This is a genomic window from Kribbella sp. WER1 (assembly GCF_054189145.1).
Genome location: NZ_CM135186.1, coordinates 6,391,980 through 6,615,527 on the forward strand (window position 1 = coordinate 6,391,980; position 223,548 = coordinate 6,615,527).

General features: G+C 69.1%; 218 protein-coding genes and 1 tRNA gene (2 of these 219 running past the window's edge). 116 read left to right on the forward strand and 103 right to left on the reverse strand.

The genetic code is table 11. From position 1 onward, the window contains the following. The 5 genes from ACXJJ3_RS31265 to ACXJJ3_RS31285 form a co-directional block, all read right to left on the reverse strand. Positions 1–11: the start of a succinate dehydrogenase/fumarate reductase iron-sulfur subunit gene (locus ACXJJ3_RS31265; protein ID WP_458165442.1), read on the reverse strand. Its footprint begins 739 nt before the window's first position; the window shows 11 of its 750 coding nt (coding positions 1–11); the start codon lies at positions 9–11; its stop codon lies beyond the left edge, outside the window. Next, positions 8–1,885 (reverse strand): fumarate reductase/succinate dehydrogenase flavoprotein subunit, encoded by a 1,878-nt coding sequence (locus ACXJJ3_RS31270; protein ID WP_458165443.1) that lies wholly within the window; start codon positions 1,883–1,885, stop codon positions 8–10. Before ACXJJ3_RS31270 ends, ACXJJ3_RS31265 begins: the two co-directional genes overlap by 4 nt. Before the next feature lie 17 nt (positions 1,886–1,902). Further along, a complete protein-coding gene (locus tag ACXJJ3_RS31275; protein ID WP_458165444.1) occupies positions 1,903–2,703 on the reverse strand; it encodes a hypothetical protein in 801 nt (266 codons plus the stop codon). Next, a complete protein-coding gene (locus ACXJJ3_RS31280; RefSeq protein ID WP_344192953.1) occupies positions 2,703–2,990 on the reverse strand; it encodes a hypothetical protein in 288 nt (95 codons plus the stop codon). Before ACXJJ3_RS31280 ends, ACXJJ3_RS31275 begins: the two co-directional genes overlap by 1 nt. Before the next feature lie 107 nt (positions 2,991–3,097). After that, complete coding sequence (locus ACXJJ3_RS31285) at positions 3,098–3,724, reverse strand: hypothetical protein (protein WP_458165445.1); 627 nt, start codon at positions 3,722–3,724, stop codon at positions 3,098–3,100. 48 nt (positions 3,725–3,772) lie between these two features. Between ACXJJ3_RS31285 and ACXJJ3_RS31290 the strand changes: the two genes are divergently transcribed. From ACXJJ3_RS31290 to ACXJJ3_RS31310, 5 genes are all read left to right on the forward strand, one after another. Further along, positions 3,773–4,141 (forward strand): (deoxy)nucleoside triphosphate pyrophosphohydrolase, encoded by a 369-nt coding sequence (locus tag ACXJJ3_RS31290; RefSeq protein ID WP_458165446.1) that lies wholly within the window; start codon positions 3,773–3,775, stop codon positions 4,139–4,141. Positions 4,142–4,279: 138 nt separating this feature from the next. Continuing rightward, on the forward strand, positions 4,280–4,576 hold the full coding sequence (locus ACXJJ3_RS31295; RefSeq protein WP_458165447.1) for a response regulator transcription factor: 297 nt from the start codon (positions 4,280–4,282) through the stop codon (positions 4,574–4,576). 37 nt (positions 4,577–4,613) lie between these two features. Beyond that, positions 4,614–5,525 (forward strand): N-acetyl-1-D-myo-inositol-2-amino-2-deoxy-alpha-D-glucopyranoside deacetylase, encoded by a 912-nt coding sequence (gene mshB, locus ACXJJ3_RS31300; RefSeq protein ID WP_458165448.1) that lies wholly within the window; start codon positions 4,614–4,616, stop codon positions 5,523–5,525. A 72-nt stretch (positions 5,526–5,597) separates the two neighbouring features. Continuing rightward, entirely contained in the window at positions 5,598–6,116 is a 519-nt protein-coding gene (locus ACXJJ3_RS31305; RefSeq protein WP_458165449.1) for a flavin reductase family protein, read from the forward strand. Positions 6,117–6,228: 112 nt separating this feature from the next. Further along, positions 6,229–8,004: a VanW family protein gene (locus ACXJJ3_RS31310; RefSeq protein WP_458165450.1), complete on the forward strand. Its 1,776-nt coding sequence runs from the start codon at positions 6,229–6,231 to the stop codon at positions 8,002–8,004. On the opposite strand, the gene ACXJJ3_RS31315 is transcribed toward ACXJJ3_RS31310, so the two are convergent. Then, positions 8,001–8,438, reverse strand: a complete 438-nt coding sequence (locus ACXJJ3_RS31315; RefSeq protein WP_458165451.1) for a type II toxin-antitoxin system PemK/MazF family toxin — start codon at positions 8,436–8,438, stop codon at positions 8,001–8,003. The genes ACXJJ3_RS31310 and ACXJJ3_RS31315 overlap by 4 nt on opposite strands. A gap of 65 nt (positions 8,439–8,503) precedes the next feature. On the opposite strand from ACXJJ3_RS31315, the gene ACXJJ3_RS31320 reads away from it, so the two are divergent. After that, positions 8,504–9,868: an MFS transporter gene (locus tag ACXJJ3_RS31320; protein WP_458165452.1), complete on the forward strand. Its 1,365-nt coding sequence runs from the start codon at positions 8,504–8,506 to the stop codon at positions 9,866–9,868. Here the strand turns inward: ACXJJ3_RS31320 and ACXJJ3_RS31325 are convergent. Continuing rightward, positions 9,850–10,776 carry a GNAT family N-acetyltransferase gene (locus tag ACXJJ3_RS31325; protein WP_458165453.1) on the reverse strand — a complete coding sequence of 309 codons (927 nt, stop codon included), beginning with the start codon at positions 10,774–10,776 and terminating at the stop codon, positions 9,850–9,852. The genes ACXJJ3_RS31320 and ACXJJ3_RS31325 overlap by 19 nt on opposite strands. Positions 10,777–10,894: 118 nt before the next feature. On the opposite strand from ACXJJ3_RS31325, the gene fdxA reads away from it, so the two are divergent. Next, positions 10,895–11,221, forward strand: a complete 327-nt coding sequence (gene fdxA, locus ACXJJ3_RS31330) for a ferredoxin (RefSeq protein WP_012923087.1) — start codon at positions 10,895–10,897, stop codon at positions 11,219–11,221. A gap of 108 nt (positions 11,222–11,329) precedes the next feature. Here the strand turns inward: fdxA and ACXJJ3_RS31335 are convergent, their stop codons facing one another. Both ACXJJ3_RS31335 and dapD read right to left on the reverse strand, forming a co-directional pair. Next, the gene (locus ACXJJ3_RS31335; protein ID WP_458165454.1) at positions 11,330–12,307 is read right to left on the reverse strand and encodes a hypothetical protein; all 978 of its coding nucleotides are present in this window, start codon (positions 12,305–12,307) and stop codon (positions 11,330–11,332) included. A 100-nt stretch (positions 12,308–12,407) separates the two neighbouring features. Then, complete coding sequence (dapD, locus tag ACXJJ3_RS31340; protein ID WP_458165455.1) at positions 12,408–13,337, reverse strand: 2,3,4,5-tetrahydropyridine-2,6-dicarboxylate N-succinyltransferase; 930 nt, start codon at positions 13,335–13,337, stop codon at positions 12,408–12,410. Positions 13,338–13,390: 53 nt separating this feature from the next. Here dapD and ACXJJ3_RS31345 point away from each other — a divergent pair, with 53 nt between their 5' ends. Then, positions 13,391–14,221 carry a phosphotransferase gene (locus ACXJJ3_RS31345; RefSeq protein WP_458165456.1) on the forward strand — a complete coding sequence of 277 codons (831 nt, stop codon included), beginning with the start codon at positions 13,391–13,393 and terminating at the stop codon, positions 14,219–14,221. Then, positions 14,218–15,111: an NAD-dependent dehydratase gene (locus tag ACXJJ3_RS31350; RefSeq protein WP_458165457.1), complete on the forward strand. Its 894-nt coding sequence runs from the start codon at positions 14,218–14,220 to the stop codon at positions 15,109–15,111. The genes ACXJJ3_RS31345 and ACXJJ3_RS31350 overlap by 4 nt, the downstream gene beginning before the upstream one ends. Positions 15,112–15,184: 73 nt before the next feature. Here the strand turns inward: ACXJJ3_RS31350 and ACXJJ3_RS31355 are convergent, their stop codons facing one another. Next, positions 15,185–15,403: a hypothetical protein gene (locus ACXJJ3_RS31355; RefSeq protein WP_458165458.1), complete on the reverse strand. Its 219-nt coding sequence runs from the start codon at positions 15,401–15,403 to the stop codon at positions 15,185–15,187. 1 nt (position 15,404) lies between these two features. On the opposite strand from ACXJJ3_RS31355, the gene ACXJJ3_RS31360 reads away from it, so the two are divergent. Continuing rightward, complete coding sequence (locus tag ACXJJ3_RS31360) at positions 15,405–15,815, forward strand: hypothetical protein (protein WP_458165459.1); 411 nt, start codon at positions 15,405–15,407, stop codon at positions 15,813–15,815. 179 nt (positions 15,816–15,994) lie between these two features. Next, positions 15,995–19,075: a GH92 family glycosyl hydrolase gene (locus ACXJJ3_RS31365; protein ID WP_458165460.1), complete on the forward strand. Its 3,081-nt coding sequence runs from the start codon at positions 15,995–15,997 to the stop codon at positions 19,073–19,075. Positions 19,076–19,172: 97 nt separating this feature from the next. Here the strand turns inward: ACXJJ3_RS31365 and ACXJJ3_RS31370 are convergent, their stop codons facing one another. Further along, positions 19,173–21,071 (reverse strand): galactose-binding domain-containing protein, encoded by a 1,899-nt coding sequence (locus ACXJJ3_RS31370; RefSeq protein ID WP_458165461.1) that lies wholly within the window; start codon positions 21,069–21,071, stop codon positions 19,173–19,175. A gap of 107 nt (positions 21,072–21,178) precedes the next feature. On the opposite strand from ACXJJ3_RS31370, the gene ACXJJ3_RS31375 reads away from it, so the two are divergent. The 7 genes from ACXJJ3_RS31375 to ACXJJ3_RS31405 are packed head-to-tail and all read left to right on the forward strand — an operon-like array spanning position 21,179 to position 29,988. Beyond that, positions 21,179–22,390, forward strand: a complete 1,212-nt coding sequence (locus ACXJJ3_RS31375) for a DUF4185 domain-containing protein (protein ID WP_458165462.1) — start codon at positions 21,179–21,181, stop codon at positions 22,388–22,390. Continuing rightward, the gene (locus tag ACXJJ3_RS31380) at positions 22,390–25,392 is read left to right on the forward strand and encodes an alpha-mannosidase (RefSeq protein ID WP_458165463.1); all 3,003 of its coding nucleotides are present in this window, start codon (positions 22,390–22,392) and stop codon (positions 25,390–25,392) included. Before ACXJJ3_RS31375 ends, ACXJJ3_RS31380 begins: the two co-directional genes overlap by 1 nt. After that, positions 25,385–26,281 carry a carbohydrate ABC transporter permease gene (locus tag ACXJJ3_RS31385; RefSeq protein ID WP_458165464.1) on the forward strand — a complete coding sequence of 299 codons (897 nt, stop codon included), beginning with the start codon at positions 25,385–25,387 and terminating at the stop codon, positions 26,279–26,281. Before ACXJJ3_RS31380 ends, ACXJJ3_RS31385 begins: the two co-directional genes overlap by 8 nt. After that, positions 26,278–27,159 (forward strand): carbohydrate ABC transporter permease, encoded by an 882-nt coding sequence (locus tag ACXJJ3_RS31390; protein ID WP_458165465.1) that lies wholly within the window; start codon positions 26,278–26,280, stop codon positions 27,157–27,159. Before ACXJJ3_RS31385 ends, ACXJJ3_RS31390 begins: the two co-directional genes overlap by 4 nt. A gap of 11 nt (positions 27,160–27,170) precedes the next feature. Next, on the forward strand, positions 27,171–28,460 hold the full coding sequence (locus ACXJJ3_RS31395) for an ABC transporter substrate-binding protein (RefSeq protein WP_458165466.1): 1,290 nt from the start codon (positions 27,171–27,173) through the stop codon (positions 28,458–28,460). After that, positions 28,457–29,386, forward strand: coding sequence for a glycoside hydrolase family 130 protein (locus tag ACXJJ3_RS31400; RefSeq protein WP_458165467.1), 930 nt, complete (start codon positions 28,457–28,459; stop codon positions 29,384–29,386). The genes ACXJJ3_RS31395 and ACXJJ3_RS31400 overlap by 4 nt, the downstream gene beginning before the upstream one ends. Further along, positions 29,383–29,988 (forward strand): SGNH/GDSL hydrolase family protein, encoded by a 606-nt coding sequence (locus tag ACXJJ3_RS31405; protein ID WP_458165468.1) that lies wholly within the window; start codon positions 29,383–29,385, stop codon positions 29,986–29,988. The genes ACXJJ3_RS31400 and ACXJJ3_RS31405 overlap by 4 nt, the downstream gene beginning before the upstream one ends. Before the next feature lie 65 nt (positions 29,989–30,053). On the opposite strand, the gene ACXJJ3_RS31410 is transcribed toward ACXJJ3_RS31405, so the two are convergent. The 4 genes from ACXJJ3_RS31410 to ACXJJ3_RS31425 form a co-directional block, all read right to left on the reverse strand. After that, positions 30,054–31,058: a LacI family DNA-binding transcriptional regulator gene (locus tag ACXJJ3_RS31410; protein WP_458165469.1), complete on the reverse strand. Its 1,005-nt coding sequence runs from the start codon at positions 31,056–31,058 to the stop codon at positions 30,054–30,056. A 639-nt stretch (positions 31,059–31,697) separates the two neighbouring features. After that, positions 31,698–32,699 (reverse strand): LacI family DNA-binding transcriptional regulator, encoded by a 1,002-nt coding sequence (locus tag ACXJJ3_RS31415; RefSeq protein WP_458165470.1) that lies wholly within the window; start codon positions 32,697–32,699, stop codon positions 31,698–31,700. 123 nt (positions 32,700–32,822) lie between these two features. Continuing rightward, complete coding sequence (locus ACXJJ3_RS31420) at positions 32,823–33,773, reverse strand: ribokinase (RefSeq protein ID WP_458165471.1); 951 nt, start codon at positions 33,771–33,773, stop codon at positions 32,823–32,825. Further along, entirely contained in the window at positions 33,770–34,432 is a 663-nt protein-coding gene (locus ACXJJ3_RS31425; RefSeq protein ID WP_458165472.1) for a KpsF/GutQ family sugar-phosphate isomerase, read from the reverse strand. The genes ACXJJ3_RS31420 and ACXJJ3_RS31425 overlap by 4 nt, the downstream gene beginning before the upstream one ends. A 243-nt stretch (positions 34,433–34,675) precedes the next feature. On the opposite strand from ACXJJ3_RS31425, the gene ACXJJ3_RS31430 reads away from it, so the two are divergent. From ACXJJ3_RS31430 to ACXJJ3_RS31450, 5 genes are read left to right on the forward strand one after another with little or no spacing between them, the layout of a single operon-like run. Then, complete coding sequence (locus ACXJJ3_RS31430) at positions 34,676–36,034, forward strand: ABC transporter substrate-binding protein (RefSeq protein WP_458165473.1); 1,359 nt, start codon at positions 34,676–34,678, stop codon at positions 36,032–36,034. Next, positions 36,034–36,978 (forward strand): carbohydrate ABC transporter permease, encoded by a 945-nt coding sequence (locus tag ACXJJ3_RS31435; RefSeq protein WP_458165474.1) that lies wholly within the window; start codon positions 36,034–36,036, stop codon positions 36,976–36,978. The genes ACXJJ3_RS31430 and ACXJJ3_RS31435 overlap by 1 nt, the downstream gene beginning before the upstream one ends. 49 nt (positions 36,979–37,027) lie before the next feature. Continuing rightward, positions 37,028–37,792 (forward strand): carbohydrate ABC transporter permease, encoded by a 765-nt coding sequence (locus ACXJJ3_RS31440; RefSeq protein ID WP_458165475.1) that lies wholly within the window; start codon positions 37,028–37,030, stop codon positions 37,790–37,792. A gap of 13 nt (positions 37,793–37,805) precedes the next feature. Next, entirely contained in the window at positions 37,806–38,831 is a 1,026-nt protein-coding gene (locus ACXJJ3_RS31445) for a glycoside hydrolase family 172 protein (protein WP_458165476.1), read from the forward strand. A 3-nt stretch (positions 38,832–38,834) separates the two neighbouring features. Continuing rightward, a complete protein-coding gene (locus tag ACXJJ3_RS31450; protein WP_458165477.1) occupies positions 38,835–40,859 on the forward strand; it encodes a DUF4185 domain-containing protein in 2,025 nt (674 codons plus the stop codon). A gap of 63 nt (positions 40,860–40,922) precedes the next feature. Here ACXJJ3_RS31450 and ACXJJ3_RS31455 read toward each other — a convergent pair whose 3' ends face one another. After that, positions 40,923–41,651 carry an SDR family oxidoreductase gene (locus ACXJJ3_RS31455; RefSeq protein ID WP_458165478.1) on the reverse strand — a complete coding sequence of 243 codons (729 nt, stop codon included), beginning with the start codon at positions 41,649–41,651 and terminating at the stop codon, positions 40,923–40,925. A 75-nt stretch (positions 41,652–41,726) separates the two neighbouring features. Between ACXJJ3_RS31455 and ACXJJ3_RS31460 the strand changes: the two genes are divergently transcribed. Then, positions 41,727–42,104, forward strand: a complete 378-nt coding sequence (locus ACXJJ3_RS31460; RefSeq protein WP_458165479.1) for a MerR family transcriptional regulator — start codon at positions 41,727–41,729, stop codon at positions 42,102–42,104. 22 nt (positions 42,105–42,126) lie between these two features. Here the strand turns inward: ACXJJ3_RS31460 and ACXJJ3_RS31465 are convergent, their stop codons facing one another. The 4 genes from ACXJJ3_RS31465 to ACXJJ3_RS31480 are packed head-to-tail and all read right to left on the reverse strand — an operon-like array spanning position 42,127 to position 43,890. Next, positions 42,127–42,378 (reverse strand): GNAT family N-acetyltransferase, encoded by a 252-nt coding sequence (locus tag ACXJJ3_RS31465; protein WP_458171969.1) that lies wholly within the window; start codon positions 42,376–42,378, stop codon positions 42,127–42,129. After that, a complete protein-coding gene (locus ACXJJ3_RS31470) occupies positions 42,306–42,584 on the reverse strand; it encodes a hypothetical protein (protein ID WP_458165480.1) in 279 nt (92 codons plus the stop codon). Before ACXJJ3_RS31470 ends, ACXJJ3_RS31465 begins: the two co-directional genes overlap by 73 nt. Further along, entirely contained in the window at positions 42,584–43,249 is a 666-nt protein-coding gene (locus tag ACXJJ3_RS31475; RefSeq protein WP_458165481.1) for a maleylpyruvate isomerase family mycothiol-dependent enzyme, read from the reverse strand. Before ACXJJ3_RS31475 ends, ACXJJ3_RS31470 begins: the two co-directional genes overlap by 1 nt. Next, positions 43,240–43,890, reverse strand: coding sequence for a pyridoxine/pyridoxamine 5'-phosphate oxidase (locus ACXJJ3_RS31480; RefSeq protein WP_458165482.1), 651 nt, complete (start codon positions 43,888–43,890; stop codon positions 43,240–43,242). The genes ACXJJ3_RS31475 and ACXJJ3_RS31480 overlap by 10 nt, the downstream gene beginning before the upstream one ends. 63 nt (positions 43,891–43,953) lie before the next feature. Here ACXJJ3_RS31480 and ACXJJ3_RS31485 point away from each other — a divergent pair, with 63 nt between their 5' ends. The 6 genes from ACXJJ3_RS31485 to ACXJJ3_RS31510 all read left to right on the forward strand — a co-directional run bounded on the left by ACXJJ3_RS31485 (position 43,954) and on the right by ACXJJ3_RS31510 (position 49,679). Next, on the forward strand, positions 43,954–44,550 hold the full coding sequence (locus ACXJJ3_RS31485) for a CGNR zinc finger domain-containing protein (RefSeq protein WP_458165483.1): 597 nt from the start codon (positions 43,954–43,956) through the stop codon (positions 44,548–44,550). 10 nt (positions 44,551–44,560) lie between these two features. Beyond that, complete coding sequence (locus ACXJJ3_RS31490) at positions 44,561–45,247, forward strand: VOC family protein (protein WP_458165484.1); 687 nt, start codon at positions 44,561–44,563, stop codon at positions 45,245–45,247. Beyond that, on the forward strand, positions 45,244–46,311 hold the full coding sequence (gene dapE / locus ACXJJ3_RS31495) for a succinyl-diaminopimelate desuccinylase (RefSeq protein ID WP_458165485.1): 1,068 nt from the start codon (positions 45,244–45,246) through the stop codon (positions 46,309–46,311). Before ACXJJ3_RS31490 ends, dapE begins: the two co-directional genes overlap by 4 nt. Before the next feature lie 37 nt (positions 46,312–46,348). Next, the gene (locus ACXJJ3_RS31500) at positions 46,349–47,185 is read left to right on the forward strand and encodes an LOG family protein (protein ID WP_458165486.1); all 837 of its coding nucleotides are present in this window, start codon (positions 46,349–46,351) and stop codon (positions 47,183–47,185) included. Positions 47,186–47,239: 54 nt separating this feature from the next. Next, complete coding sequence (locus ACXJJ3_RS31505; RefSeq protein WP_458171970.1) at positions 47,240–48,886, forward strand: DivIVA domain-containing protein; 1,647 nt, start codon at positions 47,240–47,242, stop codon at positions 48,884–48,886. Positions 48,887–49,118: 232 nt separating this feature from the next. Beyond that, the gene (locus tag ACXJJ3_RS31510) at positions 49,119–49,679 is read left to right on the forward strand and encodes a DNA-3-methyladenine glycosylase I (protein WP_458165487.1); all 561 of its coding nucleotides are present in this window, start codon (positions 49,119–49,121) and stop codon (positions 49,677–49,679) included. A 192-nt stretch (positions 49,680–49,871) separates the two neighbouring features. Here the strand turns inward: ACXJJ3_RS31510 and ACXJJ3_RS31515 are convergent, their stop codons facing one another. Genes ACXJJ3_RS31515 through ACXJJ3_RS31525 form a run of 3 tightly spaced genes read right to left on the reverse strand, consistent with a single transcriptional unit; the run spans position 49,872 to position 53,640 of the window. Beyond that, entirely contained in the window at positions 49,872–51,953 is a 2,082-nt protein-coding gene (locus ACXJJ3_RS31515; protein ID WP_458165488.1) for an alpha/beta hydrolase-fold protein, read from the reverse strand. A gap of 44 nt (positions 51,954–51,997) precedes the next feature. Beyond that, the gene (locus tag ACXJJ3_RS31520) at positions 51,998–52,789 is read right to left on the reverse strand and encodes an enoyl-CoA hydratase/isomerase family protein (RefSeq protein WP_458165489.1); all 792 of its coding nucleotides are present in this window, start codon (positions 52,787–52,789) and stop codon (positions 51,998–52,000) included. Positions 52,790–52,809: 20 nt separating this feature from the next. After that, complete coding sequence (locus tag ACXJJ3_RS31525; RefSeq protein ID WP_458165490.1) at positions 52,810–53,640, reverse strand: PaaX family transcriptional regulator; 831 nt, start codon at positions 53,638–53,640, stop codon at positions 52,810–52,812. Positions 53,641–53,816: 176 nt separating this feature from the next. On the opposite strand from ACXJJ3_RS31525, the gene ACXJJ3_RS31530 reads away from it, so the two are divergent. The 3 genes from ACXJJ3_RS31530 (at position 53,817) to ACXJJ3_RS31540 (ending at position 56,735) form a co-directional block, all read left to right on the forward strand. Then, entirely contained in the window at positions 53,817–53,984 is a 168-nt protein-coding gene (locus ACXJJ3_RS31530) for a DUF3117 domain-containing protein (RefSeq protein WP_012923066.1), read from the forward strand. Positions 53,985–54,182: 198 nt separating this feature from the next. Next, positions 54,183–55,628, forward strand: a complete 1,446-nt coding sequence (locus ACXJJ3_RS31535; RefSeq protein WP_458165492.1) for a leucyl aminopeptidase family protein — start codon at positions 54,183–54,185, stop codon at positions 55,626–55,628. Positions 55,629–55,784: 156 nt separating this feature from the next. Continuing rightward, the gene (locus tag ACXJJ3_RS31540; protein WP_458165493.1) at positions 55,785–56,735 is read left to right on the forward strand and encodes a type IV toxin-antitoxin system AbiEi family antitoxin domain-containing protein; all 951 of its coding nucleotides are present in this window, start codon (positions 55,785–55,787) and stop codon (positions 56,733–56,735) included. A 121-nt stretch (positions 56,736–56,856) separates the two neighbouring features. Here ACXJJ3_RS31540 and ACXJJ3_RS31545 read toward each other — a convergent pair whose 3' ends face one another. Beyond that, entirely contained in the window at positions 56,857–57,852 is a 996-nt protein-coding gene (locus tag ACXJJ3_RS31545) for an alpha/beta hydrolase (protein WP_458165494.1), read from the reverse strand. A 72-nt stretch (positions 57,853–57,924) separates the two neighbouring features. On the opposite strand from ACXJJ3_RS31545, the gene ACXJJ3_RS31550 reads away from it, so the two are divergent. After that, positions 57,925–58,476 (forward strand): TetR family transcriptional regulator, encoded by a 552-nt coding sequence (locus ACXJJ3_RS31550; RefSeq protein ID WP_458165495.1) that lies wholly within the window; start codon positions 57,925–57,927, stop codon positions 58,474–58,476. Between the two features lie 53 nt (positions 58,477–58,529). On the opposite strand, the gene ACXJJ3_RS31555 is transcribed toward ACXJJ3_RS31550, so the two are convergent. Further along, positions 58,530–59,384: an oxidoreductase gene (locus ACXJJ3_RS31555; RefSeq protein ID WP_458165496.1), complete on the reverse strand. Its 855-nt coding sequence runs from the start codon at positions 59,382–59,384 to the stop codon at positions 58,530–58,532. A gap of 102 nt (positions 59,385–59,486) precedes the next feature. Between ACXJJ3_RS31555 and ACXJJ3_RS31560 the strand changes: the two genes are divergently transcribed. Then, positions 59,487–60,314, forward strand: a complete 828-nt coding sequence (locus ACXJJ3_RS31560; RefSeq protein WP_458165497.1) for a helix-turn-helix domain-containing protein — start codon at positions 59,487–59,489, stop codon at positions 60,312–60,314. On the opposite strand, the gene ACXJJ3_RS31565 is transcribed toward ACXJJ3_RS31560, so the two are convergent. Further along, complete coding sequence (locus tag ACXJJ3_RS31565) at positions 60,286–61,509, reverse strand: hypothetical protein (RefSeq protein ID WP_458165498.1); 1,224 nt, start codon at positions 61,507–61,509, stop codon at positions 60,286–60,288. The two genes, ACXJJ3_RS31560 and ACXJJ3_RS31565, sit on opposite strands and share 29 nt — an antisense overlap. 568 nt (positions 61,510–62,077) lie before the next feature. Here ACXJJ3_RS31565 and ACXJJ3_RS31570 point away from each other — a divergent pair. After that, positions 62,078–62,491, forward strand: coding sequence for a hypothetical protein (locus ACXJJ3_RS31570; protein WP_458165499.1), 414 nt, complete (start codon positions 62,078–62,080; stop codon positions 62,489–62,491). Here ACXJJ3_RS31570 and glgA read toward each other — a convergent pair. Both glgA and ACXJJ3_RS31580 read right to left on the reverse strand, forming a co-directional pair. Next, the gene (gene glgA / locus ACXJJ3_RS31575) at positions 62,464–63,627 is read right to left on the reverse strand and encodes a glycogen synthase (RefSeq protein ID WP_458165500.1); all 1,164 of its coding nucleotides are present in this window, start codon (positions 63,625–63,627) and stop codon (positions 62,464–62,466) included. The genes ACXJJ3_RS31570 and glgA overlap by 28 nt on opposite strands. Before the next feature lie 19 nt (positions 63,628–63,646). Continuing rightward, positions 63,647–64,195 (reverse strand): GNAT family N-acetyltransferase, encoded by a 549-nt coding sequence (locus tag ACXJJ3_RS31580; RefSeq protein WP_458165501.1) that lies wholly within the window; start codon positions 64,193–64,195, stop codon positions 63,647–63,649. A 64-nt stretch (positions 64,196–64,259) separates the two neighbouring features. Between ACXJJ3_RS31580 and glgC the strand changes: the two genes are divergently transcribed. The 8 genes from glgC (at position 64,260) to ACXJJ3_RS31620 (ending at position 72,351) form a co-directional block, all read left to right on the forward strand. After that, positions 64,260–65,519, forward strand: a complete 1,260-nt coding sequence (gene glgC, locus ACXJJ3_RS31585) for a glucose-1-phosphate adenylyltransferase (protein ID WP_458165502.1) — start codon at positions 64,260–64,262, stop codon at positions 65,517–65,519. Continuing rightward, positions 65,516–66,751, forward strand: coding sequence for a kynureninase (gene kynU, locus ACXJJ3_RS31590; RefSeq protein ID WP_458165503.1), 1,236 nt, complete (start codon positions 65,516–65,518; stop codon positions 66,749–66,751). Before glgC ends, kynU begins: the two co-directional genes overlap by 4 nt. Then, entirely contained in the window at positions 66,748–68,049 is a 1,302-nt protein-coding gene (locus ACXJJ3_RS31595; protein ID WP_458165504.1) for an FAD-dependent oxidoreductase, read from the forward strand. The genes kynU and ACXJJ3_RS31595 overlap by 4 nt, the downstream gene beginning before the upstream one ends. Before the next feature lie 139 nt (positions 68,050–68,188). Next, positions 68,189–69,691, forward strand: coding sequence for a 2-hydroxymuconic semialdehyde dehydrogenase (locus ACXJJ3_RS31600; RefSeq protein WP_458165505.1), 1,503 nt, complete (start codon positions 68,189–68,191; stop codon positions 69,689–69,691). Then, positions 69,688–70,122 (forward strand): RidA family protein, encoded by a 435-nt coding sequence (locus ACXJJ3_RS31605; protein ID WP_458165506.1) that lies wholly within the window; start codon positions 69,688–69,690, stop codon positions 70,120–70,122. Before ACXJJ3_RS31600 ends, ACXJJ3_RS31605 begins: the two co-directional genes overlap by 4 nt. Positions 70,123–70,125: 3 nt before the next feature. Next, positions 70,126–70,641, forward strand: coding sequence for a 3-hydroxyanthranilate 3,4-dioxygenase (locus ACXJJ3_RS31610; protein ID WP_458165507.1), 516 nt, complete (start codon positions 70,126–70,128; stop codon positions 70,639–70,641). After that, positions 70,638–71,636: an amidohydrolase family protein gene (locus tag ACXJJ3_RS31615; RefSeq protein ID WP_458165508.1), complete on the forward strand. Its 999-nt coding sequence runs from the start codon at positions 70,638–70,640 to the stop codon at positions 71,634–71,636. The genes ACXJJ3_RS31610 and ACXJJ3_RS31615 overlap by 4 nt, the downstream gene beginning before the upstream one ends. Then, the gene (locus tag ACXJJ3_RS31620; protein WP_458165509.1) at positions 71,629–72,351 is read left to right on the forward strand and encodes an alpha/beta hydrolase family protein; all 723 of its coding nucleotides are present in this window, start codon (positions 71,629–71,631) and stop codon (positions 72,349–72,351) included. Before ACXJJ3_RS31615 ends, ACXJJ3_RS31620 begins: the two co-directional genes overlap by 8 nt. A gap of 3 nt (positions 72,352–72,354) precedes the next feature. On the opposite strand, the gene ACXJJ3_RS31625 is transcribed toward ACXJJ3_RS31620, so the two are convergent. Together ACXJJ3_RS31625 and ACXJJ3_RS31630 are read right to left on the reverse strand one after the other, a co-directional pair. Next, positions 72,355–73,044, reverse strand: a complete 690-nt coding sequence (locus ACXJJ3_RS31625) for an O-methyltransferase (protein WP_458165510.1) — start codon at positions 73,042–73,044, stop codon at positions 72,355–72,357. Positions 73,045–73,195: 151 nt separating this feature from the next. After that, positions 73,196–73,978, reverse strand: a complete 783-nt coding sequence (locus ACXJJ3_RS31630; RefSeq protein WP_325040459.1) for a DeoR/GlpR family DNA-binding transcription regulator — start codon at positions 73,976–73,978, stop codon at positions 73,196–73,198. Between the two features lie 119 nt (positions 73,979–74,097). Here ACXJJ3_RS31630 and ACXJJ3_RS31635 point away from each other — a divergent pair, with 119 nt between their 5' ends. Further along, positions 74,098–74,970, forward strand: a complete 873-nt coding sequence (locus ACXJJ3_RS31635) for an SIS domain-containing protein (protein ID WP_458165511.1) — start codon at positions 74,098–74,100, stop codon at positions 74,968–74,970. Here ACXJJ3_RS31635 and ACXJJ3_RS31640 read toward each other — a convergent pair. Continuing rightward, entirely contained in the window at positions 74,961–75,977 is a 1,017-nt protein-coding gene (locus tag ACXJJ3_RS31640; protein ID WP_458165512.1) for a serine hydrolase domain-containing protein, read from the reverse strand. The genes ACXJJ3_RS31635 and ACXJJ3_RS31640 overlap by 10 nt on opposite strands. Beyond that, positions 75,974–77,185 carry an MFS transporter gene (locus ACXJJ3_RS31645; RefSeq protein WP_458165513.1) on the reverse strand — a complete coding sequence of 404 codons (1,212 nt, stop codon included), beginning with the start codon at positions 77,183–77,185 and terminating at the stop codon, positions 75,974–75,976. Before ACXJJ3_RS31645 ends, ACXJJ3_RS31640 begins: the two co-directional genes overlap by 4 nt. A 70-nt stretch (positions 77,186–77,255) precedes the next feature. On the opposite strand from ACXJJ3_RS31645, the gene ACXJJ3_RS31650 reads away from it, so the two are divergent. The 5 genes from ACXJJ3_RS31650 (at position 77,256) to ACXJJ3_RS31670 (ending at position 81,886) form a co-directional block, all read left to right on the forward strand. After that, complete coding sequence (locus ACXJJ3_RS31650) at positions 77,256–77,771, forward strand: CGNR zinc finger domain-containing protein (protein ID WP_458165514.1); 516 nt, start codon at positions 77,256–77,258, stop codon at positions 77,769–77,771. A 123-nt stretch (positions 77,772–77,894) separates the two neighbouring features. Next, the gene (locus tag ACXJJ3_RS31655; protein ID WP_458165515.1) at positions 77,895–79,268 is read left to right on the forward strand and encodes an extracellular solute-binding protein; all 1,374 of its coding nucleotides are present in this window, start codon (positions 77,895–77,897) and stop codon (positions 79,266–79,268) included. A 34-nt stretch (positions 79,269–79,302) separates the two neighbouring features. Further along, entirely contained in the window at positions 79,303–80,145 is an 843-nt protein-coding gene (locus ACXJJ3_RS31660; RefSeq protein WP_458165516.1) for a carbohydrate ABC transporter permease, read from the forward strand. Further along, positions 80,142–81,026, forward strand: a complete 885-nt coding sequence (locus ACXJJ3_RS31665) for a carbohydrate ABC transporter permease (RefSeq protein WP_458165517.1) — start codon at positions 80,142–80,144, stop codon at positions 81,024–81,026. The genes ACXJJ3_RS31660 and ACXJJ3_RS31665 overlap by 4 nt, the downstream gene beginning before the upstream one ends. Continuing rightward, on the forward strand, positions 81,023–81,886 hold the full coding sequence (locus tag ACXJJ3_RS31670; RefSeq protein WP_458165518.1) for an NAD-dependent epimerase/dehydratase family protein: 864 nt from the start codon (positions 81,023–81,025) through the stop codon (positions 81,884–81,886). The genes ACXJJ3_RS31665 and ACXJJ3_RS31670 overlap by 4 nt, the downstream gene beginning before the upstream one ends. Here the strand turns inward: ACXJJ3_RS31670 and ACXJJ3_RS31675 are convergent. Then, complete coding sequence (locus ACXJJ3_RS31675; protein ID WP_458165519.1) at positions 81,859–82,857, reverse strand: LacI family DNA-binding transcriptional regulator; 999 nt, start codon at positions 82,855–82,857, stop codon at positions 81,859–81,861. The two genes, ACXJJ3_RS31670 and ACXJJ3_RS31675, sit on opposite strands and share 28 nt — an antisense overlap. A gap of 115 nt (positions 82,858–82,972) precedes the next feature. On the opposite strand from ACXJJ3_RS31675, the gene ACXJJ3_RS31680 reads away from it, so the two are divergent. The 7 genes from ACXJJ3_RS31680 (at position 82,973) to ACXJJ3_RS31710 (ending at position 90,682) form a co-directional block, all read left to right on the forward strand. Then, positions 82,973–85,735, forward strand: a complete 2,763-nt coding sequence (locus ACXJJ3_RS31680) for a sugar-binding protein (protein ID WP_458165520.1) — start codon at positions 82,973–82,975, stop codon at positions 85,733–85,735. 121 nt (positions 85,736–85,856) lie between these two features. Next, positions 85,857–86,066, forward strand: coding sequence for a biotin/lipoyl-binding carrier protein (locus ACXJJ3_RS31685; protein ID WP_458165521.1), 210 nt, complete (start codon positions 85,857–85,859; stop codon positions 86,064–86,066). Between the two features lie 150 nt (positions 86,067–86,216). Beyond that, the gene (gene sigE / locus ACXJJ3_RS31690) at positions 86,217–86,882 is read left to right on the forward strand and encodes an RNA polymerase sigma factor SigE (RefSeq protein WP_458165522.1); all 666 of its coding nucleotides are present in this window, start codon (positions 86,217–86,219) and stop codon (positions 86,880–86,882) included. Further along, on the forward strand, positions 86,879–87,481 hold the full coding sequence (locus ACXJJ3_RS31695; RefSeq protein WP_458165523.1) for an anti-sigma factor family protein: 603 nt from the start codon (positions 86,879–86,881) through the stop codon (positions 87,479–87,481). Before sigE ends, ACXJJ3_RS31695 begins: the two co-directional genes overlap by 4 nt. A gap of 3 nt (positions 87,482–87,484) precedes the next feature. Next, positions 87,485–88,537 (forward strand): sigma-E factor regulatory protein RseB domain-containing protein, encoded by a 1,053-nt coding sequence (locus ACXJJ3_RS31700; RefSeq protein ID WP_458165524.1) that lies wholly within the window; start codon positions 87,485–87,487, stop codon positions 88,535–88,537. 235 nt (positions 88,538–88,772) lie between these two features. Next, positions 88,773–90,119 (forward strand): trypsin-like peptidase domain-containing protein, encoded by a 1,347-nt coding sequence (locus tag ACXJJ3_RS31705; protein WP_458165525.1) that lies wholly within the window; start codon positions 88,773–88,775, stop codon positions 90,117–90,119. Positions 90,120–90,343: 224 nt separating this feature from the next. Further along, on the forward strand, positions 90,344–90,682 hold the full coding sequence (locus ACXJJ3_RS31710) for a sec-independent translocase (RefSeq protein WP_458165526.1): 339 nt from the start codon (positions 90,344–90,346) through the stop codon (positions 90,680–90,682). On the opposite strand, the gene ACXJJ3_RS31715 is transcribed toward ACXJJ3_RS31710, so the two are convergent. Further along, positions 90,683–91,102: a hypothetical protein gene (locus tag ACXJJ3_RS31715; RefSeq protein WP_458165527.1), complete on the reverse strand. Its 420-nt coding sequence runs from the start codon at positions 91,100–91,102 to the stop codon at positions 90,683–90,685. An 89-nt stretch (positions 91,103–91,191) separates the two neighbouring features. On the opposite strand from ACXJJ3_RS31715, the gene ACXJJ3_RS31720 reads away from it, so the two are divergent. After that, complete coding sequence (locus ACXJJ3_RS31720) at positions 91,192–91,782, forward strand: TetR/AcrR family transcriptional regulator (RefSeq protein ID WP_458165528.1); 591 nt, start codon at positions 91,192–91,194, stop codon at positions 91,780–91,782. Here ACXJJ3_RS31720 and ACXJJ3_RS31725 read toward each other — a convergent pair. The 5 genes from ACXJJ3_RS31725 to ACXJJ3_RS31745 are packed head-to-tail and all read right to left on the reverse strand — an operon-like array spanning position 91,756 to position 96,246. After that, a complete protein-coding gene (locus ACXJJ3_RS31725; protein WP_458165529.1) occupies positions 91,756–92,901 on the reverse strand; it encodes an Mrp/NBP35 family ATP-binding protein in 1,146 nt (381 codons plus the stop codon). The genes ACXJJ3_RS31720 and ACXJJ3_RS31725 overlap by 27 nt on opposite strands. 58 nt (positions 92,902–92,959) lie before the next feature. Further along, positions 92,960–93,523, reverse strand: coding sequence for a PspA-associated protein PspAB (pspAB, locus tag ACXJJ3_RS31730; RefSeq protein ID WP_458165530.1), 564 nt, complete (start codon positions 93,521–93,523; stop codon positions 92,960–92,962). Positions 93,524–93,527: 4 nt separating this feature from the next. Continuing rightward, positions 93,528–94,427, reverse strand: coding sequence for a zinc metalloprotease HtpX (gene htpX, locus ACXJJ3_RS31735; RefSeq protein ID WP_458165531.1), 900 nt, complete (start codon positions 94,425–94,427; stop codon positions 93,528–93,530). A 42-nt stretch (positions 94,428–94,469) separates the two neighbouring features. Next, a complete protein-coding gene (locus ACXJJ3_RS31740; protein WP_458165532.1) occupies positions 94,470–94,982 on the reverse strand; it encodes a DUF1003 domain-containing protein in 513 nt (170 codons plus the stop codon). Beyond that, complete coding sequence (locus ACXJJ3_RS31745) at positions 94,972–96,246, reverse strand: magnesium transporter MgtE N-terminal domain-containing protein (RefSeq protein ID WP_458165533.1); 1,275 nt, start codon at positions 96,244–96,246, stop codon at positions 94,972–94,974. Before ACXJJ3_RS31745 ends, ACXJJ3_RS31740 begins: the two co-directional genes overlap by 11 nt. A gap of 88 nt (positions 96,247–96,334) precedes the next feature. Between ACXJJ3_RS31745 and ACXJJ3_RS31750 the strand changes: the two genes are divergently transcribed. Beyond that, positions 96,335–97,303, forward strand: a complete 969-nt coding sequence (locus ACXJJ3_RS31750) for a helix-turn-helix domain-containing protein (protein WP_458165534.1) — start codon at positions 96,335–96,337, stop codon at positions 97,301–97,303. 97 nt (positions 97,304–97,400) lie between these two features. Continuing rightward, positions 97,401–100,991, forward strand: coding sequence for a S8 family peptidase (locus tag ACXJJ3_RS31755; RefSeq protein WP_458165535.1), 3,591 nt, complete (start codon positions 97,401–97,403; stop codon positions 100,989–100,991). On the opposite strand, the gene ACXJJ3_RS31760 is transcribed toward ACXJJ3_RS31755, so the two are convergent. After that, on the reverse strand, positions 100,988–101,494 hold the full coding sequence (locus ACXJJ3_RS31760) for a hypothetical protein (RefSeq protein ID WP_458165536.1): 507 nt from the start codon (positions 101,492–101,494) through the stop codon (positions 100,988–100,990). The genes ACXJJ3_RS31755 and ACXJJ3_RS31760 overlap by 4 nt on opposite strands. A gap of 135 nt (positions 101,495–101,629) precedes the next feature. On the opposite strand from ACXJJ3_RS31760, the gene ACXJJ3_RS31765 reads away from it, so the two are divergent. Continuing rightward, a complete protein-coding gene (locus ACXJJ3_RS31765) occupies positions 101,630–102,583 on the forward strand; it encodes an HpcH/HpaI aldolase/citrate lyase family protein (RefSeq protein WP_458165537.1) in 954 nt (317 codons plus the stop codon). On the opposite strand, the gene ACXJJ3_RS31770 is transcribed toward ACXJJ3_RS31765, so the two are convergent. Continuing rightward, positions 102,580–103,179 (reverse strand): VOC family protein, encoded by a 600-nt coding sequence (locus ACXJJ3_RS31770; RefSeq protein ID WP_458165538.1) that lies wholly within the window; start codon positions 103,177–103,179, stop codon positions 102,580–102,582. The genes ACXJJ3_RS31765 and ACXJJ3_RS31770 overlap by 4 nt on opposite strands. A 40-nt stretch (positions 103,180–103,219) precedes the next feature. Next, positions 103,220–103,870, reverse strand: a complete 651-nt coding sequence (locus ACXJJ3_RS31775; protein WP_458165539.1) for a peptidylprolyl isomerase — start codon at positions 103,868–103,870, stop codon at positions 103,220–103,222. 118 nt (positions 103,871–103,988) lie between these two features. On the opposite strand from ACXJJ3_RS31775, the gene ACXJJ3_RS31780 reads away from it, so the two are divergent. Both ACXJJ3_RS31780 and ACXJJ3_RS31785 read left to right on the forward strand, forming a co-directional pair. Next, on the forward strand, positions 103,989–105,422 hold the full coding sequence (locus tag ACXJJ3_RS31780; RefSeq protein WP_458165540.1) for a serine/threonine-protein kinase: 1,434 nt from the start codon (positions 103,989–103,991) through the stop codon (positions 105,420–105,422). Positions 105,423–105,528: 106 nt separating this feature from the next. Further along, positions 105,529–106,719: an acyl-CoA dehydrogenase family protein gene (locus ACXJJ3_RS31785; protein ID WP_458165541.1), complete on the forward strand. Its 1,191-nt coding sequence runs from the start codon at positions 105,529–105,531 to the stop codon at positions 106,717–106,719. Positions 106,720–106,798: 79 nt separating this feature from the next. Here the strand turns inward: ACXJJ3_RS31785 and ACXJJ3_RS31790 are convergent, their stop codons facing one another. After that, the gene (locus ACXJJ3_RS31790) at positions 106,799–107,821 is read right to left on the reverse strand and encodes an ArsR/SmtB family transcription factor (RefSeq protein WP_458165542.1); all 1,023 of its coding nucleotides are present in this window, start codon (positions 107,819–107,821) and stop codon (positions 106,799–106,801) included. Positions 107,822–108,025: 204 nt separating this feature from the next. After that, positions 108,026–109,132, reverse strand: coding sequence for a magnesium and cobalt transport protein CorA (locus tag ACXJJ3_RS31795; protein ID WP_458165543.1), 1,107 nt, complete (start codon positions 109,130–109,132; stop codon positions 108,026–108,028). 76 nt (positions 109,133–109,208) lie between these two features. On the opposite strand from ACXJJ3_RS31795, the gene ACXJJ3_RS31800 reads away from it, so the two are divergent. Next, the gene (locus tag ACXJJ3_RS31800) at positions 109,209–109,736 is read left to right on the forward strand and encodes a general stress protein (RefSeq protein WP_458165544.1); all 528 of its coding nucleotides are present in this window, start codon (positions 109,209–109,211) and stop codon (positions 109,734–109,736) included. Positions 109,737–109,831: 95 nt separating this feature from the next. After that, positions 109,832–110,338: a MaoC family dehydratase gene (locus tag ACXJJ3_RS31805; RefSeq protein WP_458165545.1), complete on the forward strand. Its 507-nt coding sequence runs from the start codon at positions 109,832–109,834 to the stop codon at positions 110,336–110,338. Positions 110,339–110,498: 160 nt separating this feature from the next. On the opposite strand, the gene ACXJJ3_RS31810 is transcribed toward ACXJJ3_RS31805, so the two are convergent. The 5 genes from ACXJJ3_RS31810 to ACXJJ3_RS31830 form a co-directional block, all read right to left on the reverse strand. Beyond that, positions 110,499–110,789, reverse strand: coding sequence for an antibiotic biosynthesis monooxygenase (locus ACXJJ3_RS31810; protein ID WP_458165546.1), 291 nt, complete (start codon positions 110,787–110,789; stop codon positions 110,499–110,501). An 81-nt stretch (positions 110,790–110,870) separates the two neighbouring features. Continuing rightward, on the reverse strand, positions 110,871–112,166 hold the full coding sequence (locus ACXJJ3_RS31815) for an alpha-L-fucosidase (protein ID WP_458165547.1): 1,296 nt from the start codon (positions 112,164–112,166) through the stop codon (positions 110,871–110,873). 21 nt (positions 112,167–112,187) lie between these two features. Continuing rightward, positions 112,188–113,018 (reverse strand): carbohydrate ABC transporter permease, encoded by an 831-nt coding sequence (locus ACXJJ3_RS31820; RefSeq protein ID WP_458165548.1) that lies wholly within the window; start codon positions 113,016–113,018, stop codon positions 112,188–112,190. Beyond that, positions 113,008–113,940, reverse strand: a complete 933-nt coding sequence (locus ACXJJ3_RS31825) for a carbohydrate ABC transporter permease (RefSeq protein WP_458165549.1) — start codon at positions 113,938–113,940, stop codon at positions 113,008–113,010. Before ACXJJ3_RS31825 ends, ACXJJ3_RS31820 begins: the two co-directional genes overlap by 11 nt. Continuing rightward, complete coding sequence (locus ACXJJ3_RS31830) at positions 113,940–115,208, reverse strand: ABC transporter substrate-binding protein (RefSeq protein WP_458165550.1); 1,269 nt, start codon at positions 115,206–115,208, stop codon at positions 113,940–113,942. Before ACXJJ3_RS31830 ends, ACXJJ3_RS31825 begins: the two co-directional genes overlap by 1 nt. 178 nt (positions 115,209–115,386) lie before the next feature. Here ACXJJ3_RS31830 and ACXJJ3_RS31835 point away from each other — a divergent pair, with 178 nt between their 5' ends. Continuing rightward, positions 115,387–116,148, forward strand: coding sequence for a FadR/GntR family transcriptional regulator (locus tag ACXJJ3_RS31835; RefSeq protein WP_458165551.1), 762 nt, complete (start codon positions 115,387–115,389; stop codon positions 116,146–116,148). On the opposite strand, the gene ACXJJ3_RS31840 is transcribed toward ACXJJ3_RS31835, so the two are convergent. From ACXJJ3_RS31840 to ACXJJ3_RS31865, 6 genes are all read right to left on the reverse strand, one after another. Continuing rightward, a complete protein-coding gene (locus ACXJJ3_RS31840; RefSeq protein ID WP_458165552.1) occupies positions 116,042–116,947 on the reverse strand; it encodes a GH39 family glycosyl hydrolase in 906 nt (301 codons plus the stop codon). The genes ACXJJ3_RS31835 and ACXJJ3_RS31840 overlap by 107 nt on opposite strands. A 148-nt stretch (positions 116,948–117,095) precedes the next feature. Then, on the reverse strand, positions 117,096–118,652 hold the full coding sequence (locus ACXJJ3_RS31845) for a glucoamylase family protein (protein ID WP_458165553.1): 1,557 nt from the start codon (positions 118,650–118,652) through the stop codon (positions 117,096–117,098). 10 nt (positions 118,653–118,662) lie between these two features. Beyond that, complete coding sequence (locus tag ACXJJ3_RS31850) at positions 118,663–119,475, reverse strand: carbohydrate ABC transporter permease (RefSeq protein ID WP_458165554.1); 813 nt, start codon at positions 119,473–119,475, stop codon at positions 118,663–118,665. Then, the gene (locus tag ACXJJ3_RS31855) at positions 119,475–120,299 is read right to left on the reverse strand and encodes a carbohydrate ABC transporter permease (RefSeq protein WP_458165555.1); all 825 of its coding nucleotides are present in this window, start codon (positions 120,297–120,299) and stop codon (positions 119,475–119,477) included. Before ACXJJ3_RS31855 ends, ACXJJ3_RS31850 begins: the two co-directional genes overlap by 1 nt. A 380-nt stretch (positions 120,300–120,679) precedes the next feature. Beyond that, on the reverse strand, positions 120,680–121,978 hold the full coding sequence (locus tag ACXJJ3_RS31860; protein WP_458165556.1) for a sugar ABC transporter substrate-binding protein: 1,299 nt from the start codon (positions 121,976–121,978) through the stop codon (positions 120,680–120,682). Between the two features lie 19 nt (positions 121,979–121,997). Continuing rightward, positions 121,998–123,149 carry a LacI family DNA-binding transcriptional regulator gene (locus tag ACXJJ3_RS31865; RefSeq protein WP_458165557.1) on the reverse strand — a complete coding sequence of 384 codons (1,152 nt, stop codon included), beginning with the start codon at positions 123,147–123,149 and terminating at the stop codon, positions 121,998–122,000. A gap of 104 nt (positions 123,150–123,253) precedes the next feature. On the opposite strand from ACXJJ3_RS31865, the gene ACXJJ3_RS31870 reads away from it, so the two are divergent. Beyond that, positions 123,254–123,829, forward strand: a complete 576-nt coding sequence (locus tag ACXJJ3_RS31870) for a histidine phosphatase family protein (RefSeq protein ID WP_458165558.1) — start codon at positions 123,254–123,256, stop codon at positions 123,827–123,829. Positions 123,830–123,852: 23 nt separating this feature from the next. Here ACXJJ3_RS31870 and ACXJJ3_RS31875 read toward each other — a convergent pair whose 3' ends face one another. Together ACXJJ3_RS31875 and ACXJJ3_RS31880 are read right to left on the reverse strand one after the other, a co-directional pair. Beyond that, complete coding sequence (locus tag ACXJJ3_RS31875; protein ID WP_458165559.1) at positions 123,853–124,845, reverse strand: hypothetical protein; 993 nt, start codon at positions 124,843–124,845, stop codon at positions 123,853–123,855. 54 nt (positions 124,846–124,899) lie between these two features. Continuing rightward, positions 124,900–125,478, reverse strand: coding sequence for a TetR/AcrR family transcriptional regulator (locus ACXJJ3_RS31880; RefSeq protein ID WP_458165560.1), 579 nt, complete (start codon positions 125,476–125,478; stop codon positions 124,900–124,902). A gap of 92 nt (positions 125,479–125,570) precedes the next feature. Here ACXJJ3_RS31880 and ACXJJ3_RS31885 point away from each other — a divergent pair, with 92 nt between their 5' ends. Further along, complete coding sequence (locus tag ACXJJ3_RS31885; RefSeq protein ID WP_458165561.1) at positions 125,571–125,978, forward strand: DUF4267 domain-containing protein; 408 nt, start codon at positions 125,571–125,573, stop codon at positions 125,976–125,978. On the opposite strand, the gene ACXJJ3_RS31890 is transcribed toward ACXJJ3_RS31885, so the two are convergent. Further along, positions 125,942–126,703, reverse strand: a complete 762-nt coding sequence (locus tag ACXJJ3_RS31890; protein WP_458165562.1) for a GNAT family N-acetyltransferase — start codon at positions 126,701–126,703, stop codon at positions 125,942–125,944. The two genes, ACXJJ3_RS31885 and ACXJJ3_RS31890, sit on opposite strands and share 37 nt — an antisense overlap. 16 nt (positions 126,704–126,719) lie before the next feature. Continuing rightward, positions 126,720–127,529: an NAD(P)H-binding protein gene (locus ACXJJ3_RS31895; RefSeq protein WP_458165563.1), complete on the reverse strand. Its 810-nt coding sequence runs from the start codon at positions 127,527–127,529 to the stop codon at positions 126,720–126,722. Positions 127,530–127,616: 87 nt separating this feature from the next. Here ACXJJ3_RS31895 and ACXJJ3_RS31900 point away from each other — a divergent pair, with 87 nt between their 5' ends. Next, positions 127,617–128,429 (forward strand): helix-turn-helix domain-containing protein, encoded by an 813-nt coding sequence (locus ACXJJ3_RS31900; RefSeq protein ID WP_458165564.1) that lies wholly within the window; start codon positions 127,617–127,619, stop codon positions 128,427–128,429. Here ACXJJ3_RS31900 and ACXJJ3_RS31905 read toward each other — a convergent pair. Further along, the gene (locus ACXJJ3_RS31905) at positions 128,426–128,824 is read right to left on the reverse strand and encodes an NUDIX domain-containing protein (RefSeq protein WP_458165565.1); all 399 of its coding nucleotides are present in this window, start codon (positions 128,822–128,824) and stop codon (positions 128,426–128,428) included. The genes ACXJJ3_RS31900 and ACXJJ3_RS31905 overlap by 4 nt on opposite strands. A gap of 269 nt (positions 128,825–129,093) precedes the next feature. Between ACXJJ3_RS31905 and ACXJJ3_RS31910 the strand changes: the two genes are divergently transcribed. The 7 genes from ACXJJ3_RS31910 (at position 129,094) to ACXJJ3_RS31940 (ending at position 135,193) form a co-directional block, all read left to right on the forward strand. Next, positions 129,094–129,978: a PHP domain-containing protein gene (locus ACXJJ3_RS31910; protein WP_458165566.1), complete on the forward strand. Its 885-nt coding sequence runs from the start codon at positions 129,094–129,096 to the stop codon at positions 129,976–129,978. 8 nt (positions 129,979–129,986) lie between these two features. Continuing rightward, positions 129,987–130,592, forward strand: a complete 606-nt coding sequence (locus ACXJJ3_RS31915) for a MarC family protein (protein WP_209696011.1) — start codon at positions 129,987–129,989, stop codon at positions 130,590–130,592. A gap of 15 nt (positions 130,593–130,607) precedes the next feature. Next, the gene (locus tag ACXJJ3_RS31920; RefSeq protein ID WP_458165567.1) at positions 130,608–131,465 is read left to right on the forward strand and encodes a RecB family exonuclease; all 858 of its coding nucleotides are present in this window, start codon (positions 130,608–130,610) and stop codon (positions 131,463–131,465) included. A 91-nt stretch (positions 131,466–131,556) separates the two neighbouring features. Next, positions 131,557–132,396, forward strand: coding sequence for an alpha/beta hydrolase (locus tag ACXJJ3_RS31925; RefSeq protein ID WP_458165568.1), 840 nt, complete (start codon positions 131,557–131,559; stop codon positions 132,394–132,396). 237 nt (positions 132,397–132,633) lie between these two features. Then, positions 132,634–133,431 carry an ABC transporter permease gene (locus ACXJJ3_RS31930; RefSeq protein WP_458165569.1) on the forward strand — a complete coding sequence of 266 codons (798 nt, stop codon included), beginning with the start codon at positions 132,634–132,636 and terminating at the stop codon, positions 133,429–133,431. Continuing rightward, positions 133,424–134,239, forward strand: a complete 816-nt coding sequence (locus tag ACXJJ3_RS31935; protein ID WP_458165570.1) for an ABC transporter permease — start codon at positions 133,424–133,426, stop codon at positions 134,237–134,239. Before ACXJJ3_RS31930 ends, ACXJJ3_RS31935 begins: the two co-directional genes overlap by 8 nt. Before the next feature lie 3 nt (positions 134,240–134,242). Beyond that, positions 134,243–135,193, forward strand: a complete 951-nt coding sequence (locus ACXJJ3_RS31940) for an ABC transporter ATP-binding protein (RefSeq protein WP_458165571.1) — start codon at positions 134,243–134,245, stop codon at positions 135,191–135,193. Here the strand turns inward: ACXJJ3_RS31940 and ACXJJ3_RS31945 are convergent. The 4 genes from ACXJJ3_RS31945 to ACXJJ3_RS31960 form a co-directional block, all read right to left on the reverse strand. Further along, entirely contained in the window at positions 135,175–135,324 is a 150-nt protein-coding gene (locus ACXJJ3_RS31945; RefSeq protein WP_458165572.1) for a hypothetical protein, read from the reverse strand. The two genes, ACXJJ3_RS31940 and ACXJJ3_RS31945, sit on opposite strands and share 19 nt — an antisense overlap. A gap of 44 nt (positions 135,325–135,368) precedes the next feature. Next, entirely contained in the window at positions 135,369–135,539 is a 171-nt protein-coding gene (locus ACXJJ3_RS31950) for a hypothetical protein (protein WP_458165573.1), read from the reverse strand. A gap of 265 nt (positions 135,540–135,804) precedes the next feature. Continuing rightward, entirely contained in the window at positions 135,805–136,119 is a 315-nt protein-coding gene (locus ACXJJ3_RS31955; RefSeq protein ID WP_458165574.1) for a hypothetical protein, read from the reverse strand. Then, complete coding sequence (locus ACXJJ3_RS31960) at positions 136,116–136,943, reverse strand: hypothetical protein (protein WP_458165575.1); 828 nt, start codon at positions 136,941–136,943, stop codon at positions 136,116–136,118. Before ACXJJ3_RS31960 ends, ACXJJ3_RS31955 begins: the two co-directional genes overlap by 4 nt. A 702-nt stretch (positions 136,944–137,645) precedes the next feature. Between ACXJJ3_RS31960 and ACXJJ3_RS31965 the strand changes: the two genes are divergently transcribed. The 4 genes from ACXJJ3_RS31965 (at position 137,646) to ACXJJ3_RS31980 (ending at position 145,317) form a co-directional block, all read left to right on the forward strand. Beyond that, positions 137,646–138,308, forward strand: a complete 663-nt coding sequence (locus ACXJJ3_RS31965; RefSeq protein ID WP_458165576.1) for a hypothetical protein — start codon at positions 137,646–137,648, stop codon at positions 138,306–138,308. 92 nt (positions 138,309–138,400) lie between these two features. Next, the gene (locus ACXJJ3_RS31970) at positions 138,401–139,927 is read left to right on the forward strand and encodes a family 43 glycosylhydrolase (protein WP_458165577.1); all 1,527 of its coding nucleotides are present in this window, start codon (positions 138,401–138,403) and stop codon (positions 139,925–139,927) included. Beyond that, positions 139,924–142,044, forward strand: a complete 2,121-nt coding sequence (locus ACXJJ3_RS31975) for a hypothetical protein (RefSeq protein ID WP_458165578.1) — start codon at positions 139,924–139,926, stop codon at positions 142,042–142,044. The genes ACXJJ3_RS31970 and ACXJJ3_RS31975 overlap by 4 nt, the downstream gene beginning before the upstream one ends. A 24-nt stretch (positions 142,045–142,068) precedes the next feature. Continuing rightward, positions 142,069–145,317: a DUF2961 domain-containing protein gene (locus tag ACXJJ3_RS31980; RefSeq protein ID WP_458165579.1), complete on the forward strand. Its 3,249-nt coding sequence runs from the start codon at positions 142,069–142,071 to the stop codon at positions 145,315–145,317. Here ACXJJ3_RS31980 and ACXJJ3_RS31985 read toward each other — a convergent pair. Further along, complete coding sequence (locus tag ACXJJ3_RS31985) at positions 145,304–146,179, reverse strand: alpha/beta fold hydrolase (protein WP_458165580.1); 876 nt, start codon at positions 146,177–146,179, stop codon at positions 145,304–145,306. The genes ACXJJ3_RS31980 and ACXJJ3_RS31985 overlap by 14 nt on opposite strands. A 95-nt stretch (positions 146,180–146,274) precedes the next feature. On the opposite strand from ACXJJ3_RS31985, the gene ACXJJ3_RS31990 reads away from it, so the two are divergent. Beyond that, positions 146,275–147,027 (forward strand): ParA family protein, encoded by a 753-nt coding sequence (locus ACXJJ3_RS31990; RefSeq protein ID WP_458165581.1) that lies wholly within the window; start codon positions 146,275–146,277, stop codon positions 147,025–147,027. Here ACXJJ3_RS31990 and ACXJJ3_RS31995 read toward each other — a convergent pair. After that, positions 147,021–147,914, reverse strand: a complete 894-nt coding sequence (locus tag ACXJJ3_RS31995; protein ID WP_458165582.1) for a DUF4349 domain-containing protein — start codon at positions 147,912–147,914, stop codon at positions 147,021–147,023. The two genes, ACXJJ3_RS31990 and ACXJJ3_RS31995, sit on opposite strands and share 7 nt — an antisense overlap. 151 nt (positions 147,915–148,065) lie before the next feature. Next, positions 148,066–150,582: a DEAD/DEAH box helicase gene (locus tag ACXJJ3_RS32000; protein WP_458165583.1), complete on the reverse strand. Its 2,517-nt coding sequence runs from the start codon at positions 150,580–150,582 to the stop codon at positions 148,066–148,068. Positions 150,583–150,939: 357 nt separating this feature from the next. On the opposite strand from ACXJJ3_RS32000, the gene ACXJJ3_RS32005 reads away from it, so the two are divergent. Then, positions 150,940–151,620 (forward strand): ferritin-like fold-containing protein, encoded by a 681-nt coding sequence (locus ACXJJ3_RS32005; RefSeq protein WP_458165584.1) that lies wholly within the window; start codon positions 150,940–150,942, stop codon positions 151,618–151,620. 457 nt (positions 151,621–152,077) lie between these two features. Here the strand turns inward: ACXJJ3_RS32005 and ACXJJ3_RS32010 are convergent, their stop codons facing one another. The 5 genes from ACXJJ3_RS32010 to ligD all read right to left on the reverse strand — a co-directional run bounded on the left by ACXJJ3_RS32010 (position 152,078) and on the right by ligD (position 154,775). Beyond that, on the reverse strand, positions 152,078–152,353 hold the full coding sequence (locus ACXJJ3_RS32010; RefSeq protein ID WP_458165585.1) for a GlsB/YeaQ/YmgE family stress response membrane protein: 276 nt from the start codon (positions 152,351–152,353) through the stop codon (positions 152,078–152,080). A gap of 146 nt (positions 152,354–152,499) precedes the next feature. After that, positions 152,500–152,727: a DUF3107 domain-containing protein gene (locus ACXJJ3_RS32015; RefSeq protein ID WP_458165586.1), complete on the reverse strand. Its 228-nt coding sequence runs from the start codon at positions 152,725–152,727 to the stop codon at positions 152,500–152,502. A 117-nt stretch (positions 152,728–152,844) separates the two neighbouring features. Then, entirely contained in the window at positions 152,845–153,474 is a 630-nt protein-coding gene (locus tag ACXJJ3_RS32020; RefSeq protein WP_458165587.1) for a TetR/AcrR family transcriptional regulator, read from the reverse strand. Positions 153,475–153,632: 158 nt separating this feature from the next. Then, positions 153,633–153,827, reverse strand: a complete 195-nt coding sequence (locus ACXJJ3_RS32025; RefSeq protein ID WP_458165588.1) for a hypothetical protein — start codon at positions 153,825–153,827, stop codon at positions 153,633–153,635. A gap of 21 nt (positions 153,828–153,848) precedes the next feature. Further along, the gene (ligD, locus tag ACXJJ3_RS32030) at positions 153,849–154,775 is read right to left on the reverse strand and encodes a non-homologous end-joining DNA ligase (protein WP_458165589.1); all 927 of its coding nucleotides are present in this window, start codon (positions 154,773–154,775) and stop codon (positions 153,849–153,851) included. Between the two features lie 81 nt (positions 154,776–154,856). Here ligD and ACXJJ3_RS32035 point away from each other — a divergent pair, with 81 nt between their 5' ends. From ACXJJ3_RS32035 to moeZ, 3 genes are all read left to right on the forward strand, one after another. Then, positions 154,857–155,732, forward strand: coding sequence for an alpha/beta fold hydrolase (locus tag ACXJJ3_RS32035; RefSeq protein ID WP_458165590.1), 876 nt, complete (start codon positions 154,857–154,859; stop codon positions 155,730–155,732). Between the two features lie 177 nt (positions 155,733–155,909). Continuing rightward, the gene (locus ACXJJ3_RS32040; RefSeq protein WP_458165591.1) at positions 155,910–158,549 is read left to right on the forward strand and encodes a Calx-beta domain-containing protein; all 2,640 of its coding nucleotides are present in this window, start codon (positions 155,910–155,912) and stop codon (positions 158,547–158,549) included. Positions 158,550–158,669: 120 nt separating this feature from the next. Then, positions 158,670–159,860 carry an adenylyltransferase/sulfurtransferase MoeZ gene (moeZ, locus tag ACXJJ3_RS32045; protein ID WP_458165592.1) on the forward strand — a complete coding sequence of 397 codons (1,191 nt, stop codon included), beginning with the start codon at positions 158,670–158,672 and terminating at the stop codon, positions 159,858–159,860. 3 nt (positions 159,861–159,863) lie between these two features. Here the strand turns inward: moeZ and ACXJJ3_RS32050 are convergent, their stop codons facing one another. Continuing rightward, positions 159,864–160,643, reverse strand: a complete 780-nt coding sequence (locus ACXJJ3_RS32050) for a maleylpyruvate isomerase family mycothiol-dependent enzyme (RefSeq protein ID WP_458165593.1) — start codon at positions 160,641–160,643, stop codon at positions 159,864–159,866. Further along, the gene (locus ACXJJ3_RS32055; RefSeq protein WP_458165594.1) at positions 160,640–161,281 is read right to left on the reverse strand and encodes a TetR/AcrR family transcriptional regulator; all 642 of its coding nucleotides are present in this window, start codon (positions 161,279–161,281) and stop codon (positions 160,640–160,642) included. The genes ACXJJ3_RS32050 and ACXJJ3_RS32055 overlap by 4 nt, the downstream gene beginning before the upstream one ends. Positions 161,282–161,359: 78 nt before the next feature. On the opposite strand from ACXJJ3_RS32055, the gene ACXJJ3_RS32060 reads away from it, so the two are divergent. The 3 genes from ACXJJ3_RS32060 (at position 161,360) to ACXJJ3_RS32070 (ending at position 162,901) form a co-directional block, all read left to right on the forward strand. Beyond that, a complete protein-coding gene (locus tag ACXJJ3_RS32060) occupies positions 161,360–161,626 on the forward strand; it encodes a DUF2277 domain-containing protein (RefSeq protein ID WP_130439916.1) in 267 nt (88 codons plus the stop codon). 134 nt (positions 161,627–161,760) lie between these two features. Further along, complete coding sequence (locus tag ACXJJ3_RS32065) at positions 161,761–162,600, forward strand: TIGR03560 family F420-dependent LLM class oxidoreductase (protein WP_458165595.1); 840 nt, start codon at positions 161,761–161,763, stop codon at positions 162,598–162,600. A 10-nt stretch (positions 162,601–162,610) separates the two neighbouring features. Then, the gene (locus ACXJJ3_RS32070; protein WP_458165596.1) at positions 162,611–162,901 is read left to right on the forward strand and encodes an MGMT family protein; all 291 of its coding nucleotides are present in this window, start codon (positions 162,611–162,613) and stop codon (positions 162,899–162,901) included. A gap of 5 nt (positions 162,902–162,906) precedes the next feature. Here ACXJJ3_RS32070 and ACXJJ3_RS32075 read toward each other — a convergent pair whose 3' ends face one another. Continuing rightward, the gene (locus tag ACXJJ3_RS32075; protein ID WP_458165597.1) at positions 162,907–163,821 is read right to left on the reverse strand and encodes a hypothetical protein; all 915 of its coding nucleotides are present in this window, start codon (positions 163,819–163,821) and stop codon (positions 162,907–162,909) included. Between the two features lie 114 nt (positions 163,822–163,935). Here ACXJJ3_RS32075 and ACXJJ3_RS32080 point away from each other — a divergent pair, with 114 nt between their 5' ends. Next, entirely contained in the window at positions 163,936–167,154 is a 3,219-nt protein-coding gene (locus ACXJJ3_RS32080; protein ID WP_458165598.1) for an ATP-dependent helicase, read from the forward strand. After that, complete coding sequence (locus ACXJJ3_RS32085) at positions 167,154–170,378, forward strand: UvrD-helicase domain-containing protein (protein WP_458165599.1); 3,225 nt, start codon at positions 167,154–167,156, stop codon at positions 170,376–170,378. The genes ACXJJ3_RS32080 and ACXJJ3_RS32085 overlap by 1 nt, the downstream gene beginning before the upstream one ends. Here the strand turns inward: ACXJJ3_RS32085 and ACXJJ3_RS32090 are convergent. From ACXJJ3_RS32090 to ACXJJ3_RS32100, 3 genes are all read right to left on the reverse strand, one after another. Next, positions 170,375–170,920: a Uma2 family endonuclease gene (locus ACXJJ3_RS32090; RefSeq protein ID WP_458165600.1), complete on the reverse strand. Its 546-nt coding sequence runs from the start codon at positions 170,918–170,920 to the stop codon at positions 170,375–170,377. The genes ACXJJ3_RS32085 and ACXJJ3_RS32090 overlap by 4 nt on opposite strands. A gap of 346 nt (positions 170,921–171,266) precedes the next feature. Next, complete coding sequence (locus ACXJJ3_RS32095; RefSeq protein ID WP_458165601.1) at positions 171,267–172,955, reverse strand: IucA/IucC family protein; 1,689 nt, start codon at positions 172,953–172,955, stop codon at positions 171,267–171,269. Further along, complete coding sequence (locus ACXJJ3_RS32100) at positions 172,955–173,542, reverse strand: GNAT family N-acetyltransferase (protein ID WP_458165602.1); 588 nt, start codon at positions 173,540–173,542, stop codon at positions 172,955–172,957. Before ACXJJ3_RS32100 ends, ACXJJ3_RS32095 begins: the two co-directional genes overlap by 1 nt. A gap of 118 nt (positions 173,543–173,660) precedes the next feature. On the opposite strand from ACXJJ3_RS32100, the gene ACXJJ3_RS32105 reads away from it, so the two are divergent. Then, on the forward strand, positions 173,661–174,332 hold the full coding sequence (locus ACXJJ3_RS32105) for a GOLPH3/VPS74 family protein (RefSeq protein WP_458165603.1): 672 nt from the start codon (positions 173,661–173,663) through the stop codon (positions 174,330–174,332). Here the strand turns inward: ACXJJ3_RS32105 and ACXJJ3_RS32110 are convergent. The 3 genes from ACXJJ3_RS32110 to ACXJJ3_RS32120 are packed head-to-tail and all read right to left on the reverse strand — an operon-like array spanning position 174,318 to position 177,813. After that, positions 174,318–175,883, reverse strand: a complete 1,566-nt coding sequence (locus ACXJJ3_RS32110; RefSeq protein WP_458165604.1) for an AMP-binding protein — start codon at positions 175,881–175,883, stop codon at positions 174,318–174,320. The genes ACXJJ3_RS32105 and ACXJJ3_RS32110 overlap by 15 nt on opposite strands. Continuing rightward, positions 175,883–177,007, reverse strand: coding sequence for a DUF5938 domain-containing protein (locus ACXJJ3_RS32115; RefSeq protein WP_458165605.1), 1,125 nt, complete (start codon positions 177,005–177,007; stop codon positions 175,883–175,885). Before ACXJJ3_RS32115 ends, ACXJJ3_RS32110 begins: the two co-directional genes overlap by 1 nt. Beyond that, on the reverse strand, positions 177,007–177,813 hold the full coding sequence (locus ACXJJ3_RS32120; RefSeq protein WP_458165606.1) for an SDR family NAD(P)-dependent oxidoreductase: 807 nt from the start codon (positions 177,811–177,813) through the stop codon (positions 177,007–177,009). Before ACXJJ3_RS32120 ends, ACXJJ3_RS32115 begins: the two co-directional genes overlap by 1 nt. Before the next feature lie 163 nt (positions 177,814–177,976). Between ACXJJ3_RS32120 and ACXJJ3_RS32125 the strand changes: the two genes are divergently transcribed. Next, positions 177,977–178,603 (forward strand): TetR/AcrR family transcriptional regulator, encoded by a 627-nt coding sequence (locus ACXJJ3_RS32125; protein WP_458165607.1) that lies wholly within the window; start codon positions 177,977–177,979, stop codon positions 178,601–178,603. A 3-nt stretch (positions 178,604–178,606) separates the two neighbouring features. Here ACXJJ3_RS32125 and ACXJJ3_RS32130 read toward each other — a convergent pair whose 3' ends face one another. Together ACXJJ3_RS32130 and deoD are read right to left on the reverse strand one after the other, a co-directional pair. Beyond that, the gene (locus ACXJJ3_RS32130) at positions 178,607–178,984 is read right to left on the reverse strand and encodes a hypothetical protein (protein ID WP_458165608.1); all 378 of its coding nucleotides are present in this window, start codon (positions 178,982–178,984) and stop codon (positions 178,607–178,609) included. A 182-nt stretch (positions 178,985–179,166) separates the two neighbouring features. After that, entirely contained in the window at positions 179,167–179,880 is a 714-nt protein-coding gene (gene deoD / locus ACXJJ3_RS32135; RefSeq protein WP_458165609.1) for a purine-nucleoside phosphorylase, read from the reverse strand. 39 nt (positions 179,881–179,919) lie between these two features. Here deoD and nudC point away from each other — a divergent pair, with 39 nt between their 5' ends. Then, positions 179,920–180,834 carry an NAD(+) diphosphatase gene (gene nudC, locus ACXJJ3_RS32140; protein WP_458165610.1) on the forward strand — a complete coding sequence of 305 codons (915 nt, stop codon included), beginning with the start codon at positions 179,920–179,922 and terminating at the stop codon, positions 180,832–180,834. Here the strand turns inward: nudC and ACXJJ3_RS32145 are convergent, their stop codons facing one another. Further along, the gene (locus ACXJJ3_RS32145) at positions 180,835–183,192 is read right to left on the reverse strand and encodes a hypothetical protein (RefSeq protein ID WP_458165611.1); all 2,358 of its coding nucleotides are present in this window, start codon (positions 183,190–183,192) and stop codon (positions 180,835–180,837) included. A gap of 117 nt (positions 183,193–183,309) precedes the next feature. Beyond that, positions 183,310–183,549: a mycoredoxin gene (locus tag ACXJJ3_RS32150; RefSeq protein WP_458165612.1), complete on the reverse strand. Its 240-nt coding sequence runs from the start codon at positions 183,547–183,549 to the stop codon at positions 183,310–183,312. Positions 183,550–183,640: 91 nt separating this feature from the next. On the opposite strand from ACXJJ3_RS32150, the gene ACXJJ3_RS32155 reads away from it, so the two are divergent. The 3 genes from ACXJJ3_RS32155 to ACXJJ3_RS32165 all read left to right on the forward strand — a co-directional run bounded on the left by ACXJJ3_RS32155 (position 183,641) and on the right by ACXJJ3_RS32165 (position 186,748). After that, positions 183,641–185,758 (forward strand): ATP-dependent DNA helicase UvrD2, encoded by a 2,118-nt coding sequence (locus tag ACXJJ3_RS32155; RefSeq protein ID WP_458165613.1) that lies wholly within the window; start codon positions 183,641–183,643, stop codon positions 185,756–185,758. Positions 185,759–186,093: 335 nt separating this feature from the next. Next, positions 186,094–186,291 (forward strand): hypothetical protein, encoded by a 198-nt coding sequence (locus ACXJJ3_RS32160; protein ID WP_458165614.1) that lies wholly within the window; start codon positions 186,094–186,096, stop codon positions 186,289–186,291. 169 nt (positions 186,292–186,460) lie between these two features. After that, positions 186,461–186,748 carry a WhiB family transcriptional regulator gene (locus ACXJJ3_RS32165; protein ID WP_131285495.1) on the forward strand — a complete coding sequence of 96 codons (288 nt, stop codon included), beginning with the start codon at positions 186,461–186,463 and terminating at the stop codon, positions 186,746–186,748. A gap of 320 nt (positions 186,749–187,068) precedes the next feature. Here ACXJJ3_RS32165 and ACXJJ3_RS32170 read toward each other — a convergent pair whose 3' ends face one another. Further along, on the reverse strand, positions 187,069–187,590 hold the full coding sequence (locus tag ACXJJ3_RS32170; protein ID WP_458165615.1) for an NUDIX hydrolase: 522 nt from the start codon (positions 187,588–187,590) through the stop codon (positions 187,069–187,071). Positions 187,591–187,608: 18 nt separating this feature from the next. On the opposite strand from ACXJJ3_RS32170, the gene ACXJJ3_RS32175 reads away from it, so the two are divergent. Beyond that, positions 187,609–187,776 carry a hypothetical protein gene (locus ACXJJ3_RS32175; protein WP_458165616.1) on the forward strand — a complete coding sequence of 56 codons (168 nt, stop codon included), beginning with the start codon at positions 187,609–187,611 and terminating at the stop codon, positions 187,774–187,776. Here ACXJJ3_RS32175 and ACXJJ3_RS32180 read toward each other — a convergent pair. Continuing rightward, entirely contained in the window at positions 187,767–188,552 is a 786-nt protein-coding gene (locus ACXJJ3_RS32180) for a DUF899 domain-containing protein (protein ID WP_458165617.1), read from the reverse strand. The genes ACXJJ3_RS32175 and ACXJJ3_RS32180 overlap by 10 nt on opposite strands. Before the next feature lie 103 nt (positions 188,553–188,655). Between ACXJJ3_RS32180 and ACXJJ3_RS32185 the strand changes: the two genes are divergently transcribed. Next, positions 188,656–190,110, forward strand: a complete 1,455-nt coding sequence (locus ACXJJ3_RS32185; protein WP_458165618.1) for an MFS transporter — start codon at positions 188,656–188,658, stop codon at positions 190,108–190,110. Here ACXJJ3_RS32185 and ACXJJ3_RS32190 read toward each other — a convergent pair. Together ACXJJ3_RS32190 and ACXJJ3_RS32195 are read right to left on the reverse strand one after the other, a co-directional pair. Continuing rightward, positions 190,097–191,410, reverse strand: coding sequence for an ABC1 kinase family protein (locus ACXJJ3_RS32190; RefSeq protein WP_458165619.1), 1,314 nt, complete (start codon positions 191,408–191,410; stop codon positions 190,097–190,099). The two genes, ACXJJ3_RS32185 and ACXJJ3_RS32190, sit on opposite strands and share 14 nt — an antisense overlap. 94 nt (positions 191,411–191,504) lie before the next feature. After that, entirely contained in the window at positions 191,505–191,663 is a 159-nt protein-coding gene (locus ACXJJ3_RS32195; protein WP_012922897.1) for a DUF5679 domain-containing protein, read from the reverse strand. 523 nt (positions 191,664–192,186) lie between these two features. On the opposite strand from ACXJJ3_RS32195, the gene ACXJJ3_RS32200 reads away from it, so the two are divergent. The 3 genes from ACXJJ3_RS32200 (at position 192,187) to ACXJJ3_RS32210 (ending at position 195,806) form a co-directional block, all read left to right on the forward strand. After that, on the forward strand, positions 192,187–192,723 hold the full coding sequence (locus ACXJJ3_RS32200; RefSeq protein ID WP_458165620.1) for a YgjP-like metallopeptidase domain-containing protein: 537 nt from the start codon (positions 192,187–192,189) through the stop codon (positions 192,721–192,723). Positions 192,724–192,900: 177 nt separating this feature from the next. Then, complete coding sequence (locus ACXJJ3_RS32205; RefSeq protein ID WP_458165621.1) at positions 192,901–195,081, forward strand: MMPL family transporter; 2,181 nt, start codon at positions 192,901–192,903, stop codon at positions 195,079–195,081. 44 nt (positions 195,082–195,125) lie between these two features. Further along, positions 195,126–195,806, forward strand: a complete 681-nt coding sequence (locus ACXJJ3_RS32210; RefSeq protein ID WP_458165622.1) for a uridine kinase — start codon at positions 195,126–195,128, stop codon at positions 195,804–195,806. A gap of 35 nt (positions 195,807–195,841) precedes the next feature. Here ACXJJ3_RS32210 and ACXJJ3_RS32215 read toward each other — a convergent pair whose 3' ends face one another. Further along, entirely contained in the window at positions 195,842–196,438 is a 597-nt protein-coding gene (locus ACXJJ3_RS32215) for a CGNR zinc finger domain-containing protein (RefSeq protein WP_458165623.1), read from the reverse strand. Positions 196,439–196,515: 77 nt separating this feature from the next. Between ACXJJ3_RS32215 and ACXJJ3_RS32220 the strand changes: the two genes are divergently transcribed. Next, positions 196,516–197,685 carry an MFS transporter gene (locus ACXJJ3_RS32220; protein WP_458165624.1) on the forward strand — a complete coding sequence of 390 codons (1,170 nt, stop codon included), beginning with the start codon at positions 196,516–196,518 and terminating at the stop codon, positions 197,683–197,685. On the opposite strand, the gene ACXJJ3_RS32225 is transcribed toward ACXJJ3_RS32220, so the two are convergent. Beyond that, a complete protein-coding gene (locus tag ACXJJ3_RS32225) occupies positions 197,660–199,909 on the reverse strand; it encodes an FdhF/YdeP family oxidoreductase (protein ID WP_458165625.1) in 2,250 nt (749 codons plus the stop codon). The two genes, ACXJJ3_RS32220 and ACXJJ3_RS32225, sit on opposite strands and share 26 nt — an antisense overlap. A gap of 146 nt (positions 199,910–200,055) precedes the next feature. Here ACXJJ3_RS32225 and ACXJJ3_RS32230 point away from each other — a divergent pair, with 146 nt between their 5' ends. The 5 genes from ACXJJ3_RS32230 (at position 200,056) to ACXJJ3_RS32250 (ending at position 205,464) form a co-directional block, all read left to right on the forward strand. Then, positions 200,056–200,784 carry a 3-hydroxybutyrate dehydrogenase gene (locus ACXJJ3_RS32230; protein WP_458165626.1) on the forward strand — a complete coding sequence of 243 codons (729 nt, stop codon included), beginning with the start codon at positions 200,056–200,058 and terminating at the stop codon, positions 200,782–200,784. A gap of 15 nt (positions 200,785–200,799) precedes the next feature. Then, complete coding sequence (locus ACXJJ3_RS32235; RefSeq protein ID WP_458165627.1) at positions 200,800–202,101, forward strand: MFS transporter; 1,302 nt, start codon at positions 200,800–200,802, stop codon at positions 202,099–202,101. A gap of 4 nt (positions 202,102–202,105) precedes the next feature. Beyond that, the gene (locus ACXJJ3_RS32240; protein WP_458165628.1) at positions 202,106–203,872 is read left to right on the forward strand and encodes a helix-turn-helix domain-containing protein; all 1,767 of its coding nucleotides are present in this window, start codon (positions 202,106–202,108) and stop codon (positions 203,870–203,872) included. 96 nt (positions 203,873–203,968) lie between these two features. Continuing rightward, entirely contained in the window at positions 203,969–204,691 is a 723-nt protein-coding gene (locus tag ACXJJ3_RS32245; protein WP_458165629.1) for an AAA family ATPase, read from the forward strand. 116 nt (positions 204,692–204,807) lie between these two features. Further along, positions 204,808–205,464, forward strand: a complete 657-nt coding sequence (locus ACXJJ3_RS32250) for a response regulator (protein ID WP_458165630.1) — start codon at positions 204,808–204,810, stop codon at positions 205,462–205,464. A 7-nt stretch (positions 205,465–205,471) separates the two neighbouring features. Here the strand turns inward: ACXJJ3_RS32250 and ACXJJ3_RS32255 are convergent, their stop codons facing one another. Continuing rightward, entirely contained in the window at positions 205,472–206,380 is a 909-nt protein-coding gene (locus ACXJJ3_RS32255; RefSeq protein ID WP_458165631.1) for an NADP-dependent oxidoreductase, read from the reverse strand. A gap of 105 nt (positions 206,381–206,485) precedes the next feature. On the opposite strand from ACXJJ3_RS32255, the gene ACXJJ3_RS32260 reads away from it, so the two are divergent. Both ACXJJ3_RS32260 and ACXJJ3_RS32265 read left to right on the forward strand, forming a co-directional pair. Continuing rightward, positions 206,486–206,893, forward strand: a complete 408-nt coding sequence (locus ACXJJ3_RS32260) for a winged helix-turn-helix transcriptional regulator (protein WP_458165632.1) — start codon at positions 206,486–206,488, stop codon at positions 206,891–206,893. Continuing rightward, positions 206,890–207,525 (forward strand): DUF2064 domain-containing protein, encoded by a 636-nt coding sequence (locus ACXJJ3_RS32265; protein WP_458165633.1) that lies wholly within the window; start codon positions 206,890–206,892, stop codon positions 207,523–207,525. Before ACXJJ3_RS32260 ends, ACXJJ3_RS32265 begins: the two co-directional genes overlap by 4 nt. A gap of 255 nt (positions 207,526–207,780) precedes the next feature. Here ACXJJ3_RS32265 and ACXJJ3_RS32270 read toward each other — a convergent pair whose 3' ends face one another. Then, positions 207,781–208,314, reverse strand: a complete 534-nt coding sequence (locus tag ACXJJ3_RS32270) for an NUDIX hydrolase (protein WP_458165634.1) — start codon at positions 208,312–208,314, stop codon at positions 207,781–207,783. Positions 208,315–208,402: 88 nt separating this feature from the next. Continuing rightward, positions 208,403–209,701 carry a zinc-dependent metalloprotease gene (locus ACXJJ3_RS32275; protein ID WP_458165635.1) on the reverse strand — a complete coding sequence of 433 codons (1,299 nt, stop codon included), beginning with the start codon at positions 209,699–209,701 and terminating at the stop codon, positions 208,403–208,405. 304 nt (positions 209,702–210,005) lie between these two features. Here ACXJJ3_RS32275 and ACXJJ3_RS32280 point away from each other — a divergent pair, with 304 nt between their 5' ends. Genes ACXJJ3_RS32280 through ACXJJ3_RS32300 form a run of 5 tightly spaced genes read left to right on the forward strand, consistent with a single transcriptional unit; the run spans position 210,006 to position 215,401 of the window. Continuing rightward, a complete protein-coding gene (locus ACXJJ3_RS32280) occupies positions 210,006–210,431 on the forward strand; it encodes a molybdenum cofactor biosynthesis protein MoaE (protein WP_458165636.1) in 426 nt (141 codons plus the stop codon). Between the two features lie 30 nt (positions 210,432–210,461). Continuing rightward, the gene (locus ACXJJ3_RS32285) at positions 210,462–210,734 is read left to right on the forward strand and encodes a hypothetical protein (protein WP_458165637.1); all 273 of its coding nucleotides are present in this window, start codon (positions 210,462–210,464) and stop codon (positions 210,732–210,734) included. Then, complete coding sequence (locus ACXJJ3_RS32290; protein ID WP_458165638.1) at positions 210,731–211,765, forward strand: YlbL family protein; 1,035 nt, start codon at positions 210,731–210,733, stop codon at positions 211,763–211,765. Before ACXJJ3_RS32285 ends, ACXJJ3_RS32290 begins: the two co-directional genes overlap by 4 nt. A gap of 55 nt (positions 211,766–211,820) precedes the next feature. Then, on the forward strand, positions 211,821–212,432 hold the full coding sequence (locus ACXJJ3_RS32295) for a PPA1309 family protein (RefSeq protein WP_458165639.1): 612 nt from the start codon (positions 211,821–211,823) through the stop codon (positions 212,430–212,432). Further along, entirely contained in the window at positions 212,429–215,401 is a 2,973-nt protein-coding gene (locus ACXJJ3_RS32300) for a UPF0182 family membrane protein (RefSeq protein WP_458165640.1), read from the forward strand. The genes ACXJJ3_RS32295 and ACXJJ3_RS32300 overlap by 4 nt, the downstream gene beginning before the upstream one ends. An 86-nt stretch (positions 215,402–215,487) precedes the next feature. On the opposite strand, the gene ACXJJ3_RS32305 is transcribed toward ACXJJ3_RS32300, so the two are convergent. Further along, positions 215,488–216,048: a hypothetical protein gene (locus tag ACXJJ3_RS32305; protein WP_458165641.1), complete on the reverse strand. Its 561-nt coding sequence runs from the start codon at positions 216,046–216,048 to the stop codon at positions 215,488–215,490. Positions 216,049–216,169: 121 nt separating this feature from the next. Then, entirely contained in the window at positions 216,170–217,135 is a 966-nt protein-coding gene (locus ACXJJ3_RS32310; protein ID WP_458165642.1) for an N-acetyltransferase family protein, read from the reverse strand. A gap of 105 nt (positions 217,136–217,240) precedes the next feature. Here ACXJJ3_RS32310 and ACXJJ3_RS32315 point away from each other — a divergent pair. Next, positions 217,241–217,314: transfer RNA gene (locus ACXJJ3_RS32315), tRNA-Met, on the forward strand. A gap of 39 nt (positions 217,315–217,353) precedes the next feature. Here the strand turns inward: ACXJJ3_RS32315 and ACXJJ3_RS32320 are convergent. The 7 genes from ACXJJ3_RS32320 to ACXJJ3_RS32350 all read right to left on the reverse strand — a co-directional run bounded on the left by ACXJJ3_RS32320 (position 217,354) and on the right by ACXJJ3_RS32350 (position 223,249). After that, entirely contained in the window at positions 217,354–219,048 is a 1,695-nt protein-coding gene (locus ACXJJ3_RS32320) for a S53 family peptidase (protein WP_458165643.1), read from the reverse strand. A 93-nt stretch (positions 219,049–219,141) separates the two neighbouring features. Then, entirely contained in the window at positions 219,142–219,861 is a 720-nt protein-coding gene (locus tag ACXJJ3_RS32325; protein ID WP_458165644.1) for an endonuclease/exonuclease/phosphatase family protein, read from the reverse strand. After that, positions 219,858–220,181, reverse strand: coding sequence for a putative quinol monooxygenase (locus ACXJJ3_RS32330; protein WP_458165645.1), 324 nt, complete (start codon positions 220,179–220,181; stop codon positions 219,858–219,860). Before ACXJJ3_RS32330 ends, ACXJJ3_RS32325 begins: the two co-directional genes overlap by 4 nt. 49 nt (positions 220,182–220,230) lie before the next feature. Further along, positions 220,231–221,187, reverse strand: a complete 957-nt coding sequence (locus ACXJJ3_RS32335; protein ID WP_458165646.1) for a proline racemase family protein — start codon at positions 221,185–221,187, stop codon at positions 220,231–220,233. Positions 221,188–221,265: 78 nt separating this feature from the next. After that, the gene (locus tag ACXJJ3_RS32340; protein WP_458165647.1) at positions 221,266–221,463 is read right to left on the reverse strand and encodes a hypothetical protein; all 198 of its coding nucleotides are present in this window, start codon (positions 221,461–221,463) and stop codon (positions 221,266–221,268) included. Positions 221,464–221,679: 216 nt separating this feature from the next. Next, entirely contained in the window at positions 221,680–222,339 is a 660-nt protein-coding gene (locus ACXJJ3_RS32345) for an ABC transporter permease (protein ID WP_458165648.1), read from the reverse strand. A 10-nt stretch (positions 222,340–222,349) separates the two neighbouring features. After that, entirely contained in the window at positions 222,350–223,249 is a 900-nt protein-coding gene (locus tag ACXJJ3_RS32350) for an ATP-binding cassette domain-containing protein (RefSeq protein ID WP_458165649.1), read from the reverse strand. 82 nt (positions 223,250–223,331) lie between these two features. On the opposite strand from ACXJJ3_RS32350, the gene ACXJJ3_RS32355 reads away from it, so the two are divergent. Then, positions 223,332–223,548 carry the beginning of a TetR/AcrR family transcriptional regulator gene (locus ACXJJ3_RS32355; RefSeq protein WP_458165650.1) on the forward strand. 521 nt of this gene lie beyond the right edge of the window, so the window shows 217 of its 738 coding nt (coding positions 1–217); the start codon lies at positions 223,332–223,334; its stop codon lies beyond the right edge, outside the window.

Here is a 223,548-nt window from a genome sequence, read left to right on the forward strand (position 1 = left end):
TTGTAACTCATGCGGTCGGCAACTCCTCTTCGGTCAGGTACTTCTTCAGCTCGTCGACCTCGAACAGCTCGAGCAGGTCCTCCCGCATCGGGATCTGCTGCTCCTCGGTGACGTTCACCGAACCGTCCGCGTCGAGCTTGCAGACCAGCAGCTTCTTGCGCCACTCGGCGTTCATCGTCGGGAAGTCGTCGCGGGTGTGACCGCCGCGGGACTCCTGCCGCAGCAGCGCGGCGCCGGCGACGCACTCCGACACAGTCAGCATGTTCCGCAGGTCGAGCGCCAGGTGCCAGCCCGGGTTGAACTGCCGGTGGCCCTCGACGGTCATCTTCGCGATCCGGCCGCGGAACTCGGCCAGCCGGCCGAGCGCCTGCTCCATCTCGGCTTCCTTGCGGATGATGCCGACCAGGTCGTTCATCGACTGCTGCAGGTCCTGGTGGATCGAGTACGGGTTCTCGCCGCCCTCGAGCTCGAACGGCGCCAGCGCCTCGGTCGCGGCCGCGTCGATGTCGGCCTCGTCGATCTTCGGCCGTTCGGCCAGCGAGTCGACGTACGTCGAGGCGCCGAGGCCCGCGCGCCGCCCGAAGACCAGCAGGTCGGACAGCGAGTTGCCGCCGAGCCGGTTCGAGCCGTGCATGCCGCCGGCCACCTCACCGGCCGCGAACAGGCCCGGTACGACCGACGACGCGGTGTCCGGGTCGACCTCGACACCGCCCATCACGTAGTGACAGGTCGGGCCGACCTCCATCGGCTCCGCGGTGATGTCGACGTCGGCCAGCTCCTTGAACTGGTGGTGCATCGACGGCAGCCGCCGGGTGATCTCCTCGGCCGGGAGCCGGGTCGACACGTCCAGGAACACGCCGCCGTGTGGGGTACCGCGGCCGGCCTTGACCTCGGAGTTGATCGCCCGGGCGACCTCGTCACGGGGCAGCAGCTCCGGTGGGCGCCGGTTGTTGTCGGCGTCCTTGTACCAGCGGTCGGCCTCTTCCTCGGTGTCGGCGTACTGCTCCCGGAACACGTCCGGGACGTACTCGAACATGAAACGCTTGCCCTCGGAGTTCTTCAGCACGCCGCCGTCACCGCGGACCGACTCGGTGACCAGGATGCCCTTCACCGACGGCGGCCAGACCATGCCGGTGGGGTGGAACTGGATGAACTCCATGTTGATCAGCGTGGCGCCGGCCCGCATCGCGAGCGCGTGCCCGTCACCGGTGTACTCCCAGGAGTTCGAGGTGACCTTGAAGGACTTGCCGACGCCGCCGGTCGCCAGCACCACGGCCGGTGCCTCGAACAGGACGAACCGGCCGGACTCGCGCCAGTACCCGAAGGCGCCGGAGATCGCGTCACCGTCCTTGAGCAGCTCGGTGATCGTGCACTCGGCGTACACCTTGAGGTTCGCCTCGTAGTCGCCGGTGGCCTCGAAGTCCTCCTGCTGCAGCGAGACGATCTTCTGCTGCAGGGTGCGGATCAGCTCCAGGCCGGTCCGGTCGCCGACGTGCGCGAGCCGCGGGTACGTGTGGCCGCCGAAGTTCCGCTGGCTGATCTTGCCGTCCGGCGTGCGGTCGAACAGCGCGCCGTACGTCTCCAGCTCCCAGACCCGGTCCGGGGCCTCCTGCGCGTGCAGCTCGGCCATCCGCCAGTTGTTCAGGAACTTCCCGCCGCGCATCGTGTCGCGGTAGTGCGTCTGCCAGTTGTCGTTGGAGTTCGCGTTGCCCATCGCGGCCGCGCAACCACCCTCGGCCATCACCGTGTGCGCCTTGCCGAACAGCGACTTGCAGATGATCGCGGTCTTCTTGCCCTGCTCACGGGCCTCGATCGCCGCCCGCAGACCGGCGCCGCCGGCCCCGATCACGACGACGTCGTAGGAGTGTCGTTCCAGCTCAGTCATGGAAAGTCTTCAGATCCTCAGTTGATGAAGCGCAGGTCGGAGAACCATCCGGCGGAGACCGCCATGATGTAGAAGTCGGTCAGGATCACGGTGAACAGCGAGGTCATCGCGAAGGTGCCGTGCTTCGGGTTCAGCTTGGACACGAAGGTCCAGTACCGATAGCGCATCGGGTGCTTGGAGAAGTTCTTCAGCCGGCCGCCGACGATGTGCCGGCAGGCGTGACAGGACAGCGTGTACAGCCACAGGCAGACCAGGTTGACCCAGATGATCAGCGTGCCGAGGCCGATACCGAAGCCGCCGCCCTTGCCGTGGAAGGCCTGGACGCCGTCGTAGATGTTCAGCAGGCCGAACAGCAGCGCGCCGTAGAAGAAGTAGCGGTGCAGGTTCAGGGCGATCAGCGGGAACTTCCGCTCACCGGTGTACTTCTTGTGCGGCTCGGGCACCGCGCACGCGGCCGGCGCGAAGAACAGCGACCGGTAGCCAGCCTTGCGGTAGTAGTAGCAAGTACCGCGGAAGCCGGCCAGCACCACGAACGTGATCAGGCTGAACGGCAGGAAGCGCGGGAAGTTGCCGAACCAGGTGCCGAGATGGCTGGAGCCCTCGACACAGCTGCTGGTCACGCACGGCGAGTACAGCGGGGTGAGGTAGTGGTACGCATCGACCCAGTACCACTTGTTCATGAAGATCCGGACCGTCGCGTAGACGATGAAGAACAGCAGGATCACGCCGATGCGCAACGGCGCGAGCCACCACTTGTCAGATCTTGCGGTCTTGAGGCCTACTTGAGCGCGGCCCGGGGCGCTTACACCCGTCGCCATCAGGGGGCGTGCCTATCTGGGGCGCCGAAGCCTTCGTGCTCCGCGTCGGTCCACATGGACGCGTCATACTCCACGTCGGGAATCTCCTCGAGTTCCTCCGGAACTGGTCCGGGCCTGTGCCTGGGGTCGGGCGGGCCCAGCTCTGCGAGGTCGTCGCTCAGCCGGGCCACGTCGGACACCAGGCGGCGGATGCCGAGGGTGTCACCGTACTCCTGGCTGAGTCTGCCGACGGCGGCGTGCAGCCCTTCGAGTGCGCGGGCGACTGCGGCAACCTCGCTGTTGCTCATGCCGACTCCAGTAATGGTGATGTAGCTGTCAGTATGGGCACACTTTGCCCCTGCCGAGCGCCCAACGGAAGACCCCTCGGTACGGCGTGTTTCCAGTTAGGCTTACCTCAGTTGCGACCGGCCGTCGGGTGGAGTAATGGAGCGAATCCGGCCTGCAACACAAGAAGATTCGCGGGCGGCGTCAACGTCTCGACCTGATCAAGCCCGGCCGGCAGCACGGGCTCGCCGTACCCGTCCCACGCCCACGGCAACAATCGCCCGCCGAGCACCAACGCCGGTACGCCGTCGAGCCGCACGATCGCGCCGTCCGGCAGGTCGGAGACGTTCTGGACGGTCGTGAGCTGCCGCCTGGTCCGCGATTCGACCCGCTGGTGATGCAGTACGGCGTCCATCTCGATCGCGCGCGGGCGTTCGTCGAGGGAGTTGGCGGCGGCCCACGCGCCGGCGTACAGCAGGTAATCCCTGCGTCTGCAGTAGTGGCACGGCCGGTGGCCCGCGGCCAGCGCCACCGCTTCGTCGAAGAAGAACAGCGCGGTCCACCGCCCGGGTGGCATCGGGTCGCGCCGGATCCCCTTCCAGTCAAGGACGCAGCAGATCCACGCCTTCGAGCGCCAGCGGGTCGTGCCGAGTGTGCGGTCGGGGCGGTGGATGCTGCCGCGGTTGCCCATCAGCAGTCCGCGGCCGGGGTCGGCCACGATCTCCTGGGTGGGCAGAACCCTGTTCTGCAAGGGCATAACAGCATCGTGCCGCACGGGACCGACGTTTTCTGGCAGAGTCGCGACGTGAAGACGGTTGTAGGTGTAGCGGTGATCGACGGTGCGCGGGTGCTGGCGGCGTACCGGCCGGACCCGGACGGCGGGTGGGAGTTCCCGGGCGGGAAGGTGGAGCCGGGGGAGACCGACGAGCAGGCCGCGGTCCGCGAGATCCGGGAAGAACTGGACCTGGAGATCAAGGTCGGCGACGCGCTCGGGCCGGCGGTGAACATCTCGGCCGAGTACCAGCTGCACGTCTATCTCGCGACAGTGGTTTCCGGCGATCCGGTGCTGCGGGAACACTCGGAACTGCGGTGGTTCGCCGCCGCCGAGCTCGACGAGACGGGCTGGCTGGTCCCGGATCGGCCCTTCGTCCGGGAACTTCGTACCAGATTGTAAGTGGTACACATCACACTGCCGCCTGGCGTCGATTGCTCACGCTGCGGAACTGTATGGGTCGTTTGTATGGGTTGTACCTGGTGACCGATCCAGCTGCCGGACGAGAATCCTTGCCTGACGCTTGGGGAGGAGTGACGTATGTCGGTGTACCCGGCAGTCCCGGCGGTGCGACGAGAGGACGTGGCACCGGAGGTCGTGTGTGAGGTGTACGAGCTGGGTTCGCACCGGCGGCACCCTGCCGCGGTGCGGGAGCTGACCAGCCGCCAGGTGGCGATCGGCCGGATGATGTCGACCGGTGCCAAGGACGCGGCGATCGCCCGCGAGCTCGGTCTCTCGCTGCGCACGGTGCGCGCGGAGATCAGCGCGCTGATCAAGGGCCTGGGCGCGAAGTCCCGGTTCCAAGCGGGCTGTCTGCTGGTCCGTCGCTTCGGCTGACCGGAAAGTTGTCGACGGCCCGACGTAGGCTTTCGGCATGGTTGAGCTTGCTGAGCGCCGGCTGCTGCTGGTGCACGCCCACCCGGACGACGAAACCATCAACAACGGTGTGACGATGGCGCGCTATGTCGCCGAGGGAGCGCACGTCACGCTGATCACCTGCACCCTCGGCGAAGAGGGCGAAGTGCTCGTCCCCGAGCTCGCGCACCTGGCCGCCGACCAGGAGGACGGCCTCGGCCGGCACCGGATCGGCGAGCTGGCGAACGCGATGTCCGAGCTCGGCGTCACCGACCACCGATTCCTCGGCGAGGCCGGCAAGTACCGCGACACCGGCATGATCTACAACGACCAGGGCAACGCCGACGTCCCGCCGCAGACCCGCGACGACAGCTTCTGGCAGGCCGACCTGGTCGCCGCGGCGAACGACCTGGTCCCGGTGATCCGCGAGCTCCGGCCGCAGGTCCTGGTCACCTACGACCAGTGGGGAAACTACGGCCACCCGGACCACATCAAGGCGCACCGCGTCGCGATGTACGCCGCCCAGCTGGCCGCCGCCCGGTCGTACCGCGAGGACCTCGGCGCGGCCTGGGACATCCCGAAGATCTACTGGACCGCGATGGCCGAGACGCCGATGCGCGAGCAGCTGCGGGCGCTTCGCGACGCCGGCGACTCCACGACCTTCGGGGGCATGGACCCGGACGGCCCGCTGCCGCCGATGATCACCCCGGACCGGCTGATCGACGCCGTGATCGACGGCGAGGAGTACCTCGACCGGAAGATGAACGCGATGAAGGCGCACGCCACCCAGATCACCGTCGACGGCCCGTTCTTCGCGTTGTCCAACAACAACGGCAACCAGATCTGGGCCTCCGAGCCGTACCGGCTGGTCAAGGGCACCGCCGCTCCGGACGCGGACGGCCTCGAGCACGACCTGTTCGCCGGTCTGTAGACCACCTGCAGGGTGACGGTTTCCACACGCTCGGTCGAGGCACGCACGACGCAGGAGGCATAACCTGCTGACGTGTCCTCGACCGAGCCCAGTGGCGGTGTGCCGTCCGCGGAGTTCCGTGCTGCGCTCGGGCGGTTCGCGTCCGGGATCACGATCATGAGCACGTTGCAGGACGACGTCGCGCATGCGATGACCGCGAACGCGTTCACCTCGGTGTCACTGGATCCGCCACTCGTCCTGGTCTGTGTGGACAAGGGCGTCCGGATGCACGCCGCCGTTCTGGACTGCGGGTACTGGGCGATCTCGGTGCTGTCCGCGGCGCAGCGGATGGTCGCGGAGCGGTTCGCGCGGTCCGGGCGGGACCTGTACAGCCAGTTCGACGGGATCGCCACCACGCCCGGCCCGAAGACCGGGTGCCCGACCGTCGACGGTGCGCTGTCCTGGCTGGAGTGCCGGACGTGGGCGACGTACGACGGGGGAGACCACACGATCGTGGTGGGCGAGGTACTGAGCCTGGGCACCGGCGGGGCGGGCGATCCGGGAGCGCTGCTCTACGCGTCCGGTCACTACCGGGAACTGCCCGGAAACTGACCGTTGTCCCGGGGTAGCGCAGGGCTGCCCCGAGGGGTGGCCGGACCGCCGGCGTCCCGTAGGATGTGCGCTTGTGCCCTGACCATGCACTCGAGCAGGAGGACTCTTTCCGGTGGGGAGAAAGCAGCTCGCGGGGATCATCGCCGCCGCCGGGCTCGGTGTGATCGTCGTCGGGTACGGCGCCGCGTTCGCGTTCGCGGGGTCCAAGATTCCCGCCGACACGACCGTGCTCGGGATCCCGCTCGGAGGCCTGTCGAAGGACGCCGCCCAGGCGAAGCTGACCGACGGCCTGAAGGACAAGGTGGCAGCGCCGATCGCGCTGACCGCCGGCGGTTCGGCGTTCCAGGTGGTGCCGGCCGAGGCCGGGCTGTCCGTGGACGTCGGCAAGACCGTCGACGCGGCCGGTGCCGGCCGCAGCCTGGCGCCCGGCCGGATCTGGCGCGCGCTCAGCGGCGGTGACGCGGTCGACCCGGTGGTGACCAAGGACGACGCCAGGCTGAAGGCCGCCGTCGACAAGCTGGCCGGCCAGGTGAACCGCAAGGCCACCGAGGGCACGATCACGTTCAAGGGCACCCAGCCGGTCAAGCACGAGCCCGCCGAGGGCCTGGAGCTGGACACCGCGAAGGCGGCCGACGCGGTCGTCGCGGCGTACCCGACGGACGGCAAGGCCAAGGAGCTGCCGGTCAGTACGACCAAGCCGCAGGCCGCGTCCGAGGCGATCGACAAGGCCGTCAAGGAGTTCGCCGAGCCGGCCATGGCCGGTCCGGTGCGGCTGTCGGTCGGCTCGAAGTCCGTCGACCTGACGCCGGCCGAGCTGGCCCCGGCGCTGACCGTCAGCGTCCAGGAGGGCAAGGTCATTCCGACGCTGAACGCCAAGACCCTGGAGCCGCTGTTCCAGCAGCGCTTCAAGAGCCTGGAGACGCTGCCGAAGGACGCGACCGTGCAGATCTCCGGCGCCGGTCCGAAGGTGGTCCCGGCGGTCGACGGGATGGTCGTCGACCGGGCGAAGGTCGGCGCCGCGATCCTGTCGGTGCTGCCGAAGCCGACCGGCGAGCGGCGGGCCGTCGTACCGCTGATCGCGACCAAGGCGAAGTTCACCACCGAGCAGGCGGCCGCGCTCGGGATCACCCAGAAGATGGGCGAGTTCCAGACCCAGTTCCCGCACGCGCCGTACCGGAACGTGAACATCGGGACCGCGGCCGGCCGGATCAACGGCACGCTGCTGAAGCCGAACGAGATCTTCAGCCTGAACAAGATCGTCGGCGAGCGGACCAAGGAGAACGGGTTCACCGAGGGCACGATCATCAGCGGCGGGAAGTTCAAGGAGGACCTCGGCGGCGGGGTGTCGCAGTCCGCGACCACGACGTTCAACGCGGCCTTCTTCTCCGGGCTGAAGATCCTGGCCCACAAGGCGCACAGCGTCTACATCTCGCGGTACCCGGTCGGCCGGGAGGCGACCGTCGCGTGGCCGACGGTGGACCTGAAGTTCCAGAACGACTCCGGCCACGGCGTGCTGGTGCAGACGATCTTCAAGGCGTCCACGCCGGGCAACTCGGGCAGCATCAAGGTGATCATCTGGGGCACCAAGACCTGGGACATCACCGCCGGGCAGTCGGAGAAGAGCAACATCCGGCAGCCGAAGGTCGTCTACAACACCGCCGCGGACTGCAAGGCGCAGGCGCCGACGCCGGGCTTCGACATCACCGTGTACCGGTACTTCGCGAAGAACGGCGCCCGGCAGAAGACCGAGTCGTTCACGACGAAGTACAACGCGGCCGACGACATCCGTTGCGGGCCGGAGCCGGGCACGGTGACGCCGCCGCCGGGCACCACCTCACCGCCCCCGGGCGGCATCACTCCGCCGGGCCGAGGGCACAAGCCGAACTAACTGCGGTGCAGCTTGTGGAGCTCGGCCGCCACCTGGCCGAAGAGCTCCTCGGCGATGACCGCGCCCTCGCGCCGGACCTGTTGCGGGTCGATGCGCAGGACGCGGTCCAGCCGGACCTCGCTGTTGCGGTGTTCCTTGTCCCACGGGCCGCGGCCGATGTCCATCCAGACCCGGCCCCAGCGCGCCTCGTCGGCGGCGTCGCGGTCGTGGTCCTTGCTGGTCAGGATCAGCGCGAGCAGGTACGGCTGGTCCCAGCCGACGACCAGCACCGGCCGGTCCTTGCCGCGCGTGTGGTCCTCCTCGAACGGCACCCAGGTCCAGACGATCTCGCCCGGATCCGCCACCCCGTCGTCCGGATGCGGCGTGTACTCCACCCGCACCGTCCCCTCGAAGTCCCCGGCGTACTCCGGCCGCTCCACCACGTGATCCGCCATAGTCCGGGAGCCTAGGGCATGGCGGATCCCCTCACATCTCGGTGGGTTCACACCGTTCTACCGGCGTGCTCATCACCCGCAACCGGGGCGCGGTGCTCGCCGTGCTGCTCACCGGTCAGTTCATGGCCAACATCGACACCGCGGTGGCGAACATCGCCGGCCCGTCGATCGGGACCGACCTGCACGCCTCGGCGGGCGCGGTCGGACTGGTCGTCTCCGGGTACGTCGTCGCGTTCGCCGTCCTGCTCGTCACCGGCGCCCGGCTCGGTACGTCGCTCGGCTACCGCCGGACGTTCCTGCTCGGGCTGACCGTCTTCACCGCCGCGTCGCTCGCCTGCGGTCTCGCGCCCGGGATCGGCACGCTGGTCGGCGCACGCTTCGTCCAGGGCGCCGGGGCCGCGCTGATGGTTCCGCAGGTGCTCAGCGGCATCCAGTTGCACTTCCACGGCCGCGACCGGCTCAAGGCGCTCGGGTACTTCTCGGTCGCGCTGTCCGGCGGCGCCGTCGCAGGGCAGCTGCTCGGCGGCGTACTGATCGCGGCAGACCTGTTCGGGACCGGCTGGCGCCCGATCTTCCTGGTGAACGTGCCGATCGGCGTCGCGTTGATGCTGGCCGGACGCCGCCTGCTCCCACCCGATCCGCCTGGTCGGCGGGACCGTCTGGACCTGGGCGGCGTGCTTGTGCTGTGTACGGCGGTCCTGCTCGTCATCGTGCCGCTCTTGCTCGGGGCCGAGCGCGGCTGGCCCACCTGGTCGTGGCTGTGCCTCCTGCTCAGCGTTCCGGCGCTCCTGCTCTTCGAGTACGGCGAACGGCGTACGGCTGCTCGTGGTGGCCGGCCGCTCATCGCCCGCCCGGTACTCGGCAGCAGGTCCGTCCGGGCCGGGCTGCTCGCGCACGGGTGCACCAGCGGGTCGTACTTCGCCCTGCTGTTCATACTGGCCCTTTACCTGCAGGGCGGTCTGCACAAGGGTCCGGCGTACTCCGGGTTTGCCATGGTCGTGTGGGTGGCTGCTTTCGGGCTGGCGGGGCCTGTGCTGCCCAAACTGCGCAGGGGCGTGCAGTGGATGCCGGTTGTCGGCTGTTTGGTGCTGGCGGCGGGCTATGTGCTCGTGCTGGCGTATCTGGTGCTGGGCGGGCGGAGTGGGCCGTTGCTGTTCGTTCTGCTCGGTGTTGGCGGGTTGGGGCTTGGGATCAGCGCCAACACGTTGATCGGCGCGGTGACGTCCAGCCTGACGCCTGAGTACGCGGCTGATCTGTCCGGCGTGGTGGCGACGAACGCGCAGCTGTCCGGTGCGTTGGGCGTTGCTGTGGCAGGCTCTGTCTACACCGCGCTCTCTGCCGATCCCGGGAGGGCGTTGAGCGTCGTACTGGCCGGGTTTGCGGTGCTGGCGTTGGTCGGGGCCGCGGCTGCTCAGCGGTTGGTGAGGTAGCGGTAGCGGTATGCCTCTTGGTAGCCCAGGCGGGTGTAGGTGGCCATGGCGGGGGCGTTCTCGAGCAGGACTTCCAGATAGGTACGGCGGCCGCCTTCGGGGCCTGCCCAGCGCGCCAGGCCTTGGACAACGGCCGTACCGAGGCCCTGCCGCCGGAAACCGTCAGCCACCCGGATCGCGTCCACACCGAGCCAGTGGCCCGTCATGGACCCCCGTCCGACCGCTACCACCCGCCCGTCGAGCCACACCGACGCAAACACCGCCTTGGCCGCCCCTTCGAGTACCTGCGGTGCAACAGCCGGTACTGGGCCTTCGAAAGCAGCCGCGTACCACGCGTCGTCCGGCCGATCGGTCAGTTGTACGTCGTACGCGGGCGCTGCATTCACGTGGTCGAGGGTGGTGTGCATGACGAGTACGTCGGACTGCTCCGGGCGGGCGTCGACCCAGCCGAGGGCGCGGATCGCCTGGTCCTGGGGGCTACCTACGCGGATCTGCGCCTGTGGTGGGAGCTGACGGCTGGTGTAGAAGCCGATCGTTTGGTGGAGGGCTTCGGCGACCGGGATACCGGGGTCGCCGGTGGGGAGGAGGGAGTTGCCGCGGCCGGTCCAGCCGGCGGATGCTCGCAGCAACCAGTGGCCGATGGACGCGCGCTCGACCGCGGGCCGCCCCAACGCGGTCGTGAGGAACAGCTGTTCGACGTCGACCGGGCGGAGCGGCAGCTCCGGGATCCGTTTGGCGGCGGTGACGTCCGCGACCGGGATCTCGTACAGCGTGCTGTCCGCGTGCCGGACGGTGATCCGTTCCGGCGTACCGGCCTGGAGAACGCCGATCACGTCGGTCAGGCCGCCGGGGATCCGGTGCCGGACGACGACACGGTGGCCGATATCACGGGCGCCGAGGCCTGACACGATCCGGACTCCTGGCAGAGTGGGCGACGTATTACGGTGATACTAGAGAGACCTTGCACCACCGCATCGCAGCACCCCATGATCAGCGCTGCGCTTGCCTGCCATAGGAGGAGTAGCAGTGACCTACGTCATCGCGCAGCCGTGTGTTGACCTGAAGGACCTCGCGTGTGTCGAGGAATGCCCGGTGGACTGCATCTACGAGGGCAACCGGATGCTGTACATCCACCCCGACGAGTGCGTCGACTGCGGAGCCTGTGAGCCGGTCTGCCCGGTGGAGGCGATCTACTACGAGGACGACACTCCGGAGCAGTGGAAGGACTACTACACCGCGAACGTCGACTTCTTCAACGACCTGGGTTCGCCCGGCGGCGCGTCCAAGCTCGGCAAGATCGACAAGGACCACCCGTTCATCGCCGCGCTCCCGCCACAAGAGCACGACGAGTAGAACAAAAGCAGTTGTGAGGGAGATCGCCGCGCTCCCGCCACAAGAGCACGACGAGTAAAGAGATCTTCACAGAAAGTAGGGCGCTCCGAAGGGTGCCCTACTTTCTGTTTATTGGGCCAGGACGTCGACGTGGACGTGGTCCAGGTGTCTGAGGATTTTGGGGTCGCCGGAGCGTTCGGGTGGGGTGTAGGGGCGCCAGCCCGCGTCCGACTGCCCGCCGGCCGTCCAGATCTTGTCGCTGAAGATCACCGTCTGGATGTTCAGCAGCTTCGCGCGCGCCACCAGGTACTGCGCGATCGCCCACCCCTTGGTGGTGTGCGCCGCGGTGATCGGCCGGACGAACACGTCGATCGCCCGCCCGTCGTAGTGCGCCGACCCCTGCATGTGCCCGGTCCGCACCCCGCCGGCCTCGTACCCGCCGGTGGACAGCTTCCCGAAGGTTCGCGTCAGGTCTTTCAGCACCACGTCCGCCCGCGGCGTCAGCCCGTTCGCCCCCATCGTCTCCTGTGGTACGTCGGCACTGTTGACCGTGCAGCTGAACACGCTCTCCGACTGCCCGGTCAACGCCGACGCCAGCACCCGGGCGTCCGCCTCGTGGTCGGCGTACGCGTTCGGGAACGCGCTGCGCTGCACCTTGTCGGCGGCGACCGTGATCGCGAGGTTCTGGTAGTTCCTGATCTTCACCAGCGCGTCGTAGAATTTCCCGGTCGCATAGTACGGGTCCTGGACCTGCTTCGCCGTACCCCAGCCCTGTGACGGCCGCTGCTGGAACAGCCCGAGCGAGTCCCGGTCGCCGTGCGCGAGGTTCCGCAGGTTCGACTCCTGGTACGCCGTGGCCAGCGCGATCGTCGCCGCCCGGGGCGGCAGCCCGCGACGGACCGCGATCCCGGCGATGATCGCCGCGGACTCGGCCTGCTCGAAGTCGAGCACGACCTGCTGCCCGTTGACCGTCGCGGTGCACTGCTCGGGCGGCGGCAGGATGTTCGCGATGTGCTTCCCGCCGAGCCAGGCGATACCGGCCCCGATGGCGAGGCTGAGCACCCCGATCCCACCGAGGACCACGAGGGCACCACGCTTCACCGGCATACCGCTCCCAACGGACGAGGGCAGACGACAGTTTCGCGGGTCACGTAGTGATTGACGTGGTCAGCCTCACGGTGGTTGGCAAAGTCATCCTTTCGGACGATCATGCGTTGGCGTGCAGCGCCTCGTTCAGCGTGATGCCCTCGCCCTTGCGCGGCCGGGCCTCGACGGCACCGGAGACCGAGTTGCGGAGGAACAGCAGCCCGGGCTGACCGGACAGGTCGCGGGCCTTGACGACCGCGCCGTCGGGCAGCGTCACCTTGGTCCCGGCGGTGACGTACAGCCCCGCCTCGACCACGCAGTCGTCGCCGAGCGAGATGCCGGTGCCGCCGTTCGCGCCGAGCAGGCAGCGCTTGCCGATCGAGATCACCTGCTTGCCGCCGCCGGACAGCGTGCCCATGATCGACGCGCCGGCGCCGATGTCGCTGCCGTCGTCGACCACCACGCCGGCCACGATCCGGCCCTCGACCATCGACGTCCCGAGGGTGCCGGCGTTGAAGTTCACGAAGCCCTCGTGCATGACGGTGGTCCCGGAGGCAAGGTGTGCGCCGAGCCGGACCCGGTCCGCGTCGCCGATCCGGACGCCGGACGGCACCACGTAGTCGGTCATCCGCGGGAACTTGTCGACGCTGGTCACGCTCAGGTGCTGCCCGGCGGCGCGGGCGCGGAGCCGGACGTTCTCGATCTCGTCGACCGGGACCGGGCCGTGCGAGGTCCAGGCGTTGTTCGGGAGGGCGGCGAAGATGCCGTCCAGGTTGACGCCGTGCGGGCGGACCAGCCGGTGGCTGAGCAGGTGCAGCCGCAGGTACGCGTCCGCCGTACCGCTCGGGGCCTGGTCGAGGTCGAGCTCGGTGACGACCACCGTGCGGCGGACCCGTCGGAGGTCGTCGTTGCCCTCGGCGGCGACCAGCTCGGCCGGGGCTTTGGCGTCGTCCGGCCGGGAGCCGAGCGCGGGCGCCGGGTACCAGACGTCCAGCACGTCGCCGGCGGTCGTAACGGTGGCAAGGCCGAAGCCCCAGGCGTGGTTCGTCATGCGTACACCCTAAATCGGCAGCACCCTCCGCCGGAGCGTGGTCTACTTTTCGGATGCTTCCTGGATGGGTTCCGCGGGACGTGGTGCTGGCGGCGTTGGCGGCGCCGGCGGTGGACGTGGTGCATTCGGAGCTGCTGCGGCAGTGGGGATCGTCGGAAGTCCGGCGGCTGTCGTACGGGTTGCGCAGCGTGATCGTGAAGCACGGCACGGACACGCAGGCGGGCGAGGAAGCGGCCTACGAGCGGTACGTCGTCCCGCTCGGGCTGCCGGCGCCGGAGCTGCTGTACGGCGCGGACGGCGTGATCGTGCTGGCCGACGTCGGCCGGGTGACGCTGGAGCAGGAGCCGACCGCGGACGGGTTCGTCGCGGCGGCCGAGCTGGCGGCGCGGATCCACGGCGCGGCGGTGGACGGGACGAGCGCGTTCCCGGCGGTCCGGGTGAAGGAGCTGGCGGAGCGGATCGGGCGGATCGACTTCGACCTGGATCCGGTCGTCGAGGCGCTCGACCGGCTGCACCGGGAGGCGCCGCTGGGCGTGGTGCACGGCGACTTCGTCCCGAAGAACCTGGTCACCGACGGCACCGGCTGGACCGCGGTCGACTGGCCGTTGACGCACCTTGCCCCGCACCTGTCCGACCTGTACACGCTGATCCGGGACGCCGTTGCCCTCGGCTACGACCGCGGCCCGATCGTGGCCCGGTACGTCGAGGTCGCGGGCGCCGATCCGTTCCTGGTGGACCGGCAGCTGCTGGTCGGCGGCGCCTGTTTCTGCCTGCAGGCATTGACGTTCGTGATCGAGGAGGGCCTTCGAACGATCCCCGGCTCGGGGGATTGGATCGACCCGCTGCTCGCGGAGCTCGCCGACCTCGCCGGGCAGCTCTCGTGAGGCTGCTGGTCCTCGGTGGCACGAAGAACCTCGGCCGGCACGTCGTCGAGGCGGCGCTGCGGGACGACCACGAGGTGACGCTGTTCAACCGCGGCGTGACGAACCCGGAGCTGTTCCCGGAGGTACGCCGGATCACCGGCGATCGTGCCGCTCCGGACGCGCTGGCCGCGGGGGAGTGGGACGGCGTGATCGACATGTCCGGCTTCCTGGTCCGCGACGTGTCGCTGAGCGCCGCCGTACTGCGGGACCGCTGCGGGCACTATACGTACATGTCGTCGATCGCGGTGTACGCGAGCAAGACCGACGCCGGGATGACCGAATCCGCCCGCCTCCTCGACTGGCCGACCGGCGCGCCCGAGGACCACTTCACGATGGACCTCTACGGCCCGTCGAAGGTCCGCAACGAGTCGTTGCTCAGCGCCACCTTCGGCGACCGGACCGCGTCCGTCCGCTCGGGCTTCGTGACCGGCCCGTACAACCCGGACTTCGGCAACTGGGGCTGGGCCCTCGCCCACGGCGAACCGCTGGAATGCGCGGCCCGCCCCGACCAGCCGATCCAGTACCTCGACGCCCGCGACCTCGCCGCGTTCCTGCTGCACCTCACGGTGGACGGGCTGTCCGGCCCGTTCAACGCGGTCGGCCCCACGCAGACCCTGGCCGGCCTCGCGGAGACCTGGCGTTCCGTCGTACCGGACGCCGCACCCGTCGACTGGTCGCCGGCCGTCGACCGCTTCCACCTCCCACACGACGGCTCCAACGACGGCACCTTCCAGCTCTCGAACACCCGCGCACTGGAGCACGGCCTACGGCTCCGCCCCGACGCCGACGTCGCCCGCGACTACGTCGCCTGGGTAGGGAGCGGGAACATCCCGCCGGAACCGCCGCACTGACGGGGCAACCCGGGGCATCGTGGGGCAGATATCCACAGGCCCGCTCCGCGGCCGCCGTCCCACGAATTGGCACCTAGGGTGTCACCCCATGTACTTCGAACGACCACTCGTACGTGCGTACGTGGACGAGACCGGCGATCGCGGCTTGCCGGCGCGCGCGTCGCGGTACTTCGGCATGGTCGCGGTGGTCGTCGCGGACGAAGACGATCCGCTGCTCCGTCGTGTGATCGCCGACTGCCGCCGACGGCTGTCGGTTCCACCCAGCAAGCCGCTGCACTGGACTGCCGAACATCGTGCTGGTCGAGAAGGCGGCCGTTGTTCAGAGCTTCTCCGATCAGGTTGCTTTCTACAACTTCGTGGCGGGCATCCTGCTGCAGCAGGTCCTGGAGACGGCCGACGAATGGCCGGGCGGCCGGCGAGATCTCGTGATCAGCTTCGGACATGTTCGCGGCTTCGACCACGCCGAGACTTTGGCCTGGTTCGAGAAACTGCAGGCGCAGGACACGAGTGAGGTGTCCTGGGAGCTGCTGCGAGGCAAGCCCTCCTTCGTCGGCGCCGGGCAGCTCGACGGGTTGCAAGCGGCAGATCAGTACTGCGGCATGCTGCGGGCGGCTCTCGAGGCGGATGAGTACGGGGGTTTCGAGGCGTTTGTGCTGCCCGAAACGCCTGCGGCCTACAAGTGGTGGCCGCCAGATGGATCCTGAAACGACGAGGCCTTCGATGGACCGGAGCGCCGCACTTGATCAGGCGGGTCTGGCAGCAGACCTGGCGTTCTCTCCGCGGCCATCGAAGGCCTCGTAGCGACAACGATAGCAGCAGTCGCCTGGGTCCACGATGGAAACGTTCCGCCCGCGCCGCCGCATTGATTCGTAGGATTGCGGGCGTGGATATCGAGACTGGTGGTGGGCCGGGTGGGCCTACGAGTTCGCAGGGCGGGTTCAGCAGCGTCGATGGGACGCGGTACTCCGGTGTCGCCGGTGGCCGGCAGGAGGTGCAGCTGCCGTTCGACGGGCATACCGTCGCGGCCGGGGACCGGCTGCGGTACAAGGTGTATCCGGAGCTGGACGCGGCCCTGACCTACGCGGCGACGTACGTGGCGGTCGAGGTGGTGTTCGCGGACGGGACGCGGTACGCCGGGACCGACCAGTACGGGCAGCCCGCCGACGCCGCCGGGCAGGGCGCCGCGAAGATCCTGTATGCCGACCAGTGGAACGACGTCCAGGTTGATCTGACCGCCGCCGCCGGGCAGACGATCGCCCAACTGGTGCTGGTGGTCGACGCGCCGGGCGCGGGCGACTTCGCCGGCTGGATCGACGACGTCGAGGTCGGACCGGCCCCGGCCGAGCCGGACGGGTCGGACCTGGCGGCGTACGTCGACACCCGGCGCGGGACCAACGCCAGCCACGCCTTCTCGCGCGGCAACACGCTCCCGATCACCGCCTGGCCGAACGGGTTCAACTTCGTCACCCCGGTCACCGACGCGTCGACGTACCGCTGGCCGTACGAGTACCACCGCGCGAACAACGCCGACAACCGGCCGGAGCTGCAGGGCCTCACGTTCTCGCACCAGCCGAGCCCGTGGATGGGGGACCGCGACCAGCTGACGGTCATGCCGGTCGCGGCCGCCGAACCGCTCGGCGACCCGGCCGAGCGGGCCGTCGCGTTCAGCCACGACGACGAGCTCGCCCGGCCCGACCTGTACGCCGTCACGCTCGCGAACGGGCTCCGCGCTGAGCTCGCCCCGACCGACCACGGCGCGATCTTCCGGTTCACGTTCCCCGCGGACGCGGCCGGGCGGCACCTGGTGTTCGACACGATCGACGAGAACGGCGGTTTCGCGTTCGACGGGACCGCGGTCACCGGGTGGGTCGAGAACGGGTCGCAGCGGTCCGAGTCCGGAGTCACCCGGATGTTCTGCTACGGCGAGTTCTCCAGCGCGCCGATCGGGTCCGGCCCGGCGTCCGGCGGGCGGGACAACGCGCGCGCGGCGAGCTTCGACGTACCTGAGGTGACGCTGCGGATCGCGACCTCGTTCATCGGCGTGGACCAGGCGCGGCACAACCTGGAGCTCGAGCTCGCCGGGCGGTCGTTCGAGGAAATCCAGGGCGCCGCGAACGCGATCTGGAACGAGCGGCTGCAGGTCATCCGGCCCGAGGGCGCGACGCCGCCGCAGCTGCGGACCGTGTACGGGAACCTGTACCGGTTGAACCTCTACCCGAACTCGCAGTTCGAGAACGTCGCGACCGCGGAGAGCCCGGAGTACCGCTACGCCAGCCCCGTCCTGCCGGTCGAGGGCGAGGCGACGGAGCGCGAGACCAACGCGGCCGTGCGGTCCGGGAAGATGTATGTGAACAACGGCTTCTGGGACACGTACCGGACCGCGTGGCCCGCGTACGTGCTGTTCTACCCTGAGCTCGCCGCCGAGCTGGTGGACGGCTTCGTGCAGCAGTACCGCGACGGCGGGTGGATCGCTCGCTGGTCGTCGCCGGGGTACGCCGACTGCATGACCGGGACCAGCTCCGACGTGTCGTTCGCGGACGCGTACCTCAAGGGCGTCGCGTTGCCGGACCCGCTGGCGACGTACGACGCCGGGCTCCGGAACGCGACCGTCGCGCCGGAGGCGACCGAGGTCGGGCGGAAGGGCGTCGAGACCGGGTTCTTCGCCGGCTACGTGAGCACGGACACCGAGGAGAGCGTGTCGTGGTCGCTCGAGGCGTACCTGAACGACTTCGGGCTCGCGCAGATGGCGCTGCAGCTGGCGGACCAGTACCCCGAGCGGCGTGAGCAGCTGCTCGAAGAGGCGGAGTACCTGCGACGGCGGTCGCTGAACTACGTGCTGCTGTTCGACGACGCGGTGAACTTCTTCCAGGGGCGGCGCCCGGACGGGACGTTCGCGAAGACGCCGGCCGAGTTCGACCCCGAGGAGTGGGGCGGCGACTTCACCGAGACCGACGGCTGGAACTTCGCGTTCCACGTCGCGCACGACCCGCGCGGGCTGGCGAACCTGTACGGCGGTCCGCGCGGGCTGGAGGAGAAGCTCGACGCCTTCTTCGCGACGCCGGAGCTCGCCGTCAAGAAGGGCACGTACTCGATCGTCATCCACGAGATGGTCGAGGCGCAGGCCGTCCGGATGGGCCAGTTCGGCTTCTCGAACCAGCCGGCGCACCACATCGCGTGGATGTACAACTACGCCGGTACGCCGCACAAGACCCAGGCGATCGCCCGCGAGGTGCTCGACCGGCTGTACGTCGGCGAGCAGATCGGCCAGGGCTACCCGGGCGACGAGGACAACGGCGAGATGTCCGCGTGGTACCTGTTCGCGGCGCTCGGGCTGTATCCGCTGCGCGTCGGTGCCCCGGAGTACGCGATCGGGTCACCGCTGTTCCCGCGCGTCGTACTGTCGCCGCTGGGCGGTCGTCCGCTGACGATCACGGCGTCCGGGGTCGAAAGCCCTTATGTGCAAGACGTCCGGGTCGACGGAAAGCAGTTGCCCGTGGCATCCATCACCCACGCGGCGCTGACCTCGGCCGCGCAGCTCGACTTCACCCTGGGTGCCGAGCCGTCCGACTGGGCCACCCTCGACCTGCCGCCGGGCCTGACCACCGACGACCAGGTCGCCACCCCGCTGGTCGACCTGATCCCGGTGGACCCGGTCAGTCCGTTGTTCGACGACACGTCAGCCACCGAGTCCACCTTCGAGTCCGTCACCTGGTCACTGCCCGCTCCGGCGACCCCGACCCTCTACACGCTCACCTCCGGCGCCGGCGAGCCCCCCACCGACTGGCAACTCGAAGCCTCGACCGACGGCACCACGTGGACCGTCCTCGACACCCGCACCGATCAGTCCTTCCCCTGGCCCCGCCAGACCCGCCCGTTCACGATCCCGGCACCCACCGAATCCCAGCACTACCGCCTGACCTTCCCGACCCCCACAACCCTCGCCCAACTCGAGCTCCTCGCCTGACCCAGCGCTCGCCGAGTCGTGGGTTTCGGTCGTAAATCGGAGCCGGTACTCACGACTCGGCGGACGGGGCGCGAGCCTTTTGCCACGACTCGGTGGGTCAGGCCGGTGGGTGGAGGGTGAGAGATTTGAGGCGCGTGGTCTTGTCGGGGGTGGAGTCAGCTACGGGCTTGGTGATGAGCAGGCGGACGTAGCGCGCGGTGAACGTCGGCACCTCGCGGTCGGTGGTCGCGGTCGTGTTGGCGGTGACGGTGTCGCGGGTGGTCCACTGCTTGTTGTTGTCGCTGGACTGGAGCTGGAAGTCGCGCGTGTTCAGCTCCGCCTCGCCTGCGTGGGTGAGGGTGTAACGGCCGATCGTCCGGTCGGCGCCGAGATCCACGGACAGCCAGGCGTTGGGAGAGGGGTCGACCCACACGCCGGCCGTGGGGTCGGTGACGTAGTGGGCGGTGCTGTTCTCGGCGTTCGCCAGGACCGGGCAGTAGCGGGCCAGGTCCGGTACGCCGGTGGTGTCGGTGACCGCGGCGAACTCCAGCACCCGCACGGTGGTGTCGTCGGACTGCGTCGGGCGCTGGATCGTCAGCCGGAGGTAGCGCGCTGGGACAGGATGCGGGAAACGGCGGTCGGTCAGGTTGTGGATGTTGCCCGTGACAACGTCGACCGGGCGCCACGGCCCGGTCGCTCGCTGGGCGGCCTCGACAGTGAAATCCCTGGTGTTGAAGGCGGTCTGGCCAGTTTCGTATCCGTCATGCTTGACGCGATACCCCGAGACCGTTCGGAGCCCGCCCAGATCGAGCAGCTGATTGCCGGACGCCAGATCGGTGGTTGCTGTCGGCACCGACGGTTCGTCGGCGACGCGGTGCAGGTCCAGCCAGACGAAGCGTGGCCGGTAGATCTCGGTCGTCAGCGGATCGGCACCCAGCCGGTTCACGTTGTAGCTGATCAGCAACCGCCCCTGCTCCGACAGGCTCGGATGCGCCTTCGCGTTGTAGCAGTACGTCCCGCCCGCCGTCTGCGCCTCGTACACATAGGGCTCCGGGCAGTTGTAGAACCGCACACCCGGACCGAACGGCCCGATCGGCGACGACCCGATCGCGTACTCCAGCCCGGTCGAGTTCACGTTCCGCAGATACACGAGCAGGTACCGCCCGCCCGGGATCGGCGTCACGCTCAGCTCGGTCGACACGTCGGAATGCAGTACGGCGGCGTCCTGGACGCTGACCGTGATGTCCGGGCTCCACGACGTACCGCTCCAGAACCGCCAGGACGCGATGTCGGCGAACTGGTCACGGCGCACCCGCGCGCAGACCAGGTCCTTCTGCCCGCCGGCCAACGTGTTCCGGTACCCGTAGACGTACACGAATCCGTCCGGACCCGGCATGATCCCGACGCCGAACATCACGATGTACGTGCTGTCGCGGACCAGCAGCCCGACGTCCTCGGTACGCCGTACCGCTGTGTAGTCGGGAGTTCCGTCGACCAGCGGTACGGCGATCAGGTCGACGCGCGCCGCGTTCCAGTCGGCGTCCGGCGCGAACCCGGTGGCGTACAGCGTGTCGCCGATCGCGATCCCGTCGTTCATCCAGAACCCGTTGCCGAAGGCACCGTTGCCCGGGGCCACGAACGTCGTCCGCGCCGGGTCGGGCCGGTTGCCGTCGAGGACGGCCGAGGAGTTGTTGACGAAGCCGGTCTGCCGGTACGTCAGGGTGTCCGGGTCGACGGTCCCGATCCGGGTGTCGCTGAAGATGAACGCCGTCCGCGAGCCGGGCGTCGCGGAGCCGATGCCGTCGCGGCCGTCGAGCGGGACCGAGTAGATCCCGTCGGCGCCGATCCAGCCGGAGCGGCGGTCGAACAACTGGGTCCACTCGTCGGCGCGGGTGGCCCGGAGTGGTCGGTCGGTGGGGGAGGACCAGGAGGGCGCCGGCAGCGCGGCGGAGACGCCCAGGCCGGCGGCCAGAGCGGCATTGGTGCGCAGGAAGGTACGGCGGGAAACGGTGGTCACCGCACGCACCTTAGGAAGAAATGTCAACGTTGACAAGGCTATGTCAACGTTGACATCATCAAATCGCTTCGCACTTGTTGCTGTCACTCAGTGAGGGAGTACCAACCGTGCGTCAATCCCGCCTCCCCTTCGTCCTCGCGGCGCTGCTCGCCGCGACCGCCCTCTCCTCCCCGGCCGCAGCGTCCACCGCCTCGGCCGCCCCCGCCGCCCGGCACCGGGCCTCGAACCTGGTGGTCGAGAGCGCGACCGAGCTCGGCCCGATCATCCAGAACCCGCACAATGCCGCCCGCGACAACGGTCAGAGCGTCCGGTACGGCAACCAGTCGGTGTGGTTCTTCGACGACACGATGCTGAAGAACCCCGACGGCTTCCTGACCAGCACCGCCGCGACCACCAGCGACCTGGACGCGAGCGACAACATCACGCTGACTTCGGCGAACCCGCTCGACGAGCACTCGACCGGCGTACCGCCGGAGTTCGTCCCGTTCTCCGCCGCCGAGACCGCGTTCCAGCAGCAGCACGCGTCCGCGGACTGCACGAACTCCACCGACGAGTACTGTGGCACCGTCTTCGCGCACTGGCCCGGCCCGGCCGTGGTCGACCAGGCGCGGCACCGGATCCTGGTCTCGTACGGCAAGCTCTGCCGCGGCGGTCGGGTCGGCACCCCGTGCGAGTCCGGCTTCGTCGGTCAGGCGCAAGGCACCGGCCTCGTCTCGGTCGACATGAACACCAAGACGATCACCCGGCTCGCCGCGACCAACCGCCCCGCGGACATCCCGAGCCCGGAGGGCACCGACAACACGCTGTTCTTCCCGCCCGGCCAGGACTGGGGCGGTCAGGCGATGGTGCTGGCCGGCAACACGCTCTACGGGTACGGCAAGTGCACGCTGGACGGCTGCGCGGTCGCGAAGGTCCCGGTCGCGCAGGTCACCGACATCTCCCAGTGGCGCTTCTACACAGGGGCCGACGGCAACGGTAATCCGCAGTGGTCGACGGATCCGGGCAAGACCGTGCAGGTGAAGGCGAACGGCGCCGCCGGCTCGACGGTCTACTGGGACAGCGCGTTCGGCGCCTACGTCAACACGTTCATGCAGTTCCAGTCCCAGGACGTCCAGTACCAGACGGCGCCGAACCCGTGGGGCCCGTGGAGTACGCCGGCCAAGCTGTTCACCGCCGCGAAGACCAGCGGCATCGAGTACGCCGCGTTCGCGCACCCGGAGTACACCACCGCCGACGGCCTGACGAAGTACTACACGTACTACACCTCGTCGACCGGCGACCAGATGCTCGTCAAGGTCCGCTTCGCGAAGGGGTCGTGATGCATCAGCATCCACAACGTACGATCGACCGGGCCCGCCGGATGCTCGACGAGCGGGTCCGGCCCGCGGTCGAGCGCCGGACGGCGCCGTTGCAGCTCGCCGTCCGCCGGTTGCCGGGGGAGCCGGAGCCGTTCGAGCAGGCGACGGCCGGAGCGTTCGAGCCGTTCACCGCCGGGTCCACCTGGGGCCCGGCGTGGACGACCGCGTGGTTCCACCTGCGGGGCGACGTACCGTCCGGCTGGGACGCGGCGGTCGTCGTCGACCTCGGCTTCGACGGCGGCCCGGGCTTCCAGTCCGAAGGGCTCGTGTACCGCGCGGACGGCAGCATCATCAAGGGCGTCCATCCCCGCAGCCAGTATGTCCGGCTCGACCCGGGCGCGACGACGGTCGACCTGTACGTCGAGGCCGCCGCGAACCCGGATGTCGCCGCGAAAGCGTTCCGACCGACCGAGCTCGGCGACGGGCTCGACGTGGACGGCGAACCGCAGTACCGCTTCCGCCGGGCCGAGCTGGTCGCACTGGACGACGCCGTCGACGCGCTCGCGGTCGACCTCGACGTCCTGATCGGCTGGGCCGTCGAGTTGGCCGCGGACAACCCGCGGCGGTCGAAGATCCTGCGGGCGCTGGACCGCGCCTGCGACGTGATCGACCCGGAGCGGATCGACGAATGCGTCGAGGCCGCGCGGGCCGAGCTTGCGACGGTGCTCGCGCAGCCGGCGGCCGCGAGTACGCATCGGGTCGCCGCGGTCGGGCACGCGCACATCGACTCGGCCTGGTTGTGGCCGATGCGGGAGACCGTGCGCAAGTGCACGCGGACGTTCTCGAACGTGCTGGCGCTGATCGACGACTACCCGGAGCTGCGGTTCGCCTGTTCGCAGGCGCAGCAGTACGCGTGGATCGAGGAGCACCAGCCGAAGCTGTTCGCGCGGATCGCCGACGCTGTCGCGGCCGGGCAGTTCGTACCGGCCGGCGGGATGTGGGTCGAGTCCGACACGAACATGCCCGGCGGCGAGGCGCTCGTCCGGCAGTTCGTGCACGGCAAGCGGTACTTCGCGGACCGGTTCGGCGTCGAGCCGCGGGAGGTGTGGCTACCGGACTCGTTCGGGTACTCCGCCGCGCTGCCGCAGATCGCCGTACTGGCCGGGTTCCGCTGGTTCCTGACCCAGAAGCTCGCGTGGCATCCGACGAACCCGTTCCCGCATCACACGTTCTGGTGGGAGGGGATCGACGGCAGCCGGCTGTTCGCGCACCTGCCGCCGGTCGACACGTACCTGTCCGAGCTGTCCCCGGCCGAGCTGAACCACGCGACCCAGAACTTCCGCGACCACGCGGGTGCGACCACGTCGCTGGTCCCGTTCGGGCACGGCGACGGCGGCGGCGGGCCGACCGCGCTGATGATGGAGCGCGCCCGCCGGCAGGCCGACCTGGAGGGTGCGCCGCCGATCGAGCACCTGACGCCGACGGCATTCTTCGAGCGCGCCGAGGCGGAGTACCCGGACGCGCCGGTGTGGGTCGGCGAGCTGTACATGGAGGCCCACCGCGGGACGTACACGTCGCAGGCGGCGATGAAGCGCGGCAACCGGCGCAGCGAGCACCTGCTCCGCGAGGCCGAGCTGTGGTGTGCGACGGCAACGATCCGGACCGGGGCGGCGTACCCGTACGAGGCGCTGGACCGGATCTGGAAGACGGTGCTGCTGCACCAGTTCCACGACGTACTGCCCGGGTCGTCGATCGCATGGGTGCATCGGGAAGCGCGCGAGGCATACGAGCGGGTTCGCGTCGAGCTCGAGGAACTGATCGGAGTCGCGCTGATTGCACTGGCCGGTGCAGGCGATACTCCGATCCGGTTCAATGCGGTTCCCCTGGCGGTCGACGGCGTTCCGGCGCTCGGTGCATCCGACGGGCCTCAGCCGATCGGTTCGAGTGTCGCGGCGCGGTTCGACGGTGAGCAGTGGATCGTCGACAACGGCGTACTCACCGTCACCGTCGCCGCCGACGGGACGATCACCTCGCTCGTCGACACCCGGTACGACCGGGAACTCGTGGCCGAAGGCTCCCGGTTGAACGACCTGGTCCTGCACCACGACCTGCCGAACGCGTTCGACGCCTGGGACCTGGACTCGTTCTACAAGACCTCGGCCGCGCCGCTGCGGACCGTCGACTCGCTCCGCGTCACCGAACGCTCCGACGCGGTCGTGATCGAGGTACGGCGGTCGCACGGCGCGTCGACGTACGACCAGACGATCACGGTCCCGGCCGGCGCGGACCGGGTGGAGTTCGCGATCGACGTGGACTGGCACGAGCGCGAGAAGTTGCTGAAGGCAATGTTCGGGATGGACGTCCGGGCCGAGCAGTCGACCGCGGAGATCCAGTTCGGGCACCTGCGGCGGCCGACCCACGACAACACCACCTGGGACGAGGCGAAGTTCGAGGTGTGCGCGCACCGCTGGGTGCACGTCGGCGAGCCCGGCTTCGGCGTCGCGGTCGCCAACGACTCGACGTACGGTCACGACGTCCGTCGGCTGCCCGGGGCTGTCGGTGATCCGCGGGCCGGCCGGGCCGGGACCGGGATCGGATTGTCGTTGCTGCGGGCGCCGCGCTACCCGGACCCGGAGACCGACCAGGGCCGGCACCAGGCGCGGTACACGCTGGTCTCCGGCGCCGGCATCGACGACGCGGTCGAAGCCGGGCTGCGGCTCAACCTCCCGGTCCGCGAAGTCCGCGGTACGTCGGCGCCGGCGCCGCTCGTCGCGGTCGAGGGCGACGGGGTGGTGATCGAGACCGTCAAGCTCGCCGAGGACCGGTCCGGCGACGTGATCGTCCGGCTGTACGAGTCCCTCGGCGCGCGCACGACCGCGCGGCTGAGCTGGGACTTCGTTGCCGGCGGCGCCGAAATCGTCGACCTGCTCGAACGGCCGCTCGAAACCGTCGGCGAGCCGCGGTTCTCATTGCGGCCGTTCCAGATCCTGACCGTGCGCATCCGGGTGGCCGATGATGAGTAGACGACGCCGGGACACGATTCTCGGGTACCTGTTCATCTCGCCGGCGATCATCGGACTGCTGCTGTTCGTGGCGTATCCGATGGTGACGTCGCTGTACCACTCGTTCACCCAGTGGAACGGGCTGACCCCGGCCAAGTGGGTCGGGCAGCAGAACTACAAGTTCCTGTTCACCAGCGACCCGACGTTCTGGCCGTCGCTGAAGGTGACCGTGCTGTGGGTGGTCATCTCGGTGCCGGCCACGCTGATCGCCGGACTGGCGCTCGCGGTCGTGGTGAACCGCACGATCAAGGGCGTCAAGGTGTTCCGGACGATCTTCTACCTGCCGGTCGTCCTGCCCGCCGTCGCGGTGCTGACGTTGTGGAAGTACATCTACGACCCGACGTACGGGCTGGCCAACCAGTTGCTGAAGTTCCTGCACCTGCCGACCAGCCTCTGGCTCGGCGACGCGCACGTCGCGCTGCCGGCCATCCTGATCGTCGGCGTGTGGAGTGTCGGCGGCACGATGATGATCTTCCTGGCCGGCCTGCAGGCGGTCCCGGAGGAGATCCAGGAAGCGGCCAAGGTCGACGGCGCGAACGCGTTCCGGCGGTTCACCCGGATCACGCTGCCGATGATCGGGCCGATCATGATGCTCCAGCTGATGCTGGCGCTGAACGGAGCGTTCCAGACCTTCAACCAGGTCGCGATCCTGACCAAGGGCGGACCCGGGCACTCGACCAACCTGCTGATGTACAAGATCTACAACGACGGGTTCGCCGACTTCATCACCTCGCCGCAGCTCGGGTACGCGACCGCCGAGGTGTGGGTGCTGTTCGTGATCGTGATGCTGGTGACCGTCGTGATGCTGCGCCTCACCCGGAGCCGCGTGTACCAAGGAGAAGGCGCATGACCGCCGAAGCGCTCGTCCTGACCCGCCCGGCGACGCTGACCCAGCGGGTGCCGTTCATGCTCTCGCGGATCGCCTGGTACGCGTTGTGCGGGCTGCTCGCGGTCTCGATGCTGCTGCCGCTGGTGTGGATGATCAGCATCGCGCTGAAGGGCAACGGCGACATCAACCAGCTGCCGCCGGCGTTCCTGCCGCGGGAGTTCCGGGCCGCGAACTTCGTCGACGGTCCGGCCCAGATCGGGTTCTACCGGCTGCTGCTGAACACCGTGATCGTCACCGTGCTGTCCACGATCGGCGCGGTGGTCAGCTCGATGATCGTCGGGTACGGCATCTCCCGGATCGACTTCCCGGGCCGCCGGCTCTGGTTCGCGCTGATCTCCGGCAGCATCTTCGTCCCGGGCATCGTCGGGCTGATCCCGCTGCAGCACCTGTACATCAGCCTCGGCCTGATCGACACCTGGGTACCGCTGATCCTGCCGGCCTTCTTCGGCAGCCCGATCTTCGTGTTCCTGGCGCGGCAGTACTACCAGTCGATCCCGAAGTACCTGGACGAGTCGGCCACCATCGACGGCGCCGGGCACTGGATGATCTTCACCCGGATCATGATCCCGCTCACCAAACCGGTCTGGATCACGGTCGCGATCATGTCCTTCCAGCTCGCCTGGAACGACTACCTGAGCCCGTTGGTGTACCTGCAGGACGCGAAGAAGTTCACGCTGCCGCTCGGGATGGCCGCGTTCCTCTCCGACCAGGCGGGCTCGCAGTACAACTACTACATGGCGACGAACCTGCTGTTCGTCGTACCGCCGCTGGTGCTGTTCTTCCTCGCCCAGCGCTACTTCATGGAGGGCCTCGGCGCCCTCGGAACCATCGCGAAATGAGGAGATCGATCATGCCCACAGTCAGGGCGACAGCAGTACTGGTCGTCGCCGGGCTCGCGCTCGCCGGGTGCGGCGGCGGCTCCGGCGCCGGCTCCGGGAAGGACGGCGGGACCGTCAGCTACATGACCTGGGAATCCGTCCCCACCAACCAGGCGCTCGACAAGAGCATGGCCAAGCTGCAGGGCGTCACGGTCAAGCGCGAGGAGTCGCCGAACGCCGACTACGCGCAGAAGCTCGCCTCGCTGATCATGTCCAAGAAGGCGCCGGACTTCTTCTGGTGCTCGAACTCGCAGGAGCAGAACCTCGCGGCGGAGGGCCTGCTCTACGACTGGTCGTCGTACCTGAAGAAGGGCGACGGGCTGCAGGAGGACAAGTTCTCGCCCGGCTCGCTCGACCTGTGGCGCAACCCCGAGGGCAAGCTGTACGGGATCCCGACGCTCGCCAACACGTACGGCTTCTTCTACAACAAGGCCGACTTCGACAAGGCCAAGGTGAAGGTCCCGGCGATCGGCTGGACCTGGGACGAGCTGTACGCCGACATCGCCGCGCTGAAGAAGTCCGACGCCAAGTCCACGCCGCTGGTGACCGCGTGGCCGCTGCTGGAGAGCCCGCAGGGCGTCTCGGCATACTCCGTCGCGAACGGCGGCGCGCCGATCATCGAGAAACCGATCGGGTCCAAGCAGTTGCAGGCCGACGCGACGTTCCGGACCGGGGCCGAGCGGATGGCGAAGGCGATCAAGGCCGGCGAGATGACCGACCCGGACTACGACGGCACGAACGCGGTCGCGAAGTTCGCCAACGGTGGTATCCCGCTGATGTTCGGCGGTCAGTGGCTGCACCAGTCGATCACCCAGAACAAGCCGAAGTTCGAGTGGGGCTACGCGCCCTGGCCGGTCGGCACGGCGAAGTCGGTGCAGCCGATCGAGACCAACGGCGTCTGCTCGCCGGCCACGCTGAAGGACCCGGACACCACCTGGAAGGCGATCAGCTACATGGAGGTGACCGGCTTCAACGAGACCATGAAGGACCAGCCGATCGCGCCGATCGCGTACGAGCCCGGGTCGAAGGGGTACTACGAGTCGCTGCAGGCCGGTGACGCGGCGGCGAAGACGATCGCCGCGACCGCGACGTACGAGCTCGGGGTGAAGGACAAGTTCGTCACCCAGTTCCTCGACCCGTGGTCGACGCCGGCCGGGGACGTCGTCGGCACCACCTGGAACCCGGCGCTGGCCGGGAAGAAGGATGTTGCCGCGGGCATCGACGGAATGGTTGCCGGGATCAACAAGCTGGCGGCCAAGTGAGTACGCCGGCGGTCGACTACCCGTTCGGCCCGTTCGTGCCGCGGCCGGAGAACCCGATCCTGCGGCCGGGGCGGCACGACTGGGAATCGGCGAACGTGTACAACCCGGCGGCTCTCGTCGTGGACGGGCGGGTGGCGCTCGTGTACCGGGCGCACGCCGACGACATCGTGTCGCATCTCGGGCTCGCCTGGTCCGACGACGGGATCAGCTTCGAGACCGAGCCGGATCCGATCATGGTGCCGACCGAGGACTACGAGCGGTACGGGTGCGAGGACCCCCGGGTCGTTCTGGTTGGCGGCACCTACTACCTGACGTACACCGGGTGGGACCGGCACACGGCGCGGCTGTGCCTGGCGACGTCGACCGACCTGCATCAATGGGTGAAGCACGGGCCGATGTTCCCTGGAATCAACACGTTCGCCGGGGTGCGTGAGACGCCGGGGCCCGACTGGAGCAAGGGCGGGGTGATCCTGCCCGAGCCGGTCGACGGGCGGTACCTGATGTGGTTCGGCGAGGGGAACATCCACGTCGCCGAGTCCGACGATCTGCTGCACTGGAAGGCGGATCCGACGCCCGTACTGCGCCCGGAGCCCGGGACGTTCATGGGCGACCTGGTGGAGACCGGGCCGCAGCCGATCCTGACCCGGACCGGGCACGTGCTGCTGATGCACAACAGCGCGGTCGTCGAGCCGGGCGGCGGCGTGTACTACGCGTGCGGGCAGGTGCTGATCGATCCGCGGCGGCCCGGGACGGTGGTCGCGAAGCTGACCGAGCCGTGGCTGGAGCCGAGTACGTACGAGGACCAGAACGGGCTGGTGAGCAACGTGACGTTCGTCGAAGGGCTCGTGTTCCACCGCGGGACCTGGTTCGCCTACTACGGGCAGAGCGACACCACGATCGGTGTCGCGACGTACACGCCGTCATGAGCGGGCCACGGGTGATGTTCACCGGCGACTCGATCACCGACTGCCATCGCCGGGAGACCGACAATCCGCTCGGGTACGGGTACCCGCTGCTGGTCGCCGGCCAGTGGGGGCTGCGGCGGCGCGACGAGTCGCCGGAGTGGATGAACACCGGGATCTCTGGCGACACGCTCGCCGGGCTGGGCAGCCGCTGGCAGGCGGACGTGCTGGAGGCGCGGCCGGACGTGGTGTCGATCCTGATCGGGATCAACGACTGCGGGTACCGGTTCTCGTTCGGGCACGACGAGGTGCCGGCGGAGACGTTCCGTGCCGGGTACCGGCGGTTGCTGGAGCCGTTGGCCGACGTACAACTGGTGCTGCTCGAGCCCTTCCTGCTGCCGGTGAAGGAAGAGCAGTGGGCGTGGCGGCCTGACCTGGACGCGAAGATCCAGGTGGTGCGGGAGCTGGCCCGCGAGTTCGGAGCGCGGCTGGTGGCGGCGGACGGGCTCTTCGCGGAGCTTGCCGCGGGAAACAAGAACCCGGAGCACTGGCTGTTCGACGGCGTACACCCGACGCCGGCCGGCCACGCAGCCCTGGCAGACGCCTGGCTCCGCCAGCTCACCTGAGGCCGGACACTCGATGGGGTCGGACGACAAGCAATAGCCTGTCGTCCGACTCCGTCGGGTGTCTTCTAGTACGTCGGGTCGGCGTTGACGACCAGGCGGGCCGGGACCTCGAGGCGCTGAGGTGCGCGGGTCGGGTCGGCGAGGCGGTCGAAGAGGAGTTGCGCGCCGGCGCGGCCGACGTCGTACGGGTCGCTGTCGATGACGGCGACGCCGAACGCGGCGGCCAGCTCGAAGCGGTCGAAGCAGACCGTGTCGATCCGGCGGTGCGCGTACGCCTGCGATTGCAGCAGCCCCGTGCAGAGCCGGTTGTTGTCGACGAAGACGGCGTCCGGGGCGGCCTCCGGGAGCAGCTCGTCGGCGGCGCGGCGGGCGTCCTCCTCGCTCACCAGGTTGTCCCGGACCAGCGCCGGGTCCACGGCGATCCCGGCGGCGCCGAGCGCGGCGACGTACCCGGCCCAGCGTTCCTCGGCGCCACTGCCACTGCGCGGATGCCCGAGGTACGCGATCCGCCGCCGGCCCTTCGCGAGCAGGTGCTCGATGCCCGCGCGGGTGCTCGCCGCGTTCGTGGTGGTGACCGAGTCCATCGACTCACCGAGCCCCGGGGGAGGGGAGTCCACGAACACGATCGCCGACCCGAAGCGCGCCTCGTTCGCCAGGTACCCGAGGTCGTTGCCGACCGGCGCGATGATCAGCCCCGCGACCCGATGCGCGAAGAACGACCGGATCGCCCGGTGCTCCAGCTCCGGGTCGTTCTGCGCGTCCGCCGTCAGCACCAGGTAGCCGCGCTCCGACGCGACCGAATGGATCCCCCGCAACATCGGCGCGAAGAACGGGTTCGTACAGTCGCCGAGCGTCACCCCGATCGACGTCATCGCCTGATTCTTCCGCCGCAACCCCGCCGCCACGTCGTTCAGCTGCACCCCCAGCCGATCCGCCTCCGCCACAATCCGCTGCCGCGTCGACTCCCGCACCTTCGGATCCCCCCGCAGGGCCCGCGACACCGTCTTGATACTCACACCAGTAGTAGCCGCCACATCCTCGAGCCGCGGCCGCCGCGGAGTTTCGCTCATACCCGGCATTGTAATGTCAACGTTGACATAGCAGCTCCATCCGACGAACCAGATCCGCTAGCAGCGTACGACGCCGGTTGCCCATGCCCACGTATTTCGCACCGACGGCGACCACCTGCAGGCCCACCCTCCTCGCCTCCACGGCAATCCCATTCACCCCGAACGAACGCCAAACCGCCCGCCCCCCAACACCTCGCGGCCCGGCCGCAGCCGACGCTTCGCGGCCCCAGCCGCCGCCGAGCCTCGTGGCCCCCGCCGGACCCGACACCTTGCGGGCCCCCGCCGCGGACGCCTGGCGCCTCTCGCAGCATGCCCACCTAGCCCGTTCCCCGCCGAGTCGTGGCGATCGGTCCCCGCACTGTTCGTCGAGTCGTGGAACCCGGCTGCAGATCACCACCATCTCCCACGACTCGGCGGACGGTGCCACCTGTCTGTTCTCGTTCGTGTGGGGCGTGTGCTCGGCGCGAGTACCTCGCCGCCGGAGGCGGCTGATGGGTGAGCCGCCGCGGAGCGGTGACCGATGTGCGTGGGCGCGGGGTTTGGCGCGAGTGCCTCGGTCCGGTGGGGGCTTCTGTGCGCCCGCCGGAGGCGGCAACCAATCAGCCGCCGCGGAGCGGTGTCGTTTGCGGGGTGTTCGGGTTACTTCTTTTTGGGGGCTGAGGTGGAGCGGATGTGGAGTTCGGTGCGGAGGGTGACGGTGGAGGGTGGGCGGCCGGGGGCGGTGGTGCGGTCCTTGAGGAGCATGCCGGCGGTGCGGCCGAGTTCGTAGGTGGGCTGGGCGACCGTCGTGAGGCTGGGGATCACCAGGTCCGCCCACGGGATGTCGTCGAAGCCGACCAGGGCGATGTCGTCGGGGGCGCGGAGGCCCTTGCGGGCCAGGCATTCCAGGGCGCCGACGGTCATCAGGTTGTTGGTGGCGAACAGCGCCTCGGGCGGGTCGGACAGCTCCAGCAGGCTTTCCATCGCGGCGTACCCGCCGGCTTCGCGGAAGTCGGCGTGCCGGACCAGATCCTTGTCGTACCGGATCCCGCCCGCGCGCAGCGCCGACCGGTACCCGGCGAGGCGGTCCATCGCGGTGGACACCTTCCGCGGGCCGGTGATGCAGGCGATCCGTTTGTACCCGCCGTCGATCAGGTGCTTCACGCCCTCGAACGCCCCGTGCTCGTTGTCCACCAGCACGGTGTCCGCCTCGACGCCTTCGACCCGGCGGTCGATCATCACCATCGGGATCTTCGCGTCGGCGAGCAGCTGGACGCCTTCGGCGGTGGAGGTCGGCGAGATCACCACGCCGGCCATCTGGTCGGTGAGGACGGCGGACGCGTACGCCGCTTCCTTGGCCGGGTCCTCGTCGGAGTTGCACAGGACGACGTGGTACCCCTCGGTCTGGGCGACGTCCTCGAGGCCGCGGACCAGCGAGGTGAAGAACGGGTTCTCGATGTCGGAGATGACGACCGCCCAGAGGTTGGTCGAGGACTTCCGGAGGTTCCGCGCCACGCCGTTCGGGCGGTACCCGAGCTCGGCGACGGCGGCGCGGACCTTCTCGGACAGCTCGGGGTCGACGTTGCGCCGGCCGCTGAGCACCCGCGACACCGTCGCCGGCGACACCCCCGACCTACGCGCGACGTCGTAGATCGTCGTCATACCCGCTCCCCGCTGGAGATCCGATGGTCGTCTGGATCGCACTCTAGCCCCGATCCCGCCAAGAGTGCCCACGGAGCGCTCCAGCACCACTCGAGCTGGAGGGCTTCGTGGGCACCAAGGATCTCATGGCGACGGCGGAACGGAGGGTGTGGTCGTCTGCAGCAGCGTGAGGGCGGCGGCGTGGGTGGGGGCGGAGGCGGCGGCGCCGTTGACGGTGGTGGAGAGGGCGCCGGCGGCGTTGGCGAGGCGGACGGCGTCGACGAGCGGGGCTCCGGCCGCGAGTGAGGCGGCGAGGGAGCCGCAGAAGGCGTCGCCGGCGCCGACGGTGTCGATGGTGTCGACGGTGTACGGCGCGATCCGTTCCTCGAAGCTGCCGGCCCGGTCGAGGACGTACGCGCCGCGCGCCCCGAGCGTGACGACGCAGCCGCGCAGGTCCCAGTCCTCGGCGAGTTTGCGGGCGATCATCGGGACCTGCGACTCGTCGTCGCAGTTCAGCCCGGTGAGCGCCGCGGCCTCCACCTCGTTCGGCACCAGGATGTCGACGTACGCCGCGAGCGCCGGGTCGATCGGGCCGACCGGGGCCGGGGTGAGGATCGTGGTGACGCCCGCGGTCGAGGCGAGCCGGAGGGCGGCGTGGCTCGCCTCGACCGGGAGTTCGAGCTGGACGCTCAGCACCTTGCTCCCGGTGAGGACGTCGCGCGCGGCTTCGACCTCGACGGCGGTGATCGCGGCGTTCGCGCGGGACACGATGATGATCGAGTTCCCGCCGTCGGGCAGGACCAGCGGCAGCCCGACGCCGGTCCCGAGCGACGGGTGCCGGACGACCCAGGACGTGTCGACCCCGTTCGAGCTGAGCAGGTCGAGGAACTCTTCGCCGTACCGGTCCTCGCCGATGGTTCCGACGATCGCCGTACGAGCGCCCATCCGGGCCGCCGCGATCGCCTGGTTCACGCCCTTCCCGCCGAGGAACTCCGCGAACCCGGTCCCGTGCAGCGTCTCGCCCGGCAACGGCCGCCGCTCCGCGGACGCGACCAGGTCCTTCATGAACGACCCGAGCACACAGACGTCGTTCATGAAGACTCCTCGGTCAGACGCTTGCCCAGGGCACCGGAGGGGTGGAACTGGGCGAAGTCCCGGTGGCTGAACTCGCGCAGTACGACGAGCGCGCAGGCGAGCGCGTCGCCCATCGCGAGCGAGGCGGTGGTGGACGCGGTCGGCGCCAGGTTCAGCGGGTCGGCCTCGCGCAGCACCATGGTGTCCAGCGTGTACGTCGCCAGCTGGGCGAGCGTGGACTCCTCGCGCCCGGTCATCGCGATCACCGGGATCTGCCGGTCGCGCAGCATCCGGGCGAACGCGACCACCTCGGCGGTCTCGCCGGACGCGGACAGCGCCAGTACGAGGTCCCGGGACGTGACCGCCCCGGAGTCGCCGTGCAACGCATCGCCGGAGTGGATGAACGTGGCCGGCGTACCGGTGCTGGCCAGCGTGGCGGCGATCTTCCGCCCGACCAGACCCGACTTACCCAGGCCGGTCACCACCAGGTGACCCTCGCACCGGGCGACCGCGGTCAGTACCTCCAGGAACACTCCGTCCAGCCGGTCGGCGAGGGCCGATACGGCTGCTGCTTCGGTCTCGATGGCGTCCCGCGCCGCCTGCAGCCCCCGTGCCACCAGGTCCCTGGACAGCTCGTCGGCCGTGCGGTGGGCGGACGCACGGTTCGGCACAACTGGCATCCCCAGCGCCTCTCATCTCAGAAATCGATTTCCGCAGATTAGGCAGTGGGGTGACGTGGTGTCAACGTCTACGGCCGGCACAAAACCCTGTGTGTACGCGGGAATCGGCAGAGTTGATCACATCGACACCCAATCGACCCTTGACCGGCCCGGACCGGCGCTCGTAGATTGCGAGAAATCGATTGCCCTTCGAGCCGGCCGCCACCGGCCCCGGCTCGATCGTTCCGACCTCGGGAGCACCTGATGGCTGCAACACCCTCCCCTGCCCGGTTCAGCCGCCGGTCCGTCCTGCGCGGCGGGCTCGGTGCCCTCGCCGCGTCCGCCGCCGGCGTACCGCTGCTGTCGGCGTGCGGCGGATCCTCGTCCGGTGGGGACGGCAAGGAGTTGTCGTTCTGGAACTTCTACGGCCCGTCCGACGACCAGGGTCCGCAGAGCAAGTGGTTCGTCGACACGGTCGCTGAGTGGAACAAGAACAACGACGTCAAGGTCAAGCTGCGGTACGTCCCGAACAAGGACTACATGAACGGCTCCACCCTGCAGACCGCGTTCCAGTCCGGCCAGGGCCCCGACATCTTCCTGATCAGCCCGGGCGACTTCCTCCGCTACTACAACGGCGGTGTACTGCAGGACCTCGGGTCCGCGTTGTCCGACGAGTCCAAGAAGGACTACCTGCCCGGGCTGCTGGATGCGCGCAGCGTCGACGGCAAGGTGTACGGCCTGCCGATGGAGATCGAGCCGCTCGCGCTGTACTACAGCGAGGCCGCGTTCGAGAAGGCTGGCCTGTCCGAGGCGGACCTGCCGAAGACCTGGGACCAGACGCTCGCCGTCGCGCAGAAGTTGACCAGCAAGGACCGGTACGGCGTGATGTTCGAGACCGCGCCCGGCTACTACCAGAACTTCACCTGGTACCCGTTCCTCTGGCAGGGCGACGGGAACGCGATCAAGGACGGCAAGTCCGCGTTCGACTCGCCCGCCGCCGTCCAGGCGCTGAAGTTCTGGGGTGACACGATCAAGACCAAGGTCGCCCCGCGCAAGTCGCTCGGCACCGGCGGCGGCGACGTACCGTCGAACCTCGGCACCGGCGCGGCCGCGATGCAGCAGAGCGGGATCTGGGCGGTCTCGGACATGCGCACGAAGGCGAAGAACTTCAAGTACGGGATCATCCCGCTGCCGACCCCGGACGGCGGCAAGGCGGCCACCGATCTCGGCGGATGGGCGTTCGTCGCGAACTCCAAGGGCAAGAACCCGGAGGCCGCCGCGAAGTTCATCGCCTGGGCGCTCGGCTCGACCGACGAGGCCGGCGTCGAACGGCAGCGGCAGTGGAACACCGTGGTGAAGACCAACCTGCCGCCGCGCAAGTCCGTCCAGCAGGCGGCCGACGCCAAGGGCGCGTTCGCGGACGGCGTACTGAAGAAGTTCGTCACCGACATCGCGCCGAGCGGCCAGCCCGAGCCGCGGTTCCCACCGGAGGTGTACCAGCCGATCGCGGACGCGATCCAGGCCTGCCAGCTGAACGGCGCCGACCCGGCCAAGGCGGCGTCCGAAGCCGCGCAGAAGATCGACACGTTCCTGAAGACCTACCAGGGTGCGCCGATCAGCTGATGGTGACGACAACAGCCCCACCGGCCAAGCCCGTGGTGCAGACGCGCCGGACCGGGATGTCGAAGAAGCGGCGCGAGGCGCTGGCGGCCTACGCCTTCCTCGCGCCGGACACGATCGGACTGCTGATCTTCGTCGCGATCCCGATGCTGCTCGCGTTCGGGGTCGCGTTCTTCAAGGTCGACGGGTTCGGCAACTACCAGTTCATCGGCCTCGGCAACTACAAGCTGATGGCCGCCGACGACCAGCTCTGGGCCTCGCTGAAGGTCACCGCGCTGTACGTCGTGTCGTTCGTGCCGATCGCGTTCGTGGTGAGTTTCGCGCTCGCGATGCTGGTCCGCAACCATTTCAAGGGCATCGGCTGGGTCCGGTCGGCGTTCTTCCTGCCGAACGTCGTCAGCCTGGTCGTGGTCGGCCTGATCTGGCAGTTCCTGCTGGTCGACAAGCGTGGCGCCCTGTCCCGGATGCTGGCGCCCTTCGGCCTCGGCGACGTGTCCTTCCTCGGTACCCCGTCGCTTGCCCTCGGCACCTACGTGGTGATCAGCGTGTGGTTCCTGATGGGGTACCAGATGCTGGTCTTCCTGGCCGGCCTGAAGGATGTTCCGAAGGAGCTCGAGGACGCCGCGTCGATCGACGGTGCAGGCCCCTGGCAACGGTTCCGGTACGTGATCTGGCCGCTGCTGCGCCCGACCAGCTTCTTCGTCGTGGTGAACTCGACGATCGGCGCGGTCACCGGCCTGCAGGCGTTCGACCTGGTCTACGTCCTCACCAAGGGCGGCCCGGCCCGCGCGACCAGCACGGTCGTGCTCTACATCTACGAGCAGGCGTTCACGTTCAACAACATGGGGTACGCCGCCGCGCTGACGACCGTGGTGGTGGCCCTGCTGATCATCTGTACCGGCCTGATGTTCGGCTTCACCCGAGGAGGCCGCTTTGACGAGGAATAGGGCGCGGCTGACGACTCCGCACCCTAGAGTCCTCCCGATCCTTGCCCACGTGCTGGCGATCATCGCGGTCGCGCCGCTGCTGTGGATCCTGATCAGCGCGCTGAAGCCGGCCGACGACGTGTTCAACTTCGGCTGGCCGCAGCACTGGACGCTGAGCAACCTGCAGTACGTGCTGCTGAAGATCCCGATGCCGCGGTTCATGCTGAACTCCGCGGTCGTGTCGGTGACGGTCACCGTGGTCGCACTGTTCTTCCACTCGATGGCGGCGTACGCGCTGGCCCGGCTGCGGTTCCCGGGCCGCGGGATCATCTTCTCCGGCATCATGTCGACGCTGCTGGTGTCGCTGCCGGTGATCCTGGTACCGCTGTTCCTGGTCGCGAAGCAGCTCGGCCTGCTGGACAGCTACGCCGGGCTGATCGTGCCGAGCATCTTCCACGCGTTCGGGATCTTCCTGCTCCGGCAGTACTACCTGAACATCCCGCGGGAGCTCGAGGAAGCGGCCGACCTGGACGGCTGCGGGTACTGGCGCCGCTACTGGAGCGTCATCCTGCCGCTCAGCCGGCCCGTCCTCGCGTCGCTGTCGGTGCTGTTCTTCCTGGCCAACTGGAACGCGTTCCTCTGGCCGCTGACCATCACCCGGGACCCGGACCTGCGGGTCATCCAGCTCGGTATCTCCGGCATGCAGGGGCAGTACGCCGCTGCCTGGAACCTCATCCTCGCGGCCGCGGTGATCGCGGCCGTCCCGACCGTCGTGGTGTTCGTCGCGGGCCAGCGCCGGCTGGTGGACGCGATGAAGACCACGGGACTCAAGTGAAAGGCCACCACCAATGTACGGCGACTACGGGAGCAGTCTGCGTGACCTGCCTCGGCTCCGGGACTCCAAGCGCCGCCGGGCGTCCAGCTGGGACCGGACCGGCGGCAACGACGACCGGTTGACGATCCGCCCGGGCGAGACCGCCGTACTGGCGGACATCGAAGGACCGGGGTCGATCAACCACATCTGGTGCACGGTCGCACGGGACAGCCCGTGGGGACCGGACGAGGCCGACGGCGACTACCTGCGCAAGCTGATCCTGCGCATCACCTGGGAGGACTCCGACCAGCCCAGCGTCCTGGTGCCGCTCGGGGACTTCTTCGGGGTCGGGCACGGGAGGACCGTGAACTTCGTGTCGGCGCCGCTGCAGATGAGCCCGCAGGACGGGAAGGGCTTCAACTGCTGGTTCCACATGCCGTTCGCCTCGCGGGCCAAGGTGGAGATCGTCTCGGAGCTGACGACGGCGCCGGTGTTCTTCTACTACTACGTCGACTACGAGCTGTTCGACGGCGCGCAGGACGGGCTCGGGTACTTCCACGCGTCGTACCACCGGCAGAACCCGACCGACGGTGTTGCGCAGGGCAACGAGACGCTGCGGCAGTACCAGGTCGAGGGCACCAACCTCAGCGGCGACGGCAACTACGTCGTCCTCGACACCGAAGGGAAGGGGCACTACGTCGGATGCGTGGTGAGCATCCGGAACCTGCGCGAGTCGCCCGAGTGGAACTGGTACGGCGAGGGCGACGACATGATCTTCATCGACGGCGAGCCGTTCCCGCCGTCGCTGCACGGCACCGGGACCGAGGACTACTTCAATACCGCGTGGTGCCCGAGCGAGGCGTACTCGGCGCCGTACCACGGGATCACGCTGCCCGGTGGCGAGAACTGGAGCGGCGAGATCTCGCTGTACCGCTTCCACATCGAGGATCCGATCACGTTCTTCCGCAGCATTCGCGTGACCATCGAGCACGGTCACGCCAACAAGCGCAGCGACGACTGGTCGTCGGTCGCGTACTGGTACCAAACCCTGAAGGGATAGCTCATGAAGCGTGGGGCCTTGCTTGCTGTCCTGCCGCTGGTCTTCGGAACGGCGACACTGCTCACCCAATCCTCTTCCGGCTTGCCGTCGGCAAGCACCACTCCGATCGGCACCGCCCAGGTCGAGTCGAAGGGCACGCCGAGCAAGAGCGACGGCGACCTTTGGCCGTCTTGCTGGTCCAAGAACGACAAGATGTACGCCGCGAACGGCGACGGCAAGGGGTTCAGTACCGACGGGCCGTTCGCCGACGTCGCGGTCAGCGAGATCAACGGCACGCCCGGGAACTTGTCCGGGGCAACGATCGCGAAGGGCGACCAGCTCGGGCAGGTCTGGAGCGGCGCCGGGTACAACCGCAAACCGACCGGGATGGTGTGCGTCGGGGACACGCTGTACCTCGCGGTGCAGGACCTCGCGCTCGACTTCAACGACGTACCGGCGGCGACGATCCTGAAGTCGACCGACCACGGGCGGACCTGGACGTGGGACAAGGCGAAGCCGATGTTCTCGAACCACGAGTTCACGACGATCTGGTTCGCGGACTTCGGTCGCGGCGGTGCGTCGGCTCCGGACGGGTACGTCTATGCCTACGGGCTGGACGGGAACTGGCGGGATTCGTTCGACGACACGGTCGCGGATCCGCAGTCGGTGTTCCTGGCGCGGGTTCCGCGGGACGCGGTACAGAATCGGAGTGCGTGGAAGTTCTACACCGGATCCGGGTGGTCGCCCAAGCTCGCGGACCGGAAGCCGGTGCTCACCGACACGCGGCGGCTGTACGCGCAGACGTACGGGACGAACGCGTCGAACCTCAGCGTGATCAGCCAGGGCGGCGTCACGTATCTCCCGGCACAGAAGCGATATGTCTACACGTCCTGGACCGAGTACACCTTCGAGTTCTACGAGTCGCCGACGCCGTGGGGTCCGTGGAAGCACTTCCTGTCCAAGGACTTCGGCGGGTATCCGTGGTCGACGTCGAAGTACGGCGGGTACGGCGTGACAATCCCGTCGAAGTTCGTCCAGCCGGACGGCAAGACGATGTACATCCAGGCGAACGTATGCCCGTGCGGGGGCGGCGGGATCGGTACGTCGGTGTACAACTTCAACCTGCGCAAGCTGGTGCTGACGCCGTCGTCCGATGCGCCGGCCGCGAACCTTCCTGGTCCTGACAACCTCGCGGCCGACGGGGTGGCGATCTCGAAGTCGTCGCAGTCCGGGAGTTTGGCGTTGATGAACGACGGCGCTCGCACGGGCAGTGAGTCGGACTTCGACGACGAGGTGAAGGGCGCGTCGTGGTGGGGGTACGAGTGGCCGGCGCGGCACAAGATCAACAACGTCGAGTTCACGTCCGGCGCGGTGTCGGCGGAGGGCGGGTACTTCACCGGGCGTCCGCGGGTACAGGTCCGGCGCGACGGTTCTTGGGTCGAGGTCGGCTCGCAGACGGTGTCACCGGCGTACCCGGGTGATGCGTCGGCCGGGGCGAACACGACGTACACGATCACGTTCCCGACGCAAGAGGCCGATGGTGTCCGGGTGATCGGGCTGCCCGGCGGGACGCGTTCGTACACGACGGTGTCGGAGCTGGCGGTGCGGTACGTCGCGCAACTGGCGGACGGCGGATTCGAGGGCACCGGGGGCGGGAAGCCGGCGTGGTCCTTCGAAGGTGCAGCGGCCAACGGGGTCGATCGTGGTCTCGGGTTCGCCCACTCGGGCGCAAACAACGGGTGGATCCGCTGCACCTGCACAGGCTTCAGCGACCTGTACCAGAACGTGCCGGTGGTGCCCGGGGCGACGTACACCTTCGGCTCCTGGATCAACGCATCGGCCAACCTCCCCGCCGACCAGGGCCGCTTCGGCGTCCGCAACGGCACCACGGACCTGGCGAGCACGACGTTCGCCGCCGGCACGGGCTACGTCCACCACGAGGTCACGGTCAAGGTCCCACCAGGCGTCCACGAACTCACCGTCTACGCGGGCTTCGACGGACCGAACAAGGACACCTGGATCCAGGTAGACGATTTCACAGTGAGCTGAGGCTCCGCTTTCCGGAAAGAAGTTGGCGCATAGTGCGAACTTCTTTCCGGAAAGCCTGGCTACTCAGGCCGCCGTCAGCGCCGCGAGGGCGTGGTTCATCGCGGCGTTGAACTCTTCCGGCGTCAGCGGCAGCCGGCGCTTGACATCCCGGCTCCACTGGTCGGCGAGGACTTCGGCGGAGCCCGCCTCGATACCGTCGAGCGCGGCATCGGCCAGGTCCGACGGCGCGATCTTGTCCACCGGCCAGCCGGCGGACATATCGGTGTCGGCCAGGCCGAGGTGCACAGCAGTGACGAGCGTGCCCTGCTCCGCGAGCTCCAGGCGGACGCCGTTGGTCATGGCCCACGCGGCGGCCTTGGCCAGGTGGTAGGCGTTGGCCCCCTTGGTACCGAACCACGACATAGCGGAGAGAACGTTCACGATCGCGCCTCCGCCGTTCCTGGCGAGCGCGGGCGCGAACTCCCGGATCATGCTCAGGTGGCCGAGCACATTGGTTTCCAGCTCGAGCCGCACCGCGGTCAGTGAGCCGGTCACCAGATCGGTACCGGTCTGGATGCCCGCGTTGTTGACGAGCAGGGAGACGTCAGGGGCGGCCTCGGCGGCGGCCCGGACGGAGGTGAGATCGGCGATGTCGAGCGGCAGCACCTCGACCCCGGGCAGGTCCACGGTCTCCGGTCGGCGTGCCGTCGCGTAGACCTTGCGAGCGCCGCGTTCGAGCAGGCGCTGGGCGAAAGCGCGGCCCAGGCCGCGGTTGGCACCGGTGACGAGCGCGACCGAGTCGTTGATATCCATGTCCGGTACGCTAAAACCTGACGTTGACGTCAGAGTCAAGGGTCGGTCGTCAGGTTCGGAGTGAGAGGCATCACCATGACTGTCACGGAGGCCTCGGCCGAGCGTCTGGTCCGCATCGGCGAGGTGGCGCGGGGTGCCGGCGTCTCGGTGCGCGCCGTGCGCTACTACGAGCAGCAGGGACTGCTCGTCGCGGAGCGCAGCCCGTCCGGCCAGCGCCTGTACCGGCCGGACGCGGTCACCCTGGTCCGCTTCATCCAGCAGATGTACGCCGCCGGCCTGAGCAGCCGGCGGATCGCGGAACTCCTTCCGTGCTGGGACTCCGGGCACACCGATGCCGAGCAGCGAGCCATGCTGCGAGCCGAACGCGACCGCATCCAGGCCAAGGTCGACGACCTACAGGCCGCCCTGGACCGCCTCGACGAAGTCATCACGATCACAGCCAAGCACCCGTAGGGCTGGATCCAGGCAGACGACTTCACAGCGGCATGACCATGAGCAGACAGGGGTTGCTTCCCCAGAACCCTTGCAGTTCCTCGAGTGGACGGAAGCCCACAGCTCGGTAGAACTTCCTGGTGTGTGCGTAGCCGGGATCGGGGTGCGAAGGACCCAGGGTCTTCACCTGGAGCAGTTCGCACCCGTCCCGGCGCAGCTCTGTCACCAGTTGGTTGACCAGAGTTCGGCCGATGCCCTGGCGGTGATGATCGGGCTTGACTGCCAGCAGGTGGATTTCGGTCGCCTGGGGAAATGCCGCTTGTGGAGGAGTAGGCCGACTGGTTCGTCCCCGGCGTACGCCACCACGCCGGGGAGGGTGTGGGCGGCCCGTACGTACTCCGCGTTGGCCTCGGGGATGCCGAACCAGGTGGGCAGTTGCGCGAGGAGCGACTCGGTGATGGTCGCGAGGGTGTCCGGGCCCAGCGCGGTGGTGATGTCCATTACGGCCAGGGGAGTAGGTCGGGGGTGGGACCGGTGATGGTGGTCGGGGTGGGGCGGCCGGCGTACCAGGCGGTGAGTGAGGTGAGGGGGCCTGTCAGTTTCACTTCGGCGCCGGTGCCGTTTTCCCAGGTGGTTTCCGGGGACTGGAGGATCAGGTGGGTGTGGTCGGGGGTGCGGGGGCGGAGGAAGTCGAGGAGGTGGAGGCAGAAGTCCTTGGACCAGCTCGCGGGGGTGACGCCGAGGTTGAGGTCTGAGGTGTGGATGGTGAGTTCGCGCCAGGTCGCTTGCAGGCCGGCGGAGAGGTTGCTGTTGCGATGCTGGATCGGGAGCGGCCAGTCCGTCGGGCTGACCTTGTCCCAGGAGGCGAGCAGCGCGGTGACCGCCTGCGTCAGGTGGGTCTTGAGCTCGGCGGCGGGGCGGTCGGCGCCGGCTTCGATGGCGGCGTCGCGGGCGGGGCGGCCGCCGTCGTACACCTCGACGAGCCGGCCCTGGAGGGCTTCCTCGACCTGGCGGGTCATCGCTTCGGAGAAGTACGCGATGTGCGTGATCACGTGACCGCGGGACCAGCCGGGCAGCACCGAGTCGCCGCGGGCGGTCGCGTCGTCGAGGTCCGCGGTGAGCGCGAGCAACTGGTCGGCGATCGCGTGTACGTCGTTCAGGGCCACAGGAATTCCTTCGTCCAGGTGTTGTCGAGGGTGTAGCGCAGCCGTACGTGCCGGCGATCCGGGTCGGCCTGCCAGAACTCCACCTCGTCGGCGTGCAGCGAGTACAGGGTCCAGGTCGGCGCGACCAGGTCCGGGTCGAGCGCGATCCGGTCCTGCTGTTCCTTGACGGCCGCGTCGATCTCCGAGCGATCCGTGAGTACGGCGCTCTGCTTGCCGACCAGCGCCTCCGCCCGGGCCGCGACGGGCCGTTGCCGGAAGTCGCGGTCGGAGTCCTCGCGCGCGGCAGGCTGCACCCGGCCGGCGATCCGGACCTGCCGGCCGAGCGGGACCCAGTAGAAGGTGAGCGCGGCGTACGGCGAGGTCGTCAGCTCTTCGCCCTTTCGGCTGGTCGACGTCGACGCGAACTGCCAGCCGTCGCGAGTCACGTCCTTGAGGATCAGCACCCGCGCATTCGGCCGGCCGTCGGCGCGGACGGTCGAGAGGGTCGCGGCGCACGGCTCGACCACCGGGTGGTCGATCGCGGTCAGCAGCCAGTCGACGAACAGGTCGTGCGGGGCGTCCGGGGCGGTCGACGGGTCCAAGGCCGGCGGGGTCCCGGTCAGCGTCGGCACGGCGCGCAGCCGGGTACGAAGGTCGGTCACGCTCCGAGACCCTAGGCCAGGTATTCACATGGCAGCAACAGGTTTTCCCATTAGTATCACCGAATGACCACCCTGGCCTTCGCCCTGGCCGCCACCATCAAGCACGACGGCCACGGCGGCATCGCCGACCTCCTCTCGACACCCGAGCAGACGGCCGCCTGGCTGCGTGAGCACTCGACCGACCTGGGGAGGTTTTTGCCCCCGGGCGGGGCGGAAATCCTCCCCACACTGGATGCGGCCAGGGGGTGGGGCGAGCTGGTGCGGGTGCGGGGGGCGGTACGGGCGTTGTTCGCGCGGGCGGTTGCGCCGGGGACGCCGAGCAAGGCCGACGCGAATCGGTTGATGAAGGTGGAGGACGCGCTGGAGGTGGTGAACCAGGCGGCGGAGTTGCTCGGGACGACGCGGCTGGAGTGGGACGAACTGCCGAGCGTGCGATGGGCCTACCGGACCGACGACCCGGTGGGCCTCCTCGTGGGCGCGGTCGGGCGGTCGGCGATCGACTTCCTCACCGGGCCGGATCGTGCCAGGTTGCGGGCGTGTCCGGCGGCGCGGTGTGTGAAGTACTTCCTCCAGGACGACCCGCGGCAGACCTGGTGCTCACCGGCCTGCGGGAATCGCGAGCGGGTGAACCGCCACTACCGGAAACGCACCGCCGGATAGCCTGGGCGTTATGACTGTCGCGCGGTTCAAGGACCTCTGTGTCGACGTGGCGTCGCCGAGTGAAATGGCCGCGTTCTGGGGGCGGGTGCTGGGCCTGACGACGCCGGCCGACAACCCCGGCGTGCTGGTCGGCGACGTACCGGAGCAGACCGTCTGGATGTGCCAGGTCCCGGAGCCGAAGACCGTGAAGAACCGGGTGCACCTCGACGTGCACGCCGGCGCGGTCGCCGACCTGCAGGCGGCCGGGGCGACCGTGACGTCGCCGCAGTCCGAGGAGCAGCACTGGACGGTACTCACGGATCCCGAAGGCGGCGAGTTCTGCGGATTCGTCCGCGATACGGACCCGGCGTACAGGCTGATGGAACTGGTCGTCGACTCGGCCGACCCGGAGCGGCAGGCGCGCTGGTGGGCGGACATCGTCGGCGGCGAGGTCGCGAGTACGCCGGACGTCCCGTGGTACTGGCTGGAGAACGTCCCCGGCCTCCCGTTCCCGTACTGGGTGTTCGTCCCGGTCCCGGAGCCGAAGACCGTCAAGAACCGCGTCCACTGGGACGTCACCGCACCCGCGCTGCAACCGGTCCTCGACGCGGGTGCGACACTGCTCCGGCCACGGGACAGCGAGATCGGCTGGCACGTCTGCGCCGACCCCGAGGGCAACGAGTTCTGTGTGTTCCTGCCACCGTCGGAGACTTCATGACCAAGCTGGACCTGACCGCGAGCGCCGCCGACCTGACCGAGGTACTGGTCAACGTCTCGTCGGTCAGCGGCACCGAGGAGAAGCTCGCCGACAAGGTGGAGAAGGCGCTCACGGCGTACCCGCACCTGAAGGTGTTCCGGCACGGCAACACCGTCGTCGCGCGCACCGACCTCGGGCGCGACGAGCGAGTGGTTCTGGCCGGTCACCTGGACACCGTCCCGCTCAACGACAACCTCCCGGCCCGCCGCGCCGACGGGCTGATCCACGGCCTCGGCGCCTGCGACATGAAAGGCGGCGTCGCGGTCGCGCTGCGGCTCGCCGCGACCCTCGACGAGCCGAACCGGGACATCACGTACGTCTTCTACGACTGTGAGGAGATCGAGGCCGAGCGGAACGGGCTGTACAAGCTGACCCGCTCCAACCCGGAGCTGCTCGAGGGCGTGTTCGCGGTCGTGATGGAGCCGTCGAACGCCGTCGTGGAGGCCGGCTGCCAGGGCACGATGCGGATCGAGGTCAGCACCCGCGGCGAGCGCGCGCACTCGGCCCGCTCCTGGATGGGGTCGAACGCGATCCACGCGGCGGGTGAGGTGCTCGCTCGGCTGGCGCGGTACGAGCCGCGCCGGGTGCCGATCGACGGGCTCGAGTACCGCGAGGGGCTGAACGCGGTCGCGATCACCGGCGGCGTCGCCGGGAACGTCGTACCGGATCTGTGCACAGTGACGATCAACTACCGGTTCGCGCCGAGCCGGTCGGAGGCCGAGGCCGAGGCGCACCTGCGGGAGGTGTTCGAGGGGTACGACGTGGTCGTCACGGACTCGGCGCCCGGCGGACTGCCCGGGCTGGAGCGGCCGGCCGCGGCGGCGTTCCTGCAGGTGGTGGGTGGGGACCCGCAGCCGAAGTTCGGGTGGACGGACGTGGCGCGGTTCACGTTGCTCGGCGTACCGGCGGTGAATTACGGGCCGGGTGACCCGCTGTACGCGCACAAGCAGGACGAGTTCGTGCCCGAGGCCGAGATCGAGCTGTGTGAACAGCGGCTGAGGAGTTGGTTGACAGACCACGCCTAGACGGGCCCGGTTACCGGACAGGCCATAACCTGGACGCATGTCAGAACCATCGATCCACCCCGACCGTCCGGTCGGCCAGCAGCAGCGCGGGCCGATCGTGATGCGGCGCAGTCAGGTGCAGCACTCCACCTCCGAGCAGCGGCTGCTGGACAGCCGCGGGCCGTCGGACTGGGTGCACACCGACCCGTGGCGGGTGCTGCGGATCCAGTCGGAGTTCATCGAGGGATTCGGGATGCTCGCCGAGCTCGGGTCCGCGATCAGCGTGTTCGGGTCCGCGCGGACCAAGCCGGACGATCCGATGTACGCCGCCGCCGAGGAGTTCGGGCGGAAGCTGGTCGGCGCTGGGTACGCCGTGATCACCGGCGGCGGGCCGGGCGTCATGGAGGCCGCGAACCGCGGGGCGTCCGAAGCCGGCGGCGTGTCGGTCGGGCTCGGCATCGAACTGCCCTTCGAGAACGGCCTGAACGAATGGGTCGACATCGGGATGAACTTCCGGTACTTCTTCACCCGGAAGACGATGTTCGTGAAGTACGCCCAGGGGTTCGTGGTGATGCCCGGCGGGTTCGGCACGCTCGACGAACTGTTCGAGGCGCTCACGCTGGCGCAGACGCGCAAGGTCACGTCGTTCCCGGTCGTGCTGTTCGGCACGTCGTACTGGGGCGGGCTGGTCGACTGGCTGCGTACGACGATGCTCGAGGACGGCAAGATCTCCGCCGCCGACCTCGACATGTTCGTCGTCACCGACGACGTCGACGAGGCGATCAGCTACATCGTCAAGGCCGGCGAACTCGCCGACGCCGCCGCCGAGGAAGCCGCCGCGGCCGCCGCGGCCGAGGTCGACGGGACGCGCGCCCTGGGGTCCGACGGCAGCTGAAACCCCGGGTGATTGTGCGGGTGACTCGGGCGGCATGGCACGATCGGACCCGTGATGTGGTTCTTCGGGCTGATCGTGGTGCTGTTGATCGGGGCTGTCGCGGTGGTCGCCTCGGGGCGTTGGGGTGCCATGAGTACGGCGTACGACGACCGTCCCGACATGACCGTCCCCGCCCGCCAGGCGCTGACCTCGACCGACATCGAGTCGGCCAGGTTCGCCGTCGGCGTCCGCGGCTACCGGATGGACGAGGTCGACACCCTGCTCGAACGCGTCGCGAAGGAGGTCGCCGAACGCGACCGCCGAATCGCCGACCTCGAACGCGCCGTCGCCCCCATCGTCGACTCCCCCGAGGGCCACGGCTTCACCTCGAAGCCGTACGAAACCCCCGACTTCGAAGACACCGGCTCCCACCAACCCATCCTCGTAGGCGGCCCCGACCCCATCACCCCGGCGTCCGAAGACACACCCAGCGACGAAGCGCATGCTGCTGATACGGAGGACGCCGCGGCTGCTGCCGGTACGACGGAGCCCGCTGCTGCTGGAGGCGAGGACGCTGCTCGTACTGCGGCGACCGGGGCTGTCGGCGCACCGACCGAGAGTGAAGCCGCCCGAGCTGAGGCTGCTGGTGCTGATGCTGGTGCTGATGCTGATGCGGCGGACGGCGCGCGTGCTGCTGGCGGTGCAGACGTCGGCGACGCAGCTCATACGCCGGAGACGGCAGCTGATACGCCGGGGACAGCTCGTACGTCGGAGACGGCATCTGGTACGGCGGACGCCGCTCGTACGTCGGAGGTTGGTGCTGATACGCCGGAGGCTGACGCTAGTACGCCGGAGGCTGCGGCGGGTACTGCGGCGGCTGCAGTTGATACTGCGGAGGCCGGGCCTGCGGAGGCTGGTGCTCTTGGGAGTGCTGGTGCCGGGGCTGCGGAGGCTGGTGGGCTTGGGAATGCTGGTGGCGGGGATGAGCCGGAGACGCGGGAGCTGCCGCGGGCCGGGCGGGCTGCTGCTGATGAGTACGAGCGGTTGCAGGCGGAGGCGCGCGCAGTACTGGAAGCCCAGTCGCAGCCGGTAGCCCCGCGGCGTACTCCGGCTCCTGCGCCGGAGGACGAGCAGCCACAAGCGTCGTACCAACCGTCTCACCCAGCCCCGCAGAACCGGCCCCACCCGGAGCCATCTGCGCTCACCCCTGCACAGCAGTACGACGAGCTGAAGCTCAACCAGCCCGCCCCCGTCCGCCTACAACAACCAACAGCACCCCCGGCCCCGGAACCGAGCCCCGCAGCGCAGCCGGCGCCCCACGAACAGCCGACCCGAGCCGAGTGGCAGCAGCCGAACGCTTGGAACGGTCAGCCGGCGAACCGCCAGCAGCCAGCCGAGTCGAGCACACAGAGCGAGCCGAGTACACAGAGCGAGCCGAGTACCGGCGAGCCGGACGCGCTCAACGGCCAGCAGCCGCAGAGCGAGCAGCAGGCCAGCGAGCAGCAGGCGAGCGGTGGGCACTGGACGGGGCAGTCGGGTCACGTGGAGCAATCCGGTGAGCAGCAGGTGGGGGAGTCGAACGGACGGCAGGCTGGTTCGCCGCGTGCGGCGGGTGAGTCGCAGGTGGATGGGGCGGGGCAGCCGCAGGAGGGGGACGAAGGGTGGCGGTTTTGGCCGCCGGCTTCGGAGGGTGGGGATGGGGTTTATCAGCGGCCTAGCTGATGGTGGGGAGCCGGCTCGCGGAGTTTTGTCGGTGGGGTCGGGTTCACTGGTGGCATGGTCGTTGGGCAGTGGGAGCTGCTGCGCTTGTGCGCGGTGACGCGTCCCGGGGCGGTCGTCCGCGGGACGGCAACGTGTGGCTCGGGCGCGCGTTCGTCGGGGCAGATGCGATTGTGCGGCCGGTGTTCGAGGGGCTGACGCGGGTGTTGCTTCGGTGGGTTGTGGAGGAGATCGGGTGACGGTGACAAGCCCGGACGGGCAGGAGCGGTGCGGGTGGGCTACTTCGGCGCCGGAGTACGTTGAGTATCACGACACCGAGTGGGGTAAGGAGATCCGCAGCGACGTCGGGCTGTTCGAGCGGATGACGCTCGAGGGGTTCCAGTCGGGGCTGTCGTGGATCACGATCCTGCGGAAGCGGGAGAACTTCCGGTCCGCGTTCGCGCGGTTCGACCCGGAGGTGATCGCGGCGTACGGCGATGCCGACTTCGAGCGGTTGATGGCCGACACCGGCATCGTCCGGAACCGGTTGAAGATCAACGCGACGATCTCGAACGCCCGCGCGCTGCTCGAGCTGGCGGAAGGTGAGTTCACCGAGTTGCTGTGGTCGTTCCGGCCGGCGAAGCAGAAGGTGCCGAAGACGCTCGCCGACGTACCGGCGACGACGCCGGAGTCGGTGGCGATGTCGAAGGCGCTGAAGAAGCATGGGTTCGTGTTCGTCGGACCCACCACGGCGTACGCGTTGATGCAGGCCACCGGTATCGTCAACGACCATCTGAAAACCTGTATTGCACGGTGATGCTCGTGCACGTGCATCTGCAAACGGCAACTGCATAAGGCTTTTTGCGGATTTCCCAAGACAAACGGCTGAACGAGTTGTGCTCCGGGTACGGAACGTGATGAGGTGTTCAGCGGGCTCCCCGACTGTCAGGTGGTTGTCCGGCCGTGACTCGCCCGGCCGGAACGCGGTCGTGGAGCCCACCAAATTTTCCTACGGGCGCTTGTTCGTCCCGTCCGCGGTGAAGCTGGTCCGGAACACATCTGTTCCGGTCAGCCCGCTCAACTGCACGCCGTCCGCACCGGTCGTCAGATACAGATTCGCTTCCGCATAAGCATCAGCGGCGTCGTCGTCCGCGGTCCCGAACTGCCGCGTCCAACTACGGACGTGATCCGGCGAGTACTTCGCCAGTACGCCGTCGAACTTCCCGAGCGGCGTCTCCAGCGCGCCGTCGGTGAATCCGCCGACGTACACCGAACCGCCTGTGTCCACAGCGATCGCGGCGCCCTTGTCGTTCCCGCTGGTCCCGAACTGGTCGCGCCAGGTCAGTACGCCGTCCGCGTCCGCGCGCGCGACCACGATGTCCTTGTCGCCGATCAACGTTCGCGCGAAGTCGCCGGCCGTGTACCCGGTCAGGTACACGCCGCCGGCGGGATCCGCCGCCAGCCCCCACACCTCGTCGGACGCCGACGTACCGATCTGCTTCGTCCACACAGCATCACCCGCGGTCGAGTACCGCATCAGCAGCCCGTCGATCCCACCGGAGCCACTCGTCATCCCGCCGAGGTACACCGAACCGCCGGACACCGCGACCGCCATGCCCTTGTCCTCGCCCGCGCTGCCGTTCTGCCGCAGCCACACCTGCTTGCCGTCGCCGTCGTACCGCGCGACGAACACGTCCTTGTCGCCCTGATTCGCCCCGCCGAGCGCGCCCTTCGTGTAACCGCCGACGTACACGTCCGTCCCGTCCACCGCCAGCCCGTAGCTGCGATCAGCAACGCCGGGTACGCCGAACTGCGTCAGCCACCGCCGATTCCCGTCGCCGTCGTACTGCGCCACGAACGCGTCGTCGGTGGTGTTCCGGGGATGCGCCCCGTCGAGGTCACCGTTGGTGTACCCGGTCACCACGACCCGCCCGTCCGCGTCCACCGCGACGCCGTACGCCCGGTCGGAACCGCTCGACCCCAACGTCCGGGTCCAGGCGCGCGACCCGTCCGCGGCGTACTTGGTCACCGACACGTCCGTCCCGGAGGCCGCCTGGTAAACGTTGCCCGAGGCATCGGTTGCGATCCCGCCGGCGCGGTCGTCGCCGCCGAGGTCGGTGATCTCGGCCTGCATCGGCGTGGCCGGCGGCTTCCCGAGGTACTGGAAGACGTACTTCGCGCCTTCGGTGAACGTCGGCCCCCACACGTCCCAGTCGTGCCCGCCGTCGACGACGCGGAACTCCGACGTCAGGTTCGGCACCCGGGCCGCCTGGTTGTAGACGACGTGCGCCTCGAAGTCGAGGTCGTGGGTGGCGTCAACGGGTTTCGGGTTCTTGTACTCGTCGTCGCCGACCGCTATGTACAGATGCGAGGACAGCCCGCTCGCGGCGAACGACCTGAGCGCGACAGGCCAGTTCAGCTTCAGGTACGTCGCCTCGGCGAACGGGTCCTTACCCTTGCCGAAGGCACCGAAATCGCGGGTGCTGGAATCGCTCGGCGGCAGCGGGAAGTAGACGGCCGGGCTGAGCACGATGCCCGCGCCGAACACGTCCGGATGCGCGAGCGTGTACCGCAGCGCACCCGCCCCGCCCATCGAGTACCCGGCGATCGCGCGGCCGGTGCGGTCGGCGATCGTCCGGTACGTCGCGTCCACCTGCGGGACCAGGTCCTTGAAGAACGCGGTCTCCACCGGACGCCCCGGCTGTGTTTGACCGTCTTGGGCACCTTTGTACGCCGAGTCGACGTACCAGCTCGCCCGGTTGCTCCAGGGTGCGTCCGGCATGATCGCGATCGTCGGCGGGATCTCGCCGCGCCCGATCAGGTCGTCCAGGCGGCTCTTCACCTGGGTCCAGGCGCTCATCGTGTCGCCGCGGCCGTGCAGCAGGTAGAGCACCGGGTACCGGCGGGTGGACGTGTCGTACCCGGCCGGCAGGTAGGCGTTGTAGTCGATGTCCTCACCGAGCGTCGCGGAGCGGATGGCGGCGGACTTGATGGTCCCGGGCTCGGGCGCGGGGGCCGCACTCGAGCCGGGTACGACGAGACTCCCGACCAGCGTGGCGGCGGTCAGGACAGGTAGCAGCAGTTTCCTCACACGGCAGTTTGTAATCGCTTACGTAAACGATTACAAGCCTTCGGTCACCGTCCGGTGAAGGTGGGCTTTTGTTTGGCGACGAAGGCGGCTACGGCGTTGTGGTGGTCTTCGGTGGCGCCGGTTTCCTGCATCTTGGCGGCCTCGAAGGCCAGGGACTCGGCGAGGGTGTGGCTCGCCGAGTAGCCGAGTGACTGGCGGACCGCGCCGTACGCGACGGTCGGGCCGGCCGCCAGCTTGCGGGCCAGCTCGAGTACGGCGGCGTCGAGGTCGGCGGCGGGGACGACCGACGAGGCCAGGCCGAGTTCGAGGGCTTCGGCGGCCGGGACGGTCCGCGGGAAGTAGAGCAGTTCGAGGGCGCGGGCGTGGCCGATCAGGCGGGGGAGGGTCCAGGAGATGCCGGTGTCGCAGGACAGCGCGATGCCGGTGAACGCGAGGTTGAAGCCGGCCGTGTCCGCGACCACCCGGAAGTCGCACGCGAACGCCATCGACGCGCCGGCCCCGGCGGCCACCCCGTTGACCGCGGCAATCACCGGCTTCGGCATCTCGGCGAGCGCCAGCGCGATCGGTGCGTAGTGGTCCGGCACGGTGCTCCAGAGCGCGGCCTGGTCGTTCGCCTGCAGCAACCCGATGTGTTCCTTCAGGTCCTGCCCGACGCAGAATGCCCGCCCGGTCCCGGTCAGTACGACGACCCGCACCGCCGGGTCGTCGGCGGCGGCGCGGATCGTGTCGCGGAGCAGCACCTTGGTCGGCGTGTCGAGCGAGTTCATCGCGTCCGGCCGGTTCAGGGTGACGGTCGCGACGCCTGCATTGACGGCGTACAGGACGGAATCACTCATCGTGGTCAGCTCCTTGACTGTCAGTGAGAATTTGCGTGCTGGGTCAGGCAGTCGTCGACGAAACGCCCGGCCGCGGGGCCCAATCGTTCGGCGTGGAAATCGAAGAACGCGGCCGCCTTGGTCCCGGCCCAGCCGGCCGGCAGCAGCTCGTCCGGCAGCCCCGGATCCCGGAACAGGAACTTGCGCCATTCGTGCACCAGTTCGGACCGGACCGCGAACGCCTGCTCGTCGCCCGCGTCCGCGCCGCCGCCGTCGACCAGCGCCTTCGCCTCGATCAGCCAGGCGTCGTACGACGCGCCGAGCTCGTCGAGTTTCCAGACCCGCCGGGCGAACGTCGGGGCCCCGGCGTCCACCGGCGCCCGGAAGCGGTCCGCGGCGATGCCCTCCATCTCGAGGATCTGGTCCACCTCGGCGTCGTTGCGCAGCCCCACCCAGGCGCCGTCGGACAGCGGAGCCCAACCCAGGAAGGCGAGTTGGCTCGCGAGCTGGTCGCGGCGGCGGGCGTTCGGCACCTCGCGGAGAATGCCCAGGTGCCAGTGCCGGTCCCAGTCGCCCGGACCCTCCGAACCGGTCACCACCGGCGTGCCGTCCGGCGCGGTCCGGTAGATACGCGCGGCCGCGTCGTCGAGGCGGCGACGCGCCCGGGAGGTCAGTCCGTATCCGGGCTGTCCCTCGATCCGGACCGGCTCCAGCCAGCCCTGCCGGACCATCCGGGACACGGCGGTCCGGACGGCCGGTGGATGCACGCCCAGCGGCGCGAGCAGCCGGACGAGGGCCGCGACCGGAGCCTGCGCACCTCGCGCGCGCAGGTGGTCGCCGTACAGGTCGAAAAGGGCTGAACGGGCGTGCACAAGACTCGAGTCTGCCGTATGGTGCACGGCCTTGGCCTGAGATCGGGAATAATGGGGTGCGGTACACACCGATTAACACTGCGATACGCGCCGACGGCGCATCACCGCAACGGCGCCGGCCACGGTCCCCCGCGCGGTGTCGTCGCTCAACACCGACACTGGGAAGGGGTGCGCGCATGGCGGCGATGAAGCCGCGGACGGGCGATGGTCCGCTCGAGGTCACCAAGGAGGGCCGCGGGATCGTGATGCGGGTTCCGCTCGAGGGCGGCGGACGGCTCGTCGTCGAGCTGAACGCCGACGAGGCGACCGAGCTCGGCAACGCACTGAAGGCCGTCGTCGGCTGATCACAACCTCCGGGGGTGCCAGCGCCCCCTGTCTGTCACTCCGACCCCGGTGGGTGCCTGCCCAGGCACCGGCCGGGGTCGTTACGGTTGTCCAACTCTGTTTGATCAAACCACAGTGAGGTCCTCCTAGTGGCTCGCCGCAGCAGCTCGTCCCCTTTTCCCAGCCTTCCGGGTGTCGTCTGGCAGCCCGGTCTTCCGGTGCACGGGTCGTCGACCTGGGTGATCGTCGTCGGCGACGAGTTGCCGGCCGCCGCCAAGGAGGCGGGTGAGCGGCTGGGGGTCGACCTCGGCCGGCTGCTCGAGGTGCAGCGCGAGACCGGCTTCACGCCGAGCGCCGGCAGTACGGCGGCGTACCCGCTGCTGGCCGGCGAGGTGACCGAGATCCTGCTGGTCGGGGCCGGTGCCGGGGACGCGAAGGACCTGCGACACGCCGGGGCGGCGATCGCCCGGTTCGGTCGCGGCAAGGACGAGCTCACCACCGTGGTTGCCGAGGGCATCGATGACGCGGCGCTCCAGGCGTTCGCCGAGGGCGTCGTGCTCGGGTCGTTCTCGTACACCCAGAAGACCGTCGATCCGGGCAAGCCCGCGGTCGGTGCGGTGACGCTGACCGACGGGTCGGCCGCCGCGCGGCAGGACGTGCTGGACCGCGGTGTCGTGATCGGCCGGACCGGTTGGCTGGCGCGGCAGCTCGCGATCACCCCGTCGAACGAGAAGGACCCGGCCTGGCTGGCCGCGCGGGCGACCGAGATCGCCGCGGCGACCGGTCTGGTGTCGACGGTCTGGGACGAGAAGCAGCTGGCCGCCGACGGGTTCGGCGGGATCCTCGCGGTCGGTCAGGGTTCGACCCGCCCGCCGCGGTTCATCCGGCTCGACTACGCCCCGGCCGGCTCCGGCAAGGACACGCCGTACGTCGTGCTGGTCGGCAAGGGCATCACGTACGACACCGGCGGCCTGTCGCTGAAGCCCCGCGAGGGCATGGTGTCGATGAAGCGCGACATGACCGGCGGCGGCTCGGTGATCGCGACCATGTCGGCGCTCCGCGACCTCGGTGCGAACGTCCGGGTCACCGGCCTGATCTGCGCGGCGGAGAACATGCCGTCGGGGACGGCGTACCGTCCGGACGACGTGATCCGGCACTTCGGCGGCCGCACCACCGAGGTGAAGAACACCGACGCCGAGGGCCGGCTGGTGCTCGCCGACGGTCTCGCGTACGCCGTCCAGGAGCTGAAGCCGGACGTGCTCGTCGACATCGCGACGCTGACCGGCGCGATCAAGGTGTCGCTCGGCGCGATGCTGTACGGCGGGCTGTTCGCCACCGACGACGCGCTCGCGGACAACCTCGCCGATGCCGGCCGGGTCTCCGGCGAGGAGCTGTGGCGGATGCCGCTGCCGGCCGCCTACGAGGAGCTGATCGCGACCCCGGTCGCGGACTCGGTGAACAGCTCGAAGGGCCCGGGGTCGATCACCGCCGCGCTGTTCCTGAAGGCGTTCGCGGGCGACGTGCCGTGGGCGCACCTTGACCTGTCGTCGATCGCGGAGTCGCCGGCCGACCGGTTCGAGTACTCGACCGGCGCGACCGGGGCCGGCGCCCGGCTGCTCAGCACCTGGCTGGCCTCCGACACGCCGACCTCCGGCATCGCCTGAAGCGCACCTTTCGTGGGTTGACGTCCGAGATGCAGGGTTTGCGCCCTGGATCTCGGACGCAAACCCTGCACCTGATAGGTGGACCCACCAGAGGGTTATCCACAGGGCGGGCCGTGGGGGCAGCGCGGTAGGCGGCCGGCGGTTGATGCTGGTGGGGTGAACGGACGACTGAAGGCGATCGCGGCGCGGCAGGGCGGCGTGGTCAGCCGGGCGCAGGCGATGAGCGCCGGATACACCCGTGAGCAGATCCAGCGGCGCCTGACCGACGGGCGCTGGGAGCGGATCAGGTACGGGCAGTACGCCGAGCGCTCGGACACGCGCGACCTGCCCGCCTGGGAGCGGGGCCTTGTCGCCCACCGGCGTCTCGTGCACGCGGCGATGAACTCCATGCGCCCAGGCACCGCGGTCGTCAGCCACCATTCGGCACTCGTTATGCACGGTGTACCCGTCTGGCTGGCCGACCTCTCCGAAGTCCAGTTGACGCGGACCGCGGGCGCCCGGAGCGGGCCGAGGACCGACGTACGGCACCACCGGTCGTCGCTCACCACGTCGGATGTGACGACGGTTGACGGGCTCGCCGTGACCGCGTTGACCCGAGCGGTGGTGGAGGTCGCCGGTACGTCGTCCTTCGAAGCGGGTGTGGTGAGCGCCGATGCGGCCTTTCGGAGGTCCGACGTGAACGAGGATGAGTTGCGCCGGCTGCGCGAGGTGACGTGCAACGGTGGTCCGCGGATTCGTGCCGTGCTCGACTTCGCCGATCCGTTGTCCGAGTCTGTGGGCGAGACGCGGCTGCGGGTCCTCCTCCACAACGAGGGTCTGCCGGCACCGGCGCTTCAGGCGGAATTCGCCGATGCGGACGGCTTCGTCGGCCGGGTGGACTTCTGGTTCCCCGAGTACAACACCGTCGTCGAGTTCGACGGTCTGACGAAGTACGGCGACGGGTCGCCTGAGGTGCTGGTTCGGGAGAAGCTACGTGAGGACCGCCTCCGGGCACTGGGGCTGGAGGTCGTCCGGATCACCTGGGCGGACCTCGAACATCCGGCCCGCACTGCGATGCGCATCCGGCAGGCGTTCGACCGCGCCCGCCGTACCCCGCTGGCCGGCTGACAGCCCGCCGACTCCCGTCCCCGGCCCGCGCCTTTCGTGGGTTGGCGTCCGAGATGCAGGGTTTGCGCCCAGGATCTCGGGCGCAAACCCTGCAGCGGGGTGGTGGACCCACGAGAGGCGACTACCTGAACCGCGCGCAGAGGAAGTCGACGATCCGGTCCCGGGCCGGCTTCGCCTGCGGTACCAGGCCGGGCATGCTGATGAAGGCGTGCCCGGCCTTGTCGTACTCGCCGACCTCGACCGCGGTCCCGGCCGCGCGCAGTTCGTCGGCGTACACCCGCCCGTGGTCCGCGACCGGGTCGAGCACCGGGATGATCGCCAGCGTCGGCGGCAGGCCGGCCAGGTTGCCGGCGTACCGCGGCGACAACGACTGCGGATCGGTGCCCTCCGGTACGGCGAGGCGCCGGAAGAACTCGAGGCCCTCGCGGGTCAGCGTCGGCGTTTCCGGGTACTGCGCCACCGAGTCGTAGTCGAGCGCCGTCGCGGTCACGTCGACGCACGGGTTGACCAGCACCTGCGCCCGCAAGGACAGGCCCGCGCCCCGGGCGCGGAGCGCGGACAGCGCCGCCACCATCGACCCGGCGCTCTCGCCGGCGACCGCCACCCGGGTCGGGTCGATGCCCCAGTCCGCGGCGTTCTGGAACACGTGCCGCAGGACGTCCCAGCCGTCGTCGACGATCGCGGCCAGCGGGGTGTCGTGGTCCATCAGCCGGTGCTCGACGGACACCACCACGGCCGACACGCGGGCGGCGACGTGGCTGTTGATCCAGTCGCACTGCACCGCCGTACCGACGTAGCCGCCGCCGTGGACGTGCAGCACGAGCGGGAGCTTGCCCTGCCGGTGCGGGCGGTAGACGCGGACCCGGAGCGTGCGGTCGGCGAGCTGGACCTGCTGCCAGCCGATGGTCACGCCGCGGTGCGGGAAGCCGGTCAGCAGCGGGGCGAGGCGCGAGGTGACGATCCGGTTCGCGACCTCGCCGAACGCGGCCAGGTCCGCGGGCGACATCGTGCGGTAGTCGGGCTCCTTGCGGAGCGAGTAGACCAGGCGGACGCCCAGTGGCGGCTGGTGTGTCTGGTGCGGCTGGTGTGTCTTGGTGGTGGCGGCGGTCTTGAGCATCGGGCACCGTCCTGCGGTTTCGCTACGATTGGTATCGATACCGACGGTAGCATAACTAGGTAGGGTGGGCCTATGGCTTCCAGCACCCGGCCGCCCGGCCGGCCCCGGTCCAGCGTCGATACGGAGGTGTTCGCGGCGACGCTGCGGACGATCCACGAGCTCGGGTACACCCGGGCCACCGTCGACCGGATCGCCGCCGCCACCGGGATCGCGAAGACGACGATCTACCGCCGCTGGCCGTCGAAGGGCGCGCTGGTCACCGCGACCCTGGTGGACTCGTTCGGTCCGTTGCCGCTGACCGGGCAGGACCGCGACGCCGACGTCGCCGCCGCGATCCGGTACGGCGCCCGCGCGGTCGCCGAGCCCGGTGTCGCCGCGGCGTTCGCGGGGGTGTTCACCGACGCGATCGGGGATCCGGCGCTCCGCGAGATCCTCGCCACCCAGCTGCAGGACCCGTACCGCAAGGTCCTGATGGAGGCCCTCGGGCTGTCCGAGCAGCGGGTGCTGTTCGTCATCGACGTGGTGATCGGCACGCTGTTGCACCGGATGGGAATGACCGGCGAGCCGATGGTCGAGGCCGACGTCGAGGACCTGATCCGGATGCTGCAACGCGAACTGCGCTAGCTTTCCGGAACTTATTCGTCGCTGAGCGGCGGAAAAGTTCCGCGAAGCGGCGGTCAGGCGCCGATCGCGTCCAGTTCGGCCACGGCGTCCGCGGGGAGGACGAGGTCCCGGGCGGCGACGTTCTCGCGGAGGTGCTCCACCGACGACGTACCCGGGATGACCACGCTGGTCGTGGAGCGCTGCAGCAACCAGGCGAGCGCGACCTGCTGCGGGGTGGCGTCCAGGCGGGCGGCGACCTTCGCGAGGGTCTCCGACTGCAGCGGGCTGAACCCGCCGAGCGGGAAGAACGAGGCGAACGCGATGCCGTGCCCGGCGCAGTACTCGACGAGGTCGTCGTCCGCGCGGGTGACCAGGTTGTACAGGTTCTGCACGGTGACGAACGGCGCGATCGCGGCGGCTTCCCGGAGTTGCGGCATCGTGACCGCGCTCAGCCCGAGGTGCCGGATCAGCCCCTCCTGCTGGAGTTCGGCGAGCACCGTGTAGGGCTCGGCGATCGAGTCGTGGTTGCTTTCCTCGCGGGCCGCGGTGCGGAGGTTGACCACGTCGAGTACGTCGAGGCCGAGGTGCTCGAGGTTCTCGTGGACCTGCCGCTTCAGGTCGTCCGGTTCCAGCGCGACGTCCCACGAGCCCTCGGGCCCGCGCCGGGCGCCGACCTTGGTGACCAGATGCAGGTCGTCCGGGTACGGATGCAGCGCCTCCTTGATGATCTCGTTGACCACGGTCGGGCCGTAGAAGTCGCTGGTGTCGATGTGGGTGACGCCGAGCGCGACGGCCTCCCGCAGTACGGCGATCGCCTGGTCGCGGTCCTTCGGCGGTCCGAAGACCCCGGGGCCGGCCAGCTGCATCGCGCCGTACCCCATCCGGGTGATGGTGAGGTCGTCGGCAAGGGTGATGGTCGAATTCGTCATACCTCCACTGTTCGGCGTCGCGCGCGGAACAGGGAGTGCCTCGCCGTTCCTGGTAGTGGCAGGGCACAGGCTGTCGCGGCGTACCAGGTCTACCGTGGGCCTGTGGAGAACGCGCTGGGCGACTACCTGCGGGCGCGGCGCGAACAGGTCCGGCCCGAGGAGGCCGGGATCCGCAGCGCCGGGCTGCGTCGCGTCCCCGGGCTGCGCCGCGAAGAGGTCGCGATGCTCGCCGGGATCAGCGCCGACTACTACCTCCGCCTCGAGCAGGGCCGCGACCGGAACCCGTCGCCGCAGGTCCTCGAGGCGCTGGCCGACGTACTGCGGCTGGACGCGGACGCGCGGAACTACCTCCTCGGACTCGCCCAGCCGGGGCTGCACCCCCGGCCCCGGGCGGAGCAGGCGCCGGAGAGCATCGTCGAACTGATCGACGGGTGGCCGGACCATCCGGCGTACGTGCAGAACAAGTACACCGACGTGCTCGCGGTCAACCCGCTCTGCGCCGCGCTCTCCCCGAACTACCGGGTCGGCGTCAACCTGCTCACCGCTGTCCTGCTCGATCCGCGCGAACGCGAACTGCGCCGCGACTGGGAGGACCTGTCCGAGGAAGGTGTCGCGGCGCTGCGCTCCGAGCTCGGCCCGAACGTCGACGACCCGCGGCTGAAGGAACTCGTCGGCGACCTCTCGGTCCGCAGCGAGCGGTTCCGGCAGCTATGGGCGCGGCACGAGGTCCGCCCGCGGCGCGGCCGCCTCAGCCGGCTGACCCACCCGGAGGTCGGCGACCTCGACCTCCGCTCGGACAAGCTGACCGTGGGCGGCACCGACAACGTCACGCTGGTCGTCTTCCACGCGGTCCCCGGATCCCGGGACGCCGAATCGCTCGCGCTGCTCGGCAGCCTCGTCGCTAGGCCTGTCGAGCGAAGGCCCGAATGATCTCCGGGTACGCCGCGAACGCCGTACCGGTGTGGTCGACCGCGCCCATCGAATGCACCGTCACGTCTGCATCGCGCCGTCGGAGCGAGGCCGCGCAGGAGTCGGCGTTCGCGGCGACGACGTCGGTGTCCTTCGTGCCGCTGTACAGGTGTACCGGGACGCGCGGGGTCCAGTCCTGGCAGACCTGATCGGCCGCCTGGATCGCGCGCAGCAGCTTCCCGGTCGGGTGCTGCAACCGAGCGGCGAACCCAGGCGTGAGCAGCTTCTCGGGCGAATCCGGCAGGCCGGCGACGATCTCCTGGTCGGTGTGCGACCCGTCGAACAGGCCCTCGACGGTCGCCGCGTACGGCGGCTGGAACGCCTCGCGCGGGTCGCCGTACAGGCCGACCGTCCGGTTCCACGCGGTCACGAGGTAGGCCAGGTAGAACGTCGCGGTCGGCGGGATCACGCGGCCGTCGAAGGCTGCGGGCAGTTCCTCGCCGAGCAGGTCGTACGGGCCTGCGACCGCCCGGAGCGCGCCCAGTCGGAAGGGGCCGACCTCGCCGCGGCTCAGCGCACGGCCGAACGCCAGCGACGCGCGGCCGCCCTGCGAGAAGCCGGTGACGAGGACGTCGCGCTTGAAGGTCACGCCGTGCCTGGCGGCGAAGGTCCGGGCCGCCAGCAGCAGGTCGGCCGATGCTGACGTCTCGGTCTTCGTGTCGAGGTACGGGTGCGGTCCCGGGCCCAGGCCGAGCCCGAGGTAGTCGGGCGCCACGCCGACGAGGCCCTGGCCGGCGAACAGTGCCGTGACCAGGCGGTCCGTCGACAGATCGTCGACGGACGCGGCCGCCGCCTTGGTGGCGTTCGTCCCGTGCAGGTACTCCGTCACGGTCAGCGCGCCGCGGCGGCCGTCCGGGAGTACGACGATCCCGCTGGCTGTTGTCGGCCGGCCCTGCGCGTCCGTGGTGCGGTAGCTGAGGCGGTACGCCGTGACCGCGTACGCGGAGGTCGGCGCGCCGGGGAAGTCGGCTGCCGCCGCGTCGAGCTGAGCTGCTGTCAGCTGAGCGATCGGGGTGGCCGAGACGACCGTTCCGTGCCGTCCGACGACTGTGGAGTGTGCAGGGTGGTTCACTGCACCGAAAGCAGCTGCCGGGTAGGCGAGCAGCGCGGCGGTGGCGAGGGTGGCGGCGACGGTCTTGGTCAGGCGTGAAGTCATAGGCCAAGCCAACCGTCGCGCGCCGCCCTCCAGAAGGGTGCGAGATCCCGAACCGGGGTGGGGATTTCCCTACCGTCGTCCGGCTCGGACGCGGCGGATCCGTACTCCCGCCGCGTGGTTACGGAGGTGACCTACCGCCAACATGTCGTCGCGCTCGTCGCCAACGACATCGTCAACGACAGCAGAGTTCTGAAGGAAGCGGCAGCGCTCGCCGACCTGACCGTCGGCGCTCGCCGCGGTCGGCTTCGGCTGCTCGGTCACCGGACGCGCCGGCTCGTCTTCACCGGAGCCCGCGCCGGCGGACTGCTGATCCGCCAGCAGAACCGCGTGTTCAAGCTCGGCTGGCGGGTCTGGGACGGTGTCGTCGCGCGGACCTCCTGGGGCGTGAGCTGGCCCGGAGTCGTCCCGGAGGCCTTCGACTACGAGACGATCTTCGGAGACTTCTCGACCGGCTCGCACCGGACGTCGTGCATGCCCACGACATGCACGTCATCGGGATCGCCGTACGCGCCGCTTCGTCGCCGCCTGGGCGCGGCACGAGCGGGACTATCTGTCGGCCGTCGACCGGGTGATCACGGTCAGCCCGGCGATCGCGCAGCGTCTGCGGCAGGAGCACGCGCTCGACCGGATGCCGGAGGTCGTGCTCAACATCCCGGACGTCCGGGACGGGGAATCGATCGAGGACGACATCCGCAGTCGCGCCGGGCTGCCGGCCGACGTCCCGCTGCTCGTCTACAGCGGCATCATCCCGATGCTGCCGGCGCCGAACCACCAGATGGCGCTGCCGAACAAGCTCTTCGAGTACAGCTTGAGCCGCAAGGACAGCTACCGGCTCGGCGAGCCCGCCTTTCGCCAGGAGATCGCGTGGAGCGCGCAGGCGGCCAAGCTGCGGACGCTGTACGGCGAACTCTTCGACCGGGACCTGACCGCTGGAGCACCCGCGGACCCGAGCGACTACGAGCGGGTGAGCAAGCTGCTGTAGAGCTGCACGGTCTGCTGAGCGACGGCGTCCCAGCCGAACTGCGAGACCGCCCGCTCCCGGCCGGCCTTGCCCATCGCCGCGGCCTTCGCGGGGTCGTCGACGAGGGCGTTGATGCCGTCGGCCAGGCCGCGTTCGAACGTGTCGGTGTCGGTCTCGTCGTACGGGACCAGGATGCCGGTGACGCCGTCGTCGACGACCTCGGGAATGCCGCCGACGGCGCTCGCGACGACCGCGGTCTCGCAGGCCATCGCCTCCAGGTTCACGATCCCGAGCGGCTCGTAGATCGACGGGCAGCAGAACGCCAGCGCATGCGTCAGGACCTGCCGGACCTCCTCGCGCGGCAGCATCTCCGACACCACGAACACGCCGTCGCGGGCCATCCGCAGGTCCTCGATCAACGCGTCGGTCTCCGCCTTCAGCTCGACCGTGTCGGCCGCGCCGGCCAGCAGCACGAGCTGCACGGACGGGTCCAGCCGGAGGCCGGCGCGGAGCAGGTGCGGTACGCCCTTCTGCCGGGTGATCCGGCCGACGAACGTCACGTACGGGCGGTTCAGGTCGACGCCCAGCCGCTCGAGCACGTGCGTCGCCGGATCCGGGTGGTAGAAGTCGGCGTCGATCCCGTTGGAGATCACATGGACGCGAGCCGGGTCGACGGACGGGTAGCAGTCGAGTACGTCGGTACGCATCCCGCGGCTGACCGCGACGACCGCGTCGGCGGCCTCGTACGCGGTCCGTTCCGCCCAGCTGGACAGCCGGTACCCGCCGCCGAGCTGCTCGGCCTTCCACGGGCGCCGCGGCTCCAGCGAATGCGCGGTCACGACATGCGGTACGTCGTACAGCAGCTTCGCCCAGTGGCCGGCCATGTTCGCGTACCAGGTGTGCGAGTGGACGAGCTGTGCGTCGCCGACCGCCGCGGTCATGGTCAGGTCCGTGGACAGGATCCGCAGCGCCGCGTTCGCGGTCGGCATCCGCGGGTCGTCCTCGGAGTGCGCGGTGGCGCCCTGGCGGGGCTCGCCCATGCAGTGCACGTCCACGTCGATCAGCCGGCGCAGCTCGCGGACCAGGAAGTCCACATGCACCCCGGCACCGCCGTACACGTCCGGTGGAAACTCACGCGTCAGGATGGCGACCTTCATACCGCCCGACGATAAGTCATCAACCGGCGTGTGTCGGCACCCAGAAGCGCAGCTTTCCGTGTCGTTCGTCTTCCAGTTCGCCACCAGCTGCCTCGATGACCTTGCGCGACCCGGTGTTGTCCACGTCGCAGGTGACCAGCGCGGAGTCGATCCCGAGGGCACCGGCGATCGGCAGCGACTGGGCGAGCATCTGGGTCGCGTACCCGCGGCGGCGCGCGGACGGCCGGACGCAGTACCCGATGTGCCCGCCGACCTCGGTCAGCGGCGGCGTCAGCTCGTGCCGGATCGAGAGCCGGCCGAGGAACTCGATCCCGTCCACGAACCACAGCACGGTCTGGTGCACGATGCCCGGCGGCAGCACGGTCTCCGGCTCCGCCTCGAGCCGGATCCCGGCGACCAGCCGGGCGAACTCGGCCGGGTCCGCGGCCTGCTCGCGGGTCCAGTCCTCCTCGGCGCCGGCAGCGTGCGCGCGGGCACCCATCCACCGTTCCTGCTCTGGACCGAGCTCGTCCCAGGCAGCGAGGAACGAACGGTGAACGGCAACGGTCGGAACGACGAGGATCGGCATCCTCCCAGTGTCGCGACACTCGCAACCGCTTATGCACCGGGGGATCGAGAGCTAAGGTGCGGACATGGCAAAGGCGCCCAGAGTTCTCGGAATCGTGCTGGCCGGTGGCGAGGGGAAGCGGCTGATGCCGCTGACGGCGGACCGGGCCAAACCGGCCGTGCCGTTCGGCGGCAGCTATCGGCTGATCGACTTCGTGCTGTCGAATTTGGTCAATGCCGGCTATCGAAATCTCTGCGTGCTGACCCAGTACAAGTCGCATTCGCTCGACCGGCACGTGACGCTGACCTGGCGGATGTCCACCTTCCTCGGCAACTACGTGACCTGCGTCCCGGCCCAGCAGCGGCTCGGCCCGCAGTGGTACCAGGGCAGCGCGGACGCGATCTACCAGTCGATGAACCTGATCAACGACGCGGACCCGGAGTACATCGTGGTCTTCGGCGCCGACCACGTGTACCGGATGGACGCGTCCCAGATGGTGGCCGCGCACATCGAGCGCGGGAACGGCGTGACCGTGGCCGGGATCCGGGTGCCGCGGGTGGACGCGACCGAGTTCGGCGTGATCAGGACCGCCGCCGACGGGCACCTGATCGAGGAGTTCCTGGAGAAGCCGGCCGACCCGCCCGGGCTGCCGGACTCGCCGGACGAGACGTTCGCGTCGATGGGCAACTACGTGTTCAGCCGCGACGTGCTGGTCGAGGCGCTCCGCAAGGACGCCGCGAACCCGGCGTCGCGGCACGACATGGGCGGCGACATCGTCCCGATGCTCGTTGCCGAGGGCAAGGCCGGGGTGTACGACTTCCAGGAGAACGACGTACCGGGCGCGCTGGACCGGGACCGGTCGTACTGGCGCGACGTCGGGTCGCTGGACTCGTACCACGAGGCGCACATGGACCTGGTGTCGATCCAGCCGGTGTTCAACCTGTACAACAACGAGTGGCCGATCTTCACCTCGCACCCGCAGCTGCCGGGCGCGAAGTTCACCGACGACGCGACCGTCGGCGAGTCGATCGTCTGCCAGGGCTCGATCGTGTCCGGTGCGCACGTCGACCACTCGGTGCTCGGGTCGAACGTGATCGTCAGCGCCGGCGCCGACCTGCAGAACTGCGTGATCATGGACAACTGCAAGATCGGCCGCGACGTCGTGCTGAAGAACGTGATCCTGGACAAGAACATCGTGGTCCCGGACGGTACCGAGATCGGCGTCGACCCGGACTACGACCGGCAGCGCGGGTTCACCGTCTCCAAGGGCGGCGTCACGGTGCTCGGCAAGGGCCAGGTGATCGAAGCGGCCGTTGCCCCGGCGGCGGAGGTCGCTGAGGCGTGACGCTCTCCGAGGCGGGTGCGCGGGAACTCGATGCGGCCGACCCGGGGCATCGGGAGCTGTTCGACGTACCGCCGGCGCAGGGTGGCGACTATCCGGAGGTCGCGTACTTCGCCGGGAACTCGCTCGGCCTGCGCCCGAAGGCGGTGCGGACCGAGCTGCTCGAGGACCTGGACGCGTGGGCCGCGCTCGGCGTCGAGGGGCACCTGGACGCGGCCCGGCCGTGGTTGCCGTACCACGAACTGCTGACCGGCCCCGCCGCGCGGCTGGTCGGTGCGCTGCCGAGCGAGACCGTCGTGATGAACTCGCTGACCGTCAACCTGCACCTGCTGATGGTGTCGTTCTACCGGCCGACCCGGTCGCGGCACCGGATCGTGATCGAGGACGCGGCGTTCCCGTCGGACAGTTACGCGGTCCGCTCGCAGGTCCGGTTCCACGGGTACGACCCGGAGGAGGCCGTCATCCGGCTGCGTCCGCGACCCGGTGAGGACAGCCTGCGTACGGCGGATGTCGTCAAGCAGCTCGGCGGCGACGTGGCGCTCGTCCTGCTCGGCGGCGTGAACTACCTGACCGGCGAGTTGATGGACATCCCCACGATCACGAAGGCCGGGCACGCGGCCGGGGCGGTCGTCGGGTGGGACCTCGCGCACGCGGCCGGGAACGTCCCGTTGGCCTTGCACGACTGGGATGTGGACTTCGCGGCCTGGTGCTCGTACAAGTATCTGAACTCCGGGCCGGGCGCGCTGGCCGGAGCGTTCGTGCACGAGCGGCATCTCGGCGGGGACGTGCCGCGGTTCGAGGGCTGGTGGAGTACGGAGGCGGCGACCCGGTTCGAGATGACACCCGAGTCGCGGCCACCGGCGACCGCGGACGCGTGGCAGGTGTCGAACCCGCCGATCTTCTCGATGAGCCCGGTGCGGACGTCCCTGGAGCTGTTCGACAAGGTCGGTATCGGCGTACTGCGGGAGCGCAGCGTGCGGTTGACCGGCTGCCTGGCGGAGCTGCTCGCCGGCTTCGAGGTGATCACGCCGAGCGATCCGGCGCGGCGGGGCGCGCAGTTGTCGGTGCGGGTCCCGGGTGGTGCCGGTGCGTTGTCGCGGCGGCTACGGTTCGAGTACGGCGTGATCGCGGACGCACGGGAGCCCGACGTCCTGCGACTGGCGCCGGTGCCGCTGTATTCGACGTACCACGACTGCTGGCGGGCCGCCGGCGCGTTGACCGAGGTGATCGGATGAAGGTCGCGATCGTCGGAGCCGGGCTGACCGGGTCCCTGCTGGCCTGCTACCTGGCGCGGCGCGGGCTGTCCGTGACGCTGTACGAACGGCGCGCGGATCCGCGGGTGGCCGAGGTCGAGCGCGGGCGGTCGATCAACCTGGCGATCTCCGAACGCGGGCTGGACGCGCTGCGGCGGATCGGGCTCGTCGACCAGGTGATGGCGGACGCGCTGCCGATGAAGGGCCGGATGATCCATCCGGTGACCGGCCCGCTGGACTTCCAGGCGTACTCGGCGTCCGGGGAGCGGGCGATCAACTCGATCAGCCGGGGTGCGCTGAACAACGCGTTGCTGTCCGCGGCGTCGGCTGCTCCTGGTGTGACCGTGTCGTTCGAGCATCGCCTGGTCGAGTTGGACTCGGCCGCGGGTGAGTTGGTGTTCGCGACGCCCGCGGGGAAGGTGTCGGCGTCGGCCGATGTGGTGCTGGGCGCTGATGGTGCGGGGTCCGCCGTACGGGAGCAACTGCTTGCCGAGGGCATCGTTGCGGAGAACGTCGAGTTCCTGGACTACGGGTACAAGGAGCTGTCGATCCCGAGCGTCGACGGGAAGTTCGCGCTGGATCCGGGGGCGTTGCACATCTGGCCGCGCGGTACGTCGATGATGATCGCGCTGCCGAACCCGGACCGTTCGTTCACCTGCACGCTGTTCTGGCCGGCCGGGTCCTTCGACGCGCTGACCACGGCGTCCGGGATCGCGGCGTACTTCCGGGAGAACTATCCGGATCTGTTGCCGCTGGCCCCTGATCTGGTGGACGACTACCTGAACAACCCGGTCGGCGTGCTCGGCACCGTCCACACGCTGCCGTGGCAGGCGCACGGCCGGACGGCGCTGCTCGGCGACGCGGCGCACGCGATCGTCCCGTTCTACGGCCAGGGCGCGAACTGCGCGTTCGAGGACGTGGTCGAGCTGGACCGCTGCCTGGACGACACCGGCGGCTCCTGGGCCCGCGCGCTGCCGCTCTTCGAGGCGCGCCGCCGGGAAAACACCGAGGCGATCGCGGAGATGGCCCTCGCGAACTTCGTCGAGATGCGCGACAAGGTGGCATCCCCGGTCTTCCGGCTCCAGAAACAACTGGAACACACCCTCGAACGCCTCTTCCCGGGCAGGTACGTCTCCCGCTACGAGCTGGTCTCCTTCACCACCACGCCGTACGCCGAAGTCCAGTACCGAGTCCGGCGCCAGCACCAGATCCTCGGCGCCGGGGTGGCCACCGTCGCCGCAGCCCTCCTCACCCTCGCCCGCCGGAAGCGCCCCCGATGACCCCGCCACCCCACCCCGCCCGGCCACTTCCCCCACGAGGGGATATCCCTTGGTGTTGTGGGTTCTCCCCTCGTATAACAGGGGAGAAGCCACAACACCGGCGGATATCCCCTCGTGGGGTGTGGGGAGGTGGGCAGGCGTGACGTTGTGGTCGGATGAGCTGTTGACCGGGCAACCGTCGTCTGTCGGGGTGCTGCGGCACTTCGTGGGCGGTGCGTTCGTGGAGAGCGCGGGGAGGTTCGCGAAGGTTTCGCCGGTGACGGGGGAGCAGCTCTTCGAGGTGTGCGAGGCCGACGAGGAGACCGTGGACGCGGCGGTGGGCGCTGCGCGGGCGGCGTTGCGGGGCCCTTGGGGGCGGATGAGCGAGCAGGAGCGGGCCGTCGTACTGCGGCGGGTCGCGGACGGGTTGGAGCGGCGGTTCGAGGACCTGGTGGCGGCGGAGGTGGGCGACACCGGGAAGTCGATCGGGCAGGCGCGGACGCTGGACATCCCGCGCGGCGCGGCGAACTTCCGGGCGTTCGCGGACTTCGCGACGACGGTGCCGGCCGAGTCGTACACGACCATTCTCCCGGACGGGCGGCGGGCGCTCAACTACGCCGTACGGAAACCCGTCGGCGTCGTCGCGATCGTCGTACCGTGGAACCTTCCGTTGCTGCTGCTCACCTGGAAGGTCGCGCCGGCGCTTGCCTGCGGCAACACCGTGGTCGTGAAGCCGTCCGAGGAGACGCCGTCGTCGGCGACCGTCCTCGCCGAGGTGATCGCCGAGGCCGGCGTACCCGACGGCGTCTTCAACCTCGTGCACGGCTTCGGCCCGTCGTCGGCGGGCGAGTACCTGACCGCCCATCCCGGCGTCGACGCGATCACCTTCACCGGCGAGTCCGCCACCGGTACCGCGATCGCCAAGGTCGCCGCGGACCGCGTCAAGGCCGTCTCCTTCGAACTCGGCGGCAAGAACGCCGGCCTGATCTTCGCCGACGCCGACCTGGACGCGGCCGTCGAAGGCTCCGTCCGCTCGGTCTTCACCAACGGCGGCCAGGTCTGCCTCTGCACCGAACGCCTGTACGTCGAACGCCCGGTCTTCGACGCCTTCACGTCGCGCCTGGCCGCCCGCGCCGCCGAACTGAGCTACGGCTGGCCAGCCGACGAGGCCACCACGAACATGCCGCTGATCTCGCGACAACACCGCGACAAGGTGCTGTCGTACTACGATCTCGCCCGCCGCGAGGGCGCCGAGGTGCTCACCGGTGGCGGCGTACCGACATTCGGAGATGCCCGCGACGGCGGCAATTACATCCAGCCGACGGTGGTGACCGGCCTGTCTCCCGCAACCCGAACCAACCGCGAAGAGATCTTCGGCCCGATCGGCCATATCGCCCCCTTCGACACCGAAGACGAAGCCTTCGCCCTCGCCAACGACTCCGACTACGGCCTCGCCGCCACCGTCTGGACCCGCGACGTCGGCCGCGCCCACCGTGCCGGCGGCGCCTTGGACGTCGGCCTCTGCTGGGTCAACACCTGGTTCCTCCGCGACCTCCGCACCCCCTTCGGCGGCGTGAAGGTGTCCGGCGTCGGTCGGGAAGGCGGCCGCCATTCGGTGGACTTCTACACCGAGATCACCAATATCTGCGTGGAGCTGTCATGACCGTCGTACCTGGGAAAGCGGTGCCGCGGGGGCGGTTCCCGCACGTGAAGGTGAGCGGCGGGTTCGCGTTCGTGTCGGGGACGTCGAGCCGGCAGCCGGACAACTCGATCGCGGGGGCGGCGGTGGACGAGTTGGGGACGGCGTCGCTGGACATCCGGGTGCAGACGCGGGCCGTGCTGGAGAACCTGCGGGACATCCTCGACGCGGTCGGGGCGGGGCTCGAGGATCTGGTCAGCGTGACGACGTACCTGGTGTCGATGAACGACTTCGGAGGGTACAACGAGGTGTACGGCGAGTACTTCGACGAGACCGGGCCCGCGCGGACCACGGTCGCGGTGCATCAGCTGCCGCATCCCCAGCTGCTGATCGAGATCCAAGCGGTTGCGGCCGTCCCACAAGGACACAGTCCGCAGCCTTCGAAGGAGGAATAGGTCATGGCGAACCTGGAGTCGACGAACTTTCCGCAGTGGATCGAGGACAACAGGCACCTGCTGAAGCCGCCGGTCGGCAACAAGCAGATGTTTCCGACGGGGGACGACTTCATCACGATGGTCGTCGGCGGCCCGAACCAGCGCACCGACTTCCACGTCGACCCGTACGAGGAGTTCTTCTACCAGATCAAAGGCACGATGCACGTCGACGTGATGACCGACGACGGGCCGGCCCGGGTGGACATCAACGAGGGCGAGATGTGGATGCTGCCGCGCAGCATGCCGCACTCGCCGCAGCGTGACGCGGACTCGATCGGCCTGGTGATCGAGCGGGTCCGCGAGCAGGGCACGCTGGAGAAGTTCCGCTGGTACTGCGCGAACTGCAACGGCATCGTGCACGAGGTCGAGCTGCAGGTGAACGACATCGTCGAGGACCTGCCGCCGGTGTTCAAGGCGTTCTACGAGAGCGAGGAAGCCCGCACCTGCCCGGCCTGCGGCACGGTGCACCCGGGTAAATGACGGTCGACGTCCACACCCATCTGGTCCCGCACGGCTGGCCGGATCTCGCCGCGGCCTGTGGCGGGGACGGCTGGCCGTGGCTGCGGATCGACTCCGAGCGGGCCGCGATGATCATGGTCGGCCAGACCGAGTTCCGGCCGATCGGGCCGCAGGCCTGGGATCCGGCGGTCCGGCGTACCGACATGGATGCCGACGGCATCGATCTGCAGGTGGTGTCGCCGACACCGGTGTTCTTCGGCTACGAGCGGCCCGCCCGGCAGGCGGTGAAGCTGGCGGAGATCTTCAACGACCTGACGCTGCGGACGCTGGCGGACGATCCGAGGTTCGTACCGTTCTGCCAGGTCCCGTTGCAGGACCCGGACCTGGCGTGCGCCGAGCTCGACCGGGCGCGCGCGGCCGGGCACGTCGGCGTCGAGATCGGCAACCACGTCGGCGACAAGGACCTCGACGACGCCGGGATCGTTGCCTTCCTCAAGCACTGCGCCGAGACCGGTACGCCGGTGCTCGTGCATCCGTGGGACATGCCGGGCGGCCCGCGGCTGGATCGGTGGATGGCCCGCTGGCTGACCGGGATGCCCGCCGAGACGCATCTGTCGCTGCTCGCGATGATCCTCGGCGGGGCATTCGACGCGCTGCCCCGGTCGCTGCGGATCTGTTTCGCCCACGGGGGCGGGAGTTTCGCGTTCTGGCTCGGCCGGCTGGACAACGCCTGGCACCGGCGCGGCGACATCGTCCGCGGTTGCTCAGAGCATCCACCGTCGACGTACCTGGACCGGATCCTGGTCGACACGGTGGTGTTCGAATCAGCGCCTTTGCGGCTACTTGTCGATACCTTGGGGGAAGACCGCGTGCTGGTCGGCAGTGACTATCCCTATCCACTGGGTGAGCGGCCGGTCGGGGAGGTGGTACGGAAGTCCGGCTTCCTGACCGCGGAACAGCAGCACAAGCTGCTGACGGCCAACGCCCTGCACTATCTCGGGAGGTCGGATGAGTGAGGACCGGTCGGTACTGTCGCGCAAGGCGCCCGAGCCCGACCAGGAGTTGCGGTACGGCGACCACGCGGACCAGGTGATCGACTACTGGCACGCGAAGGACTACCGCCCGCTGGTCGTGTTCATCCACGGCGGCTTCTGGCGGCCGCAGTACGACCGTGTGCACGCCCGCTCGCTCGGCGCGGCCCTGTCCGACCTCGGCTGGCCCGTCCTGCTGCTGGAATACCGCCGCGAGCCCGGCAACCCGGACGCCGCCACGGCTGACGTCCGTACGGCGCTGGACGCGCTACCGGACCTCGTGGACGTCCAGGCGGGGTACGTACTCATGGGCCACTCCGCCGGCGGCCAACTGGCCCTGTGGGCCGCAGCCACGTTCAACCCGGTCCGCCTGCGCGGTGTGGTCGCCCTGGCCCCCGTGGCCGACCTACTGATGGCCGACCAGCAAAAGCTCGACAAGGGGGCCGTCCAGGACTTCATCGGCGGCGGCGTCCGCAACGACCTGGACCCGGTGCACCTGCCCGCACCGATAGCTCCCGTAACCCTCCTGCACGGCGTCAACGACTCCGTAGTACCGATCTCCCTCACCGAGTCGTACTACAGCGCCCACCCCACGTCTCACTTCCACCGAGTCGAGGCCTGCGGCCACTACGAACTGATCGACCCCCAGTCCGACCCCTGGCACGAAGTCACCACCGAACTAACCCGCCTGACCAGCTGAGGCTTACTTCAGGCGTTTGGCGGCGGTGAGGAGGCCTTCGGAGGTGGGGAGGAGGGCGGAGACCAGATCGTCGTCGTCGCGGACGGCGCGGATCAGGTCGCGGAGGGCCATGGTGTCGGGGTCGCGGCGGGACGGGTCGGCGAGTTTGCCGGCGGTGAGGATGCCGGCGAACGCGACCATGCCGCCGGGGCGGAGCAGCCGGAGGGCTTCGTGCAGGTACGCCGTGTTCTCGCGGCGGTCGGCGTCGCAGAAGACCAGGTCGTAGTGGCCGTCGGTGAGCCGGGTGACGACGTCCAGGCCGGCGCCCGCGATCAGCCGGAAGCGGTTCGACGCGACGCCCGCGTCGAGGAACGTCTTGCGGGCCAGCCGCTGGTTCTCGGCGTCGATGTCGACGGTGGTGAGGGTGCCGTCGCGGCGCATCCCGCGGAGCAGCGCGAGACCGGAGACGCCGGTGCCGGTGCCGATCTCGACGACCGCCTTCGCGCCGGTGCCGGCGGCCAGCAGGCTCAGCGCGGCGGCCGTGCCAGGGCCGATCGGGACGACACCGCTGTCCGCGGCGCTCGCCCGCGCACCGGTGACGACTTCGTCCTCACCGGTGTAGTCCTCGGCGTAAGCCCAGGACGTCGGGTCGATGCCGGTGGCGATGGCGTCCTCCCAGTGGTCGGCTGCGTGATGTGCGGCTGCGGTACCCATGCTGAACCGAAGCCTAGCGGTTGGCGGTGCGCTTTCCGTGCTGCACGCGCGGAGGTTGCGCAGTCCTGCTCATAACGGGCTTGCCATGATCAGATATGATCGTCTCATCGAGACGTGGCTCACCCTGTGAGGGAGGTGTGTTGAGTTGAGGTCAGGCCCGGATGACGTCGATGCCGGCTTCTTTGAAGACCGCCAGCTGGCTGTCGTCGGCCTGGGCGTCGGTGACCAGGGTGTCGATCTCGCTCAGCTCGCAGATCCGCGCGAAGGCACGCTGCCCGAGCTTGGACGAGTCGGCCACCACGACCACCTTCGCGGCCCGGCTGACGATCAGCTGGTTGATGTTCGCCTCGCCCTCGTGATGGGCGGTCGCGCCGGTCTCGTCGATCCCGTCGACGCCGATGAACGCGATGTCCAGCGACAGGTCGGACAGGATCCGGTGCGACAGCGGCCCGATCATCTCGTAGGACTGCGGCCGCGCGACGCCGCCGGTCAGCACCATCTTCACGTGCGGCCGGACGATCAGCTCGTTGGCGATGTTCAGCGCGTTGGTGACCAGCGTGAAGGCCGGCTCCCCGTGCTCCGCGGACAGCTCCGGCCGGGTGGCCAGCGTCCGCGCCACCTCGGAGATCGTGGTGCCGCCGTTCATCCCGATCACCATGCCGCGGCGGACCAGCGTGGCCGCCGCCTGCGCGATCCGCTGCTTCTCGGACGCGAAACGCGCAGTCTTGTAGCGCAGCGGCAGGTCGTACGACACCGCGTTGGCCACCGCGCCGCCGCGGGTCCGGGTGAGGAGCTGCTGCTTGCCGAGATGGTCCAGGTCACGCCTGATCGTGGCTGCGGACACATGCAACTGCTCGGCGAGCTCGTCGACGTCGATGGCGCCCTTCTCGGCGAGCGACTCGAGCAAGGTGTTGAGGCGTTCATAACGCTTCACCCGGGGCTCCTCCTTCACACAATCGGTCAGCCGGATGGCGGCTGGTTGGCACCATTCGATCACGTTCGAGCAGTTTCGACCATGACAAGTGCGGAGACGACATGACCCAAGAGCCATTTGTGAGCACTGAGATCGCTACTCAGCCGGACCTCTGGCGACAGGTCTCGGAGGGTTTCGCGCAGTACGGCGGTGCACTTCCGAAGGCCGGCCAGCGGGTCGCGGCCGTCGGCTGCGGCACCTCCTGGTTCATGGCGATGGCGTACGCCGCGCTCCGTGAGGACCTCGGCCAGGGCGAGACCGACGCCTTCGCCGGCTCGGAGTTCCCGGCGGACCGGACGTACGACGCGATCGTGGTGATCAGCCGCTCCGGCACCACTACCGAGGTACTGGACCTGATCCGCGACACCGACCTGCCGACGGTGGCGATCACCGCGACGCCGGGCACGCCGATCTTCGACCTGGCCGACCAGACGATCCTGCTCGAGTTCGCCGACGAGCAGTCCGTCGTGCAGACCCGGTTCGCGACCACGACGCTGGCGCTGCTCCGCGCGTCACTCGGCGAGGACCTGTCGAAGGCCGCCGCGGACGCTCAGACCGCGCTGACCGTCGACGTCGACGAGCTCGCCAAGCTCGAGCAGGTGACGTACGTCGGCACCCGCTGGACCGTCGGCCTCGCTCACGAGGCCGCGCTGAAGCAGCGGGAGGCCGCGTCGGCGTGGACCGAGGCGTACCCGGCGATGGACTACCGGCACGGCCCGATCGCGATCGCGCAGCCCGGGCGTGGCGTCTGGATCTTCGGCGACGCCCCGGCCGGCCTGATCGACGACGTCAAGGCCACCGGCGCGACGATCGTCCAGCACGCCGACCTGGACCCGATGGCGTCGCTGGTCGTCGCGCAGCGGGTCGCCGTCGCGAAGTCGCTCGCCCTCGGCCTGAACCCGGACCAGCCGCGCAGCCTCTCCCGCTCGGTCATCCTCGACGATCAGCAGTAGATCCGCCCGAACAGCGAGAACAGCGTCGTCGCCGGATCGGTGCCCGGCACCGGGTTGTACGACAGCGTGGTGCGGATCGTCGTACCGTGCAGCGAGTACGTCGTGTACCCGAGGAGCTCGCCGCTGTGGCCCTCGACCGCCGTACCGCACGGCAGGTGGAAGCGCTGCAGGCCGAGGCCGTAGTCGAAGAGCGGGGTTGCGGAGACGTAGCCCCGCATCTGGCCGAGTGCCGCCGGGCTGAGCAGCCGGCCGCCGAGCAGCGCATCGAAGAACCTGTTCAGGTCGTAGGTCGTGGAGATCATCTCGCCGGCGGCGCCGTCGAGGGACGGGTTCATCAGCGTCGCGTCGACGAGCCGACCGTCGGCCTCGGCGTACCCCTGGGCGTGCGGCTGGGGGAGACCGGGCCGGTCGCCGGGGACGCTCGTCCGGGTCAGGTGCAGCGGTTCGAGGAGGCGGCTGCGGATCTCCGCGCCGTACGGGTGGCCGGTCAGCTTCTCGATCAGCAGGCCGGCGATGACGTAGTTGGTGTTGGAGTAATGCCAGCCGGCGCCGGGCGCGAAGTACGGCGGATGCTGGAAGGCGACGGCGAGGAGTTGCTCCGGTTCGTAGTGCCGAAAGCGGTCGGCGCCACGCCGGCGATTCGTCGAGTACCCGGCGTCGTGGGCGTAGTCGTAGATGCCGCTGGTGTGGTTGAGCAACTGGCGGACGGTGATCCGCCCGCCGTCCGGGACCAGCCCGGGCAGGTAGCGGTCGATCGGCTTGTCGAGCTGGACACGGCCCTCGTCGACCAGTTGCAGTACGACGGTGGCGACGAACGTCTTGGTGACGCTGCCGATCCGGAAGTACCCGGACGGTACGGCGGCGCCGGCTGCGGCGCGGGTCCCGTCGACGACGAGCAGCGCGGCGGACGCCGTCCCGTCGGTGACCAGGTGGCGGAGTTCGGCGGCCGGGAAATTGGGGCCGGAGGCAATCATCAGGGTGGTGAGAGTGGCGGCGAGAGCGTTCATGCCGAGAGGCCAGGGCGGCGCTGACCCTTGCCGGTATGGGGCTTTCCGCCGGATCGGCCGGGGGACGGCCCCACCCTCGACAGCCCGCCGAGGCCCGCGGCGACGACCAGGCCGACGCCCACGATGACCAGCGCGAAACGGGTTCCTGTGACCGGGACGAGGAGGCCCGCAGCGGCCTGGCCGAGAGCCGACGAACCGACGCGGAGACTGGCGGCGGTGGTGCTCACCCGGCCCTGGAGCTCCAGCGGGCTGTACTGCTGGCGGGCCGCGAACATCGCCGGCAGCGTCGGACCTTCGGCGAGTCCGGCGACGACGGCGAGTGCGACCAGCAGTGCGAACGAGTGCGCGAGCGGCCAGGTCGTGAGGATGAGTCCGTACGCCGCGACCGAGAGCATCACGACGTACTCCGGCCGCAGTTTCAGGCGGCTGAGCAGCAGGGCCGTGGTGACGCTGCCGATCTCGACGGCCGTCCACAGGTAGCCCGCGGCGGCTCGCGGCCGGCCGAGGGACGGCATGTGCAACGGCAGCGCGATCAGCAGGATGCCGGTGCAGCCCATCAGCAGCGTGGTCGTCACGGTCGAGGCGCGCAGCGGCGGCGTCCGGACGAGGTGCCGGAGGCCGCCGACCACCGACGCGAGGAACGGTTCGCCGGAGGCGCCGACCGGTGGGAGAGCCGGCAGCCGGGTGATCGCGACGATGCTGAGGACGGCGGCGCCGACGATCACCACGACGGCCGCGTCGACCGAGACGGCGGCGGCGAGCGTGGCCGCGGTGGCCGGGCCGGCGATCGCGGCGGTACTGAAGCTGACCGACTCGAAGGCGTTCGCCCGGGCCAGGCGCTGCGGGCGGAACAGGCTCGGCAGCATGCTGGTGAAGCCGCCGCTGACCATCGGCAGCGTCGCGCCGCCGACCGCGGCGAGTGCGGGCGCCATCCAGTTGGCCTGCTGTCCGACGACCAGCAGCAGGACGAGCATGACGACCGCGAGCGTCGCCTGGTTGACCGCCAGCGCGCTGCGGCGGTGCGACGTACGGTCCAGCCAGGCACCGAGCAGGGGACCGGTGACGATCGCGGGGAGCGCGTACGCGGCGCCGGTGAGGCCGGCGAGCGCCGGGCTGTCGGTACGGTCCAGGACCAGCAGGACGAGCGTGAACGCGACCATTTCGTCGGCGAACCGGGCCAGCGTCGCCGCGAGGTAGTAGCTGGGCACGCCGGCCTCCAAGTAACGCAATAAGTGCTGTTACGCGTTACGCTAACAAAGGCGTTACGGGAGGAGTCCAGTGGAAATTCAGTCCCCGGACCGGCTGATCCGGCTGGCCGTCGACCTGGTCAACCTGCGGGAGTTGCCAGGTCCGGCCGAGCTGCACGCGTTCCTGCTCGCCCACGGTGAGCCCGAGCCGGTCGCGGTCGACGCGGCCGATGTCGCCGGCGTCCTCACGGTCCGTGAGGCGTTACGGCCAGTGTTCGAGGGCGACCCGGCACAGGGCGCGCGGGTGCTGAACGAGTTGCTCGAGCGGTACGCCGTACGCCCGTACCTCTCGGATCACGACGGGACGCCGTGGCACGTGCACGTGGCGAAGCCGGAGGCGTCCTGGGCGGACTGGCTGGCGGCGACCACCGCGCTCGGGCTGGCGACGTTCGCGGCTGGCCACGGCTTTGAGGCGCTGGGGGTCTGCTCGGCGGCCGGGTGCGCCCGCGTCTTCGCGAACACGGCCCTCAATCGGCCCCGGCGGTTCTGTTCGCCGCGGTGTGCGACGCGTACCCGAGTCGCTACGCACCGCGCTCGCCACGCCTGAATCGGCGTCGAGCCCAAATCGTTGCGAAACCAGTTTCGCCTGAGGTCTGGTATTTGCGAAAGCGCTTGCGCTACCGTGCGGAACGGTCGACCTGTCGACCGACATCCCCGCAGAGGAGTTCTGATGAACAGGTTTGCAATCCGTTGTGCTGCAGGGCTTTCCGTGCCGTTCCTGCTCGTGGCCTGCTCGAGTGCGCCGTCCTCAGGCGGTGATTCCGGTACCGGTTCAAGCCCTGGTGGACAGGTCACGATCACGGTCGGTGACCGGCCGCCGAGTTCCGATCCGGAGAACCGCAAGCAGTTCGACCAGAAGGTGGCCGACTTCGAGAAGGCCAACCCGGACATCAAGTTGAAGCCGGTGGAGACCATCTGGGACGCGACCACGTTCCAGGCGCAGGCGGCCGGCGGGCAGCTCCCCGACGTCCTGAACGTGCCGTTCACCGAGCCGCAGGGCATGATCGCCCGCAAGCAGGTCGCCGACCTGACCAAGGTGCTCAAGGACGACGGCCTGCTGGACCAGCTGAACCCGAACGTGCTGAAGATCGCCCAGGACCAGTCCGGCAACGTGTTCGCGGTGCCGACCGCGGCCTACTCGGTCGGCCTGGTCTACAACCGGGACCTGTTCACGAAGGCCGGGCTGGACCCGAACAAGCCGCCGGCCACCTGGGACGAGGTCCGCGCGGACGCCAAGCAGATCGCGCAGAAGACCGGCCAGGCCGGCTACGCGCAGATGACCACGAAGAACACCGGCGGCTGGATGTTCACCACCCAGACCTACGCGTTCGGCGGGTCGATCGAGAACGAGGACGGCAGCAAGGCGACGTTCGCCGACGCTCCGTCGAAGGCCGCGCTGCAGGCACTGCACGACATGAAGTGGGTGGACAAGTCGATGGGCCAGGCGGTCCTGTACGACATCGACGGCATCTCCAAGGCGTTCGCGGCCGGCAAGATCGGGATGTACATGTCGGCGCCGGACGCGTACCACACGCTGGTCGACATCAACGGCCTGAAGGCGTCGTCGCTCGGCGTCGGCCCGATGCCGCAGCAGGACGGCGATCACGGCACCCTGTCCGGCGGCAGCGTGCAGATTGTCAGCCCGAGCGCGACCGACGCCGAGAAGGCGGCCGCGATCAAGTGGATCCGGTTCAGCTACCTGAACAAGTACGTCGACGAGACCGCCGCGGTCACCAACGCCAAGAACGGCGTGGCGGCCAAGCTCCCGGTCGGCGTACCGGGGCTGCCGGTGGTGGCGGCCGACCAGTACGCGAAGTACCAGTCCTGGATCAAGCCGTACGTCAACGTCCCGCTGGGCAACTTCGCGCCGTACACGAAGGTGGCGGCCGACCAGAAGATCATCCCTGAGCCGCCGGTGAAGGCTCAGGAGGTCTACGCCGCGCTCGACCCGGTCGTGCAGACCGTACTGGGCAACGAGAAGGCGGACATCGCCGGGCTGCTCGCCAAGGCCGCGGCCACCGTGGACGCGAAGCTCGGGCGCTGAGTTGCTCCGCCGACTGCGCAACGGAGTGCCGGCAGTGCTGTTCGCACTGCCGGTGCTCCTGGTCTTCCTGGTGTTCTCGTGGGGCCCGATCCTCAAGGGCCTCGTGATGAGCCTGCAGCAGACCAACCTGGTCGATCCGGTGAAGTGGGTCGGGCTGGAGAACTTCAAGTACGTGCTGACCGACCCTGGTGTCGGTCAGGCCTCCTTGAACACGCTCTGGTTCACCTTGCTGGCCTTGCTGTTCGGCTTCCCGGTGCCGGTGCTGCTGGCGATGTTCCTGTCCGAGCTGCGCGGCAAGTCGTGGCTTTACACCACGCTGGCCTATCTGCCGGTCATCACGCCGCCTGTGGTCGCAATCCTGCTCTGGCGGTTCTTCTACGACCCGTCGCCCACTGGCATGTTCAACAGCATCCTGGGCTTCTTCGGGCTCGGGCCGTACCCGTGGCTGGACAGCCCGTCGTCGGCAATGCCGTCGATCGTGCTGGAAGCGACCTGGGCCGGTGCGGGCAACGCCGTGATCATCTACCTGGCCGCACTGACGTCCGTACGCGCTGACCTGTACGAGGCGGCCGAGCTGGACGGTGCCGGAGTCGTACGACGCGTGTGGCACGTCATGCTGCCGCATCTGCGCGGCGTGCTGCTGTTGATGCTTCTGCTCCAGGTGATCGGGACGATGCAGCTGTTCACCGAGCCACTGCTGTTCACGGGTGGCGGACCACAGGGGTCGACGATGACGATTCTGTTGCTCATCTACAACTACGCCTTCGTCAACGGGGACTACGGCGCAGCCACTGCGTTGAGCGTCCTGCTGGCGCTGGCACTCGCCGTACTGTCGGCTGTCTTCCAGTTGGCGACCCGCGGCTGGAGTACCGAGTGAGCGGGGAGCGCGGCGCGCTGTCGGACACGGACCGGAAGCTCTCGCACATCCGGGTGCCGTTCGTCATCGGACAGGTCGTCGTGCTGCTCGGGCTGCTCGTTGCCGGGCTTGGGCCGATGCTGTGGTTGCTCAAGGCAGCTGTCTCGCCGACGCAGGACAGCATCCGCTCACCGCTCGGCTGGTTCCCGTCCGGTCGCGTGGAGTGGCAGAACCTCGCTACCGCGTGGCAACAGGGCCACATCGGCTACTACCTCACCAACACCGCCTACATCGCAGCAGGTACGGCGGTTGTGTCGCTGATCGTCTGTACGACGGCCGGCTACGTGCTGAGCGTGCTACGACCGCGTTGGGGCTTCCTGTTGTCCGCGGCGATCCTGGCAACGCTGTTCGTCCCGCACATCGTTTCGCTTGTCCCGCTGTACCTGACCGTGCTGAAGCTTCCTTTGGTGCACACCAACCTCACCAACACGTTCTGGGCCGTCTGGCTGCCACCCGCGGCCAGCGCGTTCAACGTACTGATCGTGAAGCGGTTCTTCGACGGCATCCCCCGGGAGTACTTCGAAGCGGCCCGGATCGACGGTGCCGGTCCGCTCCGGGTGTTCACGTCGATCGTGCTCCCGCTGTCGCGGCCGATCCTCGGTGTGGTCGTGCTGCTCAGCATCATCTCCTCGTGGAAGGACTACCTGTGGCCCCTGCTGGTGCTGACGAATCCGGATCTGCAGCCGGTCTCGGTGGCGTTGCCCAAGATCGCCAAGGTGACGGAGCTCAACATCCAGTTGGCGGGGCTGTTCCTGGCGCTGCTGATCCCGGTGCTGCTGTTCCTGGTCTTCCAGCGGGCGTTCCTGCGCGGAGTCGGTCTGTCGGGCGGAATCAAGGCGTGAAACGAGTCCTGGTCACCGGCGCGGACGGCTCGATCGGCCGCGCCGCCGTCATCGGCCTGCAAGCGGCCGGGTACGACGTCACCGGCCTGTCGCTGCGCTACGACCACACGAGTACGGCGGACCGCCGGCTGGTCGGCGATGCCCGCTCGGCGACGGACGTGGCGGCTGCACTCGACGGTGCCGACGCAGTACTGCACCTGGCCGCCATTCCGCACCCCAGCCTCGGTACGCCGGAGGAGGTGTTCGAGAACAACGTGGCCGCGACGTTCAACGTGCTCGCGCAGGCAGGGCAGCTGCAGGTACGCCGGGCCGTGATCGCGAGCAGCATCAACGCGTTCGGCGTACCGATGAACGTGAACGACGTGACGCCGGCGTACTACCCGCTGGACGAGGACGTGGAGGCTGACATCGCCGATGCGTACTCGTTGTCCAAAAGCGTCGACGAGCAGAGTGCCCGGATGGCCTGGCGGCGTTGGGGTACCGACGTGATCGCCTTGCGGTTCCCGTTGGTCAAGACCCACGAGGAGCTGCTCAAGTTCGCGGCCCTGGCCGAGCGGGACCCGTCCATCATGGCGCGGGAGGGCTGGGCGTACCTGGACCTGCGGGACGGCGTACAGGCGATCATCGCCGCGCTGGAGTCACCTGTAGGCGGCGCACACGTCGTAGGGCTCGCGGCTGACGACATCCTGATCGACAGGCCGACGGACGAGTTGCTGCGCGAGTACGCGCCGAGCGTGCCGTTGCGCAGGCCTGTCCAGGGGCGTGACTCGCTCGTCGACACCAGCCGGGCGCGGGAGCTGCTGGGATTCGCCCCGCAGCACTCGATCCACGATCAGGCGGTGTCCGCGACGACCACGTGAGGCTCGACATACTCGACGCCGGGCTCGAGGTCGCCCTCGAGGAGCCGGTTCGCCACCCGGCGGCCGATCTCCTCCAGGCCGACGTCGATCGTGGTCAGGTGCCGGGTGCCGCGCTGGTCGTGCATCAGGCTCTCCCAGTTGTCCACGCCGATCAGCGCGAGGTCGTCGGGCACCTGCCGGCCGGTGGCCCGGACGGCCCGCTCGACACCACGGCCGATCGCGTCGCTGCCGCAGAAGATCGCGTCCAGGTCGGGCACGTCGGACAGCAGTTCGGTCGCGGCCTGCTCGCCCCACTCCTCCCGCCAGCGCCCGAACCGGACCGGCGCCGCCCACTCCAGCCCGGCGTCGGCGAGCACCTGCTCGGCGCCTTCGGCCCGGCGGCGCGCGGCCATGTCGTGCGGCTCGGCGGTGAGGTGCGCGATCCGGCGCCGGCCATTGGCCAGCAGATGGCTGACCGCGAGCCGCCCGATGGCGAAGTCGTCGGCGGTGATCGTGGTGTCCTCGGGATCCTCGGGGAGCGTGAACGCGTTGATCACCGGCACGTCGAAGCGGCGCGTGAACGACGGCGTACGGAACGACGTACTGGTGCCGATCACGATCACGCCGTCGATCCGGCGGGCCCGCAGCTGCAGGATGCTCTCGGTGACGTCGTGCTGCTCCTCCATGCGCGCGTCGTACAGCAGGATGGCCTGCTCCTTGGCGCCGAGCTCGGTCGCGACGGTCGCCAGCACCACGCGGGTGAACGGGTTCGACGCGCGGTGCGTGAGCACGCCGATGGTCTGGCTGCGGCCGCGGGCGAACGAGCGGGCCAGCGCGTTGTGCCGGAAGCCGAGCCGGTCCGCGGTCACCCGGACGTGCTCCCGGGTGGCGTCGGAGATCCGGTCGGTGCCGTTCAGCGCCTTGGACGCCGTGGACAGCGAGACTCCGGCCGCGGCGGCCACATCGGACAGCGTGATCACCTGGTCGGCCATCTGCCCATCGTAGTCAGCAACGAGCCGTTGACACGGGGCGCGCCGGGTATCAAGGTGTGATTTGGCGAAAGCGCTTTCGCATCCCCTGGTCCCTTTGAACGTTACGGAGAATTCCATGACCCGACGCCGGCACGGCGCAGTCAGTCTTCTCACGGCCGGCCTCTTGCTGGCCGCCGTACTTCAGTCACCCGCCCGCGCCGCGACCAACGCTGCGCCGGCACTCACCATCACGCCGACCACGGTCGGCAACACCTTCACCGTCGGTCAGCAGGTGAAGCTGGGCTTCAGCACCGACGCGGCTACCGTCAACTGGACGGTGCGGGACGCCGACGGCACCGAGGTCGCCAAGGGCTCCGCCGCGGCCTCGACGCTGAACGGCCAGCTACCCCTGTCGATCAGTACGCCCGGTTGGTACCAGACCGACCTCAGGGCAGTCGCCGCGGACGGTACGACGACGTTGGGCGGCACGGACTTCGCCGTACTGACGCCGCATGACTTCTCCACGTCCACGGACACCCGGATCGGTACGGCGACCGCGTTGGGCTTCGGGGGCATCGCCAACCCGGGCCTGGACTCCGTACCGCTGCTGGCGAACGGCGGGATCTCGACCGCGCGCGACGAGGCGTTCTGGTCGGCCGCGGAGACCACCAAGGGCGTCATCCAGTTCCCGCAGAGCGTCAAGAACTACAAGGCCGCGCTGGACGCGAACCACGTCGACTTCCTGAACATCCTGGACTACGGCAACTCGCTGTACTACCCGGACGAGGCGCCGTCGACCGACGAGCAGCGGGACGCGTTCGCGCGGTACGCCGTCGCGGCCGTCGACGAGTTCGGGACCGAGCACACGACGTACGAGCTGTGGAACGAGTGGAACCTGCGCGACCCCAATGGTGCCGCGAAGGCCAGCCCGGAGAACTACGTCGCGCTGCTGAAGACCGTGAGCGCCGCCGTCCGGGCGAAACACCCGGACGTGAAGCTGACAGGCCCGTCGCTGGCGGTCATCAACGACTGGCAGGGCTGGTTCACCAAGTTCGCGGACCTCGGCGGGCTGGACTACGTGGATGCGGTGACGATCCACCCGTATGTGCAGCCGTTGGACCCTGAGGCGTCGGTGGCGTACGTGAACACCATCCGCAGCATCATGGCGGCGCACGGCTCCAGCAAGCCGATCTACATCACCGAACAGGGCTGGGCGACCGGTACGAACCCCAGCGCGGTGTCGGAGCCGGCCCAGGCGCGTGACCTGATCCGGGGTCAGCTGCTGTCCTACGGCAACGGTGTAGCGCGGTACAGCTCGTACAACTTCATGGACACGGGCAACGACCCGGCCAACGTCGAGCACCGGTTCGGCATGGTGCGCAACCGGCTCGACGCCCGCGGTGCATTGGTACCGAAGCCGTCGTACGTCGCGACCGCCGTCCTCGCACGCCAGATCGACGAGCTGCCGCTGACCGGACAGACCCGGTTCGGCACCAACGGGTACGACGTGGCGTTCAACGCCGGTGGTGGGCAGAGCGTGCACGCCGTGTGGTCGACGACGCCTGGGCTGGTGAACCTGGCGGCGCCGGCCGGCTCACACGTACAGATCACCAGCCTGTACGGCGAAACGAGCACGTTGACGGCCGACGCCGGCGGACACGTCTGGGTGAGCGCCGGGCCCGACCCGTTCTATGCACGGGGTGCGATCACTGGCGTGGCGCCGTCCAACCGGTTCGCGTTGTCGGTGGGGCCGGAGATCGCCGGTGACGCGGCGACGGGCACGCTGACGTTCAGCAACCCGGATGCTGCTGCGCACTCGTTCACCGTTGCCGCTGGTGGTGCTGAGACGAGTGGCTCGGCGGCTGCTGGGGCTACTGCTACTGCAGCGGTGTCCTACCCGGGGCAGGACTCGACAGGTGCTCGCGTTTACCGCGCAACGGTCAGCGTTGACGGGCAGGCTGTTGGGCTGGTGTCTACGACTGGTGTAGCTACGCCTCCGTTGTCTGTGACTGGCTCCCATGTGGTGAACGGCAGTGGGAAGGACCTGCTGCGGTTCCGCGTGACTAATGCCTCTTCGCATGCGATTCCGGTCGCGGGGCTGGACTGGAAGTCCGGTACGGCGTCCGGGACGTTGCTGGCCGGCTGCACCATCGCTCCGAATGCCACGCAGGAGGTCGACGTGGCGATCAACCCGGCAGCCGCTTCCAGTTGGTCCGCGACGCTGCGGCGTGCGGGGGAGGAGTCCATCGCGGCTTCGGGGACGCTTGCGGCTGTTACCTCGCCTACCGTCGCCAACCGGTACACCGTGAAGCTCGACGGGGTGATCGACCCCGCAGTGGCTGCACAGTCGGCTATCGCGCTGGAAGGAACCGGTACGCCGCCCGTGACCGGCTGGGCCGGTCCTAGCGACCTGTCCGGGAAGCTCTGGCTCACGCACGACGACAAGAACCTGTACCTGTCGGCCAAGATCACCGACGACGTGTTCTCGCAGCCGAACCGTGGCGGCAACATCTGGGGCGGCGACGGGATCCAGCTCGGGATGACGGCCGGTGCGCCCGGTGAGGCCACCGCGGCGCAGGAGATCGGTGTCGCGTTGACCGACGCCGGCCCGGTGGACACCTGGCGCTGGACACCGACCAGCCAGACCGGTGTGCCCGCGGGCGTCCAGGCCAAGGTCGTACGGGACGAGGCCGCGCACACGACGACGTACGAGATCGCGGTGCCGTGGAGCACGCTCGGGTTTGCGGCCAAGGACCGGCTGCTGTCGGCGACGGTCGTCGTCAACGAGAACGACGGCACCGGCCGCCGTGGCTGGATGAGCTGGGGCAAGGGGGTCGCCGAGACCAAGAACCCGGCCCTGTTCAACGCCATCCGGCTCGACCCGGCCGCCGTCCGGTAGCCGCCCACTGACTCGGCGTAGGTGCCCTGGAACCGCTGCCCGAGGGGCACCTGCGCCGAGCTCTGCCCGCGCGCCTAGGATCGGACCTGGGAGACGGGAGGAGTGCGAGTTGAGTCACACCGTGCTGGCCGAGCTGGTGGCCAACGTGCTGAAGGTCACCGTGAAGGCTGGTGATTCGGTGCGACCCGATGACACCCTGGTCATCCTGGAGTCCATGAAGATGGAGATCCCGGTGCTGGCCGAGGTGGCCGGCACCGTCACCGAACTGAAGGTCGCCGAGGGCGAAGTGGTCCGCGACGGCGATCCGATAGCCGTGATCGACGAGAAGTGATTCAACCGAAATGCCCTCCAATGCGTCTCTACAGGTGAAGCTGACGGCCGGGAACTTCCGGTCGCGGCACCGCGTTGAGCCGTCGTACGAACAAACCAGGGTCCGACCCGGGTTTTCCCGACGTGCGCAGAGGACGGTGACCGCGGCACCATGGCCTTCACGCTCATTGCCGAGAGGACCCAGGGAGGCGTTGCGGTGAAACCGTTCGACACCTCGACGGTCGCCGCGCCGCAATCGACGCCGGACGTGCTGCCGTCGTGGGACGAGATCGTCCGCACGCACTCGGCCCGCGTCTACCGGCTCGCGTACCGGCTGACCGGCAACAAGCACGACGCCGAGGACCTGACCCAGGAGGTCTTCGTCCGGGTCTTCCGCTCGCTGTCGTCGTACACGCCGGGCACCTTCGAGGGCTGGCTGTACCGGATCACCACGAACCTGTTCCTCGACGGCGCCCGCCGCAAGCAGCGGATCCGCTTCGACGGCCTGCCCGAGGACGCGCACGACCGGCTGCCGGCCAAGGGTGAGGGCCCGGCCGAGAAGCTGGACTCGGACCTGTTCGACCACGACGTCCAGGACGCGCTCGACGCGCTCCCCGAGGACTTCCGGGCCGCGGTCGTGCTCTGCGACATCGAGGGCATGACGTACGACGAGATCGCCGACGTGCTGGACGTGAAGCTCGGCACCGTCCGGAGCCGGATCCACCGCGGCCGGTCGATGCTGCGCAAGCATCTCGAGCACCGGGCCCCGCGGACCGGCCAGACCCGGGTCGGCGGCCCGCCCACCGACGGGTTGTTCGACGGGGGTGACCTCGGATGACGCACCCGCTGGACAAGCTCAGCGCCGTGGTCGACGGCGAGCTCGACCACGACTCCCGGGACAAGGTCCTCAGCCACCTCGTCGGCTGCGACAGCTGCCGCGCCGAGGTGGACGCGCAGCGCCGGCTGAAGGCGCGGATGGCCGCGCTGGACACCCCGGACGCGCCCACCGACCTGATGCAGCGCCTGATGGGCGTCTCCTCGTTCTCGACCGAGCCGCGCGAGGAGGTCCGCCCCGTGCTCACGCCCGCGGTCGGCCTGTTCCCGCAGCGGTCCGCGTTCCCGGCCGGGCGGTCGGGTGGCACCCGGCCGGGGACCACCCGGTCGCGCTCCCGCCGCCGGACCGGCGTGCTCGGTGCGGCCGGCTCCGCCGCGGCCGTGGCCTCGTTGCTCGGTACGGCGTTCGTCGTCGGCGACCCGTCCCGCTCGGAGCAGCCCCCGGCGCTGCAGCCGCCGGTGGCGAGCTTCTCGTCCGACCACGCGACCACGTCCGGCGGCGCTCCGTTCGCGGACCCGGTCGCACTCATGAGCACGTACAGCTCGACGGGGTACGCCGGGCTCGGCTCGACGCTCCGGCCGGTGGCCCTGTCAGGACGCTGACCCGTGAGCCTCTCCCGGCTCGCCATCCTGGTCAGCACTGCCCTGATCGGATTCGGCCTGCCTACGTCCGCAGCCGCCGTACCCCAGGTCTCCAAGGCCGACTCACCCACGGCGGTCAGCTGGCTGCGCAGAGCAGCCGCCGCGCCGAACCACGTCTCGTACCACGGCACCCAGATCATCACCGCGTGGGGACCGCAGGGCGCGAGCTCGGCGATGTTCGACATCCTGCACGCGGCGTCGCAGGGTTCCGAGATCAGTGTGCTCGGGTCGTCCGCGCCCGGCGCGAAGGCGTTCGTGCAGCGGGCGACGACCACGGACGCCGCCATCGACGGTGGACCGCTGGCGTTGCTGCAGTCGACGTACCAGCTGGTCGACAAGTGCTGCACCGACCTGATCGGGCGCGCGGCGGTGCTGGTGGAGGCGCTGCGGGACGACCAGACGCTGGCGGCGCGGTTCTGGATCGACAAGGCGACCGGGTTGTTGCTGCAGCGGCAGCTGTTCGGCGCGGACGGCAAGACGATGGTGCGGGCGACCGTGTTCACGGAGCTGCACATCGAAAGCTCGGAGTTCCTCGGGCATCTGCCGCCGTTGCTGCCCAGCGGCGTCGAGGCGGTCGGGATGGGGAAGGTCAACGATCTGCGGTCCGAGGGGTGGGTGTGCGCGCCGGATCTGCCGGCGTCTTTGAAGCTGTACGACGTACATCAGGACACCTCGAACGGGTCGCTGCAGTTCTCGTACTCGGACGGGCTGTTCAACGTGTCGCTGTTCGAGCAGCGCGGGGCCCTGGATCCGGCCGCTGTGGAGGGGTACAGCAGGACGGACAGCCCCGGGGTGTACCTGCGGTACGGGATGCCGTCGTACGTCGTCTGGTCGTCGGGTGGGATCGTGTACACGCTGATCGGAGATCTGCCGCCGGACCAGCTCGGGAAGGTGGTGAGGTCGTTCCCGCACGACCTCCCGGAGAACCTGACCGCGATCCAGCGGGTGGGCACCGGGCTGGCCAAAATCGCGACCTGGCTCACTCCGATGGGTGCACTGTCCCCGAAGCTGGGATAATCAGATCTGGAAGCACCTCCGGTTACCGCCGGGGCCCAGGCTTCCGACCGACGACCACGACGAAGACGTGAGGCGGGGACCGTCAATGAGCGACGACGCCGAGCCGACAGTTCCAAACCCGGCCACTGCGGAACCAACCACACCCCTGCCGCTGCCCCCTGCCTCCGCAGCCCCCCTCACCAACACCCCGACGCCTCAATCAAGCACCCCCGCCGCTCCCGGAGCTGGGGCGCCGTTGTCGGCTTTGACGCCGCCGGCGCCGGGTGCCGGGGCTACGCCGTTCCAGGCGCCTGGCACGGATGCTGCTTACCGGCAGACGAACGGTGGGCGTTCGACCACTCAGCGGAGCTTCGGGCGGCCTGAGCCGCAGCAGGGGAGCTTCCGGCCGCTGTACCAGGGGCAGGCCTGGCCGACCGAGCAGCCGCCGTACCGGCCTGCTTACCTTCCGCCGCCGCCCTCCGACTGGCACCAGCAGCAGGCGCGCTCGTACAACTCCGAGCCCCCGAAGGTGAACCGCGTCGTCACGATCGCCGCCCTGGTCGCCCTGGTCATCGGCGTCCTGGCCGGCGCCGGCGCCGCGACCGCCGTGGTCGCGCTCGACGGCAACAACCCGACAGTCACGCCCCAGCCCGACCCGCCGGTCGGCACCGGCGCGGACCCGCGGATCCGGACCGGCTCGGTCTCCGCGGTCGCCGCGGCCCTGCTGCCGAGCGTGGTCCAGCTGAAGGTGCAGGGTTCGGACAACTCCAGCGCCACCGGTTCCGGCTTCGTGATCGACAACCTCGGGCACATCCTGACCAACAACCACGTGGTCGAAGGCGCCGCCAAGGGCGGTTCGATCCAGGTCGTCACCAACGACAACAAGACCGCGACCGCCCGGCTGGTCGGTCGCTCGCCGGCGTACGACCTCGCCGTCGTCCAGGTCACCGGGATCACCGCCCCGTCGGTGCAGTTCGGCCGCTCCGAGTCGGCGATCGTCGGCCAGGACGTGGTCGCGATCGGCTCCCCGCTCGGCCTCGCCGGGACTGTCACCTCCGGCATCATCTCGGCGAAGAACCGCCCGGTGACGACCGGTGACGACCCCTCGCAGGCGTCGTCGTACATCAGCGCGCTGCAGACCGACGCGGCGATCAACCCGGGCAACTCGGGCGGTCCGCTGGTCGACATGAACGCGCGGGTGATCGGCATCAACTCCGCGATCGCGACCGTCCCGGGCGCGGGCGAGGGGCAGAGCGGCAGCATCGGGCTCGGGTTCGCGATCCCGATCGACCAGGCGCGGCGGACCGCGCAGCAGATCATCGCGACCGGTCAGGCGTCCTACCCGGTGATCGGGGCGAGCGTCGACATGACGTTCGAGGGCGGCGGCCGGGTCAGCGCGGTGACGCCGCGCTCGCCGGCGGCGAAGGCCGGTTTGCGGGTCGGCGACGTGATCACCGCGATCAACAACCAGACCGTGGACAGCGCCGAGGTACTGATCGTCGCGATCCGCACGCATCAGCCCGGGGAGGCGGTCCGACTCGCGTTCGAGCGCGCCGGACGGTCCAGCACGGTTACGCTCACTCTCGGCCAGCAGATCGGCTGAGAGGGCGTTTGAGAACCCTGCGCCTACTGCGGGGCACTCGGCACGGCACCTCGCCGCACGGGTGCAAAGGGAACGATGCTCCGCATCGACCCCTTCGCCCCCCGCGCGCCGAGCTACCGCACCGAGCACCTCCTCGCGACGACGCAGGATTCTCAAACGCCCTCTGAGGCGCCACAGCCGGTCTGGGGATAGGCTGGTCCGGGAACGTACGGAGAGGTGAGGACATGTTCGGCATCGGACCGCTGGAACTGGTCGTGATCGCGATCGTCGCCGTACTCGTCTTCGGGCCGGATCGGCTGCCGGAGTTCGCCCGGACGGCGGGCCGCCTGCTGCGCCAGGTCCGGCAGATGGTGAACAACGCCCAGACCGACCTGCGCAACGAGCTCGGCCCGGAGTACGCCGACCTTGAGCTCCAGGACCTGAACCCGAAGAACTTCGTCCGCAAACACCTGCTCGACCCGATCGAGGACGAGATCAAGGGCGTCAGCGAGATGAGCAGCGACAACACCCAGCAACGCCTCCCGGCCGGCGCCAAGCCCCCGTTCGACCCCGAGTCGACCTGATTACTTCCGCCGGAACAGCAGCGCGGTAGCGACTGCGCCGGCGACCGCGGGCAGTAGGGCGAGCAGGCCCCAGAGCGGTGGGTACGGGTGGACGCCGTACTCCGACGCGGCGAGCAGCGTGATGCCCAGCGACGCGGTCAGCAGGACGACGAGAACGCCGACGCCGCCTGCGATCAGGCGATGCGTGCGGGCCAGGCCCGCGACGAGCAACCAGAGCAGGGCGTCGACGACGGCAACGCCGTACAGCATGCCGTAGAGCGTGCCCGCGGAGACGTGTTTGCCGTACGCCGCGTACCCGGACGACGCGTGCTCGAACAGGCTGCGGCCGCCGGTCTGGTCGACGATCGCGATTGCCGCGATCAGGACCGAGAGCCCGACGGCGATCAGTGCTGTGCGCTTTTCTGAAAGTGACTGTCTCATGCAAGTGACTGTACGAACGACAGTGCCGCATGGTCAAGAGTTTTAGAGAGTCACTTGCTGAAGCGCGGAACTGTCTCTAAGGTCGGGACATGGCTACCGGTCTGCGGGAACGCTGGCGTGTGAAGGCGCGGCGGACGATCCAGGAGCGCGCGCTCGACCTGTTCGACGAGCGCGGGTTCGGCGCGGTGACGATCGAGGAGATCGCCGCCGCGGCCGAGGTGTCGCCGTCGTCGGTGTACCGGTACTTCGGCACCAAGGAAGGGCTGATCGTCGCCGACGAGTTCGACACGATGAGCGACGAGGCCCTGCGCGAGCTGTTCGACCCGGCGGACCCGGTCGGGACGATGACGCGGATCGTCCGCGACTACGAGGCCGCGCCCGACGGCGACGAGCCGATCCCGTGGCGGCGGATCAGGTACTTCTTCAAGGAGCCGTCGGTCCGGTCCGCGTTCTGCGCGTCACTGGACCGCGCGAGTCAGCGGATCGCGCCGCTGATGACCGGCGGGCACCTGAGCGACACACAGGCGCGGGTGGCCGCGAACGCGCTGGTCTTCGGGTACTTCTCGGCGCTCGAGCAGTGGTATCTGGACGACGGCGTCCGGCCGGTCGCGGAGTACGTCGCGGAAGGGCTCGACGTACTCCGGCCGATCTGGTCAGCGACCGGCGGGGGAGAGGCCTAGCTGGCGGCCGAGCAGCCCGCGCGGCTTGCCGCCGAGGGTCGTGGCGATCTTGTCGAGCATCTGGGCGGCCGGGGTCTCCGGGTCCGCCAGCGCGAGCGGCTGACCGAGGTCGCCGCCGGAGCGCAGCCGCTCGTCGAGCGGGATCTCGCCGAGCAGCGGGATCTGGTACCCGAGCCGCGCGGACAGCGTCTCCGCGACCCGGGTGCCGCCGCCGGAGCCGAAGATCTCGATCCGGTGCTCGGGACCGCAGTGCGGGCAGGGCAGGTACGACATGTTCTCGACCACGCCGGCGACCCGCTGGTGCACCATCTGCGCCATCGTCCCGGCCCGCTCGGCCACCTCGGCGGCGGCCTCCTGCGGGGTGGTCACGACGATCACCTCGGCGCTGGTCAGCCGCTGGCCGACCGAGATCGCGATGTCGCCGGTGCCCGGCGGGAGGTCCAGCAGCAGTACGTCGAGGTCGCCCCAGTACACGTCCGCGAGCATCTGGACGAGCGCGCGGTCCAGGATCGGGCCGCGCCAGGCGACGACCTGGTCGCGCTTCGGCTTCAGCATGCCGATCGAGATCACCTTCACGCCGTGCGCGGGCACCGGCATGATCATGTCGTCCACGGCAGTCGGGCGCTCGTCCGCGACGCCGAACATGGCCGGCACCGAGTGGCCGTAGATGTCCGCGTCGAGTACGCCGACCGACAGGCCCTGGCGCGCCATCGCGACCGCGAGGTTCACGGTGACCGACGACTTGCCGACGCCGCCCTTGCCGGACGCGATCGCGAACACCTTGGTCAGCGAGTCCGGCCGGGAGAACGGGATCTCCTTCTCGGCCACGCCGCCGCGCAGCTGGGTCTGCAGCGCGGCCCGCTGCTCGGTGGACATCACGCCGAGGTCGATCTCCACGCCGGTCACACCGTCGAGCTTGCTTACCGCGGCCGTCACGTCGCGGCGCAGCGTGTCCTTCATCGGACAGCCGGCGACGGTCAGCAGGACGCGGACGGCGACCACGCCGTCGTCCCGGACGACGACGGACTCGACCATCCCCAGGTCCGTGATCGGCTTCTTGATCTCGGGATCGAGCACTCCACCGAGCGCCGCGGTCACCTGCTCAGCAGTGGCAGCCATGCCCCAAGGCTACGTGGTACTCACGCACCACCCGACCACGGTCCGTGTGACGCTCACTTCACAGGCCGGGGGCGCCGTAAATGGGGAACCAGCGGGACAGGTCCTGTTCGAAGTTCAGGTCGGCGCCTACTACCGACTTGATCTGGAGTTCCTTGGCGTTGTCGCGGCGGTCGGTGCCGACCGGGACGAACGGGTACCAGGAGCCGCGTTTGTACAGGTAAACCAGGCCCAGGGGCTCGGTGCCGTTGGTGAACGCGACCAGGGTGCACAGGAGGGCGCTGCCGAAGCCTGCGTCGACCAGGGACGTGTTGACGGCGTGCAGGTCGGTGACGAGCGTTTCCAGGTCGTCCGGCGCGGTCTGCCGGACCAGCCACGTGAAGCCGTACGAGTCCGTCGTACTGGTGAACTTGCCGTTGTCGAGCGCGAGAAGCTTGTCGACCTCGTCCCGCAGCGCGGTGAACCCACCACCCTCGGCCGCCTTGAAACACACCGACCCGTTGCCGGTCGGACGGTAGTCGGCCGCGGTCTCCAGAGTGATCGCGGCCGACGGAAGCGAGAACAACTGATCGAGATTCGGCGGAACAGCTTTGCTCCTACCGAGCAGGATGTCGAAAAGGCCCATAGGTCTAAGCTTGCTCGCCCAGCTCGCGGGAGAGGGTACCGAGGCGCTCGAGGCGTGTCTCCAGTGACGGGTGCGTGGAGAAGAGTGCGGACACGCTCTTGCCGCCGGAGATCGCCGGGGCGAAGAAGAACGCGTTGAACGCCTGCGCCTGGCGCAGGTCCTTCGACGGTATCCGGGCGATGTCGCCGCTGATCTTGGTCAGCGCCGACGCCAGTGTGGACGGTCTGCCGGTGAGCATCGCCCCGGCCCGGTCGGCGGCGAGTTCGCGGTACCGCGACAGTGCCCGGGTGAGCAGGAACGAGATCGCGTACACCGCGATCGACACCGCGATCACGGTCAGCATCACGAGCGCCGCGTTCTGGTCACGGTTGCCACGGCCGAGGCCGCCGTACAGCCCGAAGCGGGTGATCAGGCCGGCCAGCACGCCGAGGAACGACGCGATCGTCATCACCGCGACATCGCGGTGCGCGACGTGCGAGAGCTCGTGCGACAGCACGCCCTCCAGCTCGTCCTGGTCGAGCCGGCGCATGATGCCGGTGGTGACGCAGACCACTGCGTTGTTCGGGTTCCGGCCGGTGGCGAACGCGTTCGGCAGGTCGACGTCGGCGATCGCGACCCGCGGCTTCGGCATGTCGGCCAGCGCGCACAGCCGGTCGATCGTGCCGTGCAGCTCCGGCGCCTCCTCCGGCGTGACGATCCGCCCGTGCATCGCGTACAGCGCGATCCGGTCGGAGAACCAGTACTGCGCGAACAGCATCCCGCCCGCGATGACCACCGCGAGCACGGCGCTCCGGGTCAGCGCGATCAGCAGCGCCACGAAAGCGACGTACAGCAGTCCGAGCAGGAAGCTCGTGATCACCATCCGGCTGGACAGCCCGCGGTCGGGCGCGAATCGAGTCTTCATCCCACGTCCTTCTTCCTCACCTGATGCGAGGGTAGCTCGCGGTCAAACCCGATCGTCCTCGCGCTGGTCCAGATCGGCCAGCAGTGACCGCAGTTCGGACCGCAGGAAGTCCCGGGTGGCAACCTCGCCGACCGCCATCCGCAGCGACGCCATCTCCCGGGCCAGGAACTCCATGTCGGCCCGGGTGCGGGCGTCGACGTCGCGGTCCTGGTCGTACTGCACCCGGTCGCGGGCCTCCTGCCGGTTCTGCGCGAGCAGGATCAGCGGGGCGGCGTACGACGCCTGCAGGCTGAGCGCCAGCGTCAGGAAGATGAACGGGTACTGGTCGAAGCGCAGGCTCTGCGGCGCGAAGATGTTCCAGCCGATCCACACCAGGATCGTCACGGTCATGTAGACCAGGAACTGCCCGGTGCCGAGGAATCGCGCGATCCGCTCGGACAGCCGGCCGAACGCGTCCGCGTCGTACGTCGGCCGGGGCACGAACGTCCGCCGCCAGTCCCGCGGCACGTCGAGCCGGGTACTCCCGCGGAGCGTCCTGTGGTCGTCACGTGCCATCGTGGCCCACCTCCTGCGGCGTGTCCGGGTGATCGCGCTCCCGCCAGTCGTCCGGGAGCAGATGGTCGAGTACGTCGTCGACGGTCACGGCACCGAGCAGCCGGCCCTCCTCGTCGAGCACGGGTGCGGCGACCAGGTTGTAGGTCGCGAGGTACTTGCTGACGGTCTGCAGGCCGTCGTCGGGCCGCAGCCCGTCCAGGTCGGTGTCGAGTGCCGCGGACACCAGCTCGGACGGGGGCTCCCGGAGCAGCCGCTGGATGTGGCCGATGCCGATGAACCGTCCGGTCGGTGTCTCGAGCGGCGGCCGGCAGACGTAGATCATCGCGGCCAGGGCCGGGCTGAGGTCCGCGTTGCGTACGTGGGCGAGTGCATCGGCCACGGTGGCATCCACGGGCAGGATGACCGGCTCCGACGTCATCAGACCGCCGGCCGTGTGTTCCTCGTACGTGAGCAGCCGCCGGACGTCCTCTGCTTCGTCGGGCTCCATCAGCGTCAGCAGCCGCTCCGCGGTCTCCGTAGGCAGCTCGGCGATCAGGTCGGCCGCGTCGTCGGGCGACATCTCTTCCAGGACGTCCGCGGCGCGTTCGGTGTCCATACCGTCGAGGATCTCGACCTGGATGTCCTCGGGCAGCTCCTCGAGTACGTCGGCCAGCCGCTCGTCGTCCAGCGCAGCCGCGATCTCCTTGCGGCGTTTGGCGGACAGGTCATGCAGTACGCCGGCCAGGTCGGCCGGACGCATCGACTCGAAGGCCGCGAGGATGTGGGTGGCGCCCTGGCCTTCCTCCACCTGCGTGAACCCGCTGACGTCGCTCCAGTCGAGCACGTGCGTCTGGCCGCGTCGGCGGAAGCGTTTGGAGCCCTCCCGGACTGCCACCTTGGTCAGCAGCCAATCTCTGGTCCTCCACTGCTCCATTGCCATGTCGAACACGACTGCGGTGGCGCCGGTGTCGGCAATGGTGACCGTCCGGTCCAGAAGCTCGCCCAGGACGAGTACTTCGGTCGCACGCTGCTCGAAGCGGCGCATGTTCAGCAGGCCGGTGGTGATGACGTGCCCGACGTCCACGGAGGTCACCCGGGTCATCGGGAGGAAGATGCGGCGCCGGGTGAACACCTCGACGACCAGGCCGAGGACCCGGGGCGGCTGGTCGCCCTGGCGCATCATGGCGACCACGTCCCGGACTTTTCCGACCTGGTCGCCGTTCGGGTCGTACACCGGCAGTCCTGCCAGCCGGGCGACGTACACCCGCGACGGTGATCCAGTCATGCCGGAAGGCTAACCCGCCGAGCCGGAGTCTCGGCTGAGGACGCTTCGTAGACTTTTGCCCCTCGGGCGACGACGAAGTGGGGTGGGGATGCTGGGATCCACCGGACTGGGTGCGGACGAGGAGACGGTGTACCTGGACCTGATCCGGCAGGGTGCGGCGGCGCCCGCGGACCTGGGCAGGCGGCTCGGGCGGCCGTTGCCGGACGTGCAGCGGGCGATCGACGTACTGCTGGCCGAGAGGTTCGTGCACCGTACGCCGCCCCCGGGCGAGCTGATCGTGCCGGTACCGCCGGAGCTGGCCGTGGAGCAGCTGATCCGGCGCCAGGAGGAGGAGTTCGAGCGGATCCGCAAGTCGGCGTACCGGCTGGCGGCGGAGGCGACCCGGCAGGGTGGCGCGCGGCGGACCGAGGAGCTGATCGAGATCGTCACCGGCGAGACCGCGGTCGCGCTGGCGTTCGACCGGGTGCAACGGACCGCGCGGGCCGAGATGCGCGAGCTGGTCGCCCCGCCGTACGTCGCCTCGGCGGAGGTGAACCGCACGCAGCTGGCCCGGCAGGGCGCCGGAGTGGCGTACCGGGTGGTGTACGACAACTCCGCGCTCGCCGACGCGGTGCTGGCCGCGAGTGCGGTCAGCCACGTCCGGGCGGGGGAGCAGGCCCGGATCGCGGACATGCTGCCGACGAAGCTCGCGATCGCCGACCGCGAGCTGGCGCTGCTGCCGCTGGACTGGGCCACGCCCGCACAGGACGCGGCGTTGCTGGTACATGCGTGCAGCCTGCTGGACGCATTGGTCGCGCTGTTCGAGACCGTGTGGAACAGAGCGAGCCCGCTGAGCGTGACCGACTCGGACGGCCTGGAACCGGAAGAGGCCATGTCTGCCGAGGACAGGCATCTGCTGTCGTTGCTGGTCGCAGGACTGACCGACGACGCCGCAGGCGCCCGCCTGGGCATCAGCCGCCGCACCGTTGCCCGACGTGTCCAGCAGCTGATGGAACAGACGCACTCCCGTTCCCGTCTGCAGCTCGGCTGGCACGCCCGCGACCGCGGCTGGCTCTGACCGGATTGGTCGTGACCCGTTTGCGCCAGGCAGATCCGTAGCAGCGGACACGGGCCGCCACATGTAATGCGGGGAATTCCCTGAGCTTGGAGCTTCCGTGTCCTTCCCCTCCTCCTGCCGTCGCGGGCTGACCGCCCTTGGCGCGGCCGTGCTGGCGTTGGGTGCCGTAACGGCCCCACAAGCCGTCGCGGTACAACCGACACCAGCCCGTACCTCCCCACCCAGCACGGTCACCCTGGTCACCGGCGACAAGGTCACCGTGACCACCGTCGCCGGCCGCCAGACCGCGACCGTCAGCAAGCCCAACGGTCTGCCGTCCGGCGCACACATCATGGCCGTGGGCAACGACCTGTACGTCTACCCGGACGCGGCCCTGCCGTACATCGCGTCCGGTGTCCTCGATCAGCACCTCTTCAACGTCACCGAGCTGCTGGCTGACGGCTACGACGACGCCCACAGCACGGGTACGCCGTTGATCGTCTCGTACGCACCAGGCCGCAAGCAGGTCCCGCTGGCCGGCGCCCGGCAGACTCGGACGCTGTCCAGCATCAAAGGCGCCGCGTTGACGGCCGACCACGGCCAGGCAACGTCGTTCTGGTCCGCAGTCACGGCCCGCGGCCAGGTGACGAAGGTGTGGCTGGACGGCAAGTCGAAGGCCACCTTGGCCGACACCACCGCGCAGATCGGTGCGCCCGAGGTCTGGCAGGGCGGTGACACCGGGCAGGGCGTGGACGTCGCAGTGCTCGACACCGGCGTCGACGCCGCGCACCCGGACTTCGCCGGGCGGATCGTCGCGTCGCAGAGCTTCGTACCGGGCGAGGCCGTCACCGACCGGAACGGCCACGGGACGCACGTCGCGTCCACGATCGCCGGTACGGGCGCTGCGTCCGGTGGGAAGGAGCAGGGCGTCGCGCCGGGTGCCGGGCTGCACATCGGCAAGGTCCTGGGCGATGACGGCAGCGGCCAGGACTCCTGGATCCTCGCCGGCATGGAATGGGCCGCGCGCGACCAGCACGCCAGGGTGATCAGCATGAGCCTCGGCTCCGGGCCGACCGACGGCACGGACCCGATGAGCCAGGCGGTGAACACGTTGAGCGCGGAAACCGGTGCGCTGTTCGTGATCGCGGCCGGCAACTCCGGCCCGGACCCGTACAGCGTGTCGGCGCCCGGCGCGGCCGACGCCGCGCTGACGGTCGGTGCGGTGGACGGCAACGACCGGCTGGCCACGTTCTCCAGCCGTGGTCCACGGCTCGGCGACAGCGGGCTCAAGCCGGACCTGACCGCTCCGGGCGTCAACGTGCTCGCCGCACGTTCGCAGTACTCGCCGGAAGGTGAGGGGTCGTACGTCGCGCTCAGCGGTACGTCGATGGCGACGCCGCATGTGGCCGGTGCCGCGGCGTTGCTGGCGCACGAGCACCCGGACTGGAACGGCCAGCAGTTGAAGGACGCTCTGGTCAGCTCGACCAAGACGACGACGCAATACAGCCAGTACGCCGCCGGTACGGGGCGGCTGGACGTGGCTGCCGCGGTCCGCGACACCCTGTTCTCGTCGGGCGCAGCCTTCGCCGCGGTCAAGTGGCCGTATCCGGCAAGCGTGCAGAAGGACGTCACGTACACCAACAACGGCGCAGAACCAGTAACGCTCAACCTGGCGCTGAAGAACCAGGGCATCCCGGCTGGGCTGTTCACGTTGACGATGCGGCAGCTGACAGTTCCGGCGCATGGCACTGCTGTCGTGGGCGTAGTGAGCCACTTGGAGCTGGCTGCTGACGACGCGGGCTACAGCTCGATGCTGACCGCAACAGACGCCAGTGGAGCGGTCTTGGCCCACACCAGCGTCGGTGTTAGCAAGCAGAGCCAGCGGGTCAAGCTCTCGCTGCACGCCAAGGGCCTGTCCGGCGTCGTAGTACTCAAGGACATCAAACGGGACGCCGTGCCGCAGGTGTTCGAGGTGGACGGCAGCCTGGACGTCAATGTCCGTCCGAGCACTTACGCGGCCTGGATGTACGCCGACGTCCGCGGGCTGGACGGGCCGCACTCGTTGGGGCGCGCCGTGATCAGCCAGCCCGAGGTGGACGTCCAACAGGACCAGACGGTCACGTTCGACCCAGCCGGACTCCGTAAGGTCGCGGCTGTCACTCCGAAGCCCAGCGACAACACGTACCTTCGGGTCGATCAGTACCGCAGCTACGGCGACCTGCATCGCTTTGTCGACACGTACCAGCTGGAGTGGTGGCTGTACGACTCCCTCTGGGCCACGCCGACTCGCAAGGTGACGCAGGGCTCGTACACGTTCGCCACACGCTGGCGGCAGGAGCAGCCGGCGCTGACGATCGGCTCGGCGGACAGCCTCGTCCAGAGCTGGTCGCCGAAGCTCCCGGCCGGCATCGGTGCCTACCCGGCGGCGTACGTCGGCACGGACCCGTCGAAGGACAACGTCCGCGGCAAGGTCGTCGTTGCCCAGCGCAACGATGCGGTGCCGCCGACGCAGCAGGCGGCAGCCGCGGCCAAGGGCGGCGCGAAGCTGCTGTTGATCGTGAACGACGGCTACGGCCCGCTGGACGCGTGGGCAGATCTGCCACAGGAGGACGCACCCGCACTGCCGGTGGCGTCGCTGAACGCCGACCAGGCCCGGCAGGTGCTCGCGAGGAGCCCCAAGGTCCTCAAGCTCGAGTCGCACCCTTACCCGCAGTACCTGTACGACCTGGTCCAGCACCACGACGGCGCGGTGCCGAGCAACCCGGGGTACCGGCCGACCGCGCGGGACCTGGCGCGGATCGACGAGTCGTACCGCGACACCAAGCCGGGGGAGGCGGTCGACATCCGCTTCGACCTGTCCGCGGACCTCACGTGGGCCGTAGGCGCCGGGTCGACGTCGGTACCCGCGCAGGGCGACCACACGGTGTACGTCACCGCCGCGCCGACGGTGAAGTGGCTCAGCATGGCCGCGGTACCCGACCTGACGCAGCAGGGCTCGTCCTTGGCGTACCGGCCGGGGAGTATTACCCGGGAGACCTGGTTCGCCGGGATTCAGCGGCCGCGGCTGTTGAGCGACAGCGCGTTGTCGACGCCACCGTCGCGCGTCGGCGACCTCATCAGCGTCTTCGGCCTCCCGGGCTTCGCGGACTCCGGCCCGCACCAGGGCGTCGTGTACGACACCGGAGCGTCCGTGTCGACGGCGTTCTACCAAGGCGACACGTTGCTCGGTGAAGGCGCCGACATGGTGTCCGTCGAGGTCGCACCGGAGCCCTTGCCGTACCGGTTCGTCGTGGACACCAAACGCGACCTGCCGAACCGGCCGTACTCGCCCAGCACGCACACCGAGTGGGGCTTCACCTCCAGCCAAGCTGACTACGCGAACCTGGAGACGCTCCCGCTGCTGCAGCTCGACTACTCGATCGCTACAGACCTGTCCGGTCGCGCCAAGCGCCACAGCGACCTCACGGTGACCGCTTCGCACCTGCCGGGAGCTGTGGGCACAGGCAAGGTCAGTACGGCGACCCTGGAGCTCTCGTACGACGACGGCGTCACCTGGCGGCCGGTGCGGCTGCAGCGGTCCGGTACGGGCTGGCGCGGGAAGGTCGACGCCCCGGGATCGGCTCGCTACGTGAGCGTACGGGCGACAGCGCACGACAACGCCGGTAACAGCGTGAGCCAGACGATCCAGCGGGCGTTCGGGATCAGCTAGCTCAGTTTGGGACGGCGCCGGATCGGGCGGTGCAACGTGGTCGGTGGCTTGCCGCGGGTGGTGGCTCTGGTCGGTACCGGAGCCTCGGCCCGCGGCGAGTCGTCGTACACGCCGGTGAAGTCACCTGTCGGATCCAGCACGAGGATGTCGGCCTGGGTACGCCAGCGCTCCAGTTGGGTGTCCAGGTCGGCTGCGTTGAGCCGCTCGGTCCGTAACACCTGCGCGGCAGCGGTCCACTCGTCCGTGTCCGGTGCCAGCCGCCGTACGGTCGCCGTCCAGCTCGCCAGCCGGTTGGTGGCGGGCTTGGCCGGGACCACGACCGTGACGGAGCGTGCCGCGGCGAGCCCGGGCAGCGGCTGCTCGGCACCCTCGGCCGAGTCGGCCAGTACGACGTACTGCTCGTCGACCTTCGCGAACCACGCCGGAACCGCGCGGCGCCCGTCCCAGGACAGCCAGACCAGGCCGGCCTTCTTCATCACGCCCGCGATGTCCTCGATGCTCACAGGTCCAAGTGTCACACGGTGAATCGGGCCACACTCGGAGGGGAAGTGAGCCGGGTCACCGGACAGTGGCGGCGGACGCCGTACGCTGCCGGTGACCGGTGGGTAACCGAGTGGAGGTCGACCGTGGTGGACAAGGTGACGGACAAGGGTTTGCGCAGCAGGCGGTCGTGTCTGGCCACCCCGGGGTCGAACCCGCGGTTCCTGGCGAAGGCGAAGGGGCTGGACGCCGACCAGGTGTTCCTCGACCTCGAGGACTCGGTCGCGCCGCTGGCCAAGCCCGACGCCCGCAAGAACATCGTCGCCGCGCTCAACGAGGGCGGCTGGGGGAACAAGCTCCGCGTCGTCCGGGTGAACGACTGGACCACCGAGTGGACGTACGCCGACGTGATCGAGGTGGTCGGCGGCGCCGGTGCGAACCTCGACTGCATCATGCTGCCGAAGGTGCAGACCGCCGAACAGGTGGCCGCGCTGGACCTGCTGCTCACCCAGCTGGAGAAGGTGCACGGGTACGAGCCCGGCCGGATCGGTATCGAGGCGCAGATCGAGAACGCGCTCGGCCTCACCAACGTGAACGCGATCGCGACCGCCTCGCCGCGGGTGGAGACGATCATCTTCGGCCCCGCCGACTTCATGGCCTCGATCAACATGAAGTCGCTGGTCGTCGGCGAGCAGCCGCCCGGGTACGACGTCGGCGACGCGTACCACTACATCCTGATGCAGATCCTGATGGCGGCCCGCGCCCACGACAAGCAGGCGATCGACGGCCCGTACCTGCAGATCAAGGACGTCGAGGGCTTCCGCCGGGTGGCCGGCCGCTCCGCCGCCCTCGGGTTCGACGGCAAGTGGGTCCTGCACCCCGACCAGATCGCCGCCGCCAACGAGGTCTACTCCCCGCGCCAGGAGGACTACGACCACGCCGAGAACATCCTCGACGCCTACGACCACTACACCTCCGCGGCCGGCGGCGCCCGCGGCGCGGTCATGCTCGGCGACGAGATGATCGACGAAGCCAGCCGCAAGATGGCCCTCGTGATCTCCGCCAAGGGCCGCGCCGCCGGCCTCACCCGGACGAACGTCTGGACGCCCTAGACCTGGGACATGATCGCCAGCAGCTGACCGTCGGGGTCGGGGAAGAACGCCATCCATTCCTCGACCCCGTCGTCGTGCTTGTGGATCAGGTGCGGCGCGCTCTCGAACACCACGCCGCGCTCCCGGAGTTCGTCGTACGCCGTGGTGATGTCGTCGACGCGGAAGTACAGCGGCGACGCCGCGCCCTCGCCCACGCTCAGGAACAACCGCGTTCCGCCGCAGTCGAAGAACGCCAGATCGCCGAACGTGTAGAGATGCGGGAGCCCCAGCACGTCGCGGTAGAACGCGACCGCCCGCTCGATGTCGCTGACCGGACGGGCGATCTGTCCGATCGTTCCGAGTTGCACCATCTCCGCGCCTCCCTGTCCTCGCAACGCACTGTCGACGGGCACGCCACGCCAGGTCCGCAGCTCGGCCCGGCGCTCCAGGCCGAGCTTCAGCAGCGCGTTCGCCACGTGGAACTTGACCGCGTCGATGCTGATCCCGCGGCGCTCCGCGATCACCCGGTTCGGCATCCCGTGCCGCACCATGTCCACCACCCGCCACTCGGCGGGTGTCAGCACGTCGGGATGCCGCGGCCGGCCACGTGTGCCCACACCGTCAAGGTAGCGGCGCGGACGCGGAATTACCCTCCCCCTAGTGGGCCCAGACCTTGTAGATGCGGATCGGCTTCGCGGGCGGGCCGTCCTGGTCTGGGTCGGCGATGCCGGCCGCGACCATCCGGTCGAAGGTGGACATGCCGGCGATCACGTGGCCGAGGACCGTGTAGTTCGGGGCGATGTGCGCGAACGAGTGCACCACGAAAAACTCCGACCCGTTGGTCCCCGGTCCCTGGTTGCCGTAGGCAACGGTGCCGCGGTCGTAGGTCTCCTTCCCGGTCACCTCGTCCGGGAACTTGTACCCCGGCCCGCCCTCCTCCTGGCGGTAGATGTCGCCGCACTGCAGCACACCCAGCCGCGCCGAGTTCGTCAGCCGGAAGCACTGCGTCGCGTCGTAGAACCGGCTCTGCACCAGATGCACGAAGTTGTGGACGCCGCACGGCGCGTTCGCGCGATCCATCCGGACGACGAACGGCCCGTAGTTCGTCACGAAGTACACGTCGACGGTGCCCTTGGCGCGTGCGTTCGCGGACGGGATCCGCACCGGCTTCGCGGCCGGGTTGTCCGGCGTCGGCGTGAACTCGCACTTCACCACCGGACGCGGGTGTGTGCCGGGCGTAGCGGAGGCGGTGGTCGTGGTCAGCGTCGTCGCGACCAGCACGGCCGCGAACAGGGCGGGTAGCTTCATCCACCCACCGTAGTACCCCGATCGCTGTCCGCAGAGGTTTCTGAAGCTTTTCGTCGCGGACTCGATCATCCGGCGTTCGCCGCCTAAGGTGATCCGGTCCGCTGCGGAAGGTGAGTGCGTGAACGGCGAGGTACTGGCAGGTCGGTACCGGTTGCTGACCCTGTTGGGCAGGGGCGGTGCGGGTGAGGTGTGGCAGGCCGAGGACACGATTCTCGACCGGCAGGTGGCGGTGAAGCTGCTGCGGAGCCTCGATGGTGACCCGATGGACGCGGTCGACCGGTTCCGCGCCGAGGCGCAGGCGGCCGCGCGGCTGACCCATCCGAACGTGGTCGCGACGTACGATGTCGGGACCGAAGGTGACCACGTGTTCCTGGTGATGGAGCTCGTGCCGGGACCGGACCTCGCCAAGCTGATGCGTACGTCGGGGCTCCCGCCGGCCGCCCTGGTCGAGAACATCGCCGTCCAGGGCGCCCGGGCGCTGGACGCCGCGCACGAGGCCGGCATCGTGCACCGGGACGTGAAACCGGGCAACCTGCTGCTGGCGCCGGACGGCACGCTCAAGATGACCGACTTCGGGATCGCCAAGCGTGCCGGCAACGAGACGACCGCCCTGGGCGTCCTGCTCGGTACGGCGTCGTACGTGTCGCCGGAGCAGGTCCGTGGCGAGCCCGCGACCCCGGCCAGCGACTGGTACTCGTTCGGCTGCGTCCTGCACGAGCTCCTGACCGGTAGGCCGCCCTTCACCGGGCCGACGGCCGACGTGGTGATGCGGCAGCACCTGGAGGCACCACCTCCGCCGGTGACGCGTACCGACGTACCAGGGCCGCTGGCTGGGCTTGTCACGCATCTGCTGGCGAAGAACCCGGCAGACCGGCCCTCGTCGGCTGCTGATGTCACGGCGTTGCTCGAAACGGCCAACCAGACCCAGGTGCTGGCGGCTGAGGTCGTCGGGGTCGGGACGTGGGAAGAGGACGAGCCGGAGACCCGTACGCACAGGGCGCCGAGCGGCGGATTCCCGCTGGCGAAAGCCGGGATCGCCGCAGGCCTGGTGGTGGCTGCTGCCGTAGGCGCGCTGTTGCTCCGTTCAGGACTGTCGTCCGACCAGCCCACCGCACAGGCTGGTGGTACGCCGTCTGCGCCGGTACAGAAGGCCACGGCCGCGCCCAAGACGACCAAGGCCACCACACAGCAGCCGACACCGACACCAACGCCTACGAAGACGACTCCCACCAAGAAGCCAACGCAGAACCCGCAGGCCGTCCTGGTGCAGCGGCTGCGCACACTGGCCGCCCAGGTCCGCGCGACGCAGCAGGGGCAGGGGCAGGGAAAGAACAGTAAGGCCCCACGCGAGGCCGCGCGTCAGCTGGACGAGGCCGCGCAGGCAGTGGACCAGGGCAACCTGCAGTCCGCCGCACAGCACTTCTACGAGGCCCGCCAGCGGCTGGCCGAGGCCCAGCAGCGGCACCGCTGGCAGGCCACCCAGCAGATCGCCACGCTGTTCGTGACGATCGGGAAGACGCTCCCACGCCCGAACGGCAACCACAACGAGTGAGCCACGCGACCTCCCACAGGTGGTCGGTATCACAGCGGGTGTCGCCCCTGTGCCGAGATGCTGTTAACCGCGATACTCGCTGGTAAGCAGGCCAAGGAGGCGCAGGATGAGCAGACTGCAGCAGACTGACGGGCTGACCGACGTTCAGGAGGAGATCCTGAAGACGGTGCGGGCCTTCGTCGAGGCGGAGATCCTGCCGGTGGCCACGGAGCTCGAGCACCGCGACGAGTACCCGACGGAGATCGTCGAGGGCCTCAAGGAGCTCGGGCTGTTCGGGCTGATGATCCCGGAGGAGTACGGCGGGCTCGGCGAGTCGCTGCTCACGTACGCGCTCTGCGTGGAGGAGATCGCCCGCGGCTGGATGAGCGTGTCCGGCATCATCAACACGCACTTCATCGTCGCGTACATGCTGCTCCAGCACGGGACCGACGAGCAGAAGCAGAAGTACCTGCCGCGGATGGCGACCGGCGAGGTGCGCGGCGCGTTCTCGATGTCCGAGCCGGGCTGCGGTTCCGACGTCTCGGCGATCAAGACCAAGGCCACCCGCACCGGTGACGACTACACGATCAACGGCCAGAAGATGTGGCTGACGAACGGCGGCTCGTCGAACCTGGTCGCGGTGCTGGTGAAGACCGACGAGGGCCAGGACTCGGTCTACAAGAACATGACCACGTTCCTGGTCGAGAAGGAGCCCGGGTTCGGCGAGGTCGACAAGGGCCTGACGGTGCCGGGCAAGATCGAGAAGATGGGCTACAAGGGCGTCGACACCACCGAGCTCGTCTTCGACGGGTACCGGATCGACGCCGGCCAGATCCTCGGCGGCGTACCGGGCAAGGGTTTCTACCAGATGATGGACGGAGTCGAGGTCGGCCGGGTGAACGTCGCGGCCCGCGGCTGCGGCGTGGCGCGGCGGGCGTTCGAGCTCGGGATCTCGTACGCCCAGCAGCGCGAGACGTTCGGCAAGAAGATCGCCGATCACCAGGCGGTGCTGTTCCGGCTGGCCGACATGGCGGTCAAGGTCGAGGCGGCGCACGAGCTGATGGTGAAGGCGGCCCGGAAGAAGGACAGCGGCTCCCGCAACGACTTCGAGGCCGGCGTCGCGAAGTACCTGGCCAGCGAGTACTGCGCGCAGGTGGTGGAGGACTCGTTCCGGATCCACGGCGGGTACGGGTTCTCGAAGGAGTACGAGATCGAGCGGCTGTACCGCGAGGCGCCGATGCTGCTGATCGGCGAGGGCACCGCCGACATCCAGCGGATGATCATCGGCCGCCGGCTGCTGGAGGACTACAAGCTCTGAACTGCCCGGCGCGCTGGGTCGACGGGCGGGGCGGTGCCAGTCGGCCCAGCGCGCATTGGGGCAGGGTTCGGAGGACGGGCTAGGCGGGCGCCCGTCCGGGGATCGGGGTCGGGACCCGGCCGGAGCCGTGCCCGGACAGCAGCCAGATCCCCAGCTGGGTGATCTCGTGGCGGACCGAGGCGCCGGAGCGGCGGGTGGTGATCAGCCCGGCCTCCCGCAGTACGGTCGCCTGGTGGCTGGCGGCCGCCGGCGAGATCTTGCAGCGCTTCGCCAGCTCGGTCGTCGTACAGCCGGCGACGGTCGCCTCCAGCGCGGCCGCCCGGGTGGACCCGAGCAGCGATCCCAACGGGTCGCTCGACGGTGCAGGATCCATCGACGCCTGCCGCAGGATGCCGGGCGCGTGCTGGATCGGGTACACCAGGATCGGTTTCAGGTCCGGGTCCCGCAGCTTCGTCGGTACCTGCCAGCAGAACGCCGAAGGCTGCAACTCGATTCCCCTGCCATCGAGATACAGATCGCGGTCGTTCATGTCCAGCACCTGCAGCACCGGTGCCACCCACCGGACCCGCGGATGCAGTGACGACAGCAGCCGGTGGACGCCGTGCCGCGCGAGCGTCTCGCCGCGGTGCGCGTGGTCGGCGGACACGTGGGTGCCGATCGACTTCCAGTACGGCCGGATCGCCACGTCGTGGTACGTCCGGATCGCCCGGCCGAGCTTCTGCATCGACGTCCGGTCGCCGTGCGCCAGCTCCCGCGTCCACGGGGACGCCGGCCGCCACTTCTGCAGCAGGTCGAGCTGGCTGCGCACCTGGTGCCGCGGGGTCGCCAGCGTCTGCTCCAGGGCCGTGTCGAAGTCCGGCGCGGCCTCGGCCGGCGTCAGGAAGTCCGGCGAGTACCCGTGCGCCGGGGTCAGTTCGAGCAGTAGCCGCATCTGGTCCGGGCCGACGGTGGTGCGTACGTGGCGGCGCCAGTCCTCGAAGATCAGCCGGCCCTCCGAGTGCTGGAGCATGTGCAGGCTCAGCAGCACCTCCCAGAGCGGGGCCGGCCTGGTGGCCACCGTGACCCGGGTCAGGTCGCGCGGCGTGAAATGGATTCGCAGCATCGCAGTCCCCTCCCGTTCCTCGCTGTCACCACGTCCCCCGGCGCCGATCGCGGAAAGTAGTCGTTTCCTGACCGAACGCGACCCCGGAATTCAATCAAGGCAGGGAGCGGAGCGACAACTGTTTGAACATTCCAATCGGGTAGTACTCCTGGCCATGGCAAAAGGTTGCCACCTCACCTCAACGCGGTGAGCGGGCCGCGAGGTTCAAAGCCAGTGGTTCCGCTTGAACAGTCGGTAAAGCGTGAAACACGCGCAGACCATCACGCCGAGCACCACGAAGTACGCGTACTTGAGATGCAACTCCGGCATGTAGTCGAAGTTCATCCCGTAAATACCGGCGATCATCGTCGGGACCGCGAGAATCGCGACCCAGGCGGAGATCCGGCGCATGTCCTCGTTCTCGGCGACCTGGACCTGGGCCAGCCCGGCCTGCAGGATCGAGCTGAGCAGCTCGTCGAACGAGATCACCTGCTCCTTCACGCGCTGCAGGTGGTCGTCGACGTCGCGGAAGTAGTTCCTGGTCTCGTCGGTGATCAGCGGGTGCCGAACGGTCGCCAGCGCGCGCATCGGCCCGGTCAGCGGCGCCACCGCCCGCTTGAGCTCCAGTACTTCACGTTTCAGCTGGTAGACCCGGTCGATGTTCCGCCAGCCGCGCGGCGTGAACATGTCGGTCTCGATCAGGTCGATGTCGGCCTGGACGGCGTCCGAGACCTCCAGGTACCGGTCGACGACGTGGTCGGCGATCGCGTGCAGGACGGCGCCGGGCCCGGAGGCCAGCCGGTGCTGCTCCTTCTCCAGATCCTGCCGCAGCCCGGTCAACTCGCTGTGCTCACCGTGGCGCACCGTGACGACGAAGCCGGGGCCGCAGAACACCATCACCTCGCCGGTCGCCACCACCTCGCTGGTCGCGGTCAGGTCCCGGTGCGGCACGTACGTGACCGTCTTGAACACTGCGAAGAGCGTGTCGCCGTACCGCTCGAGCTTGGGCCGCTGGTGCGCCTCGGACGCGTCCTCCAGCGCGAGCGGGTGCAGCCCGAACTCAGCGCCGACGATCGCGAGCTGGTGGTCGGTGGGCTGGAACAGGCCGATCCACACGAACCCCTGTCCGCGGCGCGCCCGGTCGAGCGCCTCGGTGTACGAGTCGACCCGGTGGTCGCGGACGCCGTCGCGGTACAGCCCCCAGTCGACCAGCGCGCCCTCGAGCTTGCCGCGGACCACCTCGTCCGACGGACGTCCGGCAGCACCGCCACGGCGGGCGAAGACTCGTCCCACACGGCGTGTCGCGCCCATGTCCCATCGTCGCCCGGCCATCAACGGCGAGGCTATCAAGACGTGGTAACCAGCCGTCGGCAATGATGGGGGTGGAAGCACGTGGAGAGGAACGACGATGACCGCGCAGGGCATGCCCTCGATGGATCCCAGGCCGACCGGCCTGACGATCGGGACCTACGACACCTACCGGGAGGCGCAGCGAGCAGTCGACTACCTTTCGGACGAGAAGTTCCCGGTCGAGCACACGACCATCGTCGGCAACAACCTGCGCCAGGTCGAGAAGATCACCGGCCGCCTCACCTGGAGCCGCGCGCTGACCGCGGGCCTGGCCAGCGGCGCCTGGTTCGGGCTGTTCGTCGGCCTGCTGCTGGGGCTCTTCACCACCAACAACTGGCTCGCCGCGCTGCTCACCGGCATCGTGCTGGGCGCCTTCTTCGGACTGGTGTTCGGCGGCCTCAGCTACGCGCAGTCTGCCGGCCGCCGGGACTTCACCTCCCGGACCGCGGTGGTGGCGACGACGTACGACGTGCTCTGCGACTTCAAGTTCGCCGAGGAGGCCCGCAACCACCTGGCGAAGCTGGCGCTCAAGGGCGAGGTGCACCCGCTGCTGCCGAACCAGCCGCTGCAGCAGCCGAACGACTGAGGTGACGTAGATCTCGCGCCGGTGAGAGCCAGACCACGGTCCGGATGCGCCCGGACCCGGCAGCATGGGGTAACCCCAGCGGAGGAGGATCCGGGATGCAGTTCGGGCGCAGCTACGAGGAGTTCGAGGTCGGAGCGGTCTACAAGCACTGGCCGGGCAAGACGGTCACGGAGTACGACGACCACCTGTTCTGCCTGCTGACGATGAACCACCATCCGCTGCACCTGGACGCGCACTACGCCGGCGAGACCACCCAGTTCGGCAAGAACGTTGTGGTCGGCAACTACATCTACTCGATCCTGCTCGGGATGTCGGTCCCCGACGTGAGCGGCAAGGCGATCGCGAACCTGGAGATCGAGTCCCTGCGGCACGTCGCGCCGACCTTCCACGGCGACACGATCTACGGCGAGACGGTCGTCCTGGACAAGTGGGAGTCCAAGTCCAAGGACGACCGCGGCATCGTCCACGTAGAGACCAAGGGCTACAAGCAGGACGGCACCGTCGTCTGCCTGTTCCGCCGCAAGGTCATGGTCCCCAAGAACAACTACCTGGAAGCCCGCGGCGGCGAACAACCAGCTCGCCCCACCCCGGCAGCAGACTGACGCCCCGCGAACACCCGCGGCCGCAACCGTGTCGTGCCCGACCATCTCGACGGTTAACCCCTGAGCTGGTTGGTTACCGACCTGCATGCCGGTGGCTGAGCCCCCGAAATGTCCAGTCACCGGTGGTTGGTCATGCCGAGGTGGGGGCACGCGCTCGGGGTCAGTCGGGGAGCTCCTCGTGGACGGTGAGGACGGTGAGGGCCGGCTCGGCGCCGAGCGCGGCGAACAGCCTCGGTGCGGCGGGTGGCTCGGATCCGGCGCGCATCGCGTCGAGCGCGGCGTGGTCCCGCCACAGGGTCTGGATCCGCCAGTGGGTGTCGTCCTGCTGGACCAGGCGGGACTGGAGCAGCCCGTCCGGCCTCGGTTCGTGTGCGAGCTTGCGGAAGCCTTCGAGCAGCTCCGGGACCCGATCGGGCTCGATCGTGGCGCTCACCTCGGTAAGAATCATCATCGCTCCCCCTTTCCGCCCAGCATGACGCCCGATCCCGTGGCAGGGAACGGGACCGGGCGCCAGGTCAGGGAGACGTAAGGGTCAGCTCAGGAACAGTTCGATCACCGGGACCAGCACGTTCGGTTTCTGGATCGGGAGTTTCAGGGTCAGGGTCTCGGCGGAGACGCCGCCCATGGTGGTGTTCTGGGCCTGCTGGTGCGGGTCGTTGACGATCCGCTTGATCTCCGACGCGTCGTTCAGCAGCTGGGCGTACTTCACCTTGCCGGCCAGGCCGTGCAGGTGGATGTGGCCCATCGGCCAGGAGAACAGGTGCAGGTACAGCCGGTCGCCCTTCTGGGTGAAGCGGCAGTCGGCGGGCGCGGTGTACGCGGCCGGCCGGGCGCCGCGGATCGCGCGCTCGTGGACGCGCATCCACTCGCCGATATCGGCCAGCGTCGCCAGCGCCCGCGGGTCGAACTCGCCGCGGCCGGTCGGGCCGACGTTCAGCAGCAGGTTGCCGTCCTTGGAGACCGAGTCGACGAGCATCTTGACCAGCGTCTCCGGCGACTTCCAGTCCAGGTTGTCGCGGTCGTAGCCCCAGCTGCCGTTCAGCGTCTGGCACGCCTCCCACAGCACCGGTACGCCGTCGCGCTCCATCGGGGCGTCCGGCTGGTACTGCTCGGGCGTGACGAAGTCGCCGGGGATGTCGAGCCGGTCGTTGATCAGGATGCCCGGCTGCAGCTCCCGCACCATCGCCATCAGCTCGGCGGAGCGCCAGTCGTCGCGGCCCTTGCCGTGGCCGGGGCGGCCGTCGGGGTAGTCCCGGTCCGGGTACGAGAAGTCGAACCACATGATGTCGATCGGCCCGTAGTTCGTCAGCAGCTCGCGGGTCTGCGCGTGCAGGTAGTCGGCGTACACCTGGACGTCCCGCCCGGCCGCCTTCGCGATCGCCTCCTCGTCGTCGCGCTGCGGGTGCATCAGGTCGATCGGGAACTCGGGGTGGTGCCAGTCGATCAGCGAGTGGTAGAACCCGACCCCGAGCCCCTCGGCGCGGCACGCCTCGACGAACGGCCCGACCAGGTCCTTGCCCCACGCGGTCTTCGCGACCGTGTAGTCGGAGACCTGCGAGTCCCACAGGCAGAAGCCTTCGTGGTGCTTGGTCGTCAGTACGGCGTACTTCATCCCGGCCTCGCGCGCCGCCTTCGCCCACGTGCGCGGGTCGTACAGGTCCGGCTCGAAGTGGTCGAAGTACGGCTGGTAGTCCTCGTCGGTGAGCCGCTCGCGGTTCTTCACCCACTCGTGCCGGGCCGGCAGCGAGTACAGCCCCCAGTGGACGAACAGGCCGAACCGCCAGTCGCGGAACTTCTCCACCGAGGCCGCAGGTGGCGTATCAGTCATGTCATTTCTCCTCAAAGGTAGTTAGCGGCCGCCGAGCCCGGTGACGAGCAGGCCGCGGACCAGGTGTTTCTGCAGCAGGACGACGAGCAGCACGGTGGGCACCATTGCCATCACCGATGCGGCCATCATCAGGTTCCACTGGGTGCCCTGCTGGCCGATGAACTGCGCCAGGCCGAGCGGGACGGTGCCCTTGTCCTCGACGCTGTTCACGATGATCAACGGCCACAGGAAGCTGCCCCAGAAACTGATGAAGGTGAAGACGGTCAGTACGGCGATGGCGGGCCGCGCGAGCGGCAGCATGATCCGCAGGAACGAGCCGAACGGCCCGCACCCGTCCACCCGGGCCGCCTCCTCCAGCTCGGCCGGGACGGTCAGGAAGAACTGCCGCAACAGGAACGTCCCGAACGCGGTGAACGCCCACGGCAGGATCAGCGCCCAGTAGCTGTCGACCCAGCCGAGCGACTGCATCAGCCAGTACATCGGCACGATCAGCACCTCCTGCGGCACCATCAGCGTACCGAGGAACAGTACGAACAGTTGCTCACGGCCCCTGAACTTCAGCCGCGCGAACGCGTACGCCGACATACTGGACGCGCACACCACGACCAGCGTCCCGGTGACCGCGACGAACAGGCTGTTCAAGAAGTACTTCCCGAACGGCGCGAACGTGAACGCGTCGGCGTAGTTCTGCCAACGGATCTGCGACCCGAACAGGTGCGGCGTCGCGGTGAACACCTCGTCGGCGGGCTTCAGCGACGTGGAGACGGCGTAGACCAGCGGGCCGAGGAAGACGATCGCGACCGCGACCAGCAGCACGTGCGAGACCACCCGGCGGACATTCTCAGACGTCATAGTTGACCCACTTCCGCTGTCCGACGAACTGGATCGCGGTGATGCCCATGATGATCACGAACAGCACCCACCCGGCCGCCGAGGCGAGTCCCATGCTGAGGAACTGCCAGCCTTGGTTGTAGACGTACATGACGATCGTCTGGGTGGCGACACCCGGACCGCCCTGGGTGAGGATGAACGGCTGCGCGAACACCTGGAACGAGGTGATCAGCGTCATCGTGGTGGCGAAGAACAGCGACGGCGTGATCATCGGCCAGGTCACGTACCGGAACCGCTGGAACGGGCCGGCACCGTCGATCTGCGCCGACTCCAGCTGGGACTGCGGCACCTGGTCGATGGCCGCGGAGAAGACCAGGAAGTTGTACCCGAACCCCTGCCAGATCGACATCGCGACGATCGCCGGCATCGCCCAGTTCGAGGAGCCGAGGAAGTTCGGCGCGTGGATCCCGAACCAGCTGCCCAGGCCGGCGTCGAGCAGCCCGCCGGGCTGGAACAGCAGCCGCCAGACCATCACGTTCGCGACCATCGGCGTCATCACCGGGATGAAGAACAGCACCCGGAACGCCTGCCGGCCCTTGATCTTCGGGCCGAGCCAGGTCGCCAGCCCGAGCGAGACGACCACGTTCAACGGGACGTACAGCACCACGAACAGCGCCGTGTTCAGCACCACCCGGCGGAACACCGGGTCGCCGAGCAGGTGCGAGTAGTTGCCGAAGCCAAGGAACTTCCGGTCGCCGAACACCGGCCAGTCGAACAGGCTGATCGCGAGCGCCATCGCGGTCGGGAACAACGTGAACAGCGCCAGCCCGCCGAGGCTCGGCGCCAGGAACACCGACGCGTAGCGCCCGTCCTTGCGGAGCGCGGGCCGGCGCCCCGGCCGAACACTCTCGGCCGGGGCGACGGTTTCGTTCAGGGTCGCCATCAGGACCCAGCGCCTGCCTGGTCCTGGATGGTCTTCAGCGCCTGGTCGGGCGGGATCTCACCGTTCAGCGCCTGGGTGCCGAACCGGGTCAGCAGGTCGTTGACCTGGACCCAGTTCTTCGAGGTGACCAGCGGGACCGAGTTCTGCGACGCGTAGTCTATGACCTCCTTGGCTTCCGGGATCTTCGCGGCCGTGAACCAGGCCGGGTGCGCGGCGGTCCGGGCCGGGTACGCGCGGCCCGCCGAGGCCAGCGCGGTCAGCTGCTTCTCGCCGGTCATCGACATGATCGCCTGGAACGCGGCGTCCGGCGTCTTGCAGGACCGGGAGATCCCGAACCCGGAACCGGCCGTGAAGGTCTTCGACCCGTCGGGCCCGGCCGGGATCGGCGCGATCCCGAGGTTGAACTTGACCTTGCCGAGGGTGTCGATCAGCGACCACGGCCCGTTCAGCTGCATCGCGGACTTGCCGGAGGTGAACTGGGTGGTCTCGAAGTCGCTGTTCCCGGACGGCACCTGCGGCGCGATCTTGTCGGTCCGGACGAAGTTCGCGTACGTCGTGAACCCGTCGACGAACTTCTGGTCGGTCAGGTTGAGCTTGCCGTCGGCCAGCGGCTCCGCACCGGTCAGCGTCCGTACCCAGGAAGTCACGCCGAGATCTCCGGGCGACGTCACCAGGCCGGTCCGGCCCCCGGTCGTGAGCTTCTTCGCGGCGGCCTCGAAGTCGGCCATCGTCCACCCGGGCTTCGGGTCGGCGACGCCGGCGGCCTTGAACAGGTCCTTGTTGTAGAAGATCACCATCGGGCCGGAGTCGTACGGGATCGCGACCTGCTTCCCGTCCGACTTCAGGCCGTCCATGATCGGCTTGTCGAAGTCCTCGGTCTTCAGGCCGTACTTCTTCATCAGGTCGTCGAGCGGCAGCATCGCGTTCGCGTACGACGCCAGCCGCAGCGACTGCATGCCGATGATGCACGGCGCCTTGCCGCTGGCCAGCAGGGTGCCGATCTTGGACCAGTAGTTGTTCCAGTCGGTGCCCTGGAGCTTGACCGTGATGCCCGAGTGGTCGGTGTGCGCCTGGTCGGCGACCTTCTGCCAGGCTGCCTGGTCCGCGGTACCGCCGATCCAGAACTGCCAGGTCAGGTCGGCCTTGTCGGCCGACCCGGACCCGCTGCTGCCGCCGTTCCCGCCACCGCAGGCGGCCACGGCGGTCAGGGCCAGCACCGCACCGGCCGCGGTCAGCCAGCGGCGTGCCCGCGCTGGTGTTGCTCTCATCCTGACCTCCAAGGAAAGCTGTGAGTCATCCGATCAATATGTTGCATTGTTCGGGGGAGTCAACAGCTCGCCGCCTTATTTCAGAAAGAAAATGAAGGATTCAGGCTCTAGCGAACCACCTAGACGTCGGATGTATGGTCCAGATACATCGGACCTATCAGGGGTTGGGAGGGGTGCTGTGGCGGTCACCGACACGGCGATCGACGCGATCAAGCAGATGATCGTGAGCGGCGAGCTGCAGCCCGGCGACCGGCTGCCGCGGGAGGCCGACCTGGCCGCGCGGCTCGGGCTGTCCCGGAACTCGCTGCGCGAGGCGGTCAAGGCGCTCGCGCTGATCCGGGTGCTCGAGGTCCGCCAGGGCGACGGCACATACGTGACCAGCCTGGACCCGGCGCTGCTGATGGAGACGATGGCGTTCGTCCTGGACCTGCAGCAGGACGCCTCCGTGCTGGAGTTCTTCGAGGTACGCCGGATCCTGGAGCCGGCCGCCGCCGCCCGGGCCGCGCTACGGATGCCGGACGCCGAGGTGGCCGCGATGCGGGCGCTGCTCGACGACCTCGGCGACGACCCGTCGGCCGACGACCAGCTGGCCTGCGACGTGGAGTTCCACCGGCTGCTCGCGATCGGCAGCGGCAACCGGACGCTGGCCTCGATCATCGAGAGCCTGCGGCAGCCGACCTACCGGGCCCGGATCTGGCGCGGGCTGACCCAGACCGGAGCGGTGCACCGCTCACTGGCGGAGCACCGCTCGATCCTGGACGCGATCGCCGGCCGCGAGCCGGAGGTCGCCCGGGCCTGGGCGACCGTGCACATCGCGGGTGTCGAGCGCTGGCTCAACGAGATGGTGAGTCCCGAGCCGGACGAAGCTCCAGCAGTACTGCGGAGGGCATCGGCAGCGTCAGCCCCACCGCCGATCCGTTCCATTCGGCGGCTGTTGTGACCAGCTTGGTGCGCTCGGCCAGGTCGGCCAGCTCCACGTCGGTCGGCCAGTCGGCGAGTCCCGCGGCCGCGGTGGCCAGGTCCGCGGTGCCGATCGCGAGCGTGGTCGTGCTGAGCTGCCAGGACGGATCCGCGCCGGGCAGCTGGACACGGACCGTCCTGGTCAGAGCGGGGTCGCCGTCGGCCTTGGTCTGATCGAGCGTCAGGTTCCACAGCAGTACGGCGATCCGGTCGCGGTCGCGGGACGCCCACGCCTCGACCAGGCTGCCGCCGCCGTCACCGTCGTACGCCACCGGCAGCTCGACCGGGCCGAGACGGCTGAGCGGGGTCAGCGCGTGGTACCGCGGTTTCCGCAGCCCGCCGACGGTCTGCAGGCCGAACCCGCCGTGCAGGAACCGGGGCGGGCGGCTGAGTTCCCCGAAGTGGTCGGAGGCGACCCAGTACGAGAGCGCGTCGATCCGGCCGGCCGCGGCCGACGACGGGCCGCCGACCTGCAGGCGCGGGTCGACGGACTTCAGGGCGGCAGCGGACACGTCGTACAGGTGCAGGTACTCGGCCTTCGTGCCGGACCAGAACACCTCGAGGTTCGCCTCGTTCCAGACCTTGAAGTCCCAGGTCAGCACTCGTCCAGGCCGTACCGGTCGACGAGGTGCTGGACGAGCGCCCGGACCAGGTCGTGCCGGCGGTCGTACGACGTCGTCGTGCATCCGGCGCAACGCGTCCTCGAGCTCCACGCCGATCTCATCAGCGCCGGTCAGGTCCTTGCAGAGCAGCTGGCTGAGGCGCTCGCCGCCGATCATCGGTACCTACGGCCGCTGCAGCTCGGTGCCTTCGGCAACCACGTCGACGGTGACGGTGGCGGCCGGAGCGGAAGACCAGGTAGCCGGCCGCGCCGTCCACCGGCGACCAGTCGATCGTCACCTGGCCGACGCCGCCGACCGCCCGCATCTACACAACTCCCGATTCGAACTGCTCCATCGCGATCAACGGCCGGATCCGCTGCTCGACCGTCCGGCTGGCGAAGTTCCGCCGGATCAGGTCGTTGCCGAACACGTTGCCGATCGCCCCCATCACCATCGCCTGGTCGAGCGACAGGTACCGCTTCGCGATCAGCCCGGACTTCGTCGCGACCGCGTCGTAGAACCCGCCGGCGCCGTACGCGTGCAGCGTGTTCTCGATCTTGCTCAGGTTCGTGATCGCCTCCCGCGGCGCGTACGCCATCGCGAGGAACGCCGCGTGCGGGGTGACCACGCCGTCGCCGTACGTCGGGTTCGGGTTGGTGCCCTCGCGGCAGCCCTCGAAGCCGGCGTCGTAGTTCGTGCCCTCCAGGTCGGACGGGTAGCCGCCCGGGTCCATCCCGATCGGCTCGACGCCGTAGACGGAGTAGCCGCCCTTCGGGTTCGACGCGGGGGAGAAGCCCCAGTAGCCGTACTTCGCGTCGTCCAGGCCGTGCTCGATCTGCGCGCGGACCGTCAGTGGGTGGTTGATGCCCCAGCTGCGCGGCGCCCAGGTCGCCTCCGGGACGAACAGGTCCGGCATCAGCGACTCGAACATGTCGCCACCCCAGGACGGGACGAGCCGCATCCCGCGGTACTCGTACGTGCCCTCGAAGACGTCCAGCCCGAGGTACGTCCGGTGCACGCCCTTCGGCTTCTGCTCCACCCACGACCAGTCGCACGTGTCCGGGAACGTCCGGTACGTCGCGAAGTACTGCGTGTGCGGCACCTGGTTCAGCGCGAACCCGACGTACCCGGCGATCCGGGCCTCGGTGTTGCAGGTGTCGTAGTGGAACTTGCGGTAGTACACGTCCGGGCCGACGCCGGCGTGGTTGCCCTTGTCGGTCGCCTCGTCCGGCGGCGGGGTCTCGAAGAAGCCGCCGCGCATCAGGCCGCCCGGGCGGGCCGCCGGGTTGTAGTAGTACTTGAAGTTCATCCGGTTCAGCAGCAGGTCGGCGAGGGCCCGGGCGCGCGGCTCGGCGTTCCGGACCACCATCAGCGCGCAGGCGAACCACGCGTTGTCGACGCTGGACACGAACGGCGTGATCGGCCGGGTGCCGTCGGGATCGACGTACCGCACCTCGCCGGTCGCCTCGTCGTACCAGTTGAAGTACATCCCGCTCGGCACGTGGTGGACGGCGTCCCGCATCGTCGTCAGCGTCTGCGTGATCCGCCGCAACGACTCCTGCGGCGAGATGATCCCGAGGTGCCGAGCGACCACCGTGCTCCACAGGTAGCCGCCGATGTTGGTGGGGGAGGTGTAGTTGCTCCGTACAGGGTTCGTGACCGAGTCCCCGATGTTGTCGGCCGGCAGCCCGGTGCGCTCGTCGGTCATCGCCACGATGCTGCGCCAGGTGTCCCGGGCCCACCGCCCGACCAGAGCGCGGTCGGCGGGGGTCGGCGTCCAACGGCCGGTGTTCGTTCCGCCGAAGGCAGGGGATGCGACCCCCGCGACGGCCAGCGCTCCAGAGGAGGCGAGCAAGGTACGACGACTGATGAAGGCGGTCATCTGAGGTCTCCTATTTCAGTCCGGTAATGGCAATGCCCTTGGTGACGTGCCGCTGGAAGGCCAGGAAGATCACCAGCACAGGTACGACGACCACGACCGCGCCGGCCATCAGCAGGCCGTAGTTCTGCGCGTTCTGTCCGGTCGAGTACAGCGCCAGGGCGACGGGCAGGGTGTACTTGTCCTCGGTCTGGGCGATCACCAGCGGCCACAGGAAGTTGTTCCAGGACCCGAGGAACGTCAGGATGCCGAGCGTGGCCAGCGCCGGGCGGGTGAGCGGCAGCATGATCCGGGCGAAGATCCCGAGCTCGCTGGACCCGTCGACGCGGCCGGCGTCCATCAGGTCGTCGGGCAGCCCGAGGAAGAACTGCCGCATCAGGAACACGCCGAACGGCGAGACCAGGAACGGCAGGATCAAGCCCGGGTACGTGTTCGCCAGACCGGCGTTCGTGACCAGCACGAACAGCGGGACGAACGTGACCATGCCCGGGATCATCAGCGTGGCCATGACCAGCACGAACAACGCGTTCCGCCCCTTGAAGCGGAGCTTGGCGAGCGCGTAGCCGATCATCGAGCAGAAGGTCAGGTTGCCGGCCGTGACGGCCAGCGCGACCAGCCCCGAGTTCAGGAAGTACCGCGGGAAGTTCGCCTTGCTGAACAGGTCGCCGTAGTTCTGCGACGTCGGCTGCTCCGGCCACCAGGTGGGCGGCACCCGGAGCAGCTCGCCCTGGGTCTTGAAGCTCCCGAGCACCATCCACAGGAACGGCGCCGCGACCGCGACCAGTCCGAGCACGCCGATCAGATAGATCCACCAGGTACGGCGCATCACTTCTCCCTCAGCAGCCGGAACTGGATGAACGTGATCACCGCGATGACGACGAACAGGATGTACGCCATGGACGTCGCCAGCCCGTAGTTCCCGAAGCCGAACTGGTTGTAGGTGTACATCGACACCGAGAGCGTGCTGTCCAGCGGACCGCCCTGCGTCATCACGAACGGCTCCTCGAAGAACTGCAGGTACCCGATGCCGGTGGTCACGCTCGTGAACAGGATCGTTGGCCGGAGCAACGGCATGATCAGGTACCGGAACCGCTGCCAGGCCGAGGCCCCGTCGATCTGACCGGCCTCCTCGACCGACTCCGGAATACCCTGCAGACCGGCGAGGAAGATGATCATCGCGGACCCGAAGTTCCGCCAGACGGCCATCGCGATCAGCGACGGCATCGCCCACGTCTTGGACGCCAGCCAGTTCGGGCCGTGGATGCCGACCCAGCCGAGCACGGTGTTCACCAGCCCGTTGTCCGGTGACAGCACGAACCGCCAGATCACCGCGATCGCGACGATCGACGTCACCACCGGGAGGTAGTACCCGACCTTGAACAGCGCCTGGAACCGCTTCACACCCCGGTCCAGCAGCACAGCGGCGGCCAACGCGACCACGAGGGTCAACGGCACCCCGAGCACCACGAAGTACGCCGTGTTGAAGGCGGCCTTCCGGAACGTCTCGTCCGACAACGCCTTCACGTAGTTGTCGAACCCGACCCCGTTCACCGAGAACGGCGTCCGCAGATCCCGCTGCTTGATATCAGTGAACGACATCCCGAACGACCCGAGCACCGGCCCGGCCGTAAACGCCAGAAACAACACCACGAACGGGAGCACAAGCACCCAAGCCGCAACCGTCTGCCGACCAACCGCCCCGCCCCGCCGCCCGCTCCGACCGCCCAGGACCGCGGTGGAGGCAACCGCACCACCGGCGCCGATCCCGGCTGCGGCAACCGCGCGCCGGCCCCCGCGCCGCTCCCGCCCGGCCTCCGGCCGGGCGTGCTCGCTGGATGCGGTGTTCCCGTCGGAGGTGTTGCCGTCCTCCGGCCGGGCGTGCCCGGTGGAGGCGGTGTTCCCGTCGGAGGTGTCGCCGGCCTTTGGCCGGGGTGTGGTGGGGGCGCCGCGCTCTGACTCGCCTCCGGATCTTTCCCCCGTCGGTTCGCCAGGCCGCAGGCCCGGCGGACCGGCGCTTCGTTCGGAGGTCATCAGCTACCGCCGGTGCCGATCTGGGAAGCCTTGGTTTGGATGGCCTTGGCGGTGTCGGCGGGGGACTGGCCGGACTTGGCCATCTTCTCGACCTCGGTGTCGAACGCCTTCGCGACCTGCTCCCAGTTCACGATCGCCGGCGGTGCCTTCGCGTCCTCGAGTTGCTTGCCGAACACCGGCAGCAGCGGGTCCGACGCGATGCTCGGGTCCTGCCACGCGCTCTTCACCGCCGGCAGATCCGACGACAGCTTGAACCACGAAGCCTGCGTCTTCGCATCCGACAGGAACTTGACCAGCTTCCACGCGCTGTCCTTGTTCTTCGACGACTTGAACACCACGAAGTCCGACCCACCCACGAACGACGTCGCGGTCTTGTTCTTCGGGAGCTGGAACACCCCGATGTTCGGCTTGATCGCGTCCCCGCCGGCCTTCGCCACCGACCCGGCCATCCACGGCCCGGAGATGAACATCGGCACCTGCCCGTTCACGAACTGCGCCTCGGTCTGGTTCGGCGGCAGGTCGGTCCCGGCCAGCTTCTCGGTGAAGAAGCTCTGGTAGTACTTCAGCCCTTCCTGCATCTCCGGCGTGTCGAACGTGAACTGCTTCTGGTCGTCGTTCGTGATGTTCGCCCCGGCCGACCACGCGAACGGCATCACGGTCTGCCAGGAGCCGTCACCACCGGGCTGCAGGTTGATCCCGTACTTCGCGCCGGCCTTCTCCTTCATCGCCTTCGCCATCGCCTTCAGCCCGTCCCAGTCCGTCGGCGGGGTGCTGAAGCCGGCCTTCGCGGCGAGGTCCTTGCGGTAGAACACGAGCCGGGTCTCGACGTACCACGGCACGCCGTACTGCGTACCGGCGACCTTCGTCGTGTCCAGCGCGCCCTCGTAGAAGCCGGAGTTGTCGAAGCCCTTCGGGGTCGGGTCGAGCGCGCCGAGGTCGGCGAACTCGCCCATCCAGGTGGTGCCGACCATCGCGGCGTCCGGCGGAGTACCGGCCGCGATCGCGGTGGTGAACTTGTCGTGCGCGGCGTCCCACGGGATCGGCGTCACCTTCACGTTGACGCCAGGGTTCGACTGCTTGAACTGGTCGATCAGCTTGGGCAGGTTCTCGCCCTCGGTGCCCATCGCCCAGACGGTCAGGTTGCCGGTTGCCGGTCCTTCGCTGACGCTTGTGGTCGGTTGGGCCCCGGAGCCGCTGCCGGTGTCACTCGAGCGGCCACATCCGCCGAGCGCCAGCGCTGCCGCGGTCAGTGCAGCGCTGCCGATCACCAGCCGGCGGCTCATGCTGTGGGTGAACATGTGCTGACTCCTCACTCGGTTACTGCGTGCATCCCCGATTGGTGCCGCAGCTGTCCCGCAGCACCAGTTGTGTTGCCAGTACGTCGTTACGCGCCCGGGTCCGTGCCCCGGTCACTCGCTCGTGCAGCCGCTCCGCGGCCGTCCGCCCCAACTCGGCCATCGGCTGCCGCACCGTCGTCAACCCCGGCGACACGTACCGCGCCGCCATCACGTCGTCCCATCCCGTCACCACAATGTCGTCCGGAACCCGCACCCCACCCGCCGCGAACGCCACCAACACAGCCAACGCCAACTCGTCGTTGGCACACACAAGCCCATCCGGTCGCCCGCCCACCCCACCGAGCGCTCCCGCGCCGCCCGCCCCGCCGGGGGTTGCCGCGCCGCCCGCCCCGCTGGGCAGCGGCTGCTCGCCTTCCAGCTCCCCGTCCGCCCCGCGCGCAGCGCGGGGCGGACGGGTCATTGCCTGGAGCACCTTTTCGGCGACGTCACGTCCGGCTTCTTCGGTGAGGGGTACACGGATCGGCTTCGGTGCCTGCATCCCGCGCAGTTCGTGCGCCTTCGCGAACCCGGCGTACCGCTCGGAGACGTCGTACGAACTGGCGGGGTCGCCAACGAAGTGCAGGCTGCTGCGTCCGTGGTCGAGCAGCCGGGTGGTGAGTTGCTCGGCGCTGGCCGCGCTCTCGCTGCGGACCGAGTCGCACCCGGTCGCGGGCGGATGCGCGACCAGCACCACCGGTACGCCGGCCTTCCGCAGGCCCTGCACCGTCGGCAGGTCCAGAGCGTTGCCGTGGACAACGATCCCGTCGACCCGCCCGGCCAGGTCCATCACGCTGCGCCGCGGGTCCGGGTTGCCGTGCGTGACCGTGATCACCACGCTCTGCCCGTGTTCGCCGGCCCAGCGTTCGTACCCCATCAGCAGGTCCCCGTAGAACGGGCCCGCGAGGTCCGGCAGCACCAGCCCGTGCGCCTCGTGCCGCTGGACGGCGAGACTGCGGGCGGCCCGCAGCGGTACGTAGTTCAGCTCCTGCGCGGCCTGGTCCACCCGCGCCCGCGCCTTCGCCGACACCGGCCCGGTCCCTTGCAGGACACGCGAAACCGTAGCGATCGACAGCTTCGCGAGGGCCGCGACGTCGTAGATCGTCGCCGGCCGGCCGGTGGGTCCGGTAGGCATCGGGAACACTCCTGGGCGAAAGTGGAAGCGCTTACAGTTTGAGTACCCTGCCCTGGATCGTTCGAACGGTCAAGACCTCGTGACCGGTCTGAGAGGATGCGAGCGTGACCACACAGGAGCGAGTGGACCGGGTCTTCCTGGTCCGGCACGGGGAAACCGAGTGGAGCAGGTCCGGGCGGCACACTTCCGTCACCGACCTTCCGCTGACGCCCGAGGGTGAGCGGGTGGCTGCGAGTTTGAAGGAGCGGCTGGCGGGGGAGTCCTTCGACCTGGTGCTGACCTCACCGCGGCAGCGCGCCCGGCGTACGGCCGAACTCGCCGGCTTCCCGGACGCGCAGGTCGACGACGACCTGGTCGAGTGGAACTACGGCGATTACGAGGGCGTCACCACCGCCGACATCCGCAAGACCGCCCCGGGTTGGACGATCTGGGACAGCCCCGTCCCGAACGGCGAGACCGCGGCGCAGATCACCGCGCGGCTCGACCGCGTCAACGCCCGCCTGGCCGCGGTCCCCGGCGACGTCCTGGTCTTCGGCCACTCCCACGCCCTACGGTCCCTGACCGCCCGCTGGCTCGACCTCCCGGTCGCCGAAGGCCGTCACTTCGTCCTCGACACCGCCACCGTCTCCACCCTCGGCTGGGAACGCGACGCCCCCGCCATCCTCCACTGGAACAGCTGAGCCTTTCCGGAACATTTGTTGCACTATCCGGCAGAAACGTTCCGGAAAGACCGGACCGGACAGGTCGGCGAGCACGGCCGGGCGGTGAGAGACGGGTTCGTACGGCGGAGTACCTGGAGGACCTGTACAGCGGCATCGCACGGCCGATTCGTGACGTCGAACCACCCGTACCGCAACGTCGACTCGGAGCGGAGCGTTGCGCGGTTGTCCCGCTCGAGGTCCCGCCAGCGCTGTTGCGGTACCAGGTGGAGCCGGCCGTCGAGCTCGACGTTCAACTCGAAGCCGTCGTAGTGCACGTCGGTGAACGTGCCGTCCACCGAGCGTTGCCGTTGCCCGCGCGGCAGGCCGTGCCGACGTTCGACGTCGCGCAGATAGCGGAGCTCGAGCAGCGAGTGCGATCCGGCGACCACATCGGCGATGATCGGCCGCAGGCTCCCGCGATGCCGCAACCGGCGGCGCTCGCCGAGCGCGTGGAGCAGGTCTTCCGCCCCGACTCGCCCGCTCTGGCACGCTTCGGCGACCACCGCGGCTGCCTTGTCCAGCGTCGGTGTGATGCCGACGACGTCCAGTACGGCGTGCGCCGGCGTACGCCGCGGTGGTGCGACCCCGGCGAGCCGGTCCGCCCAGTACTCGTCCCGCCGGATCACCAGCCCCGGCTGCGGACGGACCTTCCGGTACTCCGGGATCGTCACGTAGACCTGACGATCAGGATCCGGCTTCAGCAGCCCGAGCTGTTCCGCCGCGCTGTAGTGGCTCCACCCGGCCTCGGGCCCGGCGTACAAGAGCGCGGCGAGCAGCCGTGCGGCGTACCCGATGCCTCCGGTGTGGGCGACGTACACACCGGGATGGACCGTCCGCCAGCGCTTGTTCCGCAGCGACTTCCGGATCCGTGGCTCGGACCACCCTGCCGCGAGCAGCTGAGCGCGCGACACGATCTGGTCCTGGTCGTCGATCAGTGCCGCCAGGCCGCCCTCGTGCAGGCGCCGCATCCACCACCACTCCACCGGCCCCAGCATGCCGGATCGCCCCGCCGCCCGCTCGCACCCTGTGGACAACCAGCTTTCCGGAACTTAATCGTCAGCTGGTGCCGGAAATGTTCCGGAAAGGCGGGAGACGAGGGTGTCGGCGCGGGGGTGGGCGTGTGTGGGGCGGAGGCGGCTGGTTCGGTTGAGGGTTGCTTGGCCGTGGAGTGCGCTCCACAGCACCTCCGCCAGCGTCTCCGGATCGTCGCCCGCGACCGGGTCGACCGCCGCGAGGAACTCGGCGAAGGCGGACCTGAGCGCCGCGGGGCTGTCCGGGGTGCCGAAGGGCAGGGTTGTCGGGCGGACGAACATCGCCTCGTAGACGGCCGGATGCTCGGCGGCGTAGTCGAGGTACGCGTGGGCCAGTGCGCGGAGGCCGCCGGACTCGCGGGCGCGGCGCAGTACGTCGGTCAGCTCCGAGATGCCCTGGAGGGCGACGGCGTCGGCGATCGCGTTCATGTTCTTGAAGTGGCCGTAGAGGACGGGCTGGCTGTAGTCGACGGCCTCGGCCAGGCGGCGGGTGGTGACCGCGTCCCAGCCGTCGGCCTCGGCGAGGTCGCGGGCGGTGCGCAGGATCAGCTCACGGCGCTCCTCGCGGGCCCGTTCGCGGCGTGAGTGAGTCGGCATAGTCCGGATACTAGCACTGCTAGACAATCTAGCGGCAGTAGAGTTAGCATCGCTAGGAAAGTTAGCGCTGCTAGTTCACAAGGAGTCTTCCGATGCGCCGCTTCACCACCGTCCTGACCGTCCTGCTCGGTGTCTTCCCGCTGACCTTCGGGTCCCAGTTCCTGTTCGCCGGGCACACCGCCGCCCCGAGTTTCGGCATCGCCGAATGGCCCACCGGCGTCGCCGCCGGGTACTTCGCGGTCAAGGGCATCCGCGACATCGTCCTCGGGCTGAACCTGCTCACGCTTTTCGCGCTCCGTCAGCGCCGCGCCACCGGCATCCTGATGGCGATCTCCGCACTGATCCCGATCACCGACATGATCACGGTCTTCACCCACGGCGGTCCGGCCGCGACCGCGCTCGGCGTGCACGGTCTGACCGCGCTCGTGATGCTGTTCGACGCGTTCCTGCTGCTCCGCGAGCGTCAGCCGGCCGAGGTACTCGAGCCGGTCCACTCGTAGAGGTCGACCGTGCAGTACTCGCGGAACCCGAGCGCCTCGTACACCGGGCGCCCGGCCGCCGACGACCCGAGTACGGCGTACTCCACCTCAACCTCGTGCAGTACGCCGTACGTGAGCGCCGCCCCGATCCCGCGGCGGCGCGCCTCCGGGACCGTCATCACGAAGTACAGCCCGGCGACGCCCGCGCCGAGGAAGACCGTCGCGGTCCCGACCGGCGTACCGTCGAGCTCGGCGAGGTAGTGCCGCCACGGGTCGGCGTACCCGAGCTTCCGGTAGACCGACGCCACCCACCGCGCCTCCCGCTCGCCCTCGCCGAAACCCTGCCCGAGCGTCGCCTCCCACACCGCCAGCGCCGCGTCGTCGGTGACCCGGGTGATCGACAGCCCCGGTACGTCGCGGGGCGGCTCGAGCTCGGCGATCCGTACCGCCATCCCCGGCTCCGAACCGGCGTCCGCGAACCCGGCCGCGATCAGCGCCGTCCGGTCGATCCGCAGCGACGGACCCACGTGCCAGGTGCCGGGGACGTCGTGTTTCGTCAACTCCGCAAGGGATTCCGCGATCACGCCGTCGTCGGACGCGCGGACGACGGCGTTGTGGTAATCGATCGGGGACCCGCCGATCGTCCACGTCGCGCGCTCGTCCTCCCGCTGCGCACCGCCGCCCGCCGCACCCATTGCCATCAGCAACTCGGCGAGGTTGTCCTCGATCGCGCGTACGACGTCCATCGCCCCAGTCTGGCGGTCACGCGAAGCAGGCGCGAGCCCATTCCCGGAAGGTCCGCGCGGGCCGGCCGAGGACGTGCTCGACGTCCGCGGTCACGGTCTCCTCGCCGCCGTTGCGGATCAGCTCCGCGCCGCGGAGCGCGACCGTCACGACTGCCTCGTCCAAGCCGGCGCCGCGGAGCTGCTCCGCGTAGACCTCCGGTGGTACGTCGACCACGCTCAGCGGCTGTCCGAGGACGTCGGAGAGTACGGCGGCCTGGTCCGGGACGCTCAAGAGCTCGGGGCCGGTGAGCGTGTAGGTCCGGTCGTGGTGGTCCGACAGCAGGGTTTCCGCGGCGACCTCGGCGACGTCGCGCGGATCCACGAACGCGTGCCGGCCGGCGCCGGTCTGGTTCGGGATCGGCTGCCCGTTGGTGATCGCGGGCAGCCAGCGCAGGGCGTTCGACGCGAACCCGGCCGGGCGGAGGATCGTCCGGTCCAGCCCGCACTCCCGCAGCGCGCGCTCGCCGGCGGCGTGCCAGTTCCCCGGCATCTCCTCGTCGGCGCTGCCGATCGCCGACAGCTTCACGATCTTCCGTACGCCGCCGTCCACCGCCGCCGCGATCAACGCCCGGTCGTGCGCCGGGACCCACGGACCGGGCGCCGTCAGCAGGAACACCGTGTCCACGCCGGAGATTGCCTTACGCAACGAGTCGGTGTCGTCGAAGTCGCCGTGGACCAACGCACCGTGCGGCTTCCGCGTCATCCCGCGCACGGCCGCCCCGCGCGCCTCCAGCTGCCGGACGAGCTCACTGCCGATGGTGCCGGTCGCACCCGTAACCAGAATCATGCCCGCCAGCCTGGTCGCCGCCCGACGCCGGCGGATAGGAACTTTCGGTACTACGGAACCCGCCTACCACCTGGCTACGCTCGAACCGTGCACCCGTGGATCGAGACCGTCACCCTGACCTCGGCGACCACGCCCGTCACGGTCCTCCCACCCGACCCGTCGACCACAGTCGTCTGGCGAATGACCCCCGCAGGCGACAGCGACGTCCTCGTCGCGGGCCCCCGCACCACCGCGTCGTACCACGCCACCAAGAACCTCCCGGTCTGCCTCCACCTCCGCATCCGCCCCGGCGCCGTCATCCCCCTCCTCGGCACCCCACCAGACCAGCTCCTCAACCAGGTAGTCCCACTCGAATCCCTCCGCGGCCCCTCGGCCACCGCACTCGCGGAGCAGCTTGTCACCCACCGCACGCAGCTCGACCGAGCGGCAGCCGTACTCCGCGACTACCTGGTCGCCCAGGTCCCGGCGCACCTCCCCGCCCGCCTGCAGTTGGTCCACGACGCGGTCGCACAACTGACACCACCGCCCGCGGAGCCCGCCCACCAGACCGCGCCACCAGGCGCGCAAGCGGGTGCTCGGGCAGGCTCACCGGCGACCGCGCAGGCGGGCGCGCTGCCGCCCAGCGCGGTGATACCGCGGGTGGATGTGGCGGCGGCGCGGCTGGGGGTTAGTGAGCGGTATCTGCGGCGTGTGTTCCGGCAGGCGGTTGGCGTTTCGCCGAAGCACTTTGCGCGGATTGCTCGCGTACGTCGGGTGATCGCGACTCGCCGGTCCTGGGCCGACACCGCGGCGTACGCCGGCTACACCGACCAGTCGCACCTGATCGCGGACTTCCGCGCGCTCATGCGTGTCACCCCGAGCGCCTACGCAGCCGGCGACGTACCGCTCAGCACCTGTTAACCAGGTAACGCGTTCCACTGCTCCAACGTGGAAACCAGCAGGCTCGCCGTCGGCATCGACGTGAACTCCGACCTGGTCACGAACCTCGCGTCCGACGCGTCGTCACCGGCCGCGAGCGTCCCGCCGACCGCCGTCGCCTCGTAGTCGCGGATCACGTACAGCTGCCCGCGCGGCCCCGGGCGCTCGACCTCGCCGACCAGCCCGCCGACGACAACGGTCAGCCCGGTCTCCTCCGCGACCTCTCGCGCCACCGCGGCGGGATCGTCCTCACCCGGTTCGACCCGGCCGCCGGGGATCGACCACAGTCCCCGCCCGGGCTCGTTCGCCCGCCGGACGACCAGCAGCCGGTGCTGCTCGTCGTACACAAGGGCACCCACACAGTCGACGCGCTCCATGCACCCCGAGGTTAGCGCCCCGTGCGTGATACAGCTCGACGCTATCGGCGCCCAGGCACGCACCTCGCGGCACTTGGCCAGCGCCCACGATGCTCCGCATCGAGGCCACTGACCAATCACCACGATGCACGCACCTGGACACCGCTATCGTTTGACCTCTATCACGCACGGGGCGCTGGGGCGTCTGTGTACAAGTGCCAGAGCGGACGAGTGATCGCGGATAGCATCAGCGGTGACAACGGACTCCGGCGAAGGGACTGGACCAGCTCGTGCGCATCGACCTGCACACCCACTCGAACCGTTCGGACGGCACCGACCCGGTGGACGTCCTGATCAGGCATGCGCAGGCGGCCGGGCTCGATGTGATCGCGCTCACCGACCACGACACCGCCGACGGCTGGGCCGACGGCCGGCGTGCCGCCGAGGAGCTGGGGATCGGGTTCGTGCCGGGGCTGGAGATCTCCTGCAAGCTGGACGGGATCAGCGTGCACCTGCTCGGCTACCTGCCGGACGCGTTGTACGGGCCGCTGGCGAAGGATCTGCAGATCGTCCGCGAGGGGCGGACCGACCGGATCCCGACGATCGTCGCCCGGCTGAACAGCATCGGCGTACCGCTGACCGTGGAGGAAGTGCTCGCCCAGGCGACCGGTACGCCGTCGGTCGGCCGCCCGCACGTCGCCGACGCCCTGGTCGCGAACGGTACGGTCGCGAACCGCACCGAGGCCTTCGACAAGTACCTCGCCGACGGCCGCGCCGGTCACGTCCCGCACTACGCGCTCGAGCCCGGCCACGCGATCGACCTGGTCCGCGAGGCCGGCGGCGTGCCGGTGATCGCGCATCCGTGGGGCCGGTCGAGCCACCGGGTGATGACCGAGGACACCATCGGCCGGCTGGTCCAGGACCACGGCCTGGCCGGGATCGAGGTCGACCACCAGGACCACTCGCCGGAGTCCCGGGAGGCGCTGCGCGCGATCGCCCGCAACCTCGGCATCATCCACACCGGCTCCAGCGACCACCACGGCGCCGGCAAGATCGACCACGATCTCGGCGTGAACAGCACCGAGCCGGAGCAGCTCGACCGGTTGCTCGAGGTCGCGAAAACCAACGCCGCCGCTGCCACCGACGCCGCAGTTCCCGAGGCCTACCTCCCGTGAACAGTGTCATGAATGTCGGGCTGTTCACCTCGGTCTTCGTCACGTTGTTCGTGATCATGGACCCGCCGGGCACGGTCCCGTTGTTCATCTCGCTGACCGCGGGGCAGTCCCGCGCGGTGCGGAAGAAGGCCGCGTGGCAGGCGGTGCTGGTCGCGTTCGGCGTGATCGTGGTGTTCGCGGCGTTCGGGCAGCAGATCCTGAAGCACCTCGGCATCACGCTCCCGGCGCTGCAGTGCGCGGGCGGTCTGCTGCTCCTGCTGATCGCGTTGCAGCTGCTGACCGACACCGCCGAGGACCCGGTGCAGACCAAGAACGTGAACATCGCCTTCGTCCCGCTCGGTACGCCGCTACTCGCCGGCCCGGGTGCGATCGTCGCGACGATGGTGTTCGTGCAGCGCGCCAACGGTTCGCTGCCGGACGTGGTCGCGATCTCGGCCGGCATCGTCGCGATCCACCTGGTGATGTGGCTGACACTGCGGTTCTCCGGCGTGATCATGCGGATCCTGGGGGAGAACGGCGTACTCCTGATCACCCGGATCGCCGGTCTGCTGCTGAGCGCGATCGCGGTCCAGCTGGTCGCGGGCGCGGTCCGAGACTTCATCAAGGCGGGATGAGCAGTGCTTCCTGGAATGCCGACCCGGCTGTTCGTGGCGACGCCGACGAAGCTGCTGACGTTCGCCGACTGCAAGCGGAAGTACCGGTACACGTACCTCGAGACGCCGCGCCCGCCGAAGGGTCCGCCGTGGGCGCACAACACGGTCGGCGCGATCGTCCACGAGGTCCTCGCGGACTTCTTCGGCCGCTGGCCCGCGGCCCGGCGTACTCCGGACGAGGTGGTCGCGAAGATGCGGTCGAGCTGGCGCAGCGAGGGGTTCCGGGACGAGCAGCAGTCGCTGGACTGGCGGGACCGCTCGACCGAGATGGTCCTCGGCTACCTGCGGGACTCCGATCCGTACTACGAGCCGCGCGGCGTGGAACGTACCGTCGCCTTCACCACCGAGCGGGCGTCGCTCCGCGGCCGGGTGGACCGGATCGACGAACGCCCCGCGCGCGACGGCAACGGCGGGACCGAGCTGGCGATCGTCGACTACAAGACCGGCCGCCGCCCGCTGACCCCGACCGACGCGCGGTCGTCGCTGGCGATGGCGCTGTATGTGCTCGGCGCCCGGCGCGTCCTGCGGACGCCGTGCACGCGGGTCGAGCTGCACCACCTGCCCACCAACACGATCGCCGCGGCCGACCACGACGACGCCTCGCTCGCCCGGCACCAGAAACGCGCCGAGTCGATGGCCGACGACGCGGCCGCCGCCGAGGCCCGCTGGTCCGAAGGACTCACCCCCGCCGAGGCCGACGAGGCCTTCCCACCGGAGCCCTCCGCCCTCTGCGGCTGGTGCGACTTCGCCAAGATCTGCCCTCAGGGCCGCCGCGAATCCCCCACCCGAGACCCCTGGTCCGCCCTCGAGGACCCCGCCCCGGACCAGAGCTGAACCGTCCACCCCGGAGCGCGTGTCAGCGGCGTGTGCGCGTGGTGCCAGCGGGCTGGGAGAGCCTGAGGGTGGACGAAAGGGGTTCGGGAGCATGGGTGCGAAGACGATCAACAAGCTGGTGGTGCCGGGCGCGACGCTGCACTACGAGGTCGCCGGGTCGGGGCCGGTGCTGTTGCTGATCGCGGGTGGTGGGACGGACGCCGGGGTGTTCTCCGGGATCGTCGGGCAGCTCGCGGCGGAGTACACGGTGGTCACGTACGACCCGCGCGGCAATTCGCGGAGCCGGTACGACGGGCAGCCGGCGGACGAGTCCGTCGCGCAGTCGGCCGCGGACGCGCTGGCGCTGATCGACGCGGTCGCCGGGGACGAACCGGCGGACGTGTTCGGCAGCAGCTCCGGCGCGATCACCGGCCTCGAGCTGATCACCCGGCACCCGGACCGGGTCCGGATGCTGGTCGCGCACGAGCCGCCGTGCACCGAGGTCCTCCCGGATGCCGCCGACGCGCGGGCGTTCTTCGAAGAGGTCTGCAGTACATACCACCAGGACGGGCTGACCGCGGCCGACGTGGTGTTCATGATGGGCACCGGGCTGGACGGCGACGCGATGCCGCCGCTGGAGGACCTGCTGCCGGAGTACCGCGAGCTCGCGGAGCGGATGCAGGCGAACGCGGCCAACTTCTACGAGCACAAGCTGCTCCCGTTCACCCGGTACGCGCCGGACCTCGACGCGCTGAAGCAGGTCGCGGACCGCGTCGTCCCGGCGGCCGGCCTGGAGTCGTACGCGCACCTGCCGGGGCGCCCGATCGAGGTGATCGCGGACCACCTCGGCTGGCCGGTGGTGATGTTCCCGGGCGGGCACGGCGGCTACTCCAGCCACCCGGCGCCGTTCGCGACGCACCTCGCGCAACTGCTGAAGACCGACACGTTGTAGGTTTCCCCGGCACCGGTCCGGGCCGCGGGTCTGAGGGGTCCCGCGGTCCGGACCGGTTATTTGGTTGACGTCCGCGCGCGGTACGGCGTACCGTCCCTCCTCTGCCCTTGACAATCGGCGTGGATCAACCATGCCGTCACAGTGGTGTCCGAACCCCCGGGTCCTTCTGGAACCGGGGCGGTTCTGCGTGCCGCTGTGCTCTCGGACACCACGTTGCGTGTGCGAGAGGAGGTAGTGGTGGGTGTCTATTGGGCGATCGCCGTCCGGTCCTTCCGGCGGTTCTCGACGTACCGGATCGCCACCGTGTCGGGCGTTTTCACCAACTCGGTCTTCGGTTTCATCCTCTGCGGCGTGTACCTGACGCTGTGGGGCGTGCGCCCCGGACTCGGCGGGTACGACGTACCGGACGCGTTGACGTTCGTGTGGTTGCAGCAGGGGATGCTCGCGCCGGTCGGGATCTTCGGCGCGACCACGACGAACGAACTCGGGGAGCGGGTCCGCAGCGGCGAGATCGCGGTCGATCTGTACCGGCCGACGCAGCTGCTGCTCTGGTGGCTGTCGGTCGACCTCGGGCGCGCGGTGTTCCAGCTGCTCGCCCGCGGCGGGCTGCCGATGGTGGTCGGCGCGCTGGTCTTCGACCTCAAGTTCCCTTCCAGCGTGGCGTTGTGGCCGCTGGTGGTGCTCGGGCTGGTGCTCGGCATCGTCATCAGCTTCACGATCCGGTACCTGGTCGCGCTGTCCGGTTTCTGGATCACCGACTCGCGCGGGATGGAGCAGCTGGCGCTGGTGCTGTCGCTGTTCTTCGCCGGCACGATCCTGCCGCTGGTCGCGTTCCCGGGCTGGATCGGCGTGGTCGCGCGGGCGACACCGTGGGCCGCGACCATGCAGGTGCCGATCGACATCTGGCTCGGCCGGAACCCGGGCGGGACCGGCGCGGCGCTGCTGTTCCAGCTGGGCTGGCTCCTGGTGCTGCTGCTGACCGCGCAACTCGTCACCACGCTCGCAACCCGGAAGGTGGTGATCCAAGGTGGTTGAGCGTGTCCTCCGGGCGCCGGCGCAGTACTGGCTGCTGATCGTGATGTGGGTCCGGTCGGTGCTGGCGTACCCGGCGTCGTTCGTGCTGATGCTGGTCGGGTCGACGCTGGTCAACCTCACCGACTTCGTCGCGGTGCTGATGATGTTCAGCCACATCACTGCCTTCGGCGGGTTCACCTTCGGCGAGATGGCGTTGCTGTACGCAACGTCCTCGATGGCGCTCGGGTTCGCGGACCTGATCACCGGTTCGGTCGAGCGGGTCGGCGAACGGATCCGGACCGGGGCCTTCGACGCCTACCTGATCCGGCCGGTGCCCGCACTGGTGCAGACCGCGGCGGACGGGTTCGCGCTCCGCCGGCTGGGCCGCCCGCTGCAGGCCGGGACCGTCCTGGTCATTGCCCTGAGCAAGGTCGAGATCGACTGGACGGTTGCCCGCGGCATCGTGTTCGTGGTCTCGGTGATCACCGGCGCGATCATCTTCGGGTCGCTGTTCGTGCTCGGCGCCGCGTTCCAGTTCGTGTCGATCGACTCCGCCGAGCTGGCGAACTCGGCGACGTACGGCGGGCAGGCGCTGACCCAGTTCCCGTTGACGATCTTCGGCAAGGAGATCGTCCGGGCCGTCACGTTCGTCGTACCGCTTGCCTTCGTCAACTATTACCCGGTGCTGTTCGTGCTGGGCAAGCCGGCGCCGTTGGGGTTGCCGTCCTGGATCGGTCTGCTGTCGCCGCTGGTGGCGGCAGCGATGGTCGCGCTGGCGTCGCTCGGGTGGCGCGCCGGCCTTCGCCGCTATCGCAGTACAGGGAGCTGAGCTGTGTCAGTCATCGAGTTGCAGGATGTGTCGCGGACGTTCACGGTCTCGTCGCGGACCGGGCTCCGCCGGAGCCGGCGCGAGGTGCGGGCCGTCGACGGGCTGTCGTTCACCGTCGAGCCGGGGGAGGTGGTCGGGTACATCGGCCCGAACGGCGCCGGGAAGTCCACCACGATCAAGATGCTGACCGGCATCCTGGTGCCGTCCGGCGGCACGATCCGGGTCGCCGGCGTCGACCCGTCGCGGCACCGGCTGAAGCTGGCGAAACGGATCGGCGTGGTGTTCGGGCAGCGGACGACGCTGTGGTGGGACCTGCCGCTGAAGGACTCGTTCGCGGTCCTGCAGAAGATGTACGACGTACCGCTCGAACGGCACCGGGAGAACCTGGCGACGTTCGTCGAACTGCTCGACCTGGGCGACCTGCTCGACGTACCCGTCCGGCAGCTGTCCCTCGGGCAGCGGATGCGCGGCGACATCGCGGCCGCGCTGCTGCACGACCCGGAGATCGTCTACCTGGACGAGCCGACGATCGGCCTGGACGTGATCAGCAAGGCCCGGCTCCGCGAGTTCCTCGCCGAGGTGAACGCGCACCGGCGTACGACGATCATCCTCACCACCCACGACCTCGACGACATCGAGGCCCTCTGCACCCGGGTGATGGTGATCGACCACGGCCACCAGATCTTCGACGGCACCCTCGACGTCCTCAGGTCCACCCAGTCCGCCCCACGCACCCTCGTCGTAGACCTCGCCACCTCGCTCCCCGCGATCGAGGTCGACGGCGCCACCGTCACCAAGGTCGACGGCCCCCGCCAGTACCTGACCTTCCCACCCACCACCAGCGCCGCACCTTTGCTGGCCGAGATCGCCGCCAACTACCCCCTCGTCGACCTCTCGGTCTCCGAACCCACCATCGAGTCCGTCATCACCCAGCTCTACACCGTCACCGGCTGAACCCGCGGGTCGCGTTTCCCCTGCGTGAACCCGTCCTGCCCGCGCACCAACCCGTCCAGATCGACTGCCTGCGGCAACACCGGCGCCGCGTCGAACAACCGGGTGTGCGCCGCGACCAGGAAGGGTCGCATGATCGCGTCACTCCCACGCTGGAACTCCGGTCCTGCACCAGGAACTACGCCGCATCCACGAACGCCTGCCGGTGCTCCGGATTCTTCGGGTCCGCGCCCGCCTCCTCCAGCTCGGTCAGCGCCTCGAACGACGCCTGCCGCAGTACCTCACGATCCTCCGGCCCCGCCGTCTGCGTCGTCACCTCGTCCGGAAGCCCGTCCGGGAAGAACCGCAACGTGCCCTCGTCCGTCGGCGCCGGGACGAAGTGCAGGATGTTCCCGTCCGCCAGTCCCGCAGCCGGACGACGTTCTGCAGTTCGTGCTGCCCGCCGAACCGCCCGAGCGCGACCTTCTCGAACTCCGTCAGCAACGTGAACGCCGGCGCCCCAGGCTCCCGCCGCCCACCGCCGGATCAACCGAAGTCATCACCACCGCCGGCGTAGGAAACTCAGCCCCGTAATCCGCTCCAGTCCCACAACCTACAAACCAGCCAGCCCACCCTCACCGCAGATCCGCCGCCAACGACGCAAAGACGACCTCAGGATCCATCCCCTCAGGATCCTCCCGCCACCGCCGCACCGAGTCTCCGAGCTCCCCCTCGTCCACGGTCCCAACCCCCGCCGCGATCAGCCGCTTCGCCTCCGCAATCCCGATATCGACGTACTGCATCCCATTGAGGAAGTAGTAGTCATGCCGAGCACCTTCGTTGTAGTGGAACTTCCCGGTGTTCCCGACATACGTCCAGACGTCCTCCTCCAACAACGCAGCAACCCACAACTCCGTCTCCCCGTCCTTCACCAAGAACAATCGAGTCATCGTGACATCCCGTCCTGTCGATCCTGCGTTCGCTGATGGGTCTGCGTCTGTACGCCCGGCTGTTCCCCGCGAGTTTCAGCGGGGTCGGCGCGGCGCTGCGGACGCTTCTTACCGTAGCTAATCGCGTCGACCGGCACGCCGCCGAGTTCTTTGAGGTCGTCGATGCCCGCGGGTTGCGTGAGCTGATCGGACAGCTCGATGCACTCCCGGCGTGCCGCGTCGCGGGCCGCCGTCGGCTGATCGCGGTCGCGCTCGATCTCGTACAGCGGTGTCGTGCGTTCCTTGACGTCGATCGACTCGGCGGAGTGGACCTGCAGCTCGATCTTCTCTCCTTGAGTGCGCAGGAAGGTGTGGAGTCCCTTGTACCGGCTGCCGTCGACGTACGAGTGATGCGCGGATTCGATCTGCCAGTCGCGGTCGTTGAGGCGATCGATCGTCCGCACCGCGGCTTTGGTCAGTTCGTCCGGGTGCCGGACGGCAGCGGTGTAGCGGAGGACGTCCTCGGGAATCTGGTTGGTACGCCGGTAGAAGTCCTCGAACTTGACGAGCTTCCGAGCGAGAGACTGAGGCGACTTCAACCTGTTCTCGAGATGGTACGGCGCTGCCTCGTCGCCGATCGCCGATACCACGGCATCCGTGACGCCGGGCTCGACCGCAGCAGCCTTCGTCAGCATCTCCAGGCTCCGGGTCGTCGTGCCGGCGCCGTACTTCTCGGCGATCTCCGCTTTGCTCGGGATCGGGTCTCCCCAGTCGAGCGGTCGCCGCCCGGCGAGCCAGGCGTGCAGATCCGCCGGCTCCGGCACCTTGTTCAGTCCCGCGTCCATCTGGCCCCCTGCGTCGGTTGTCGTGTCCTTCGACGGTAGGGAGTTCGGGAGGGGCTGTGGGGTGGGTTTTGGGATCTGTGGATAACTCCGGGGTGTACCTGCGGGTGGGTTGTGTGTTGGGGCTGTTGGAGAAGGCGGCAGGCCGGGTGGGGGAGTGCTGCTTGGCGTTGGGTGCTTCAGGTGCGTTACGGAATGGGTGGGGGTGGTGACGTGGGGGTGGTGGGGGTCGTTGGGGGCGGTAGGGAGCCGCGTGGATGCGGGGATGGTGCTTGTGGAGGGTGTGGGATGAAGCCGGGTGATGAGGTGGACGGGCGGGCTGAGCGCGCGGGGCGGGGTGGGTCGGAGTCCGGGGTAGAGGCTGGAGTCGGGGCTGGGCTGGGGTCTGAGGCTGCGCTCGAGGCCAAGGCCGAGGCGGGGGTGGGGTGTGGTCGTGGTGGGCGGCGGAAGGGGTGGGTTGCGGCGGTGGGGGCTGTGGGGGTGGCTTTGGTGGTTGCGGGGGGTCTTGCGGTGTTGCCGGAGCATGCGATGGGTGGGGGTGCTGCGGTTGGTCGGCAAGTGCAGGGTGGGAATGAAGGGTTGTTGGTGCGGCCGGGGGATCGGGTGCGGGTGAGTGGGTTGGTGATTGCGGCGCCGCGTACGGCGCCGGTGTTCTGTGCGGTTGAGGGTGGGGCGGAGATTGGGTACGAGTCGGACGAGGAGTCTGTGCCGAGTTGTCCTCCGGAGTTCGCGATCGCGTTGACCGGAGTGCGGGTGGATCGGCTCAGCGGGCTGAAGACGACGGAGGGGGTGCGGAGCGGGCGGGCGACGTTGGTCGGGGTCTGGGGTGATCGGGCGATCGACGTACAGGAGCAGTCCGCGCCTGAGCGCCGTACGCCCTGGGTGTTTCCGAAGTTGCCGTGTGCGGCGCCGGAGGGTGGGTGGGCGTCGAAGGCGAGCAACGTGTCCTCGCCGGCGGTGACCGCGTTCCTGGCGACGCATGCGGATCAGGTGTTCGGGCCGGTGATCCACTACCCGAACGGCCACTCGCGGAACGCTCCGGTCGTGGTCATGGTGGGCGTCGCGCACGGTGATGTGGAGGCGTTCCGGCTGGCGTTCGAGAAGGTGTACCGCGGGAACCTCTGTGTCGCGCCGGTCCTGCTGAGCCGTACGGACAACGACCGGATCGTCGACGCCGTCGGCGCGCTGGCGCCGGACACGTCGCTCGGCATCCTGGGCGTCAGCGGCTCGGAGCCCGACGGCGGCCGCGCGGGCGTCTCGGTGATCGCCTACACGGACCAGGTGCGGACCGCACTGGCCCCGATCGGACTCGACGACCTCAACGTGTTGCCGGTGGTCAAGCCGGCGCCCGACGCCGCCCGTCGGTAAGAATCTTTCGACCACGGTCGAAACGGCGGACGTCGTCGCCGTCCCGTGTCATCGTGTGAGCATCCGTTCGCCCACGGTGAGGTAGGGGACTTATGGCCAAGTTTGGGACCGCGGCCGTCGGAGTGGTCACGCTGGTGGTGTCGGCCTTCCTGCCGATCACCGGGGACCACAGCGCCGACCGTACGACGATTACCGCGCAAACCACCGCAAACCCAGCGACCGTCCAGCTGCCGGCGCCCCCGAACACCGCGCGGAACCCGGTCCGGGAGAACGCCGCCGACCCCTGGATGGTCTTTGCCGAAGGCAACTACAACCTCCTGTACACCCACGGCGACAAACTCGTCGGGGTAGCGGCCCCGTCGGTCGACGGGCTGGCCGCCGCCCCCGAGCAGACTCTCTGGCAACCGCCGCCGGGTGAGGCGTGCTGCAACCTCTGGGCCCCGGAGATCCACCAGCTGGACGGCAAGTGGTACCTCTACTACACCGCCGACAACGGCACCGACTCCCAGCACCGGATGTTCGTCCTCGAGGCAGACCACCCGATGGGCCCGTACGCGTTCAAGGCCAAGCTCGATACCGGCAACGAGCACTCGATCGACGGCAGCGTCCTGCAACTTCCCGACGGCCGCCTGTACCACCTGTGGTCGAGCGGCCGCCCCGACGGCCAGGACCTGTACATCGCCCCGATGAGCAACCCGTGGACGATCAGCGGCCCGCCCGCGCTCCTCGCCCGTCCCGACCAGCCGTGGGAGCAGAACGGCCGCAAGGTGACCGAGGCCCCGAATGCCCTGATCCACAACGGAAAGGTGTACGTCTACTACTCCGGCAGCGCGTGCGAGTCCCCTGACTACGCCCTCGGCGTACTGGAACTCACCGGCTCCGACCCGCTCGTCCAGAGCTCCTGGACCAAGTCCGGCCCGGTCTTCAAACGCAACGACGCCAACTGGGTCTTCGGCACCGGCCACAACGGCTTCTTCACCTCCCCGGACGGCAAGGAGACCTGGCTGGTGTACCACGCCGTCACCAGCTCCAGCGGTACGCCGACCGGCAGCTGCAGCGCGGGCCGCGCCGTACGGATCGGCAAGGTCACGTTCGACGCCGCCGGCAAACCCCAACTCGGTACGCCGAGCGCCGCCTGGCAGACGTTCACCCTCCCGTCCGGCGACCCGGGCGCCGACATCGTTGCCGACGGCCTCTACGAGATCTCCCCGAAGAACGCACCCACGAACCGGCTGGAGGTGGACGCGTGCTCGGCCGCCGACGCCGCGACCGTCCAGGTCTACACCCGGATCGCGGACAGCAGGTGCCAGAAATGGCGACTCAGCTACCTCGGCGACGGCTCGTACAAGTTCCTCAACAACGACAGTGGCAAGGCGCTCGACGTCGCCGGCTGTTCCGGCGCGAACGGCGTCAAGGTGATCCAGTGGCCGTACTGGGGCGGTGACTGCCAGGAGTACTACCTGGATGCCGTCGGCAACGGTTACTACAAGGTGACGTCGAAGGTCGGCGGCCGCACCCTGGACGTCGGCGGCTGCTCCACCGCCCCTGGAGCAGACGTCGACGTCTGGCCGTACTGGCAGGGCGACTGCCAGCAATGGAAGCTGGAGAAGGTCGGATGAAGCGCTGGATCGCGGCCCTCGCCGCCGTTGCCCTGGTCGCCGTCGGACAGCACGCGACCGCCCAGGTACACCAACAGCAGTCCTTCCCGGACGTGAAGACCCGGACCAAGGGCATCATCCCGCCGGGCGGTGTGCTCAGCTCGAAGACCGGTGGGAACACGATCGACGCCGAGCTCCGCGAGGAGACGCCGCGCGCGGACGGCCGGCACCACTACGACTCCCGCAAGCTGATCGAGCGCCTGCAGGCGATGCACGCGAACACGTACTTGTTCGGCATCTGGGAGTCGCCGACCGACTGGGACGACCTGCGCAGCGAGTTCGCGCCGCTCGCCCGCGCGGCCGGGATCGACATCTGGGTGGATCTCGTCCCGCCGACCGAGTGCCAGACCGACCGCCCGGAGGGCGCGTACCTCGAGGGCTACTGCTCGCGCCCGTTCAAGCTCGACTTCATCGCCTGGGCGCGGAACATCGCCACGCTGTCCCTTCAGTACCCGAACATCAAGGCCTGGCAGGTCGACGACTTCCTGGCCGGCGACAACGCGAAGCTGTTCACGCCCGACTACCTCAGCAAGGTCAAGGCGACCCAGGACGCGATCAACCCGAACCTCGGCCTGCTCACCACGATGTACCACTGGGACTACAGCGACGCGAATCTCGACCGGATCGCGCCGTACGTCGACGGCGCGATCTTCCCGTACCTCGGCGGCGCGCTGAGTGCCAGCGACCCGCGGTACGTCGCCACCCAGCTCGACGAGCTCCGGGCCAAGCTGAACCCGCGGCACCTCGACCTGATCCTGCTGCTGTACACCGACCGTTTCCTCGACGGCGCGCTGCCGCCGACACCGGAGGCGGTCGACCAGGAGCTGAAGGCGGCGATGCCGTACGCCGCCGACGGCCGGATCGGCGGGATCGTCGCGTACGGCGCGCCGGTGAACTACGACCGCCGTCCGACGATTGCCTCGAACAACCTGGCGCAGACCGGCGACGGCCGGCTGAGCTTTGCCCAGGGCAACTACACGACCGCGGCGGCCGGCGGGTACGCCGAGGCGTACCAGCAGGTCACGGTCGACCCGAACGCGGGCAGCTGGAAACTCGACTTCGCCACCTACGACCAGGTCAGCCGGACCCCGTCGAAGTCCGGGAAGCTCCTCAAACAGGTGCTGGTCGACGACAAGGTGGTCTGGCAGTCCGACATCGCCGACGAGTTCGGCTTCACCTGGGCGCCGGCGTCGGTGGACCTGACCGCGGCGCTGAAGGGCAAGACCACGGCCAAGCTCAGCCTCCGTCTCTACACCCAGGCCGCGGCGAACTTCCCGATCGACGTCGGGTTCGACAGCCTGGTGCCGACCGGGTTCACCGTCCAGAACTTCGGCTTCGAGGACGTCAACCCGGCGACCCGCGCCTGGCAGCTCAACCAGCAGAGCGCGAGCATCGTCGGTTCGTTCGAGAAGGTCACGCCGCACCAGGCCAAGGACGTGTACGACGTGATCGCGGCGGCGTACGCCGGCCTGCCCGCGCCCGCCGTACCGACGACGCCGTCGGATCCGATCCCGAGCAACCTGCCGCGGACGGGGTCGGCGTACCAGCCCGGGGCCGCGAACACGATCCACAACAGCGCGATGTACGGCAAGGGCCGGCTGAGCCTGTTCGTGCCGGAGCGGACCGCGACCGGGACGAGTACCTGCATCTGGGCCGAGCAGCGGATGGCGGTCGACCCGAAGGCGCCGCGGTACGAGATCTCCTGGTGGGACTACGACGAGTACGCCGCCGACCTGTTCGGGTACCACCTGAAGCAGGTTCTGATCGTGACGTCGAAGGGCAAGAAGCTGCTCAGCAACGTCGACGCGGCCAGCGCTCCGAAGCTCTGGATGAACGGCCAGGGCGGTTGGGGCCCGATCGACGTCACCGAGTTCGCCCGGGGTGAGAGCTCCGTCGTGATGCAGTTCGCGCTGTGTGAGCAGCAGGGCGTCGGCGACTACATGATCGACGTCGGGTACGACGACATCACGGCCGTCGGACTGACCGTGACGAACGGCGACTTCGAGCAGGGCACCACCGGCTGGACGATCGTCAGCCCGCACCCGGGCATGCAGGCCAAGGTCATCACCGCACCCTGACCCACCACACCAGGAGGCACCGCCATGCCGCCCCGCCCTTTACTCCTCCTCGCTGCCGCAACGTTGGCATTACCAACGCTTTTCATTCCCGCAACACAGGCGACCGCCGCGACAGCGGCGGTCAGTAAGGGGACGGTCGGCTGGGACACGCTGCGCCAACTCGACCGCCTGCCGTACCTCTCACCCGGCACCAGCACCCGGCAGTTCTCCAGCTTCGCCCGCGACGGCAGCAACGCCGACGGCGGCCCGTCCGCCTGCCTGCACGAGTCCTCGGCCGGCTGCGTGATCGCCGAGGACTCCGGCCCCGGTGAGATCGACTCGATCTGGTTCACCCGGCTGCGGAACGGCGTACCGGACGTGACCGACACCGGCACCATCACGATCACGCTGGACGGTACGACGATCCTCAACCGCTCGCTCAAGGACGTCACCGACGGCGCGGTCGGTGCGCCGTTCGTGTACCCGCTGGTGGCGAACGCGAGCCAGGCCGGCGGCGGCTTCCAGATCAAGGTCCCGATGCCGTACCGCCAGTCCATGCAGATCGTCGTCCAGCACAACCCGAACTACTACCACGTGAACTACCGGCACTTCCCGGACGCCGACGGGATCACCACGTTCTCACCGGCCGACCCCGCGAACGACGTCCTCGACAAGCTCCGCGCCGCCGGTACGACGGACCCGAAGCCGGCCGCGGCCGGTACCACGACCACCGGGCAGACGCATGCCCTGGGCAACGGTCAGGAGGTGGCGTTCGGCACTCTGCAGGGACCGGGCGCGATCAGTGCGCTGAAGCTCCGCTTCGTCGGCGTGAAGCCGTCGGACGCGCAGCTGGCCGGGCTCCGGCTGAAGATCACGTTCGACGGGCGCACCACGGTCGACTCGCCGGTGGGGGAGTTCTTCGGTACCGGCCTCGGCGCGTACGCGGTGAAGTCGCTGATGTTCGCCGCGGATCCGGCGCCGGGCGGGTGGTTCACGACCTGGTGGCCGATGCCGTACCGCTCGTCGGCGACCGTCTCGCTCGTCAACCAGAGCGGCGCCGCGATCGGTGACGTCGAGGTCCAGTTGAGCAGCGCGCCCGACGCGAAGTGGACGAACGACCTGCTGCCGGGCGGTCCGGCGGCGTACTTCACGGCCGTGTCGCACAGCGGCCGGACGTCCTGGGGCGACGACTGGCAGGTCGCGAACCTGACCGGGCGCGGCAAGCTCGTCGGCGTGGCGCAGACGATGTCGATCGGCGCCGAGATGGGCACGAACCGCGGGTACCTCGAGGGCGACGAGCGCGTGTACATCGACGGCTCGCTGTCCCCGCAGCAGCACGGTACCGGCACCGAGGACTTTTACGAGGGCGGCTGGTACTTCGCCGGCGGACCGTTCAGCCGGGCGTTCACCGGCAACACGGCGCACGAAGTCCAGGCGGCGGGGTGCGCGCGGGAGTGCGACGCGGTCTACCGGCTGCTGCTGAACGAGTCGATGTCGTACGACTCGTCGTTCCGCTTCGGGATCGAGCACGGGCAGCAGAACGACTGGATCGCAGACTACGGCTCGACGGGCTTCCTCTACACCCAGCCGACCGTCAGCAGCCGGGAGACCGATGCGGTCGAGGTCGGGGATGCCGAGTCTCGGACGGCGCACGGCTACACCGACGGCGGGACCGAGGCGCCGCTGACGAGTACGGCCGAGGGCGACCTGGACTACCTGCCGATGACGGACCGGGTGCGGTCGGGGTCGAGCCCGATCAGTTTCCGGCTGGCCGTGGATGCGGGGAATCAAGGCGTGCTGCTGCGGCGGATCGCGGATCAGGCAGCGGCGTACCAGGAGGCTGCCGTCAGCGTGGACGGCGTACCGGTGGGGACCTGGCGGGAGCCGCTCGGGAACGGGACGATGCGGTGGTTGTCGGACGAATTCCCGCTGCCGGCGTCCGCGACCGCGGGGAAGAGCAGCGTGCAGGTGACGCTCACGCCGACCGGCCCTGCGTGGACTGCCGCGCGGTACGTCGCTGCCAACATCGTCGCGCCGTACGCGCCGAGCGGTGCCGAGGCGCCGACGGGTGTTACTGCGACCCCGCGGGTGCATTCGGTGCTGCTGAACTGGAATGCCGCGCTCGGCGCCACGGCGTACCGGATCTACTCCTCGACCAGCGCGGACGTGCCGATCACGGCGGCGAACCTGGTCGGGACCTCGCCGGTGCCGGCGTACCTGCACAAGGCCGTCCGCGGTAGCCGGTACTACAAGGTGATCGCGGTGGACGCGGCCGGGAACGCCAGTACGCCGTCGGCCGCGCTCGGGACCGCTCCGCGACCGGCGACCGTGTCGGACGTCAACGGGGACGGCAAGGACGACGTGGTCACGTTCACCCGCGGCGACACCGCGGATGTATACGTATCCACCTCGACCGGATCACGGTTCGACGGCGATGGGCAGCTCTGGCACCCGTCGTTTGCCCCGGGCAACGAGATCCCGCAGACCGGGGACTTCAACGGGGACGGGCGCGACGACATCGTCACGTTCACCCGCGGCGCCAAGCACGAGGTGTGGGTGGCGCTGTCGAACGGCGTCAACGGGTTCCTGCCCGCGCAGCGCTGGCACGCGTTCTTCGCGCTCGACGGCGAGGTCCCGATGGTCGGCGACTTCAACGGCGACGGCAAGGACGACATCGTCACATTCACGCTCGGGACCACGCACGACGTGTACGTGTCGCTGTCCGACGGGACGAAGTTCGTCCAGACGAGCTGGCTGTGGCACGGCGACTTCGGGCTGCCCGGCGAGGTCCAGGACGTCGGCGACTTCGACGGCGACGGGCGCGACGACATCGCGACGTTCACCCGGGGAAGCGCGGCCAGCGTGTACGTCGCGCTGTCCGACGGGAAGTCGTTCCTAGGCACCGGGTGGAAGTGGCACGGGCACTTCGCGGTCGGCTCCGAGACACCGGACGTCGGCGACTATAACGGCGACGGCCGCGACGACATCGCCACCTTCACCGGCGGTACGGCGGGAGATGTGTACGTCGCCACCTCGACCGGTGGGTCGTTCACCGGCGACGGGGACCTCTGGCACAGCTCGTTCGCGTACAACGCCGAAGTACCCGGGTCCGGCGACTTCAACGGGGACGGGTTGTCGGACATCGTCACCTTCACCCGCGGTACGGCCGCCGACGTGTACGTCGCGACGTCCAACGGCCACGACTTCGTACCGGATCCGCAGGCGCCGCTCTGGCACGACCACTTCGCCGAAGGCACCGAGTGGCCGGTGCCGTCGGCGCTCAGACCGTCCTGAGGCTCGGGTAGTCGTGGAAGAAGTCGACGAGCATCCGGGCGGTCTTCGCGGGCTGATCGATCGCCGGTGAGTGACCGGCGTTCGGGATCACCTCGGCCTCGACACCCAGCGCGGCAGCCATCGCCTGCTGCGCTGGGATCGGCCAGCCGTCGTCGGTCGCGCCGTGCAGGACCTGCTTGCGGACGGACGTCTTCGCCAGCTGCTCGGTCTTGTCCTCCGCGTCCGTCAGCCGACGGGTGATCTCGGCCAGGCTGGTCGGGACGTTGCCGGTGAATCGCTTGCGGAGGAACGCGGCAACGTCCGCGGGCGGTGCGACGTACCCGGGGGCCTTGCTGTCGTGGTCGAGCTTCATGTCGTAGACCTGCTCGATCGGGAGGTTCTCCAGGCCGTACGCGAGCATCTGCAGGCTCTGCAGTGTCGGCTCGTCGGTGAACGCGGCCGGGCCGGAGCAGAGCAGGCTGATCGTGGAGAACACCGACGCGTCGGTCAGCACCGCCTCGCGCGCGACCAGTCCGCCGAACGAGTGCCCGACCAGCTGGCTGAACCCGCCGAGCGCCTTGCTCATCGCGACCACGTCCGCGCCGAGCTCGGCCAGCGAGTACGCCGACTTGTCGGCCGGGCCCGGGGTCTCGTACTGCCCGCGCTGGTCGACCGCGACCGTACGCCAGCCGTACCGGCACAGGTGGTCGACGAGCGGCGTGAAGTCCTCTTTGCTGCCCGTCCAGCCCGGCACGAGCAGCACCGTGCCCAGCGGCGTACCGATCGACGGCACGGCGGTCAGCGTGGCGAACGAGCCCCGCTCGGTCTCGAGTGTCACGGGGCGCACCCCGTCGGGCAGCGTCAACGTACGCGGCGTACTCACAGGTAGAAAGACTAACCGGTCACCGCACAACCCGCCCCCCGAGCGGAGCGAGGGGGCGGGGTTCTTCAGGCTTCGCAGTGCGGCACAATGGCCGCGTGCCTCGCACTCTCGCGGTCGCGAATCAGAAAGGCGGCGTGGCCAAGACGACCACCGTCGCCACCCTCGGCGCCGCCCTGGTCGAGCTCGGCCACCGCGTGCTGCTCGTCGACCTGGACCCGCAGGCCTGTCTGACGTTCTCGGTCGGCATCGACCCGGAGGACCTGGACAAGTCGGTCCACCACGTTCTGCTCGGCGACGTCCGCGCCCGCGACGTACTGATCGAGTTCGACGACGGCCCGGACCTGCTGCCCGCGACCATCACGCTCGCGGCCGCCGAGGTCCAGCTGGCCCGGGAGACCGGCCCGGAACAGGTACTGCGGACCGCGCTCCGGCCGCTGCGGTCGGCGTACGACTGGATCATCGTCGACTGCCCGCCGACGCTCGGGCTGCTCACGGTGAACGGTCTGTCCGCGGCGTCCGACGTACTGATTCCCTTGCAGTGCGAGACATTGGCACATCGTGGTGTAGGGCAACTACTCGACACCGTGCACGACGTACAGCGGCTGACGAACCCCGGGCTGCAGGTGCTCGGCGTGCTGCCGACGCTGTACGACGGCCGGACGACGCATGCGCGGGCGGTGCTGGAGACGATCGCGGACACGTACTCGCTGGACGTGCTGCAGCCGGCGATCCCGAAGTCGATCCGCTTCGCGGAAGCACCGGCGATCGGCGAGACCGTGCTCAGCACGGCACCGGCCTCGCCCGGCGCGAAGGCGTACCGGGCGCTGGCCGGGGCACTCGCTCACTGACCGGCCGGCTGCCTGCGCAGCTTGTGCCGGAAACGCCAGAGCGGTACGGCGATGATCGCGAGCAGAATCAGGAACGGAAGCAGCGCGCCGGCCGCTGTCGCGAGGGCCGAGAACACCGCGGTGAAGGCGTGCCAACCGCCCTTCAGACCGGCGACGAAACCGGTGTCCTTCTTCGGCTCGGCCGGGGCCGGCTTGCCCTTTTCCGTGAGAGTCAGGGTGAGGGTCGCCAGGTCGGTCTGCTGCGACAGGTTCTTCTGCTTGGCCAGCAAGGCCTCCAGGTCGGACTCCCGGCGGGTGAGCTCGCTCTCGACCGAGACGATGTCGCCGATCGTGTTCGCCTTCGTCATGAGCGCCCGCATCCGGTCGAGACTCGCGCGCTGGGACTCGACGCGGCTGGCCACATCCACCACCTGCTCGGTGACATCCTCCGACTCCTGATGCACCTGCAGCCGCTTCCCGAGCTGCGAGAGCTGCTGGATCGCGTCCTCGAACGACTTGGTCGGGACCTTCAGGACCAGGTTCGACCGGGTGATGTTGCCGTCCTGGTCGCTACCGGTGTCCTCGGAGGCCACCTGACCGTCGAGGCCGGCGACCGCGGCGACGGCTTTCTGTCGCATCGCCGACACGTCGTCCCCTTCGACGGTCAGCGAACCGGTCTTGACGATCGCTCTGGTGCCCGTCGGATCGCCCTGACTGCCGGAGGTCCCTTGGTTCTTCCCCTGCCCGGCCACCTGCGGCCCGGCCACCTGCGGCTTGGCCACCGCCCCCGCGTCCTGCTTGCCCGGAGCCGCCGCGCCACTACTCGCCCGCTCGTCGTTCGAGGCCCCGCCACAGCCTGCCAGCAGCAGTACGCCCACCACCACGGCAACAACCCTGATACGCCCCATCACCCAGCCCCTCTCGTCATGACTACCGCCCTAGGACGGCAATCACACGGCTGGGTGTTGCACCTCCAGATCACCGTTAGGAAACGGTTCGGAGGTGCCGACGGGAAGCGGTTCGGAGGTGCCGGCCGGGCGGGGCCCGGCCGGCGTCAGCTCACTCCGGCGCTTTGAAGATCGGCGCAGAGGCCGTCTTCTTGGACCCCTTGGCAGGGGCTTTGGCCGGCGCCTTGGTCGCCTTCACGGCGGCCTTCTTCGCCGGCTTGGCAGCAGCCTTCTTAGCCGTCTTCGCAGCCGCCTTCTTGACCGGCGCCGCCGCAGCCGTGTCGGCCGCCTTAGCCGTCTTCGGCGCCTTCTTGACCGGCGCCGCCGCGGCCGTGTCAGCCTTCTTGGCCGTCTTCCGCGCCTGCTTGACCGGCGCCTCAGCAGCCTCGCTCACCGTGGCCACCTTGCGAGCCCGCTTCACGGGCGCTTCCGCCCCGGCAGCGGCCTCGGTGGCCTTGGCCGTAGCCTTGCGCGCTCGCTTGACCGGTGCCTCGGCAGCAGGTGCCTCGGGCGCGGACTGAGCCGTCTTCTTCGCAGCGGTCTTCCGCGTCCGCGTCGCGGGTGCTTCTGCGGCCGTCTCCGACCCGGCGGCGGCCTCGGTCGTCTTGGCCGTAGCCTTGCGCGCTCGCTTGACCGGTGCCTCGGCAGCAGGTGCCTCGGGCGCGGACTGGGTCGTCTTCTTCGCAGCGGTCTTCCGCGTCCGCGCCGCCGGCGCTTCTACGGTTGCCTCTGGCTCAGCGGCCTTCCGCGTACGTGCCCGCTTGACCGGCGCCTCAGCAGCTGCCTCGACGGCAGCTACCTCGGGAGTCGCTTCGACCGTCTTCTTGGCGGCGGTCTTGCGGGTCCGCTTGGCGGGGGCTTCGTCGGCGGGGGTTACCGCAGCCGGCTCGGCCTGCGTGGCAGCTGCCTTCCGGGTGCGGGTGCGCTTGGCCGGCTGCTCCGCACGTGCCGCGGCCGCCGACTCGACCGGTGCCGACGGTGCGGCGACGTCCGTGGTCCGCGGGGCGGTGCCCTCTGCGGTCGGGGGTGCGACCTCGGCGGTCCGCCCGGCGGCGACCGCCGGTCCCGACTGCGCCGTGGCCTTCGAGCCCCGTTGCGCGGTGGGCTCCGGTGCCGACTGCCCGGTGGGCTCCGTGGTCGGCGTCTCCGGTGTGGTCCTCGACTGAGAGGAGTCGCCGGAGCGGCGGTTGCGGTTGCGTTTGCGGGGCTTGCGCGCGGGGGCCTCGTCGGAGACGACCTGGGGTACTTCGGTCTTCGTCGTGACGTCGGCGAGTTCCTCGACGGGCTGGCCGGCGCGGGTGCGTTTGCGGGTCCGGTTGCGCTTGCGGTTCCGGCTGCGGCCGGAGCGTTCGCCGTCGGACTCGGCGTGCTCGCGGCGGCCGCGCGACTCCCGCGACTCACGGGGCTCACGCGGTTCGCGGGTGTCGTGGGACTCGCGGGCGGTACGGATCCGGCCCTTGGCCTCGGACGGGATGCCGAGGTCGTGGTACAGCTCCGGCGAGGTCGAGTAGATCTCCTGCGGCTCGTCGTACGGCAGGTCGAGCGCCTTGTTGATCACCTTCCACCGGGTGACGTCCGGCCAGTCGACGAACGTGACGGCGATGCCGCTCGCCCCGGCGCGGCCGGTGCGGCCGATCCGGTGGATGTAGGTCTTCTCGTCCTCGGGGCAGGTGTTGTTGATGACGTGCGTGACGCCCTCGACGTCGATGCCCCGGGCCGCGACATCGGTACAGACCAGTACGTCGATCTTGTCGCCGCGGAACCGGGTCAGCGCCCGCTCGCGCGCCTGCTGGTTCAGGTCGCCGTGGATCGCGGCCGCCTTGAAGCCGCGGTCCTGGAGGTCGTCGGTGAGCCGGGACGCCTCGCGCTTGGTCCGGCAGAAGATCATCACCCGGCCGCGGTCCTCGGCCTGCAGGATCCGGGCCACCACCTCGGGCTTGTCCAGGTCGTGCGCGCGGTAGACGAACTGGGCCGTGGTCGGCACCATCTCGGTGTCCTCGTGCGACTCCGCGCGGATGTTCAGCGGGTGCCGCATGTGGGTGCGCGCCAGGCCGATCACGGCCGACGGCATCGTTGCCGAGAACAACATCGTCTGCCGCAGTTCGGGGGTCTTGCGCAGGATCCGCTCGACGTCGGGCAGGAAGCCCAGGTCGAGCATCTCGTCGGCCTCGTCGAGGACCAGGACCTTGATGTGGCCGAGGTCGAGGACGCCGCGGTTCGCCAGGTCCAGCAGGCGTCCCGGCGTACCGACGACGACGTCGACGCCCTTCTTCAGGGCGTCCAGCTGCGGCTCGTACGCGACCCCGCCGTAGATGGTCAGGATCCGCACCTTGCGGACGGTGGACGCGGTTTCCAGGTCCTTCGCGACCTGGATGGTCAGCTCCCGGGTCGGGGTGACGACCAGCGCCTGCGGCTTGCCGGGGGCGACCAGTTCGGCGTAGTCGGCCTCGTGCGGCGCGATCGTGCGCTGCAGCAGCGGGATGCCGAAGCCGAGCGTCTTGCCGGTACCGGTACGGGCCTGACCGATCAGGTCGGTGCCCATCAGGGCCACCGGGAGAGTCATCTCCTGGATCGGGAAGGGTTCGACGATGTTGACGCGGTCGAGCGCGTCACAGATCTCGGGGAGCACCCCGAGCTCTCGGAAGGTGGTCAGGCTGATCGCCTCTCACATGCTTGTGCGGACAGATGCTCTGTGGCCGGGCGCCTGGGGCCGACAGCCCCGATCGTGAGGCGCGGGGACACTGTGCAAGAGCCTCGCACCAGCTTGCCCATGTGGGCGCGTCACCGGCGAATCGCCCACCAGTGTAACCACAGCAGCTGTCAACGCCGCCTCGTGTGGCATGCGCCACGCGCTGGCCGGTGCCTGCCCGCTCAACTGGAGGGTTGCCCATTCGTATTTCGAGGGGGCAACCCTTCGGGTCGGGGGATGACCGCTGAGGTGGTGGGTTCGCGTACGGCGGGCGGGTTGCCCGATAGGGTGCCGGGCATGGAGCAGACGGCCTTTGACGATCCCGCCTACCGGGCCGCGGCGGTGGACCTGCTGGGCGTGCTGGCGTACGGCGAGCTGACCGCGTTCGAGCGGATGGCGGAGGACGCGAAGCTGGCGCCGACGCTGGACGACAAGGCGGAGCTGGCGGCGCTCGCGACCACGGAGTTCGGGCACTTCCAGCGGCTCCGCGACCGGCTGGTGCAACTCGGGGTGGACCCGATGGACGCGATGCGGCCGTTCGTCACCCCGCTGGACGCGTTCCACGACCACACGGCGCCGTCGGACTGGCTCGAGGGCCTGGTCAAGGCGTACGTCGGGGACGGGCTGGCGAACGACTTCTACCGGGAGATCGCGTCGTTCGTGGACGCGGAGACGCGGGCGCTGGTGCTGGAGGTGTTCGGGGACTCCGGGCAGGCCGAGTTCGTGGTGGACCGGGTCCGGGCCGCGATCGACGAGGACCCGAAGCTCGGCGGCCGGCTCGCGCTCTGGGGCCGCCGGCTGGTCGGGGAGGCGCTCAGCCAGGCGCAACGGATCGCCGCCGACCGCGACTCGCTGGCCGCGCTGCTGGCCGGCAGCGTCGACCGCCCCGGGCTGGACTTGGCCGCGATCGGCCGGATGTTCACTCGCCTGACCGAGGCGCACACCGCCCGCATGACCGCCCTCGGCCTCCAGGCCTGACCACCCGCCTGCCGGGCAGCCGGGCTGAGCGGTCCGGCGCCGGGCGGTGTGGTCGAGGGGTTGTCCCTTCGTGTTGCCCCTTCACCCCTGCTGTGAAGAGGGGAGAAGGGCACGGCGAGGGGTTATCCGCTCGCGTGCCCCGGGCGCGGACGCCGGGCGGGTGCCCCGGACGCGGATGCCGGGCGGATGCCGGGCGGATGCCGGGCGGGTGCCCCGGGCGGGTGCCCCGGCGCGGGCGCCAGGTGTGGGCTCCGGGTGTGGGCCTGGGGCAGGCCCCGGGGCCGGGCGCCGGGCGCGGGGGCTCGGGTGCGTGCTTCGGGCGCGGGCGCCAGGTGTGGGCTCCGGGTGTAGGCCTGGGAGCGGGCGCGGGTGGGGCCGGGGAGCGGGGCTCGGGTGGGGGTAGGGCAACGGCCGCCTGCCCCGGTGGGGTGGCGGCCGTTTGGCGGTGCTGCCTGGATCAGGCGGTCTTGGCTTTGTTGTTCCGCGAGGAAATGATCGCGATGACGATTGCGGCACAGACGATCTGGATCAGGTACTGGATCCAGTCCGGTCCGGGGGTGTCCTTGACGCCGAGGAAGTAGGCGATCAGGCCGCCGATGAAGGCTCCGATGCCGCCTCCGAGGATGGTCCAGCCGAGGCTGATGTTCTGCTTGCCGGGGAGCACCAGCCGGGCCAGCGGCCCGAAGATGATGCCCGCGATGAGGCTGACGATGAGCATCCAGACCCAGTACACGGTTCCTCCTTGTGAGGGTTGGCTGACCTGCGGCCTCGTCCGGTGCCCCGTGACAACCAGACCAGTGCGGACGCAGGTCTACCGCAATCGTGCCCGCTGAATGCTCCCGTGCAACCCGGACACGCGAGACTGTGTCCGGAACGCGATCAGATCGCGCCGAAGCCCACCTTGCGGGCCGAGACCTCGCCGATCTCGACGTACGCGAGCCGGTCCGCCGGGACGAGCACCTTGCGGCCCTTGTCGTCGGTCAGCTCGAGCAGACCGGACTTCCCGCTGAGCGCGTCCGCGACCAGCTGCTGGACCTCTTCGGGGCTCTGCTCGCTCTCCAGAACCAACTCACGATTGGCGTGCTGTACGCCGATCTTGACCTCCACGAAACCCTCCGGGCACACGCTCCGACCGACGGCTCTCGCCGGTGACGCTTCGAGCCTATCGGCTCCGGTCGGCGGACTCTCACCCGTCCGCCCAGAGCAGAACCTCGGAGCAGATCCTCAGCCGTCGGTGCGAGGGAAGCCGCCGATGCCCCGCCAGGCGAGGGAGGCGACCAGATCGGCCGCGTGCTCCTGGGGCAGGGTCGGGTTGCCGGAGCCGAGCCAGTACCGGGCGCTGACCTGGGCCATGCCGACCAGGCTGACGGCCAGCACCATCGACTGCTCCCGGTTCAGGCCGGCGTCGGCGCTGATCACCTCGGAGACGGCCTCGGCGCAGGCGTGCGTGACGCGGTCGACGCGCTCCCGGACGGCCGGCTCGTTGGTCAGGTCGGACTCGAAGACGAGCCGGAAGGCGCCCTGCGCGTTCGCCACGTAGTCGTAGAACGCGTGCATGGTCGCGGCGACCCGGAGCTTGTTGTCCTCGGTCGACTTCAGCGCGTCCTGGACGGAGGCGACGATCGCCTCGCAGGACGTGTCCAGCAGCGCCAGGTACAGCTCGAGCTTGCCGGGGAAGTGCTGGTACAGGACGGGCTTGGACACTCCGGCGCGGTCGGCGATGTCGTCCATCGCGGCGGCGTGGTACCCGTTCGCGACGAAGACCTCCTGGGCCGCCTCGAGCAGTTGCGCGCGGCGCGCCAGCCGGGGCAGGCGGCTGCCGCGCTTGGGTGCGGTCTCCGGTGTCGTCGACACGGCGGGCTCCTTCGATGGTGCTCTCCGGTGGCGTGGGTCCGTCACCAGGTCGTTCCACGAATCCTACCCAGCAGTCCTCCCGGCCAGTAGCTTCCCCGCCGTCCGGTGTTCCATCGTGGTAGAGCGGAGACGTTCCAACGTGGTAACGATCACGTCTCTCAGCGGTAGTCGTCCTCGTCGCCGGTGTCGCTCACCGGGTGCCGCTGCGCCTCGACGTCGGCCGGGTCCGCCTCGGTCGGCAGGTCGCCCTGCTCGGCCCCGTCGTCCGTGGCCCGGCGCTGCTCGAGCACGTCCGCCTCGGCCGCGTCGTCGGGCAGGTCGTCGCTGCCCGGACCCTCGTAGTCGCTGGTCATCTCCGGATCGTCTCCTTCCGGTCAGCTCCGCGGTAGTGGTTGCGGGTCGTCGTACAGCCCGTCGAGCACGTCGCCGTACTCCTCGATCCTGGCCAGGACGTCGTGCGGCAGGAACTTCAGGTCCTGCGGTGCCGTCGCGCCGGCGACCTCGTCCCAGTCGATCGGCGTCGAGACGCGGGGCTCGTCGGCGCCGCGCAGCGAGTACGGCGCGAGCGTGGTCTTCGCGCTGGCGTTCTGGCTCCAGTCGATGAAGACCTTGCCAGGCCGGAGCGCCTTGGTCATGTTCGCGGTGACGTTCTCCGGCAGGGCTTCGGCCAACTGCTCGGCCAGCTGCTTCGCGAACGCACTGGTGTCCCTTGACGACGCGGGCTCGATCGGCACGTAAAGGTGCATGCCCTTGTTGCCAGAGGTCTTCGGCCAGCCCTCCAGGTCGTAGTGGTGCAGCAACTGCCGCAGGGCGAGCGCCACGTCGCAACACTCGACAATCGAAGCGCCTGGCCCCGGGTCGAGGTCGAACACGATCAGGTCGGCCTGCGGGTCCTTGCCTTCGTCGGACAGCCCGATCCGCCACTGCGGGACGTGCAGCTCGAGCGCGGCCAGGTTCGCCAGCCACACCACGGTCTGTACGTCGTCGCACACGACAAAGCTCATCTCGTCGCGTCCGGTCGAGCTCCCGGGCGTCGGCAGCGTCTCCGTCCGTACCCAGGCCGGCGTACCGCGGGGAGCGTTCTTCTCGAAGAAGAACGGCGCATCCGTACCGTCCGGCCACCGTTTGCGTGTCAACGGCCGGTCGGCCAGGTGAGGCAACAGCAATGCCGCCACCTGGTGGTAATAGTCGATCACCTCGGCCTTGGTGAACCCGGACTGTGGATACAGCACCTTGCCGAGGTTGGTGAGCTTCATGGTCTGCCCATCGACCTCTGTCGTCAGCTGCTGCGCACCCGCCATAAGTCCCAGTCTCCATCAGCAAACCGGCCTACCATTGGTCCTGTGGATAGTTACGGGTCAGTAACCGGGGACGCCGCACCCGTGGAACTGCAGGAGTGGCCGGAGCGGCGTGTGCCGGTCGCAGGGGTGGAACTGCTGGTCAGGGACCTGCCCACGACCGCGCCGGACCTGCCGCCCGCGCTGTTCGTGCACGGCCTCGGTGGGTCGTCGCTGAACTGGACGGCGCTCGGGCTGCTGCTTTCCGACACCATCAGCGGGATTGCTCCCGACCTGCCCGGTTTCGGCCGTACGCCGTTGACGGGCGTGACCGGGATCACCGAGCAGGCCGACGTACTCGTGCAGTTGCTGGAACGGGAGTACGACCGGCCTGTGCACGTGTTCGGGAACTCGATGGGCGGGGCCGCGTCCGTGGCGCTCGCCGCACAGCGTCCGGACCTGGTGGCGTCGTTGACCCTCATCTCACCCGCCCTGCCGCATCCGCGCGTTTCCGCGAGTGCCCTGTGGTTCACGGCGCTGGCCACGCCACGGCTCGGTCCTGCCGTCCTGGAACGCACCCAACGGTTGCCGTTCGACCAGCGTTTCGAGGCATCGCTCGCCATGGTGTTCGGAGACCCGCGGGCGCTGCCGCCGGAGGTGCGTGCGGCGTACGAGGCGGAGCTGCATCGTCGGGACACCGACCCATGGGGCCGGCAGGCGACCGTTGAGGGTGCCCGGAGCATCCTGCGCTCGTCACTCGCCAGACCGCGCAGGTCGTTGTGGGCGGACGCAGCCACGGTGCAGTGCCCGGTCTTGTTGATCTACGGCGGCAAAGACCGTCTGGTCGACGCACGGATCCGTACCAAGGCCCACCGCACGTTCCCCAATGCACACCTGCTCTACCTGCCGCAGTCGGGACATGTGGCGCAGATGGAACACCCGGACGAAGTGGCTCGCGCGTTCCGGCACCTGATCGCCTGATCGAGTCGATTCCGACGCGCCACTGAGACATGACCGAAGGTCTCGTCAGGTCAACTTGGGCGCGTGATTGGCAGAACCGCCCGTAATCTGTCGTTGGGGATCGCCGTACTTGTGGGGGTCGGGTCGCTTCCGGCGACCGCCGCGCCCCCTGTCGTTGCTCAAAGCAACCAATGGGACGTGCGACCGCTCGCAGACGGCTATCAACTGACCCTGCACCTCGACGCGCCGGCACCGCTGCGCGCGTCCCTGCCGCTGTTGGAGGTCGACGGTACGCCGCTGGGCGTCGCCAAACAGTCGCCCGACCGCAGGACGATGACCCTGGTCACTTCCGACCCGGCCGTCCTGACAGCACACGACGTACGCCTCGTCTGGTCCGGTGATCTGGGCAAGGAGGCGAGTAAGGGCCGTGGCATCGCAGCCGCGACCGGCCCGACTGACGCCTACTGGCTGAAGGCGCGGCGTGGCCCGCTGCTGCCTGACGACCCAGGCGCAACGGGCAAGTACAAGGTGGACACGGCCGAGTACAACCTGGGTGACGAGGCCGTGTACCTGCCCGGCCTCGGCCACCGGTCGGAGTTGCTCGGCAAGGTCTACACGCCGCGCGGTGCGATCGGGCCGCGGCCGCTGGTCGTGTTCCTGCACGGCCGGCACCAGAACTGCTATGGGGATCCCGCAGACCCCAACAGCCTCGACAAGCCGTGGCCGTGCCCCAAAGGCATGAAGCCCGTTCCCAGTTACCGCGGGTACGACGGTCCGGCGACAGCCCTGGCCAGCAACGGCTACCAGGTCGTGTCGATCAGTGCCAACGCCATCAACGGCGGGGACGGCGACGCGTACGACGCCGGCGCGCAGGCGCGGGCCGAGCTGATCCTGGACCACCTCGCGCTCTGGCGGAAGTGGTCCACCGTCGGCGGCGGGCCCTTCGGTACCCGTTTCGTCGGCAAGGTGGACCTGCAGAACGTCGGCCTGATGGGCCACTCACGTGGTGGCGAGGGCGTTGCCCGGGCCGCCGTACTCAACGCGGACCGTGGCGGCCAGTACGGCATCCGTGCGGTGCTGCCGCTCGCTCCCACGGACTTCGCGCGTGCCACGGTGCCAGGCGTCGCCATGAGCGTCGTCCTGCCGTACTGCGACGGCGATGTGTCCGATCTGGAAGGGCAGCAGTTCTACGACGACACCAGGTACTCCGTTGGCGGTGACACCGCGCCGCGGTCGACCGTGACCGTGCTGGGCGCCGACCACAACTTCTTCAACACCGAATGGACGCCCGGGCAATCGGTGGCTCCGTCGAACGACGACTGGGCCGGCGACGAGAAGGAGTCGCCGTGCGGTGCGAAGACTCCTGGCCGGTTGACGGCGAAGCAGCAGCAGGCTGTCGGTACGGCGTACATCGCGGGCTTCTTCCGGCTGCAGCTGGGGCATGAGAGGCAGTTCCTGCCGCAGTTCGACGGCTCGGACTCGCGGGCCGCGTCTGCCGGCAAGGCCGTCGTACGAGTTGTGTCTCAGGCGCCGTTCGCGTCGCGGGAGGACCTGAACCACTTCGACACGGCTCTACCGGCTGGAGCGGTCAGTGGGAAGGCTACGGCGACTGTGTGTGCCGGTGTGACCGCTACTGGCGCGAGGGCTGCGCTACCGACCTGCATGACCACCGACGACTGGGCCAACGCACCGCACTGGACCACGGCCTGGTTCGCGTCGAAGACACCGACCACGGCGGTCACAAAGCTCAAGTGGAGCGGTACCAACGGTGTTGTGCGCGTTGCAGTGCCGGCCTGGCAGCGTGACGTACGTCGTTTTGCCGCGCTCACGTTCCGCGCCGCGCCGGACCCGGCCGGCAAGCCAACGACGGACCTGACCGTCCGGGTGGTCGACGGGCAAGGAAGGGCAGCAGCCGTACCGGTGTCCACCGTCAGCGACGCACTGGTCCGGATGCCCGGCGCCAACGGCAACGGGCTGCCGAAGAACCTGCTGCGGACGGTACGGATCCCGTTGACGTCGCTGAAGGGCGTGGACCTGAGCGACGTCCGCAGCGTGGAGCTACGGACGGACAGGGTCGCCACGGGCTCGGCGTACGTGAGTGATCTGAGCTTCTCGTCGCCCGGGCTCGGGTTGTCGGCGCCCGCGGTGCTGTTGCCGAAGGTTTCCGCGTCCAACGTCACCGTGAAGGAGGGCGACAAGGGCACGCACAACGTGGACTTCTGGGTCCGCCTGTCCCGGCCGAGCCTCCGGCCGGTCACGGTGTACGCCGAGACCAACGGGGACCTCGGGCAGTCCGTAGGCGAGGTAGCGCGCCGGCTGGTGTTCAAACCGGGACAGGTCCGTCAGAAAGTGACAGTACCGATTACGGCGAACACCCGGGACAGCTACGACCTCCCGTTCAGCCTGGTGCTGTCAGCACCGCATGACGCGCTGCTGGACCAGTCGTTCGGCCACGGGCTCGTCATCGACGACGACCCGACGCCGACACTCACCATCGGCAACCTGAAGACCGTGGAGAAGGCGGGCGTCGTCACCTTCCCGGTGAAGCTGTCCGCGCCGAGCGACAAGTACATCACCTTCTCCGGCGTCCTCAAGGACGGTACGGCGGTGATCCGGAAGGACTACCTCAGCGTCAACGACGACGGCAAGGGTCCCGTGGTCCGGGCGATCGACGGGTACGTCGAACCCGGGAAGACCACCGGCGAACTCCAGGTCAAGATCGTCGACGACAAGGTCAAGGAGCCGACCGAGACGTTCAGCGCGGTGATCAGCACCGTCGACGGCGCGCTGCTGAAGGTCCCGACCACCGCGACCGTCACGATCACCGACAACGACTGAGACACCGGTACCGGGATGTGGACTCTGTCGGGGGCTGTTGGGATAGTGCGGGAACATGGAGGCGGGACAGATGGTTGAAAACCGGAGATCCCGTCCGACGTCTTCCTGAGGAGCCGACACGTGTCACTGCCACCGCTGGTCGAACCGGCCGACGAGCTGACGATTGACGAGGTGCGGCGGTATTCGCGGCATCTGATCATCCCCGAGGTCGGGATGGCCGGGCAGAAGCGGCTGAAGAACGCCAAGGTGCTGGTGATCGGCGCCGGCGGTCTCGGCAGCCCCGCGCTGCTCTATCTGGCCGCCGCCGGTGTCGGCACGCTCGGCATCGTCGAGTTCGACACCGTCGACGAGTCCAACCTGCAGCGCCAGGTCATCCACGGCCAGTCCGACGTGGGCAAGTCCAAGGCGCAGTCCGCCAAGGAGTCCATCCTCGAGGTCAACCCGTACACGAACGTCGTCCTGCACGAGACCCGGCTGGACAACGACAACGTGTTCGAGATCTTCGAGCCGTACGACCTGATCGTCGACGGCACCGACAACTTCGCCACCAGGTATCTGGTGAACGACGCCGCGGTGCTGCTGCACAAGCCGTACGTGTGGGGCTCGATCTTCCGCTTCGACGGACAGGTCAGCGTGTTCTGGGCCGACAACGGGCCTTGCTACCGCTGCCTGTACCCGGAGCCCCCGCCGCCCGGCATGGTCCCGTCCTGCGCCGAGGGCGGTGTGCTCGGCGTGCTGTGCGCGTCGGTCGGCGCCGCGCAGGTCACCGAGGCGATCAAGCTGCTCACCGGCATCGGCGACCCGTCGCTCGGCCGGCTGAACATCTACGAGGCGCTCGACCTCAACTGGCGTTCGCTGAAGGTCCGCAAGGACCCGAACTGCGCCATCTGCGGCGAGAACCCGACCGTCACCGAGCTGATCGACTACGAGAGCTTCTGCGGCGCGATCACCGAGGAGGCGGCCGACGCGGCGGCCGGCTCGACGATCTCGGTCAAGCAGCTCAGCGAGTGGATCAAGCTCAAGGACAACGGCGAGAAGGACTTCGTCCTGATCGACGTCCGCGAGCCGAACGAGTACGAGATCAACCGGATCCCGGGCTCCGTTCTGATTCCGAAGGCGGACTTCCAGACCGGTGTGGCGCTGGAGAAGCTGCCGCAGGACAAGCAGCTGGTCTTCCACTGCAAGTCCGGCGTCCGTTCGGCCGAGGTCCTCGCGATCGCCAAGGGCGCGGGCTTCTCGGATGCGGTTCACGTAGGCGGCGGCGTAGTCGCCTGGGTCGACCAGATCGACCCGAGCCAGCCGTCGTACTGAGAATTAGAAGGGCATTCGGCAACTAGCGATCGCCTCAGCAGCTGCAGGGTCGCCTGCGACTGCTGGGGCGTCGTCGCGTCCGGAGAGTGTGCGCATGTAGCCGACCGCGTCCACCGTGGCGCGACCTACCGGCTCACCCCTCCCGAGTTGGTACGTCGCACCTCCCGCCCCGGTCAGCTCCACCTCGACCGCGGGCCGGTCGCCCCACCACGGGCCGTCGATCACGTCGTACATCACCTGCGCGACGATCTCCGCGCCGTACGGCCCCACCGTGAACGGCCGGCCGAGGGCCTGGCAGACGTCGTCGCGGTGCGTCCACAGGTCCCGCGCGAGCAGTACGTCGTGGATGTACCCGAGGTTCATCCGGAACCCGTTGAACGTCATCGCCATCCGCCGCAACAACGCCGGCTCCGTCGAGATCCGCTCCGTCGCCTTCCGCCACGCCTCGTCGAACGACGTCCGCAGCTGCGCCGGCGGCGTACCGCGGTGTTCGTCGGCCTGCACCATCATGTGCGCGTCGATCCGCGGCACCTCCGGATACACCTGCTTCGCCTTCCGGTACCGCCGTGGGAACGACGTCAGCCGGTTCACGTCCTCCGCCTGCCCGATCAGGTGGCCGGCGATGTCCGCGACGTCCCACTCGTCGCAGACCGTACGGCGCTGCCACTCGTCCCCGTCGATCGACGCGAGCAGGTCGTGCCACGCCTGGAGCTCGGCGTCCCGGTGGATCCGGCACTGCGGGCGCGTGGCCCGCCCGATCCGCTCCGCGAGTACTGCGGTCATCGTTTCCCCCTGGCTGGTGCGTAGTACCGGTAGAACATCTCGAGGACGACGGGGAGCAGCCGGCTGAACCGTCCCTCGTCGAACGGCGCGTCCGGCTCGTTCGCCAACTGCTGCGACAGCACCCCCGCGGTGACCGACGTGAACACCGCCAGCCCCTGCTCACTCGCGGCGTCCGGGTGCAACCGCCCCGCGTCGGCCCCCGCCTGGAGCTGCGCCTGTACCTCGGCCAGCGCCTGCTGCGCCGGGGCGAACGCCTCCGGGCTCGGCTCGAAGCCGGGGATCGTCCGCCAGAACAGGAGCTGCGAGTAGACCGGGTTCTGCATGCTCCAACGCGCGAACGCGGTGGTCCCGATCAGGTGCAGCTCCACGACGTCGTCGGTCTCCGCGGCCGCGATCGCCTCCCGCTGCGCGGCCAGGAACAGCTCGGCGCCGCGCTGGAACAACGCGTCGTAGATCGCCATCTTGGACGGGAAGTACTGGTAGAGCGACGGCGGCTGCATCCCGAGCCGGCGGGCGACCGCGGACAGGCTGAGCGCCGCGACGCCTTCGCTGCCCATCAGTTCGATGGCGACGTCGAGGATCTCGGCGATCGTCTCCTGGCGGCGGCGCAGGCGACGGTCCGGCGCGGCAGTGCTCATACCCTGAGGAAAACCTCATGGCATTAGGGATGTCAATACCTCGTAGGGTGTCCCCGGCGGCGCGTACTGTCTGATGGCATGTGCAGAAACATCACCGTGCTCCGGGGACTCGAGCCGTCCGCGACCTCCGAGGAGATCTACGCGGCCGCGTTGCAGTACGTCCGTAAGGTGACCGGCGTCGGCTCGCTGAGCGCCACCACCCGCGGCCCGATCGAGCGCGCGGCCACCGAGGTCGCCCGCATCACCGAGCAGCTCCTGGAGGAGATGCCGGCCCGCCGGACGCCGCCGCAGACGGTGCCGCCGCTGCGCCGCCCCGAAGTACGAGCCCGCCTCGGCCTCGACTAAGAGGGCGCCTGAGGATCCTGCGCCTACTGCGGGGCACTCGGCACGGCATCTCCTCGCTACGGCGCAGGATCATCAGACGCCCTCTGAGAGGTAATGTCGCCCTCGGAAAACGGCAGCTCTGAGGGAGGCGCGGGATGCGGTTCGCGATCAAGACCAGGCCGGAACACACCACCTGGCAGCAGATGCGGGACGTGTGGGTCGCGGCGGACCAGTTCGAGATCTTCGAGTCCGCCTGGCACTGGGACCACTTCTACCCGCTCACCGGCGACATGCAGGGGCCGAACCTGGAGGCCTGGACGACGCTCGCCGCGCTCGCGCAGGCGACCTCGCGGATCCGGGTCGGCTGCCAGGTGACCGGGATGATCTACCGGCACCCGGCGGTGCTCGCGAACATGGCCGCGACCACCGACATCATCTCCGGCGGCCGCCTCGAGCTCGGCATCGGCGCCGGCTGGAACGAGATGGAGACCGCGGCGTACGGCATCGAGCTGTACGGGCTGAAGGAGCGCTTCGACCGCTTCGACGAAGGCACCGAGGCGATGATCGCGCTGCTCACCGAGCCGGTCGCGAACTTCGACGGCAAGTACGTCAAGCTGACGAACGCGTACTGCAACCCGAAGGCCGTGCAGACGCCGCACCCGCCGATCACGATCGGCGGCAAGGGCCCGAACCGGACGCTCCGCGCGGTCGCGAAGTGGGCGCAGCAGTGGAACGTGATCGTGCCGGATCCGCAGGAGTGGAAGTCGCTCAAGGACGTCCTGGTCCAGCGCTGCGACGAGGCCGGTCGCGACGTCGCCGAGATCACCTGCTCGGTGAACGTCCGGATCGACCCGGACAGTCCGCTCGACAAGGCGGTCGCCGAGGCCGCGGCGTACGGCGAGGCCGGTGTCGACCTGGTGATCATGAACCTGCCGCTGGACGCCGGGCCGTCGGTCCTCGAACCTCTCGCGAAGGCGCTCGCCCCGCTCGCCTAGATTGGTGCCTGTGGAGAGGGAGGAGTACGTCGAGGCGGTTCTGCAGGCGGTGGAGTCGATCCCGGAGGGCAGCGTCGCGACGTACGGCGACATCGCGGAGTACGTCGGCCAGGGCGGACCGCGGCAGGTCGGCGCGATCATGCGCGAGTACGGCGCGAGCGTGCCGTGGTGGCGGGTGATCCGCGCGTCCGGCGTACCGGCCGACGAAGTCGGTGACGAGCAACTGCACCGACTTCGGTCGGACGGCGTCAGGATCACCAACGGCCGCGTCAACCTGCGTGAGGTCCGCTGGAACCCGTAGGTCCCCTACTCGCCGTACAGTGGCGTCCCGTCCTGCGAGGTGCGCAGGAAGTAGACCGGGTCCTTGAACGTGCCGGGCACCTTGCCCAGCGCCTGGATGACTGTGGCGGTGCCGTTGGCGTGTCCGACGGCGTAGAGGTACGCGGACCCGCTGTCGCGATCGACAGCCGCAAGCAGGGTGCTCTGGGTGCCGCATTTCTCCGCGACGATCGCCTCAAAGCCCTGCCAGGTCGCCGTACGGACGGCCTTCACCACGGGCTTCAGCGGTGACGTGACCGGGATCCGGATCGTGTACAGCGCGCCGCCCCGTGTCGTCGCCAGCAGCGTGTCGTACGTCGCGGTCTGGCTGATCAGCGTCATCGTCTTGACCGCCGACAAGCCGGCGTACGTCCCGAGCGCGTGGAAGCCGGTGCTGTCCTGCTTCCACCGGTACAGCACGCCGTCGTTGCGCAGCCCGTACAGGTACTCGCGGGTCGGCTGGGTGCCCTTCGGGTAGCCGGACCGGGCGAGCTGGGTGAAGTCGCCCATCCCGTCCTGAACGTTCCCCCGGCCCCACCACGGTCCGTCCGCCGGCCGGGCGATCAGCGTGCTGTAGAGCCAGGTGCCGTAGATCGCGTAGCCGCGGTCGACGATGCCGTCGTGGCTGTCGTACGAGAACTCCCAGGTCGCACTGGCCTTGGTCTCGCCCGGCTGGGCGACCTGCGGGCCGACCCGGCGTTCACTCGCGACCGGCGGGCTCGCGGCGGACAGGACCTGGTCGACGTAGTTGCCGTTCGTGGTGATCGAGCCGAGATCCAGCGAGCAGATCGACGCGATCTTCGGGTTCGTCGGACTGGTCGTGGCAGTGGCGGTCGCGGTCCCCAGACCCGCCAGCAGAACAGCCGCCCCCAGGAGGGCGGCGCTGTGCCGCATCGTCCTCATTCGGTGCTCCTTGTTCGTCGATGGTGCCTTCGACGAGGTAGATGCGGAGCGCAGCCGGAAAGTTACGGAGTGCCCGTTTGGAAAAACGTCGGTGGGATCTGTTGAGATGGGGCGATGGTCAGCAGACAGGGTTCCCGGTACCGGTTGGTGCGGGCCGCGGGGCGTACGACGGAGACGCCTGTCCTGGATGCGGATCAGCAGGCCGTGGTGGACCATGCCGGCGGTCCGTTGCTGGTGCTCGCCGGGCCGGGGACCGGGAAGACGACGACGCTGGTGGAGGCCGTCGTCGACCGCGTGCGGAACCGGGGACTCAGCCCGGACGAGGTGCTGGTGCTGACGTTCGGCCGGAAGGCGGCGACCGAGCTGCGGGACCGGATCACCGGGCGTCTCGGCCGGACGACGCGGGTGATGCCGTCGATGACGTTCCACTCGTTCTGTTACGCGTTGCTGCGGCGGTTCACGCCCGCCGACGCGTTCGACGTACCGCTGCGGTTGCCGTCCGGTCCGGAGCAGTCGTTGCGGTTGACCGAGGCGCTGTCGGGCAGCCGTGAGGTCGGTGCGGTGCACTGGCCGGGCAGTCTGCATCCGGCGCTCAAGACGCGCGGTTTCACCGACGAGGTGCAGGCCGTGATCGGCAAGGCGCGGCAGCTGGGGCTGGACCCGGAGGACCTGTCCGCGATCGGGCGGTCGGCGGACCGGGCCGAGTGGGTCGCGGTCGGCGACTTCTTCGAGGAGTACCTGCAGGTGCTCGACGCCGAGCAGGTGCTGGACTACTCGGAGTTGATCCATCGTGCGGTGATCCTGGCGCAGCAGCCGTCGGTGCAGGCGAAGCTGCGGACCGAGTTCAAGGCCGTGTTCGTGGACGAGTACCAGGACACCGATCCGGGGCAGACCAAGCTGCTGCAGGCGATCGCGGGCGACGGGCGCGACCTGGTCGTGGTCGGCGATCCGGACCAGTCGATCTACACGTTCCGCGGCGCGGACGTGCGCGGGCTGCTGCGGTTCACCGACGAGTTCCGGACCCGCGACGGCGCCGAGGCCGCACAGATCGCCTTGGGTACGACGCGACGCTTCGGAAGCACGCTGCTCCGCGTGTCCCGCAATGTCGTGAACCGGTTGGGCGTCCCTGGCTCGCTGGACCGGGACACCTTCGAGCGCTTCCGGAATCCGGACGCCTCGTCATGCGTGTTCGGCCCGGGCAAGGTCGAGGCGAATCTGTACTCGACGAGCGGCGCGGAGCTCGAGCACATCGCGGACCTGCTCCGCCGCGCGCACGTCCAGGACGGCGTCGGGTGGCACGAGATGGCCGTCCTCGTCCGGTCCGGCAGCCGGTCGATCCCGCCGCTGCGCCGGGCGTTGGCGGCGGCCGGCATCCCGGTGGACGTCGCGGGCGACGAGTTGCCGCTGTCACGCGAGCCCGCCGTACGGCCGATGCTCCTGGCGTTGCGGGCGGTGGCCGATCCCGAGACATTGACCGTGGACGTCGTCCGCGCGTTGGCGCTGTCGCCGTTGGGGGCGATGGACGCGGGGCAGTTGCGGCGGCTGGCCCGGGTACTGCGGCGCCGCGACCGGGAGGCGGCGGGTGGTCAGCGGTTGCCGCGGTCGTCGGACGAGCTGTTGCGCGAGGCGTTGCTGAACCCGCTGCTGCTCGACGAGGAGGCCTCGCCGGCCGAGGCACGGTTCGCCGCGCTGGGGGAGCGGTTGCTCAAGGCAAGGAACATCGTGACCGCGGGCGCGGCGCCGGACGAGGTGATGTGGTCGCTGTGGGCGGACTCGCCGTGGCTGCGCCGGTTGCGTGGTCAGGCCGCGGCCGGCGGCGAGACCGCACGGACCGCGAACCGGGACCTGGATTCGTTGTGCGCGCTGTTCGACGCGGCGGGACGGGCCGAGGAACAGGTCGGTTTCAAAGGGGTTTCGGCGTTCCTGTCCGAGCTGGAGTCGCTGGACATCGCGGGCGACAACCGGTTCGACGGGACGTACCGGGAGGCCGGCGTCCAGCTGATGACGGCGCACCGGTCGAAGGGTCTGCAGTGGCGGCTGGTCGTGGTGGCGTCGGTGCAGGAAGGCCAGTGGCCGGACCTGCGGCGGCGCGGTTCGTTGCTGGAGCCGGACCGGTTGGGGACGGACGGGCTGATCGATCCGCTGTCGGCGGGCGCGCTGCTGGCGGAGGAGCGACGGCTGTTCTATGTCGCGATCACGCGGGCGCGCGAGCGGTTGATCGTGACCGCCGTCCAGGCGCCGGAGGCCGACGGCGATCAGCCCTCCCGCTTCCTTGCCGAGCTGGACATTCCTTTGAAGTTGGTGGCCGGGCGGCCGCGACGGCCGCTGTCGCTGCCGGGTCTGGTCGCGGATCTGCGGTGCGTGCTGGCCGATCCGGCCTCGTCGCCCGCGTTGAAGCGGGTCGCGGCGGATCGGCTGGCGCAGTTGGCCGACGCTGTGGACGACCGGGAGCTGGCGTTGGTGCCGACGGCCGATCCGGCGCGTTGGTGGGGCGTCCGGGAGCGGACCGAGTCGGTGCGGCCGATCGCGGACCCGGCGCTGCCGGTGCCGCTGTCCGGCAGTGCGTTGACGACGATCGTCGACTGTCCGCTGCGCTGGTTCCTGACCCGGCGCGCGGGCGGCGAGACCCCGAGTACGTCGGCGATCGGCTTCGGCATGGTGCTGCACACGCTGGCCGACGCGGTCGCGACCGGGACGCTCCCGCCGTCGGTCGACGAGCTGAACGGGTGGCTTGACAAGGTGTGGACGCAGCTCGACTTCGAGTCGGCGTGGATCTCGGACCGCGAACGCGCCGAGGCGGAGCAGGCGCTCCGTCGATTCGTCGCCTGGCACCAGGGGCGTCCGGACCGCACGTTGATCGGGACCGAGGTCGACTTCGACGTACTGCTGCCGGACGAGGAGCACCCGTCGGTCCGGGTGAAGGGCCGGATGGACCGGGTCGAGACCGACCCGGAAGGTACCGTGCGGGTCGTCGACCTGAAGACCGGGCGGAACGTCCCGACCAAGCCGGCGCTGGCGCGGCACGTCCAGCTGGCGATCTACCAGCGCGCGATCAACTCCCGCCAGCTCAAGAAGCTCGGCGAGAACGCGACCGCCGGTGGCGCCGAGCTGGTCCAGCTCCGGCACGACGACAACGGCGGCTTCCCCAAGGTCCAGCACCAGGGACCGCTGGAGACCGACGAGGACGGCCGGACCTGGCTCGACGAGGCGGTCGACGAGGCCGAGCAGCTGATCCGCGCCGAAGACTTCGTTGCCACCCGCAACGACGGCTGTGCGCGCTGTGAGGCCCGCGCGCTCTGCCCGATCCAGCCCGAGGGCGGGGAGATCGTCTGATGGCCGTCGAGCTCAGGACCACCGCCGACCTGTGCGACCTGCTGGGGATCCCGTTCTCCGACCAGCAACTCGCCGCGATCGCCGCGCCGCTCGCGCCCGGCGTGATCGTGGCCGGTGCCGGGTCCGGGAAGACCACCGCGATGGCGGCGCGGGTGGTGTGGCTGATCTGTACCGGACAGGTGAAGCCGGAGGAAGTGCTCGGGCTGACGTTCACCAAGAAGGCCGCGAACGAGCTCGACGTCCGGATCCGCGAGGACCTGACGAAGGCCGGCGTTCTTGGATCCACACTGCCTCCGGACCAGCACCCGATCCTCGCGGCGCACCTGCGCAGCAACGTCCCGAACTGGGAGCCTGAGGAGCCAGGCGAGCCGGTCGTCTCGACGTACCACGCGTTCGCCGGGACGCTGATCGCCGAGCACGGGCTGCGGCTCGGCCTCGAGCCGGACTCGCGGGTGCTCGCCGACGCGACCCGGTTCCAGCTCGCCGGTCGCGTCGTACGGCGGTCCGCCGGGCCGATCCGGTTCGCGTCGCACCACGTGCCGACGCTCGTGAACAGCCTGCTGTCGCTGGACGGCGAGCTCGCCGACCACCTGCTCCGGCCCGACGACATCCGCGACCACGACGACGCCGTACGGCAAGAGGTCGCGGCGGCGCGGAAGCAGACGGTCGAAGTACGGAAGCTGGCCGAGACCGCGTTGAAACGGGGGGAGATCCTGCAGCTCGTCGAGGAGTACCAGGCGTACAAGGGGGAGCGCGGCGTCGTCGACTTCGCCGACCAGATGGCGCTCGGCGCGCGGCTGGCGGAGGAGTGCCCGGAGGTCGCGGCCGTCGAGCGCGCGCGGTACAAGGTCGTGCTGCTGGACGAGTACCAGGACACCTCGGTGTCGCAGCGCCGGATGCTCACCGCGCTCTTTGCGGCCGGGGACGGTCGCGGACATCCGGTGACGGCGGTCGGCGACCCGTGCCAGGCGATCTACGGCTGGCGTGGGGCGTCCGTCGCGAACCTGGACGAGTTCCCGGAGCACTTCCCGCAGGCCGACGGGTCGCCGGCGTCGCGGTACGTACTGAGCGTCAACCGGCGGTGTGGCAGCCGGATCCTCGCAGCGGCGAACCAGCATGCCGCCGAGCTGTACGAGCAGCACCCGGGGGTGATCCCGCTCGAGGCGCCGGTGGACGCACCGGAAGGCGCGATCACGGTCGGGCTGTTCGAGACGCGCTCGCAGGAGATCGAATGGGTCGCGGACGCGATCGTCTCCGCGCACCGCACCCGGAACCGCCGCTGGAAGGACATCGGCATCCTGATGCGGACGAACGTCGACCTCAGCGCGGTGCACGAGGCACTGATCGCGCGCAAGGTCCCGGTCGAGGTCGTCGGCCTCGGTGGACTGCTCGCGCTGCCCGAGGTCGTCGACGTGGTCGCGACGCTGCAGGCCGTCAACGACCTCACCGCGAACGCCGCGATGCTGCGGATCCTGACCGGTCCGCGGTACCGGATCGGGCACCGCGATCTCGCCCTGCTGGCCAACCGGGCGCGGATGCTCGCCGACGCCGGGTCGCATCCGCAGGCCGACGACCTGGTGTCCGCGCTGGACGCGGCCGTCGCCGGGATGGACTCGACCGAGGTCAGCTCGCTCGCCGAAGCCGTCGACGATCCGGGGCTGCTGGAGTATGCGCCGGAAGCCCTGGTGCGCTTCAAGGAACTGTCGGTCGAGCTGCGCGAGTTGCGCGCGCATGCGGGGGAGCCGCTCCTCGATCTGGTCCGCCGGGTGATCAGCACGATCGGGCTCGACGTGGAGCTGACCGCGACACCGGACCACGTCGACGCCGGGCGCCGGGACCACCTGGCCGCGTTCCTGGATGCCGTCGGCAACTTCGTGTCGACCGAGTCCGACGGGTCGCTGGACGGACTGCTCGCGTACCTCGCGGCCGAGGAGGAGTACGCCGCCGGTCTCGACCTCGCCGTACCGAGTGAGGCCGACTCGGTGAAGCTGCTGACCACGCACCGGTCGAAGGGGCTCGAGTGGCCGATCGTGTTCGTGCCGACGCTGGTGGCGAAGGTGTTCCCGTCGGACCGGGGCCGGGACAAGTGGACCACGAACGCGAAGGTGCTGCCGTGGCCGCTGCGCGGTGACGCCGACACGCTGCCGGACATCCACGACCTGACGAACGCTGGGCTCAAGGTGTTCGCCGACGAGTGCAAGGACATGAACGCGCTGGAGGAGCGGCGGCTCGGGTACGTCGCGTTCACCCGCGCGAAGGAACTACTGGTCGCGACCGGTCACTGGTGGGGCCCGACGCAGAAACGCCCGCGCGGACCGTCGTCGTACCTGTCCACGTTGAAGAAACACGCCGGCGAACGGGTCGTGCAGTGGGCCGAGCAGCCGGAGTTGTCCGACGAGAACCCGGAGCTCGCCGAGCAGACCCAAGCGCCGTGGCCCGCGCCGTACGACCGGGAAGCGTTCGGCCGGCGGCTCGAAGCGGCCGCGCTGGTGCAGCGGTCACGCTCCGAGGGGCCGTCTGTCGAGGCCGAGGAGTCGCTGCTGCTCGACGAGCAGGCGACGGTCGCGCGCTGGGACTCCGAGATCGAGCGACTGTTGTCAGAGGCAAAGGAAAGCCGCAGCCGGAAGGCGTACGACGTGACACTGCCGGCCGCGCTGTCCGCGACCCAGCTGATGCGCCTCGCGAAGGACCCGAACGGCCTGGCCGCCGACCTCGCCCGCCCGATGCCCCGCAAACCCAACCGGGCCGCGCGGTTCGGCACCCGCTTCCACGCCTGGGTGGAAAGCTACTTCGGCCAGCAACTCCTGCTCGACCCCGACGACCTCCCCGGCGCCGCGGACGAGGACATCGTCGACGACACCGACCTCACCGACCTGATGGACGCCTTCCGCGACGGCCCCTTCGGCGACACCACCCCGTACGAGATCGAAGCCCCCTTCGCCCTCGCCCTCGACGGCCGCGTGATCCGCGGCCGCATCGACGCCGTCTACCAGGTCGTCCGCCCCGACGGCTCCCGCGGCTACGACGTCATCGACTGGAAAACCACCCGCGGCGAAACCGCCGACCCCCTCCAACTCGCCATCTACCGAGTCGCCTGGTCCGAACTCCTCAACATCCCCCTCACCCACATCACCGCGGCGTTCTACTACGTCCGCACCGGCGACATCATCCGCCCCGAAACCCTCCCCGACAAACAAGAACTCACCGAACTACTGAACGGCTAGACGACAAGGTCTGCCGGAACGAGGCGGACCGCGAACGGCAGCTCGGCGTCGAACGCTTCCTTGCCGGTGACAACAGCCCGCTCGACGTAGGTGTCGCCCTCGAGTTCGAGCACGGTGAGTTCTTCGTTGACCGGATCAAAGATCCAGTACGACGCGACGCCGGCCTGCTCGTACAGCCGCCGCTTGAGCACCCGGTCGGCCAGACTGATGGACTGCGACAAGACCTCAACCGCAAGCAGCAGCGGCTTCTCCAACTTCTTGTGTCCGACGTCTTTCCGATGACAGACGAGGACGTCGGGCTGCACCAACCGTGCCGGGGTTGGCTGATAGTCCATCGGCGCGACGAGCACCTTCAGGTCGCCCGGGCAGGGATGCCGAAGTACATAGGTGAGTTCGACCACCGCAGTTTGATGCAGCGGCAACGGCGAGGGCGTCACCAGCAGCATCCCGTCGACCACCTCGTAGCGCTTCCCGTCGTCGGGGAACGTTTCGAGATCTGCCACTGTGTATTGACCCGGCTCATGTGTTTCCACGTACACCATGGTGGTGCCTCCTTCTCGGATCACACAACCAGCATGGCAGCGCGCGGCGAGTGGTTCGTGCCGTTTTGGCGATCTGCCCCTGGATGCCCCTGGAAACCCCGTTTCTGTCAGCTGCACAGGGATCCGGGGGTAAGGGGCAGGGGAAAGGGGTGGGTGGTTTCGAAGGATTCTTCGGACTGGAGGACTGCTTGGCAGGTGTAGCCGGTGGTTGTCAGTTCGAGAATGGTGAGTTCTTGGGTGGTGGGGTCGAGGAGCCAGTAGGACGGGATCCGGTGGGACCCTCCTCGGGTGGCTTCTGCTGCCGGCATCACATCAGCGTGGACCATTCGGCGTGCCGCCGCTGGAGTTATCCACAGGTGAGTGGGTTGTCCAGGGTGCCGACGAACTGGAGGGAGTCGGCGACGTCGGTGAGGTCGACCATTTGCTGGTTGTTGCGGAGTTGTAGCCGGTTCAGGCAGGAGAGGGCGAACGTCGGCGCGAAGATGTCGTACTTCGCGAACGCCTCCGCCAGCTCGGGCGTCGCCGCCTGGTAGTCGCGGATCGATGACGCCACCACCGCCCAGAACTCGTCCACGCCCAGCACGCCCTCGCGGTCCAGCAGCGGCGCGAGGAACCGGAAGATGCAGTCGAACACGTCGGTGAAGATCGACAGCAGCTTCTCGTCGTCCGGTACGTCGGCCCGCACCCGCTCCGCGTCCTCCGGCAGCGGCGTCGACGGACTCAGGACGGCGATCTCCTCGGCGATGTCCTTCATCACGACCCGGATCGGGATCGCGTCCCGCAGTACCAGGATGAGGTTCTCCCCGTGCGGCATGAACACCAGCTCGTACGCGTAGAAGCTGTGCAGCAACGGGATCAGGTACGCGTCGACGTACGCCCGCACCCAGTCGGCCGGGGCCAACCCGGACGCGCGGACCAGCCCGGCCGCGAGCGATGCGCCGTGCCGGTCGACGTGCAGCAGCGACGCCATCGTCGCCAGCCGCTCGCCGGGCTCCAGCGACGGCACCGGGCTCTCCCGCCACAGCGCCGACAGCATCTTCCGGTACGGCGACGTCTTGTCGGTCGCGTTCTCGTAGTACCGGTTGTGGTACCCGACCGCCGCGATCTCCCGCAGCACGCTGAACCCGTACCGCTTCAGGACCAGGTCGTTCGAGACGACCGAGTGTACCCAGTCGTTGATCGCCGGCGTCGCGGCCATGTACGACGGCGACAGCCCGCGCATGAACCCCATGTTCAGCACCGAGAGCGCGGTCTTCACGTAGCACCGGCCCGGCTCCGACCGGTTGAAGAACGTCCGGATCGACTGCTGCGGCTGGTAGACGTCGTCCGTCGACCCGAGGTGCACGATGTGCCGCTGCGCGATGTCCGCCGCGAACGTGATCGCGGTCTTGTTGTCCCACTGCCACGGATGAACCGGCATGTATACGTATTCACTCGGGTCGGCCAGTTCGGCGAACCGTGTCAGGACATCCTGACCGATCTCGGTCCGCTGCAACTCGTCGAAGTCCAGCGACGAACTGCAGGACACCGTCGTCCGGTCCCGCCGCGTCGCGATCCACGTCAGCCGGACGCCGGCGCCGGTCTCGGGCGCGTAAGCCAGATAGTCCGACAGCCCGAACCCCAGCCGCCCGTTGTTCGCCACGAAGCATGGATGCCCCTCGGTCATCGCGGCCTCGATGGTCTGGAAGTCCGCGCCGACCAGTTCCGTGACGGGTAGGTCCGGCTTCGACAGCTTGTACGCCGCCGACGCCAGCGTGCTGCTGATCTCCTCCAGGTACACCGGCAGCATCTCGCGCCCGATCCCGAGCTGCTCGTGGAACTCGGTGACGAACTCCAGCGCGTCCACCGGCTCCCCGTCGGCGCGTTCGACCGACCCGATGTCCCAATGATTCAAGGGATAGCGCCGAGCGCTGAACCGGTATCGGCCCACCACATACTCATTGCCATCAGCAACAGGATCGAGAATGCGCTCGTGGGTGAATTCCGACAACGCTTTCCGGACCAGTGCCTGGTTGACCAGCGTCCAGTTGTCCATCAGCCGGCCTCGTTCATCCGCAGTGCGTCGGCGTATTGGTCCCGGGTGCAGAAACTCAGCCACGCCTGCTTGTCCGGCAGGGGCACGATGCTGTGTTTCCGGAACCCCATCCGCGCGTTCAGCGCCTGGATCTTCGCGTTCCGTACGTCGGGCTCGACCACGACCCGGTCCACCAGCGGATCGCTGAACAGGTTGTCCATGATCGTCTCGAACACCGCCCCGGTGAACCCGGCGATCGGCGTCACCGGCGGCCCGACCAGGACGTGCATGCCGACATCGCCCGGCGCCACGTCGTACACCCGGCCGACCGGGTCGTCCGCCGGCGCGTACCGCTCCATCAGGAACGCCGGCCGCCCGTCATGCTCGCCGAGGTACGCGCGGTGGTGCGCGGTCGCGGCGATCCGCTCGTACTCCGCGCGCACGTCGTCGACCGACGCGTCCAGCAGACCCCAGTACTGCGCGTACGGCCGGGTGACCCAGTCGTGCAGCGTACGCACGTCGGTGCCGAGATCGAACGGCCGGAGGCTGAGGGTGCCGAGTCCGGCGACGAACCGCCGGTACGTCGGCTCGGGCAGTGCTCTGGGCATAGCGACTCCAAGGGCGGCGGAATTAGCTAAGGCTTACCTTACTAGCCCCGAAGAGGGATCCATCAAGTAGTCCGCGAGGCGGATGCGTCACATCGCCCGGCGCGCCTACGTTGGAGGCATGTTGATCGCAGAGGACCTGCTGCTGCTTCTGTACGACGACCAGACCGGCAAGCCGATCACCGGGGCGCCCGGGCTGGACTTCTCGCTGGCCGGAGCGGTGCTGATCGAGCTGACGCTGCAGCAGAAGCTGGACATCACCACGGAGGGCAAGGTCGGCCGGCTGCAAGTGCTGGACGGTGCGCCGACCGGTGACCCGATCCTGGACGAGCGCTTGTCGTACGTGAACGACAAGCCGGGCAAGAAGCCCAAGGACCAGATCAAGCCGCTCTCGAAGCACCTACGCGACCAGCTGCTCGCCAGGCTCGCCCAGCGCGGCGTGCTGGAGGCAGACCAGGGCAAGGTGCTCGGGCTGTTCCCCGTGACCCGCTGGCCGGCCAAGGACGCGCGGCACGAGCTAGAGGTCCGTGCTCAGCTCGAGAGCGTGCTCACGCAAGGCCTCGCTCCCGACCAGCGCACGGCTGCGCTGATCGCGCTCTTGAGTGCGCTGAACGTCGTGCCGAAGGTCATCACCAACGCCGTGGACACCCGTGCACTCAAACAGCGCGCCAAGGAGATCGCCGACTCCGACTGGGCCGCGGCTGCGGTCAAGAAGGCCGTCGCCGAGATGCAGGCTGCGGTGACGGCGGCCATCGTCGTGTCGGCAACCGCAGGGGCGTCAGCCAGCAGCTAGCCGGGCCTTGATGTCCGGCTTGACCACCTTGCCGACCTTGGAACGCGGGAGGTCCGGCCAGACCAGCACCTCCTTGGGTGCCTTGACGCTGCCGATGCGTGCCTTCGCGAATGCGATCAGCTCTGCAGCGTCCACAGAGGCGCCCGGCTGTAGCTGTACGACGGCCACGACCCGCTCGCCCCACTTCTCGTCGGGCTGCCCGATCACCGCGCAGTCCTGGACGGCGGCGTGTGCCATCAGCGCCTGCTCGACCTCGGTGGAGTACACGTTGAAGCCGCCGGTGATGATCATGTCCTTCGCCCGGTCGACGATGTACAGGTAGTTGTCGTCGTCCAGGTATCCGATGTCGCCGGTGTGGTGCCAGCCGTACGCCGAGGCGGCCGCCGTCGCGTCGGCGTCGCGGTAATACCCCTTCATCACCAGCGATCCGCGGACCACGATCTCGCCGCGTTCGCCGTGCGGCAGCAACGCGCCGTCCGCGCCCATGATCGCGACCGTGACCAGCGGCGCCGGCCGCCCGGCCGACGACAGCCGTTCGCGCGCAATGTTGCCTGATGCATCGAAGTGCGCGGCCGGCGGCAGCATCGAGATCATCATCGGTGCCTCGGTCTGCCCGAACAGCTGCGCCATCACCGGGCCGATCCGTTCCAGCGCCTCTTCGAGCCGGGCGACCGACATCGGCGCAGCGCCGTACCAGAAGCACTGCAGCGACGAGAGGTCCGTAGAGTCGAGTTCTGGCGCTGCCAGCACCATGTAGATCAGTGTGGGCGGCAGGAACGTGTGCGTGACACCGTGCCGCGGGATGAGCTCCAGGAACGCATGGACGTCGGGAGCGCGCATGATGACGATTTCGCCGCCGGACGCGAGCACGGGGAAGCACAGTACGCCTGCTGCGTGCGTGAGCGGTGCCAGCGCCAGGTAGACGGGCCGTTCGCCGAACGGGTATCCCATGAGCGTCAGGGCGGTCATCGTCTCGAGGTTGGCGTTCCCGAGCATGACTCCCTTCGGACGCCCCGTCGTACCCCCGGTGCCGACGATCATCGCCAGGTCGTCGGGGGAGGTCAGATCAGGTGCCGGTTGGGACGCGCCCCCGCAGAACGCGTCCCAACCGACAGTTCTCCGGCCGCTGGGGTGGGGGTCTGGGCCGGAGCTCGCGGACTCACCGTCAAGGCACACGAACGTGTGCACCTTCGGCAACGAGTCCCGTATGCGGTCCACCAGCGGTGCGAACGCCGCCTGGTAGATCAGTACTTCGCAGTCGAACTGGTCGAGTAGTGCCCGGTTCTCAGCCGCCTCGTTGCGCGGGTTGATCGGGCACCAGACCGCACCGGCCCGGCTGATCCCGAACACGCAACTGAACGCCACCGGGTCGTTCGCGGACAGGATCGCGACCTTCCCGCCCGGCCGTACGCCGGTCGCCGCCAACGCCCCCGCGATGACGTACGAGAGCCGCTGTACGTCGGCGTACGTCAGCGTCTCGCCGTCGGTGGTGAGACAGGCGGCGTCCGGCGCCAGCGACGCCCCTTTGTCCAGGTACTCGACCAGTCGCATCAGCGTTGCACCGTCAGCTGCGGCTCCGACACCAACCCGAAGCTCCGCAGTACGCCGAGCAGCTCGCGGTGACCGAACGCCTGGCAACCACTGGCAAAGCCCACGCGCTTCGGAGGCGTCTGCAGCAGCGAGTACGCCGCGAACGCCTGCAGCAGGCCGGTCTGCTGGTAGTTGCTGTTGCCGTGGATGACGCAGTGCGCCCGTCCGAGCGGCCCCGACGCGTGGACCGAGTCCAGCGACTTGTTGACGCGCGGGTTCTCGCGAGGCGGCATCTGGTTCATCACCTGACGGGCTGTCTCGGTAAGGGCCGCGTTGCGGTCGTCGGGCGCCATGTCCTTCGTGGCTTCCAGTGCAGCCGCCACGATCTGTGGCACGCCGTTCATGAGCGCAGCGTTGAACACACCGCCCTGTGCCTTACAGTTCGCGACCCGTGGGTCCCGTTTGAACCAAACGGGGTGTGATGTACCTCCCCAAGGCAGTGACAACGCCAGCTCGTGCTGCCCGGGTACCACCAATGGCACCAGGCCCTGCTCGGGGAACTCGACGTACGCGTTCTGCTCCAGGAAGTGCGCTTTGGACGTCGCAGCGTTCACCAGGATCGTGCGGGTCGAGGCAATCGTCGGACTGCCTCCCCAGAACACTGCGATGTCGAGCGTGTCGAGCCCAGGCTCTTCAAGGCACAGCTGTGCGGCGATTTCACCGGTCGTGTACATCTGCGCGATGCCCGGTGCCAGCAGCAGACCGGCTTCGGCGAACTTGGCGCCGTACTGCTCGTCGCAGGTGATCAGCCAGTCCTGCTCGCCGGTGGTGTCCGTGTAATGCGCTCCTGCCGCAAGAGCTGCCTCAACGGCAGCAGGGCCGAGCTCACTGAACGGGCCGACGGTGTTGAGCACCACGGACGCGCCGTTGAACAGTTCTGTCAGTGCTGCGACGTCATGGTCGACGGCAGCGATCTCGTAGTCCGCGGTCTCGATACCGGGGACGCTGGACTCCATCGACGACTTCAGCTTGTCCTCGCTGCGCCCGGCGGCGACGAACGGCACGTGATAGTGCCGCAGGTACTCACACACGAGCCGCCCGGTATAGCCGGAAGCGCCGTACACAACAACCGGTTTGGTAGCCATCACATCCCCATTCCGCCGTCGACCGGCAGGCCGATGCCTGTGATGAAACGGGCCTCGTCGGACGCCAGGAAGACGACCGCGTCGGCCATGTCCGACACCTCCCCGAGCCGGCCCGCGGGAGTCAGCCCGACGACCGCGGCGACCGCGGCCTCCGGCGACTCGAACAGCCCGAGTTGCGCGACGTCGTTCGCCAGTCCGGCGCCCATCGCGGTCGGCACGAGCCCGGGGTAGATGCAGTTGACGCGAACGCCGTACCCGAGCTTGCCGGACTCCATCGCGGCGACCCGGGTGAGCCGGTCGACCGCGGACTTGGTCGCGGAGTACACCGCGATGCCCGGGAACGCGATCGTGGCCGCGACCGACGCGACGTTGATGATCGCGCCACCCTGACCGGCCAGGCCGTTCGGCCGCATCGTCCGCAGGCCCCACTTGACGCCGAGCGTGGTGCCGAGGACGTTCACCTCGAGCATCTTGCGAATCTGGTCCGCGGTGACCTCGGTGAGCAGGCTGGTGATCTCCACCCCCGCGTTGTTCACCAGGATGTCCAGGCCGCCGAGGACGTCGTTGGCGGCGACCACCGCGTTCTCCCAGTCGCCGTCGTCGGTGATGTCGTGCGCGACGAAGCCGTTGCCGCCGCCGTACTCCTGGTCGAGTGCGTCGGCGACGGCCTCGCCGGCGTCCTTCTGGATATCGCTGATCACGACCTTGGCGCCGGCCGCCGCGAGGGCGCGCGCCATGCCCTCGCCGAGACCCTGCGCGCCGCCGGTGACCAGGGCCTTGCGGCCGGAGAGATCGAGTGCACCCATCTGAAGCTCCTTTGCTCGCACGGGATGTTCACACTGTGCTCAGCCTTTTGACACTCGTCAAGAGTTTGTTTGACAGTTGTCAAGAAAAATTCGCCCGAGGGGACGCGCCCGGTCCCGCGCCGGGGTACCCTGACGCAACGACCCGAGAGTGAGGTGACTGCGCATGGCGTCCACGGCCGCGGAACGGCCCGCCCGCGTCTCCGGGATCGACAAGATCGAGCGCCGCCGCGTCGCGCTCGCGGAATCCGCCCTGAAAACGCTCGGCGAGCTCGGGTACGCACGCACCAGCCTGCGCGAGATCGCGAACAACTCCGAGTTCACGCACGGCGTCGTGCACTACTACTTCCGCGACAAGATCGACCTGATCAGCTATTGCGTGCGCTACTACAAGACCAAGTGCGCCCGGCGGTACGACGAGGTCGTCGAGACCGCGACGTCCGCCGACGAGCTCGCGACCGGCTTCCTGGGCAAGATGACCCAGACGCTGGTCGAGGAGACCCCGATGCACAAGCTCTGGTACGACCTGCGCGCGCAGAGCATGTTCGAGGAGCAGCTGCGCCCGGACGTCGAGGAGATCGACAAGCTCCTCGAGCAGATGATCTGGCGGATCCTGTCCCGGTACGCCGATCTCACCGGCGCATCCCCGTCCGTCGACGCACCGACGGCGTACGCGCTGGTCGACGGCCTCTTCGAACAGGCCGTCGTCGGCTACGCGGCGAACCCGGACAAGACCCCGGCCCTGCTGACCGACCGCATCATGCAGGTCCTGCCCAAGCTCGTCACGGCGTAGTTCTCACTCCGCTCCGCAGTCCACCTTGCAGAGGGTGTCGGTGAGGGTCAGGATGGCGCCCGGTTGGTCGCTGTCGGACTCGGTGGAGTACTCGACGGTCCAGGTGCCGGCGGTGGTTTTGCCGGCCGTCTTACCGGACTGCTGCTTGAGCCAGTCGACGATCTGACCGCGTGGGTTCACGTGCGCCAGTTCCAAGGCCTGCGGTGCGAATTCGGTCAAAGCCGTGGCCGCTTCCGCTGCGACGCCCGTTGCCTGGAAAGACAGCACGGCGGGCCGCGGCTGGGTGCCGATCAGCACCTGCGCGGACGTCGTGCCCTTGCTGCAGGTCTGGTACGCCTCGTCGGTGGTGCACTGGTACTGCTTGCCGGTGAACGCGGACACGACCTGTGCGGGTGTCAGGTCCGGCAGCTTCTCCTCCGGTCCGGAGGGCGTGCTGCCGCTGCTGGCTTGAGCTGATGGTGTGCCGGAGGTGCTCGGGCTGCTCGCCGACCCGGGCTTGCTGCTGGAGCAAGCGGTCGTGCCGGCGAGCAGCGCGCAGGCGAGTGCTGCGACGAGCCGGCGGTTCAGACCGGCACCTCGATCGCCGCGTCCAGCGCGATCGTGATCATCTCGGAGAACGTCGTCTGGCGCTCCTCCGCGGATGTCACCTCGTGCGTGATCAGGTGGTCCGACACGGTCATGATGCCGAGCGCGCGACGGCCGAACTTCGCGGCCAGCGTGTACAGCGCGGCGGCCTCCATCTCGATGCCGAGGACGCCGTACTCCGCGGTCCGCGAGACCAGGTCCGGCCGGTCGTTGTAGAACAGGTCGCCGGAGAACACCTGGCCGACGTGCACGTTCAGCCCCGCCGCCTCGGCCGCGTCGACGGCCGCGCGGAGCAACTTGTAGTCCGCGGTCGGCGCGTAGTCGATGCCGTGGAAGCGCAGCCGGTTCATCTGCGAGTCGGTGCTCGCGGACATCGCCACGATCACGTCCCGGACCCGGACCGACTCGGTGAGCGCGCCGCAGGTCCCGACCCGGATCAGGGTCTGGACGTCGTACTCCTCGAAGAGCTCGTTCGCGTAGATCGACGCGGACGGCTGCCCCATGCCGGAGCCCTGGACGGAGATGCGCTCGCCCTTGTAGGTCCCGGTGAAGCCGAACATGTTGCGGATCTCGGTGTAGCAGATCACGTCCGACAGGTAGGTCTCCGCGATCCACTTGGCCCGCAGCGGGTCCCCCGGAAACAGCACCCGCGGTGCGATCTGCCCCTTCTCGGCGGCGATGTGAATACTCATGCCGGGATGCTCTCACGCTCCCGGGGTAGGTTGTGGCACGTGGCCTACTCCATTGCTCCTGGCTCCCTGACCCTGTCCCGCTCGGTCCTGGACCGCGCGGCCGACCGCAGGCGTGACAACGACTGGCTGGAGAAGGCCTGGGCCGCCACCGACACCCAGGTGGTCGCGGTGGCCGGCGACCAGATCCAGGTGACCGACGACCGGACCGCCCTGCGCTTCGTGCCGCCGGCCGAGGCGCCTGACGGCCTCCGGGTCTTCCTGGGCATCGACCGCGTGTCCGGTGCCGGTATGACGGCCGACGGCCGCGCCGTGTTCGCCGTACTGGTCGAGGGCGACGCGGACGAGTCGTACGCCGGCCTGCGCGAGGTGGGCGGCGTACTGGACGACCGTGAGGCCGGGGCTGCGGTCCACGTGATCGGACTGGCCAACTGGCACGCCGTGAACACGCACTGCGCGAACTGCGGCGAACACACCGAGGTGATCGAGGAGGGGCACGTCCGGCTGTGCCCGGCCTGCGGTACGTCGCACTTCCCGCGGACCGACCCCGCGATCATCGTGCTGGTCACCGACGACCAGGACCGCGCGCTGCTCGGCCGCAACGAGAAGTGGCCGGAGGGGCAGTACTCGACGCTGGCCGGCTTCGTGGAGCCGGGGGAGTCGCTGGAGGGCGCCGTACGTCGTGAGGTGCTCGAGGAGAGCGGTGTGATCGTCGGGCCGGAGGTCGAGTACGCCGCCAGCCAGCCGTGGCCGCTGCCGGCGAGCCTGATGCTCGGGTTCTACGCGAAGGCGTCGAGCTTCGAGATCGAGGTGGACGGCGACGAGATCTCGGACGCGCGATGGTTCACCCGGGAGGACCTCCGTGCGCTGATCGAATCCGGCACGATGCGCCTCCCGGGCGCCATCTCGATCTCCCGCCGCCTGATCGAAGGCTGGTACGGCGAGAGCCTCGGCTGACTACTTCCCGACGTTGGACCGGGCAGCGGCGACCAGGATCAGCGTGCCCTCCCAGTGCTGGATGGAGCCGTCCTTTTCGAGCTGACGGACCTTGAGGGCAACGGCGGCGACGTATGCGCTGTGGCTGGGCCAGTTGGCCTTCGCGCTCGGCAGTACGTCGGTCAACGTGCAGCCGTACGTCAGGAACCGGTTCTGGACGTGGCTGTCGATGTTTCCCGTCCACACCGTCGGCCGGACGTCGGACTGCGGACACGGATCCACAGGCGGTGTGTACGAGGCCAGGTTGGTCGGGTTGATGTACCCGTCCGGACGTAGCAACGTGTAATAGGTGCCGTCCGGCGTCTGGGTGAGCCGGTTGAGGCCGTGGTCGCGCAGGATCGTCGCGTGCCCGCTCAGGATATCCAGAACGAACAGCCGACCACCTGTGACGCCGTACAGGTACCCGTCGCGCCAAGAGAGCGCGCCGTCCTGTGAACCGGTCGCTCCGCTGAACACGGGCAGCAGCCGCTGCACCGCGCCCGTGGCCGGATCGACAGCGAACACAATGCCGTCAGCCAGACCCCACACGTTGCCGTCAGGCCCGTCGATCAGCTCGTTGATGCTGGCCGCACCAGGTACCGGTACGACGTCGGTGAGCACCTGCCCCGTGGCCGGATCCACCTTGACCAGATGCGCCTCGGTGGCCTTCGGGTCGGTGCCCTGGCCGCCTTCGATGCTGGAGCCGACCCACACGTCGTTCCCGTCCGGAACGATGGACGCGATCGTCTGGTCGGTCACGATGTTCCGGTAGACGGTGTGGCTGCCGGTCGGTACGTCGTACACGGACAGCGCGCCGCCGTACTCGCCGTACGCCGGTGTGGTGCCGACGTACACGTGGTCGCCGTCGGGTACTACGGAGACCGGCCGGTTCTGGTGGTCGCTGTCGACGAGGCTGAACAGCTCCTTCGGGTTCGTGGGGCTGTCCGGTTGCGTCGGGTCCCAGAGCGAGAGCCTGCCGTACGGGTAGATACCGACGTACATCTTGCCGTGGCCGTCCCACGCCCAGCCCTCGACCTGGCCCTGGCGGGTCGTCACGGTCGACTTACCCGTTGCCGGGTCGTAGATCGCGGTAGAACCGTTCAGATAGACATTGACGAAGACCTTGCCCGTACTGGGGTCGGCCAGCTCGTGCATGAGCGGAGACGGCACGTACTGGAACGGGGAGCTCCACTGGGCGAGTGTTCCGTCCGCAGGGTTGTAGCGGAACGTTCCGCCGGAGTAGTTCCCGGCCAGGCCGTAAAGGACCGGTACGCCGTTCTCTGTGACCCAGCCGTACCCGATGGACGCTCCACGTGTCAGTGTCCGCGCCGGCGTCACCGGGCCGACCGTGTTGGTGGCCAGGTCGTAGTGAGTGAGCCTGAGCGTGTTGTCGGTGAAGTACACGCCGCCTGGGCCCGCTGCGGAGACACCGCGCGCAGCAATGGGGTAGTCCATCACCTGCTGGCCCGTGGTTGCGTCGGTGTACTTGACCTGCTCGCCGGTCACGGCGTCCACCACGACCAGACGGCTGCTGGCGTTGGCGAACACCTTGCCGTCGGCGTAGTCGAGGTCGATGAAGTCCTTGGCCGTCGTCCCCGGGGGAGTGATGTCCTCGACGGCCTTGGTGGCCACGTCGATCCGGAGCAGCCGGGCATTCGGGGTTGAGACACCGACGAACAGCTTGTTGTGGTCGGGGTCGTAGACGGTGGACCGTGCGTACTGCTGCACCGGATCCAGTGAGCCGTAGTCGGTGACCTCTCCGGACGTCGGGTCGTACTTGAACGCGTGGGCGTTCGGGTACGTCCCTGCGTACACGTTGCCCTGGGGATCGGACGTGAGGCCGTAGATCTGCGACTGGCCCGGGATCGGCTGGCCAAGGTCGGTGACCTCGCCCGTGGCCGGGCTGTAGCGGTAGAGGTGCGCGTTGGCGTACGTACCGAGGTACACGTCGCCGTTGGGTACGACGACGATCGCCCAGCCGCCGGCGGCTCCCGGCAGCGGGACGGTGCGCAGCAGCTCGCGCGAGTGCAGGTCGACGACGTTCAGCCGGGCGTTCTCACCGGCCGGTACGGCGTAGACGACGTCGCGGCCGTCCGGCGTGTGGCCGACGGCCCCCTCCATGATCGTCAGCGAGCTGACCGGGGAGCCGAGGTCCTTGACGACGTCGGCGGACGGTGCGAACGGTTTGACCGCCGGGCCGAGCGGCCAGTTCTCCGAAGGGAACGGATGTGGCAGATCGCCCGGCGGGGCCGCAGTGGCGCGCAGCCCGCCCGCGGCGAGCAGGCCGAGCGCGGCGGCGACAGCGATGAAGGCATGACGGAATTGACGGCGCGAGAACATGGGCGGACTCCCTGCGACGTGGTTCTTCGCAAGGTATAACGGTCATGACCGTAAAGTCCATAACCCAAGAATTATGGCCTTGGGCCGTAATTAAGGTCGTGGGTGGTGACCCACGACCTACGCGGCGAGCTTCTCCGCGACCTGGGCCAGCGACGGATTGGTCATCGCGGTGCCGTCGGCGAAGACCACGGTCGGCACCGTCTGGTTGCCGTTGTTGATCTTCTCGACCAGCTCCGCGGCCTCCGGGACCTGCTCGATGTCGACCTCGGTGAACTCGATGCCGGCCCGGTTGAGCTGGCCCTTCAGGCGGTGGCAGTAGCCACACCAAGGGGTCGAATACATCGTGACTGCCGACATCGGCGGACTCCTTCTGAGGTTTCTGTCGGACGACCCGTCTAGGGTTGCCCTCGACGTATCCGAACCATGGTGCAGGTGGTGCTGTTCCCGCATGTCTCAGTCCGTGAGCGACTTCACACGACCGGCCTCGGCCGACGACCTCCTGGAGGCCCTCGACCCGGAGCAGCGGGCGGTCGCGACCGCGCTGCACGGATCGGTCGTGGTGCTGGCCGGCGCCGGCACCGGGAAGACCCGGGCGATCACCCACCGGATCGCGTACGGCGTGCGCACCGGGACCTTCGACCCGGTCCGGGTGCTCGCGGTGACGTTCACCCAGCGGGCGGCCGGCGAGATGCGCGGGCGGCTCGCCCAGCTCGGCGTCCAGGGCGTCCAGGCCCGCACCTTCCACTCCGCGGCGCTGCGCCAGGCCCGCTTCTTCTGGCCGAAGGTGTACGGCGGGGAGCTGCCGCCGATCGCCGACCGGAAGTTCCCGCTGCTGACCGAGGCCGCCTCGCGCTGCCGGATCCGCGTCGACACCCCCGCGCTGCGCGACCTCGCGGGCGAGGTGGAGTGGGCCAAGGTGAGCAACGTCCGCCCGGACGACTACGCGAAGGTCGCGCCCCGGTCGGGGCGGACGCTCGCGGCCTTCGACCCGCCGACGATCGCCCGCGTGTTCGCGGCGTACGAGGACGTCAAGATGGAGTGCGGGCGGATCGACCTCGAGGACGTGCTGCTCTGCGCGGTCGCGCTGCTGGCCGAGGACGAGCGGGTGGCGGCCGAGATCCGCCGGCAGTACCGGACGTTCGTCGTGGACGAGTACCAGGACGTCTCGCCGCTGCAGCAGAGCCTGCTCGATCTGTGGCTGGGCGGCCGCGAGGACGTCTGCGTGGTCGGCGACCCGGCGCAGACCATCTACTCCTGGGCCGGCGCGGAGCCGGAGAATCTGGTCCGGTTCGCGTCCCGGCACCCGTCGGCGACGCTGATCAAGCTCGTCCGCGACTACCGCTCGACCCCGCAGATCGTCGACGTGGCGAACAAGATCCTCGACGCGGCCGGCCCGACCGGGCTGCCGGGGCGGGTGACGCTGAAGTCGCAGAAGGACGCCGGCCCGGTCCCGGTCTACCGGGAGTACTCCGACGAGGTCGCGGAGGCGGACGCGGTCGCGCGGGCCGTCGCCCGGCTCCGGGACGAGGGCGTGGCGCTGCGCGACATCGCCGTACTGTTCCGGACGAACGCGCAGTCGGAGAACTTCGAGCAGGCGCTCGCCGAGCGGAAGATCCCGACCGTGCTGAAGGGTGCGGAGCGGTTCTTCGAGCGGGCCGAGATCCGGCAGGCCGCCGTGCTGCTGCGCGGGCAGGTGAAGGCCGGCGGGATCGGCGACGACCTGCTGTCGACGGTGACCGGCGTACTGGCGGGGGCCGGGTGGACGGCCGAGCCGCCGACCGGGACCGGCGCCGTGCGGGACCGCTGGGAGTCGCTGAGCGCGCTGGTCACGATGACGGCCGATTTCGCCGCCGAGCACCCCGAGGCCCGGTTGCCGGAGCTGATGACCGAGCTGGACCGGCGCGCGACGATCCAGCACGCGCCGCTGGCCGAGGGCGTCACGCTGGCCACGCTGCACGCCGCGAAGGGCCTGGAGTGGGAGTGCGTCTTCATCGTCGGGGCGCACGAGGGGACGCTGCCGATCAGCTACGCCCAGACGCCGTCCCAGGTGGAGGAGGAGCGGCGGCTGTTCTACGTCGGCGTGACCCGCGCGAAGCAGCAGCTGTTCGTCAGCTGGTCGACGTCCCGCTCGCCGGGCGGCCGCGGGACCCGGGGGCCGACGCGGTTCCTGGACCCGATCGGCGTCCGGTCCGCGCGGACCGAGTGGACGCCGCCGTCCTCGGTCGGCTGGGAGCGCCCGGCCCGGTCGCAGCGGTCTGACCGGCCGATCCCGAAGTGCCGGGTCTGCGGGAAGGGCCTGCTCGATCCGGGCGCGCGCAAGCTCGGCCGCTGCGAGGACTGCCCGTCGACGGTCGACCAGAAGCTGTACGACGCGCTGCTCGAGTGGCGGACCGAGCAGGCCGAGTCCGAGAAGATGCCCGCGTTCGTGATCCTCACCGACGCGACGCTGACCGCGATCGCCGAGACCCGGCCGGCCGACGCCCAGGCGCTGCGGCAGATTCCCGGGATCGGCCACACGAAGATCTCGAAGTACGGCGAGCAGATCATCAATCTCTGCACCCGCTGAGAAATCTGTTGCCAGGCACGCGGAGCCCGGCGCATGCTGGAGCACAGGCCGTGTTCTGCTGCCGGCAGACGTGGCAGTTAGGTGACAGAGGCAACGATCCCGGAGCGTGCCGGAAACGTTGCGGTGCGCGGTGCGAACGGGTCGCAACAGCCAGATCCGGCCGTCGCGGCGGCAACTTCCGGCCAACTTCGCGAACTGGCGTTAAATAGTTTGCGGGCTTCGACGCGGACGGCGTACTGTTCTTTCTGCGGTCGAAGCCTGGCCGAAAACTTCAAACCACCATAGCGATCGAGCCAACCGCCCGCTTCGCCACAACGAGAGGAGGTGCCCTGGAAATGATTACCAACACGGTCAAGAAGCCGTTCAGCGACGTTGCCGCGCTGCCGTGCGCCCAGATCCCGGGTGCCTCGCCGCGTCTGCACGTCGCGACCGTTGTGCTCATGGCTTCCGGCGCTGCCCAGTTCAAGGGCGGAGCTGTCGGCGATGTGAAGTACGGCGGTTCGGGTTCTCGAGCATGGAGTCCACCGGTCTGACAAGCGTCAGAGCCGGCACCTCCAGGCCGCGGAACCCACCAAGGGTCCCGCGGCCTTTTGTTTTGATCAACACAGTGTTTGTCAGCACAGTTTTGGCGGTTCGGCCGAAGGCCGGATCGTCGAGGACGACAAGAGATCAGCATCAAACAGTCACTGGGAGGTGACCGGAATGAGCGTGAGCTTCCTCGATGTCTTCACCGAGGTGGCAACGTCGCAGGACCTGCCCTGTCGGTCCTACGCGCCAGAACTCTTCTTCGCCGAATCGCCGGCGGACGTCGAGTACGCGAAGTCGCTCTGCACGACCTGCCCGCTGAAGGCCGAGTGCCTGGCCGGAGCGCTCGAGCGTTCCGAGCCGTGGGGAGTGTGGGGTGGCGAGCTGTTCGTCCAGGGTGTGGTGGTTCCGCGCAAGCGGCCCCGTGGGCGTCCCCGCAAGAGTGACACCGTAACCGCTGCCTGACGACGACAACCCCTACGAAAACGAGCCCGAACGATGACCACTCAGACTTTCACCAGGAGCACCGAAATGCATTTACTTCACGAAGATCTCGCCCGTGCTCATTGTCGTACTTCACTGAAGGACGCAGAGCAGAACCGGCGCTTCCACTTCGCTCGTCAGCTTGAGCGGGCGCAGAAGCACGCCGAGCGGGCCGGCCGGCGAGCGGAGAGGGCCAGCGCACGCGCGCGCCTCGCACTCGCCCGCCTGGTCTGATCCACCAGCAGCACAGCCTGACCAGCTGAAAACACAGAGGGGCGGCACCCATCGGGGGTGCCGCCCCTTCAGCGTTCCAGCCGCAGCTGGAGCAGCCCGATCAGCGTGATCCCGCTGACGATCTCGTGCCGCGCGATCATCCCGGCCAGGTCCGTGATCGGGACCCACTCGATCCGGTCCGACTCGTTCCGTTCGGTCGGCTCCCCGACGTACGTCGCGCCCGTCGCCCGGAACACGAAGTGCCGCGAGTCCATGATCCCGGCGGCCGGCTCGGACCGGATCAGCTCGGTCAGCCCGTCCGCCCGCCAGCCGGTCTCCTCCAGCAGCTCCCGCCCGGCCGCGGTCTGCGGGTCCTCGCCGGCCTCGATGATCCCCATCGGGATCTCCCACGCCCAGGTGTCGGTCAGGAACCTGTGCCGCCACATCAGCAGCACGTGCTCGTCCCGGGTGACGACCGCCGCGGCGATGTCCCGCATCCGGACCGCGTGGTAGTCGTACCGCTCGCCGTCCGGCTGCTCGACGTCCAGCCGCCGGACGCTCATCCAGCGGTTGCCCCAAACTTCACCCTCACCGTGAACCGTCCATCGCACACGGTGCAGACTAGTGGCATGGCAAGTGCTACCTGTGCGTTGTGTGGTCTGCAGGCGGAGTCCGCGGAGGCGCCGCTGACCTGGGTGACCTCGTTCGAGGACGGCCGCAAGCTGCTGTACTGCGACCGCTGCGCCCGCGAGAACGTCCGCAACATCGAGGGCAAGCTCGACACCGTCTACTGGTGATCAGTACGTAGGTCCTGGACCCGCATCGCCGGGCCGCCGACCTGGAGTCCGAGCGGCTCGGCCCGTCCGGCCGGCTCCTCCCACGCCTCCTGCCGGCCGAGCACGGTCAGGTCGAGATACCGGTAGCCGTTGTGGAAGTCCTCGATCCCGCGGCCGAACGTCGAGTACGTGTGGAACACCTCCTCGCCGTCCCGCAGGAACGTGCTGATCCCCGGCATCTCCTCACCGTTCATGTCGGCCGTCCACGGCCCGTCGGTCCACGGCGTACCCTTCTCGCTCGCCAGCTCCTGCTGCGTCCGGAAGTGCAGCAGTACCGGCGCGACCCGGTCGTCGAGCGTGGCGTGGAAGTCGTAGTTGAAGTCGCCCGGGTACGACGAGTACCACGGGAACGTCCAGCCCATCCGCTCCCGGAACGCGGCCAGCTTCGGGTACGGCGCCCGCGACACGGCCACCAGCGACGTGTTCCGGACGTGCAGCTGCCGCAGGTTGCCGATCTCGTCCGCCGCCGACGAGCAGCTCGGGCAGGCGTCGTCCCAGTCCGGGGCGAACATGAAGTGGTGGATCACCAGCTGGTCCCGGCCGTCGAACAGGTCGAGTAGTCCGACCGGCCCGTCCGGTCCCTCGAACGTGTACGGCTTCGTGATCCGCACCATCGGCAGCCGCCGCCGCTCGGCGTTCAGCCGGTCCCGCGCGCGGGTCATCTCCTTCTCCCGCCGCAGCAGCTCGCGGCGCGCAGCCAACCACTCGTCGGGTGTCACAACCTCTGGGAGGTTCATCACGGTCTCCACTCCTCGAAGAAGTTCCTTTCGAAGGTATGTCGATGCCAGGTCGCTCCGATCGACGCGATGAATGAAGGAACTTCCCGAAAGGACCCGGATCATGACCGTCACCCTCGAAACAGCGACCGGCCGGCGGCAGTGGATCGCGCTCGGCGTGCTGTGCCTCGCCACGCTGCTCGTCTCGCTCGACCTGTTTGTGATGCTGCTGGCGATCCCGGCCGTCACCGAGGCGCTCGGCGCGACCGGGACTCAGCAGCTGTGGATCCTGGACGTGTACGGGTTCATGGTGGCCGGCCTGATGATCACGATGGGCACCCTCGGCGATCGGCTCGGCCGGCGCCGGCTGCTGCTGATCGCCGCGGCCGTGTTCGGGGTCGCCTCGATCGTCGCGGCGTACTCCGTGAACCCGGGCATGCTGATCGGCGCCCGGGCGGTGCTCGGCGTGGCCGGGGCCGCGATCGCGCCGTGCACGCTGTCGCTGATCTCCACGCTGTTCCCGGACGAGCGGCGGCGGGCGACCGCGCTCGGCGTCTGGGGCGGCTGCTTCACCGTCGGCGCCATCGTCGGCCCGATCGTCGGCGGCGTACTGCTGAACCACTTCTGGTGGGGTTCGGCGTTCCTGATCGGCGTGCCCGCGATGGTCGTGCTGCTCGCGGTCGGGCCGGTGCTGCTGCCGGAGTACCGCAACGAGAAGGCGGGGCGGATCGACGTACCGAGTGTCGTGCTGTCGTTGCTGGCGATCCTGCCGGCTATCCACGGTCTGAAGCGCCTGGCGGCGCACGGGGCCGACGGACAGGCGGTCGGCGCGTTGGTGGTCGGCGTTGCCTTCGGCTGGGTGTTCGTACGGCGGCAGCTGCGGCTGGACGACCCGTTGGTCGACGTACGGCTGTTCACGCGGCGGACGTTCAGCGTGACGCTCGGGAGCATGACGACGTACTCGATGCTGTCCGGTGGGGTGATGGTGTTCGTGGCGCAGTACTTCCAGCTGGTGAAGGGGATGAGCCCGCTGCAGGCGGGGCTCGCGCTGGTACCGGGGATGGTCACGTCGACGATCGGGTTCCAGTTGGCGCCGCGGCTGGCGCGGCGGATCCGTCCGGGCGTCCTGATTCCGGCTGGGGTCGCGTTCACGGTCGTGGGGATGGTCGTAGTCAGCCTGACGACGTCGACGACCGTGCTGGTGATCGCGTTCGCGGTGGAGTGCTTCGGGCCGGGTGCGCTGGTCATCCTGGGGACGAACCTGGTGATCGGCTCGGTGCCGCCGGAGCAGGCCGGTTCGGCGGGGGCGCTGACCCAGACCGGCAACGAGTTCGGGTACTCGCTCGGCATCGCGGTCCTGGGCAGCGTGGTGACCGCCGTCTACCGCGGCCGGACGGGCGGCAACTCGCTCGGTGAGACGATCGCGTCCGGTGCCTCCGGCGACGTACTGACGCAGGCCCGGGAGGCGTTCACGTCCGGTTTGCACCTCGCCGCCGGGATCACGGCCGTGGCCCTGGCCGCGATGGGGGTCCTGCTCGCCGTCACGCTCAGGGCGCTGCCGGCCCTCAGTCGTCGGTGAAACCGGGCAGGAGCTCCTCCAGGACCGCCCGGAACGGCGCCTCCGCCTCGAGCTGCGACAGCACGGCGATGCCACCGATCCAGACCCGGTGGATCAGCAGGTACGACGGCGGCATGTTGAGGCGCAGGGCGAGCGACGCGTTCGGCGACCGGAAGTCACCGGTCCGGTTCGCCTGCGCGCGCATCCAGGCCCGGCTGAACTGGAACGTCTCCTCCCGGGCCGGCTCCGCGAACGGCGCCAGGTAGTCCATCAACTGCTCCGGGTCGATGTCCATCCGCGGCTTGATGAAGCCCTCGGCCCGCAGCCCGTCCCGGACCGCGACACCGTCGCCGTTCAGCGAGATCCGCAGCAGCCGCCCGATCGCCCGCGGCAGCCCGTCCGGGAGCCGCGCGCAGAGCCCGAAGTCGACCACGCCGAGCCGCCCGTCCTCGAGCACCCGGAAGTTCCCCGGATGCGGGTCCGAGTGCAGCAGACCGGCGTACTTCGGCCCGCTGAACATGAACCGGACGTACTTCAGCCCGATCGCGTCCCGCTCCTCCTTGCTGCCGTCGCTGATGTACGACGACAGCGGCCGGCCCTCGATCCACTCCGACACGATCACCGTGGGGGAGTGCTTCACCACCCGCGGGACGACGAACTCCGGGTGGTCCTTGAACGCGTCGGCGTACTGCTGCTGCGCCTGCGCCTCACGGTCGTAGTCGAGCTCCTCGCCGATCCGCTCCTGGAGCTCCGCGACCAGCGGCTTCACGTCCAGACCGGGGATCAGCGTGCCGATCGTGCGGCCGAACCGGCCGAGCTGGCGCAGATCCGCGCGGAGCGCCTCGGCGGCGCCCGGGTACTGCAGCTTGACCGCGACCTCGCGGCCGTCCTTGAGCCGGCCGCGGTGCACCTGGCCGATCGACGCGGCCGCCGCGGGCACCTCGTCGAACTCGTCGAACCGGTCCCGCCAGCGCTTCCCGAGCTCCCGGGACAGGATCTTGTCCACGGTCGCGTACGGCATCGGCGGGGCGGAGTCCTGGAGCTTGGTCAGGGTCGCGCGGTACGGCGCCGCGAGCTCCTCCGGCATCGCCGACTCCATCAGGCTGAGCATCTGCCCGAACTTCATCGCGCCGCCCTTGAGCTCGCCCAGGACGGCGAACAACTGGTCCGCGGTCCGGCGCTGGAACTCGGCCAGCACGGCCTCGGCGGGAGCGCCGCCGATACGTTTGCCCAGGCCGACCGTCGCTCGCCCGGCGGCGCCGAGCGGCAGGCTGGCGAGTTTCGCGGTCCGGCTCAGCGCCTTACGAGGAAGGTCCGACACTCCTCCATTCTGTCCGGTCGCCCAAGCCGGGACGACGGAGGGGCGGTGCCGGACCCGTGTTGCAGGTCCGGCACCGCCCCTACGACTTGGTGCGTCAGGCCTTGCCGAGGATCCGGTTCAGGTTCGTACCGCACTCGGGGCACTTGGCCTTCGCCATGCGCGTGCCCTTGTCGTTGACCTTGACCTCGCCGTCGGCGGTGCGCTTGGCCTTGCACTTGACGCAGTAGAACTCGCCGCTCCAGGTCTCTGCCATGAGGGCCCTCTCCTTGCTCTGAATTCCAGCCCGGGGCCTCGCCCCGGGCAGTCGTTGGATGCTAACGGCAGACCGTCCTGCCGTAGGCCGTTCGGCCCAGTCGGGATTCACCCTACGGCCTCCTGGCGCAGGCTCAAGCGCACCTGGTGGTCCGCGCGCCGCCGGAATCCCCCGAGGAAAGCCCTTACCGAAACTTTCGCCGGCGCGGAACAGGCTCCCGGTGATCCGCCTCCGCGACGACTCGGCTTCCCCTCCGAGCAGTCCCGGAAGCGGTCCGGGAGCCTGTTGCAGACGACGCTAGGAGGCCCCGGCCGCGGAGGCAAGCCCAGGTTGTCCACGCCTGTGGATAACTCTGTGCGCAACCTGTGGGACGCGCCGCCGGGTGCTGTGGACGGGCGGGGGAACACGGTGTGAACAACGGGGATCGGAGGGATCAAGATCAGGCGTCTGACCTGCGGAAACATCGATCCACAGGGTGTGCACCGAAGAAAGTTGTCGGATTCGGGGGGTACATTTTTGAGCCATGGCCGACTCTCCACCGCGCCCGATCCCGCCGTACGTGGACATCCGTCGCAGCAAGCGCCGCAAGCGCACGGTCAGCGCCTACCGGGACGGTGAGCGGGTGGTCGTGCTGATGCCCGACCGGCTGTCCGCCGCCGAGGAGGCGCGCTGGGTCGAGACCATGCTGGCGCGGCTCGAGAAACAGCGCAGCCGATCGCGCGTGTCGGACGAAAAATTGTTGGCCAGAGCACACGAACTCGCGTGTCGTCACCTCCCCGAAGTGCCCGAACCTGCGTCGGTGAGGTGGGTTTCGAACCAAAACAGACGGTGGGGATCGTGTACTCCGGCGGACCGGTCGATCCGGCTGAGTACCCGGCTGCAGTCGATGCCGGGGTGGGTCGTGGACTACGTCCTGGTCCACGAACTCGCCCATCTGGTGGAGCCGAGCCACAACGCGAACTTCTGGGACCTGGTCCACCGCTACCCGAAGGCCGAACGCGCCGAGGGGTATCTGGAGGGGGTCTCGGCCGCGGCTTCCCTGGAGCTCGAGGACTTCTGACCCCGTACCCCGTACGTCGTACGGAAAAGGGTGGGGTGGGGCTTCCTCCAGGGATGAGTGGGGGGATTCCTGCATGGCCGGGGGTGGCTCCTCCCGGCGAGGCTTTTGTCCCGTAGCCAGCGCCTGCCAGGTGCGCTGGGTGGGGCGCCGGTGGGGGCGCAGAGGGGCAGGGAACGCATGACCAGGGGACAGCTCACGGTGCGGGCGGCACGCTGGAGCGCCACCCATCCGTGGCGGGCGATCGCGATGTGGCTGGTCGTCGTGGCCGCCTGTTTCGCGCTCGGTTCGGTGACCGGGACGAAGAAGTCGACCGACGAGGGGAACATCGGCGAGGTCACCCGGGCGGACACCATCGTCAAGTCCGGCAACTTCGACGACCCGGACGTGGAGAGCGTGCTGATCACGGCACCCTCCGGCACACTCGACCAGGCGGCCGCCCGGACCGCCGCCGGCACGGTGATCCAGCAGATGCGCGCCCTCGGTGGGGTCGCGGAGGTCGCCCAGCCGATGCCGTCGCCTAAGGGTGACGCGGTAATCGTCCGGGTGACGCTGAAGGACAGCGACGGGGACAACCGGGTCCAGCCGTTGCTCGACACCACGGCGCAGGTCCAGCGGCAGTACCCGGACCTCCGGATCGAGGAGGTCGGTGGACTCTCGATCAGCAAGGCGCTGAACGAGACGCTCGGCAAGGACTTCAAGCGCGCCGAGATGTTCAGCCTGCCGGTGACGCTGGCGATCCTGCTGCTCGCGTTCGGTGCGCTGATCGCCGCCTCGGTACCGGTGCTGCTCGCCCTGTCCGCGGTCGCCGCCGCGATCGGGCTCTCGGCCGCGGCGTCCCAACTGGTACCGGCGGTCGACGCGGTGAACAGCGTGATCCTGCTGATCGGTATGGCCGTCGGCGTCGACTATTCACTCTTCTACCTCCGCCGCGAACGCGAGGAACGCACCAAGGGCCGCGGCCACGTCGACGCGGTCGAGATCGCCGCGGCCACCTCGGGCCACGCGGTCGTGGTCTCCGGTACGGCGGTGATCATCTCGATGGCCGGGTTGTTCCTGGCCCGGGACGCGGTGTTCTCGTCGTTCGCGGTCGGCTCGATCCTGGTCGTCGCGGTCGCCGTCGTCGGTTCGCTGACCGTGCTCCCCGCCGTACTGGCGAAGCTCGGCCGCTGGGTCGACCGGCCGCGCATCCCGTTCGTCTGGCGGCTGACCGCCGGCAACCGGCCGCCGCGGTTCTGGCCGACCGTACTCAAGCCGGCCCTGAAGCACCCGATCGCCACGTTGCTCGTCGCGGTCACCGCGCTGCTCGCCGTCGCGTCGCCGGCGCTCGGCATGACGTTGAAGTTCCCCGGTACGGAGGACCTGCCGCGGACGACGTCGGTGATGAAGGCGTACGACCGGTTGACCGCGGCGTTCCCGAGTACGGGCACGAGCCACCAGGTCGCCGTACGGGCGCCTGCGAACGAGAAGCCCGCCGTACAGGCCGCGCTGGCGGAGCTGATGCAGAAGACCAAGGGTGATCCGCTGTTCGCTTCGGACGGCCTGGAGAAGCCGCGCTTCTCGAAGGACGGCACGGTCGCGACGCTCGAGGTCGCCACGCCGTACGAGGGCGGCAGCGAGCAGGCCCGCGACTCACTCGCCAAGCTCCGCAAGGACCTGATGCCGGAAACGGTCGGGAAGGTGCCTGGCGTCGAGTACGCGGTCGGCGGGTTCGTCGCCGCGGACGTCGACTATGCCGCACACACCCGGGACAAGCTCCCGCTGGTGATCGGGTTCGTGCTGCTGCTCACGATGATCGTGATGATGGCGACGTTCCGCTCGGTCGTCGTCGCGGTTACCGCGATCTTCCTCAACCTGCTCAGTGCAGGGGCGGCGTACGGCGTCGTCACCGCGGTTTTCCAACACACGTGGGCCGAGGGCCTGCTCCACTTCCGCTCCAACGGCTCGGTGGTCAGCTGGCTCCCGCTGTTCCTCTTCGTGGTCCTCTTCGGCCTGTCGATGGACTACCACGTCTTCGTCGTCAGCCGGATCCGCGAAGCGGTCCTCCGCGGGGTCCCGACCCGCCAGGCCGTGGCCGAAGGCATCACCGGCTCAGCCGGCGTGGTCACCAGCGCAGCCGCCGTCATGATCGGCGTCTTCGCGGTCTTCGCCACCCTGAGCACGCTGGACATGAAGCAACTCGGCGTAGGCCTCGCCGTCGCGATCCTGATCGACGCCACGATCATCCGCGCGGTCGTCCTGCCCAGCATCATGACCCTTCTCGGCGAAGCCAACTGGTGGGCCCCGAAGTGGCTCCGCCCGAAGCCCGCCAAACACGCCGCAACCCCGGAACCAGAACGCGAGTTGACCCCGGTCGGCTGAAAACCGCTTCGAGCAGGGCGCTCGGAGCGGAGAAGATGGCGGGCATGAACGAGCGAGCCGAGGTTCTGGGGGAACTGGCCGCCGAGGTGCTGGCCGTCGAGCGGGAGCACCCGGTGCGGGTCGGGGTCGACGGGTGCTCGGCGGCCGGGAAGACGACGCTGGCGGACGAGCTGGCCGACGTACTGCGGGGTCGTACCGGACGGGAGGTGATCCGCGCCGGGTTCGACTACTTCAAGCGGGCGCCGGAGCTGCGGACCGGGTACCCGATCGAGTCGCCGGAGAGCTATTACCACGAGATGTACGACTTCGAGGCGATCCGTGAGCGGCTGCTAGAGCCGCTCGGGCCAGGCGGGGACCGGCACTACACGACCGCGATCCGCCAGGCCGACGCCGCCGCCGTACTCGACACCCCCGTCCGGACGGCCGCACCCGACGCCGTCCTGATCGCCGACGGCGCCTTCCTGCAACGCCCCGAACTGAACGACTGCTGGGACCTCCGCATCTACGTCCACGTCAGCTTCGAAACAGTCCTCCAGCGCGGCACCGTCCGCGACGCCGCCTGGATGGACTCCCAGGAAGCCGCCGCCCACCGCTACCGCACCCGCTACATCCCAGGCGAACGCCTCTACCTCAACGACCACAACCCCGCCACCCACGCCGACCTGGTCATCAACAACGAAAACCCAGCCGCCCCACTCCTCACCCGCAGCCAAACCACCCGCTAGCCCCCAACTGCTCCAAGCAAGCCGGGTTGCTGCGGTCAGTTGGTGGATTGGCGGGCTCGGTGGGCGGCGGCTTTTACTCGGCTTTGGCATTGCGGGGAGTGGAAGCGGCGTTGGCCGTTCTTCGAGGTGTCTACGAAGACTCGGTCGCAGTGGGGGGCGGCGCAGACGCCTAGGCGGCCGGCTAGTTCGCTGCCTACTGCGAGGGCGAGGCCGGCGGCGCAGCCTGCTGCCCAGCCGTTGGCGAGTTGTTCGTCGGGGCCGTGGAAGTGCAGGCTCCACGGGCGGTCGCGGCCGCGATCCAGTTGGGGGCGGGCGTTGGTGTCTCGGAGCAGCGCGTTGATCTCGGTGGCAGCGGAGTCGAGGTCGCCGGTGTTCGCGGCTTCGAAGACGATCCGCATCCGGGCCGCGAGGTCGATCAGCCGGCGCGAGTCGTCGAGCGGCGGGCGTTCGCGGGGCGGGTGACCGATCGCGGTCAGGGCCTCGGCGACCGCGGACGTGACCGATTCCGGGTCGTCGGCCGGTGCGGAGTACGGCGTACCGCCGGAGTGGCCGGGGGTCAGCCGGTTCACGTACTCGACGGCGGCGGCCAGCACACTTCGGGCATGACTATCAAAAGACACTTGACCAGTCATGCGATACCTCCGTAGGGTCGAACTTGCGTGACCGATCATAGCCACTTAGGCAGTCATGGGGGTTCGGTGTGAGCGATGTGACCGCAACAAGAGGCCTCTCGCGGGCGGTGTGGATCCTGATCGTCGCACGGGCGGTGAACAAGATCGGTGCGTTCACGCTGCCGTTCCTCGGCGTGGTGCTCGCGGTCGAGTTCAAGGCGTCGTTGACCCAGACCGGCGTGATCCTCGCGGTGTTCGGCGCGGCGACGATCCCGTCGCGATTGCTCGGCGGACAGTTGGCGGACCGGCTCGGACGGCGGCGGACGATCGTGCTCGGGTTGATCGGCTGCGCGGTCGCACAGCTGTGGATCGCGCTGAGCCACGCGCTGTGGTCCGCAGTACTGGCGACTGTCCTGCTCGGGCTCGCGTTCGAGATCTACGAGCCGCCGAGCCAGGCGATGATCGCCGACGTCACCGAGCCCGAGGATCGCCCCGCGGCCTATGGTCTCTACAGCGCGGCCCTTGCCGGGGCAGGTGTTCTCGCCGGCCTGCTCGCCGCGGCAATCAGCCACTGGGACCTCCGCTGGCTGTTCGTCGCCGACGCGTTCACCTGCCTGTCCTGCGCCGCTCTCGTCGCGCTCGCGTTACCAGCTGACGTACGTCGGGACCCGGCGGCCGACCGGCAGGCCGTCGGCGACCAGCTGCAGCGGAGCCCGTGGCGGGACGGGCGGTTGTTGTTGCTGTTGGCGGGCGGCACGGTCTTCGCGACGATCTACATGCAACTCGTCATCGGCATTCCACTGACCCTGCTCGAGCAAGGCATCCCGAAGTCCGGCACCGGCCTGATCCTCGCTGTCTCCGCAGCCGTCCTGATCGTCGCCCAGCGACTCCTCCGGGTCCAGAAGCTCGACGACTTCCGCTCGATCGCGATCGGCTACGTACTACTGGCCACCGGCCTGCTGACCAGCGCCTTCGCCCACAGCCTGCTGATCTTCGTCCTCGCCGCCGTCCTCTGGAGCCTGGGCGACCTGTTCCTCCTGACCCGCTACCTCACCCAGGCGTCCGGACTCGCCCCCGACAACGCACGCGGCCGGTACCTCGCGATCTTCGGCCTCAGCTGGGGTATCGCGACCACCGTCGCCCCGCTCACGGTCACCCAGCTGCTGAAGACCTCCGGCCCGACCGGACTCTGGCTCACGAGTGCCGCGGTCGCCGGCGCCCTCGCAGTACTGCAGCCGTGGTTCAGGAAGCGACTAGCCGCACGGTGAGGCCCTTCGCGACCGGCGTGTTGCTGCCCTTCGCGAGATCGTCGGCCGACATCAGCACATTGGTCTCCGGGTAGTACGCCGCGACGCACCCGCGCGCGGTCGGGTACGAGACCAGCCGGAAGTGCGACGCCCGCCGCTCGACGCCCTGGAACTCGCTGATGATGTCTACGTACTGCCCGTCCCGCAGCCCCAGCTCCGCCAGGTCGTCCGGGTGCACGAACACCACCTCGCGCGTCCCGTGGATCCCGCGGTACCGGTCCTCGAGTCCGTAGATCGTCGTGTTGAACTGGTCGTGACTGCGTAGCGTCTGCAGGAGCAGCCGACCGGGTGCCGTCGGCAACCAGGTCAGGTCGTTCGCGGTGAACTGCGCCCGCGCGTCCGACGTCTTGAACTCGCGTTTGTCCCGCGCCGCGTGCGCCAGCAGGAACCCGCCGTCCCCGTCCCGCAGCCGGTCCTCGTAGTTCTCGTACCCGTCCGCGACCCGCCCGATCCGCTGCCGGATCAGGCTGTAGTCGTCGGCGAAGTCCGCCCACGGAATCTGCCCGACGTCAGGTACGACGGCTTGCGCGAGCCCGCAGACGATCCCGATCTCGGACTTCATCTCCGGCGCCGGCGGGATCAGGTTCCCCTTCGACAGGTGGACGGCGCCCTGCGAGTCCTCGACCGACACGGACTGCGGGCCGGCCGCGGTGTGGTCGTGGTCCGTCCGGCCGAGCGTCGGCAGGATCAGCGCCTCCCGGCCGGTGACGGTGTGCGACCGGTTCAGCTTCGTCGACACGTGCACGGTGAGGTCGCACTCGCGCAGCCCGCGATGCACCACCTCGGTGTCCGGCGTCGCGGACGCGAAGTTGCCGCCCATCGCGAAGAACACCCGGACGGCGCCGTCCCGCAGCCGTTTGACGGTGTCGGCCGCGTCGATGCCGTGCTCGCGCGGCGACGTGAACGAGAACTCGTGGTCCAGCCGGTCCAGGAACGCGTCTGGCATCTTCTCCCAGATCCCCATGCTGCGGTCGCCCTGCACGTTCGAGTGCCCGCGGACCGGGCAGGGCCCTGCGCCCGGCTTGCCGATGTTGCCCTGTAGCAGCAGCACGTTGACGATCTCGCTGATCGTCGCGACCGCGTCCCGGTGCTGGGTCAGCCCCATCGCCCAGCACACCACGGTCGCCTTCGACGCGATGAACCGTTGCGCGAGCTCCTCGATCTCGGCGCGCCGCAGCCCGGTGGCCTGCTCGACGGCCGGCCAGTCCAGCTCGGTGTTGTGCTTGGCGTACAGCTCGAATCCGCTGGTGTGCGAGTCGATGAACGACTTGTCCAGCACGGTCCCCGGGTGCGCCGCCTCGGCCTGCAGCAGAAGGTGGCCGAGGGCAAGGAACAGCGCCTGGTCGCCGCCGATCCGGATGCCCAGGTGCTGGTCGGCGAGCGGGGTACCCTTGCCGACCAGGCCGCGCGGCTTCTGCGGGTTCATAAAGCGCATCAGGCCGGGCTCGGGCAGCGGGTTGACCGCGACGATCGAGGCGCCGTTGCGCTTGGCGACCTCGAGGTGGGTGAGCATCCGCGGCGCGTTGGTGCCCGGGTTCTGCCCGACGATCACGATCAGCTCGGACTCCTCGAGCATCTTCAGCGTGACCGCGCCCTTGCCGCTGCCGATCACCCGGGACAGCGCCGTACCGGAGGACTCGTGGCACATGTTCGAGCAGTCGGGGAGGTTGTTGGTCCCATACGCCCGGACGAACAGCTGGTACAGGAACGCGGCCTCGTTGCTGGTTCGCCCGGAGGTGTAGAACACCGCGTCGTCCGGGTCGACGAGCGCCTTGAGGTGCCGCGCGACGACCTGGAACGCCTCGTCCCAGCCGACCGGCTCGTAGTGCGTGGCGCCGGCCCGGAGCAGCATCGGCTCGGTGATCCGGCCGAGCTTGCCGAGGTCGAACTCGGAGATCCGGTCGATGTCGGCGACCGAGTTCTCCGCGAAGAACGCGCGCGGCACCCGTTTGCGAGTCGCCTCCCAGGCCACCGCCTTGGCGCCGTTCTCGCAGAACTCCGCCGTGTGCTTGTGCTCCGGATCGGGCCACGCGCACGACGGGCAGTCGAATCCGCGGTCCTGATTCATCTTCAGGAAGACCCGGCCGCTCCGGACCGGTCCCATCTCGCGGAGACCGAACTTGAACGACGACAGCACGGCGGGGACGCCGGCGGCCTTCTGCTTCGGCTGTTCGATGTCGACCATGTTTCAACAATAGGCCCGCCTATCGTGGCGCGCTGCCTTGATAGGCCGGGTTGTGGATAAGTGGCGTACGCCACCACCATCGGAGTGTGGGATGTGTGGCCCGATCCCATAGTCGGCGCGGTCACGGATTCCTACAGTCGTCCGCCATGGAGACCCGTCGAGCCCTAGTCACCGGTGCAGCGTCCGGTATCGGCGCCGCGTGCGCCCAGCACCTGGCTGCGGACGGTGTGCACGTGGTGGCCGTCGACCTGGACCAGGCCGGTCTTGACGCGCTGGAAGGGGTCGAGACGCGTGTCGCGGACCTTTCGGACCTGGAGCGTCTGCAGGAGCTCCCGGTGGACGTAGACATCCTGGTGAACAACGCAGGCGTACAGCAGGTCGCACCGGTCGAGCAGTTCCCGCCGGAGCGGTTCAGCTACCTCCTACGCCTCATGCTGGAGGCACCGTTCCGGCTGATCCGCCAGACGCTGCCCCACATGTATGGCGCCGGCTGGGGTCGCGTGGTGAACATCAGCTCGGTCCACGGCCTCCGGGCCAGTCCATTCAAGGCTGCGTACGTCGCCGCGAAGCACGGGCTCGAAGGACTCAGCAAGGTGGTCGCCCTGGAAGGTGCAGCGCACGGGGTGACCAGCAACTGCGTGAACCCGGCGTATGTCCGTACGCCGCTGGTCACCGCGCAGTTGGCGGACCAGGCCGCGACACACGGCCTGTCCGAGGCGGAAGTGCTGGACAAGGTCCTGCTCGAGCCGGTCGCTGTGAAGCGGCTGATCGAACCGGCCGAAGTGGCAGAGCTGGTGTCCGTGCTGTGCGGCCCTGCCTCTGCCTCCATCACGGGGAGCTCGTTCGTACTCGACGGCGGCTGGACCGCCCACTAACCACAGGAGCCCGCCATGACGGCACCACAACCAGTCCAGACCCGTACGTCGATCGTCAGGGTCGTTGGCGCGAGCCTCGTCGGTACGACGGTCGAGTGGTACGACTTCTTCCTGTACGGGGTCGCCGCATCGGTGGTGTTCGGCGACCTGTTCTTCCCCAAGGGCGAGCAGCTCACCGGGACGCTGCTGAGCTTCGCCACGTTCGCGGTGGGCTTCTTCGCGCGTCCGATCGGTGGTGTGGTGTTCGGGCACTTCGGTGACCGCCTGGGCCGCAAACAGCTGCTGGTGTTGTCGCTGTTGATGATGGGACTCGCCACGTTCGCCATCGGCCTGCTCCCGACGTACGCACAGGTCGGTGCGCTCGCCCCGATCCTGCTGACGGTACTTCGCCTCATCCAGGGGTTCGCGCTTGGTGGGGAGTGGGGCGGGGCCGTCCTGATCGTGTCGGAGCATGGTGATCCGGCACGACGGGGCTTCTGGGCGTCCTGGCCGCAAGCGGGAGCTCCTGCGGGTCAGCTGATCGCCAACGGCGTACTGGCTGGGTTGGCGGCGTTCCAGTCGGACGCCGACTTCAACCGTTGGGGTTGGCGCATTCCGTTCCTGTTGTCCGCAGTACTCGTGCTGGTGGGTCTCTGGGTGCGGCTGCGCATTGAGGAGTCCCCGGTGTTCAAGGAGGCCCGGGCGAAGCAGGAGCCCGCGGACAAGCTCCCGCTGCTCGAGGTGCTCACGCAGTACCCACGTGAGGTGCTGACGGCGATGGGCGCGCGGATGGCGGAGAACGTCAGCTACTACATCTTCACGATCGTGATCGCGACGTACGCGAAGGAACACCTCGGGATGGGCAAGTCCTTCGCGTTGAACGCAGTACTGATCGGCGCAGCCGTGCACTTCTTCGCGATCCCGTTGTGGGGCGCATTGTCGGACCGGATCGGCCGGCGGCCCGTCTACCTGATCGGCGCGATCGGCGTTGGGGTGTGGGGCTTCCTGTTCATCACGCTGGTGGACACCAAGAACTTCGCCCTGGCAGCTCTTGCCGTCACGGTCGGCCTGGTGCTGCACGGTGCGATGTACGGGCCGCAGGCGTCGTTCTTCACGGAGCTCTTCGGGACCCGGGTCCGGTACTCCGGTGTCTCGGTCGGCTATCAGCTCGCGTCGATCATCGCGGGCGGGCTGGCACCGTTCATCGCGGTCGCCCTGCTCAAGGCGTACGACTCGGGCTACGCGATTGCGGTCTACATCGCGGTCTGCGCGGTCATCTCGATCGTGGCGGTGACGTCGTACTCCGAAACGCACCGCCGCGACCTCACTACGCTGTAGGACCATGGAGGAGCTGCTGCGCCTACTGGCCGAGGACGCGCCCGGGAGCGAGCTGGCCCGGGCAGCGGGCGCGGACGCGGTGGCGCGGGAGCTCGCCTTGCGCATCAGGGCCGGCATGGACGCGAGTAAGAAGCGTGAGGCGGAGCTGTCGACGCTGGTCGACGTGGCCCGCGAGCTTGCCTCGGCCCGGAACCCGGGTGACGTGCTGGGCACGATCGTGCACCGGACCCGCAGCCTGCTCGGTGTCGACGTCGCCTACCTGACTCTCTACGACCCGTCGCGTGGTGACACGTACATGCGCGCCACGGACGGGTCTGTGTCCGCGGAGTTCCAGCAGGTACGGCTGCCGCTCGGGGCCGGCCTCGGCGGGCTGGTCGCGGAGACCCACAAGCCGTACTGGACGGCCGACTACCCGTCCGACCTGCGTTTCCGGCACACCTCCACGATCGACCATGCGGTCGGCGACGAAGGCCTGGTCGCCATCTGCGGTACGCCGCTCATCGTCGACGGGGCGTTCGTCGGTGTCCTGTTCGCGTCCAACCGGACACGCCGCCCCTTCAGCCACGACGAGGTGTCGCTGCTCGGCTCCATGGCCGCGCTGGCCGCCGTGACGATCGTCCAGGTACGGGCCGCTGCCGGGACCGCGGCCGCGCTCGAACAGCTCTCCGCGGCGCACGCGGGCGTCGAACACGCAGCCGCCGCGCATGACCGGTTCGCCGACATTGTGCTCTCGGGCGGTGACGTAGACGCCATTGCCGCGGCGTTGGCCGAGCTGCTGAACGTGTGGGTCGTACTGGTCGATGCCAGCGGCAATGAGCTGGCCAACGCGGGACAGGTCTCCGGTACGGCCGTTCCGTGGCAGGAGTCGTCGTCTGGCCGTTTGACGCGCACCGGTGACTGCTGGGTCGTGGCAGCGACAGCCAAGGGCGAACGGCTCGGTGCGCTCGTCATTGGCGGTGCCGACGACCTGTCGGGTGCTGACCAACGCATCGTCGAACGTGCCGCAGTCGTGACAGCGTTGGTGCTGCTCTTCCGTCGACAGGCGGCCGAGCAATCCCAACGTGCACAGGCGGATCTTCTGGCCGACGTGCTGAGCGGCAGCGCCGACCCGCGGACACTGACCGATCGACTCCGGCTGCTGGCGCCACATCATCGGCACGACCGCCTGGTGGTAGCAGTCTGCCGTGGCGACCACTCCGGCGTACGCGCCCGGCTCTCAGCACCGTTGGAGGACCGCCTGGTGCTGGCCGGTCCGTATGGCGGAGACCTGGTGCTCCTGTTCGCCCGCACCAAGGCTGTGTCCGCTGCACGCGACCTGGCCGAGCTGGCGAAGCGTACGGGCGTCACGGTCGCGGTGACGGGCCCTGCCGCGTGGGGAGAGTCGTTGGTGGACGCACACCGGCAGGCGTCGCGTTTGGCCACCACGATGGTCCGGCTCGGGCGTACGGGCGAGGCCGCGACTCCTGAAGACCTCGGCGTTGCAGGACTCGTGGGCGCGTCCGAAGTCGACGTACACGCCCACGTGCAGCACATACTCGGCCAGGTGCTCGACTACGACGCTGACCGCGGTACGGACCTCGTCGGCACGTTGCAGGCGTACTTCGCCGCCGGCCAGAGCCCGACGCGGGCTGCCGCATCGCTGCACATCCACCCGAACACCGTGCAGCAGCGGCTCGATCGGATCACCGCGCTGCTCGGCGACGGTTGGCAGTCACCGGAACGCGCATTGGACGTGCAGGTGGCGCTCCGGCTCCGTTCTGTCCTCGGCTGAGCGCCGTCGGCCGTTCGGCCGACGGCCGCGTCCGCCGTTCACCCGCTGTGGCGATTCTCCCGGGGAGCGCACGCTTGCATCGAGGGGGCGCTCGGGATGTCGGTTATCACGGTCTTTGCGGCGAAAGGTGGCTGCGGGAAGACAACGGTCGCGACGAACCTGGCCGTCACCCTGTGCGCCCGTGGTGCCAGCCGGGTGTGCCTGGTCGATCTTGACCTGCAGTTCGGCGACGTTGCCTGCGTACTCGGATTGCGTGCCGAGCGCAGTCTCTGCGACGCCGTGCAGTGGACAGGCTCGCTGACCCCGGAGAACGTAGCCACGTTCGTGACGCCGTACCGCGACGGACTGGACTGCCTGACCGCTCCGACCGGCCCTGGCACGGCAACGCTCATTCCACTCGCGTTGGTCGACGAGGTGCTCTGCGTACTGCGGCTGATCTACGACTACGTGGTCGTGGACACCCCAACGCAGTTCAACGCCGTCGTACTGGCTGCGCTCGACGCGTCGGATCACCACATACTCGTCGCTACACCGGAAAGGGCGTCGCTGAAGAACCTGCGGCTGACGCTCGACGTCCTGGACGTGCTGTACGAGGCCGACACACGATCCGTGGTGCTCAACCGAGCAGACCCTCGGGCCGGACTCAGTACGGCCGACGTCGACCAGCTCGTCAGGACTCCGATCGCCCTGCAGTTGCCGAACCGCGCCGACGTACCCGCCTCGATCAACCGCGGCGAACCCATCGCCTGCGGCTACCCGAACCACCCAGTCAGCCAGGCCGTCCGCGCACTGGCTGCAACATGGTTACCGAGCGTTTAGGCCGTTTAGATTAAAAGCACCCGCCGGAAACGGCGTAACGGTGGGTGCTGGAGGCCGATCATAGTTACAGCACGTGACAGTCGTCACGCTGTGCTGGGGCTTCCACGGGGGCAATCATGAGCGGACCGATCACGGTCGTCGTTGTCGACGGCCAGACCTTGACCAGATACGGGCTGGTCAGACTCGTCAGCGCCGATGCGGAGATCGCCGTCGTCGGCGAGTGCGGCCGGGGCGCGGAGGCGCCGGACCGGATCGCGGCGGCGCGGCCGGACGTCGTGGTGCTCGACGTACTGCTGCCGGACGCGGACGGGCTGCAGCTCGCCCGGGAGTTGCGTGACCGCTACCCGGCGCTCGGCATCGTCGTACTGACCTCCGACGACCAGGACGACGTACTGTTCCGGGCGCTCGAGAGCGGTGCGTCCGCGTTCGTGGCCAAGACCGCCCCGAACGCCGAACTGCTCGGGGCGATCCGGCACGCGGCTGTCGCGGCCTCGTCGTTCACCGCGACCGGCCTCGCACAGGCGCTCACCCGGCGCGGACGCACCGGCGCGAAGGTACTCACGCTGAGCCCGCGCGAGCGGGAGGTGCTGGCGCTGCTGGCCCGCGGCCGGTCGGTGCCGTCGATCGCCGGCGAGATGTACGTGAGCCTGTCGACCGCGAAGACGTATGTGGCCCGCCTGTACGAAAAGCTCGGCGCCACGAACCGAGCGAACGCGATCATGACCGCGTTGCGTTTGGGGCTGATCAGTACAGAGCTCTCGGCGATCGCCTGACGTGCTGTTAGGGCGTCAGTACGAGCCGGCCGCGGACACCGCCTGCTGCTAGCCGTTTGTACGCCTGCTGTGCCTCGCTGAGCTCGTAGGTGTCGGCGACCCTTGTGGAGATGATGCCGGCTGCGGCCAGACGCGTTAGCTCCTCTAGCTCTTGGCTGTTCACGTGGACGAACAGCTGCTCGACAGTGATGCCTCGCAGCTGGGGCGGTCGGGGACCTCCCTGTAGGTGCACGTGGCGGCCACCGTTGCGCACGGCCTCCTGCGCGCCGATTCCGACCACGGCTGCGTCCACGACACCGTCGACGCCGATTCGTCGTACTGCTGCCGCCAGGTCGGCGTTCCGCTCGACGAAATGGTCCGCGCCTAGCTGGCGTACAAGCTCTTCGTCACCTGCCGCTGCGCTTGCAACTACCGTCTTGCCTAGATGCTTGGCCAGCTGCACGGCGTACCCGCCGACACCACCTGCGGCGCCGGTTACGAGCACTGACTCTCCTTGGACTGCCTTGACCGCTTGCAACGCGGTGAGCCCGTTGAGCCCGTACGTCGCGGCCTCCACGAGCTCCACGCCCTCCGGAGCACGGACAACGGTGTCGAGTACGACGTACTCCGCATGCGTCTTGAGTGTCTGCGCCAGGAGATCCGCCACGCCGACCACCGGCGTACCGACCGGCAGCTGAACGCCTGCCCCGACCGCGTCGACGTATCCGGCGACGTCCCAGCCGAGCCCGTACTGCTCCCGCGGCGCGGTCAGCCCGAACTCGACCAGCGCCCCGCTGCTGACCGCCAGATCCACCGGGTTCACCGCCGCCGCAACCACCTTGATCCGAATCTGCCCCGCGGCCGGCTCGGGTACTTCTGTCTCGATCAACTCGATCGCATCCGGTCCGGCGAGGCGCCGGGCCACCAGTGCGCGCATATCGTGCTCTCCTTCGGGGAATGACGTGTGCACACCACTGTCGGAGAGCTACTCTCTACTGGGAAGTACGCACTTCGGAGTGCGTACCGCACGAGGAGGAGAGCCATGCCGACCCGCACCGCCGCCCAACGCCGCGAAGAGGCGGCCCGGGCGTACGACGCGTTCCTGGCGACCTGCCCCGCACGGCAACTCCTCGACCGGATCAGCGACAAGTGGGTGACGCTCATCCTCACCGCGCTCGCGGACGGGCCGCAGCGGTACTCCGACCTGTCCCGCCGGATCGCCGGAGTCAGCCAGAAGATGCTCACCCAGACCCTGCGCTCGCTCGAACGCGACGGGCTGCTGACGCGATCGGTCACGCCTTCTGTGCCCGTGCGGGTCGACTACGAGCTGACCTCGCTCGGCCGCAGCCTGATGCCGCTGATCGCCGCGATCAAGTCGTGGGCCGAGAGCCACATGCCCGAGGTCGACGCCGCGCGCACCACGTACGACCGGGCGAGCGTGCCGGCATGACCGACTCCGCTGGGAATTCCTCGCCGGCCGATCGGCGCGTGGTCGTTGTCGTCGTCCCCGGCAGCGGATCGTGGGCGCCGCCGGGCCGGGATCCCGAGGCCTGGCGGTTGGCGCTGGCCGAGGACACGTACGAGGTGGTTGCCGCCCCCGACCGGGTGGACGTCGCGGTTGCCGTCGCCGGAGATACCGCCGCCGTGTCGGAGATGAGCGCACTGACCTGGCCCGGCACACCGACGTACGCCGTCGACCCCGACCGGGCCGTGCGGCACGCGGTCGAACTGGCGGGCCCGGCTGCGGCGGTGGTCGCGGTGTCCTACGACGTACCGGACCTGCCCGGACTGCTGATCGGCAAGCTGTTCCGGGCACTGAGCCACGCCGATGTCGCCGTCACGCCTGCCGAAGACGGCTCGCTGGCAGCAATCGGAGTGAACCTGCCGATCGCGGGCTGGGTGGCCGAGTTCTCACCCTCGTTCGACACCCCACTAGCTGATCTCGACGCGGCAAAGCCCCGCCGGCACGCGGTCGCGGTGGGCCCAGGTTGGCACCGTCTGCGATCAAACGCTGACCTAGCGCGACTGGACCCCGGCCTCGAAGGCTGGGACGCCACAAGATCCCTACTTCGGCACGCCTGAGCCGTCACCTCGCCCCCTCCCACTCGTTCACCAAGCAACGAGGAACCGGCCATTCGCCGATGCCGTTCAGGGGCGGCACCCGGCGAACCCAACCGCATCGGGGGATGCGGCGGCCCAACCACCCAACGGGGACCGCACCACAGCACCTGCGGGTGCCTTGCTTAGGAGAGTGGGCCGGCTGACGCAGACCCGTCCCACAACTCCTGAGGCCGGCTGCTGCCCGCTCTCGCGATCTGAGCCTTTCCAGCGGCTCAGCTAGACGGCCAACGCTCGCGCCGCCAGGTCCTGCACGCTCGTGTCCGTGTCGTCCGGCAACGCATCCAGCGGAAACCAGGCAAGATCCTCAGACTCGTCACTAACGACGTACTCCGTACCGCCCCCAGCCGTCACCAAGAACTGCACGTCCAGGTGATACGCCCCCGCACATCCACCAGCATGCAACTGATGCCGCGACAGCTGCAGCGGCAGCGGCCCGACCGTGAGACCGCTCAACCCCGACTCCTCACTAGCCTCCCGCAGAGCCGCACCCGCGAGCGTCGTATCCCCCGGCTCACAATGCCCCCCAAGCTGCAACCACCGCCCAACGGTCTTGTGCAGCGTCAAAAGCGTCTTCCCCCGAGCACCATCCACCACCAACGCACTAGCCGTCACATGCTCCGGCCGACAGCTCCGCCACATCCCATCCGCATGCGCGGCCAGGTGCCGCAAGTAATGCCGCCGCAACCCCTCCTGCTCCCCGTCCGGCGCCACCCACTCCTCCAAAACCCCCACTGCATCCCCAAGCAACATCCCCCCAGTCTCCCAACCTGCTGGCTCTGGTGGCAGCGGTGGGTGTTGGTTCCCCGGGGCGTGCGGCTTGGGGCGCTTCGTTGTGGCGCTACTTGGTGGGGGTGTCTCCGTCGTCGGTCGAGGGGGGCTCGTCGAGGAAGTCGGTGATGTCGATGTTGGCGAGTTCGCCGGCGTGCTGGGCGAAGCCGATGGGGTCGTCGAGGTCGCTGGTGCTGGGCATCAGGTCGGGGTGGGACCAGAGGTTGTCGCGGCCTTCGGTGCCTCGGGCGTCGCGGACGGCGGCCCAGAGGTTGGCGGCGTCGCGGAGGCGCCGGGGGCGGAGCTGGAGGCCTACGAGGGTGGCGAACGTCTGCTCGGCGGGGCCGCCGGCCGCGCGGCGGCGGCGGACGGTTTCGGCGAGCTGGACGGCGGCCGGCATCCGGTCCTTGGTGGCTTCGCGGACGACGTCGTCGACCCAGCCTTCGACCAGGGCGAGCGTGGTCTCGAGACGGACCAGCGCGGCCTTCTGCTGCTCCGAGTCCTCGGGCTCGAACATTCCGCCGGCGAGCGCCTCCTGCATAGCTTCCGGGTTCTGCGGGTCGATGTCGACCATCGCGCGCTCGATCTTGCCGGTGTCGACCTCGATCCCGGCCGCGTAGTCGGCGACCGCGGCGAGCAGGTGCTGGCGCAGCCACGGCACGCCGGCGTACAACCGCTGGTGCGCGACCTCGCGGAGCGCCAGGTACAGCCGGACGTCCTCGTCCGTCAGCCCGAGCCCCTCCGAGAACTTGGCGACGTTGTCCGGCAGTAAGATCGCCTGGCCGGTCGGGCCGAGCGGCAGGCCGATGTCGGACGAGCTGACGACCTCGCCGGCGAGCTCGCCGAGCCCTTGGCCGACCTGCGCTCCGAACACCGATCCGCCGAGCTGCCGCAGCATCCCGGCCATCGGGCCGGCGAACTGCTGCGCCTCGGCGGGCAGGGCGTTGCCCATGGCGCCGGCGACGTGCTCGGCGACCGGGTCGACGACCGTCTGCCAGACCGGGAGCGTGTTCTCCACCCATTCGGCGCGGCTCCATGCCTGGGAGGTCGCGGAGACCTCGGGCAGCGTGGTGGCGTCGTCCAGCCAGTGCTCGGCGAGCCGGACCGCGTCGGCGACCCGGTCGCCGTCGGTGGCCGTCATCGACCGGTCCCCGGCGGCGGAGACGGTCTTGCGGGCGATGTCCTTGGCCAGGTCCCAGTTCACCGGCTTGCCGTCGGCCGAACCGCTCAGCAGCTGCTGGACCTGGGCGAAGATCGCGTTCAGGTCCGGGGCGCCGCCCGCGCCGGCCGCACCGGAGAACTGCTGGAACATGGCCTCGAACGGCGTTCCCTTGAACGGGTTGTCCGGGTTGTCCGGTTCGTCGCTCATCGATGGGCCTTCCTGTGCGGGTGGGGCGTACTACTCCAAACGTACTGGTTCGCTCCACCAGTTCCGCCCCGGGTGAACGCAGTACTTCTTCTGTTCGCCGCAGGCAGAGCCGTCCGCCGCCTCGGTAACTAGGTGAGCAGGGCAACAGCTTCTCCCGGTGTATGCCGGACCACGCACCGCAGCGCCCAGGGACGCCGAAGTGGGAGCGGGTGTCGGGGTACTGCGGACCGGGAGGGAGAATTGCGGTGCGGGGGATGGAATGGTGGGGTGTGCAGAACGGGGACCCGGCGGGAATGAGGAACGGATGAGCGACGCGATCAGGCTGCTGGACATTCGCGACGGCGCGTTGTCCAGCGACGAGGTGCTGGCGGCCGTCGCCGATCCGACGGCGGGCGGAACTGCGCTTTTCATCGGCACCGTGCGCAACCACGACCAGGACAAGCCGGTCGACACGCTCAGCTACGAGGCGCATCCGGACGCGCTCGAGCACCTGCGGAAGGTCGCCCAGCGGGTCTGCGACGACCCCGCGGTGACCGCGCTGGCCGCCGTACACCGGACCGGGGACCTGGTGATCGGCGACGCCGCGGTGATCGTGGCGGTGGCCGCTGCACACCGGGACGTGGCCTTCGCCGCCTGCCGGCAGTTGATCGACGACCTGAAGGCCGAGGTCCCGATTTGGAAACACCAGCACTTCACCGACGGTGGCAGCGAGTGGGTAGGAGCGCACTGACACGTACTCTGGGCGCATGAAGGTGGCCGGATGAAGGTTTTGGCGTGGCTGGCGTTCCCGCTGGTCGCCACGCTGCTCGCGATGGGCTGGGCAGGCTGGCGCGGGTGGCGCAGCCGCGAGCCGCGCCGATCCGGCGGCCCGTTCGCCTCGGTGGACGAGTTCCGCCGCTTCAACGCCGCGCTGGCGGCTCCCGGTCCACGCGCCACCCCGGAACGTCGCCGGGGCCTGGGTCGTCGTAATCATCAGCCGGTCTCCGAGGACCGTGGCTCCGGCTCCACCAAGATCGCAGGGCAGGGTTCGTGACACGTCGTACCGCCACATTGGTCACCTCGATCGTCGTGCTTGTCGTCTCGCTGGGACTGGTGACCGCGTTTCCGGTGCCGTTCGTCTCGTTCAGCCCGGGGCCGGTCAAGGACACCCTGGGGATGGCGAAGAACAAGCCGGTCGTCGAGATCACCGGCCACGAGACGTTCCCGACGTCCGGGCAGCTGGACCTGACCACCGTGTCGGTCACCTCGCCGGACCGGCAGTTGACGCTTCCGCAGGCGATGCGGAACTGGCTGGACCCGCACCACGACCTGTTCCCGCGCGACATCATCTATCCGCCGAGCCAGAGCGCCGACCAGGTCGAGCAGCAGAACACCGCGGAGATGACCGGCTCCCAGGACAGCGCGGTCGCGGCCGCGCTGCAGGCGGCGAACGTCCCGTTCCACACCAAGGTGGCGACGGTCGCGGACAACACGCCGGCCCAGGGCAAGCTGAAGCCCGGCGACCTGGTGCTGGCTGTCGACGGCCACACCGTGACGCAGATCCCGCAGGTCGGCGACCTGGTCCGCAAGCACAAGGTCGGCCAGAACGTAGTCTTCCTGATCCGCCGTGGCACCGCCGAGCAGACGGTCGAGCTGAAGACCGCCGCGACGCCGGGCGACCCGACCCGGCCGATGGTGGGGATCACGATCGGCGTCGACTCGCCGGTGAAGGTGACGGTCAACCTCGGCCAGGACATCGGCGGCCCGAGTGCAGGCACGGCGTTCGCGCTGGCCATCTATGACAAGCTGACCTCGGGTCAGCTGCTGAACGGGAAGCACGTCGCTGTCACCGGGACGATCGACGCACTCGGCCAGGTCGGCGCGATCGGCGGCATCCAGCAGAAGATCGCCGGTGCCCGGAACGACGGCGCCACGGTGTTCCTGGTCCCGGCGCCGAACTGCCAGGCCGCGCTGCACGCGGACGTCTCCGGCATTCGGCTGGTGAAGATCAGCACGCTGACCGGCGCGATCAGCGCGCTGGAGGCGGCCACCAGCGGCAAGGGAGACGTCCCGTCGTGCAGCTGACCAGCGACCTGAACGACCTGTACGAACCGGCCAGCCGAAGGGAAGATCAGCCGGCATGGAATCCGTAGGCACGCTGCCTCCAGACGCGCTCAGTCGCGCGGTCGTCGAGATCGAGAAGCATGTGAGCAGCGCGGGCTGGGACCAGCCCGCGCAGTTGTTCGCGCTGGTCCCGACCGCGGATCTGCTCCGCGCCGAACCGCAACTGGCCGCCGAGCTCGGCGCGGAGGACGCCTCCCAGCCGCTGACCCCGGTCGCCCAGGGCGAGCTCCCCGGCGGCGTCGACGACGAAAACCTGGCCAATACCCTCGGCCGGATCGAATGGCCTGACGGGGTCGCCGGCTGCGCGCTGGCGATCGAGCGGATCGTGCTGCCGGCGGCGGCCGAGTCCGGGCTGTCGAGTGTCGAGTCGGACGCGGACCTGGCCCGGCTGGCGGGCAGCGACCCGCGCCGGCACGAGGTCCGGATGGTCGCCGCGGTACTCCGCGAGGGCGGCCGATTCGGCGCCGTCCGGTTGCGCGCGCACGACGAGGACAGCGCGGTGCTCACCGGCGTCGACTTGGTCCCCACGCTGTGCGAAGTACTGTCTTTGACATTCGAACCTTCGGTCGGCAGCCGGTCGGGCGCGGGTTCTGGGGTCGACGGTGACGACGAGGAGAAGCGACCATGAGCGACGGCGTCTACGACATGCCGGACGAGCCGCCTGCCCGGAGACCGCGACGATCGGGCGGCCGGCCACGGGCGCTGCTGCCGACGATCGCGACGCTGATCGTGCTGCTGATCCTGTTCAGCGTCTTCACCGATGTCTGGACACAGCGGCTCTGGTACCGGTCGCTCGACTTCGGCACGGTGTTCAGCACCGTCCTCGGCACCCGGGTACTGCTCTTCGTGGTGGTCGGTCTGCTGATGGCCGCGGCCGTCGTCGCGAACATCATCGTTGCGTTCCGCGCCCGTCCGCGGGTAGCGCTGGCCCCGTCGCCGACTCCGGGTTTCGAGCGGTACGGCGATCTGCTCCAGCAGCACGCGAAGATCGCGGTCGGCGTGGTCGCCACGCTGATGCTGATCTTCGGCGGCTCGGCCGCGTCGGGGGAGTGGAAGGTCTTCCTGGCCTGGAAGAACCGGACGTCCTTCGGTGTCACCGACCAGCACTTCCACAAGGACATCTCGTTCTTCGTCTTCGACTATCCGTGGCTGCGCGTGCTGCTCGGCTTCGGGTACTCGATCGTGCTGCTCTCGCTGGTCGCGGCGATCATCACGCACTACCTGTACGGCGGGTTCCGCCCGTCGGCCAAGGGGCAGAAGGCCTCCGGTGCGGCGCAGGTGCAGTTCTCGGTGCTGCTCGGGCTGCTCGTCCTGCTCAAGGCGTTCAGCTACTGGCTGGACCGCTTCGGCCAGACGACGTCCGACGGCAGGCTCTTCACCGGTATCTCCTACACCGGCGACAACGCGATCCTGCCCAGCAAGGAGATCCTTGCGGTCATCGCGGTCCTCTGTGCCGGGTTGTTCTTCGCGAACGTCGTCCGGCGGACCTGGCTGCTCCCCGGGGTCGGCACTGTCGTGCTGATCCTGTCGGCGATCCTCCTGGGCGCCCTCTGGCCGGCCGCGCTGCAGCAGCTGCGGGTTCGCCCGAGCGAGCCGGTGAAGGAAGCGCCGTACATCACCAAGAACATCGAGGCGACGCGGCAGGCCTACGGGCTCGAGAACACGCAGATCAAAGAGTACGAGGCGCAGACCACGGCCAAGCCGAGTGAGCTCACCGCCGACGCCGAGGTGCTGCCCGGTATCCGGCTGATCGACCCGACCGTGATCGGGCCGACGTTCGAGCAGCTCCAGCAGGTCCGCGGGTACTACTCGTTCCCGACCGACCTGGACGTCGACCGGTACAACATCAAGGGCAAGACGAGCGACACCGTCATCGCGGCCCGCGAGGTCCAGATCGACAAGCTGCCGGCCGGCCAGCGGAACTGGAACAACGACCACACGGTCTACACCCACGGTTACGGCGTCGTCGCGGCGAACGGCAACCAGCGCGCAGCGGACGGTACGCCGGTCTGGACCGAGAAGGACCTGCCGCCGAAGGGGGACCTCGGCACCTACGAGCCGCGGATCTACTTCGGTGAGCAGTCGCCGGACTACTCGATCGTCGGCGCACCGAAGGGCTCCGCGCCGGTCGAGCTGGACACCCCGGAGGGTACGAACGGCGGTGATCCGACGCTGAACACCTACGACGGCAAGGGCGGCGTCAAGATCGGCTCGTTCTTCAACCGCTTGCTCTACGCAACCAAGTTCCGGGACGCGAACATCCTGCTGTCCAGCCGGGTGAACGCGGACTCGAAGATCCTCTACGACCGCAGCCCGCGGGACCGGGTCGAGAAGGCGGCGCCCTGGCTGACGCCGGACGGCGATCCGTACCCGGCGATCGTCGACGGCCAGGTCGTCTGGATCGTCGACTGCTACACCACCTCGGACAACTACCCGTACTCCGAGAAGGTGGCGCTGGACGACAGCACCCGGGACACCACCACCGGCCGCGGCACGATCGCGCAGCAGCCGAGCGAGAAGATCAACTACATCCGGAACTCGGTCAAGGCGGTCGTGAACGCCTACGACGGCTCGGTCGACCTGTACGCGTGGGACCAGAGCGACCCGGTGCTGAAGACGTGGATGAAGGCCTTCCCCGGCACGGTCAAGCCGCGCTCGGAAATCTCGCCCGCGCTGATGGCGCACCTGCGCTACCCGGAGGACATGTTCAAGGTGCAGCGCGACCTGCTCGCGAAGTACCACGTCACGGACGCCGGCACCTGGTACCAGAACAGTGACCTGTGGCGCGTGCCCGCCGACCCGACCGCGGTGGCCGGCGGCAGTGACTCGTCGACGCAAATCAGTCAGCCTCCCTTCTACCTCTCGTTGCGGATGCCGGATCAGACCGATCCGAAGTTCTCACTGACCTCGGTGTATGTGCCGAACGGTGAACGGGAGAACCTGACAGCGTTCATGGCGGTCGATTCCGAGGCGACGTCACCGGACTACGGCAAGTTCCGAATACTCCGATTGCCGGCGAACCTGCAGGTGCCTGGTCCGGGGCAGGTGTACAACAAGTTCCAGACCGACGAAGGCATCAGAGCGGCGCTGCTGCCGATCAACCAGCAGAACAGCGGCGCCAGAGCCCAGTTCGGCAACCTGCTGACGCTGCCGCTCGGCGGTGGTCTGCTGTACGTCCAGCCGGTCTACTCGTCACGGACCAGCGGGCCGGGTAACTACCCCGTCCTGCGGTACGTCCTGGTGGCCTTCGGGGACAACGTCGCCTACGGGACGACACTCCAGGAAGCTCTCGGCAAGGTGTTCAACACCAATGTCGACACCGGCGAGAACCCGCCTGGAACCAAGACCCCACCGGCACAGACGAACCAGACGGTCAAGCAGGCGCTCGCTGATGCAGAGGCCGCCTACAACCGGGCACAGGCCGCCCTGAAGAGGGGCGATCTCGCCGGATACCAGACGGCCGTGAATCAGATGAAGCAGGCGCTGGACCGGGCATCGGCCGGTGCCACCGGAACACCGACACCGACGCCGACCCCGTCCGGGAGCCCGTCGGCCTCGACGACACCGTCGAGTCCGCCGAGCTCTCCGACCGGCTGACGCGCAGGACCGGTTCCCGGGGCGGCGACACCGACGACATGTCGGGTCGCCGCCCCGTTCGTCCGCCCGGGTGGTTGCCTACGGCATCAGGACGGCTCGGGACGGAAGCCCGCGGCGGTGTCGAGCACGTCCTCGTCGGTGAACCGCTCGTGGTCGATCGTCACCTCGGCGGCAACGCCCGGCTCGATGAAGTAGAACACCTCGTCGCCGGCGAACAGGCCGTCGTACCCACCGACCTTGACCGGGGTGAGCTGCCAGCCCGGATCCTTCTCCTCGTACTCCACGAGGAAGTCCTTGAGGGTCTCGAGGTCGGTGAGCTGGTCGCCGCGGATCGTCTTCACGGTCAGGTCGACCTTGAACGCTCCCTCCGAATCCGGTCCGGTCTCCCAGACACGGCTGTGGAAGGACACGTCGTTCCACTCGTACGCGAAGTCGCTCGGCGTACCGATGCCGTCGGGAAGATTCTCGATCACGAAGCCGTCCAAGGTGCCAGCCTTCTGCTCGGTGGATGGTGCTACGGAGGCATACGCCGGTGCTGCTGAGCCGGTGGTCGTCGACAGGCCCAACGAGGCCAGGACGACCGCGGTCCCGGCCACGATACGTCGGGCGGACGGCATGACTCGGGAACCGAAAGATGAACGCGACATGACAGCCTCCTGGGGGAAGGACGGCGCCTCGCCTGCTGCGAGACGCCCTTCGTGACCAAGAAAGTGCCGCGATCGGCCCGCCGCCGGACCGGCGAATCCGAACCTGTGGACAACCGGCGGATCAGTACCCGATCAACCGGTGCAGCCGATGGAACGTCTGCCGGAACCTGAGCCGCGGCCACGTCCGCGACGACAACAGGTTCGTCACCCGCCAGTCCGTCACCACCGACGTATACCCCACCTCACCCGACCACTGCAGCACCGCTTCACCCAGCGCTCGCCCCGCGCCAAGCCCACGCGCCGACGGCAGTACCGCCGCGAACCCGAGAAAGCCGGCGTTGTCCGGCTGAGCCAGCCCGTTGTGCAAACTCGACCGATCCAGCGAACACCCGATCGCCGACCCAACGACCTCACCGTTGTAGACGGCAACGAACGTCATGTAGTCCGGATCGTCGAGCGACTCATCCCAGTCCGCGACCGCCTCGTCGTAGGTGCCCACCTCCCCGGCCGAGAACACCGGCGACCGCCCCTGATGCCGAGGCAGCTCCAGATCAAGCTCCGCGAGTACCGGAATGTCCGCGCGCGTCGCCCGCCGGACGGCAAGATCGCCGCGCGACACCACCGCTGTCGACGGAACCGGCCGAATCGCATGCGCATGCTGCGCGCCGAATGCCAGCCGGAACCACGCGTCCACCAGTTCGGCATCGTCCGGCACCAGCACGTAATGCGCCGTACGCCCGGCGTCGACCCATTCCGCCGCGGCAGCCCCGTACAGGTCGCGGACGTGCTCAGCCTCCCGCACGGCGTGACCGGCTGCCTCGACCCAGATGTTCGGCCCCCACATCGCCGCCGGCTTCGGTGCCGCGAGCAAATAACCGGTCACCTCGTCGCCCTCGACCAGGACCGCACCCGACGCACCTTCGCTCTTCCAGACAGCGGCGACCTCGACGAGGGCCCGCTGTTCGTCCTCGTAGTCGGCGGGCAGCAACGGGTGACGCGCGCGATGCGCCCGATGCCGCTGGGCGAGCAGACCGGCCGCAGCCGGCAGATCCGCCTCCTCAAACGGGCGGACGACGGGTCGAGACATACTCGGACGGTACGCCCGGCACCCCGCCCGCGGTACGAGTTTTCGGCCCCTCCGGGAACCGATTTGGTAGCTCGGCCGAGATCCTCTAAACTAAAGACACAACGACGCGGGGTGGAGCAGCTCGGTAGCTCGCTGGGCTCATAACCCAGAGGTCGCAGGTTCAAATCCTGCCCCCGCTACGGAAGAAGGCCCGGACCATCAGGTCCGGGCCTTCGCTTTTACCTGGGGCCGGTGGTGAGGCGGAGGCCTAGGGTGAAGGGGAGACCGTTGGGGGTGCCTAGGCCGGTTACGGTGTCGTAACCCTTGGCGGTGATCTGGTCGGACTCTTTGCGGTTGTGGGAGTCGAAGACGTCCAGGGATGCGCTGTCGGCGCTGGTGGCGGGGATGAAGGCGGCGCGGTTCTGCTGGGGTGTGGACTTGGGCAGCGGGAGGACGTCGCGGAACGCGGGGGTGCCGTGCAGACGGTAGAGGAGTGGGTTGATGAAACCGAACGCCGGTCGGCCCTGCTGTGCGCCGGCGACAAGGCCCGCGACCAACGGTGCGGAGAGGCTCGTGCCTGCGTTGACTTGGGTGACGTAGCGCTTGCTGTCGGAGTCTGTGTAGCCCGTGAGCATGCCCGTGTCGATGTCGCCGACCGCGGAGATGTCCGGGACGGTTCGGTTGATCGCGGTGCGGCTGCCGATCTTCACGTGTGACATCGAGGCCGGCACGACGCCCTTCTGGTACGCCGGTTGCGCGTAGTCGAGGCTGGTTCCGCCGCCGCCCGCGACCAGGCCGACGCCGGTCCACTTGCCGTTGTCCGGGATGACGGTCTCGTCCGACCAGCCGGTTTCGAAGACGCGTTTGCCGCGCGCGTCCAGGGCCAACGTCGTACCGCCGACCGCGGTGACGAACGGGTCCTCTGCGGTGGCTGTCAGGCCGGTGGTGTCGCCGGAGGAGAAGTACAGGCCGACGCCCTCGGCGGCCGCGCGGACGGTGAGGGTGTGGACGGTCTTCGGCGGTACTTCGCCGAGCGGGATCTGCCAGGAGTTCGAGACAATCGAGGCGCTCGGGTGGTGGCCGTCGCCCTTCAGGACCGCGGCGACCGCGCTGAGCAGGGCCTGGTCCTCGTCGCAGCCGCCGCCGACGACCATCAGCTGTTTCGCGTCCGGGGCCATCGCGTAGACAGCTTCGGAATCCATCTCCGCTTCGTCGTTGTACGGCGCCGCGCTCCGCGACGACTGGCTGCAGCCCGTGTCGCCGCCGAGGTGGATCTCCTGGTACTGGTTCGCCTTCGGGGCCGGCAGGTGGTTGCGGCGCGCGTACTCGCGGAGGGTCCGGAGCATCTCGGTCGGCGCGAGGCTCTCGGTCAACGCGACGGTTTGTCCCTTGCCGGTGAAGACCGGGCCGGCGCCGTACGCGGTCCGCAGTTGGTTCGCGGAGTAGCCGCAGATCGGGAGTGAGGCTTTGGTGAGACCGCGGTACGCCGGTTTGACGGTCTGCACGTGCTGGCCCCAGGACTGCGAGCAGGTCGGCTTCGCGGCGCGTGCCGTCTGGGCCGACGTGGAACTCGTACCGCCCAGCCCAGTGATGCCGAGTGCCATCGGGGGCAGCGACTGTAGTTTCGCGGCCGGCGCGGAGGCTGAGACGTAGGAACGGTCGCTGCTGACCTGCACGTTTGTCAGGCCACGTGCAGTTAGCTGGTCGCTGACCGACTTGGCTTCGGCGGCCGACGGGCCGAAGCGGGCTGTGTACTCGTTGGGGCTCAGAAAGTGGTGGTACAGCGGATTACCCGGTGTGGAGACGGCGGTGGCGAACCGCTCGGCACCGGCCAGGTCCGGCGTCAGCCAGACCTGGATCGTCTGCTGCGGAGCTGCGTCCGCCTGTGCGTCGACCGACGCGCCGCCGGCCACCAGCGCTGCGCAGCCCACCATGACACCAACAGTCCTGATCACGACCACTCCCCGTTAGGAATTCAATCAGTAACAGTTCGATCACTCTACGCGTTCAGGCGCCGGGTGATCGTTCTATCTGACGCCCCGGCCGGTCGTTTCGGTTGAGTGGAAACGCAGACGGACCTGCAGGCCGAGGTGATCGCTGGCGTAGTCGCCGTCGAGCTGAGCCGACTCGACGACCGCAGCGCCGGAGATGAGGACGTAGTCGATGCAGTGCGCGGATCTGCCCGGCGGGAGATACGCCCGGTGGAACGTCGGCGGGCAGCTGGCGAAGGCGTCGACCAGGCCCGATTCGCGGAGGAAGTCGCGGTACAAGGTGGTGTCGCGCGCGACGTTGAAGTCGCCCGTGAGGACCGCCGGCTTCGCCGCGGTGTGGCGGGCGAGGGCGGAGAGTTGAGCCTGGTGGATCGGATAGAAGCGGTTCGTGGGAGACCAGTCGCCGTCGCGGTTTGCCCGGAGGTGGGTGGTGAAGACGGTGACCTCGGGGACGTGGGTGCGCAGGATGCCGTTCCGGTAGGCAGCCGGGAGGCGTTGGTAGCTGGTGGTGCCGCGTGAGCGGGTGAAGGTGACCAGGCCGCCTGCTGGTCCGGCCGCCGACGGCTGGAAGTTGGCCTGGTACGTCGGCATGGAACGGCGTAGTAGGTGGAGGTGGGCGTACGTCAGGACCTCTTGGAGGTTGATGACGTCCGCCCTGGAGGTCTCCAACGCGTCGGCGATCGTGCGGTAGCGGTGGGCCAGGCCGCGGAGTGGGGTTCCGCGGGTGTTCAGGGTTACGACGGTCAGCCGGGTCACTTCACGGCGAGTTCGCCGAGCTCTGACCAGTCGTCCTGCGGGACCTTGAAGTTCACGATGCGCGGGGTTTCGACCAGGTGGGGCGGAAGGTGTTGCTGGGCTGCCTTGAAGTGGTCGGAGGTGACGTGGTGGGTTGCGGCCTCGTCGTCGGCGAAGGCCTCGACCAGGACGTACTCGTTGGCGTCGTCGAGTGAGCGTGACCAGTCGAACCACAGGCAGCCCGGCTCCGCGCGGGTCGCGGTGGTGAAGTCGGCGGTGATCGACGGCCAATCCTCGGCGTGCTCGGGCTTCACTCGGAACTTCGCGGTGATGAAGATCATGGGGACCAACTTAGCGGCAGCCCCCGGCAAGCAGAGTCGCAATCTGAGATCAGCGGAGCGTGAAGCCGGTGCCCAACGGGTCGCGCGGGTCGAGCGTGAACGTGGCGCTCCCGGTGCGGTACGCGCTCCCGACGACCTCGGTGATCACGCCCTCGGGCGTCTCCGCGACGACCCGGCCGCGGAACGTCGTACCGACGATGGAGTCGTGGCGGAGCGTCTGCCCGGGGCCGAGCCGGCCTTCGTCGTGCAGCAGCGCCAGGCGGGCCGACGTACCCGAGCCGCAGGGGGAACGGTCCGCCTCGCCGTCGGCGAAGACGGCGAGGTTGCGCTGGTACGGGCCCTCCGCCCAGGAACCGAGGTCGTCGTACAGGATCGTGCCGTAGAGACCGCTCAGCCGTGGATCGGCCGGGTGGACGGCGACCGGGTCGAGCGCCCACTTGATCTCGCGGCCGATCGCGATCAGGTCCGGGTACGACGCCGGCGTCACCGCGAGGCCGACCGACGACGCGGGCACCGACGCGTAGAACGCACCGCCGTAGCTGATGTCCGCCGTCACGTTCCCGCGCGACGTCGTCACCGGCACCCCACGGCGCAGCACGTACGACGGAACGTTGCGGAAGGCAACACCGTCCGCGCCGACGTGGGCCGTCACGCGTCCGGACGGTACGTCGATGACGACATCGCCCGCCGGGACCCGGCCGGTGTCGACGGCCCAGGTCGCGAGCGCGATCGTCCCGTGCCCGCAGGCGGTCGAGTACCCGTCCTTGTGCCAGAACACCACGCCGAAGTCCGCGCCGTCGTCGTCACCCGGTACCACGAATCCGCCGTACATGTCGGCGTGACCGCGCGGCTCGTTCACGAGCAGCTGCCGTACCGCGTCGATACCGGCCGAGGTCTGCGCCGCGACCCGGCGGTCGGCCACCGTCGTACCCGGGACCTCCACAGAGGTCACGATCCGGAACGGCTCCCCGGCCGTGTGGTAGTCCACCACGCTGACGTCGTCCACGGACTCACCCTAGACATACGAAACCGCCGCGTCCCGGGGAGGGGACGGCGGCGGTTCGAGCGGCCTGAGCGGGATCGGTCAGGCGGCTTGCGGTACCCGGTTGCGGGCGGCCCAGACCGCTCGCCGCAGTTGGGTCTTGTCGGGGTATCCGGCCTCGCGGCCGATCACGTACACGTCGTGGCTGCGCATGTTGACCATGCCGGCCACGTACCAGACCGGGCTGCCCTCGGCGAGCATCGTGATGATCATGGTCCGGGTGGCGGTGGTGATGTTCATTCTGACCCTCTCCTCTTGGTCGCTCTTACTGATACGTCGAACCGGGACGGCCGTTTTCGACACGAGCTGGAAGAGAAAACAGAGCGCCCCGATCGATGACCGGGGCGCTTGTCCGTGTGGGTCCCGGGGGGAGTGGGACCTCCACACGTTGGGGGGGACTTTGACGTTAACCCGGCCAAGGGGTCACACCGCGCGTATTCGTCCTGTGTCGAAAAGTTATCTGGCCGTCCGGCGCCGATAGAGCGTGGTCGCGAACAAAACCGAGAACAGGAGCAGACCACAACTCCACGCCAACGCGAGCCGCCCGTTGCTCCCCATCGGTGTCCCGATCAGCAGACTGCGGACCGTTTCGATCACCGGCGTGATCGGCTGGTTCTCGCTGATCGGCCGCAGCCACACGGGCATCGACTCCGGCTGGACGAACGCGCTGCTCAGGTACGGCAGGAACAGCATGAAGAAGCTGAGCGTGCTCGCCGACTCCACCGACTTGGCAATCACGCCGAGCCCTGCTGCGAGCCAAGAGAGCGCTAGGACGTACAGCAGGAGCAGGCCGATCGTGGCCAGCCAGTCCAGCACTCCACCGCGCGGCCGGAAGCCCATAGCGAGCGAAGCGAGCACAACGATCGCCGTAGAGGCCGCGTTGCGCGCCACGCTCGCAACAACGTGTCCCGTGAGCACGGCGAAGCTGTGGATCGGCAGGGAGCGCAGCCGGTCGATCATGCCGCTGTTCATGTCGTCAGCGACCACCATGGCCGTCGAGGCCGCGCCGTACCCAGTAGTGAGTAGAAGGATCCCTGGGAACGTGTCGACGTTCCGCCGTGCCAGCCGGACGCTACGGCCGATCATGGTCGCTGCATCGGCGACTGCGTATGTCATCAGCAGCCCCTCACGCCGTCAGAGCCAGGAAGACGTCGTCCAGCGTCGGCCGGTGCGAGGACACCCGCTCCGGCTGCAGCCCGTTGTCACGCAGTACGTCGAGCACGTGGTGCAGGTGTGCCGCGGTACCGTCCGACGGGACGTTCACCGTGAGCTCACTGACCACGCCGTCGAGCACACCGGTCGCTTTGAGCACCTCGTCCTCCTCTGCGAACCGCAGCTCGATCCGCTCGCCACCGATCTGGGTCTTGAGCGCATCCGCCGTACCGCTGGCCACGATCCCGCCCTGGTCGAGCAGTACGACGTGATCCGCCAGCCGATCCGCCTCCTCGAGGTACTGCGTCGTGAGCAGGATCGTCGTACCGTCCCGGACCAGCGCGACGATCGCGTCCCACATCGCCGACCGGCTCGCCGGGTCGAGGCCCGTCGTCGGCTCGTCCAGGAAGATCACCCGCGGCCGCGCGATCAGGCTCATCGCCAGGTCGAGCTTCCGCCGCATCCCGCCCGAGTACGTCTTCACCCGCCGGTCCATCGCGTCGGCCAGCCCGAACTGCTCGAGCAGCTCGGCCGTACGCCGTTGCGCCGTCCGCCGGCCCAGATGCATCAGCCGGCCGACCATCGCGAGGTTCTCCCGGCCCGTCTGGTTCTCGTCGACCGCGGCGTACTGCCCGGTCAGGCTGATCACGCCGCGGACCTTCGCCGGCTCCCGCAGTACGTCGTACCCCGCGATCGTCGCGGTCCCGGAATCCGGGCGGGTCAGCGTCGCCAGGATCCGCACCGTCGTGGTCTTGCCCGCGCCGTTCGGACCGAGCAACGCGAGCACGGACCCCTCCGCCACGCTCAGGTCGACCCCGGTCAGTACATCGGTCGCGCCGTACGACTTCCGCAGGCCGCTCGCCTCGATGATCATCGTCCCCTCCTTACTGCGTATTGAGTACGCTAAATAGCGTAGCAGCTACGCAGTACGGTCCGGCAACCCCTAAACTGACCCCGTGACGAACGACGAGTTGCCGGCCGACGTTGCGGCGATGTGGCGATTGCGGGCCGCCCCCCGGCGCGGGCCGAAGCCGTCGCTGACGCTCGACGACATCGTCCGGGCAGCGATCGAGATCGCCGACGCCGAGGACCTGCCCGCGGTGTCGATGGCCAAGGTCGCCGAGCGGCTCGGCAACTCGACGATGGCGCTCTACCGGCACGTGAAGAGCAAGG

What these genes read in the sequence shown, in the direction of transcription:
- ACXJJ3_RS31270 (WP_458165443.1), bottom strand. Translation starts at nt 1,885, where the DNA reads ATGACTGAGCTGGAACGACACTCCTACGACGTCGTCGTGATCGGGGCC.
- ACXJJ3_RS31275 (WP_458165444.1), bottom strand. Translation starts at nt 2,703, where the DNA reads ATGGCGACGGGTGTAAGCGCCCCGGGCCGCGCTCAAGTAGGCCTCAAG.
- ACXJJ3_RS31280 (WP_344192953.1), bottom strand. Translation starts at nt 2,990, where the DNA reads ATGAGCAACAGCGAGGTTGCCGCAGTCGCCCGCGCACTCGAAGGGCTG.
- ACXJJ3_RS31285 (WP_458165445.1), bottom strand. Translation starts at nt 3,724, where the DNA reads ATGCCCTTGCAGAACAGGGTTCTGCCCACCCAGGAGATCGTGGCCGAC.
- ACXJJ3_RS31295 (WP_458165447.1), top strand. Translation starts at nt 4,280, where the DNA reads ATGTCGGTGTACCCGGCAGTCCCGGCGGTGCGACGAGAGGACGTGGCA.
- mshB (WP_458165448.1), top strand. Translation starts at nt 4,614, where the DNA reads ATGGTTGAGCTTGCTGAGCGCCGGCTGCTGCTGGTGCACGCCCACCCG.
- ACXJJ3_RS31315 (WP_458165451.1), bottom strand. Translation starts at nt 8,438, where the DNA reads ATGGCGGATCACGTGGTGGAGCGGCCGGAGTACGCCGGGGACTTCGAG.
- ACXJJ3_RS31335 (WP_458165454.1), bottom strand. Translation starts at nt 12,307, where the DNA reads ATGCCGGTGAAGCGTGGTGCCCTCGTGGTCCTCGGTGGGATCGGGGTG.
- dapD (WP_458165455.1), bottom strand. Translation starts at nt 13,337, where the DNA reads ATGACGAACCACGCCTGGGGCTTCGGCCTTGCCACCGTTACGACCGCC.
- ACXJJ3_RS31345 (WP_458165456.1), top strand. Translation starts at nt 13,391, where the DNA reads ATGCTTCCTGGATGGGTTCCGCGGGACGTGGTGCTGGCGGCGTTGGCG.
- ACXJJ3_RS31355 (WP_458165458.1), bottom strand. Translation starts at nt 15,403, where the DNA reads ATGTTCGGCAGTCCAGTGCAGCGGCTTGCTGGGTGGAACCGACAGCCG.
- ACXJJ3_RS31380 (WP_458165463.1), top strand. Translation starts at nt 22,390, where the DNA reads ATGCATCAGCATCCACAACGTACGATCGACCGGGCCCGCCGGATGCTC.
- ACXJJ3_RS31385 (WP_458165464.1), top strand. Translation starts at nt 25,385, where the DNA reads ATGAGTAGACGACGCCGGGACACGATTCTCGGGTACCTGTTCATCTCG.
- ACXJJ3_RS31390 (WP_458165465.1), top strand. Translation starts at nt 26,278, where the DNA reads ATGACCGCCGAAGCGCTCGTCCTGACCCGCCCGGCGACGCTGACCCAG.
- ACXJJ3_RS31395 (WP_458165466.1), top strand. Translation starts at nt 27,171, where the DNA reads ATGCCCACAGTCAGGGCGACAGCAGTACTGGTCGTCGCCGGGCTCGCG.
- ACXJJ3_RS31405 (WP_458165468.1), top strand. Translation starts at nt 29,383, where the DNA reads ATGAGCGGGCCACGGGTGATGTTCACCGGCGACTCGATCACCGACTGC.
- ACXJJ3_RS31410 (WP_458165469.1), bottom strand. Translation starts at nt 31,058, where the DNA reads ATGAGCGAAACTCCGCGGCGGCCGCGGCTCGAGGATGTGGCGGCTACT.
- ACXJJ3_RS31415 (WP_458165470.1), bottom strand. Translation starts at nt 32,699, where the DNA reads ATGACGACGATCTACGACGTCGCGCGTAGGTCGGGGGTGTCGCCGGCG.
- ACXJJ3_RS31420 (WP_458165471.1), bottom strand. Translation starts at nt 33,773, where the DNA reads ATGAACGACGTCTGTGTGCTCGGGTCGTTCATGAAGGACCTGGTCGCG.
- ACXJJ3_RS31425 (WP_458165472.1), bottom strand. Translation starts at nt 34,432, where the DNA reads ATGCCAGTTGTGCCGAACCGTGCGTCCGCCCACCGCACGGCCGACGAG.
- ACXJJ3_RS31430 (WP_458165473.1), top strand. Translation starts at nt 34,676, where the DNA reads ATGGCTGCAACACCCTCCCCTGCCCGGTTCAGCCGCCGGTCCGTCCTG.
- ACXJJ3_RS31435 (WP_458165474.1), top strand. Translation starts at nt 36,034, where the DNA reads ATGGTGACGACAACAGCCCCACCGGCCAAGCCCGTGGTGCAGACGCGC.
- ACXJJ3_RS31445 (WP_458165476.1), top strand. Translation starts at nt 37,806, where the DNA reads ATGTACGGCGACTACGGGAGCAGTCTGCGTGACCTGCCTCGGCTCCGG.
- ACXJJ3_RS31450 (WP_458165477.1), top strand. Translation starts at nt 38,835, where the DNA reads ATGAAGCGTGGGGCCTTGCTTGCTGTCCTGCCGCTGGTCTTCGGAACG.
- ACXJJ3_RS31455 (WP_458165478.1), bottom strand. Translation starts at nt 41,651, where the DNA reads ATGGATATCAACGACTCGGTCGCGCTCGTCACCGGTGCCAACCGCGGC.
- ACXJJ3_RS31460 (WP_458165479.1), top strand. Translation starts at nt 41,727, where the DNA reads ATGACTGTCACGGAGGCCTCGGCCGAGCGTCTGGTCCGCATCGGCGAG.
- ACXJJ3_RS31470 (WP_458165480.1), bottom strand. Translation starts at nt 42,584, where the DNA reads ATGGACATCACCACCGCGCTGGGCCCGGACACCCTCGCGACCATCACC.
- ACXJJ3_RS31485 (WP_458165483.1), top strand. Translation starts at nt 43,954, where the DNA reads ATGACCACCCTGGCCTTCGCCCTGGCCGCCACCATCAAGCACGACGGC.
- ACXJJ3_RS31490 (WP_458165484.1), top strand. Translation starts at nt 44,561, where the DNA reads ATGACTGTCGCGCGGTTCAAGGACCTCTGTGTCGACGTGGCGTCGCCG.
- dapE (WP_458165485.1), top strand. Translation starts at nt 45,244, where the DNA reads ATGACCAAGCTGGACCTGACCGCGAGCGCCGCCGACCTGACCGAGGTA.
- ACXJJ3_RS31500 (WP_458165486.1), top strand. Translation starts at nt 46,349, where the DNA reads ATGTCAGAACCATCGATCCACCCCGACCGTCCGGTCGGCCAGCAGCAG.
- ACXJJ3_RS31505 (WP_458171970.1), top strand. Translation starts at nt 47,240, where the DNA reads ATGTGGTTCTTCGGGCTGATCGTGGTGCTGTTGATCGGGGCTGTCGCG.
- ACXJJ3_RS31520 (WP_458165489.1), bottom strand. Translation starts at nt 52,789, where the DNA reads ATGAGTGATTCCGTCCTGTACGCCGTCAATGCAGGCGTCGCGACCGTC.
- ACXJJ3_RS31530 (WP_012923066.1), top strand. Translation starts at nt 53,817, where the DNA reads ATGGCGGCGATGAAGCCGCGGACGGGCGATGGTCCGCTCGAGGTCACC.
- ACXJJ3_RS31545 (WP_458165494.1), bottom strand. Translation starts at nt 57,852, where the DNA reads ATGCTCAAGACCGCCGCCACCACCAAGACACACCAGCCGCACCAGACA.
- ACXJJ3_RS31550 (WP_458165495.1), top strand. Translation starts at nt 57,925, where the DNA reads ATGGCTTCCAGCACCCGGCCGCCCGGCCGGCCCCGGTCCAGCGTCGAT.
- ACXJJ3_RS31555 (WP_458165496.1), bottom strand. Translation starts at nt 59,384, where the DNA reads ATGACGAATTCGACCATCACCCTTGCCGACGACCTCACCATCACCCGG.
- ACXJJ3_RS31565 (WP_458165498.1), bottom strand. Translation starts at nt 61,509, where the DNA reads ATGACTTCACGCCTGACCAAGACCGTCGCCGCCACCCTCGCCACCGCC.
- glgA (WP_458165500.1), bottom strand. Translation starts at nt 63,627, where the DNA reads ATGAAGGTCGCCATCCTGACGCGTGAGTTTCCACCGGACGTGTACGGC.
- ACXJJ3_RS31580 (WP_458165501.1), bottom strand. Translation starts at nt 64,195, where the DNA reads ATGCCGATCCTCGTCGTTCCGACCGTTGCCGTTCACCGTTCGTTCCTC.
- glgC (WP_458165502.1), top strand. Translation starts at nt 64,260, where the DNA reads ATGGCAAAGGCGCCCAGAGTTCTCGGAATCGTGCTGGCCGGTGGCGAG.
- ACXJJ3_RS31595 (WP_458165504.1), top strand. Translation starts at nt 66,748, where the DNA reads ATGAAGGTCGCGATCGTCGGAGCCGGGCTGACCGGGTCCCTGCTGGCC.
- ACXJJ3_RS31605 (WP_458165506.1), top strand. Translation starts at nt 69,688, where the DNA reads ATGACCGTCGTACCTGGGAAAGCGGTGCCGCGGGGGCGGTTCCCGCAC.
- ACXJJ3_RS31610 (WP_458165507.1), top strand. Translation starts at nt 70,126, where the DNA reads ATGGCGAACCTGGAGTCGACGAACTTTCCGCAGTGGATCGAGGACAAC.
- ACXJJ3_RS31615 (WP_458165508.1), top strand. Translation starts at nt 70,638, where the DNA reads ATGACGGTCGACGTCCACACCCATCTGGTCCCGCACGGCTGGCCGGAT.
- ACXJJ3_RS31620 (WP_458165509.1), top strand. Translation starts at nt 71,629, where the DNA reads ATGAGTGAGGACCGGTCGGTACTGTCGCGCAAGGCGCCCGAGCCCGAC.
- ACXJJ3_RS31625 (WP_458165510.1), bottom strand. Translation starts at nt 73,044, where the DNA reads ATGGGTACCGCAGCCGCACATCACGCAGCCGACCACTGGGAGGACGCC.
- ACXJJ3_RS31640 (WP_458165512.1), bottom strand. Translation starts at nt 75,977, where the DNA reads ATGAACGCTCTCGCCGCCACTCTCACCACCCTGATGATTGCCTCCGGC.
- ACXJJ3_RS31655 (WP_458165515.1), top strand. Translation starts at nt 77,895, where the DNA reads ATGAACAGGTTTGCAATCCGTTGTGCTGCAGGGCTTTCCGTGCCGTTC.
- ACXJJ3_RS31675 (WP_458165519.1), bottom strand. Translation starts at nt 82,857, where the DNA reads ATGGCCGACCAGGTGATCACGCTGTCCGATGTGGCCGCCGCGGCCGGA.
- ACXJJ3_RS31680 (WP_458165520.1), top strand. Translation starts at nt 82,973, where the DNA reads ATGACCCGACGCCGGCACGGCGCAGTCAGTCTTCTCACGGCCGGCCTC.
- sigE (WP_458165522.1), top strand. Translation starts at nt 86,217, where the DNA reads ATGGCCTTCACGCTCATTGCCGAGAGGACCCAGGGAGGCGTTGCGGTG.
- ACXJJ3_RS31695 (WP_458165523.1), top strand. Translation starts at nt 86,879, where the DNA reads ATGACGCACCCGCTGGACAAGCTCAGCGCCGTGGTCGACGGCGAGCTC.
- ACXJJ3_RS31710 (WP_458165526.1), top strand. Translation starts at nt 90,344, where the DNA reads ATGTTCGGCATCGGACCGCTGGAACTGGTCGTGATCGCGATCGTCGCC.
- ACXJJ3_RS31715 (WP_458165527.1), bottom strand. Translation starts at nt 91,102, where the DNA reads ATGAGACAGTCACTTTCAGAAAAGCGCACAGCACTGATCGCCGTCGGG.
- ACXJJ3_RS31720 (WP_458165528.1), top strand. Translation starts at nt 91,192, where the DNA reads ATGGCTACCGGTCTGCGGGAACGCTGGCGTGTGAAGGCGCGGCGGACG.
- ACXJJ3_RS31725 (WP_458165529.1), bottom strand. Translation starts at nt 92,901, where the DNA reads ATGGCTGCCACTGCTGAGCAGGTGACCGCGGCGCTCGGTGGAGTGCTC.
- pspAB (WP_458165530.1), bottom strand. Translation starts at nt 93,523, where the DNA reads ATGGGCCTTTTCGACATCCTGCTCGGTAGGAGCAAAGCTGTTCCGCCG.
- htpX (WP_458165531.1), bottom strand. Translation starts at nt 94,427, where the DNA reads ATGAAGACTCGATTCGCGCCCGACCGCGGGCTGTCCAGCCGGATGGTG.
- ACXJJ3_RS31740 (WP_458165532.1), bottom strand. Translation starts at nt 94,982, where the DNA reads ATGGCACGTGACGACCACAGGACGCTCCGCGGGAGTACCCGGCTCGAC.
- ACXJJ3_RS31745 (WP_458165533.1), bottom strand. Translation starts at nt 96,246, where the DNA reads ATGACTGGATCACCGTCGCGGGTGTACGTCGCCCGGCTGGCAGGACTG.
- ACXJJ3_RS31750 (WP_458165534.1), top strand. Translation starts at nt 96,335, where the DNA reads ATGCTGGGATCCACCGGACTGGGTGCGGACGAGGAGACGGTGTACCTG.
- ACXJJ3_RS31775 (WP_458165539.1), bottom strand. Translation starts at nt 103,870, where the DNA reads ATGAAGCTACCCGCCCTGTTCGCGGCCGTGCTGGTCGCGACGACGCTG.
- ACXJJ3_RS31785 (WP_458165541.1), top strand. Translation starts at nt 105,529, where the DNA reads ATGAGCAGACTGCAGCAGACTGACGGGCTGACCGACGTTCAGGAGGAG.
- ACXJJ3_RS31790 (WP_458165542.1), bottom strand. Translation starts at nt 107,821, where the DNA reads ATGCTGCGAATCCATTTCACGCCGCGCGACCTGACCCGGGTCACGGTG.
- ACXJJ3_RS31795 (WP_458165543.1), bottom strand. Translation starts at nt 109,132, where the DNA reads ATGGCCGGGCGACGATGGGACATGGGCGCGACACGCCGTGTGGGACGA.
- ACXJJ3_RS31800 (WP_458165544.1), top strand. Translation starts at nt 109,209, where the DNA reads ATGACCGCGCAGGGCATGCCCTCGATGGATCCCAGGCCGACCGGCCTG.
- ACXJJ3_RS31805 (WP_458165545.1), top strand. Translation starts at nt 109,832, where the DNA reads ATGCAGTTCGGGCGCAGCTACGAGGAGTTCGAGGTCGGAGCGGTCTAC.
- ACXJJ3_RS31810 (WP_458165546.1), bottom strand. Translation starts at nt 110,789, where the DNA reads ATGATGATTCTTACCGAGGTGAGCGCCACGATCGAGCCCGATCGGGTC.
- ACXJJ3_RS31815 (WP_458165547.1), bottom strand. Translation starts at nt 112,166, where the DNA reads ATGACTGATACGCCACCTGCGGCCTCGGTGGAGAAGTTCCGCGACTGG.
- ACXJJ3_RS31820 (WP_458165548.1), bottom strand. Translation starts at nt 113,018, where the DNA reads ATGACGTCTGAGAATGTCCGCCGGGTGGTCTCGCACGTGCTGCTGGTC.
- ACXJJ3_RS31825 (WP_458165549.1), bottom strand. Translation starts at nt 113,940, where the DNA reads ATGGCGACCCTGAACGAAACCGTCGCCCCGGCCGAGAGTGTTCGGCCG.
- ACXJJ3_RS31830 (WP_458165550.1), bottom strand. Translation starts at nt 115,208, where the DNA reads ATGAGAGCAACACCAGCGCGGGCACGCCGCTGGCTGACCGCGGCCGGT.
- ACXJJ3_RS31840 (WP_458165552.1), bottom strand. Translation starts at nt 116,947, where the DNA reads ATGATCGGCGGCGAGCGCCTCAGCCAGCTGCTCTGCAAGGACCTGACC.
- ACXJJ3_RS31845 (WP_458165553.1), bottom strand. Translation starts at nt 118,652, where the DNA reads ATGACCGCCTTCATCAGTCGTCGTACCTTGCTCGCCTCCTCTGGAGCG.
- ACXJJ3_RS31850 (WP_458165554.1), bottom strand. Translation starts at nt 119,475, where the DNA reads ATGCGCCGTACCTGGTGGATCTATCTGATCGGCGTGCTCGGACTGGTC.
- ACXJJ3_RS31860 (WP_458165556.1), bottom strand. Translation starts at nt 121,978, where the DNA reads ATGTTCACCCACAGCATGAGCCGCCGGCTGGTGATCGGCAGCGCTGCA.
- ACXJJ3_RS31865 (WP_458165557.1), bottom strand. Translation starts at nt 123,149, where the DNA reads ATGCCTACCGGACCCACCGGCCGGCCGGCGACGATCTACGACGTCGCG.
- ACXJJ3_RS31875 (WP_458165559.1), bottom strand. Translation starts at nt 124,845, where the DNA reads ATGCTGGGGCCGGTGGAGTGGTGGTGGATGCGGCGCCTGCACGAGGGC.
- ACXJJ3_RS31880 (WP_458165560.1), bottom strand. Translation starts at nt 125,478, where the DNA reads ATGCCGACTCACTCACGCCGCGAACGGGCCCGCGAGGAGCGCCGTGAG.
- ACXJJ3_RS31885 (WP_458165561.1), top strand. Translation starts at nt 125,571, where the DNA reads ATGCGCCGCTTCACCACCGTCCTGACCGTCCTGCTCGGTGTCTTCCCG.
- ACXJJ3_RS31890 (WP_458165562.1), bottom strand. Translation starts at nt 126,703, where the DNA reads ATGGACGTCGTACGCGCGATCGAGGACAACCTCGCCGAGTTGCTGATG.
- ACXJJ3_RS31895 (WP_458165563.1), bottom strand. Translation starts at nt 127,529, where the DNA reads ATGATTCTGGTTACGGGTGCGACCGGCACCATCGGCAGTGAGCTCGTC.
- ACXJJ3_RS31905 (WP_458165565.1), bottom strand. Translation starts at nt 128,824, where the DNA reads ATGGAGCGCGTCGACTGTGTGGGTGCCCTTGTGTACGACGAGCAGCAC.
- ACXJJ3_RS31915 (WP_209696011.1), top strand. Translation starts at nt 129,987, where the DNA reads ATGAATGTCGGGCTGTTCACCTCGGTCTTCGTCACGTTGTTCGTGATC.
- ACXJJ3_RS31920 (WP_458165567.1), top strand. Translation starts at nt 130,608, where the DNA reads ATGCCGACCCGGCTGTTCGTGGCGACGCCGACGAAGCTGCTGACGTTC.
- ACXJJ3_RS31925 (WP_458165568.1), top strand. Translation starts at nt 131,557, where the DNA reads ATGGGTGCGAAGACGATCAACAAGCTGGTGGTGCCGGGCGCGACGCTG.
- ACXJJ3_RS31945 (WP_458165572.1), bottom strand. Translation starts at nt 135,324, where the DNA reads ATGCGACCCTTCCTGGTCGCGGCGCACACCCGGTTGTTCGACGCGGCG.
- ACXJJ3_RS31955 (WP_458165574.1), bottom strand. Translation starts at nt 136,119, where the DNA reads ATGACTCGATTGTTCTTGGTGAAGGACGGGGAGACGGAGTTGTGGGTT.
- ACXJJ3_RS31960 (WP_458165575.1), bottom strand. Translation starts at nt 136,943, where the DNA reads ATGGACGCGGGACTGAACAAGGTGCCGGAGCCGGCGGATCTGCACGCC.
- ACXJJ3_RS31970 (WP_458165577.1), top strand. Translation starts at nt 138,401, where the DNA reads ATGGCCAAGTTTGGGACCGCGGCCGTCGGAGTGGTCACGCTGGTGGTG.
- ACXJJ3_RS31975 (WP_458165578.1), top strand. Translation starts at nt 139,924, where the DNA reads ATGAAGCGCTGGATCGCGGCCCTCGCCGCCGTTGCCCTGGTCGCCGTC.
- ACXJJ3_RS31980 (WP_458165579.1), top strand. Translation starts at nt 142,069, where the DNA reads ATGCCGCCCCGCCCTTTACTCCTCCTCGCTGCCGCAACGTTGGCATTA.
- ACXJJ3_RS31995 (WP_458165582.1), bottom strand. Translation starts at nt 147,914, where the DNA reads ATGGGGCGTATCAGGGTTGTTGCCGTGGTGGTGGGCGTACTGCTGCTG.
- ACXJJ3_RS32005 (WP_458165584.1), top strand. Translation starts at nt 150,940, where the DNA reads ATGGAGCAGACGGCCTTTGACGATCCCGCCTACCGGGCCGCGGCGGTG.
- ACXJJ3_RS32025 (WP_458165588.1), bottom strand. Translation starts at nt 153,827, where the DNA reads ATGACCAGCGACTACGAGGGTCCGGGCAGCGACGACCTGCCCGACGAC.
- ligD (WP_458165589.1), bottom strand. Translation starts at nt 154,775, where the DNA reads ATGGCGGGTGCGCAGCAGCTGACGACAGAGGTCGATGGGCAGACCATG.
- ACXJJ3_RS32050 (WP_458165593.1), bottom strand. Translation starts at nt 160,643, where the DNA reads ATGACCGCAGTACTCGCGGAGCGGATCGGGCGGGCCACGCGCCCGCAG.
- ACXJJ3_RS32055 (WP_458165594.1), bottom strand. Translation starts at nt 161,281, where the DNA reads ATGAGCACTGCCGCGCCGGACCGTCGCCTGCGCCGCCGCCAGGAGACG.
- ACXJJ3_RS32060 (WP_130439916.1), top strand. Translation starts at nt 161,360, where the DNA reads ATGTGCAGAAACATCACCGTGCTCCGGGGACTCGAGCCGTCCGCGACC.
- ACXJJ3_RS32065 (WP_458165595.1), top strand. Translation starts at nt 161,761, where the DNA reads ATGCGGTTCGCGATCAAGACCAGGCCGGAACACACCACCTGGCAGCAG.
- ACXJJ3_RS32075 (WP_458165597.1), bottom strand. Translation starts at nt 163,821, where the DNA reads ATGAGGACGATGCGGCACAGCGCCGCCCTCCTGGGGGCGGCTGTTCTG.
- ACXJJ3_RS32080 (WP_458165598.1), top strand. Translation starts at nt 163,936, where the DNA reads ATGGTCAGCAGACAGGGTTCCCGGTACCGGTTGGTGCGGGCCGCGGGG.
- ACXJJ3_RS32085 (WP_458165599.1), top strand. Translation starts at nt 167,154, where the DNA reads ATGGCCGTCGAGCTCAGGACCACCGCCGACCTGTGCGACCTGCTGGGG.
- ACXJJ3_RS32090 (WP_458165600.1), bottom strand. Translation starts at nt 170,920, where the DNA reads ATGGTGTACGTGGAAACACATGAGCCGGGTCAATACACAGTGGCAGAT.
- ACXJJ3_RS32095 (WP_458165601.1), bottom strand. Translation starts at nt 172,955, where the DNA reads ATGGACAACTGGACGCTGGTCAACCAGGCACTGGTCCGGAAAGCGTTG.
- ACXJJ3_RS32100 (WP_458165602.1), bottom strand. Translation starts at nt 173,542, where the DNA reads ATGCCCAGAGCACTGCCCGAGCCGACGTACCGGCGGTTCGTCGCCGGA.
- ACXJJ3_RS32105 (WP_458165603.1), top strand. Translation starts at nt 173,661, where the DNA reads ATGTTGATCGCAGAGGACCTGCTGCTGCTTCTGTACGACGACCAGACC.
- ACXJJ3_RS32110 (WP_458165604.1), bottom strand. Translation starts at nt 175,883, where the DNA reads ATGCGACTGGTCGAGTACCTGGACAAAGGGGCGTCGCTGGCGCCGGAC.
- ACXJJ3_RS32115 (WP_458165605.1), bottom strand. Translation starts at nt 177,007, where the DNA reads ATGGCTACCAAACCGGTTGTTGTGTACGGCGCTTCCGGCTATACCGGG.
- ACXJJ3_RS32120 (WP_458165606.1), bottom strand. Translation starts at nt 177,813, where the DNA reads ATGGGTGCACTCGATCTCTCCGGCCGCAAGGCCCTGGTCACCGGCGGC.
- ACXJJ3_RS32125 (WP_458165607.1), top strand. Translation starts at nt 177,977, where the DNA reads ATGGCGTCCACGGCCGCGGAACGGCCCGCCCGCGTCTCCGGGATCGAC.
- deoD (WP_458165609.1), bottom strand. Translation starts at nt 179,880, where the DNA reads ATGAGTATTCACATCGCCGCCGAGAAGGGGCAGATCGCACCGCGGGTG.
- ACXJJ3_RS32145 (WP_458165611.1), bottom strand. Translation starts at nt 183,192, where the DNA reads ATGTTCTCGCGCCGTCAATTCCGTCATGCCTTCATCGCTGTCGCCGCC.
- ACXJJ3_RS32150 (WP_458165612.1), bottom strand. Translation starts at nt 183,549, where the DNA reads ATGTCGGCAGTCACGATGTATTCGACCCCTTGGTGTGGCTACTGCCAC.
- ACXJJ3_RS32155 (WP_458165613.1), top strand. Translation starts at nt 183,641, where the DNA reads ATGTCTCAGTCCGTGAGCGACTTCACACGACCGGCCTCGGCCGACGAC.
- ACXJJ3_RS32160 (WP_458165614.1), top strand. Translation starts at nt 186,094, where the DNA reads ATGATTACCAACACGGTCAAGAAGCCGTTCAGCGACGTTGCCGCGCTG.
- ACXJJ3_RS32165 (WP_131285495.1), top strand. Translation starts at nt 186,461, where the DNA reads ATGAGCGTGAGCTTCCTCGATGTCTTCACCGAGGTGGCAACGTCGCAG.
- ACXJJ3_RS32175 (WP_458165616.1), top strand. Translation starts at nt 187,609, where the DNA reads ATGGCAAGTGCTACCTGTGCGTTGTGTGGTCTGCAGGCGGAGTCCGCG.
- ACXJJ3_RS32180 (WP_458165617.1), bottom strand. Translation starts at nt 188,552, where the DNA reads ATGAACCTCCCAGAGGTTGTGACACCCGACGAGTGGTTGGCTGCGCGC.
- ACXJJ3_RS32185 (WP_458165618.1), top strand. Translation starts at nt 188,656, where the DNA reads ATGACCGTCACCCTCGAAACAGCGACCGGCCGGCGGCAGTGGATCGCG.
- ACXJJ3_RS32195 (WP_012922897.1), bottom strand. Translation starts at nt 191,663, where the DNA reads ATGGCAGAGACCTGGAGCGGCGAGTTCTACTGCGTCAAGTGCAAGGCC.
- ACXJJ3_RS32200 (WP_458165620.1), top strand. Translation starts at nt 192,187, where the DNA reads ATGGCCGACTCTCCACCGCGCCCGATCCCGCCGTACGTGGACATCCGT.
- ACXJJ3_RS32205 (WP_458165621.1), top strand. Translation starts at nt 192,901, where the DNA reads ATGACCAGGGGACAGCTCACGGTGCGGGCGGCACGCTGGAGCGCCACC.
- ACXJJ3_RS32210 (WP_458165622.1), top strand. Translation starts at nt 195,126, where the DNA reads ATGAACGAGCGAGCCGAGGTTCTGGGGGAACTGGCCGCCGAGGTGCTG.
- ACXJJ3_RS32215 (WP_458165623.1), bottom strand. Translation starts at nt 196,438, where the DNA reads ATGACTGGTCAAGTGTCTTTTGATAGTCATGCCCGAAGTGTGCTGGCC.
- ACXJJ3_RS32225 (WP_458165625.1), bottom strand. Translation starts at nt 199,909, where the DNA reads ATGGTCGACATCGAACAGCCGAAGCAGAAGGCCGCCGGCGTCCCCGCC.
- ACXJJ3_RS32230 (WP_458165626.1), top strand. Translation starts at nt 200,056, where the DNA reads ATGGAGACCCGTCGAGCCCTAGTCACCGGTGCAGCGTCCGGTATCGGC.
- ACXJJ3_RS32235 (WP_458165627.1), top strand. Translation starts at nt 200,800, where the DNA reads ATGACGGCACCACAACCAGTCCAGACCCGTACGTCGATCGTCAGGGTC.
- ACXJJ3_RS32240 (WP_458165628.1), top strand. Translation starts at nt 202,106, where the DNA reads ATGGAGGAGCTGCTGCGCCTACTGGCCGAGGACGCGCCCGGGAGCGAG.
- ACXJJ3_RS32245 (WP_458165629.1), top strand. Translation starts at nt 203,969, where the DNA reads ATGTCGGTTATCACGGTCTTTGCGGCGAAAGGTGGCTGCGGGAAGACA.
- ACXJJ3_RS32250 (WP_458165630.1), top strand. Translation starts at nt 204,808, where the DNA reads ATGAGCGGACCGATCACGGTCGTCGTTGTCGACGGCCAGACCTTGACC.
- ACXJJ3_RS32255 (WP_458165631.1), bottom strand. Translation starts at nt 206,380, where the DNA reads ATGCGCGCACTGGTGGCCCGGCGCCTCGCCGGACCGGATGCGATCGAG.
- ACXJJ3_RS32260 (WP_458165632.1), top strand. Translation starts at nt 206,486, where the DNA reads ATGCCGACCCGCACCGCCGCCCAACGCCGCGAAGAGGCGGCCCGGGCG.
- ACXJJ3_RS32265 (WP_458165633.1), top strand. Translation starts at nt 206,890, where the DNA reads ATGACCGACTCCGCTGGGAATTCCTCGCCGGCCGATCGGCGCGTGGTC.
- ACXJJ3_RS32270 (WP_458165634.1), bottom strand. Translation starts at nt 208,314, where the DNA reads ATGTTGCTTGGGGATGCAGTGGGGGTTTTGGAGGAGTGGGTGGCGCCG.
- ACXJJ3_RS32275 (WP_458165635.1), bottom strand. Translation starts at nt 209,701, where the DNA reads ATGAGCGACGAACCGGACAACCCGGACAACCCGTTCAAGGGAACGCCG.
- ACXJJ3_RS32280 (WP_458165636.1), top strand. Translation starts at nt 210,006, where the DNA reads ATGAGCGACGCGATCAGGCTGCTGGACATTCGCGACGGCGCGTTGTCC.
- ACXJJ3_RS32285 (WP_458165637.1), top strand. Translation starts at nt 210,462, where the DNA reads ATGAAGGTTTTGGCGTGGCTGGCGTTCCCGCTGGTCGCCACGCTGCTC.
- ACXJJ3_RS32295 (WP_458165639.1), top strand. Translation starts at nt 211,821, where the DNA reads ATGGAATCCGTAGGCACGCTGCCTCCAGACGCGCTCAGTCGCGCGGTC.
- ACXJJ3_RS32300 (WP_458165640.1), top strand. Translation starts at nt 212,429, where the DNA reads ATGAGCGACGGCGTCTACGACATGCCGGACGAGCCGCCTGCCCGGAGA.
- ACXJJ3_RS32305 (WP_458165641.1), bottom strand. Translation starts at nt 216,048, where the DNA reads ATGTCGCGTTCATCTTTCGGTTCCCGAGTCATGCCGTCCGCCCGACGT.
- ACXJJ3_RS32310 (WP_458165642.1), bottom strand. Translation starts at nt 217,135, where the DNA reads ATGTCTCGACCCGTCGTCCGCCCGTTTGAGGAGGCGGATCTGCCGGCT.
- ACXJJ3_RS32320 (WP_458165643.1), bottom strand. Translation starts at nt 219,048, where the DNA reads ATGGTGGGCTGCGCAGCGCTGGTGGCCGGCGGCGCGTCGGTCGACGCA.
- ACXJJ3_RS32330 (WP_458165645.1), bottom strand. Translation starts at nt 220,181, where the DNA reads ATGATCTTCATCACCGCGAAGTTCCGAGTGAAGCCCGAGCACGCCGAG.
- ACXJJ3_RS32340 (WP_458165647.1), bottom strand. Translation starts at nt 221,463, where the DNA reads ATGAACATCACCACCGCCACCCGGACCATGATCATCACGATGCTCGCC.
- ACXJJ3_RS32345 (WP_458165648.1), bottom strand. Translation starts at nt 222,339, where the DNA reads ATGACATACGCAGTCGCCGATGCAGCGACCATGATCGGCCGTAGCGTC.
- ACXJJ3_RS32350 (WP_458165649.1), bottom strand. Translation starts at nt 223,249, where the DNA reads ATGATCATCGAGGCGAGCGGCCTGCGGAAGTCGTACGGCGCGACCGAT.